Below are 230,686 nucleotides of genomic sequence, written 5' to 3' on the forward strand. Positions count from 1 at the left end.
TAAAAACAGCAGCGAATGAGACTATAACTAACTGAATTTGAAATATGAATTGACGAATTTCACTTTATATGATCTGCTTCGTTTACCACTAAACAAACATTTCAGACAAAGGAAATTCGTCAAAATGAATACTACCCTTACCGACCTACAAAATCAAATAACAAATTCAGAACAGATTGGCGTACTCAATGATTTTTTTACAAAATTCAAAATTGGTACGTTATTGAATCAATCAGGAATCGTTAAAACGAAAGGGGCATCACCGCTTGCCATTTTTACAGCCCTGTTTAACCTGGCATTTCACAACAAAAATTTATACCAGGGCATTGTGAAAAACAAAAAGATTAAAGTCGATAAGGACGCTGCTTACAATTTTCTGAACTCTCCGACATATAACCGGCGGCGGTTTACCCTTCATCTTTGCCGCCGGATTTATTTTGTCATCAGAAAGCTTCTTGATGATTCTTCCGAAGAAGTTCTTATTTTTGACGATTCTACCTTAATGGACAGTTGGTTTTCGATGCCATCAGTAATAGCAGATTTGCGCGAACACATACACGTCATATGCATGCTGAAAGCAGCATCCAAAATGGTGTTATGAATATCAAGGCAAAAAGCTTAGGCTGTCCGACCTCTATGGGAAATTGAAGAAAAAACGAGGACGAGCAAAGGTCAAAGCCCAAGCGATTGTTGCTCTTTCCAACGGCAAGCAGGCAAAAATTATTTTTGTTTCTTGTGATAAAAAACGTGGCTGACTGGCACTTCTGTCGACATATCTGTCCCTCCCTAATGAAAAAATCATTCGTCTGTACGGCAAACGCTGGGATATCGAAGGCTTTTTCAAAATGTGCAAGCAACACCTGAAATTGGTCAAAGAAATACAAATTAAGAACTACGATGGCCTGATCGCTCATACATCTCTTGTTATTGCCAGATATAACATGCTCAGCCTTTATCAGCGGCAATGTGTGGATCAAAGGTCATTCGGGGAACTTTTCAGGGCCTGTAATGATGAGATGAACAATCTATCTTTTATGGTTTCTTTGGAGCGGATCATGCGTTTAGCTTTGGTAAATATTCGGCGACTATTTGATTTTAGCGAGCGTATGGTACAGGAGGTGCTTGATCAGGTGATGGGTCAAGCTCTCAAGTGTTTTGGCTTTTCAAGTGGTCCTGAGGAATTATTGGGGGTGTAAATTTATTCCTCCGAAAGTTGAGACAATAAACAGAATAACCAGGCCCTCCTCTAACTTTACCGGCAGCGGACCCGGATGAATCCGGTTTCCTGATTTTCCTGGTCCTCCTTTGGATTTGTTCTGACCTGATTTTCCTTCAGCGTCCTTACCCATAGTTATTTTTTGTTGAACGCTGATCAAGAGAACACAGCCATTTTATATTGGACTATAATTGCAAATGCCCAGTTTTTTTGTTTTTATATATTGAATAAAATTTCTTGCTTGGTTGAGACTAAAATGTTTTAATTTTAATATGTTACAAATCTAATTCCTTCACATTTTTGTTTATGTAGATCGCATAATATTAAATTTTTTTTAAAAAAATAAAAAAAGTGCTTGACGGTGGTGTAAATTTCAGGCATATTTCGCCGGTCTTCTCGAGGGGACAAAGCAAAACGGTTTTCTTCGGGAAGTTTTTTTTTGCAAGGTTTGATCTTTGAAAATTGGTCAGTGAAGAAGAAAAGAGCGGGTCAATAACAATACGCTTTGGCTTAACAGCTGAAAGAGTAGACCTTAAAAAGTTTTAGTAAAGGATTATAACTGGAGAGTTTGATCCTGGCTCAGAATGAACGCTGGCGGCGTGCTTAACACATGCAAGTCGAACGAGAAAAGGATTGCTTGCAATCCTGAGTAGAGTGGCGCACGGGTGAGTAACACGTAGATAATCTGCCTTCAAACCTGGAATAACTATTCGAAAGGGTAGCTAATACCGGATAAAGTCGATTTACACAAGTGGATTGATGAAAGATTGCCTCTTCTTGAAAGCAATTGTTTGGGGATGAGTCTGCGGACCATTAGCTTGTTGGTGGGGTAAAGGCCTACCAAGGCAGCGATGGTTAGCTGGTCTGAGAGGATGATCAGCCACACTGGAACTGGAACACGGTCCAGACTCCTACGGGAGGCAGCAGTGAGGAATTTTGCGCAATGGGGGCAACCCTGACGCAGCAACGCCGCGTGAGTGAAGAAGGCCTTTGGGTCGTAAAGCTCTGTCAACTGGGAAGAAATTAGCTTCTATTAATAGTAGTTGCTATTGACGGTACCAGTGGAGGAAGCGCCGGCTAACTCCGTGCCAGCAGCCGCGGTAACACGGGGGGCGCAAGCGTTATTCGGAATTATTGGGCGTAAAGGGCGCGCAGGCGGTCTTGTCCGTCAGGTGTGAAAGCTCGGGGCTCAACCCCGGAAGTGCACTTGAAACAGCAAGACTTGAATACGGGAGAGGAGAGAGGAATTCCTGGTGTAGAGGTGAAATTCGTAGATATCAGGAGGAACACCGATGGCGAAGGCATCTCTCTGGACCGATATTGACGCTGAGGCGCGAAGGCGTGGGTAGCGAACGGGATTAGATACCCCGGTAGTCCACGCAGTAAACGTTGTACACTCGGTGTGGCGGATATTAAAATCTGCTGTGCCTAAGCTAACGCATTAAGTGTACCGCCTGGGAAGTACGGTCGCAAGACTAAAACTCAAAGGAATTGACGGGGGCCCGCACAAGCGGTGGAGCATGTGGTTTAATTCGACGCAACGCGAAGAACCTTACCTGGGTTTGACATCCTGTGAATATTGTGTAATTGCAATAGTGCCTTCGGGAGCACAGAGACAGGTGCTGCATGGCTGTCGTCAGCTCGTGTCGTGAGATGTTTGGTTAAGTCCAGCAACGAGCGCAACCCTTATCGTCAGTTGCCAGCACATAATGGTGGGAACTCTGGCGAGACTGCCCCGGTCAACGGGGAGGAAGGTGGGGATGACGTCAAGTCCTCATGGCCCTTATACCCAGGGCTACACACGTGCTACAATGGTAGGTACAAAGGGCAGCGACTCTGCAAAGGGAAGCGAATCCCAAAAGCCTATCTCAGTCCGGATTGGGGTCTGCAACTCGACCCCATGAAGTTGGAATCGCTAGTAATCGCGGATCAGCATGCCGCGGTGAATATGTTCCCGGGCCTTGTACACACCGCCCGTCACACCATGGAAGTTGATTATACCCGACGTCGCTGGGCTAACTATTTATAGGGGCAGGCGCCTAAGGTATGGTCGATAACTGGGGTGAAGTCGTAACAAGGTAGCCGTTGAGGAATCAGCGGCTGGATCACCTCCTTTCAAAGGAAAGAAATACATAAAGCTTTTTTTGGATTCACTGACCAATTTTGAGAGATCAACCCGGTGAAATTAAGTAACCGCACTCTCTTTGTTCTTTGACAATTTGTTGTAGTAAATATCAATAGCGTTGTTGATCAGGTATCATAGGATACCCAATCAACTAAATATAAAATGGTGTGAAAGATGAAAATCAATCACTCCATGCTATGTTGAAGAAAATTTTGCTGAAATTCAAGGCGCGATCGGCAATTTTAAATAAAGCGTAGTAGACTACGCTGTTTTAAAATTGACGTGAAGCAACGAAGAAGTTCACAAAATTTTCAAAAACATCAAAGCGTTTAAACTTATTTGTGGAATAGTGGCTAAGCTACTAAGAGCAAACGGCGGATGCCTTGGTGTCAAGTGAAGAAGAAAGACGTGGTAAGCTGCGATAAGCCTCGGTTAGGAGCCTAACTTCCTTTGATCCGGGGATTTCTGAATGGGGCAACCCGACACGGTTAATACCGTGTCATCCTTAACTGAATACATAGGTTAAGGAGGCTAACGGGGAGAACTGAAACATCTTAGTACCCCCAGGAGTAGAAAGTAATAACGATTCCCTAAGTAGCGGCGAGCGAACGGGGACCAGCCCAAACCGTTAACGTGTCAAGCCCGAAAGCGTTGCGTTAACGGGGTCGCGGGATACAGATCGGATCTGTTTCGGCAGGATCCAATAAGTTACAAAAGAAATTATTAGCTGAATAAGCTGGAAAGCTTAACCATAGCAGGTGATAGTCCTGTAAGCGAAAATAATCTCTCTTATTTTTGTATTCCCAAGTACTGCGGAACACGAGAAATTCTGTGGGAATTTGTGTGGACCATCACATAAGGCTAAATACGACTTGACAACCGATAGCGTACCAGTACCGTGAGGGAAAGGTGAAAAGTACCCCTGTTAGGGGAGTGAAATAGTACCTGAAACCGTTTGCTTACAAGCTGTGGGAGCACTTTCGAGTGTGACCGCGTGCCTTTTGCATAATGAGTCAGCGAGTTACTTAATGTGGCAAGGTTAAGCCGATAGGTGTAGCCGTAGCGAAAGCGAGTCTGAACAGGGCGCAAGTTGCATTGAGTAGACCCGAAACCAGGTGATCTATCCATGTCCAGGGTGAAGCGGGAGTAAAATCTCGTGGAGGCCCGAACCGTCACAGGTTAAAAACTGTTCGGATGAGGTGTGGATAGGGGTGAAAGGCCAAACAAACCTGGAGATAGCTGGTTCTCTCCGAAATATATTTAGGTATAGCCTCGTATGTTTCTTTTTGGAGGTAGAGCACTGAATGGGCTAGGGGTCTCACCAGATTACCAAACCTAATCAAACTTCGAATACCAAAAAGTCAGAATACGGGAGTCAGCCCGCGGGAGCTAAGTTCCGCGGACGAGAGGGAAACAACCCAGACCGCCAGCTAAGGTCCCCAAATCTATGCTAAGTGGAGAAGGATGTGGGAATGCCCAGACAACCAGGAGGTTGGCTTAGAAGCAGCCATCCTTTAAAGAAAGCGTAATAGCTCACTGGTCGAGTGGATCTGCGCCGAAAATGTATCGGGGCTAAAGCATAGTACCGAAGCTGCGGAATGAAATTTATTTCATTGGTAGGAGAGCGTTGTGTCGTCGCAGAATCGCAACCGCGAGGTTGTGTGGAGATTACACAAGTGCCCATGCTGACATGAGTAGCGATAAAGCGGGTGAGAGGCCCGCTCGCCGAAAACCCAAGGTTTCCTGAGTAAAGCTAATCTTCTCAGGGTTAGTCGATCCCTAAGGCGAGGCCGAAAGGCGTAGTCGATGGAAAACAGATTAATATTTCTGTACCACCTTGTTATCGTTTGAGAAATGGGGGGACGCAGGAGGGCAAGTCATCCGTCTGTTGGAATAGGCGGTTCAAGCTTGTAGGCTGGAATTTCAGGCAAATCCGGAATTCTAAGGCCGAGAAGCGATGTCGAGGGATTTATCCCATAAAGTGACTGCACCCATGCTGCCAAGAAAAGCCTCTATCGAGATAACAGGTGATCGTACCGTAAACCGACACAGGTAGGTGGGGAGAGTATCCCAAGGCGCTTGAGAGAACCCTGGTTAAGGAACTCGGCAAAATGATACCGTAACTTCGGGAGAAGGTATGCCCCTGATTGTTAGTATTATACTTTACAAAGCAATTGGGGGCCGCAGAGAATTGGTGGTAGCGACTGTTTACTAAAAACATAGGACTCTGCAAAGTCGCAAGACGAGGTATAGGGTCTGACGCCTGCCCGGTGCCGGAAGGTTAAGGGGATTTGTTAGCATTTATGCGAAGCACTGAACTGAAGCCCCGGTAAACGGCGGCCGTAACTATAACGGTCCTAAGGTAGCGAAATTCCTTGTCGGGTAAGTTCCGACCTGCACGAATGGCGTAACGACTTCCACACTGTCTCAACCAGGGACTCAGCGAAATTGCAGTGGCGGTGAAGATACCGTCTACCCGCGAAAAGACGGAAAGACCCCGGCACCTTTACTACAGCTTGACATTGGATTTTGGGATATGATGTGCAGGATAGGTGGGAGACTTTGAAGCATGCGCGCCAGTGTGTGTGGAGTTACCCTTGAAATACCACCCTTCATGTTTCAGTGTTCTAACCACGTTCCGTAACCCGGAACTGGGACAGTGTCTGGTGGGTAGTTTGACTGGGGCGGTCGCCTCCCAAAGAGTAACGGAGGCGCGCGAAGGTTCCCTCAGGCTGATTGGAAACCAGCCGTAGAGTGCAAGGGCATAAGGGAGCTTGACTGCGAGAGAGACATCTCGAGCAGGTACGAAAGTAGGTCTTAGTGATCCGGCGGTTCTGAATGGAAGGGCCGTCGCTCAACGGATAAAAGGTACGCCGGGGATAACAGGCTTATCGCCCCCAAGAGTTCACATCGACGGGGCGGTTTGGCACCTCGATGTCGGCTCATCACATCCTGGGGCTGGAGCAGGTCCCAAGGGTTTGGCTGTTCGCCAATTAAAGTGGTACGTGAGCTGGGTTTAAAACGTCGTGAGACAGTTTGGTCCCTATCTTTCGTGGGCGCAGGATATTTGAGGAGATCTGATCCTAGTACGAGAGGACCGGATTGGACCAACCAATGGTGTTCCAGTTGTCGCGCCAGCGGCATTGCTGGGTAGCTAAGTTGGGTATGGATAACCGCTGAAAGCATCTAAGCGGGAAGCCAACTTCAAGATTAGATATCCCATACGTAAGTACTGAAGACCCCTTGAAGACTACAAGGTTGATAGGCTGGGTGTGTAAGCATGGCAACATGTTGAGCTTACCAGTACTAATAGGTCGTGAGGCTTAGCCACTTTTTTCCACGAATAAATTTAGATTCTTTGATGTTAAAGCATATTTTGCGAAATTTTTTGTTGCGGCACAAAAGTTTTAAAACGCAGTAGTTGACTACAGCTTATTTAAAACTTTTGTTTGCGCCTTGAATTTCATTAAAATCTGCATCAACATACCGACATAGCAAAACGCTATTGAAACAAAACATCTTAAAACAAGACACTTTGTTTCTTGTTTACTACAACAGATTACATATTTGGACCCATGGAACATGACAAGAAGAACTCTTTCTGAAGTTCCAGGTCCGACCGATGTAACCGGTGGCGATGGCAAAGAGGCCACACCCGTACCCATCTCGAACACGGAAGTTAAGCTCTTTAGCGTCGATGGTACTGCATGGGAGACTGTGTGGGAGAGTAGAACGCCGCCGGTTCTTTTTTAAAAAGCTCTGATCATTTATTACAAATGATCAGGGCTTTTTTTTTATTTTTTTATCAACCCGGTTTAGGAAATGCCATATTAATGATTTTCGCAGATAACATCTCCCTTGCCTATGGCAAGCGGGCCCTGTTCAAAAATGTCAACATCATGTTTAAACCCGGCAACTGTTACGGCCTTATTGGGGCCAACGGTGCTGGAAAAAGCACTTTTTTAAAAATTCTTGCACATGAACTTGAGCCGGATACCGGCACCGTCTCTGTCGGTCCCAGGGAGCGGATCGCTGTTCTGCGGCAGGATCATTTTGCCTTTGACGACCATCGGGTGATTGAGACGGTAATCATGGGCCATGAAAAGCTGTACCGGCTTATGGCTGAGCGGGACGCCCTTTATGCCAAACCTGATTTTTCCGAATCGGACGGCATCCGGTCTGGTGAAATTGAGGTCGCGTTTGAGGAGATGAACGGGTATGAGGCTGAAGCGGATGCGGCTGTGCTCCTCACGCATCTGGGTATTGGCGAAGCGCTGCACGCAAAAAAAATGAAAGAGCTTGAAGGCGGCGAGAAAGTGCGGGTCCTTCTGGGTCAGGCCCTGTTCGGCAACCCAGATGTCCTGCTCCTTGACGAACCCACCAATAACCTGGATATCCAGGCTATTAACTGGCTCCAGGAATTTTTGTTTCGGTTCAAAAATACAGTGATTGTGGTTTCCCACGACCGGCATTTCATGAACCAGGTCTGCACCCACATTGCCGACATTGATTTCAGCAAGATTTCTGTGTACGTGGGTAATTATGATTTTTGGTACCAGGCCAGCCAGCTCAACCTGAAGCAGAAGCAGGCGGACAACAAACGGGTCACGGAAAAGGCTGAAGAGCTGAAGGCCTTTATTCGCAGGTTTTCCTCCAATGCGTCTAAGTCAAAGCAGGCAACATCTCGAAAAAGGCTGCTGGATAAGCTGACCGTTGAAGAGTTGCCTGCATCGAGTAGAAAATATCCGTTTGTACGGTTCAAACCTGAAAGGGCGTGCGGAAACGTTATCCTGGAGGTGGAGGGGCTTTCCAAGACCATTGAGGGTGAAAAAGTCCTGAATAATATTACCTTCAGGGTCAATAACGGAGATAAGATTGCCTTTGTGGGCTCAAAGAGCCTTGCCGGAACCGCGCTTTTCGATATCCTGTCAGGGAAAACTGAGGCGGATGAAGGCACCTTCAGGTGGGGTGTTACCACCAGCCATTCTTATTTTTCTAAAGAGCATGGCGCATTTTTTGAGAAGGACCTTAATTTGATCCAGTGGCTGCTCCAGTTTGCCCCACCCACCGAGGGAGAAAGCTTTGCCAGAACCTTTTTGGGGCGGATGCTTTTTTCCGGTGAGGATGCCCTGAAAAAGACTCATATGCTCTCAGGCGGCGAAAAGGTCAGATGCATGCTGTCAAGGATGATGTTGGCCCAGTGCAATGTCCTGATGCTGGATGACCCCACCAACCACCTGGACCTTGAATCCATCACCGCCCTTAACGACAGCCTGGTTGAGTTCCCCGAAGTGGTTCTTTTCACCTCCCACGACCATGAGTTTATCAATACCATTGCCAATCGTATCATTGAGATTACGCCCGACGGGATCATTGACAGCCTCATGTCCTATGATGAGTTTATTGAAAGCCCGGAGGTTGCCCGGGTGCGGGAAAAAATGAGCGCATAATAATAGATATGGCCCGGACAAACGGACGGGTAGCCAAAAAAAGAATATGAAAATCGAATACGATGTGGTGATTATCGGGGCAGGCGCTTCCGGGTTGATGTGCGCGGCCCAGGCCGGAAAGCGCGGGAGGCGTGTAAAAGTTCTGGACCACGGCCCCAAGCCCGGGCGCAAGATTCTCATGTCCGGCGGCGGCAGGTGCAACTTTACAAACCGTAGGGTCAGTGCGCAAAATTATATTTCATCCAATCCGCACTTTGCAAAATCCGCGCTCAGCCGGTACCGGCCACAGGATTTCATCGCCCTTGTTCGGCAATACGGGATCAGCTTCAGCGAACGGGAACACGGCCAGTTGTTCTGCACGGGCAGTGCCGGGCAGATTCTTGAGATGCTGCTGGCAGAGTGCCGCAGCGCCGGTGTCTGCCTGGCATTCAAAACAAGCGTCAGCAGCATTGAGAGACAGGCTTCGGTCCGGGGGTTCCGGATCTGCACTGCCGGGGAAAGCATAGAGGCCTCATCTCTGGTTATTGCCACCGGAGGGGTCTCGATGCCTGCAGCTGGTGCCACTTCGTTCGGATACAAGGTCGCCGGGCAGTTTGGCATTCCTGTGGTACGGCCCAGGCCCGGGCTTGTTCCCTTTACGCTTCACCCCGAAGATAAAACGGTTCTGGCCCCCCTGGCCGGGATTTCAGTCAAGGCCCTGGTCTGCACGGGATCTGCCTCATTTAAAGAGCAGCTTCTGTTTACCCACCGGGGGCTGAGCGGCCCTGTGATCCTGCAGGCCTCATCCTTCTGGCAGCCCGGAGCCCCGCTGACCATAGACCTTTTCCCGGATGGAAATCTGGAAGACCTTCTGGAAACAGAACAGCAGACCCGGCCCAAACGTCATGTGAAATCTGTCCTGACCGAGCATCTTCCAACGCGTCTGGTCCAGGCCCGTCTGAATGAAAAGCTGTTGGACAGCCCTCTTCACGCCATTTCCCGCCAGGGGCTCAAAAATGTGGCAGATGAGATCCACACCTGGAACATCCAACCCGGCGGCACCGAAGGATACAGAACGGCTGAAGTAACTGTCGGCGGCATTGATTGCCGCGGGTTCTCTTCAAAAACAATGGAATCCCGGGATGTTCCGGGGCTTTACGCCATCGGCGAAGTGCTGGACGTCACCGGGTGGCTGGGCGGATACAATTTCCAGTGGGCATGGTCTTCGGCCTGGGCCGCCGGACAGGTGGTGTAGGTGTTACCGGAACAACCGGCCTCAAACCATCATCCGGTTGATGACAATCCTGTGGGCCTTTCCAAACGCCATAATTTCCTCGGGCTTACATTCTCCGGCAGTGTAGGTTTTTAAAAAAGCCGGGACCGACAGCATATACAGAATGTAGGAAAGATGGCCGGAATAGCCGTTGTTGTCCAGCTTTTGAAGCGCTGATATGGCCTGATTCGCCCGTTCCATTACCTGGCGACTCACCGCCGGCGGTGCATCCTGGCCGCAGACATGGGCGGAGTAAATTCTGCGGCAGGAAAAGGGTCGGTCCTCATAGATCATGCAGGCATTATTTTTCATAAGGAAAGGACAGGGAACCGCTTTGCCTGCTTCCCGCTGCTTTATTTCGCTTCTAAATGCCTTTGTCAGGGTTTTCTGCCGGCTTTTGGGCATTTTGTTCATGGCCTTCCGGATAACCATCCCCTCCAGGGTGGTAATGTCAATGCTGCCGGCTTCCCTGCAGCAGAAACTGCAGCCCCGGGTGCAGGCCCTGCCTTTTACCAGGTCACGGGTATCCGCATCAAAGGCTGCGTAAATATTTTTTAATTGAGCACTTTTTTCTTTCATATTTCTCCGGTTCGTTAATTTGTGTCAAAATCAGCGCATTATCCTCTTTTTAATACTTAGGGGCAAGGGGCTTGAATTGTAAATTTATTGCCCGACGTCAACGCCTTGTGAAAAGAGTTGAGGCCGTTTATAAGGTCAGATCGGAGCTGTAAAAATTAAGTATACAGTTTTCGGTCGGGTTCTATCCAATACAGCAATATTAACCAGGCATCGGTATCAACGGATTGACATAAATGTTAATGCTCATCTTTCAGAGCTGACGCTATATCCTCCGCCGTCAACCCCTCTTGGGGACAGCGCCGGGACTCGCACACATTTAAATACGCATCGGCAATGTCCCTACCCAGCAATCAATCGCCCATTGGGGGTGGTGAACCCTTTGCCAAACACAACAGCGGCAAAAAAATCGCCATCCCAGGGGATGGTTGGCCCGGTTGGTCGCAGTGCAACTCCAGTAAGTAGCACTGTTTTCCACCACAAGCAGGAGCAGATGATCGGTCTTTTTGCGATCCACTGAGAACTCCTCATAGGGTAAAGGGCTCGGGGCAGTGAAAGCAGTCTATATCCGCCAGGGTTATCCGTCCTGAAAAAAGTCCTGTCTCAACATAGCTGTCCAACGCTTTTTTATTACCAAAAATTTGTAATCCCCTTTCTCGGTGGGGCAGAAGGGGTGGATCCTTTTTGCGGTTTAAAAGATAGTGGTTTACGGCCCGGGCAAGTTTTAATTGTCTCTCGGTGGTCAACGTATGGGCAAATGCCGCCATTCGGGTGGGCTCTCAGGGATTTTGTTCCCTGATACGGGCAAGCGTTTTCTTTCGCGTACGCGTAACGCGATCTTCATTGGCCCGGACCAGGGTGACATACAGGGGCAAAATTCCGAATTTATGCCAGCCCTGCCCTTTCCTGGACGGCAACAGGATCTTCCCTTTGGCGTCAAATTCTTCCAGGAGGCTGAGCAACCGTTCTTCTTTAGAGATATCCATGATGCCCGGAATGGCCGAAAGAATGTCCTGCATGAAAATTTTTCGGCGGGTTGCCCCGGCAAACACTCCTTCAAGGGCCGTCATTATCCCTTCAAAATTTGTATCATCATCGGAAAACACTGAAAACACCATTAAAATTTTTGATAACGCCTGATTTCATCCAGAAAGTTCGGCGTAAAAATGCCTGAATCTGTTTTTTTAACAATTTCATCAAGCCGCCAGAACCGTCCCTCTTCAATTTCATCGACATTTATTTTAATAGGCCTGTCCCACAGGCAGTAGTAACTGGATACATATTCCGATTCATAGTCATTGCGTAACCGGTATTTATACAAATACTTCAGGTTTGCGCCGTTAATGTCAAGCTCCTCTTCCATTTCCCGGACAGCCGCATCCCGGTAAGATTCGCCCTTGTCCACATGACCGCCCACCGAGGTATCCCACTTTCCCGGCTGGACATCCTTATTTATATCTCTTTTTTGCAGATACAATTCATTTTGGCTGTTAAAAACCAGAATATGAACCACCCTGTGAATTAAATTTGGATTACCATGGACCTGATCACGAGTGGCCTGGCCGATAATTTGATCATCTTTATCAACGATATCAAAAATTTCTTTTGTCATAAATTTTCCTCTAAAGAGCAGATGGGAGGTTTTGCTTTCACGGGGAGTGCGGACAGGATTCCCGGATAAGCTTTTATGAAATGTTGGGATTCAGGGTCCACCGGATGAACCAGCCCGAGTCATCCTGATCAAGACAGACAATCCCTGAATTTTGAAATTTCAGCACTTTGGGTGCCTCCCGGCCTGTGGTCAGGTAAGCGACTAGTTTTTCCATATAGGGAAGATGGCCCACCACCATATGGTTCGAACTGGGGTTAAGCCGGTTGCCAAGACCCGTCACATCATCCATGGGCGATATATCCGCCATCTGCTCAGGGGCGAGACCAGGGCAAAGGGTCTCAGCCATGATCAAAGCGGTCTGTTCTGCGCGTTTTTTTCCGGAATGGAAAATTTGGGAGATTTTAACGCCATAACCGGCGGCCACTTCGGCTATTTTTAAGGTCTCCTCACGGCCCTTTTCAGACAATCCTTTTTCAGGGCCTTCGAGTTTTGGCAGGCTCAGCCCATGCTGTACAAGAAATACCGACATGCAGTCTCTCCTTTGGTTTTTTTATAAAACTATAGTAATTAAGGAATGAGTTTTAAATAACTCACCCATTTTTAACATCCAAGTGGAATTGCAGAATAATTCCACTTGGGCAAGGTTTTATCGAATACAATGTGCATTGTTGATTTAAAGGTTTTACTGACTTTGCTGCCGGTTTGATAAATCATTGTCAATGACATTAACGAAAACTTCAACCCTTTTTGAGTTCGAGTCTTGGAAATCAGATTCGTAACCAGCTCTAAACTTGAAAAACCGACCCTGCACGCGCGTGTTATGTGGGGAAAGAGCCGATGTTCAATAGGGTTGAATTTCGAACAATACGGGGGATAATGAGCGATACGAATTTCAATCCCGATTTCATCTGCCAAAATTTGAAGATCCTGTTTGAAAAGGTAATGTCGTGAACTGTTACTGCCTCCGCCGTCGCACAAAACTAAAATTGACGTTGCATTCGGGTAGTTTTTGCAGCCATAATCATACCACCAATGACCGAAGCTGTCGCATGCAAATTCACTGGTATCATGAATCGTTCCCACCTGAACATATCCGATATTGAGCTGTAAATCATACAGGCTGTGGGGAATGACCACACCTTCTGCAAAACTTGGAAAATCATGATCATATACCTTCAATTCTTCGAGCGTATAAAGATATCCGTCTTGATAAAAATTGCCTATATGTTCTTTTTTCTTGGTATCCATACTGATAATCGGATTACCGTCTTTTAGATACATCGATTTGAGTTTCACAATATTATCGAATTGCTCATTCCGATCAGGTACACTTTTTTTCAAGGATTGTCTTTTTTGTGCTTTGCGGAGACGATAATCATGTCTTTTAAGCAGTTGACGGACAACATTTCAGCTCACTTCAATGCCATGCTCATCTTTCAGGGCTTCGACGATTTCCCATGCACGCAGGTTCGTCCATCGAATTTTTTCATCCATTGGGTCTCCTGCCGTATGATCACGCAATGCATCCAGAAATTGCTCATCTATTTCCGGGTTGGAAATCCAATACGGTTTCCGTCCTCCCCCAGCATTACATATTTTGGGGTATTCATCCGAAACTTTGCCAATAAGTTTTTGTACTGTACGCATAGGCAACTCCGCGACTTCGGCTGCGCGCTTTACGCACAGTCTTTCTGCTGCATCCCAGAACTTTGGCAATATAATCTTGACCGCCATGTCCCAATATAAGGGCTTCCATACCAGCATATCTCCGGCGATTTCGTTCGTTCAGGCTTTCATAATATAGACGCATGAGATCTTCTGTCTCTTCAGGGTAACGCATAGTCGCCGACTACTACAACATATTCTTGGGTTTTTATACCTCAAAAATCAAGATGGGAACTTTATTTCATGCTCATTCCTTAAGATCCGTTCCTTAATCCAAGACCGGTCTGGAAATAGACGTATCCGGACCGGTATGATAATAGTGTCTGAACAAAAACCTGTAAACTGAATTAAACCAGGAGAAAAAAAGCCATGCCTGAACCTAAGTATATTATAAATTTTATTTTTTCACTGATGCTGCTTATGGGAACAACTCTGCTTTTACCTACTCACTCTTTGGCAACCCAGGAATATGTGTTTACCGGCCAAACAATGGGTACCACATATTCCATTAAGATGATTTCAGCCAAACCGCTGTCCAAAAGCTTATGGCAGAAAAAAATTAATTTGCGCTTAAAACAGGTAAACGCACGTTTGTCCATGTACCAAAAAAACAGTGAACTGTCCCGGTTCAATGCCGCGCCAAAGGACCAAATTTTCAGGGCGTCTGCAGATTTCTACCAGGTTCTTGACCAATGCAGACACCTGCATACCCTGACCGATGGGGCTTGGGACGGCACAGTCAAACCCCTGGTTGATTTGTGGGGATTCGGCACAAAGGGACGGCGGGACACGCCGCCTGAGCCGGCAGAGATCAAAGCAGCTCTTAAACAAATCGGCTTTAACAAGCTTAAAATCGGGGACCATGTCCTGACCAAGACAATGTCGGGCATAACATTGGATTTAGGCTCCATCGCCAAAGGGTATGGCGTGGATGAAATTGCCCGCCTGATCAGGGAAGGCGGAATTAAGAGCTATCTTGTGGAAATCGGTGGAGAGTTGGTCGGCGCAGGAGAAAACAAGCATCGCAAGGCGTGGATTGTGGGCATAACAAACCCCCAAAAAGGTTTTTTGAACTCCGGTCTGTACAAAGAAGTGCGTCTGGATAACAAGGCCATTGCCACCAGCGGAAATTACAGAAACTATTTTGAAAAAAACGGGCGGATCTACTCCCACATTATCAGCCCGAAAACCGGTTATCCGGTCAAAAACGCGGTGATATCCGTATCGGTTATTTCCGATACCTGCACCTTGGCCGATGGCCTTGCCACAGCGCTTATGGTCATGGATACCCACCAGTCTCTGGCGCTTATCAACAGCCTTAAAAACACCGAATGCCTGATCATCCGCCAGGACGGGAAGAAAAGAAACGCACTGCGGTCATCTGGATTCAAATCATACGAAATCGGTTTCTGACCCTTTCACCATTCCGGCGCTGTCAAATACGCCATAACGACAGTAAATTAATTTTGAAGAAAATTTAAAATTTCTGATTTTTAGATTGACATTCTTCTTTTTTCCAGTATAATGCGAAAAATGCATGTTTTGTATATGCATATGTTCCTTCCTTAAGGTGTATATCTCATATATTTTCTGTGATTACCCCAAAGTTAGAAGCAAATTTTTATTTTTTATTTAGGAGACCGCCGACATGGCAAATGGTACAGTAAAGTGGTTCAGCGAGACTAAAGGTTTTGGTTTTATCGAAGTAGAAGATGGTGGAAAAGATGTCTTTGTTCATCATTCAGGCATTAACGCACAAGGTTTTAAAACCCTGAACGAAGGCGACCAGGTCACATTTGACATTGAGCAGGGCCCCAAAGGGCCGTCTGCTGCAAATGTCACAGTGAAATAGCTGACCACTTTTATTTATAACAGTCATGGACGGCCCTGATCTTAGTTTATAGGTATCCCGTGACAAACATGAAAGGGTTTGGAGCATTTCGAACACTTTCATCTGAACAGTTATTAAAGCCCCTGAGAATTCTGTTTTCAGGGGCTTTTTTGTTGGCCGTCATGGCCCGCGGTGGCAGCAGGCACCTTCTGCAGCCGAAACCGTTGTGTATGATAAATTATTTAAATGCCAGTAAAGGCACCTTTCCTGTCAGAAAGTTCTTCTTTCAGGCACTCCTCGCTGACCGCGTTGTCGAACAAACATCGCACGTTAACGTTGACGTTTTTACTGATACTTAACCGTGAAAACAGTATGGAGATGTTGTTGGATACACCCCCTTGTATCTTCTTCAAGTTGATGATGCGCCTTTAATCCTCGGCTTACCTTTTTTCACTCAATATATATTGTAAGCGGATCACAGACGTTAAGTCCGTATGATACGGCATTATGCTGAAAAAAGGTCTGCATTCAGGAGTTTTAATGAGCTTTACCCAGTTTCATTTTCACCCTGGCATCCAGTCAGGTATTCAAGACGCGGGCTACACCAGCCCCAGCCCCATCCAGCAGAAAGCAATTCCCCCCATTCTTGAGGGAAAAGACATTCTGGGCCTGGCCCAGACCGGCACCGGAAAAACCGTTGCCTTTGTGCTGCCCATTCTCCAGCATTTGCTCAAAACACGCCGCACCGCATCTTCAGCATCGCCGTCAGCATTGATCATGGCCCCCACCAGGGAACTGGCCGAGCAGATTCATGAAAGTATCACACTAATGGCGAGTCACACCCCAGTTAAAAGCGTAGCCGTTTACGGCGGGGTTGGAAAATATCTTCAGATAAAAGCCCTGAGACAAGGCGTGGACATTATTGTCGCATGCCCGGGACGGCTGCTGGATCTCATGAATGAAAAAGCCCTGAGCCTTAAGGAAATTGATATCCTGGTTCTGGACGAAGCCGATCAGATGCTTGATATGGGATTTCTGCCTGATATCAGGCGAATTATCCGGGCGTTACCCAAAAAACGCCAGACCCTGGTTTTCTCTGCGACCATGCCAAAAATGATCGGCAATCTGGTCCAGGATATTTTAAACCATCCCATCAAGGTTCAGGTCAACCAGACCGGGCCTGCACCCCGCATCGCCCATGGCCGGTTTAATGTCCAAAGGGAAAAACGCACAGACCTGCTCAAGACGCTGTTTGCTAAAAACGGCATGTCCAGTACCATTGTATTTACACGGACTAAGCATAAGGCCAAAAGTCTTGCCGTCCAGTTAAAAAAATCCGGATTCAACGCGGTGTCATTACAGGGAAATTTATCCCAGAACCAGCGACGCAGGGCAATGGACGGCTTTCGAAGCGGCTCTTTCAAAATCCTTGTAGCAACGGATATTGCCGCCAGGGGAATTGACGTATCAGGAGTTTCCCATGTGATCAATTATGATCTTCCGGATACGGTTGAAACGTATATCCACAGAACCGGCAGGACCGGAAGGGTCAATCAACCCGGCCAGGCATACACCTTTACAACCAGGGAAGATAATAAAACCATCACCTTGATTGAAAAGGCCCTGGGCAGAAAAATGACAGAAGAATCCTTACTTCCGGCTTAAATAGTCATAACGGCACGACCAAAAAAAGGAGTGGCATGGCAGCCAGAAATCAATATTCCTGGGAAAAAAGGCAAAAAGAGTTGAATAAAAAAAAGAAAAAAGAAGAAAAGCTTAAGCGAAAAGCGGAAAAAAAGAACCGGGCAGACACCGGCAGCGATCCTGAACAGGATCAATCGGATCAGCTGGGACTGCAGGAATAGTGACAGCCCCCATATCCCGCGTCCGCGTCCGCTATACAACCCTTGAAATCGGGGATATGGATATTCATATCCGGACGCTTAAAGATCATCTCCAGTTTGAGGATATCAACGGTGAAGCAAAAAAACTTGGGATATCTTCGGCTACCTGGCCCCTGTTCGGCGTGGTCTGGCCCTCTAGCCAGGTGCTTGCCCGCCTGATGCTTGACTACTATGTGAATGGGAAAAGGGTGCTTGAAGTGGGATGTGGCATTGCCTTGGCCAGCCTGATTTTAAACAAAAGGTCGGCAGATATTACAGCCACAGACTACCATCCTGAAACTGAAGGGTTCTTGGCTCACAATGTGAAACTCAATGATGGGGAAAAAATCCCCTTTGTCCGGACCGGATGGGCGGATCTGGATGATGATCTTGGTAAATTTGACCTGATCATCGGTTCGGATATTCTTTATGAAGTTGAACATGTCAATCTTTTGTCCGCTTTTATAAATCGACATGCCCAGGGCTATTGTGATGTAATCATTGTGGACCCCAGGCGGGGGAATCACGCAAAATTTAGCAAAAAAATGGCAGGACTGGGTTATACCTGTTCACAGAAAAAAGCCAATCAGACAGACGATATGGGAAAAATCGTCATCTGCCAGGTGCTGACGTTCTCCCGTCAGGGCATACCCAACCTTGCATAAAAAAATTTTTACAATTAATGAAACGGATTGGAATAAAAATAAAAATTTATATACCGCATCATAATCAGGACATCTGAAACGCTGGGGTATATTTTAAAAATAAAAGGACCCGTGAATGAAAATTTATGTCGGGAATATGACAGAACTGATGACAGAAGAAACGCTTAGACAGGCGTTTGAAGCATTTGGCGAAGTTGAAAGCGCTAAAATAATAACAAACAGGTTTAACGGACGCTCCAAGGGATTTGGGTTTGTTGAAATGCCGAGCAATTCCGAAGCGGACAAAGCCATTAAGGCCTTGAACGGCAATATAGTCGATAAAAAGCCCATCAAAGTGAATCATGCCGATTCCGGTGGTAAAAAGAAAAAAAAGCCGTTCAGGAGAAGAAATTATTAGGCGCCGATTAAAAATCCAATAACAGCGGGGATTTTAAATCCGGTATTTCCCCTGGTACGAATTCCGGGCTTCAAGCATATGCTGAATCATGTTGAATGTCTCTCTGTACCGGGCCGACCACAGCGGGGCCACAAGTTCATCGGAATGAGGGTCCCCTGTAATCCGCTGGATAATCATGGCCTTGGGCAGCCGTTCCAGAAAATCGCAGACCAGGCCCACATATTCCTGTTGTTCTAAAGGCGTATACCGGCCTTGGCCGTACATTTTGTCCAAAGCTGTGCCACGGACCACATAAAGCAGGTGAATTTTAACGCCATTAACCCCCAGATCCCCCAGAATTCTGGCATTTTCCAGCATCATGTCCCTGGTTTCTCCGGGCAGGCCCAGAATAATGTGAGCACAGACATTAAGTTTTTTTTTGGGCGCAACCAAGGCCATGGCCGCTTCAAAGGCCTTGAAATTATGCCCACGGTTGATCAGGGCAAGAGTAGCGTCATGGGCAGACTGAAGCCCGTATTCCAGCCAGATAAGATAATCTTTCGTATAGGTGTCAAGCAGATCGATTTTTTCTTTATCCACACAATCAGGCCTTGTGCCCACCGCCATACCGACCATGCCCTCACAGGACAGGGCTTCGTCATATAAGGTTTTAAGATGATCAACCGGGGCATACGTATTGGTAAAAGACTGGAAATAGGCAAGAAATTTTCTGGCCTTGTATTTTTTTATAGCTCCGATCTTGCCGGCCTGAATCTGCTGGGAAATGGAAAGCCCCCTGGCAAAGGCCCCGGTACCCGACCCTTTTGCATTGCAGTAAATACATCCGGCTCTGGACAGGGTTCCGTCCCGGTTAGGGCAGGTCAGCCCGGCATCCACGGAAATTTTCTGCACCCGCTCACCAAACAGGCTTCGCAAATAAGCATTATAATCCGAGTACCGTTTCATTCGGTCCACCTGTGCCAATTTTTCCTCCATTTCATCCTTTTGCATTCAACCGATATGCTGCATATCCGACCAAAGGATGCTTGTAAAAGCTAGGTTCAAACGCCCTCCCCTTAAGCCGACGCCTTAACCATACAGATTATAGATGAATTTGCCAAGGTGAAGATTAGCAGCGAACGCTTGACCAATAGCCAGTCGTCATTATATTTAGTCCCTGTAAAAAATAGTTAAGGATGATATGAATACTTTCAAAAACAGATATGATGTCATTGTGGTGGGTGCAGGACACGCCGGGTGCGAAGCGGCCCTGGCTGCGGCCCGTATGGGCTGTGACACCCTGCTGCTCACCATTGACATGGACAAAATTGCAGCCATGCCCTGCAGTCCCTCCATCGGCGGGACGGCCAAAGGCCAGCTGGTCAAGGAGATTGATGCCCTGGGCGGCTGGATGGCAAAGGTATCAGATTCTTCGGCCATCCAGTATCGGACCCTGAACACCCGTAAAGGTCCGGCTGTCCAGTCCACCCGAACCCAGAATGACAAGAACATGTATTCACAAAATATGAAACATGTCCTGGAAAAGGCTGACAATTTGGATCTTAAGCAGGCCATGGTCGAATCTTTGATCATCGAAAACAATGAAATTAAAGGGATTACCGACAATACCGGATTTGAATATGTTTCCTCCTGCGTGGTTATTACCACAGGAACCTTTCTGCGGGGTACCGTCCATATCGGGTCCTCCAGAATCCAGGCAGGGCGTGCCGGAGAATTTGCTTCCACGGGTCTGGCTCTGAGCCTTGAAGCCATGAAACTTGAAATGGGCAGGATGAAAACCGGCACTCCGCCGCGGCTGCATGCCGATTCCATTGATTTTTCAAAATTCAATGTCCACGGATCAGACGAAGTGATCAAACCTTTTTCCTTTTCCACCACCAAGGTGACAAACCCCATGCTGCCAAGCTTCATGGGTCAAACCAACCCGGACACCCATGCCCTCATCCGCAACAATTTGAAGTACTCAGCCCTGTACGGTGGACAGATCAAAGGCCAATCCGCCAGGTACTGCCCATCCTTTGAAGACAAGGTGGTAAAATTCCCGGACCGGGACTCCCACCATGTAATCCTGGAATATGAAGGTATCGACTCCAAAGAAATTTATGCCTCGGGCCTGGGAAACAGTCTGCCCCTTGGCATCCAATACCAGGTGGTACGCTCGGTAAAAGGCCTTGAACAGGCCCAGATCATGCGGGCGGCCTATGCCATTGAATACGATTATGTGTCGCCTTTGGAACTGACGCCTGCCCTTGAAACCAAAAAGATCAAGGGCCTGTTCCTGGCCGGGCAGATCAACGGCACGTCCGGCTATGAAGAAGCCGGGGCCCAGGGGTTGTGGGCCGGGGCCAATGCCGCGGCAAAAATACTTGGCCGCCCCCCTTTTATTCTGGACCGGTCCCAGGCTTATATGGGGGTTATGGTGGATGACCTTGTCACCCGGGGTACCAAAGAACCCTACCGCATGTTCACGTCCAGGGCCGAATACCGGCTGCTGCTCAGGGAAGACAATGCAGATCTACGTTTAGCCCGAATTGGTTATGAATACGGCCTGACAAGCAAGGCGCACTGGGACGAGGTTTCCCGGATCAAGACCGCCACGGAAAAAGAACTTGAACGGATCAACCGAATCGTGATCAAACCCAGCGATGAAACCAATGCCTTTCTTACCGGGCACAACTCCAATCCCATTGATACAGGTGTTCCTTTAACTCAATTGCTCAAACGTGCGGAACTCAGTTACGATCTTTTAAAACAGATCGCTCCTGTCCCTGAACCCGTCCAGGACCGCGCAGCCCGGCAGGTGGAAATTGAAATCAAATATGAAGGGTATATCCGGCGTCAGTATAATGAAATTAAAAAATTTGAGGATCTGGAACGGATAAAAATTCCGCTTGAATTTTCCTTTGATGCAGCCCACGGTCTGTCCAATGAGATCAGGGAAAAACTCAACCGGATCTGCCCGGCATCCCTGGGCCAGGCATCCCGCATTGACGGCATGACCCCGGCAGCCATCTCCGTTCTTATGGTGGCCATCAGCGCATTCAGACAAAACCGGTCTAATTGATGCAAAGGATAGCCCATCGCCCCTTGACTTAAACGGGTTGCGCCTTATTTTTATTACACATTTGTACTAAAGGAACAACCATACAGCTAAACGCAAAGGAATAAGATATAAAATGGCGCAAGATTACTACAAAACACTTGAAATAGATAAAACTGCGACAGCCGCTGACATAAAAAAGGCCTATAGAAAACTTGCCCTCAAATACCATCCGGATAAAACCAAGGGGGACAAGGTTCTGGAAGATAAGTTCAAAGGCATTTCAGAAGCTTACGCGGTTCTCAGTGATCCTGAAAAAAGAAAACAGTATGACACCTACGGATCTGCCGACTTCCAGCAAAAGTTCTCCCAAGAGGATATTTTCAGAAACTTTGACCTGGGCGATATTCTCAAAGAGTTTGGTTTCGGCGGTGGCGGCGGGTTCAACCGGTCCGGCGGCTTTTCTTCCTCATTTAAACAGGGCGGTCCAAGGTCTTCGTTTTCTGGCGTGGGGGGCAATCCCTTTTCCCAGAACGCGGGACCTGGGGCAGGTTACGGTCGCAAATCCCCGACCAGGGGCAAAGATCTGGAATATGAAATTCCTTTAACCCTGGACGAATTAATCAATGGCGTCGGTAAAACCATCACCATTTCGCAGAACGGGCAAGCCAAAGCCATTGAGGTTAAAATCCCCAAAGGCCTGACCCAGGGTAAAAAAATAAGACTGGCAGGCAAAGGCGAATCCGGCGCAAACGGTGGTCCGGCCGGCAACCTTTACATCAAATCCAACCCTTCCCTGCCCCAGGGCATTACCCTGGAGGGAAACGATATCCTGATGACAAGGGGTGTTGGACTCACCCAGGCCCTTTTAGGAGATAAGGTTGAGGTGACCACCCCCTCAGGCAAAACCATAAATTTGACCCTGCCGCCAGGGACCGGACACAAGGCAAAAATGCGTTTGTCGGGCATGGGAATTCCCCATATGAAAGGAAATGGTTGCGGAGATCTCTATGTTGTGATTAATATAGAGATGCCGAAGAATTTAAACTCCAAACAGAAGAAATTAATCAAGGAACTTAAGGAAACAGGATTATAATTTAACATGCCTGAACTCATCCCCTTGATTTCCCAACAGGAAATCAAGGAAAAAGTCCGGGAGGTCGGACAAAGAATTACCCTGGATTATAAAGGTCTTGATCTCGTGGTTGTAGGGGTTCTCAAGGGATCTTTTGTCTTTCTGGCCGATCTTGTCCGGCAGATCACCATTGAGCATGAAATTGATCTGGTGGGTGCATCATCGTACGAAGGCACGTCATCTACCGGACAGATCGTGTTTACAAAACAACCCGACCTTGAACTTAAAGGACGTGATGTGCTGCTGGTGGAAGATATCGTGGACACAGGCCAGACCCTTGCCAGGATTATCGAATCCATACAATTGTTAAATCCTCGGTCCATAAAAACATGTGCGCTGATAGATAAAAACGAACGCCGGGAAAAACAAATCAATATGGATTATTCATGTTTCTGCCTTGATGAGGGGTTTATCGTAGGTTATGGGCTGGACTACAATGAAAAATACAGAAACCTACCGGCGATCTTTGATTTAAAATTATAAAATGAATTTATATGAAAGAAATTAAGCGCTTAGTTTCTTTCATGACTTGTTGTGGCCTGACCTCGGTGAAAGACCTGTTCGGCCATGGCCGTTATTCAAATTAAGGGGATGCCCAATGATAATTACCTGCGAAAAGTGTTCAACCCAATTTGTCCTTGACGACGCCCTGATTAAGCCTGAGGGATCAAAGGTCAGATGCGGTAAGTGCCGGCATGTTTTTACAGCCTTTCCACCGGACCATCCAGAAATTGAGCTCTCTGAGCAGTCGAATCCTGAAGAACAAGAGATCCAAAACCAATTAGACTTTAACGCATCACAAGATGACGATTTCAATATGGACAGCGATTCGCACAGCCAGAACGCTGACCTGGAAGATACGGATATTGATTTCTCCGGAATTGAATTCGATGAGCAGGAATTTGAACAAAAGCCATCGGAACGTCAGGCAGACACAGAAGCAACAAATTTTCAGGACCAGGACATTGACACTGAAGACCCATCCACGGATTTTTACGAAGACGGTCTTGATTTCGAAACTGCTGAATTTGAGATAGAGGAGCCGGAACTGGATTTCCAGGATGATGGTCTTAAACAGGACACCCAGGAATTTGAATTTGAATTTGAAGAAACTGAAAATGAAATATCTTCTGAACCGGCATCAATGCCCGCAGATTCAGATACGACTGATATTGAAATCAGTTTTGACCAGGATGACAGCGCAGACCTTGAGCTGGAGCTGGAAGAGCTGTCTTTTGATATGGATGACCCAGCCGTAGAGGCATCGTCCATTGATGACCTTGAACTGGATACAAAACAGGATGATGATCCGGGACTTGAATTTGAAGACGATCCCCAAGCAGATCTTATTATTGAAGATGACGACGATCTGGAGTTATCCCTCGAACCCGAAGACGACCTGATTGACGTCCAAGAGCAGGGCGACATAATTGAAGGGCAACCGGATATAAAAAATGACGGTTTACCTGCAGATGACATCATGCTTGAATCTGATGACGACGATGAAGAACCGGATGACCAGAATGCGGACGAAAAGAGTGAACAAACTGCCTCAGAGCAGGATAAATTTGCTGAATATGACAAGGTACTGGAACAGGAGATCGAACCGGAAGACACGGGTATAACCGTTCCGGACCCCGGAGAGGAAGACAACATACCTTCACCTGTCCCCCCGCAGACCTTGAGGGATGAGGAAATCGAAACCATCACAGAGGCACAGACAGAACAAGAGGCCTTGATCATACCGTCCGCACAAAGTGTCCGCCAGAAACGAAGCACAAAAAAGGAAAAAAGGGGAAGCCTGGCAGTTAAAATTCTGTTGGTGCTGGTGCTGCTGATCCTGGCTGCCTATGTGGCAATCATTCGTCTTGGTGTAACTATTCCGGTGGTGTCCGACATTCAGATTCCCGTTATTACCCAGTGGCTTGAGCCCAAACAGGCGCCCCAGCCGCCACTGAACCCAGTACTGGACGAACCCAGTATTGATGGCCGGTTTGTTTCCAATAAAAGCGCAGGGGACCTGTTCATTATCACAGGCAGAATTAAAAATCCGTCCAATACTGCCGTCAGCTACCTCCAGGTCAAAGGGACCTTGATGAAAAAGGACAACACCAAAGCAGAAACGCTGATCGCCTATTGCGGAAATATAATTCCCGAAGAAACACTTAAGTCCGGCAATATCTCGGATATAGCCAAGCAGATGGGTGTAAAACAAGGGAATCAGAATACCAATGTCAATATCAAGCCCGGCGCTTCGGTCATGTTTATGCTGGTTTTTTCCAATCTGCCCGAGGATCTGTCCAATTTCACCGTGGCGGTAGAGGGATTTGAGCCTGCTCAAGAATAAAGTTGCCACGATTAATTCATATTAAGGACAATTATATTAAAATAAATCAAAAATTTTATTTGACACGCCCTTTAACATTGTGCTATTTATTCCAGGTTTTTTGTGGCGACGTAGCTCAGATGGTCAGAGCATGCGGCTCATATCCGCAGTGTCCGGGGTTCAATTCCCTGCGTCGCTACCAGCATCTACAATGGCCCCTGTCCGCAGGGGCTTTTTTGATTTCTCACCCCTATGATTTTAGAGCCACAGCAAGCTGACAAATATCGTCCGGCGTTGTATGACAGCATCCCCCGATGAGCCTAGCCCCATTTTTTGCCCATTGAGTCGCCATTTCACCAAAGGAGGGCCGACCCGGCTTTGGGGCCCATGATTTGGTCAAGTTATTATACTGCTCGCCTTTATTGGGGTATACCACCACAGGTTTGTCGGTTACGGACCGGATTTCTTTTACAAGAGACACCACATGAACCGGATCTGTGCAGTTGATACCCATGGCAGCCACACAGGGTTTGTCATCCAGCCATTGGGCGCAGTCCCGGACTGCCTCTCCGCTATTGATGTGCTGTCCGTCCCTTGCACTGAAGCTGAACCAGGCCGGAATCATATCCAAATTCTCCAGTAACCGGACAAGAACTCTGGCTTCGGCAAAGCAGGGCAGGGTTTCACAGGCCAGAAAATCTGGCCCGGCTGAAACCAGTGTTTTCAATCTTTCTTTGTGAAAAACAACCAGGTCATCTTCACTTATGCCGTAATTGCCGGTGTATTCCGACCGGTTCGTTAGAAAGGCTCCGTAGGGACCTACCGATGCCCCCACCAGGGGTTTCAGTCGATTGACCCGGTTGGCTGGATCAGCCCAAAACGCATTCACCACAGTTTTTGCCAATATAACAGCAGATTGGATAAGCTTTTGGGCCTGTTCATGGGTGAAGCCATGGCGTGCTAGGCCCTGGAAAGTGGCCTGGTAACTTGCGGTGATCAGACAATCCGCACCGGCATGAAGATAGTCGGTATGAACTGCCGCAATCATCTCAGGATTGTCTGCCAGAAGCCGGGCCGACCAGAGCGGATCATCAAGATTGCACCCCCGGCGCTCAAGCTCCGTGCCAAGCGCCCCGTCAATGATCAGATATTTCTTCTGTTTCAGATATGCGCGGATAACATCAGCCATAGTATTTTTTCCCTCCTGCTCTTTTTATTATTTTAATAATTTACATCCAAAGCGTATGAAATCCATGGAAAAATTTGAAAAGTATAAATTTAATCGCCTTGACATTTTTGATTCAGACCCAAATTTATGATAGATTTGTCAAATTGACAGGCTATTTTTTTTAAAATGGGAGTACCTATGCCAGGCATATATGACATTTGTGTCCAAGACCATTTTGCAGCAGCCCATTCCCTGAGGGGCTATGATGGCAACTGCTCAAATCTGCACGGCCATAATTGGGTTATTGAAGCGCACATACGCTGCACCAAACTCAATCAGTTGGGCATGGGCATAGATTTTAGGGATGTCAAAGGTGTGGTCAAGGATGTTTTAAGCAAACTGGATCACACCAATCTTAATGAGGTTGCCGAATTTGGATCAATCAATCCCACGGCTGAAAATTTGGCCAAATTTCTCTACTCGGAACTGTCCAGGCGTCTGAACACCGAATTCATCAAGGTCCAAAAAATTATGGTATTTGAAAGTCCGGGCTGCGGATCATCCTACCAGGAGATATAAGTGCCCCTGAACATCTGCGAGATTTTTTACAGCCTGCAAGGAGAATCTACCCGGGCGGGCCTTGCCTGCGTGTTTGTCCGGCTGTCCGGGTGCAACCTGTCCTGTTCCTGGTGCGACACCACCTATGCCGCGACACAATCCGTTTCCATGACCCTAAATCAGATCGTGGACCAGGTGTCTGCCTTTGAATGCCCCATGGTTGAAATTACCGGCGGAGAGCCCTTGATTCAGTCCCAGACGCCTGCATTGATATCCGCACTTCTGGAAAAAGGATTTCAGGTGCTGCTGGAGACCAATGGAAGTTTAAGCATTGCACCTGTAGATCCCGCCTGTATCCGAATCATGGATGTCAAGTGCCCCTTATCCGGTGAAGCCGGGTCATTTCTTTTCGACAACTTCAAACACATGACATCCCGGGATGAAATCAAATTCGTGGTGGGTTCAAGGCAGGACTATGAATATGCCGCATCCATCATTAAAACGCGCCTTGTGAGCCATCCGATAGAAAATATCCACATCTGCCCGGTTTTTGGCCGGATTGAGCTTTCGGACCTGGCGGCATGGATATTAGAAGACAGGCTGGGTGCAAGACTGTCTCTCCAACAACACAAAATCATCTGGGATCCGGATTTAAGAGGAGTATAACCCATGACAAAAAAAGCGGTTGTTCTTTCATCTGGCGGTATTGATTCCACCACAGCCATGGCCATTGCCAGGGACAGGGGGCACAATATTTACAGTTTAAGCTTCAGCTACGGTCAGCGCCACAGCGTGGAGTTGGAATGCGCAAAGAAAGTGGCTTGCCACATGGGAGCCGTTATGCATAAAATCGTGGACATTGATCTGCGCCAGTTCGGCGGTTCTGCGCTCACCGACGACATTGCCGTGCCCAAACACGAAAGCGTGTCGCAGATTGACCAAACCCAAATTCCTGTCACCTATGTACCGGCCAGGAACACCATCTTTTTATCCTATGCCATGGCCTGGGCCGAGGTGCTTAAAGCCGAAGCCATTTTTATCGGCGTCACAGCCGTGGATTATTCAGGATACCCGGATTGCAGGCCCCAATTCATTGAAGCTTTCCAGACCATGGCCAACCTTGCCACAAAAACCGGGATAACAAAACAAACTGTTTTGACCATTGAAACCCCTTTGATCCAAATGTCAAAATCCGAAATAATCACAACCGGACATGGTTTAGGCGTGGATTACAGCCTGACCATTTCCTGCTATGATCCGGACAGCCAAGGACGCTCCTGCGGCAGATGCGACTCATGTCTGCACCGCAAAAAAGGATTTACTGAGGCTGGTCTCCCTGATCCGACCCCCTACATTAGAGATCCACAAAGTTATTCGAATTTGCTCCAATTAAAATCATAGCTTGTGCTTCTTCCCCCACCCGGAAACCGAACCAGGATCATTTTTTGAACCAGATCAGCCAATTCTTTTTGGGCAGTGGCACGACTGGTATGAGCGATACCCATATATTTTTTATTTTTTAATCCACCTTCAAAACCATTGGGACCTGCATTAAAATAACATCATGTAAACATCAAAATTCAGGAGATTAAATTCTTTCTTGCCATCTGAGCGGTAGTCAGGATATTCTCCAATTATCTTAATTTTCGTTTTTGTGCCAACCATTTCCATATACCCATATAATGGTTGGATAATATATATTTTTTTCATGCCATACCGACATAAGCACTCTGTTCGTTTAACTAAACAAAGACTAAAAGGGAGAATGACAATGAAAGATGAGAAGAAAAAACTCACCACCAATGCTGGGGCTCCGGTACCGGACAATCAGAACGTCATGACCGCTGGCCCTCGCGGCCCTCAATTGCTTCAGGATGTCTGGTACCTGGAAAAAATGGCTCATTTTGATAGAGAGGTTATTCCCGAGCGACGGATGCACGCGAAGGGCTCCGGAGCTTATGGCACTTTCACCGTAACCCACGACATCACCCAATACACCCGCGCAAAAATCTTTTCTGAGATCGGCAAAAAAACTGAATTGTTTGCACGCTTTTCCACTGTGGCCGGAGAACGCGGTGCTGCAGACGCAGAACGTGATATTCGCGGTTTTGCACTTAAATTTTATACCGAAGAAGGCAACTGGGATATGGTGGGGAATAATACGCCGGTCTTTTTTTTACGAGACCCGCTCAAATTCTCAGACCTTAACCATGTCGTCCATCGGGACCCTCGTACCAACCTCCGCAGTGCTAAAAACAATTGGGATTTTTGGACTTCCCTACCCGAGGCATTGCATCAAGTGACAGTGGTTATGAGTGACCGCGGCATTCCGGCAAGCTTCCGCAATATGCATGGATTCGGCAGTCATACATTCAGCTTTATTAACGCCCAAAACGAGCGTTACTGGTGCAAATTCCATTTCCGCACCCAACAGGGCATCAAAAACCTCACAGATTCGGAAGCAGAAGCAGTGATCGGTAAATGCCGTGAAAGCAATCAACGCGACCTGTACTACAGTATCGAGAATGGAGAGTTCCCACGCTGGACCATGTTTGTCCAGATTATGACCGAGGAAGAGGCTACTAAGCTTCCTTACAATCCTTTTGATTTGACTAAGGTCTGGTACAAGAAGGATTTTCCGCTGATTGAGGTGGGTTATTTTGAACTTAACAAAAACCCGGAAAACTATTTTGCCGAGGTCGAACAAGCGGCCTTTAATCCAGCCAACGTGGTGCCGGGTATCAGCTTCTCACCTGACAAAATGCTTCAGGGCAGACTTTTCTCATATGGCGATACACAACGTTACCGCTTAGGTGTCAATCATCACCTCATACCGGTAAATAAAGCCCGTTGTCCCTTCCACAGTTACCACCGCGACGGCCAAATGCGGGTGGACGGCAACTATGGTTCAACCCTCAGCTACGAGCCCAACAGCTATAATGAATGGCAGGAACAGCCAGACTTCTCCGAGCCGCCTCTGGCATTGAGCGGTGCAGCAGCCCACTGGGACGCCCGCGAGGATGACAGTGATTACTATACCCAGCCGGGAAAGCTCTTTCGTTTGATGAGTAAGGAGCAACAGGAGGTCCTGTTTGGCAACACCGCCCGTGCAATGGACGATGCGCCGGAGATGATCAAAATCCGTCATATCGGAAACTGCCTGAAGGCTGACCCGGCCTATGGCGAGGGGGTGGCTAAGGCACTGGACATTTCGCTGAGCAAAGTTCCAAAGTAAAAATATATAAGATAGCAACCGCATCAAATCGGAATGGTAAAAGCTGTATCAACTAGCTATGCAGCTTTTACCAGCCGGTATTTTTTTCGTTACTCACAGGAAAACCAAAACAAGTCTAACTTCCAGTATTATCAAATAAAACCAGCTATGGTTTTATTTGATGCTATCCGGGTCAGGAATCTCGCGTTCATGTATTCCCAGCAGGAACAAAAGACCATCCAGGCCCATGGTGGAAATGGTATTGGCCGCTTTTTCCCGGACAATGGGCTTGGCGTTAAAGGCCACACCGAGTCCGGCAATGGAAATCATGGGCAGGTCATTGGCTCCGTCACCCACGGCAATGGTCTGCTGGATGGACAGATTTTCTTTTTTTGCAAGCTCACGTAAAAGTTCTGCCTTTTTCTGGCCATCCACAATTTCGCCGGAAACCCGGCCTGTGACTTCTCCGTTCTCTATTTCAAGGGTATTGGCAAATACATAATCAAACCCCAGGATCTCTTTAAGATAATTACCCACAAAGGTAAAACCGCCGGAAAGGATGGCAAGCTTGTAGCCCAGTCCCTTCAGGGTCCGGGTAACGAGACCGGCCCCGTCGGTCAGGGGCAGGGTCCGGGCAAGGCCCTTGATATCCTTTTCCTTTAATCCTTTAAGCAGGGCCACACGCCGTCTAAAACTCTCCTTGAAATCAATTTCTCCGCGCATGGCAGATTCGGTGATTTGGGCTACCTGATCGCCGACACCGGCCAGTTTTGCCAGTTCATCAATCACCTCAGCCTGGATTAATGTGGAATCCATATCAAACACAACAAGCTTACGGTTTTTACGGTAGATGTTGTCCTCATGAAAGGATATATCAATGCCCAGATCCTGGGAGATGTGAATGAACCGGCCCTTCATTTCGGGGATGCTTCTGGGTGTGCCGGACACAGCGAACTGGATACAGGCCATAGGTGGTTCTAACGGTCTTTTCAGGGATCTGCGGCCGGACATACGGGTAATGGAGTCAATGTTAAGCGTATGATCGGTAATCACGGAGGAGACAGCCGAAATCTGGGCTGTGGTGATATCCCGGCCCATGACCGTAATAATCCTGCGCTCCTTATCCTGGGTCTGGACCCAGGCTTCGTATTCATTCGGATCCACAGGCACAACATCCACGGCCAGCCCCATCTTATGTCCTTCAAAAATCAAATCCTTGAACATCAGGGAAAAATCCTGGGGACATGGAATATCCACCAGCATGCCCAAAGAGATATGTTCATGAATTACAGCTTGACCAATATCCAGAATGCTTACCCGATACTGGGCAAGGATGGTTGAAATTCGGGCGGTAAGACCTTTCTGGTCTTTGCCCGTAATGCTGATCAGAACAATATCCCCCATAATATATCCCCTATGAATTTGGTAATTGATCTTTAAAGGTATCCCGCATTCAATACTGGTACCATGCGCTGCCGGGTCTATTTTATAGCCTTGCCATCCGAATCTGTAAAGTGCTTTTGGCTCATCTGCCGGACCAGATTTTCCAGGGTCTTTTTTTGATTAAGGGAGGGATCCTCCAGCACTTGCTCAAATAAAAAAGCTTTAACTTTTCCAATGGCCGGACCCTGGGGCAGGCCCAGAATGTCCTGGATGTCCCTGCCTGAAATGGCAAGGTCATTCATATTAAATGGCGTCTTCTCATTAATGGCGTTCAGGATTTTGCCCAGACGCAGGCGGATATCCCCAAGGGAGTATGGCTTTTTGACCGGATTCAGATTGCCTTTTTTGTCGGCAATGCGCATGCGCAAAAAATCCTGGTAGGTCAGATTTAGATCATCCAGCATGGCCAGGAGCCTGCGTACCGCTTTCGGGGAAGTATCTGCTTTTAGAGGACGCATGTGCCCCCGGACCAGGGCGTGGATATGGTCCATGTCCTTTCTGGAAAATCGAAGACGCTCAAGGTCTGCCATCATGGCCCGGGTGCATTTCTGATGTCCCGGAAAAGTGTTTCGGCCCTCCTTGATTTCCCGTGCATCCATTTTCCCTGTGTCATGGAGAAATCCTGCCAGCCGGAGTATGGGCATGCATGCCGGCAGGGCATCACCCACCAGAAGATTATGCTCAAATACGGTTTCACCATGGTTGGGACCGCCATCCAGATCGTAGCACCGATCAAGACTTGGTAGAATGCGGGCCAAAAGGCCTGTATCATGAAGCAAAAGAAAAAATCTCGAGGGCTTGTCCATGCCCATGGCCTTGACAACTTCCCGTTGAATCCGGTCTGCGGTTCCTTGGGTCATAATTTTATGGGCCCGGGTACGGATGGCATTAAAGGCGTCCGGTTCAATTTTGAACCCGAAACGGGCAGCAAACCGGCAGGCCCTGACCATGCGCACGGGGTCTTCTTCAATTCGGTCAAAGGGATCCCGGGTGAACCGAATCGTTTTATGTTCAATGTCCGCCTGCCCGCCAAAGGGGTCTGCCAGGGTCCTGGTTTCGGGATCCCAGGCCATGCTGTTGATGGTGAGATCCCGGCGGCCAAGGTCTGTGGCCGGAAAGGTATGACCTGCATCCACAGCCTTTTTATCTGCGGGCCTGCAGGTTGCCACCTCCACCTTGTTGACCAGGGTCACGGCAAAAGATTTTCCCACATATTTCGGATTCTGGTCGGCAAACAGCCGGGCCAGATCTTCGGGCAAGGCATTGGTCAGGATATCCACATCCTCGGGTGAGATACCCAGAAAGGCGTCTCGGACAACCCCACCGGCCAAAAAGGCTTGAAAACCTTCGGTCCAAAGGGTTTCAAGGATAGGGGAAACGGGATTCCGCGCCTGGATAGTGTTCAGGATATCGGCAATTGAACGCATGCAAAATATTTTTTTAATAAATCCCGGACACAGGCGAACCGCACCCGGGGCATTTATTGGTCTGGGTTAAAAGATTTTCCACTGAATAGCCAACTCTTTTGATAACAATCTGACCGCAGTCTGGACAGTAGGTATTTTCCCTGGCGCCGGTTACATTGCCGGTGTACACATGAACAAGTCCGGCTGAAAGTGCAATGTCGCAGGCTTTTTCAAGGGTCTCCACAGGTGTCGGCCCAATCTGGGTCAGCTGGTATGTCGGGTGAAACCGAGATAAGTGCCAGGGGGTCGAAGGCCCCAATTCCCCGGCAATGAAGGACGCCATTTGCTTAAGTTCGTTGGGATCGTCATTGAGTCCCGGGATTATCAGGGTGGTGACCTCTACCATGAGGCCTAAATCCACCATGCTCTTCAATGTTTGCTTAACCGGTTCCAGGCGACCGTTACAATACCGGGTGTAAAATTCATTAGAGAAAGATTTAAGATCCACGTTGGCTACATCTATCACTGCAGCGGAGGCCTGCAGCAGTTTAGGGCTCATAAATCCGTTGGTAACAAAAATATTGGCAAGCCCTGCATCCTTTGCCAGCATGGCTGTATCCAAAACCAGTTCAAAAAAAACCGTGGGTTCGGTATAAGTATAGGCAATACTTTGGCATCCTTGTTCCACAGCCTTTGCCACAATCGCTTCGGGCGTCATTGCTTTGCCGGCAAGGCGACCTGAAAAAGGGTCTGCCCCCTGGTCACGGACCTGGGAAATATCGGCGTTCTGGCAGAACCGGCACTTAAAATTGCACCCGGGCGTGCCAATGGAATAAGAGAGGGAGCCGGGTTTGAAATGAAAAATGGGTTTTTTCTCAATGGGGTCCACATTGGCCGCCACCACCCGGTCGTACACCAGGGAAAAAAGCTGACCATCCCGGTTCTCCCGGACACCACACACGCCGGTATGTCCCGGTGTAATCGTGCAATAATGGTTACAGGCCAGACATTTTACTGCATGATCGGACAGTGTTTCATAAAGACGGGCACGTATCATTCTTTTACCTTGAATCCTAACGCCAGGCCTGTGGCCGGCTCATTGATTTTACGATTCCGGGGTTTTAAAGCCATGGGCCGGGTGCGAAACTTAGGCACGGGCTTGATCCGCATGCCAATGAATCCGCCCCAGTAGGACCACTGGATCAGGCGAAGACATTCCACACTTGAGACCAGGCTCCCGGACAAAAACGGGAACTGTAGGGTTGTCCGCCATTTTACAGGCACTTTTCCCAAGATTGAGGTCATCATGGTTTTCAACTCCCACACACTAAAAAAACGGGAACAGCTGTACATATCCGGGGAAAAAAAACCTTTGAACCGACGGGCCATATTCTGGAGGGCATACCGGTTATGGACGCCGATGACCACCTGTTCCCGGGCCACCCGACAGGCCTCTTCAATGGCCTTAGCCGGCCGGTCTGAAAATTCAAGACTGAAAAACAGTAATGCGGTATCAAACGAATTATCGTCAAAGGGCAGATCTTCGGCTGTCCCCCGATGCAGATCAACGCGATGACCAAACCGTTCAGCAGCCTTGTCCAGCATATATGCGGAAGGGTCAATACCGGTCAGGCTCATGCCCAGATCCACAAAAGGTTCAAGACTTAATCCCGTACCGCAGCCAATGTCCAGCAAACGCTTTCCGGGCATGGGGTGAATCAGGGAGCTGATCAGTTTGATTTCAAGTTCAAGGCAATGTCTGCCCCGGCCTTTTTCAAAAAAGGCATCATAGTCCTGGGCCGCCTTGAAATCAAATTCATATGCCATGCTCAGGTCTCTTGCTCCAAAGGGGTTAATGTCCAATGGTCAGGTTACAAAACCTACCCTTTTTCTCTTTGATCTTAAATTAACGATATTAACATAACGCACTCCCGGGAAAAAGCAATCAAACCCGTAAAAAAACAGACAAGACCCGGACTGTAAAAAAAATTATAGGCGGACAACAATGAATTGGGACTTACTATGGCAGGTGGGATAACGGACAGACCGTAAAAAACGCGGTCCTTAGGGGCTTCGAAAAACAGACAAAATCAAGGAATTATTTTCCCAAGTCCTTATTCGTGGGTGTCAGACCGTTTCCTTTTGTTATACCAGTCATACCCCTTATATAACTTGTCCATGCATGCGGGGCACAGGCCGTGGGTAAACGTCAGATTAGAATGGGTCTCAAAATAGCTGTCCACATCATTCCAGAACCCCTTATCATCCCGGATTTTTTTGCAATGTGAACACATGGGCAAAAGGCCGCGCAGGGTTTTAAGTTCAATATGGGTTTTAATGCGGGCCAGAAGTTCAGCCGAATGAAAGGGTTTTGTTACATAATCAACCCCGCCCACATCAAATCCCTTTAAAATATCCTGGGCATCAGACTTGGCCGTTAAAAAAATCACCGGAATCTGGTGTGTGGGAAATTCAGCCCTCAACTTTTCACAGACCTCATACCCATCCATCTCCGGCATCATGACATCTAGGAGGATGAGATCCGGAAATTCGGATTTTACAAACGTCAGGGCCTGGGGCCCACTTTGGGCCATGGCAACTTCATATCCGTTATTAGAAAGCAACTTCCCAAGGAACTGAAGATTCTGAGGTTTGTCATCAACCGTCAAAATGAGATTTTTATTGACCATCGTGATGCTCCAGGAACAACTTTATGAATTAATCACAGCTGCAGTTTCCGCAGCAGCCCGAATCGCAGCCCCCGCCTTTGGTTCCACAGCTGCTTGCCGGAGGTTCCAGCCCGGTTTCAGCAATGGTGATATCAAAAACAAGGGTTTTACCGGCCAGGATATGGTTTACGTCCATGGTCACACTTGTCTCATTTACACCTGCCACCCGCGCAGGAACCGGCTGACCTGCCGGATTCTGGAGTTGAAGATCAAGACCTTCTTTCAGTTCCATCTCCGGGGGGAACTGCTCCCTTGGGATCTCCACCATGGCCTTCTCATCTCTTGGGCCGTATCCCATTTCAGGCGGAATGGTTACGGTTTTTGATTCCCCTTTTTTCATGCCGATGACGGCCTGGTCAAAGCCTTTGATCAGCATGCCTGTATCAACGGTGAAAGTCAGTGGCTGTCTGCCTTCGGAAGAGTCAAACACGTCCCCGCTTTCAAGTTTTCCCGTATAATCCACGGCAATGGTATCCCCTGATTTAATTGCTTCGCTCATAAGTCTTTTCCTTCCAGTCGGTGGCGGTTCCGACTGTTACGTTGGCTTTCCGGAACTTTTGCCCGAAAAAATTTAACCATCCTCTTTTTAAGGATGGTTTAAACAAAATGAGCTGAAATTATAGGGGAAAAACGAAAAGATGTCCAAAAGTATTTTAAAATTTGATATTATTCTGTTGAATGAAATATGGTATGGTCAGACAGAAATTACTAAAATTAAGATAAGGATAGTAACATGGAACTTTTGAAAATTATTGCAGCCATTATTCTTCCACCGGTGGGTGTGTTTCTCCAGGTCGGCATTGGAAAGCACTTCTGGTTGAATATTCTTTTAACCATTCTTGGCTACATTCCAGGTATTGTTCATGCCATCTGGGTAATCGCCAAAAATAAATAATTTTTGCAGAAAATTCCGCCGCCTGCGGCGCTGCAAAAAAAATATTAATCCTCACAACCATCAAATTGCTCCGATTGAAATTTTTTTTGTGCCTTCCATCCAGGCGAATTTTTCGCAAAAATGACAGATTGTGGCTGATAGGGCATTTTCATTTAAAAGGGCAGGCAGCGGGTAACATCGGCATCTGCCCTTTTATATTCAATTAAGGCTTTGTTTGATCATTGATTATTATCCCATGAACGGATAGGCGTAATTTACGGGGGGAACCAGGGTTTCCTTGATGGTCCGGGATGATGCCCAGCGAATCAGGTTCAGATAGGACCCTGCTTTATCGTTGGTGCCGCTCTTACGGGCTCCGCCAAAGGGCTGCTGACCAACCACGGCGCCGGTGGGCTTATCATTGATATAAAAGTTTCCGGCGGTGTGGGTCAACCGGGCCATCAGAGCATTGATCACTTCGCGGTCCATGGCAAAAACAGCGCCGGTCAAAGCATATGGGCTTGTATTGTCCAGAATGTCCAGGGTCGCGTCAAAGTCTTTATCCTCATATATATAAACCGTGAGAACCGGTCCAAAAATTTCTTCGACCATGGATTCGTAATCCGGTGTTTTGGCCTGGATCACGGTGGGGTGAACAAAATAGCCCTTGGACTTGTCCCGCTGACCGCCGATGATCACTTCAGCATCGGAAGATTCCTGTGCCCGTGAAATGTAAGCGTCGATGTTGTCAAATGATTTTTCATCAATCACGGCATTCACAAAGTTTGTGAAATCAGTCACCGGACCCACCTTGATTTCAGCTATTTTTTCTTTAAGCTGATCCTGGACCGCAGGCCACAGGGAGGCCGGTACATAGAGGCGGGAGCATGCAGAGCATTTCTGGCCCTGGAACTCAAAGGCACCCCGGATGATGCCTGTGACAAGCGCATCAACATCAGCGCTGGCATGGGCAAAGATGTAGTCCTTACCGCCGGTTTCACCCACGATCCTTGGATAAGAAATGTAGGTTTCAATGTTTTCAGCCGCTTTTTTCCAAAGATTCTGGAAGACTGCAGTGGAGCCAGTGAAGTGCATGCCAGCAAAATATTTATGGGTAAACAGAATATCACCGGTCTGTGAACCGTAGCCCGGGATGAAGTTGATAACGCCAGGGGGAAGCCCTGCTTCCTTAAGGATCTGCATCACATAGTAGTTGGACAGAACAGCCGTGGTGGAAGGTTTCCACACAACCGTGTTGCCCATCATGGCAGGCGAGGTGGGTAAATTGCCGGCAATTGCGGTAAAATTAAACGGGGTCAGCGCAAAAACAAATCCTTCCAGGGGACAGTATTCCAGTCGATTGTAAACGCCTTTTTCGCTAAACGGCTGGTTGGCGTAAATTTCTTCCATATAGGTGACATTGAAGCGCAAAAAATCCACCAGCTCGCAGGTGGCGTCAATTTCGGCCTGGAAGGCGTTTTTTGACTGACCCAGCATGGTAGCCGCATTAATTTTGGCCGAATATTTCTGGGAGATCAAATCCGCCGTTTTCAAAAAAACTGCCGCACGCTCTTGCCAGTCCATGGTCTCCCAGGCCGCTTTCGCAGAAAGGGCTGCGTCCACAGCCGCCTTGATTTCTTTCTCGCCCGCCATATGCACTTTACCCAGCACATGACCGTGGTCATGGGGACAGACCACATCACGGACATCACCGGTTTTAATCTCTTCACCGTTGACAATCACCGGAATTTCAACCTGGCCTGCCATCTGACGGCCAAGCTCTGCGGACAATGCCCCACGTTCCGGGCTGCCCGGTGCATACATCTTGACAGGTTCATTGTAGGGTTGGGGGATGGTAAATATGCTGTTTGCCATTTTATAACTCCTTTTTTAAACTATCTCCTTCTATCCAATGTTAAATTCGATACCCTGGGCCAGCGGCAGTTCCTTGCCCCAATTAATGGTGGTGGTCTGACGTCTCATGTACACTTTCCATGCATCAGACCCGGATTCACGCCCGCCACCGGTCTCTTTTTCACCGCCGAATGCGCCGCCGATTTCAGCACCGGAGGTACCGATGTTCACGTTGGCAATGCCGCAATCAGATCCTTTATGTGACAAAAATCCTTCCTGGTAATGCAAGGAGGTCGTAAAGACAGCAGAAGACAGACCCTGGGGCACGTCATTATGCAGTTCAAGGGCTTGCTCAAACGCATTGTATTCAATGATGTACAAGATGGGCGCAAAGGTTTCACTCTGGACAATGGGGAAATCATTTTTTACTTCAGCCACAGCTGGCAGCACATAGTGGCCACCTTCACAACCGTCCACAGTGATCCGCTCGCCACCGCAAAGCACCTTTCCACCGCAAGCCTTTACGGCTTTTAAGGCCTCTTCCATGGCAAGGACAGCGCCTTCGTCAATAAGTGGCCCCATGAGCGTACCGTTGTCCAGGGGATTGCCGACCTTGACCTGTTTGTATGCACTGACCAGGTTGTTGACAAAGGTTTGTTTTACGGAAGAGTGAATGATAATCCTGCGGGTGGAGGTACAGCGTTGTCCTGCGGTACCCACTGCGCCGAACAGGGTGGCCCGGACGGCCATGCCTATGTCCGCATCTTCGGTTACGATAATCGCGTTGTTGCCGCCAAGTTCCAGGAGAGACCGTCCTAAACGCCCCCCAACCACTTCACCCACATGTTTGCCCATGGCAGTGGATCCTGTGGCGGAAATCAGGGGGATTCGCGGGTCATGGAGCATAGGTTCGCCCACATCATCTCTGGAACCGATGATCATGTTGAAAATTCCCTCAACGCCGTATTTGTCAACCACAGGTGTAAGGATGTTCTGGATGGCAATGCTGGTCAAAGGCACCTTTGAGCTGGGTTTAAACAGGATCGCATCACCACAGACAGAGGCAATTAAAGCGTTCCAGGACCATGGGGCCGCAGGAAAGTTAAACGACGTGATCAACCCGACAATTCCCAAAGGGTGCCATTGTTCGTACATCCGGTGTTCGGGCCGTTCGGAATGCATGGTCAGGCCATACAGCTGGCGGCTCAGGCCCGTTGCAAAATCGGCAATGTCGATCATCTCCTGGACCTCACCCTCGCCTTCGGCCTGGATTTTACCAACTTCAAGGGAGATCAGAGCGCCTAATGCCTTTTTATTTTCCCGTAACGCAACACCGATCTCACGCACCATATCGCCGCGCCGGGGAGCGGGCATCATACGAAAAGTTTTAAATGCGTCCTGGGCTTTGGCCATCACCGCGTCATAGTCTTTTTTTTCAGCCGTCAGAACGCCGGCAATGGGCTTGCCGTTAATGGGGGAACAGGAAACAAGCTCTTTCCCCTTTGTTTTAAGCCATCCCTTGCTGCCACCGATTGTGGCACCGGAATTGACGGATTTAATCCCAAGGGCATCAAGGATTTGTTTTACTTCTGCATTCAATGCGTCGCTCATATAAATCACCTCCTGATGATATCTTTTATGAAATTGAAAAGGCAGACCAAGAGATCAGGGGGAATTATCAACGCGTTCATGTCCGGCCTATGCATCGGATTTATGCCAAAACACACGATGATCAGAGAGCTTGAAGAAAAACGTCTGTGGATCTGTTCCCCCGAATCCAGCCAAACGCAGACCATTTCAATATCTTTATCAAAAAAAACGGGAATTTATAAAAAATAAGGCCCTTATTAACTACCTGACCCGGATCAAGCCCAATGAATTCGGGGTGGGATAAATCCAAATCAGCATATACCCCGATATTACATAAAAACGTTCTAAAAAGGAATAAATTTAACATAACCAGGTGGATGAAAAATGACTCCAATTCAGTATTCAGGAATGATAACCAGAATAAAATTGTCGCAAAAAGCCGGGCAACTGGTATGGAAAACCTGACAGCTAATATATCTTGACAGGATACGGGCCCATCCTGTAAGAAGAAACGATTTGCACCCACACCAAGGGGATTTTATGTCAAAGAAATCATTGGAGATTATATCAAACGCTGCCGACAAGGGGATAAGGTTTTAGGCGGCTGTTTGATCCCATGTTATGTTAAAACCAAAATCGGTCTGCCTTAAGTTAAAACGTTTTAACTTAGTCCTTTTTCCCCTGCAGAATTCAAAATTGAATATCTGCTGTTCTCATTTTCTTTTCTGTCGGCAGCGACACGTTATTAAAATTATATCGTATTAATTGTAGCCAGGGCCGGCTTGTGCGGTCGCCACGTAAACCAAAATTGAAGACAGGCAGGATATAACAATGAGCAACGAAAAATCATTACAGCAAGACAATAAGTTTAAACATCTTTCCCATTTGGGCTGGACTGTCAGTTTACAGGAACAACTTGAAAATATAGAAAATAAATCTCTTATTCCGGCTCGGGTGACCGGGGTCAGAAAAAAATATTTTTTTATCAATGACGGCAAAGAAGAGCTGCTGGCGACCCCGGCCGGGAAACTTCAACATGATACCAGCAGCATATACCCGGTTATCGGAGACTGGGTTATGGTCAGACAAACAGCTATAGAACAAATACTGCCGCGAAAAAATACCCTGACCAGGGGTGCTGCAGGCATGCGTGGTCGAAAATCCGGCGAGTACAAGGAGCAAACCATCGCGGCCAATCTTGACAGCGTATTTATCGTTACCGGCCTTGACCAGGATTTTAATTTACGCCGCATTGAGCGATACCTGACACTTGTCTATAATTGCGGGTTGAGCCCGGTCATCATCCTGACAAAGGCGGATCTTCACGAGGATCCCGAACATTTTGTACACGAAGCAAAAACCATTTCATTCGGTGTTCCCGTACACCTGGTTTCTGCGTTTAATGATTCAGGTCTCTCCGAACTGAACCCCTATCTGGTGCATGGCCGGACCTGTGTCATGGTGGGATCTTCCGGCACAGGCAAATCCACGTTGATCAACCGGCTGTGCGGAGAAACCGTCCAGGCCACCGGCGAGGTAAGTGCCCATATGGGAAAGGGGACGCACACCACCACGTCCCGGGATCTGATCATGATGCCCCAGGGCGGAATGATCATTGACAATCCCGGCATCCGTGAAATCACCTTCTGGGAGATTGACCAGGGTGTTGAATCGACCTTTCCGGAAATAGAAGAGTTCGCAGCCCAATGCCGTTTTTCAGACTGCACCCACACCCACGAGCCCGGATGCCGGGTTCTTCAAGCCGTCCAGGACGAAGAGTTGACCGAAGCCAGACTGGAAAACTACCTCAAAATGAAACGAGAACTGGAATATATCTCCGAGCGAAAAAACAAAAGCGCAGATCGTGTGGAAAAAGAACGGTGGAAAGGGGTGTCCATGAAAATCAAGTCCATAAACAAAAAGAAGTAAAGTCCGTTTAACCAAAGTTCTTTTTCAAAACGACATCACAAAGCGAGAGGCCGGAATTAAAGTCCTAATCCCGACCTCTCATCAACGACAGAGATCGCATCCCCAATTCTAAGTTTTCAGCAGACTATCATTTAAAATAACAATGTTTGTTGCGTAAATAAAAATTTTAAAGTAAATACGCACTAAGACGATACAAATCTTTTAAAACTCCGTTCCTTTTATTTGTTACAGACCGCATATTTTATACTATAGTGGGAAGGTCCTTTTAAATCATGTTCTTTGTAAATTACACCGGTCCTTTTGGATTTATAAAACCCTGGACAGCAGTCCGCGACAGTGAAACTCTTAGTCAGCAATTTTTGACACCGTCTATTATTGCCGGTATTGAAAGAAAGCTGTTCCCTGAACTTCTGGCCAAACCTTTCGAGCTTTATAAAGTAAAAAGACACAGATTATCTTATAAACAAGTTTCTCATCAGCAGGAACAAATCCAGCCCAGAGGTTGGAATAAATCCAAAAATTGTTATTTCAGAAAAAAATCCATTCTTGTCCGTGGCGTTTTAATTGAACCCAATCTACACCTTGGCTTTGCAAACTTAGATGACGCTGAATATGCCGCCCGGCAACACATTTGCCTATGCCGGAATGAAGATATTCTGTTACCTGCCAAACAGATTGTTAAAATTACTGAAACAGAATTTGACACCATGGCGAACGTCTTTAACGGATTTGAACTGATCTTTGAAAGAACCGATCAGTCATTTCTTGTGGGCTACAACCGTTTTGATCAAAATCGCCCCATGTACGGTTGGCTCAAAACCGTTGGGAGTCCGGTAAAGCATATTTGCTGATGGATGATCCATGCCCTCATATAAAAGCCAAAGGCGATCCTGAAAAGACATCGCTTTATACTCATACATGGCTTGTATATTCAGCTATCCAAAGATTCGCCGAATGCCTGGGTTTTAATATTGAAACAGCCGGATTAGGTGCTATTCTTCACGATATCGGGAAAGCCAATACCATATTTCAGAATAATTTAAAGCCCGGACGCCGTAAAAAGGCAATTACATTCCGGCATGAAATCGCTTCCTGCTTTTTCATATCCCTATTCAAAGAAGAGTTGCACCCGTCTCTAATTGAGATGGTTATCGCCCATCATAAATCCATAAAAAATGATCGTGGTGAAAAAGGTGTCCTTGACTTGGAAGAGTACGTCAAAAATCCCTTTAAAGATCATGCCAAAAATTGGGAGGACTGGAATCAGGATGCGGTAAAAATTTTGTCTGCCTTTGGCGTTCCTGCCCAAGAAGTTACGATTGACGATGCATGGAACAATTACCAAAAAGTGGTGGCATTTTGTCGAGATGCATCTAAAAAAAGAGGCTATTCCCCATGGAAGGGACTGTTAATGGCTGCAGATCATTTTGCATCTGCTCTTATTTTAAACACCTCAGTTCGTCTTGATACAACCTTTACCCCACCGAATTTAAATTATTTTAACAGGACATCCAAGTTATATCCCCTTTCCTTAAAAAAAGCAGATTCAAAAAAACGGCACACCATTGTTGTAGCCTGCACCGGAGCCGGAAAAACAGATTACCTTTTCCGAAGATGCAAGAATAGAGTCTTTTACACCCTGCCTTTCCAGGCATCCATCAATGCCATGTATAACCGGGTGAAATCGGATCTCAAAGCATCCAACCAAAATCTTGACATCCGGCTTCTACATGCAGCATCAAAATTTTCCGTCCTTGATGAATCCAAGGACGAAATCCTTTTGCAAAAACTGGTTGGGGCAGGCATAAAAATCCTGACACCATACCAACTGGCATCCATTGTTTTTGCTATTAAAGGCTTTGAATCTTTGATCATCGACATAAGGGGATGCGATGTTATTTTGGATGAAATCCACACGTATAATGGTGTTTCAAAATCCATGGTCCTGAAAATCGTTGAAGTGCTGAATTATCTTAATTGCAGGGTACATATCGGGACAGCAACCATGCCCTCTGTCCTGTATAGCAAGTTGATTGATATCCTTGGCAAAGAGAACGTGTCTGAAGTCTGTCTTACAAAAAAAGAACTTAATCAGTTTGACCGCCATCGCCTGCATAAACTGGAGTCCTGGGAAGATGCCCATTCAATTTTAAACCAAGAATTAAAGAAAAATTCAAAAATTCTCCTGATATGCAATCGGATTGATTCGGCTCAATCCATATATAGCCAGGTAAAAGAACGATACCCTGAAATTCCGTCCATGGCCATCCACAGTCGTTTCAAACGCAAGGACCGATTGAAAAAAGAAATGGATTTGAGAGGGGTAAACGATCAGGGTAAATCTTTGAATAAATATAACACAGGATCAGGCCCATGCATTGTAATATCCACCCAGGTGGTAGAAGTTAGTCTGGATATAAGCTTTGATGTAATGGTTACGGAAACAGCGCCCATAGATTCGCTGATCCAAAGATTTGGAAGAATCAATCGAAAACGGACATCAGAAAATTTAGGCAAATATAAACCGGTTTACATCATTCCGCCGCCTGACTGTACGCAAGAATCCAAGCCCTATGACCTTGATGTACTGAACAAAACATTTGAAATTCTCCAAAACGGCCAGCTTCTTCACGAGTCTGAATACCAGGAAAAAATTGATCATGTATACCCGGAACCGGATATCACCGATATTGAGAATCATTCGGTGTTTAAAAAGGACGGAACATGGAACCAGCCTATGTTGACACATAATCATAGGTCCATTCTTTTTGATCTGCTGGAGATAGACAATGCAGCTGCCATTCTAAGTTCAGACGAAACAGACTACAAAGAGGCGACTCCTGAAAAACAGATGATGATGGAGATTCCGGTTCGTTTATATTCAGTAAAAAATTTTTCACAATTGAAGGAAGGCAAAAAGCCCTTTGTTCTGCCTGACGCCGCCTACACGGAAGACAAGGGCTTGGATATGGCAAAAGCCCAGGAACGCATTCAGGATTTATATTTCATCTAAAAAGGCTATTTATGTATTCCACTAATATAGGAAAAACTTTTCTGGCCACATTTAACCGGGAATTCGACAAAAAATATTCGGCAAAGACTTTTTTTGAAAAAGAGTTTTTTCCTTTATTCTTTGACCATCCCAAATACATGCTCTGGCATACCAATTCTCCTTTCGTGCAAATGAAAAAAGGGCAAAAGCCCCATCTTCTCAACGAAGAAGAACGGTTGGAAAAATTAAACAACCTTGCCGAAAAAATAACAGCAGGGGACAGAGATGCCAGTGTCGCAATCGGATTCCCCGCCTCGGAAACAAAGGAATTTGCGACAACGTCCGGCCTTGTATCCAACATTTCCCAAGCTACCGATGAAAACGACGTCTACCTGTCTTGGATTGCCGCAGGTCTTGGTATGGGGGTCGCTGGCGGATATTGTATTTTCCTGAATGAACCAGACATTTTGTTGACCCTTTATGACGGATGGAAACAATACCGAAATCTGCTCAATGACCCTGCCTTGGGGAACGTAGCACCAAACAAAATAAACACATGGAACGGGCAATGGGTTAACTATTTCTATAGCAATGAGGATGATGTTCCAATAGACATGCCAGCCTTGTGTCGGTCTGATATTTTTAAACAGGAACCAAACAGTGTGTCTATTAACACGGTAAAATGGAGCACACTTTATTTTAATCTTTCAAAAAAATATCCAGGCCACTCCACGACAGGCTATATTTTCAGCCTTGGCCAAACCAACAAAACCTTGGGGTTTATCCCGTTCCATTTTAAACAAGCCCGAAGATTAATAGACTGTTATGAAAATCTTTTTGGTGAGAATGCTGCTCTGGAGGACAAAAACAAATATGAAACACTATTCGGTATTCACATAAAAAGGGCCTGCGAATTAGGGGTAATAGGCCTGCATGCCCTCCAGCCCCAAGATCTGAAAAAATATTTTATTAAGGGGGAATTCCCCAATTTTAAAAAGAAAAAGTTTCCTGCGCAAAAAAAGGGAGAGTCGGAAGACGCATATCTGTCGCGGTTAGACAGCGCGGCTGAAAAGGATAAAAACACCGTAATATTATTTAGAACCTATAAAACATGGTTGGTTGCTATGCTCACAAAAAACAATGAAGAGATCGCCGAGTACTCGGAAGAGATTGCAATAGCGCTTCATGCATACCGGGACAACGGCAGGACAAATGAGAGGAAAAACCGGATTGAAAAAGATCTGCTCACCGCTGCGTCCAAGAAAAAATTTATCAATGAACTGGTGCCCATTGTTCAGGATATTGAAGCAGAATACTTAAGTCTTATCAAGGATCTTAAAAGCACTGCCCATCTTATGACTTCGGAAGATTTTGGGTACTTTATTGTCCTTCTCCGGTTTGATTATGCCTATCAAGAAAGAAACAATTAAATAAAAAAAATCCAGGAAAAAATTATGCATACAATTTATATCAGAACCCTGAAACGGGCGGAACATACTGTTTTTTGCGTGGCCAACGGCCAGAAGTTTTACTATGATCCCCAGTTTGGTGTCCGAGTCCCATATTCCAGTGGCCAGCAGGTGAAAAGATCCATATTAGATACGTTGGCAGGCGAATTAAACGAAAGCCCCGCGCCAACCACCTTTCTTTTTGATGTGACAAAGAAAAAAGAGATCGGGGAGGGCGAGGTGTTCGGCACTTGCGACCCCTCTCATTTTGACCAGTTGATCGGTGGCTGGATGAAAGCCCAAAAAGGAGGCAAAGAAAAAACCATCAAACGCAGAAGCCCTCTTTCCATCTCGGCCATGAGAGCCCTGCATCCCTTACTCGCAGGAATTGAAACGGAGAATATAACCTTTGACCGTAGCGACAGGCAGACCAATAAAGTGATTGTAAGAGGTCCGGATAATAATATTCTATCCAAGGAAGAAGTTTTGTCCCTGATTAAAGATAAAGACAGGAGCCTTGTCAGAAAATGGATTCCGGATAATGCACGAGCCACTGGCTTTTTTGTCCAGGATATAGCCGTTGATCTGCGACGGCTTTTCTGCGTCACTCTGAACGAATACGAACCGGAAATCACCCAGGAGACACAAGAAAGCCTTAAGGCCCAAGGGTGGATTGAATCTAAAAATGTCTTTGGCAAATGCCTTGTTGCGCCAGCAAAATATAGGCAAAAGCTGATCCCAGCCATTGCAAAATCCATTGTTGACTGGCGCATTACCTCCAACCAGTCAAGAACCTTCAGCCTTATGGAGACGCTTGCTATTTCAATCAGTGAAGACGCCAATAAAATCGCGGGAAGTATCCGGGGCAAATTAAACCCTGAAAACGAAAGAAAGGCAATTCCTGTTATTGAAGAAAACATGGATGGGGTGGACACTTTTGTAAGTCTTGCTGCCGGGAATTACCTGATCACCAATTCGGAATCAGCAGAAGCCATGGAAAATGCAAAAAAATTTATATCGGACAAAATACAGGCCTTTGATTGCGAAAACCAGATGCCTGCTTAAAGATTCCAACGAATTCTATTTCCTGTATTGATAGGGCATTTGTGCCTATTCAGGCTGATTGTCTGTCCTAAAACTTATTGAGGAGGCATTTTGCCGTGCGTATCAAAATAACAGCCACAACAGACCAGCCCGCATCCTTTCCTTTTAATTACCAATATCCGCTCCAGGCAGCCATTTATTCCCTGATCCGGGAGTCTTCATCGGAATATTCCAAGTTTCTTCATGAACAAGGTTATGTTAAGGACGGCATTAACCGAGTATTTAAATTCTTCACCTTTTCAAAATTACAATTTTCACCAAAGCTATGCAACAAAGCAGGATTTGAAAATGTCCGGCAAATTGAATTTGTTTTTTCCACCATTGTGGAAGAAAGCCTGCGCCATATGATCTTAGGTATCTTTTCCGACCGGGAAATGCATCTTCGGATAAACGGCAAGGGGCTTAAGCTGACCATTATCAATGTGGATGTTCTGGAAGACATTGTGTTTTCAGGCAAAGAAAAATTCATCTGTCTTTCGCCCATTGCCGTGTCAACCATGATGGAAAATGATAAAGGCAGAAAGGTGCCCCATTTCCTTAATTATATGGTCCCCCGGGAAAGAGATCGGTTTGCTGAAAACATAAAAAACAACCTGGTCAATAAATATGAAACCCTGCATAATGCCTCGTATGATAAAAGGAAACATCCCTTCTCCTTTCATTTTGACCCGGTTTATATTGCAAAAAAAAACGGGACCATCTCCAAACTGATCAGTTTTAAAAACGACATCAAAATCAAGGCCATGGAAGCCCCTTTTGCTGTGGAAGCAGATCCGGACCTAATTAAAATCGGATATGAATGCGGATGGGGAGAAAAAAACAGCGCCGGATTCGGCTGCACTAAACCAATAAGACGATAAAACAGGAAAAAAGGTGAAAGCACTTGATTACACAGGAACCCAGGTGAACTACTTTTTTGTCTGCCGACGCAAACTGTGGCTGTTCACCCGGGATATCAGATTTGAAAATGAAAACGAGTATGTCCAATTGGGCCGCCTCATAGACGAATATTCCTATCCCAGGAAGAAAAAACAAATCGAAATCGGCAAGATAAAAATTGACTTTCTGGACAACAAACAAGGCATCATCCATGAGGTGAAAAAATCGAGAAAAATAGAAAAAGCACATATCTGGCAGGTGAAATATTATCTGTACTGGCTTAAATCCCACGACATTGAACATATAACAGGTGAAATTGATTATCCCAAACTGAAAAAGAAGGAAGCTATATCCCTGACTGAAGAGGATATTAAGGCCTTTGAAGACATTTTTGCTCAAATGAAAACCGTCCTTGACAAGGCTATTCCCCCGGAAATTATTAACAAACCTTTTTGTAAAAAATGCGCTTATTTTGAATTCTGCTATGTTTAGGAACTTGCAATGAAACAACCTCTATATTTATTCACAAACTCCACGGTAAAGCGAAAGGATAATACACTTCGCATCGAAACCAGCGAAAACAAAATCGACAGGCCCATTGAAACATTAAGCGAAATTTACCTGTTCGGCGAGCACTCACTGAACACCAAACTTCTCAATTTCCTTTCCCAGAATAAAATACCGGTCCATATTTTTAACTATTATGGATTTTATTCCGGCACCTTTTTCCCAAGGGAGGTATACTTATCCGGCCACGTGACAGTTCAGCAGGCAGCCCATTACCTTGACCCGGAAAAAAGAATCACGATCGCCCATAAATTCATTGATGCCGCCGCGTCCAATATCCTGTCAAATCTTGGGTATTATAAAAATAGGGGCCGGGAGATAGAAAAACAAATTTCCAGAATAAAAACCATAAAGAAACAGCTTGCCCTTGCTCCAGGTCCCATGGAACTTATGGGCTTGGAAGGTAACATCCGTGACCTATACTACTCTGCATTCAACAGCATCATAAAGCAGAATTATGATTTCGAAAAAAGAGTCTATCATCCCTCGGATAACTTCATGAATGCCATCATCTCATTTGGAAATTCCCTTGTTTACACAACAGTACTGTCCGAAATCTACAGAACCCAACTGGACCCCACGATCAGCTTTCTCCATGAACCGGGATACAGAAGATACTCCCTGGCTCTGGACCTGGCAGAAATATTCAAGCCCATATTGGCGGATCGGCTTATATTTACCATGCTTAACAAAGGAGAATTATCCGAAAAGGATGCAGACCAAAAATTAAACCACTGTTATCTCAAGGATACGGGAAGAAAAAAATTCTTACGGAAATACGATAAACGACTTCGAAAAACAATTAAACATAAAACCCTGAACAAACAGGTTTCCTACAAACGCTTAATTCGCCTGGATTGTTACAAGCTGGTCAAGCACATTATTGGAGAAGCCAAGTACTCGGGCTTTAAAATGTGGTGGTAATATGTACATCATAGCCGTATATGATATCAATACCGAAACCCGTGAAGGCCGCCGAGCCCTCAATAAGATTTTCAAGCTGATGAAAAAATATCTTATTCATATACAAAAATCGGTTTTTGAAGGAGAATTAACAAAGGCCCAGTTCCAAAAAATGAAACTGGAGGTGATGCAAATTATTGATCCAGACTGCGATTCCGTTATATATTTTTCAAGCCGTGACAGCCGATGGCTGGATAAGGAGGTTCACGGTCTCGGTAAAGACACCACAGACAATTTCATTTAACGAACTGCGCTCTTTGATAATTTATAAAATTTCATTTTCCGTCGTTCTCCCGGCAAAAGAACGCTATCCCCAATCGACGGAAAAAATCAGACGAAACTTGATATAACCATATGAAAATATGGACTTAAAAAATGTCTTTTAATCAGACCAACGTGGAATTGAAACAAGAAATTCTCTCAATGCTATTGGCAGGGTTGAGCGCTTTTAATCAGACCAACGTGGAATTGAAACTGGCAATACCGACCTTCATCATCGCCCCGCCGACCGCTTTTAATCAGACCAACGTGGAATTGAAACTGGAAAAGCCGATGTGGCCGGCAATGTAACGATTTTCCTTTTAATCAGACCAACGTGGAATTGAAACTAACAATACCCCTTTAAATTTGACTTATAAAATATTCTTTTAATCAGACCAACGTGGAATTGAAACCACTACCATCGGCCTCAGCAACAGATTGTATATGGCTTTTAATCAGACCAACGTGGAATTGAAACATAGCCGGACCCTTGATCCTCCCGGCGCATAGCACCCTTTTAATCAGACCAACGTGGAATTGAAACACATGGTCAAAGTATTTAGTGTCTTGCGATATCCTACTTTTAATCAGACCAACGTGGAATTGAAACATTTGAAGATTCACAGCTCACAAAGCTTCCAAATCACCTTTTAATCAGACCAACGTGGAATTGAAACAAGTTTAAGCTTCTATTGCAGCTATCTGCAAAGGCTCTTTTAATCAGACCAACGTGGAATTGAAACAATGAAGGAATTATCCTTGTGATAGGCATAGACCACCTTTTAATCAGACCAACGTGGAATTGAAACTTTAACAAAGCTAAAAACAAAACAGTTCATGTTGAACTTTTAATCAGACCAACGTGGAATTGAAACAACACATAGCCTTGGGGTATTGACAGTGCAGCAAGCTTTTAATCAGACCAACGTGGAATTGAAACAACACATAGCCTTGGGGTATTGACAGTGCAGCAAGCTTTTAATCAGACCAACGTGGAATTGAAACCCGTCGCGCTCGGCCTTATTGGTGTAACAGCGCAAACTTTTAATCAGACCAACGTGGAATTGAAACAAAGGTTTCGAAAAACAGTTCGAATCCATGCTGACACTTTTAATCAGACCAACGTGGAATTGAAACAAGGAATGTTTGTTGTTTTCGAAGCTTCAAAAGTGACTTTTAATCAGACCAACGTGGAATTGAAACATGGCATGGTGATTGGTGATAAAATGGCTGAATATTCTTTTAATCAGACCAACGTGGAATTGAAACTTGGCAAAGACAAAAGGAACAGAAGGGCGAACACACTTTTAATCAGACCAACGTGGAATTGAAACATTGCCGCAGACCCGGTATCTCCATCTGATCCATACTTTTAATCAGACCAACGTGGAATTGAAACACCGGAGAATTTTCGGTCAACGCAGGAGAATTATAACTTTTAATCAGACCAACGTGGAATTGAAACTGTTTTAGCCGAAATTATGGGGCATACAAACACAAACTTTTAATCAGACCAACGTGGAATTGAAACAGAGTTAACTTTAAATTTTGGAGACAACAACAATGACTTTTAATCAGACCAACGTGGAATTGAAACGGGGGATACGCTTGCTTTGTGGTAGGTGAGGTTAGGCTTTTAATCAGACCAACGTGGAATTGAAACTCAGATTCTATAACATTCTGTTCAGTGCGCTTTGGACTTTTAATCAGACCAACGTGGAATTGAAACCGAAACCATAGATTCATGATACCCACTTCGCGTCATTTTTAATCAGATCAACGCGACATGAGCCTATCAAAATTGAAGATATATATTGCAGACGGGTGTAATTCAATAATTTAGATTTTGGCCTGATCACGGGTATTCTGCATAAAAAGTCAATTCGGGAAAACCCTTAATTTTCAATAAAAAGTATTTTCTAACGCCTTCAAAATTATATTTTTTCTTTTCACAGATTTTCGTACTTGTGTTGACAAGAAGCAATCTCTTATCCTACGATACGTGACACTTTAATGTGATGAGCAGTTTAATCCATATCAAATTACGGAACCACAACAAACATATGACTCAAAAGACATTCAGTCCCGGCAGTAAGGGCATGCAGTTCAAATACATTACAAGGCCGGTTGTGGGCCTGTTGGCACTGCTTTTTTTTTCATCCTGTACAACAAAAAAACCCGTAAAGGTCGTCGATAATTCGCAGGTCTGCCAATCAAAAAAAATAGAAAAAAAAATAGAAAAAAAAAATACGGTGGTCGATGATTCGAAAATCCGCCAATTAGAACAAAAGATTGCGGAGCTGAGCCGCAAGCTGGCTGAACAGAAGCTACTTTCAAAGAAATTGCAGCAAACATTGCTCATAAAGCATAAAGAAACCGACGCCTGCCGGCAGGCCAATGAAAAACTGATCAAAGAACTCTCGCAAAGCAAGGCTAAACTGGCGACCCGGGGCAGCAAACTGGAAGCGGCCACCCTTATCGCCGAGGCCACAGCCGTCATCAGCACGGTGGAACAAAAACCTTTAAATGAGCCACAGAAAATTGTCCGGGAAAGGGCATTAGAAAACCTTAAAGAAAGTAAACATGAACTGGCAGAAGGGAACTATGAAAGTGCGTCCTACTTGTCCAGAGAGGCGATGGTAAAAGCAAAAGGCATTGATATAGGTGACGGTAGCAGCACCGCCCATCCGGCGGAAAAGGAAATCTTTTTTTCAACGCCCTTGCAGATGAAATTGTTTACAACCGGAAATCTCCGGAAAGGCCCATCCATAAATGCAGGTGTCAAAAAAATACTTCAGGAAGGACGCTGCGTTATTGCCGTCGGCCATAAACAAAATTGGGTGAAAGTCAAATTAGCAGATACTGACGAGACCGGCTGGATTCATCTATCCCTCCTTTATTAACCCCCAACGTTGGATATTTCCCGGCTCTTCCATCGTCCATTTACTGATCGTCATCAGCCTGGTAAACAACCCGATTTCGTCCCTCATCCTTGGCTCGATAGAGTGCCATATCCGCTCGACTGACGACTTTTTGCTCATCCCTGTCCTGTTTCTGAATTCTACCGATACCTACGGAAATATGGACCCGGATTTTCTGCTCTTCATGGGTAAATATATGGCTTGCAACGGCTTTTCTGATACGTTCTGCCGCCTGGATGGACTCATCCACACCGGACTCTGCAAGGATCACAAGAAATTCCTCCCCGCCGTACCGGCCGGCAGAGTCGACATTACGCAGATTTTCATTAAAAATTTCGGCCACCTGTTTTAATACGGTATCTCCGGCCTGGTGTCCGTATGTATCGTTAACAACTTTAAAGTGATCCACGTCGAGCATCAATACGGAAAACGCTGTTGCATACCGGCGGTAATACGCGTAGTGATCGTGCAGGATACTCATCACCTGTTTTCTGTTATTTAAACCCGTCAGAGAATCAGTTGTTGCCAACTGCTCCAGCTTTGTCTGGCTAAGCTTAAGTTTAGCGACCATGTCATTGAAAACAGTGGTTGCAAACCCAATCTCATCATTGCGGCGTACTGGAAGCCGGACATCCAGATCACCTTCGGCCACCCTTTCAGCTCCTCGGGTCAAGGCGGACAGCGGCACCATGATCTGTCGGGTCAGCAGATAAGCTACAATACCCATAAGAACGCTAAAACAGCAGATAATAATAATATTCCGATGACGGGCATGAATCATTCCGGAGAAAGCTTTTTCATAGTTTTCCGCAATAAAAAGCCCCCACTCCAGTTCTCGAAACGGGACAACCAGCCCCATTAAACGTTCACCCAGGCCGTTTGTATATTCACGAAGCATTTGCCTGTCACCAGAAGGCGATAGATTGATTTCATTGAGAACTTTTTTAGTTCCCCTGCCGTACAAAAACTGCCGACCAGTTCTTACATCTACAAGGGATTCATAGGTCCAGTTACCAGCGTCTCCAAATTTGGCCGAATCCAATAAAGGCAGTAACCCGGTGAGTCTGACTTCAATGGCCAGCAATGTTTCATATTCATAGAATTGGTCTAGAAAAAGGGGAAGGCCAATCAGGAGAAGAGGCGACTTATCCCTTGGATCAATATATACGTTTCCTTTGAACCATTGCCTGTCTGAAATTTGTTCGATGTAATCATCAGGAAAAGGAAACGGCCGGTCACGACCACTGCTTTGAGACGCGGCGATCACGGAGCCGGTCCTGGAAAGTACAAAAATCCGGACATAATCTTTAAACTGATGCTGTAATGTACTGAGGTAGGTTTCAAGTATTTTGATATTTTGTAGCCGATTTTTACTGTCATCCGCACTTTCTTCAGGTATTTTAAGATAAGCCGTAGCAGCTTCCGATACAATTGACGCGTTGGAGAACACGGTCAGATCATAAACCCGTTTTTTAAGCCACAGGCAAATTTCCCTTTCCATGATCTGTGCGGAATCGACAAATCGTTGCTCTACCTTTTCCTCCAGCGTGGTTTGCAGCATATTCTGGAGCAAAAGCCCCATGGATAGGGACGGTATGGCCGTGACCAATACCGCAAAAACAAAAATTCGGTTCCTGATACTCAACAGATATCCGTGCTTATTTTTCCGCTTGCCCATTCGGCTTACCCATATATCGCTAAGGATTATACTTCTTTCAAGACCTTAATCTCTATATATTCAACAATATCCTTGGTTTTTTCTTTATATTCAAGCATATGTACAGAGGATAAATGCGCCGTTAAATCCTCTACACTGCGCCATTTTTCAATAATGGTAACCACACGTTTATTCAATTTCTGCGGCGGAAGCCCTGTGGGTATGTCAACAGTGGGGATATACTCAATACATCCCTCTTCCCCAAGAACAGCAGGCATATTGGATTTAAAAATTTTAATAAACTTGTCTAATTGACCGTCCTTAACATAAATTGATGCAATGACACTTATCATAGTTAAAATCCTTATTGAGATTTTATTTTCAGCGGGTGAAATCCGCGTTTTGAACGAAAGAATAGACTAAAAAAATCCGGATGACAACCGTTCTCATCCACCATGATATGCGGTCGGAACCGCTTAGGGTAGCCTAAGGACTGCAGATTAAATAACTTGAACGAAATAGCTTGCCTATTGGCCCATCTACTTCGTTGTATCAAAGGCCCAATAGGCCTTCAACCTTTAATACGCCTTGTAGATGAACCAAAATTCGGCGTTATTTCTGCCCAACTTATTTAATCTGCGGTCCTAAGCGACAGAACAGTTTTTTGTAGCGCTATTTTTTAGATGAGGCAGGGTTGTTCAGACGGTCAAAATTTGCAAATATATTATTGATGGTTGCCCTGCAGCGGATCATTTCATCCGGCTCTATTCCCTGCGCTGCTTCATTTAACATTTCTTCTACAAAACCAACAAGATGGGGTTTTAATTCTTTGGCTTTATTTGTTAGGTAAACAAGATTGCTGCGTTTATCATTTCGGTCAGTAATCCTGAGTACAATATTCTTTTTCTCAAGCCCATTTAAAAGGCGGGTAACAGCGGCTTTGTCTTTAACGGCGGTCCGGGCAAGGGCCTGCTGGGTCTGACCGTCCTGACGGTAAAGATGAACAAGGATGCTCCACTGCTCGTAACTGACATCAATTCCGGCGTCCTGGAATTTTTTTGACAGCCGCTTTATGATTGCCCGGGATAACCGGCCCACAAGATAACCAATGGATTGGTCAATGATCTTGCTATAGTCGTCCACTTATTTCTTTTTAAACATATTTTTTAAATAAGAGATCCAGATTCCACTGAGAAACCAGGAATACGCCCAGGTACCAAGTGTAATGGCAATAAAAGCCTTGACAATATCCATGGTGCTGCCGTTAAGGGAAAATCCAGGCACGTATCCAAAAAGAAGGGGGCCCAGGTACAAGAATTTGGCAAATTTGAAGGCAGAAAAGGCTGTGCGCCACATGTTGGCTTTGGCAATGGTTGCACCTGCAAAGGCCGCAATACAGACGGGTGGTGTTATATTTGAATCCTGGGACAGCCAGTAAACAATCATGTGTGCAGCAATCTGATTAACCCCAAGATGGGTCAGGGCGGGTACCGCCACGACTGCAGTAATCAAATAAGCTGCGGTGACCGGAACACCCATACCTAATACCAGGGAGGCCAGGGCCACAAGCATTATGGTCAGCAGCAGGGAACCGCCAGCAAGCTCGATCATGATATCTGCAAAAGTTAATACCAGGCCGGAAAAGGTTAAAACACCGATAATAATACCTATGACACCGACCGTGGCACCGATTTTAAGACTGTTTTCAGTACCGGACCGGGAAGCCTCAAGAAAATTGACCAGTCCGGGTTTTACCTGTTCAGGTTTTTTGATGTATACAAAAACAGCGGCAATAAAACCGATCAGAAAGCCGACCCACTGGGGGATGACCAGGCTACCGGAACCGCCCCCAAAACCGTTGATCAAAGAAATTAAAAATACCCCGGTTACGATAAAGGCCATAGTCAGATCCATGGATGTATCCGATCTCACCCGACTGATGAAAAGACAGGTAACAAGGCCGAGGATAGCTGAAAATCCGGGAGAATAACCCGTGAGCATCAAAATGGTGATGGAGATCAGGGGAAGGGTATAAAACCATTCGGTTTTAAAAATATGGCTGGCAGACTGCTCACTTTTCTCTCCGACAATATTATCTTTTTTCGCCTCATAGTGAACCATGCAGAACACACTGAAAAAATACATAAATGCAGGGAAAATGGCCACCAGCATGATTCTTGAATAGGGAACACCGGTCAGCTCTGCCATGATAAAACCGCCTGCACCCATGATCGGAGGCATGAACATACCGCCGATGGAAGCTGCCGGCTCAATGCCACCGGCCACATGGGGTTTGAATCCTGCTTTTTTCATCATGGGAATGGTGAACATGCCTGTGGAAACCGTATTGGCAATGGCTGAGCCGGATATTGAGCCGAAAAGTCCGGATGCGATGACGGAGACCTTACCCGGTCCGCCGATTTTATGACCAACAGCAGCCAAGGGCCAGTCAATAAAAAATTTCTGGGCCCCGCATTTTTCAAGGAAAGCCCCAAACAGAACAAATAAAATTACATATGTTGCCAGAACATTGGCCATGATGCCGAAGACACCGTCACTTTTGTAGAATATGCTGATGCACAACTCCGTAAATGGTGCGCCGGCGTGGGAAATTAAATCCGGGGCCATATATCCGTACACCCCGTAAATAAGCATTAAGGCGCCCATGATAACAAACACATTGCCCACAACGCGGCGGGCCAGCTCAATACCGATAAGAACGCCGATGACGGCAAAAACCATATCAATCGTTGTTTCTGCACCAGTCCGGTAATTGATGACTTCAAAAAGGAAAATCCAGTATCCGATTGAAGCAATGGATAAAAGGATCAACACATAATCAATAATCCTGCCAACAAGGGATTTGGATTTATACAACAGAAAGACAAGGATATAGGTGATGATAACATATATCCCCCGGTGGTACTGCGTTGCCATGGGCTGCACGATGGCAGACCAAGAGTAAAACAGAACCAAAAAGATTGAAAGGAGATCGAATATAATTTGTTCCAGTCGATTAAGTTTTTCGTACACGGGTCTCTTCCTGTCAATTATTATTTAAATAGTGTTTGAACGAAAAGTCACCCTTCTGCGCTTGCATATGGGGCACTTTTCATCCAAACATAGGGTTTCGTTCAGACACTACATATTTCAATGCCATTTGGACAGAAAAGCCCAAGCCTTTTTGCCCGGAATAAATAAAAAGAGCTTAGGATTTATAATACCCCTTTTTCCTTCCAGAATTTTTCAGCACCTGGATGAAAGGGGGTGACGATACCGTCGGCGCCATGTTCAACAGCCATACTTTTAAATGTGTTTTTCTGGGACTTCATATGGGCAAGGCCCTCATCGGAAAAAATCAGGGTCAACATTTTGTAAACGGTTTCATCAGACACTTTGGCATTTGCCACCCAGAGGGTGGAATCCTGGAATGACGACGTGTCAGAATCTACGCCGTTATATGTGTTTGCAGGGATGGACAGTTTTACAAAATAGGGGTATTTGTCATAAAAACCTGTTGCTTTTGCGTCTGCATCAAGATCAACCATGGCAATATGATTGGTTTGGGCCGCCATCATAACGGCTCCGGAGGGGAATGCCGTGAACAGCCAGAATGCGTCAAGCTGATTGTTGCCAAAGGCCTGGGCTGCATCATTGTATCCCATGGCGTTTCTTTCTATCTTATCCCATACGCCCATGTGTTTAAAAAAGAGTTCACAATTGGCAAAGGCACCGGAACCGGCATTGCCGACACCGACTTTTTTACCGGCAAGGTCTTTGGTGCTTTTGATGCCCGACCCTTTGTGCACAACAAGCTGTGCCGGTGCGCCATAAAGCCATGCCACGGCCAGTACGTTTTCATATTTTCTGGTATCGTTTGACAGTAGACCATGGCGTCCCTGGTAAACATGCCCGGAATAGACAACGCTCATCTGTTGTCTGCCGGTATTTGTTTTTCTTAAATTTTCAGTTGAGCCGCCGGAAGACTGGGCCTGAACTTTAAACTCTTTGACTGCTTTCATGGGTTTATAAACTTGGATGCTGTTGGCCACGACTTGAAACGTTCCACCGGCAGGACCGCCACCGAATACAATTCGTTCCCTGGTAAAACCAGGCTGGCAAAAGACCATGGAAACGATCCCGATAAAACCAAGAATCAATAGATGTTTATCCTTCATAATGTTCTCCTATCTACCTTTAATAATTTAAAAAAAACAAATGAACCGAAATTCATAATATCAATCGATCTTAAAAAGATCAATGAGAGTTTCTATGAACGGACTGTGTCCATATTTCTCCGTGTAAGATGGTTTCAGCATCGGGGTGTGCGCTATCTGTTGCCCATGCAGATCCGGGCCGCCACATTGACCGCTTCAACACCATCTGAAGAATATTCTGCACCAATGGATTCGGCCCACTCCCGGGTCACCACGGCACCGCCCACCATAACCTTGCATGCAAGCCTGTTCTCCTTTACCAGGTCAATGACCTCGGGCATGCGTACCATGGTGGTGGTCATCAGGGCGGACAGCCCGATAAGATCGGCCTTGTGGGTCTGGGCCGCCTTAATGATATCTGCGGCCGTGACATCCTTGCCCAGATCAATCACATCAAACCCGAAATTTCTGAGCATCAGCACCACAATATTTTTTCCAATGTCGTGGATATCCCCCTGGACCGTGGCAAAGACCAGGGTTCCCTTTTTTTCATTTGCACCGGATGCCTGAAGAGCGGGTTCAAGCACGGCAAACCCCTTTTGCATGGTCTCGGCACTGGCAATCAGCTGGGGAAGAAAATACTTTCTTGCATCATAGTATTCTCCCACGGTCATGATGGCCGGAATCATATTTTTTTCCAGCAGTTCGGATGGGGCGATTCCCTTTTCAAGGGCTTGATTACAAAGCCGTTCAATATCCTCCCTTCGGCCTTCAATCACCGCCGCCACAATCTGCTCTTCTACGGGCAGATCCGCTATTTTTTCAGCAGTTGTCTCTTTTTTTTTTTCCGCGTTTTTATCCTTTGCAAATCGCTGGATATATGACAAAGCATCCCGGTCCCGGCCGGTTAAAACATCCGAGGCCGCTTTGGTATCCATCAAAAGCTCATGGGACGGGTTGGCAATGGCCCAGGAGAGCCCGGCACCAGCAGCCATGGCAAAAAAGGAGGCATTCACCCACCCGCGTTCGGGCAGACCAAAAGAGATGTTGGACAATCCGAGAACCGTACCAAACCCCTGTTCGGAGGCCCATTTAACGGTTGCAAGGGTCTCTTTGGCAGCCTGGGGATTACTGGATACGGTCATAACCAGGCCGTCCACAACCAGATCTTTGTTTTTGTACCCATAGACGGCGGCCCGTTCGGCAATTTCAGTGACCAGCTCTTTTCTTCGTTCAGCCTTGTCCGGCAACTCATTGTCGGCCAGGGGCAGCACAATGAGCATGGCCCCATATTTGGCCGCCACCGGCAAAAGTTTATCAAGTTTTTCTTTTTCAGCTGAAATTGAGTTGATCAACGCCCGACCCGGGTAATAACGTACGGCCGCTTCCACCACATCCGGATCCGAGGAGTCAATGACCAAGGGCAGATTCACCACCGGTACCACACTTGAAATGATATCTAAAAGGGTCTGTTTTTCATCAATTCCGGGCATGCCTGCGTTGATGTCCAGCAGGTCGGCCCCGGCCGCAGCCTGGTCCCGGGCCAGTTTGCGCACATAGGCCATGTTCCCCGCTTTCAGCTCCCCTTGCAGGATCTTTTTCCCGGTGGGGTTGATGCGTTCTCCAATGATGCGGATCGTGCTCTTTGAATCCGTAATCAGCGCCTGGGTGGCCGAAGAGAGCATGGCCGTTTCCATAGGCTTTCTTTCCAAAGGAGAGAGTCCTTCCATGCCCCGGGCCAGTTTGGCGATATGCTCGGGGTTGGTACCGCAGCAGCCCCCCATGATATTGACCCCGGCTTCGGCAAAGGGCCGGGCAAAATGGCTGAACTCATCGGCATTCATGGGAAATACGGTTTCGTTGTCTTTTATGACGGGCATCCCCGCATTGGGTTTGGCCATCACCGGAATCTGTACCATCTTTCGGATACGCCGGATAACGTTAAGCATCTCTGTGGGACCGGTGGAGCAGTTGACACCCACCACATCGGCCCCTAAACTTTCAAGGGTGACAGCCATGGCCTCGGGCGTGGTGCCGTTTAAGCTGTGCCCGGTTTCATCAAAGGTCATGGACACCATGGTAAACCCGCTGCAAAGCTCCTTAACAGCAAGCAGGGCGGCCCGGCTCTCTTGGATATCAATCTGGGTCTCAATGACAAAAAGATCCACACCGCCGTCAATCAACCCCTTTACCTGGCGTTTAAATCCCTGTATGGCCTGTTCAAAATCAAGATCACCAAAGGGCATGATAAACCGGCCGCAGGGACCGATATCCCCGACGATCAGCGGGCGGATTCCTTCCCGGGCCGCCAACTCATCCGCCGTTTTAACCGCATTTTCTGCAATCGTGCAGTTAATCTGCTCAGTTTTATCGGCAGCGCCGAACTCTTCAAGCTTCCAGGGGGTGCCCCCAAAAGTGCAGGTGTAAAGCATATCTGAACCTGCCCGGGCATAGGCGCGGTATATGTCGGCCGATACCTCGGGATTTTCCATGGACCAGAGTTCCGGGCTGACCCCCGGCGGCAGGCCGCGTTTCTGCATCTCGGTGCCGGTGGCACCGTCCAGGATAAGAATTCGTTTATTAATAATGTCCAGTATGCTTTTGTTTTTTTCTCCCACGTTATTTTTACTCCCCTGTCACTTTTGAAATACCGCAAAATGCGGTAACGCTTTTTTCCGGTATCAGGATACAGGTTTCCGTTATGGCCACCCCAAGCGTTTCCATTTTAAGAATTTGATATACATCTGCCTGAAATCGGATGTCAAAGTCTCCATAACCAGCAGAAAACCGCTTTAATTTCAACATTTTTCGTTCTCTCACCAGCTCTTTGTTAAATAATGCCATCAGCCAGTCAAATCCTTCATCGACAATTTCAGATGCCGCGGCGTCCACAATTACAGCCCCGGTCATTCTTTTGTCTTTCTGAAGCTGTTTAATCTCATCTGCAACAGCTTGACCGCCGGTAATACCCATAATGAGCAACTGGTCGGCCTTCCCCAGAAACCGGGTGAACCTGGCGCTTTCAAACACCGTATCGGATTGCTTTAACGCAACGGTTTTGTTTTGGTGGTCAATCTGTATATCCCCGATGCAGGCCGTGGCTTTGAGATGGATATGGTCTGCCGCATAGGTGATCCAAGTGTCCACCTCGGACATCATCCTCTGTGAAATTTCATTTTCACGGCGCTGATACCCCAAGCGTTTCAGTATCTTATGCCGTGGCACCTTTAAAGGAATGTGTGGAAATATTCTAAGCTTTTGCATCCGGGTAATATACCAGTTTTTTGTTTTTATGAAAGTATTTTCACCTGGATTGGTCGGAAAATCGCATGAAAACCCAATAAAATTAATGGTATTTCCGGATTCCTCCAATCCTTGACCTCAACACCCTTGACACTTAAAAACAACATTTCGTTAACAAAAAAAACTGATTATAACGGATTTGGGGGACTGGGGCGGGGAGCGATGAAATAGACTGAAAAAATTTATTTCCTGAGTTATGGTTGAAGTGCGAACAGCAACTATAACAATGAAGGGAAATGATGACTTCTGCCTCTAACACCGCTCCCCGACTGAATCGAACTATTTGTATGCACGTTTGTCAAGCACAATATGACACCATCATTCAACATACCATCCAATTTGGGATCTCAACTTTCGGAGGAATAAATTTACACCCCCAATAATTCCTCAGGACCACTTGAAAAGCCAAAACACTTGAGAGCTTGACCCATCACCTGATCAAGCACCTCCTGTACCATACGCCCGCTAAAATCAAACAGTCGCCGAATATTTACCAAAGCTAAACGCATGATCCGCTCCAAAGAAACTATAAAAGATAGATTGTTCATCTCATCATTACAGGCCCTGAAAAGTTCCCCGAATGACCTTTGATCCACACATTGCCGCTGATAAAGGCTGAGCATGTTATATCTGGCAATAACAAGAGATGTATGAGCGATCAGGCCATCGTAGTTCCTAATTTGTATTTCTTTGACCAATTTCAGGTGTTGCTTGCACATTTTGAAAAAGACTTCGATATCCCATAGAGGTCGGACAGCCTATGCTTTTTGCCTTGATATTCATAACACCATTTTGGATGATCTTTCAGCATGCATATGACGTGTATGTGTTCGCGCAAATCTGCTATTACTGATGGCATCGAAAACCAACAGTCCATTAAGGTAGAATCGTCAAAAATAAGAACTTCTTCGGAAGAATCATCAAGAAGCTTTCTGATGACAAAATAAATCCGGCGGCAAAGATGAAGGGTAAACCGCCGCCAGTTATATGTCGGAGAGTTCGAAAAGTGTAAGCAGCGCCCTTATCGACTTTGAATTTGTTATTTGATTTTGTAGGTCGGTAAGGGTAGTATTCATTTTGACGAATTTCCTTTGTCTGAAATGTTTGTTTAGTGGTAAACGAAGCATGTCATATAAAGTGAAATTCGTCAATTCATATTGCAAATTCAATTAGTTACAGTCTTATTCGCTGCTGTTTTTAAGCACCGAAAGTTGAGCAATAGATTAACGAGTAGTACATTAATCCGGATTGTTCACCCAATTTGTCGTGGTTTCAGCAATTCCATTGCCCAAGCCAACGAATCTTGATAAAAAACGGGAGAACAAACATGCTAACTGAAAAAATGAATTTCAACCATATCATTTCCCAAGGCGAAAAATATGATTAAAACCTTTACAGTTGAGGGCTGGCAGGGAACATCTGCCATCCATGTGGGAGAGTCCTTGTCCCGTGTAGGAGAGTACCTGCCGGACCAGGGTTCTGTGGTTATTGTTACCGATGAAAACATCCTCAAGCATTACGGTGCATCCTTGCCTGCCGGCCATGTAATCACCATCGGTTCCGGGGAAAAAATCAAAACCCTTGCTACTGTGGAATATATCCTGCGGGAAATGATTAAGGTCGGGTGCGACAGGTCAAGTTTTTTGCTGGCTATCGGCGGGGGCATTGTCTGTGACATTGCCGGATTTGTAGCATCTGTGTTTCTAAGGGGCATCCGTTTCGGCTTTGTTTCCACCTCCCTTCTTTCCCAGGTAGATGCCAGCGTTGGAGGCAAAAACGGCGTCAATCTGGATGCCTTTAAAAATATGGTGGGGGTATTCTGCCAACCACAGTTTGTCCTGTGTGATATCGACATGCTGTACACCCTGCCGGACAGGGAAATCTCCAACGGTTTAGCCGAGATTGTCAAACATGGACTGATCAGCGATCGACCTCTTCTGGAGTTTATCGAAAATAACCGGGATAAAGCCCTGGCCCTGGACCGGGAAACGGTTTTCCGGATGGTTGCGGATTCAGTGGACATTAAATCCCGTGTGGTCCAGGCAGATGAACGGGAGGCCGGTGAGCGCCGCAAGCTTAACTTCGGTCACACCATCGGACATGCGTTTGAAAAACTCAACCCTTCCGGCCATGGTCGTGCGGTCGCCGCAGGCATGGTAGCGGCAGCACAGTTTTCCCAACAGAGAGGGTACATCAATCAAGGGGATGTGGACCGAATCAAGGAGTTACTTTTAGGACTTGGACTGCCTGTTGACTTTGACTTCCCCCCGGAACAGATCATTGAGGCGGCATCCAGGGATAAGAAAAAACAAGGCAAGAATCTCTTTTTTGTTTTTCTTGAACAAATCGGGCAGGCCAGGGTGGAGAACATAAGCTATGATAACTTAAATGGTTTTATCCGTGGCTATTTTGTCTAATGTTCGTTATTATTTTCACATTTTTTTCTCTTTACCCTGATTTTAAAATGGATGTAACTCCGGCCCTGAATACAATGTGACAGGTACAGCAGATATGTATCAATCTCGCACATATCCGTATGACTTAATGAGGGCAAAAATATTATTGACTATTCATCCTAAATAGGATTTAATCCTATTTAGGATTTAACCAAAAGGAAAACTGATTGGATCTATTTTACAAAAAATGCAAGGCAAACAAGCTGAAAATTACACCCCAGCGAGTAGCAATTTACAAGGTGTTAACAGCGTCTGTTTCCCATCCCAATGCAGAACAGATCCATAGAGAGGTAAAAAAACAGTTTTCCAATATCAGTATAGATACAGTGAATCGAACGCTTTTGACCTTTGCCGGAGCCCATATGATTGATATTGTGGAAGGCCATGGTGATCCCAGACGGTTTGATCCAAATCAAAAAGCACATCACCATTTTTACTGCGTGTCCTGTCACAAGATATTTGATTTTCAGACAGATTCCGTGGACAGGTTAACCCTGCCCCCGAACATAGAAAAAAAATTTTTAATCACGGGAAAAAGGATCTGCCTGACAGGTTATTGTAACTACTGTCGCAGCAAAACGGCAGGTGAAAAAGAGTAACGTGGATAGCGGCAACGCACCACATATAACCATTACATTTAAGGAATTAAGGAGAGTTTAATTATGGCAAGTTTGAAAGGAACCAGAACTGAAAAAAACCTGCTCACCGCCTTTGCTGGTGAATCCCAGGCAAGAATGCGCTATACCTATTTTGCCAGCCAGGCTAAAAAGGACGGGTATGTCCAGATTTCTGCAATTTTTGCCGAAACTGCAGACCAGGAAAAAGAGCATGCAAAACGCTTTTTTAAATTTCTTGAAGGCGGAGAGATTGAGATTTGCGGCACTTTTCCTGCCGGTGTCATTGGTACCACACTGGAAAACCTGAAAGCGGCTGCGGCCGGAGAACATGAGGAGTGGAGCCAAATGTATCCGGAATTTGCCGTTATTGCCAGGGAAGAGGGCTTTGATGCCATTGCCATGGTTTTTGAGATGGTGTCTGTTGCTGAAAAACAGCATGAAAAAAGATACAATGATCTAGCGGCCAATATTGAGGCAGGCACCGTTTTCAAAAAAGATGCCCCGGTGACCTGGCGGTGTCGGAACTGCGGTTATCTGCATGAAGGAATTGAGGCAATTGAAATGTGCCCCGCCTGTGCCCATCCCCAGGCTCATTTTGAAATTCTCGGTGAAAACTGGTAGCCTGTAAGGTTACCTTCCCCGATTCGTGATAGGGATACGCGTTGTTCTTTTGCTGGACAGGGCGTATCCCTTTTCAAAAGCCCTGCTGATTTTTGGCGTCCAAAATTGACAAAATCCGATTATGAACTTATAGTTACGATAATTTTAACCTAAAAATAGGAAATAGCTATGGCGGAAAATATTATTCATCTTGATGATGAAGATTTCGACGAACTGTTAAAAACTTCTGAAAAGCCTATTATGGTCGATTTCTGGGCACCTTGGTGTGGCCCGTGCAAAGCCATTGGCCCTACCCTTGAAGCATTGGCCGCTGAATATGGAGATCAGATAATCATTGCCAAGGTCAACGTGGACGATAACCCCATAAGCCCCAGTAAACATAATGTACAGGCCATTCCAACCCTTATTTTTTTCAAGGATGGAGCGGTTGTAAATCAAATTACCGGTATGGTGGCAAAGGAAAAACTTGAAGAGGCAATCAAGAGCGTTCTTTAAGGAGATTTCCAATGAGTGAATATGATCTGGTGATCATCGGGGCCGGGCCGGCTGGCCTGACCGCAGGACTGTATGCAGCCCGGGCTCGGATGAATGTTTTGCTGATTGAAAGAGCCGTTCCCGGCGGTCAAATCCTTGTAACGGACTGGATTGAAAATTACCCTGGGTTCCCCGAAGGTATTTCCGGGTTTGATCTAGCCGAAAAAATAAAAGAACAGGCGCTGGCTCTGGGGTTAGACATTGAAACGGCAGAGGTTCAGGGTCTTGATCTTTCCGGGACAAGCAAGGAAGTTATTCTCAAGGAAAAACGCATTAAAACCAAGTCCCTGATCATTGCCTCGGGCGCATCTCCCAGGAAGCTAGGGGTCGGCGAGGATAAGTTCATGGGTAAAGGCGTCTCCTTTTGTGCCACCTGTGACGGGCCTTTTTTTCGGGATAAAGTGGTGGTAGCCGTGGGCGGCGGGGATACAGCGGTCCAGGAATCCATTTTCCTCACTCGATTTGCTAAAAAAGTATATCTGGTTCATCGAAGAGATGAACTGCGGGCCACCAAGATTCTTCAGGAAAGAGCTTTTTCCAACGACAAAATGGAGTTCCTCTGGGATAGTGTAGTGACTGGAATGGATGGTCTTTTCGGCGTTGAGAAAGTCAATGTGAAAAATTTAAAAACCGGCAATGAGACGGAAATTGCGGCGAACGGCTGCTTTATCTGGGTCGGCATTCTGCCCAACACCGAATTTATAAAAGGTGATGTGAAGACAGATGAAGGCGGTTTCATTATGGTGGACAACAAAATGCAGACTAATGTGCCCGGTGTGTTCGCCATCGGCGATGTCAGGGATACACCTTTGCGCCAGATTGCAACGGCTGTGGGAGACGGTGCTGTGGCTGCGGTCAGCGCAGAGCACTATGTAGAGAATTCATAAAATGAAAAAATTTCTCATTGCAGGAATGGTCTTTCTTTTTCTGTCAGGGTGTGCCCTGTTTGAAGAAAACCATCAGATGAACAAAAACGCCCAGCAGCTGGCAGCTGAAGGGGCTGCTTCATTTATGAATGAGGATTACGAGGATGCGGTCAAGGCCTATACGGACCTGAAAGACTGGTATCCGTTCAGTAAATATGCCATTCTGGCGGAATTAAAGATTGCAGATGCTCATTTTCATCTTGAAGAATATCCCGAGGCCATTGCAGCCTATGAAAATTTTGAGAAACTGCATCCTAAAAATGAGGCTGTACCCTATATTATCAACCAGATCGCCATGTGCTGGTTTAATCAGATAAACACCATAGACAGGGATGCAACGCCTGCAAAAAAGGCCATGGCTGAGTTTAAAAGACTGATCCGGCTGTTCCCTGAAAATGAATACAGCCAGGACGCTTTGGCGCACATTGATGCCTGCATTGATAATATAGTCAGCCATGAGTTGTATGTCGCCGATTTTTATAACAAAACAAAAAAATACGAGGCTGCACTGAAACGTTACCAGTATATTGTAGAAAACTATGCCGGGACCGATCAGAGTCAGATCGCCCTTGAAAATATTCCCAAGATGTCTGAACACATTAAAGCAGTCGAATCCGACAACGAAGAAAAATAAAAACCCTTTACTTTTATTTTAATATATTGTATTCGTTTCGGGTTTTAATTTTGATATAGCGATTTTATTAGGAATTAGGAGTATATAAATATGTCTAAAGAATGTGCAATCTGTGGAAAGAAACCAATGGTCGGCAACAATGTCAGCCATGCTCATAATCTCAATAAAAGGCGCTTCAATCCCAATCTCCAGAGAGTTCGGGCGGTGATTAAGCCTGGTTGCGTCAGAAAAATTGATGTGTGTACGTCCTGCATTAAGGCGGGAAAAGTAACCAAAGCCTCTTAAAAAGAGTGTTTGAACAAAAAGGCACTTATCTGCGTCGTTGCATCTGGATAACTTTTTTGTCCAAACACGGGTTCACGTTCAGCACTAAGTAAAAAGTTACTTTTTTATTTTTCCAGGCTTAAAGATATTATCACTAAATTCCGGTATGTGTGAGCATACCGGAATTTTGTTGATTGAATTTTGGTTATAATATTTTTGAAGCCAGTTCTGCTAGTTCAGAACGCTCACCTTTTTCAAGATTGATGTGCGCATAAAGATTCTGACCCTTCATTTTTTCTATAATATACGCAAGCCCATTGGTCTGGGTGTCCAGATAAGGGTGGTCTATCTGAAAAATGTCTCCCGTAAAAATAATTTTTGTACCCTCTCCTGCCCGGGTGATGATGGTTTTTACTTCATGGGGTGTCAGATTCTGGGCCTCATCCACGATAAAAAACACCCGTACAATAGACCGCCCCCTTATGTATGAAATTGGTGTGATAACGATCTTTTCCTCTTCTATCAGCTCCTTGATCTTTTTTCCATTGGAACCATTTTCATTAAAATGATTCTGTATAATAGAAAGGTTATCATACAGGGGTTGCATATATGGGTCTAGTTTGGAAGCCACATCTCCGGGAAGAAACCCTAAATCTTTGTTGCTAAGCGGAACAACGGGCCGAGCAATGAAGATCTGACGGTAGAACTGCTTTTTAGCCAGGGCCGCGGCCAAGGCCAGCAGGGTTTTTCCGGTACCGGCTTTGCCGGAAATGGTAACAAGGGATATATCCGGATTGAGCATGGCATTCAGGGCAAATGTCTGCTCCGAATTCCGAGGTTTGATGCCGTAGCATATTCTGGGCTGAATCAATTTCACGGTCCGGCTTGCACCGTCAAAATAGGCCAAGGCGGATTTGGATCCGTTTTTCAATATCACATTTTCATTGGCAAAAAGCGCAACATCTTCTCCCAGGCTTTCGGTGTGGATTTCATAGGGCTTTTGGTACAGTTCGTCCAGTACCTGGGAGCCAATGTTATTTACCACCTTCATACCCGTGTACATCTCGGAAATGTTTTCAACATACTGGGAATTGTAATTTTCAGTTTTTAAACCGATGGACCGAGCTTTCAAGCGCAAATTTACATCCTTGCTTACAAAAACAACATTTTTAAAATCGTTTTCTTTGGCAATGGCATAGGCAATATTTATGATCCTGACATCCGGGGTAATCTCATTAAAATTGTTTTTAATTATGGGATCCAAAGCGGTGTCAAGCCGAATGGCAATACTGCCCTCTCCGTTATCAATGGGAACCCCGCCGTTGAGCATTGTATCACTGGACAATGCATCCAGGGTCCTTAGAAAGTCCCGGGCGTTGCAATTAATGACATTATTCCCTTTTTTAAATTTATCCAGTTCCTCAATAACCGTAATGGGAATGTAAATATCATTGTCTTTGAATTGATGAATGCATCCGCTGTCATGAAGGATAACGTTGGTATCCAGGATAAATATTTTTTTCATACAAATCTCCGCATTAAAATAAAAATTTTAAAATCAAGATGGTGTTGATTCAGGTGTTGATCGAGAACAAGGAAGTGGGGTAACGGACCTTTCATTTCCGGTCTTCTGGCGGGGGCTGGTAAATTGAAGACGTTTACCATAATATTCCAGGTTAAAGGTTAATGTTAAAGTCGGGCCGTACCGACTAACTGATCACCCTTGGCGCGGGCGGTTAGGGATGGAATTTCCTACACGATTAAAGTGAACCCGACTATCTTGAGCATAAATGAAAAATTCTTTGTTATATACTCAATTATCCAAAAGTTTAGTTAGGAAATGATGAAGGAACAACAATCTTACACGCTGCCCCCCAAAGCGACCCTGCATTAAAGACCGCAGATTAAATAACTTGAACGAAATAGCTTGCCTTTTGGACCATCTACTTCGTTGTATCAAAGGCCCAATAGGCCTGCTATTCAACCTTTAATACGCCTTGTAGATGAACCAAAATTCGGCGTTATTTCTGCCCAACTTATTTAATCCGCGGTCCTAAAAAGCATCGGAATTTATTTCTTCTGATTCTCGAATTAACGAATCAAGTGTCTACAGTAACGATCCGCCTGACATCGTTAACGGTTTTTACCCGGCGAAGTTCTGCCATAACTTTTTTAAGCTGTCCCGAACTTTCCACCATGATGGTGAAATAAAAAACCCCAATGCCCTCGTCCGATGTTTCCGAGTGCGCGTTTAAAATATTGATACCAGCCTTGGAAATGACAGCAGCAATGTCGGCCAGAAGGCCATGGCGATCGTCTGTCTTGATGCTAATGGATGCAGGGTATGATTCCTTAATACCATTGGCCCATTCGACGTCAATAATCCGTTCACTGCTCATTTTTAAAACGTTAATGCAGTTCTTCCGGTGGATGGCGACCCCTTGGCCCTGGGTGATATATCCGATTATGGGATCTCCGGGCAAAGGATTGCAGCATTTTGAGAACTTGACCAGAATATCATTGAGTCCTTTTACAATAACCCCGTTGGTCCGTTTGTCCGAAGGCCGGGAAACTATTTTTTCAATAACGGCAGCATCGGTATCCTCTGGATCTTTTTCAAATTCCGGCACAGCCCGTTTCAGCACCTGAAGCGCTGTCATTTGTCCGAACCCCACATGGGCGATCAGGTCGTCAACCGTTTTGAATCCCAATGACTCTGCCACCCTGCCGATATCACCTGACTTGATCAGGGCGTTGAAATTTTGATTACGTTTTCTGAATGTTTTCTCACACATTTCCCGTCCCAGGGAAGAGCTTCGCTCCTTTTCCCTGGCATTGATATAGGCCCTGATTTTTGTCTTTGCCTTAACTGTTTTAACAAAATTGAGCCAGTCCCGGCTGGGGTTGTGTCCTTTGGTGGTTATGATTTCAATGGTATCGCCGGTACGCAGTTCATGGGAAAAGGGTACAAGCTTACCATTGACCCGGGCACCTGTGCACTGGGCCCCAACCTCCGTGTGAATCCGGTAAGCAAAGTCAACGGGTGTGGCCTTTTTGGGAAGCGTTTTGATCTCGCCTGCCGGGGTAAATACGTAAATTTCTCCGGGATAGAGATCTATGCGCACATTTTCAAGGAATTCATCCGGATCTTTGAGGTTTTCCTGGTTCTCCACAAGATTCCGAATCCAGGCAAACAGTTCGCCGGTGTTTTCGTCAATTTTGCTACCTTCCTTGTATGACCAGTGGGCTGCTATGCCGGATTCTGCCACCCGGTTCATTTCATGGGTCCTGATCTGAATTTCCACCCGTTCACCCTTGGGGCCGATTACCGTGGTGTGGATGGACTGGTACATATTGGGCTTGGGATTGCCGATATAGTCCTTTATTTTGTAATATATGGGTTTCCACATGGAGTGAACCGCCCCCATGGCAGCATAACACTGGGGCACGGTGTCCAGGATGATGCGAAAGGCAATGATGTCATAAACCTCATGAAATTCAAGGCCCTGGGACAACATTTTCTGGTAAATGGAGTAAAAGGATTTAAACCGTCCCTTGATCTGGCAGGGCAATTCCATCTCATCCATTTTATAATGCAGGGAGTTTGAGACCTCATCAATATATGCTTCCTGCTCGTCCTTGGCTTTATTAACCAGGGTAAGGATACGATCGTGCTCTTCACGCAGGGTGTAAAAAAAGGCCATTTCTTCCAGTTCATTTTTAATCCAGAAGATGCCAAGACGTGCGGCGATGGGTGCATAGATATCCAGGGTTTCCTGGGCGATGGCGGCCTGTTTTTCAGGTTTTTTGTGGTATTTGAGGGTCCGCATATTGTGCAGACGGTCTGCCAACTTGATGAGAACAACCCGGATATCATCTGCCATGGCCAAAATCATTTTACGCAGAGATTCTGCCTGCTGGGCGACCTTGGTGGCCGCATGCAGGGCGGACAGCTTTGTTACGCCCTCCACAATATGCGCGACCCCGGGACCAAACATATCGGAAATATCTTCTTTGGTGGCCGGGGTGTCCTCAATGACATCATGGAGCAAGGCCGCAGCAATGCTCTCCATGTCCAGCTTCATGTCTGCCAGGATATTAGCAACCTCCAGGGGGTGGGATAGATAAGGTTCTCCAGAGAGCCGGACCTGGCCTTCATGAACCCGGGCGGAATAGATATAAGCCCGGTCAATGAGCGAGACATCCGCATCTGGACTATATTCATAAATTTTGTCCAATATGTCGGTGATTCGAATCATTTTATCCTACCGGTTGTTGCGTTGTTTTAAGTTTTTTTATATGAAAATCCCAATGAGTTGTTAAATGGCTTTCATGTTTTGTTGTGGGTTGCGCCTGGGTGCTGATAGACCAGGTCGCCCCATGACTGTTAGTAGGCCTTGGCAAACAGAACCCGTCGATCACTTTTTGCACCACAGCAAATACAGGTTCCCTCTTCGTCAGGGCTGTCAAAGGGAATGCACCGAATGGTTACGGACAGATCCTGTTTTATTTTTTCTTCACACTGCCCTGATCCGCACCAGTGGGCCATGACAAACGCGCCGTTGTTATACCCTTTTGCGTTTTTATACAGATCGTAAAACTTATCTTTTTCATCAATGAAAACGGTGTTGGCTTCCCGAAAAGCGTGGGCACGCTGGAACAAGGTGTCCTGGATGTCATCCAGAATGTCGGCAATGGTATTTATAAATTCATCCCTGTTAAGCCCCTTTTTCTCACCGGTGTCCCTGCGGGCCATGAACACACTGTTATTTTCAATGTCCCTGGGACCCAGTTCCACGCGCACCGGAATACCTTTTTTCACCCATTCCCAACCCCTGGCACCACCGATATCCCGACTGTCGATCTCCACTTCCACGGGCAGGCCGTAATAGGTCTGTTGTCTTAGGGCAACTTTAAGGGTTTCAGCGCTTTCCAGAACACCTGAATTGTCAGCCCCCTTCTTGATAATGGGCAGGATCACCACATGGGCCGGGGCAATGCGCGGCGGGACGACCAGGCCGTCATCATCGGAATGCACCATGATCATGCCGCCGATCATCCGGGTGGATGTTCCCCAGGACGTGGTCCATGCATAGTCTTCCTGGCCCGCTTCATTCTGAAATTTTATGTTGGAGCTTTTGGCAAAATTCTGGCCCAGGAAATGGGAGGTACCGGCTTGAAGCGCCCTTTTGTCCTGCATCATGGCTTCAATACAGGTGGTGTCATCCGCCCCGGGAAACCGTTCGGATTCACTCTTACGGCCTTTGATTACCGGCATGGCCAGCCGCTCCTCAACAAACCTGGCGTAAATTTCCAGCATTTGAAGGGTACGTTCCATGGCCTCATCTTTGGTGGCATGGGCCGTATGCCCTTCCTGCCATAAAAACTCACTGGTGCGCAGAAACATGCGCGTGCGCATTTCCCAGCGCACCACATTGGCCCACTGGTTTAAAAGAATGGGCAGATCCCGGTAGGATGAGGTCCATCTGGACATGGACTCACCAATAATGGTTTCGGATGTGGGCCGGACAATCAATGGCTCGGCCAGCTCCCCGGCCGGTACAAGCCGGCCGTCTTCGCCCTTTTCCAGCTTGTGATGGGTGACAACGGCACACTCCTTGGCAAAGCCGTCCACATGCTCGGCCTCTTTTTCAAGGTAGCTTAGGGGAATAAATAATGGGAAATAGGCGTTTTTTACCCCGGTTTCCTTGAACATGGCATCCATCTGACGCTGGATGTTTTCCCAGATCGCAAATCCCCAGGGTTTAATCACCATGCATCCGCGGACCGGAGAATTTTCTGACATGTCCGAGGCTTTTACCACCTCCTGGTACCACTGGGAATAATCTTCTTCCCTGGTGGGGGTGATGGCGGTTTTAACTTTCTTTCCCATTTATTTCCTCCGCATTTAAGATCATTGCGTCAATTTCTTTTATCAATTCATCCACAAGATACGCCTGGTCAATTTTGCGGATAACTTTTCCCTTTTTAAACAAAATTCCCATGCCGTCACCACCGGCAATACCGATGTCCGCTTCTTTGGCTTCTCCCGGACCATTGACCACGCATCCCATAATAGCAACTTTAATCCGTGCTGAGCGCTCAAGTAAAGCTTTTTCTACCTGTTCGGCAATTTTAAACAAATTTATTTTACACCGCCCGCAGGTGGGACAGGAAATCAGCTCCGGACCCCGTTGACGCAAACCCAATGCCCGTAAAATTTCATACCCGGTACGGATCTCTTCCACCGGGTCCCGGGTCAGCGAAACCCGGATGGTGTCCCCGATTCCTTCGGACAGCAGCATGCCGATGCCGATGGCGGACTTGGTAATGCCGGCATAAAGCCCACCCGCCTCGGTAATCCCCACATGAAGGGGCACGTCGGTCAACGGGGAAAGCTGCCGGTAGGCCTCCACGGTACGTTCCACATCCGAAGCCTTCAAGGAGACCTTAATATTATAAAACCCCAGATCTTCTAAAATCCGGATATTGGCAAGAGCGCTTTCCACCATGCCCCGGGCCGTCACACCGTATTGCTTCTCAATTTCTTTTTCCAAAGATCCGCCGTTTACCCCGATGCGGATGGGAAGGTTGTGGACCTTGGCACAGTCCACAACTGCTTTTATTTTGTCGGCCGTGCCGATATTCCCCGGATTGATCCGCAGCCCATCCACACCGGATTCGGCCGAAGCAATGGCCAGCCGCCAGTCAAAATGGATGTCGGCAATCAAGGGGATGTGAATTTTTTCTTTAATTTTTTTTAAAGCCTTGGCCGCTTCCATATCCGGCACGGCTGCCCGGATAATTTCGCACCCGGCCTTTTCCAGGGACAATATCTGATTTATAGTGGCTTGCACATCCTGGGTCTGGGTATTGGTCATGGACTGAACCGAAACCTGTGCCCCGGAGCCCACGGGTTGTGATCCCACCTTTATCTGCCGGGTTTTCCGGCGTTCTTTGAGCAGCGGCATAAATTAAATCCTTATTTTAAAAAAGCAAATGCCTGCATCGCAATTTTCAGATGCAAGCATATTTCTATAACCGATTAACTTACCATATTGGGATAGTTTTTTTCAAGATATTGCTGACAGGCCATCGCCGGGACAAGGGTAAAAAGCCAATAAAGCCCTGAAGCCCCCCGAATTTCGGTCCCTTGTTTTTTTACATGCATCTTTGTATTGTACGTTCCAACATGAAAAAATCCTCTAAAAACAGGCTCACCATACATCAACAGGCGTTATTTCCCAAGGACACCCTTTTTGATAAAATTGCAAGGGCGGTATGCCGGTCCCAGACGCTGCCGAGAAAAGAACTTTACGAAGCATGGGAGGTGGCAAAGCGAATCAGAAGGATCTTCCGGGGTGGCAGAATAGTGGATTTGGCATGTGGCCACGGTCTGGTTTCCCATATTTTACTATTAATAGATGATACCTCGCCCAACGCCCTTGCCGTTGATACGCATATTCCACAAAATGCAAACGCGCTGTCCCAAAATTTGATCAACACATGGCCCCGGTTAAAGGATAGAATTTTTTTTAGCCAGATGCCCCTTGAGCAGGTAGAACTATCTTCCCAGGATATTGTTGTATCCGTACATGCCTGTGGTACGCTTACAGATACGGTTATTGAAAAAGCGTTGTCGGCAAGGGCAAAACTTGCGGTGCTTCCATGCTGCCATGATCTTGACGCTTGCGACACAGGCGGCCTTGAAGGCTGGATGGACGGCCCCCTGGCCGTGGATGCCACACGGGCATTCAAATTGGCCGGCAAAGGATATACAGTGATGACAAAAAAGATTCCTGTAGAAATCACGCCTAAAAATCGTCTTCTCATGGCATATCCCAAATGATGAAGAATCAATTAGGAACCGCCACTGAATTTTCAATGTAAATCCATAAAATTTTATAATTAATATAAACTAATTTTAACATATTTAATATTTCTTGACAAAAAGCATCTTACTATCCTAAAAACATGATTGGCGTACTTGCAGCTCAGATAATCGTACTATCGGAGATAAAAATTTGAGTCCTCGGCTTAAGGGGATGAAAGTATGGTTCATGTGCTTTCAAAGAATTCCGTTTGGATCGAGGCATTGATCATAACCATAAACGAAGAGAGGTAAAATGAGCGCTTTAGGTTTAACACACAAAATTCTTAAAGACCACTTGGTCGAACCGGCTGAATTGCCGGCACCCGGAGAATTGATTAAAATCAAGATTGATGAGGCTTTCACACAGGATGCCACAGGTACCATGTGTATGCTTCAGCTGGAAGCCATGGGCGTTGATAAAGTAAAACCCCTTGCTGTAAACTTTGTTGACCACAGTATGCTCCAATCGGGTTTCAGAAACCCGGATGACCATCAATACCTGAGAACTGTTGCCGCAAAACTTGGCATCATCTTTTCTCCGCCGGGCACCGGTATCTGTCATTTCACCAATATGGAAAACTTCGTTAAACCCGGTATGACAGGCGTTGGTGCTGACAGTCATACTGTAAATGCCGGTGGTGCAGGTGCGATCTTCATGGGTGCTGGTGGATATGACGTTGCACTGGCAATGGCTACAGGCATGTACACCATGCCCATGCCCAAGGTGACCAAGGTTAACCTGACCGGTCAGCTGGCCAAAAACTGTATGGCCATGGACGTCATCTTAAAGATGCTGGAAATCGTATCCGTAAAAGGCGGCAAGGGCATTATCTTTGAGTATGCAGGTCCCGGCGTTAAAACCCTGTCTCTGACAGAACGTGCCACCATCACCAACATGGGTGCTGAAATGGGTGCCACCACCTCTATCTTCCCAAGTGATGAAAACACCAAAGCCTTCCTGGAAAGCCGTGGTCGCGGTGGTGACTACACCGAACTGTCCGCAGATGAAGGCGCTTCCTATGATGCAGAAATTAATGTTAACCTGTCTGAAATCGAACCGCTGATCGCCATCTATCCCTCTCCGGGTAATGTTGAAAAAGTTAAAGATCATGCCGGAACTAAAATTCATCAGGTCTGTATCGGTTCCTGTACCAACAGCTCCTTTGAAAATATCGCCACATTTGCAGAATCCCTTAAAGGCAAACGTGTTAAAGTTGATACCCTGCTATATCCGGGTTCCAGATCCGTTGCCATGCAGCTTGCCGACGCAGGTTACATCTCAATGATGTTTAATTCCGGCGTCAGAATCATGGAGAATGGTTGCGGCGCCTGCATCGGCCAGGGCGGTTCCCCCCCAAGTGAAGGTATCACCCTCAGAACTTTCAACCGTAACTTCCCGAAACGTTCAGGTACGGACGACGCCCAGTGTCATCTGATCAGCCCGCTTGTTGCAGCGGCCAGTGCCTTGACCGGTGAAATTACCGTTCCTGAAGCAAAAGACATTGCCATTAACGTCATTCCGCCTGTTATCGACACGGATTCTTTCATCATGCCGGATAAGGCCGATAAGTCCGAAGGCGTTGTTCGCGGACCCAACATCATGGCACTGCCTGAATTCTCACCGCTGCCCGACGTTGTGAAAGGCGAAGTTCTGCTTAAAACCGGCGACAACATCAGTACTGACGACATCCAGCCTGCCGGTGTATTCCTGCCCCTGCGCTCCAATGTTAAAGAATATGCCATGCAGGCAACTTACAACCAGGTTGACAGCACCTTCGCCGAACGCGCTGTGGCTCACAGAGACGCCGGCGGAGAAGGTTTCATTATTGGTGCTGAAAACTACGGTCAGGGAAGTTCCCGTGAGCATGCTGCACTTTGCCCAAGATGGCTTGGCATCCGCGCTGTCATTGTTAAATCTTTTGCCCGTATCCATGTGGCCAACCTGGTTAACTTCGGTATCGTTCCCATGACCTTTAAGAACCCGGCTGACTATGACAAAATTAAACAGGGCGACACCGTATCCTTTGATGCCACAAACCTGGCCGGAGATCTGTTCCTTGAGGTCAATGGAGAAAAACTTCCCCTTGAACCTGCTTTTGACAAAGACATGATCCCCACGCTTAAACTAGGTGGTGCTCTGGCTCAGTTTAAAGCGACCTACAAGGGATAACCACTGTATAATTAAAGTGCTAAGGTCGGGAAACGCCATTCCCCGACATACATAAGAAAAAAGGGGGATAATCAATAGATTATCCCCTTTTTTTGTTTTAAGAATATGAATTCGAAGAAGTATCCCTCTCTAATCGATACACATCATTTCAAAAGGAGGGATTTAAAAGCCATCATATAATTAGGACCGCAGATTAAATACCTTGAACAAAATAGCTTACCTTTTGGCCCATCTTCTTCGTTGCATCAAAGGTCCAATCGGCCTGCTATTCAACCTTTAATGCACCTTGTAGATGAACCAAAATTCGGCGTTATTTCTGCCCAACTTATTTAATCTGCGGTCCTTAGCAAGGCAAAAGGAAAAACCTACTATTACCAAAACACAGAGATCAGCATTCTTGTGCCCACCACGTAAAGCAGCACGGCAAAAACACGTTTGAGCTTATCAACGGGCAGGTTGTGGGCAAGTTTCACCCCAATGGGCGCAGTGAGCACTGAGGCCGCGACAATTCCTGCCAAGGCGCCAAGATTAACAAATCCCAGGGAGAAGGGCGGCAGGTTCGGTGCACCAAGCCCGTTGATCACATACCCTATGAACCCGGCTGCGGCAATGGGAAACCCAATACCTGCAGAAGTACCGATGGCTTTATGGATTTTGGTATTGCACCAGGTCAGAAACGGTACGGACAGGGTACCGCCGCCAATGCCCACAAGGCTTGAAAATACACCGATGATGCTGCCCGCCGCAAAGATGCCTGCTGTGCCGGGGATGTCCCGGGTGGGTTTGGGTTTCATTCCCATGAGCATCTGGGTGGCCACATAGTATAAAAAGATACCGAAAAAACATTTAAGAAAATTGGTGGAAAGCATGGAGGCAATCCAGGTCCCTGTAAATGTCCCCACCAGGATACCCGGCGTGATTCTGAATACTACGGGCCAGACCACAGCGCCGCGTTTATGATGGGAACGCATACTTGAAACCGACGTAAACAAAATGCTTGCCAAAGACGTGCCCAGTGCCATGTGAACAATGACTTCATGGGCCACATTTTGGTGCGTAAAAACCGACGTGAGCATGGGAACAATTATAAGGCCGCCGCCAATACCTAAAAGTCCGGCTAGTACACCGGCCACACCACCTATAGCCAAATACAACGCGATATAAATCATCTATTCAGTCCTTTATCCGTAATCAATTAGACAAAAAGATCAATATATAAAATTAAGGTAAAAAAGCAATGAATAGTTAGGGAGGGCACGCTTTTTGGCCCACTGTTAGAGAAGATGGTGGGCAACGCTGCGCGTTTGTCCACCCGACAACCCTTTCTCAAACCCATACCAGGCAGCACCATGCAAAGCCGCCTGGGGATCAAGAATTACATGAACGGGCATATTGGCGCACAATGAAGAAAAACGGCCCTTGTCGGCGATGCGGCCTAAAAAATCGGGCTGGGCCAGCCTTTTAAGAATGCGAGGCGGTATGCCGCCGCCCAGATAGATGCCGCCTGTGGGCAAAAGCGTCACAGCCATATTGCTGGTGACCGCGCCAAGGGCCCGGACAAACATATCCAGTGTGGCTTCGCAGATATCAGCCTTGTTTTCAAGGGCGGTTTCCACAATCACCCGTGTTTTGTCCATCGCCGCATCCAGCTTTTCCCCTAACCAGGCAGGTTCCGGAAAAATTTTATTTTCCAAAAAATATTCATAAATACAGGGCAGATGGCTTCCCGAACACACCCGTTCAAAACTGACGTGGCCATACCGCCGGGTTAAAAATTTCAGAAGTTTAAGGTCCTGGGCATCCCGGGGAGAAAAGGCCGTATGCCCCCCTTCGCTGGCAAAGGCATGGTACCGCGCACCGGCCCAGACCAGAAAGGCAACGCCTAAGCCCGTACCTGGTGCAATAACCGCTTTGTTTCCTTTGGGATCGGCAATTCCCGGGTTCAGGGTAGAAAGGCTGTCTTTGCCCAGATGGGGCACTGAAACGGCAATGGCTTTTAAATCATTAATCAAAGAGATTTTGGGGATACCGCAGGCCTGCTCAATTTCATCAGCATCGATGTTCCAGGGCAGATTGGTGATCCGGGAATGGCGGTCCTTTACCGGACCTGCCACCCCGAAACAGGCAGCCTGGGGTTTTGCACCGGTCTGATCTAAAAATTCTTGAACAATGGTTTCAAACGATGGATAATCGGCACTTTTAAAGCGGATTTCGTGAACCGGATTTGCCGGCACTTGAGTTCTGTCGGCATAGACCGCAAGCATAGTTTTTGTGCCGCCGATATCTCCTGCAAGCATCATGGGTTTTACACCTGTGTAATAAAAGGGTATGAATCTGTTTGGTTTGACAACACTATTCTTTTAAATATAGGCTTTTTTCAACAATTTTAGGAGTGTTAACAAGGAAAAACCATGATAAGCTCGGTTAAAACCCATTACACCCGCCCGGGGCTTGGGGCAAAAATTCGTCAGGGCCTTGAAAAAGCAGGCAAAATTCCCGAACAGATCAACCTGCGGGATCTTGCCCCGGTGGACCAACTTCATACGGGGGGGGGGGCTGCCACCCTCGAATTGGTGGCACAGGCCGGTTTAGACAAAGGCATGACCATTCTGGATGCAGGCTGCGGCATTGGCGGCACATCCCGGCTTCTGGCACAAAAGTTCGGTCTTGTTGTCCATGGTATTGACCTGTCCAAAGACTTCATTGAAACCGCAAACGTGTTAAATCAGTGGTGCGGCTTTGCAGAGGACGGCACCATAAACTTGAAACAGGGGTCCCTGATGGCGTTACCTTACCCGGACAACTTTTTTGACGCCGTGCTCTGCCAGCATGTACTACTCAACATCAAAGATAAACCAAAGGCCTTTGCCGAACTTTCAAGGGTACTGGCCTCCCGGGGCAAGCTGATCCTGCACGAGATTGTGGATGGCCCCGGCCCTGCCCCCCGTTACCCTGTTCCCTGGGCCGCTAACGAGTCGGCCTCCATGCTCTGTTCCCGGCAAGATCTTGGGGAATATGCAAAAAAGGCCGGATTTGAACTTGTTTTCAGTGAAGATAAAACACACAGTGCGGCGCTTTGGTGGAAAAAGATCAATGCCATTAAAAAAGCCAGGGGCACAGGCCCTTTGAACCCGGGCCTGGTTTTCGGGGAAAATGCCGGACAATTTGGCGCAAACATGGAACAAAATTTCAAAGAACAGGCGGTGCTTTGCGTGGAATACATCTGGATAAAATCCAATTTTATTTAAAAAGAATATATTTAACACATAGTTTTATTATCTTTATGGACTTGATTCAATTCCTCATTGACGCCAATCACCATATTCTATATCTGTTAATTATGAGCACACGCCTGAAGCCTCGGACAGACAGTTACCCGCCCGCAAGTCAAGGCATATTCGCAACAAACGGAGCAACCCATGGACACTTATTATATTGACGGCAAATTCGTATCCGAAGACAAGGCCACGCTTTCTGTAAAAGACATCACCGTATTAAGGGGATTTGGCGTATTTGACTTTCTGATCACCTATAACAAACGGCCCTTCCGCCTGGAAAAACATGTGGAACGTCTGGAAAATTCCGCCCGGCATATCGGACTTGAACTGAATCATTCCAACAAAGATATCTGCGACATTGTCATGCAGACCATAGAAAAAAATTCGCATCACAAAGAGGAGAATATCCGTATTGTCTACACGGGCGGCATCAGCTCTGACGGTGTAACCCCCCAGGGAAACGGCATCCTCATGGTCATGGCCACGCCCAAACATGAACTGCCGGACTGGTGGTACACCAAAGGCACCAAAATCATCACCGTGGATATGGAAAGATTTATCCCCGAAGCCAAGAGCAGCAACTATCTGTCAGCCGTTTTTGCCCAGCAAAAGGCCCGCAGCCAGGGCGCCGTTGAAGCCATCTACAAAAACAGGGACAATCGCCTGCTCGAAGGCACCACCACCAATCTTTTCGCGTTCAAAGGCACCACCCTGATCACCCCGCCCGTCGACATTCTACCCGGCGTAACCCGGGGTGCCGTGCTGGAACGTTTAGAAAAAAAATATGACATTGTCCTGGATTTTATTCCCCAGGCAGATATAGCCGACATGGATGAAGTGTTTATTACGGCATCCAACAAAGAGATCGTACCCGTCATCCAGGTGGACGATACGGTCATAGCCGACGGCAAACCCGGAGAAAAAACACGTGCTCTGCTGGCGGACTGGAAAGCCTACACAACAGCATACGGTCGTGGAGAAGCAGACTGATGAATTCCCCCAAGGCACAACCAGTCCTTGAGCCCCAAAGCCGGGTACAGGTGGATCTGTCCGTCTTTGGACAGAATGTACGAACCCTGAAACGCCTGATTCCAAGCGATACCCGGTTCTGCGCCGTGGTCAAGGCCAATGCTTATGGGCATGGCGGGATACAATGCGCAAAAACCGCCCTGGAAAACGGAAGCCATTTTCTTGCTGTGGCCCGGATCTCCGAAGCCGTTGCCATGAGAGATGCCGGTATCACAGCCCCCATTCTTCTTTTGGGAGAAGCCCTGCCCGAACAGGTCTCCTTTCTTGCGACCCACGACATCCGGGCAAGCGTGGCGGATATCCAGACAGCTAAAGCCCTGTCTGCTGCTGCCCAAGCCTTAAATACCAGGCTGAACATTCATCTCAAGCTGGATACGGGCATGGGACGTTTGGGGTTTCTTCATCCTGGCGTGGTCACCCCCAAATATGGGGAAGCGGCAGGCATACGTCAGGCCGGGGACATTGCAGACCTGAAAGGTCTCAGGGTGGAAGGCGCCTACACCCATTTTGCCAAGGCAGACGTCATTGACAAAACCCATGCCAAGGGCCAGCTGACCCGGTTCAATGATATGGTTGCCATGCTTGCGGATATGGGAATCCGCCCGGAAATCCGCCATGCCGCCAATTCTGCGGCGGTTCTTGAGTTGCCCGAAGCCCATTTTGACATGGTGCGCCCGGGCGTTGCCATGTACGGGATGGCCCCCTCCCATGAGGTGGACATCACACGGCATAAGCTTGCGCCGGTTATGTCCATCACGGCAAAAGTCATTTATGTCAAGGCCGTGCCTGAAAATTTCAGCGTATCTTACGGTTGCACCCATGTCACCACGACTCCCACGGTGATTGCCACGGTGCCCATCGGGTATGCAGACGGGTACAGCCGGCTTTTATCCAACCAGGGACAAATGCTGGTCAAAGGCAAAAAAGCCCCCATAGCGGGCCGGGTCACCATGGACTTTACCATGATAGATGTGGGGCATATTCCAGGGGTCAAGCCCGGAGACGATGTCATCATCCTCGGTCCCCAGGGAAATGAACGGATTTCGGCAGACGACATCGCCGGTCTCACCGGGACCATCAATTACGAGGTCACCACAGGCCTGACCGGGCGAATGCCTCTGTCATACCTGTAAAACCAAGGAGCCCATGCCCGATACAAACCCCTTTAATTTTCAGACCGGATCCTGGTCCAGGGATGCCGACTCAACAGATGCCGCCACCCTGATCATTGCCGGGGACTGGGCGCCCATCCGGGCCTTTGCACCGCTGATTGAATCCGATCCCCAATCCATATACGGCGATGTTCTGCTTCTACTGCAAGACGCCGACCTAACCGTTGTGAACCTGGAAGCCCCGTTAAGTGATATCGGCAGTGAAGTGTGTAAAAGCGGGGCCGTGTTCAAAGGCAAGACCTGCCATGTAAAAGGGCTGACCGCAGTGCCTTTTTCCGCCGTCACCCTGGGGAACAACCACATGTTTGATTTTGGCATTGGGGCCTTTCGGCAGACCGTCGGGATTCTGGACCGTCACGGCATCGCGTGTACAGGTGCCGGCATGACCAAAGCGGAGGCTGAAGCGCCCCTGATTATGGAAGCCAAAGGGGTTCGGATTGCCATTATCAACATCAGCGAAGGTGAAGATCTGACAGCCGCCGGACCCGGACCGGGCGTGGCCGGATGGGACATAGAAGGGGTCTGTGTCCGCATCAAAGATCTAAAAAAAGATACGACTCAGACACTTCATGCCGTGATCGCCGTGGTCCATTGTGGCCTGGAATACATTCCCTTTGCACCGGAATACGTAACAAACGCTTTCAGGCAATTGGCCCATGCCGGTGCCGATGCTGTTATCGGTCATCACCCCCATGTGCCCCAGGGGCTTTTCTTCCATGGGAAAACGCCGGTCTGCTGTAGCCTGGGAAATTTTGTTTTTTACCAGCCCACAACGTTTTTCTGGCGAAAACTGGGCTATATGGTGCGCCTGCATATCAACAAAAAAGGGCTTGCCGGGTTGGACATTGAACCCTACCGGATTCATGACCGGGGCGTGCAGATGCTTGCAGAGCCGGACCGGGATTATTTTTTCAAACGGCTCAGACAGATCAGCGAACCGTTGTCCACCCCCGAAGGCAGTAGACAGGCCTGGCAGGGGTTTTTGGATTATTACGGGGTGGCCGGACTCAAAAAGGAAGTCAACATGATTTTAAACAAGCTGGATGACACCCCGGGCAAGGGGGCGGCCATGTTCAGAAACCGGTTAACCACGGCCCAGCATTTTCACCACTGGAAAGACCTGTTCTCCCGTGTGGTGCAGGATAAGATGGGGCAAAGTCCGGCCTGGGCCCAAGACCTGGCCCGGGAATGGCTGACAAGGCAGGTTGAAAATGAGTGATAAAAAACAGATGACCCTGCTGGTAACCGACTCGGGGCTTGGCGGACTTAGCGTGTGTGCAGGCATGGCGGCAAGGTTTGCCAATGATGCACGTTATGACCGCATTCAGTTGGTGTACTTCAATGCCTGGCCCGAACAGGACAAGGGGTACAGACACTATCCGACGCCGGCGGATCGGGCCAAGGTGTTTGACAATGCCCTGGCGGCCATGGCCAAATACACCCCCGATCACATCTACATTGCCTGCAACACCCTGTCCGTGATTTATCCGTTTACCCGGTTTGCAAAAAAGACGACTATTCCTGTCACCGGCATCGTGGATCACGGGATTCAGATGATCCATAATGCGCTGACCCGGGATGTTTCAGCCTCTGCCGTAATTTTTGCCACCCCGATCACCATCAATGAAAACAGCCATAAAACAGCGTTGGTTGAACAAGGGATTGCCCTGGAACGTATCATTACCCAGGGATGCCTGGCCCTTGCAGGTAAAATTGAGCGGGCACCGTTCAGTGACGAGGTCAAAACCTTGATTGATGAATTTGCCGCCCAGGCAGCCCACAATCTGAAAAATGTCGGGTCCACGGTGTATGCCGGGTTGTGCTGCACCCATTTTGGCTATTGTAAAAATATTTTTAAAAATGCGTTGGCCCGCCATATCGACAGAAAAATAAAAATTTTAAACCCTAACGAAGCCATGACCGAGGCGGCCTGCCAAGACATTCTTGACGGGGGATCACCGCAGATGTCCATAGATATTGTCTCCAAGGTCTCATGGGAACCCGCCGGAATTGAGGCCTATGACCGCCTGCTGTCTGAGGTTTCACCGGATGTGGTCGACGCCCTGAAAAACTATCGGTTGGACAGGCAACTGTTCAGCGCAGACATTTAAGGATTTGGTAAAAACATGAGTCGTATTTTACTGATTACCGGTCCTGGCGGTGATGCCCAGGGATGGGGCAACATGGCCGTAACCCAGGAGATTGCAACGGCCATCAAGGGGTCAGGCAAATCTGCAGAAATCGCATTCGTATCAAACATGGCTGGATTAATCCAGGCACTGGATACCCGCAAATTCGATCTTGCCTGGAGTGCGCTGTACCATGTGACGGAAAACGAAGCCAACATCGGCATGGGGGACCACGGTGACGACTGGGTGGCCGACATACTGGACAAGCGCCGGATTGCCTATATCGGCCCGGATGCGTCCACCATGAAGGCGTTGATTCATAAAACCGCCACCCACAACATCCTGGGCAAGGCAGGTGTCCCCGTGCCCTACCATTACCAGATTGAACAGGGCCAAGCCCTGCCGGATATGGCATTCCCGGCCTTTGTCAAACCCAGTTTCGAGAGCCGGTCCGTGGGAATTAGCGACAACAGTGTGGTAAGCACCCCCGAAGAACTTAAAGCCCAGGTGGGTTTTATCCATGAAAATTATGATCAGCCCGCCCTGGTGGAAGAATACCTGCCGGGCCGGGAATATACGGTGCTGATGCTGGGTAACGGCGCGTACCAAAAATTTTTACCCGGCATGGTCACAGTAGATCCCAAACTTCTTGGCAAATACCCCATCCTAGGCGCGGATCTGCGCGGTGTGGGTGCCACCGAAATCCAGCCGGCCGGGGAATTGTCCGAAAAAGCCATAGATGTCACGGCCAGAGCCATGAAAGCCTTGAACTGCCTGGACCATGTCCGGGCCGATATGCGCCTGGACAGCCAGGGAAATGTAAAAATCATTGAGGTAAACGGTATCCCGGGCCTTAAACCTGTTAAGAGCTGGAGCCCCCAGCTTTACACCTTGCACCATGCATCAGAAAAAGGCAAAATGGAAGATTACCGCGCCCTGATCGACCAGATTGTCAGCTCAGCCCTGGCCCGGTACGGCATTGCTTGATTACCAGACAATCTTTTCGGGAACACCGGGTAGGCATGCTTTGAGATAATTGTCTTTATTGATGGTAGCGGTTTTTGTGACATGATTTTAAAATCTTATAATATCAATACATTATTGAATCATCGTGGAAAAATTAATTCCAAAACATGGCATTTACCCCCTTATGTTTATTCGATTTGACGAAAAACAGGATCATCAAGTATAAAAAATAAAAATGACTATTTTAAATACCATAGCCAAACGATTAGCAGAATATCTGTCCCGGTCCATAAGAAAAGACATCCATGTTGCCACCACTAAACCCGAAGACTTGGCATCTGCCTTAAAAAAAGGGGATATCCTTCTCATTGAAGGGAATAGCCGGATCAGTTCGGCCATAAAGTATCTGACACAATCCACCTGGTCCCATGCCGCACTTTACGTTGGGAATAGGCTTAAGATCGAAAACAGCACCATGAGCGAACCAATTCTGGTGGAAGCAGATATCAATGAGGGGGTTAGGACGGTTCCTCTGTCCAGGTATTCTAACGTACATACTCGAATATGCAGGCCTGTGGGGCTTACTGACAAGGATATCACTGCAGTGATTGATTATGCCCTTGCTCAAGTTGGAGATACCTATGATATTAAAAATATCCTGGATCTGGTCCGGTATCTGATCTCGTCCCCTCCGGTTCCCGATCACTTGAAACGAAGACTTCTGGCTCTGGGGAGCGGGGATCCCACCAAGACCATCTGTTCTTCCATGATCGCACAGGCGTTTCAATCTGTCCGGTATCCGATTCTTCCGGAAAGACTGTTGGAAAGTTCTGACAGCAGAGCATACAGACAATGCTATTGGGAAATACTTCGTATAAAGCATCACAGTCTTTTTGTGCCCAGGGATTTTGATGCCTCTCCATATTTCGAAATTATAAAGCCAACTATTTACAAGGGATTCAACCCCTATCAGATGAACTGGTCAACTGAATCCCAACAGGAGGAAAGGTAATTATTATGCTAAACTTTAATCCAACCAAAGCACAGATTGAACTGCAGAAAAAAGCAAGATCGTTTGCCATTGATCATGTACTGCCTGAGGCCTGGCATTATGATATTAAAGATGAAACTCCGGTACATATTCTCAAAGGGGCCTTTACACAGGGGCTGTCCCACAGTGATATTCCGGTGGCTTATGGTGGTAAGGGTTTCGGCATCATTGAGGGTTGTGTTATATCAGAGGAAATCTCCGCGGCCTGCCCTGGAATCGCCACCTCCATTTTTGACAATTCTCTGGGAATGAAACCCCTCATTCTGTCTTCAAATGAAGCATTAAAGAAAGAATATCTACCCCGGTTTGCAAAGGAATTTAAACTGATCAGTTTTGCAACATCTGAGCCCACCCTTGGATCAGATGTCTCAGCGATCCGGTGCATGGCTAAACCCGATGGGAACGACTATATTCTCAACGGCACTAAATACTGGGTAACCAATGGGGGAATTGCAGATTATTACAGTATTTTTGCAACCATTAATCCAGATACAAAACATGAAGGGATCTGTGCCTTTTTTATTGATCGAAAATGGCCGGGTGTTGAAGTGGGGCAACCTATTCCAAAAATGGGGCAACGATGTTCCAATACGGTGGGGGTTCATTTTAACAACGTCAGAGTCCCCAAAAAATATGTACTGGCGCCTCCCGGGGAAGGCTTCCTGCTTGCCATGAACACCTTTAACAGTACGCGGCCGGTGATTGGGGCATTTGCCATCGGGGCTGCACGGTCAGCCTTTGAATATGCCATGGATTACGCGAAAAAACGCCAGGCCTTTGGCCAGAAAATCGGCAACAACCAAGCCATCCAGTTTAAACTGGCTGACATGTATCAAAAAATTGAAACTTCACGACTCCTTGTTTTGAAAGCGGCCTGGGAATCTGACAAGGGTATGGACCCGACCCTCAATGCATCCATATCAAAATTTTATGCGACAGAAGCTTGTATCGAGGTGGTTGACGAGGCCCTTCAAATCCTTGGCGGATACGGATACACCAAGATGTTTCCTCTGGAAAAATTATACCGGGATGTTCGGCTTCTGAGGATTTATGAAGGCACTAGTGAGATCCAGAGAATGGTGGTTGCCGGTTATATCATGGGCGGGTATAAACCCGTGATGCCATCTCTTGAGGATATTCCCGTATATCATGAGGAAAATCTTTGTGAGGGCCCTTCTGCTGGCGGGGAAAAAGGAAAGATATGGCGGTGCCGGATCTGCGGCCATACCCACTATGAAAATGATCCTCCGGAAGTGTGCCCCTATTGTTTTTTTCCAGGCAAGGCATTCAAAAAAATAGGGGAATCAGCATAATGTTGGCTAGGCGTGCTTTTCCGGATAAAGCTGGCAGGCCGAGGACAAAAAATTGATAAAAACGGGGTCAGTCCCCTATTAGCGAGGCAGAAATAACGCCGAATTTTGGTTCAGCTGCAAGGCGCATTAACGGTTGACTAACAGGCCTATTGGGCCTTTGATGCAACGAAGTAGATGGGCCAAAAGGCAAGCTATTTCGTTCAAGTTATTTAATCTGTGGTCCTAACGTATAAAGAGAGCCTGGCCTGAATGATTCCGAGCAGCGAAACCTAAATAAAAGATTTCAAAGAATGATCAAAGGCGTTTTTCACCATGTCCGCAATGGTCCGGTCAACAGCCTGGGCTGCCATTTCAAGAAGGTCGGAAAAGGAGGGTTTAGATTTGTCCGCTCGTCCTTTATCCGTCTGATTTTCATCCACCAGGGGAGCCTCTTCATTGGCCTGTGCCTCACTTGCCTCATTCGCCTCCTGGGCCTTCTGGGTTTCCAGATAATGATCAAACAGGCCGCTTAAGGGTTCACGTGCCCGGGCCAGGGCGTCTTCCTGCTGTTTTTCCAGAAGCTCAGCCAGTTGATCCATCAAAGAGGTTCCCAGATTACCGATCGTACGTGTGGCGGCGCCGTCATCGGTATCGTTACCCGCATCATCAGAATCCTCAAGATACCCTGCGGCCAGTTCCCGTCCCAGGGTACCAGTGGTGGCGGCCTGCTCTTCGCTGTACATGGCGTATCCAGACGTCACTGTAATATCGGCTTCATAGGAAGATATTGAGTCGTAATATCCCATGCGCATGGCCTGGGAAACAGCATCTTGCAAATCTCCTTCCATCATCTCGCCGATAATGTTGTCCACACCGCTTATAATGGATTCAATATCCTCAAGTTCTTCTTCGTTCAAGTCCCCTTCCACCGTAAACGAAAAGGTCTCTCCGGTAGTTAAGGTAATCTCCCGAACATTGTACGAGGCTGCGGCATAGCCGTCTTCATTGCTGACCACGCCCCGGCTGCTGTATTCATAGGCTTCAAGGTCGGAATACTGGTTGGTGGACAGGGAAACCACATCCCCTTCCCGGGTCTGGATGGTCAGTCCCGCATCAAGGCTTGAATAAGAAGCAACAGAAAGTTCGCTTGAACTTGAAGCGGTATTGGTGTTTGACGCTGCGGCCCGGTTGTGCAGGCCGTAGGCATTGGGGTTGGCTTGAGATACGCTGTTCATCATTATTCTCCCGATTTAACAGTTTTTACGAATTTTTCTTTTCCTGGTTAAAGGTATCGGCCGCAATCGTAAAAACCTAAAATTTTTATGAATAAATATTGGAACAGTTCGGCAAACCGGTTTTGGAATCAACCCTTCAGGGAGAGGGTAACATGGTAGACCCCGCCGTCAAGTTTTGATTTCAAAGGCAGGCCTGATTTCTCAAACACCTTGATCATGGGTTGGTTCTCGGGCAGAACCTCGGCATAGAGCTCTTCAAGCATGCGTTTTTTCCCCTCCTCGACCAACAGCGACATCAAATAGGACCCCACGCCCGAACCCTGGTAATTCTCGTCTACCAGAAAAGCCACTTCTGCGGCTTTGCCGTCATCATTTTCAACCAGCCGCGCCTCGGCAACAATCCGGTTGTCGCCTTTTTTTCCACCAAAGCCCACCACGGAGAACTCTTTGGTATAGTCCACATTAACATAGGCCTGCATTTTATCGTGCCCCATGGTTTTTACGGAATAAAAGAAGCGGTAAAATACCGTTTCAGTGGAGCAGCGGTAGAAAAAACGGCGCATGGATTCTTCATACGAGGGCTTCATGGCCCGAAACCGCATGGTTTTATCACCCTTGAAGGTTTTGGTATGGGCAACATATGCTGGATACAGATGGGCGGAACGGCTGACAAAAATTTGGTTGGAATAGAGGATCTTTTTTTCCCGGGCCATTTTAATCAAATCCTCTCGGTCGTCGGGATGGGCCACATCAATGATGGCCTGGGCCCGTTCCCGCAAAGGACGCCATTTGAGCAAGGCCACCCCGTATTCCGTGGCCAGCACATGAATGGATTCGCGCAACCGCAACTGGTTGACATGTTTCTCTATACTGAACAGGATATTGGACTCACCTTTTTCATTGCGGCTGGGCATACCGATGATGGTGTTGCCGTCCTTGGAGGCTTCTGCGGCCTTGTAAAAATCAATACCTTCGCCGGGGCCCGAAATCACGGCGCCTGTCAAAGGGAAGCTCACCCTGCCCTGGAGATCGGCCTTGCGGCCTTCATATATGGCAACAAACTGGGGGTTGCTGGCAATGAGTTGGGGGTTACACACCCAGTCAATACCCTGAAATTCCACCAGCGGATTTTTATGCAGCCATGTCATCAGTTTCTTGGTGCCAAGGGCATAGGATGCCAAAGACTTCCCCCGGAACGGAGATTTGCGGCTATTGGTGACGGCCCCGGAATTGACAAGCTCTGCGGCTGCATCCGTAAAATAAAGGGAATGGATGCCCAGGTCTTTTTTATCCGACAAAAAAGGCACCAGCGCTTCGAACAAGGGACCAAGGGAGTAGTTGATGCAATCTCCGTCCCGGATTTCATTGGCCACATTGGCAGCCACCTTTTTCATCACATCGTTAACCGGTTCAGGCGTATAGGTGAGCGGCTCCCGATCCGAGCGCACCAGAAGATCGAATTCTTCTATGGAAACAAAGGTATCCCCATAGGTAAAGGGCATTGCCTCATTCACCTCACCCACCACAAGACTTGCCTTGGACATGGCTTCCCTTGCCACATCCACGGCAAGGCCCAAGCTGCAATACCCGGCATCATTGGGCGGGGTGATCTGAATAAAAGCCACATCCACATTGATTCTGCCGGACCTGATGATTTTCGGAATCTCCGAGGTATATGCCGGGATAAGATCCACCTGACCGCTGGAAATGGTATCCCAGGCCACATATCCCCCTGAAAAAAATGTTTTCAACCGGTAATTAGGGGCATGAAGACGGTCGATGGATAAAATGGTTTCCCCCAACACAGCCAGCTGCATCAACTCAAGGTCCCTGATATTGTGTTTGTCCACATCAAGCAATGTGCGGATCAGTCTTCTTGGCGTAGCCGGCCCTGTGCCGATGAAAACGGTCATTCCCGGCCGGATATGATTTAAAACTTTATCCGGGGGTACAAGACTTCGCTCCCAGTTGCTCAAATTTTTCTCGGACATAAATTACTCCCTGTAATGAAATGCATAGATATCTATTTTATCAGCTAAATGGGGTGTAATCAAGACAGGCTTTGGCCATTGCTCAATGCAGATTCACCCTCCCGGGGTTTTTGTTGCGTTTGCGGCCAGCACAAACAGCTGTGCGTCATGGGTTTTAAAGGTAACAAGGTTTTCCATTTTTTCATCGGCCCAAAAGCAGTGCACGGGACGGATTATGCCGGCATGGGTGACCAACCGGGTATGCGATGACAGGGACAGCCAGGTAGGGTGGGCAAACGCACTCGTTGCCCACCATCGCATGAAAAATAGGGATCAAGGCTTGAGAAATAATATTTTAAGACCTAACCCGAAAAAATGATCCCAAAATCCATTCAGCAACCAAGCGGTCAACTGCCTCTATTCCCGAGACTTTTGGCCCTTTTGGCAAACAGGAGCCAGAGAACCAGCATGGCGCCGCCACTGATGGTGGCGAGCAGGCCGATGATACGGATTTTGTCCGCCCAGTCCAGGGCAATGAACCACATGGCAATCGCACCCAGCAGGAAGTAGATGAAAATCAGCAGTGAAGAGGCAGCACCAGCGTGCCGGTCCACCTGTTCCAGTACCAAGTTGTTGCTGGGCGGGCGACTCAGACCGAAGGAAAAGGAGATCACCACCATGGGCAGGGCAAGACCCCAGGGGCCGGGCAGCCACCGGGTGAGCATTGCCGCACCGCCGGCCAGGATTCCGGCAAACCCCATGGTGAGCAGTTTTTGCGATCCCAGCAGGCCCAGCAACCGCATGCAGGCGAAGGAGCCGGCCATGATGGCCATGGCGTTCAGGGCGAAAAAATAACCAAAGACCTGCTCGGACAACCCGAACCGGGTGATGTAGATATCGGCCGAGCCACCGATAAAGGCAAAATGAGGCACAACAATGATAGACATCATCAGGGCAAAACCGAGGTACCGCCGGTTGGCGAGCAGTTCAAAATAGATCCCGGCCGTCTCCCGGACGCTGTTTGCTGACGGGGTTTTCAGGGTTTCGGGCATGCGCAATACCCCGATCCAGCCAATGGCCGCTATCACCGCCTGGATCACGAAGACCCATCGCCAGGAAAACCAGGTCAACACCCATCCGCCGAACACGGGTGCCAGCATTGGCGCCAGGGCCATTATTACTCCCATATAGGCCAGGATCCTCGCCCGTTCATGGCCCTTAAAGATATCCTTGGTAATGGCCAAGGCCAGGGTGGCGGCCGAGGCAGCCCCGGCGGCCTGTAGCACCCGGAACACGATCAAGCCAACGATGCCGGTGGAAAGCCCGCAGAGCAGACTGGCGACGATAAACAGGCCGATACCGGCCAGCAGCAGCGGCCGTCGGCCGTACCGGTCGGACAAGGGTCCGTAAAACAGAAGCGACACACAATAGCTGACAAAAAAACCAACCAGGGTCAAATTGACCACGGCCAGGGGCTGGTGCCACGCTTTCTGGAGCAAAGGGATGGCCGGCAGGTACATGTCGGTGGAAAGGGGCGGAAAGGCCGACAGCAGGGCCAGCAGCAGCAGGAACCGATTTTGGTTTATCACTCTTACGATTTTCATAAGCCTTTTATTTCACTATAAAAATAGAAAAACGGCAGGCATTTTTGCCGGCCGCTTTCAGTGTCATCTTTTCGAGCCAGGGCAACACAGCTTCGTTACCGCAAGTGCTCACAGGGCGTCACGCCAAGGCGTGACTGCGTTCCCGAAGGATAGGAACTGCATTTTTTGTCAAGCAAAATATAACAAAGGATAAAAGGATTATCAAGAGCCCCAAACATGAAATAGGTCTGGTCTTGAAAAATAAGATCTATCATGATACAGAAACGACATTACGGCTTGCCTCCTTAGGACCGCAGATTAAATAACTTGAAGCGGTTTATCACATGACTGACCACGGAAACGCCCAGGAACGGTGTCTTCCTGGAAGACTAAGACGGTTTTCTGGAAATATTATATGACACTTGCCAACAATATAACTGGTTATGTCATGCGTTATGCCTAATGAACAACCATTACCACCTTCTTATCCGAAACCATTGATCCTACACGTTCCCGCGGTATGAGACATCTCAACGCAGTTTACACACAGTCGTTCAACCGCAGGCATAACAGGGTAGGGCATATTTTTCAGGGCCGGTACAAAGCCACATTGGTTCAAAAAGAGCCCCATCTGCTGGCGTTATGCCGGTTAACAAAGGGAAACGCTATGAAATTTTTAAAAATAAGCCTGTTACTTCTAATTTCTTTCTTGCAGGTGCCCGCGACCTACAGTAAAGAAACAACAGTTTTCACACAGGGAACTGCGGTTATTCATCAAGAGCAAAAAATCAGCTCTTTAAAAGAGAACACAACCAACTTTAAACAGGATGCTCAACTGATTCGTGATACCTATGAAAGATTTTTATTTACTTTAACGGCGGTTAAAGCCGGCCATTACGGGCTGAGAATGTATCGTCAGTCACTGGATAGCAAATACCAGGCAACGATCTGGTCAGATATGGCAAGGGTTGCCAGTCAGCTGAATAAGTCTGCCGGCGAAATTTATACGCCTGAGCAAATTCAGGCTCATTCCAACAAGCTTATTGCCGGTTATGTTGATGAAACCGGCGAACGTAGTCAATTACGTTATGCCGCGACCAAAGAGATACCGGATTATCTTTACGTTGCTGTTTCATTGCTTGGTTCAATGGCGCGGGTAGATGAATATGGTCTGAAACACCGTGAAGATGCCAAACTGCGTCAGGTTATCCGCCGTTATGATTTTAGCAGGTTCGTCAGCGATGCCACCATGATTAAAGCCTGGGCTGCGCAGCTGGCCAATCAGGTGTACTGGCTGCGTCAACTGGGTGAACAGGATGTTGTCGATGAGTTTATTAGCGTATTCAGGAAAACCTACCCGGACAGTCTTGACGCTCAACTCTCAACGCAGCAGTTCGGTAATAAAATTTATGGTTTAACCCATATTATCTTTGCAGCATCAGGTTATTACCAGCATCCTGTTAACGAGTCGGATTTCCAGTGGATATATGACTATTATCGCCACAACATCGATACCATTATCACCCGGGCGAAAGAAGATGTGATTGTAGAGGTCGGAATCAACTTCCTGCTGGCGGGCTTGGATGATGATCCTGTTGTTGTGAAAACACAAAAGGCGATTCAACAGTCTATCAATCGTGAACATGGTCTGCTGCCGTCGGTGACAGGTGAAGTAGACTTAAAAGACGGTGAACACCGCAATGTGCTGGCTATTATGCTGCTTGATTGGCAGGGCGTGCATGCCGCGCCCACCATTACAACCCAGCCTGAGATGTTTTCTGATCTGCCTTATGGGTTAGTGGCTAAATAAAATATCTCGTTACTCTTTTATCGTATAGAGAATAAATAATTGTTACTGCGAACGGCCAGCACAAACAGCTGGCCGTAATGGGTTTTAAAGGAGAGAAGGGTTTCCATTTTTTCACCGGCCCAAAAGCAGCGCATGGCCCGGATTACGCCGGCATGGGTGACCAACAGGGTATGCGATGACAGGGACAGTTCACTGAAAAAAAGAGACGCCCGCTGGAAAAGGTCTTTGAAGCTTTCTCCGGCCGGGGGTCGGAAACCGTAAATATCCCGGCCCCGCTGTTCAAAAAGATCCGGATAGTTGGTTTTGATGTGCTCAAAGTCCTGACCGTCCCAGTCTCCCAGGTTGATTTCGTTGAGGCGGCGGTCGATAATGGGTGCGCTGTCAGGGTAGGCAAGGGCTGCTGTTTCCCGGCACCGGGTTAAGGCCGAGGTGTAAACCTGTTTGAAACGGATAGCGGCCAAGGGAACCTGCCACCTTCTGGCCTGTTCCCGGCCTGTGTCGTCCAGGGGAATGTCGGTGCAGCCGATGAACCTGCGGGTGCCGTGCCCCTCGATCTGACCGTGGCGCAGGATGAAGAGCAAGGGGCCTTTATCCGAGAATTTCCCCGAGAGATCGGCCGGCAGCTGATTCGATCCGGGCATGTATGTGCTGAGCAGTTTCAAGTCTTTTGTAAATTTCCTTTTTGGCATGGGGCAGCCGGCTTGCCTTTTCGTGGAACCGGCCTGGGTAATCCAGATCCAGCCGGTCTCCCCTGCAGAGTTTATCCGCAAGAAAGACAATCTGGGTTTCATCCAGTTCCGGGCCGGGGGTGAGATCCATGTGGGCAGCCACGATGTCTGCGGCCTTTGGGAATCCCAGGCGTTGGAGAAAACGGCTTCCAGCCTCGGCATGGTGGGCTTTTTTTCTTTTAATGTCATGGAGCAGCGCCCCTGCCCGGATGAGGTTGATATCAAGATCAAAACCCCACGGACGGAGGTCCCGGGCAAGTGTCAGCGCAGTGTCACAGACCCGGTCCAGGTGGGCCCGGATTGCCGGGGCATCGGCCAGTTCCCGGTCGATGATAGACCGGCATTCCGTTTCATCGGGAATTTCCAGCTTCTCATATTTTTGTTTTACCCGGCCATAGTCGTCCGGGGTGTCGGCATCCATGAGGATGCCCCGGTCGTGGACCGGCAGTTGGATGATGTGGCTTGGGTCTGAAAACAGGATCTGCCTCAGGTTGGTGTCGGGATGAGCGCCGGTTATGGCGGGGATCAGCCGGGCCGGGATCAGGGGCGGGTGACCGGTTTCGCCTTTGAATGCCGGTACAATCAGGGCATCTTTGTCCTCCTCGAATTTTCTACGAATGAGGCCTATGGTGGCGGGCCGGATGGCCGGGGTGTCGGCAGGCAAAAGAAAGAACCCCGTTATGCCCGAAGGCAGGTCGGCCACCCCGGTGCGGATGGAGGAGAACATGCCCGAGGCATAGTCCGGGTTAAACAGGGGGCGGGCCCCTGCCGCTTCAACGGCCGGTGCCAGGCGGTCATGGTTGTGGCCGGTGACAACGATGATCTCCCTGATGCCCGCAGTTTTGAACAAAGCGATGACGCTTCCAATCATGGTGGTCCGGCCCAAAGGCAGCAGCGGCTTGTACCGGCCCATGCGGGAAGAAAGACCGGCCGCCGGGATGAGGGCGGCCGTCATCAGGAGGGATTCCCCTTATTTTCCGCCCTTACGTTGATTAATTCCCCTATGATGCTCACGGCGATCTCCGCCGGGGTCTCGGCCTTGATTTTCAGGCCGATGGGGGAATAGATCTGTTCCAGCCGGGCCGGTGCCACCCCTTTTTCCATCAGGTTGCCGTAAATCTGCTTCTTTTTCTTTTTGCTGCCGATCATGCCGATATAGGCGGCGTCGGTTTCCAGGGCCTGTTCCAGTACCGTCTGGTCGTGGAGATGGCCCCGGGTGAGGATAACGATATAGGCATTGCCGTCAATGTCCAAGCCGTCAAATGCAGTGGAAAAATCATCCAGCACCCTGATCTCACCGGCATGGGGGAAACGTGCTTCATTGGCGAACTCAGCCCGGTCATCGGTGACCACGCAGGAAAAATCAGTCAAATTGGCCATTTTTGCCAGCTGGAACCCCACATGGCCGGCCCCGAATATGTACAATGTATCCGGCCGGCTCAGGGGCTCAATAATGAATTCGTCCAGCCCATAAAACTGCCGCACCGGGCCCGGGCCTGTAAACCGGTTTTCCCCGGCCGCATCCATGAGGGCCTTGGGCAGCATGCCCGGACCAACCACTTCACCCTGTTCCGCCACCAGGCTGGTTTCTGCAATTTTGTCCGCGGTAATCCGGGTGACGACCAAAGCCTTTTTCCCCTTGCCTTCCAGGTCTGCCAGGTTCTGCCAGACCTGAATTTGTTCCGGGGGATAGGGGGGCACAAAGCTGCGGAGCCAGACCGTGAGACTGCCCCCGCAGACCATATCCATACCCGCTTTTATTTCCTGGTCCAGATTAAAATCCATGATTGCTGACTTAGGCCGGTCCAGCAAATCTACACATGCGTCAATGACCTTGGCTTCCACCAGTCCGCCGCCGATGGTGCCGGATATGCGTTTGTCCCGCCGGACCAGCATCTTGCTGCCCGAGGTCCGGGGGGTGGAGCCCTTGTGGCCGATGATCACGGCCAAGGCAAACGGTGTGCCGTTGTTCAAAAGATCCAGGCTTTCCCGGATGAGTGATGTCATGTCAATTTACTCCTTGGGGCCGGGGCTCTATTTTCCGAAACTGCAGTCCGGATACCTGCAATCTTTGCAGTTGGAACAAAATCCGCCGTGGCCCATCATGATGATGTCCTTTTTCTCAACCGTTTCCCCGGCCAGCACCCGCGGCACCACCAGATCAAAGATGGAGGCCCGGTGGTACATGACACAGCCGGGCAATCCAATGACCGGAATGTCGTTGATATAGGCCAGCATGAACATGGCCCCGGGCAGGACCGGAGCTCCGTAGGTGATGATTTTTCCCCCGGCGGCCCGGATGGCGGCGGGGGTCAGGTCGTCGGGATCCACGGACATACCGCCGGTCACAGCAATCATCTGTGCGCCGTCGGCAATGAGGTCCCGGATGGCGGAGACGGTCATCCCAAGATCGTCAGGCACCACCCGCCTGTCCATGATCCGTGAGCCCAGGTCATTGAATTTTTTTTCCACCACCGGGCCGAACTTATCCCTTATCCGTTCATGGAAGACCTCGGAACCGGTGACCACCATGCCTACGTCCAGGGCAGCAAAGGGTTTAACCTCAATGATGGGAAAATAGTCTTTACAGACTTTCTCAGCATCGCCCACCTGTTTTTCCGGTACGGTTAGGGGGACCACCCGGGTGCCGGCAATCTCCTGTCCATCTTCCACGCTGCGGTTGGTGTGCAGGGAGGCGAAAATCACATCCTGAACCGAGTTGAGCTGTGTCAGGCCCTCCACATTTATTTTGAGCAGGCCGTGGGTCCGGGATGAAAAACCCACCTTGCCTTCCCTGGGGGCAGAAATATCGATATTGGGCCCAAGAGCGGCTTTCGCAATGCGCAGGGCCGCCTCATTTTCATGGACCTCGTTTTTCAGGCCGGCCACATAGATATGCTCCTTGCCAATATCCAGCAAAGCATCCACGTCCGCTTCCGTGATGATATGGCCCTTCCTGAATAACGGGCCTTTAAACAAATCCGGAACGATCCGGGTGATATCGTGGAGCAGGACTTTTCCCACAGCGTCCCTGACGGGCAGGGCCTTTACCTTGTTTTTCTCATAGTATTTCAATGTTCTACCTTAATTAAATTGGATCTGTCGTTTCGTGACATAGGTGTTACTAAAATCAAAGGCACGGACAGCGATGCTGCCCATGCGCAGCCGACCAGATTCAAGGGCAGTTGTTAACCCAGGTGACGGGCCCGGGTCAATATAAATCGGTTGTGTCAGCGGCTCAAGTCCCATGAGTTCAATGTCCAGGGTTGGAATGGCTTGCCTGGAATTTATTTTTGTATATATGCAGGCCGTAAAGTCCACCACGCCCGGCAGGGAAAAGAGGAGGTCATCCAGGTCAACGATGGTCAGATCGTGGCGACCGGCGGTCTCGGCTTTCACCGCCTGGCGGTTCCTGACCCGGTCCAGCCGGGGAAAGGGGCTGCCGCAGGCACAGGGGGTCTCCAGAATCCGGGAGACATCCCCGGTCCGGTACCGGACCAGGGGCATGCCCTTGCGGTTCAGGGTGGTAACGACGATTTCCCCCCATTGTCCCGGTGGCAGAGGATTGCCGGCCGGATCGACGATTTCAAAAAACAGGTCGGGGTGCCTGATATGCAACATCCCCCGTGCCGGGCACTGAATGGCCCCGCCGAACCCCGTTTCCGTCATCCCGTAATGATTCAGCACTTTTGCGTCCAGAAGGTGTTCCACCCGCTCCACCAGGGCCACCGGCACATGGTCGGCCGTGAGAATGACATGGGGAATGTTGGGCAGGGTACCCGTGGATTTCATATATTCGCACAGGGCCAGGACCTGGACGGGCATACCGATAATCAGGCTCGGGCAGGTTGCCCTGACCAGGTCGGCTGCCGGGCTGAAGTCCCGGATAATACCGGGAACCACAGGGCGGGCCTGGGCGGCTTCCATGGCGGTTCTAATCAGGTCTCCGGCGCTGGCCCGGGTATCACCAGGCAGGAAGATGAGACCGGTTTCCCCAGGGTTCATGATGATCGTGAGTATGGCCTTGAAAAAATCCACGACGCGGCCAATATCTTCATCCGTGAAAAAAATTCGTTTGGGGGCAGCGGTGGTGCCCGAGGTATTCAGGGTGACAATACGGGAGATCTCCCCCTGGGAAAGCGCCAGAAAGGCTTTGGGATTTTCCCGGATATCCGTCGGCCGGGTAAAGGGCAGGGCAGCCATATCTTTAAGGTCCAGAAGTGGGATATCTGCAATATCGGAAAGGGCGTCCCTGTAAAAGCGGCTGTGATCCCGGGCATGGGTGATGGTGCAATTCAACGCCGCCAACTGATGGCGGCCAAAGGCCTCAAGCTGGGCGGCTGGAGATGACGGCAGCCCCATTGTCCGGTTCATCCAGGTATCAAGAAAGGGAGTGTTCATGGCTTCCGATACAATCCTTTACCGTCGGCCCGGGTGAGGTTGTAGGCGCAGAAGGGGATAAGGCGGCCGTCAGGGGCCACGCTATGGATGCAGCAGCCTTTGAGCCGCTCAAGGTCCAGGTTCCAGGCATCCTGGAAGGCCATGCCCGATACCGAGAACATCCGGGTCCGGGCCTGGCGGATGAATTTGTCCAGGCCGTCTTCATTTGTGGCCGGTGCCCACGGGCCAGGGACCTTCAGCGGCGCCTTCCAGTGCTCGGCTACGGAATCCCTGGCCTGTTTGGACCCCTGCTCCGCCTGCACCGGTGTGCAGCAATCCGTGTTGAAGGCGGTCAAGGCCGAGGGCCGACCGTTGTCCCGGATGATGAACTTACCGTTGAACGAACACAAGGCATGTTCACAGGCCGAGGGTCTGAACGCCGCCGCCTTGAACTGCCCTTGGGTCTGTACCTCGATTTCTTTGAGCACTTCCGGGATTGTGATCCTGCGGTCGTCTTTGGGGGCCTCTCCATGGCGGCCGAAATAGGAGACCGGCTGGAAATGGACCCCCCGGATGCCCGGGGCATGGTCCAGGCCGAATTGGAGAATGGGCCCGATCTGGTCAATATTGACGCCCGGTACCAGGGTGGGCACCAATATAACGCCGATGTCATTTTCAACACAGGCAGCAACAGCCCTTTGCTTATCTTCAATGAGGGGGCGCCCCCGCAGGGCATTATAAACGATATCCGTCACCCCGTCGAACTGAAGAAAAACAGAGGCAAGCCCGGCATCTTTCAACCGGGGGGCAAGGTCCGGGTCCCGGGCCAGGAGAAAGCCGTTGGTGTTCAGCTGAACAAATCTAAATCCGGTTTCCACGGCCCGGGAAATGATCAGGGACAGGTCCGGTCGGATAGTGGGTTCTCCCCCGGAGATCTGAAGGTTGGCATCAGGACTGACCTTGTGGACTTTTGCCAGAAGATCGGTAATTTCTTCCAGACAGGGGTCTGTCGCATTCCCAGGACCAGACTCGGCAAAACAAAATCGGCAGGAAAAATTACAATTTGGGGTAATTTCAAGAACGGCGGTGCAGGTGTGCTGCCGGTGTTCCGGGCAAAGGCCGCAGTCAAAGGGGCAGCCTTTATCCACCGGGGTCATGTTGAACCGCTGTTTTATGGGCAGCTTGGGCCGGGTCCAGTTTTCATAGTTTTGGCGACCTTCCCAAAATCGGGTCTTGAACAGGCCGTGGACCGGGCAGGTTTTTTCCAGGAAAATCGAGTCATTTTCCACCACATGCCGGGCTTCAATGGGTGTCAGGCAGACCGGACAAAGGCTTTGGGTCTGGTGCAGGATGTCACGGCCCTTATTCATTATCAAGATCCGCCGGGTCCATTTCATGTTCGGTGAGAATATTCATCAGGGCCTCGTGGGCCTGGGCCAGAAGGGCCGGACAGGTTTCCGGGTTGAGATTGGGATAATGCGCCCCTGCAATCTGTCGACATTGGATACCCTTAGGAGCGGCTGTGGTGAAAAACGCCTTGAAATCATTTTGCATGGAGGCCCTCAGATCCGGCTCTTGGGGCGCATACATGGCCAGAATACAGAGTCCGGCGGTGAGAATCCCGCAGGTGCCTGTCTCAAGTTTCGAGCCCATGCACAGTCCCCGGGCAAAATTGACCAGTTCCCTGTTTTCCAGGTCTGCCAGATCCAGAACCAGCTGCACCATTATCTGACTGCAGCAATAACCTTTGCTTTTTAATTTTAATATTTCGATATTATCCATTTTTATGCTGTCATCTTGTCTGCAACGATCAGGCAATATCCGGGTTTGAGTTTTCCGGCCCGGCATTGGGTACCCTGGCAGTCATGAAAAATATCACCGGTCAGTGTTTTCCAGAAGTTGTCCAGACTGCCGTGTTTAAATACCATTTCACAGGCCATTTGCTTTAACAGCCGGGTGTGGTCTTCCCATATTCGGATTTTAAATCCTGCCTGTTCAATGATCCGGGTTAAATCCGTTTTATTCAGCGCCCCGTCCAGGCAGGTGAGGGCAGGGCGCTGGAGGGCTGCCGGGGGTGCCCCGGGAAGATACAGGTCCGTGAGCACCAGATGGCCTCCCGGCTGGAGCAGCTCGAAAAAAGTATATAGGCAGTCCCGCTTATCCGGCACCAGGGAGAGGACGCATTCACAGAAAATCCCCCTGAAGGCGGCGGGTGCAAAGGGCAGGCGGGGCAGCTTTGCCCGTATGCCGTTCCAGTCCTGTGAGCCGGCCGTTGCACGGGCCATGCGTTCCGCCGAGGCATCCATACCAAAAACCCTGAACCCTGCGTCTTCACACAAGAAGGTGCAGGTAGCCCCGCATCCGCATCCGGCATCCAGGACCCGATCCCCCGGGGCCAGCGTACAATGGTCCAGGGCCGCCCGGGTCAGGATGAGTCCGCCGGGCCGGTGGGTTTCTATGCAGTCTGTGTGAAAATTATTTATCCTCAAGAATCTTTTCCACTTCAGCCATCTTCCCCCGGGCCAGTTCCGGAGAGATGAATACGGTCCCGCAGCTTTTGCACTGGGGCAGGTCCACATCAAACCGGGAATCCAGGTAACCCACATGATTCTTAACGCTTTCCAGGGGCGCGCGGCAGCTTCCGCACTGCAGCCCCTGGCGTAGATCTTCTATGGGAGCGCCTGTTTTAAATTCCTGGGCCGGAATCACGGTCATTCGATGGCTCCAGGCATCCAGGATCTCATATGCCCTGTCACGGGCCTTGAATTCCACCCAGAAGCAGACATTAGCCGGCCGGAAAAAGGCGATTTCAGTCTCCGTTTCCCTGTTTATAAAATACTGTTTCTCCGCATCGGACTCGTAATGGGCCAAAACCTTTTCAATATCCGAGACAAGAATGAATTCATCTTCAATCCGGGCCAGGGTGTCCTGATGAATAATAATTTTCTGCCCGGCCGGGGTCAAGGGAATGCCGTCCCGGGAAGCGCCATGCCCGGTCATCTCCTGTTTAAATCCGGCTAGGTTTCTGCGCCGCCTTGAAAATCCAGGGTCCTGCCGTTTTTCCGGATGGTCGGTTTCCGGCCAGAATAGATCCAGAATATGGCGGGTATTTTTCCCGGCCCGGGCCAGGCGGTCCCGGCACATGGCACAATAAGCAATATAGTCCAGAGGGCTTTCTTCCGTTCGTTTTTGGATGATGCTGCCGGCAAGGTCAGGATTGGCATTGAATACAAGGCCGCCAAAACCGCAGCATTCTGTCAGCTCCCCGGCATTTTCCAACTCGGTTATGGCGATGCCCCTGGATTGAATCAGGTTCCTGACGGCCTGCTGGGTATCGTCGTCTTTGCGGGCCGTACAGGGATCGCTGACGGCCACAGAACCGGCAGCGGCCTGATCCGGTGCAGGGAGAGCAGGATTACCGGCCATTTCCTTGTACAGGGATGAAATCCGGACCCCGGGCAGTACCTTTTCCAGCATCTGGGAGCAGGAGGTGCAGGCCGTGATGATCCGGGGGGCTCCCCAGGATTCCCACAAGGTTTTAAGTGTGTTGCCTGTTTCTTCAAACAGGGCCTGGCGGCCGGCCCAGAAAGCCGGCGCCCCGCAACAGCCGGATATAATTCCGGTGTGACTATCAACGGTCTTTCTCAGCCATGCCCATACCGCTTTCACCTGATCCGGTGATGAGCCCGTAAGCTGGCATCCCGGAAAGAAAACGGCTTCAGAGGTATCTGTGTCCGGCGCATGCATGGAGAAAAAGCAGGCCGCCCCATTGGCGTGGGCCATTTCTCCAAGAGCGAATTCATGGGCCGATGGGGGCATTTTATCATCGGCCACCATCTCCCGCCGGGCGGAGAGACACAGGTCTGCCATGGAAAAGTCATTGGGGCAGACCGTTTCGCACTGTCCGCACAGGCTGCAGGAATTGATCAGGGTGTTGGCCTTTTTTTCCCCCATGACAATGGCCAGATTGTTGTAAATTTCCCGGGCGTATTTCCCGGGATGGCCCTTGAAACTTTCAAGATAGGTGTTGCAGGCCCGGATACACCGGGAACAGTCGCATTGAATGCAACGCCCGGCCTCTTGTGCCGCCTTTTCAAGGTCGTATCCGGCTTCTCCTTTAAATTCGATTTTGGGAAGGATGGCCTCCCGGCTGATGTCCGTGGACAGCTTTGTTTGAATAACCCCTTCCTTGTCCCGGCCCGCAGTCAGTGATACCCCGGACAATATCCTGTCCATGGAGGTGGCGGCTTTTCTACCCTGGAATGCAAAGGCAATGGGATAGGTTTCGGAAGTGACCATTTCTTTGTTCCAGGGAAAACCACCGGCAAAAAGTTTCGAATCGGATACCGATTGCAATGAAAATTCGTCCACAGGAACTGTTTGCGGACCGCCCGGGGCATCCATACCGATATATACGGCCTGGAACTGGTCTTTATTTTCCAAAAATGTGTCATACCCGGTCTGGGGGGTAAATGTAACACCGAATTTCTTGAGGCGGGTAAGTTCCATCTCTATAATAGAAACGGGTAAAACGTTTCCGTCCAGCCGATGAAGGTCTCCACCCAGCGTCTCTTGTTCAAATACATTTACCCGATAGCCTTTGAGGGCAAGGTCCCATGCTGCTGTGAGGCTGGACAGACCGCTGCCCCAGATACCGATGTGGGTATTCTTTGCCGGCGGGGGAAAATATTTTTTCTGCCGGCGCCGGTTGCTGGCGCAGGCCCGCTCCATCTGGCCGATGGAAAGGGAGGCATCCAGACGTTGTCGGATACAGGCCGATTCACAGGGATGGTCGCAGATCCGGGTGATGATTTCCGGCAGGGGCAGGGTCTTTTCCAGAATTTTAAAGGCCTTGTCCGTTTCTTTCTTTACCATCCGGGCCATGAAGGATTTTACATCCACATGAAAGGGGCATGCCGCCGTGCAGAATGCCGGTTCTTCCTGGATGCACTTTGCTTCAAATGCAATAAGTTCGGATTTTTCCATAATTTATTAAACTGCCGGGGTAAGCCCCGGCAGTATTTTTAGCTATTAGCCTTTCAGTTCAGCCAGAACCTTGTCCGGTGTAGCCGGCAACCGTTTAACCCGCGCACCGCAGGCATTATAGATGCCGTTAATAATAGCGGCATGGGGAGCGGTCAGGGGCAGTTCGCCCACGCCGGCAGCCCCGAAAGGACCATGTTCCCTGGGGGCTTGCACATAGATAAGCTCCATCTCGTCGGGGATATCCTTGATATAGGGGAAGCCTGCACCCATCATGGTGGAATGCTTCTTGATGTCTTCGTAATCTTCGGTCAGGGCGAAGCCAACACCCTGGGCCAGACCGCCGTACATCTGGCCGTCCACCACCAGTTTGTTGTTGATCTTGCCCACATCCGCCACTGCAGTTATTTTGGTCACCTTGGTTTTGCCCGTGGCAATCTCAACGCAGACCTCAGTCATGAACAGGCCGTACATGTATACGGCAAAGGGGCTGCCCTGGCCGTTTTCATCACAGTCTTTGGCAGGCGCAGTCCAGGCACCGGTGTATTTCACGGGAATGTTTTCAGCCTTCATTTCCTCGTAGGTCCGGTAGGTGCCGTCGCTCTTTTTCATACCGCCCATGAGCAGCTCGCAGGCGGCTTTGGTGGCCTGTCCGGTGACGACCTGGGAACGGGAACCCCCGGCAGGGCCGGAGTTGGGGGTTTTGGAGGTATCGTTCATGACCAGCTTGATCTGATCCGGGGCAATGCCCATGGGCCGCAGGGCTTCGTGGGCTGTGCCCAAAGTGCCCATGTCAGCGCCCTGTCCGTGATCTTCCCAGGAATTGAATACGGTGATGGTGTTGTCTTCGTTGAGCTCTGCATGAGCCTCGGAGGTGTCCGGACCGTCAAGGCCGCAGCCGTATACGCCCACAGCGATGCCAACACCGCACTTTTCGGTGTCGGTGGATTTTTTGGCGGCTTGGGCTTTGGCGGCCTCATATTTGGGTTTGAGTATGTCAAACATTTCCGGCAGGCTCCAGGAATCCGGGGTTTGGCCTGTGGGTGTGGTGGCCCCTTCCCGATATACGTTTTTATATCGCAGATCAAAGGGGTCCATACCCAGTTTTTCCGCCAGCATGTCCATGAGAACTTCAGAAGGAAATTCTATTTCCGGTGCGCCGTAGCCCCGGAATGCAGAGCCCCAGGCGTGGTTGGTGCAAACGGTCCGGCCTTCGCCCCGGATATTGGGGATATTGTAACCGGCACCGGCAAACTGGGCCCCGCGCAGGGTCAGCAGATCGCCGAATTCAGAATAGGGACCGTGGTCAACGCTCCAGTCCGATTCCATGGCCTTGAGGGTGCCGTCCTTGTCGGCGGCCAGGCGCAGATTTGTCAAGAAGGGGGAGCGTTTGCCCGTATATGTCTGCTGTTGCTGCCAGTCATAGTTGAGGAATACGGGTTTACCCGTGGCCATGGCTGCGACCCCCACCAGGGCTTCCATGGTGGGGGAAAATTTATAGCCAAATGTGCCGCCGGTGGGATTCTGGACCAGGGTGAGTTTTTCCGGCGCAATGCCCAGACCCGGGGCGATCATGGCCAGATGGAGATGAATACCGATGGATTTGGAATGGATGGTCAGGGCACCGTCTTCGCCCTGGAAGGCAAAACCCACGTCCGGCTCAATGGGCATATGGGGCTGGCGGCTCGTGTAGAAATCATCTTCAATGGTGACATCAGCGGACTCAAAGATGGGAGCGGTGTCCTCGCCTTTTTTGACTTTCTGAATATAGTAAACATTGGGGGTGCCCGGATGAATCTGCATGGCATCTTCGGCCATGGCGGCCGGGGCGCTCATGTATTCGGGCAGCAGTTCCAGGTCCACTTTTACCTTGTCGGCAGCGGCCTTGGCGTTTTTCTCGGTGTCGGCGCAGACAATGGCAATGGCGTCGCCGTACTGGAATACCTTTTCATCACAGAGGATGGGCCGGTCCCAGCCGTCGCCTTTATTGGTGGGAAAGGTGATCAGGCCGGAAATCCGGTTTTTGCCCTGGACGTCTTTATGGGTAACAACCTTGTAGACACCGGGCATCTTTTCGGCTTCGGAGGTGTCAATGGATTTGATATTGGCATGGGAGACCTTGGCCTGCACCAGCGCCAGTCTCAAGGTTTCTTCGGGCATCTTTATGCCCAGATCCGCACCGTAATCCAGGGTGCCGGTGACCTTGGCAACGGCGGTGGGACGGGGATATTTGGTGCCCCAGATCCGTCCGTCTTCGGGAATCTTAAACAGGAGGTCATCCATGGTCATTTTGCCGTTAAGCACCTTGGCGGCGTCCATAACGGAATCCACCAGTTGCTTGTATCCGGTGCAGCGGCAGGCGTTTTTGTGTTTCTGGAACCAATCCCGGATATCCTCGCGGGTGGGATCCGGAATGGTATCCAGCAAGGCCTTGGAGGAGACGATGAATCCCGGGGTGCAGAAACCGCACTGGGCGCCGCCGTGGGCAATCCATGCCGCCTGGATGGGGTGGAGGTTGTCCGGGGTGCCGATGCCTTCGATGGTGGTGATCTGGGAATCATCCGGAACCCGTTTCATTTTGGTAATGCAGGAACGCACCAGTTTAGAATTCAGAATAACGTTGCAAGCGCCGCACTGGCCCTGGTCGCAGCCCACTTTGACCCCGGTGAGGGAGAGGCAGTTCCGGAGCACCGTCGAAAGCGTGTCATCCTCATTCACAAAAACGGTTCTCGGAATACCGTTTACCATCAATTTTTTACCGATCATTTAAATCTCCTTGTCTGTTTTTATCAAAAATTGAGCCTTAAGAAGGAAGCGTAGTGCGTTTGGACCGGGAGGAGGAAGGCTCCTTTTTTGTTTTATTTTGTATGTTTATAGAAATAATTAGTCAAGTTTATAATTAATTAATGATTTCTATGACAGATATTGACTTAAAATAACTTTCGAGCAGGGGCGGCTCTCATCGAAATGGGGCCAGGAATTGGGGTCAGGGTGAAAATGGTTGAAAAACCCCAAAATCGTAAATATTGCTTTAAATTAAATTGTGGCGTATGACTGAAAAATAAATTTTTGACGCCGGCCCCCGGGCGAAGGGGTTGCAGCAAGGAGAACAGACCGTGTCAGAAATCAAATCCCAAGATAGGCTCCACAGAATCCGGCACCGGCTCCACGAGATTATTTTTGAAGCCGATACCCGGGCCGGTAAATGGTTTGATCTCATTCTCATTCTCTCCATTCTGTCCAGCGTCCTGGTGGTGATGCTGGACAGTGTGGCCACGATAAAAGTCAGCTACGGACCCCTTTTGTACGGGATTGAATGGGGATTTACCCTCCTGTTTACCCTGGAGTACCTGCTGCGTCTCTTCTGTGTGACAAAGCCTTTGCGTTATGCCTTTAGTTTTCTGGGGCTTGTGGACCTTCTGGCAGTGCTGCCCACCTATGTGAGCCTGGTCCTGCCGGGAAGCCAGTACATGCTGGTGATCCGTATTCTCAGGGTGCTCCGGGTCTTCAGGGTGCTGAAACTGGCCTCTTATGTGGGAGAAGCCACTATCCTTATACGGGCACTTCTGGCCAGCCGCCGCAAGGTCGTCATCTTTCTTTTGACCATTGTCACCCTGGTGGTGATCTTCGGTTCCCTTATGTACCTCATCGAGGGGAAAAAAAATGGCTTTACCAGTATTCCCAGGAGTATTTACTGGGCCATTGTAACCATGACCACCGTGGGATACGGAGACATTTCCCCCAAGACTAACCTGGGCCAGGGCCTGGCCTCGGTGATCATGATCCTGGGCTATGCCATTATTGCCGTGCCCACGGGCATTGTCACGGCGGAGCTGAGCCACGCCACCCGGAAAAAAATCTCCACCCAGGCCTGCCCGGCCTGCATGGCCCATGGCCATGATCCGGACGCGGTATTCTGCAAATTCTGTTCAGAGCGGCTGAATCCTTCAAGCAACAAATAAGGCTTGATCGGTCCGATGGCGGTGCCGGACGAACACGTACCGGAATTTGACATAAGGAAATGAAGTGAACCAGAAAGAACAAAATCTGTGGGAATACGTCCCCCTGGCAGATTATGCCGCTCCCCAGGCCACCATCTCCCGCACCATAAAAAGCGGGATAAAGGGAATTTGGCAGCGGTTTCAGCAGCAGGACACCCCGGTTCATCAGCCTGCCCAGGATCTGGAATACCTGCCACCTTCTGCGGTTGAAAAAGTTGCGCCATCCTCGCATTGGTCCGGGGCTGTCCGAACGCTTGAAATCGCGGTAAAAAATAAAACCGGATCGGCGGAGGCCCCGTCTGTCATGATGGTGGTCGGCCTGCCCGGCAGCGGCACTACCCAGATCCTGTCCCGTCTGGCCAAATCCCTGGGATGGCGGCTGATTCCAGCGCCGGATCCGCGACAAATTCTCACCCAGGATCTGGCCTGGCTGGACTGGACAAAATCCGCAAATATCCCCTGGGTGCTCCCCGACCTGGGTAAGACCTATCTGCGCCATGTTCGTGGACTAACCCTGGTCCGCAAACTCCTGGACAGGATCAATTCAAAGGCTGCGGGCCTCGGGGTTGTCGGATGCGACTCCTGGGCCCTGTCCTATTTGCGACGGGTGCTTCCGGTCTCGTTTCCAGAAGCGGTGGTAGCCCAGGCCTTTGACGATCACGCCCTGGGCAGATGGCTGGGCCAGAGGGCAGATAAGGGATGCGGTCAACAGATACGCTTCCGCCAGGCAGACAACGGAAAAATCGTTCTACCTGCAGATGACGATGCCAAGGCAAGCGCCTTTATCAATCAGCTGGCAGCCCGCAGTTTCGGTATCCCGGGCATTGCCCTTGAGATCTGGCGGCGGGCTCTGAAACGGGAACCGGATCAGACCGCCGGTGACCAGGCATCTGAAACAGAGCCCGACGACGGGATCACCATCTGGGTGGAGCCCTGGGAAAAGATGCCGTCGCTTGTGGTCCCTTCGGACCTGGGACCGGCAGCCCCGCTCCTCATGCACAGCCTGCTGCTTCATAACGGGCTGCCCCGGGACCTTGCCGCCGACCTGCTTCCCTTTTCCGCCACTCAGACAGGCCGGACACTTCTGGCGCTGACTGACGCCGGAATTGTGCAGACCCACCAGGGGGAATTGAAGATATCGGCCCGCTGGTATCCATCCGTGAGGGCCTACCTCAACGGGGAAGGCTATCTGACTGACCAATTCTAAGAGCTTGTTTGATAATTAAAGGAGGACTAACCCATGGAACTATTCCAGCAGATAAACCAGGAAGCCCTTATCAGGGGAGCTTTGGTGGCCGGCCTCGCCCTGGTGCTGATCGGACTCAGTCAAAGAACGATTCCGTGGATAGCGGACCGGCTCTCCGGCCGGCAGCGGCTCTATGCCCTGGCCACGGTGCCGCTGATCCGTCTTGTCATCATCCTGGTCGCCCCGTGGATGATCATCCCCATTGTCGTGGATCCAACGGCGGAAAATATCTTTGCTCTGCTGGGGGCCCTGGGTCTGGCCCTGGGGTTTGCTTTCAAAGACTATGTCGGCAGCCTCATCGCCGGAATCGTCACGCTCTATGAATTGCCCTACCGGCTCGGGGACTGGGTCTCTGTGGAAGGGGTTTACGGAGAGGTCAAATCCATCGGAATGCGATCCTTTGAGATCCTCACCCCTGACGATACGATGGTGGTGATCCCCCACCTGAAGCTCTGGGGGGAAAATATCTTCAATGCCAACGACGGCAGCCGGCACCTCCAGTGTGCTGCCAACTTTTACCTCCACCCAGAGCACGACCCCAGGCAGGTAATCCAGGCCCTGGAGGATACGGCCATGACCAGCGTCTATCTCCAGGTGTTAAAGCCGGTGACCATCATTGCATCGGAAGGGCCCTGGGCCACGGAATACAGGGTCAAGGCATATCCGGTGGACCCCGGGGATCAATTCCGGTTTACAACGGACCTGACCCTGAGGGGAAAGCAGGCCCTGATGGCGCTGGGGGTGCGTTTTCCTACTTATGGGGCGCCGGGAAACGAAAATCCAGGTCTTAAAATATAAATATCTGTATAGGGAATATATATCAGACTAAAGCAACGCAAAGGACAATAAAAACAGTGCACCACATACAGATGCTCCGACGGATCACAGGACCCTATAACCTCAATACCTATTTTCTGGTCTGCAAAAAATCCCGGAAAGCAGTCATTATTGATCCGGGCGGAAGGATTGAAGACATAGCCGATTTTATGCGGGAAAACGATATTATCCCAGATAAAATCCTGTTAACCCATGGACATGCGGATCAATTGTTTTCCATGGATGCATTCAAGGAAATAGCCAGGATACCCTATTGCCTGCACGAGGCGGATGATGATTTTTTTAAAGATCCGGAAGTAAGGGCAAAAACGAAACAATCGGTTGGCCTGCCGCCGCCCTATCCGGCAGATATCAGGATGAATGATGGCGATACCGTTGCCTTCGGTTCTTGTGAACTGGCCGTTATCCATACCCCCGGACATACGCCCGGTTCGGCCTGTCTGCTGTGCGAGGACCATCTTTTTACGGGGGATGCCATCTTTGTGGGAGAGGCTGGACGGACGGATCTGCCAGGCGGAGACCTCCCTTGCCTGATCGACTCCATCAGGGTTAAAATACTGCCGCTTGATAAAAAAACAGTGATCCTTCCGGGTCATCACCATACCGGTGATCCTTCCTGGTCGACCATAGAACAGGAAATGAGGACCAATATCTATATCACCGATTTCATTCTGGATGAATGAGGAGGAAACAGCCTCTTCCTCCTTGGAGGGTGGTATAATGGACCCCAGAATTTGAACCTGTTGCTAAGCTGCACATGAAGTGATAGAAGCCGGTTCAAATTCTGGGTCCATTATAATAATCTATTTTCAGGATTACGGATGCGCTGGTTTAGTCCCTTCATAAGTAATGATAAACAATATATCTTCAATCAACTCTTCCGTGAACAGGTCTCTTATACGTAAAACATCAGCTTGTGCATCTGCAAAAGCCAATTCCCACTCGCCGAATGGAGATTTGCCGATCATAGGCAGCCAACTGGTGCTGTTTCCCCGGCGCGTGCTAATAACGCCATCCACTGTCTGAGCACTGCCGCCAACGCTGCCCTGGGTTCCCGTCTCCATAAACAGCAATTGGTGTACCGGCACTTCAAAGGTCTCCCCGTCTTTTCGTATAAAATAGAGAAGAATATGTTGAATACGCAATCCATCCATGTTGGGAGGAAAATCCTCATGGCGCGTTTCAAAGCGAACACGCATCGGCGTATCGGTTCGATCGGGATTGTTCAGATCATACCACGCATCAGCAAACTCATAACGGAAACGAAAGGTGCGATTGGCGCTGACACTACGATCAAGCTGTTCGATAACTTGTTGCTCGTAGTCGTAGCTGTGGAGGGCTGTGAAGTCTATTGTAAACAGTACTGTCGCAATGGTGTTGTAGTCGAATACGTTATTTGCCTTCGGCATTTTCAACTCCCATTGACTGGCAAATCCCATACCCTCAAACGGATTTTGCAAACCTTGGGCGTCGGGCTGTAATTCTAGCACCTGCCCGGAAGAAGTTACCGGGCTGGTAAGCGCAAGACGTTCTGGCAGATGGCGTAAAGTAACTGTCTGGAAGGTGTCTCCACCCACAACAGTTTTTGAAATGCCCGCAGAAGTTAAAACTCCGCGGATACCATATGTCGGCGAAATAAGCGCAACCACTGAAACTGAAACCTGTTGCACAAGGCAAAGATAGTTGCCGGGGAACTGTTGATCGATCAGGCTTTGCGGTGTGCTGAAGACCATGATACCGGTTTCTCTAAATTGCTGAAATTCGAAAGGGAAATATTCGGCCAGGTCAATTGTGACAGAAAGCACTTCTTTGCGTTGTCGTGTTTCAAAAGCGTATTGATCGAGCTGATAAATGTCTTTGAGCAGGCGCGCCGAACCGGTAATGCCGAGACGGTCTGTATTATCGCTCTGGCTGGAATCATCAAGTGGGACGTTCCAGTAACCGGATTGAATGAATTTGAGCGCACCCTGCTGGCGTTCAAAGGCAATCTGCCGCTCGGCGAGGTGGGCAATAGAAGCGGCCTCCTGGAGAAAGTATCGATAGACATCTTCGAGGACACTGGCAATCCAGCGGTACATTTCCTCCGTAAAGGTTTTGCTGAGGAGAAATTGTAGAATACTGGCGGCGTGGGTTTGTTCGAGTCCGGCAATGGCCCGTTCTTGTTGGGTGATGGCGATGCCGTCCCGGGCCAGTTGTATCTGCTGATCTCCGATAAGGATGTCTTGCGCGGCTAAGCCTTGTTGGAGTTGCCATTCATTCTGACGCCGCTCAAAACTGGCAAACGCAGAACTAGTTTGAGCTTTGGCTTGGGCTTGAATGGCCTGTACATTGTAGTTCCCTTCAGCAATTGCCGAAGCTGCTACACCAGCTAATAGACCTGCTTTTACATATTGTCCTGGATGAAGATTTGCTCCAAACTTATCTGGTATTGCTTGTACTGCGGCACTAAGTGCCTGCCCAGTTGCACGAGCGATCGCAGCGGACTCCTGCGCTTCACCCGCTTCTCTATAGGCCATTAACAAATTGTTTTCATGCCTATTGGGGCCTGCATCAATCCAGCTTTGGAAGGTATCGACACGTAGTTCAGCACTGCCTTTTTGAAGATTGGCTAATCCCAACTGGCTATTGGCCTGATTGACTCTCAGATCCTGCAGTACAACGCGGGCACCTGCTATCTCGACATTCTGCTCTGCTTGCATTACGGATAGTGCTTCGCGCTCAGCGGCCTCAAGCGCTGATTGGTATCCACCTTCGATTTGCTGAGCAATCGTTACCAACTCTTTTGCGCGTGCGATTAAGGCCGCATAGCGGTAGGGCGTAGGCGGTGCGTCGACAACTCCGCTGAAAATGCTGCCGTCAGCCGATACCATGCCACTGCCGATGGTAATGGGGGCGCCGTAAGGATCAATTTGACGCAGGAAGCCTGCGATATTGCGACAGGTGCGTAGCTTGGTCAGGTTGTTTTCGGCTCGGCGACGCAAGGCGGAAATGACGGGGTTTTGCGGAATGCAAAAACTAAAGGATACCCCGGTATTGATGGCAAAGCTTCTGAATTGCTGGACAACCAAGCTTTGCAGTGGCGCAGCTTGGCGGATCTGATCTAACACGGTCAGCCGGGAAACAACCTCTGGCTCGAGGACTGCCAAGCTCAACTTGTCATCAGTCTTTTCAGCGGGGCGAGCCTGCCGTAACCACGGAATGCTGTCTTGCGACGTATCTGTAATGCTTGCAAGGGCTGAGAGCTGAGTTTGTTTACGTTGTTGGTTGGTTTTGCGGAACTGGGAACGTGGCGTACTGTTTGCCAGATATTGTGTTTCCAATGCAGCATAGACCTGGAGTTTGTCTTGTTCAACTAGGGTTGATAATAATTTAGCGGGTGGTAGCTCTGCGGCCTCAGCGCGAACCGATGACAGCCCTGAGCTTATCGCCGCACGCATGGCGTCTATGCGGGAATCCACATCGCTATTCGTGTCCCAGCCAATCGCTCTCAGATTATCGCCTGTGGTTCTCAGGCGATCAGGATCGGGAATTTCAGCGATCACGGATTCAAATTGTTGCAGGGGTAACTGACCGGCTCCATCAATCGCTACCTCCAGCTCTCTCAGAATATTTTCACAAGCAGATTCTTTTGGCTTTAGCACCTTAAAATCTAAAAACTTCAGAGCCTGGGTGTATAACTCACGAGCGCGGGCATTATCGGTCACATTGTCCCGCGCGAAGAGCGCATCCGCATAGTCGATCAAGCAGCGGATGATCAGCAATAAAATATGGCGGGTGTAGGTGTTTTTGCGAGTTCTGGCAATGACATGAGGACTAGTGGAATCATCAAGATATTCATCCACTTGCTCAAAATCAAGTGGTAACTGTTGCTCAATTTTCAGATAGTGATATATCTTTCGTCGACCGCTACTTTGTAAGTAATCATATACTTGGCGATACCAAATCAATGCCTGTTCATAGTTTCCGCTTTTTTGAAGCATATATCCGAGCGCTACAGGCACATGCAAATATGCCTCATGCAAATAGCTTTGAACTGAAGCAGGTGCATTGCGAAGCGGACGATAGATAACCTTGATATCCAAGCGTTTGCGTTGTAGTGCTTCAATCTCTCTTTCTGGCAATAGATTAAAGGAGCCGCCGCCATAAGGCGCGATTCTTCGTCTTTTCCGAATACTTAAACTGCCATCAGAGAACTTAAAAAGCCCCTGAATTGGAAAGTTGTACTCTTTTCGCTTTTCTTGAGCAGAAAAAACTATCTCGCTGTTGGCATAAAAAGTATTTTGTTGCAGTGTCAAGTCTCGACTCGAAAGTTCTCGCCTTGAAGAAAGTTGATCGCTACCTGACTGACTTTTGTAGAATTGAACTGGTTTCGATTGAGAGTCCGGTGGAGCAAAAATAGAGTACTCTTCATGCAATTTATTAATCAATAACTGCTTTACGATCTGAGCAAGGGAGAGGCCCTTGATTGATAGAATTTTCATTCTATCGTTTACAAATTTCCACCAGCCTAGCGTAGGATGAGAGTAACTAACGTTCTCTAAATTTCCAAGCCAGTCGATGAAATTTTCTACCCCGTAGAATTTCTGTTGAAATAAATAAAAGTATCGATCTGTGGGCAAGTCATCGTCAAACTCTGCCTCTTCAAGGTAGAATTTTCCGGGACTGAAGTCAGAGACATCTCTTGTAATGAGGCCAAGTAGAGAACCTGTGTAGTAAGGGTCGCCATGCCAACTTGTAAGATAAGTACTGATATCCTCTTTTGAGAAGGGATTCCACCCTTCGGGGTGAATCCCAGGAAAAACTTCTACATCGTTAGGAATAAAGAAGTCAGGTACGTAGTGGTTGAATTCATACAGACTCTCATCATCTATACTGACACCGGTATGGGAAACAAGCCAGTCATTGAAATCTTCAATATCATCAAATGAAATAGTGTCAGACTCTGGTGTCGCGAAGGTGATTTTTTGGTATTCAGTCGAGTCATCTACTGTTGCGCTGAAATTACGTTTGCGAGTGAAGCAGTAAATTGTATTTTGCTCAGTCGGAGCAGTAACACCGCCACGGGGAAGGCCAGTATTCGTTTTTCTCCATTCATAGTGATCGGTGATGTGGTTTTCTACATCTTGGACTTGGTAGTGCAAGCCATTTTTTATATACGCTAAGATAGCGTACCTGCTGTTGTCGATTTGAATAAGCGAATTAATGTCATTTATATCATCAAAGAGAGAGGGACCATATAGCGGTGCCCATTCATCATCTCGCCATGAATCTGCTCCGTGACTCAAGTATTGGATAAATGTAGAATTATTGTTAACGGTGACACTCACTAAAGTAGGGAAGCGATAGATCGAATCAATCTCATCATTCATTTGTCGTTTCTGAATAATTGTGCCGGCATTGATTCCAACCTCGTAACCCTGCGGCCAGTCAAGCTTGGTAACACTGAGCCAACGGCCTTCACTTACATCAAACTTCCTCATCAAGATGTCTGTAGTCGTGCCAGCAAATAGCAATAACAATTTTTGACCACTCGGAGTTTCGTGTGGCGCTGCCCCCAAGATAAAATCTACTTCGCCCAGTTTACCTAGAGGAATCCATGTAGAAATATTATCCGACGGATAGTCATTTGAGAGACGATAAGCCCAGTAGACCATCCCTGAGACAGAGGAACGTGCAAAGATATGCGTAAATGAGTCGTATAACGTTGAAGTCGGATCACACTTATCTGGTTTTATATAAACCGATTCAAGTTGGCATGTCGCTTGGACTTCCAAGTTACATATATCGTAAAAATATGAACTGTATTCTGTGGCCAGTTCGCAAGCTTGCTGTTCATTGATGCGGCCTGGAAGCGCTTTGTACAATTTGTTAAGCCCATGAGATTGTCTGGCTGGTGGACTCAAATGCAACAAATTCTCTGGAAACAGATAGGCCAGCAGATAAGCTTTCCAAGTGGCATAGGTACCCATCACGGGCCACTCGGTTTCATAGTCCTCGACCGCATCCAGGGCAAAACCATCGAGCAATGTGCCATCATGCTCCTGGTTATAAACACCACGAACCAGGCGTTGCAGGGTTTCGATAGCCTGGCTGACGCGGGTCGTCATGTGGCAGCCGTCCATGAACATATCCATGAGCAGGCGTTTATCGAGCCATTCTGCTTTTTCTTGCAGGCTTTCGCCAGGGGCAGCGCTATCGGATATCAACAGGTCACGCAGCTGCGTCAACATCTGAGATTCGGCGGCGCTGACGGCATTCGTCAGGGCTGTTTCCAACGCCTCGAACTGATCTTTGCGGGCTTCCAAAGTGGCGACCCAGCGGTTGAGCGTGCGGGGGGTGTGCAGCCACTCAGAGCGAACGTTGTCTGCAACCTTGTCGGGAGGCGACAAAATCTGGAAATGGTTGGGATGGAGAGATACTTGGGCCTCCTGTTCCTGGTTGCGCCATTCGGCGAACGCGCGCTGCTTTTCCACCTGCACCAAAATGGCCTCAACGCCCTCCCATATGTCTGCCGGGATCAAGGTATCTGCTTCTGCCAGGATGTGGACCTCCGTGAGAAAGCGATAGGCCGATCGTTCTATGTTGAGCTGGGCCAAACGCGGTGCAATATCCTGTCCCGCAGCTTCCTGCTCTCGCAGCGCCACCAAAGTCTCTAAAATGAGTCCTGTCTTGCTGGCGGTGAGCATCCCGCCCAATGCGTCCAAGGGGGTAGCCGCGCCTTGGCGGACAGTGTGTAAATCATTGATCCGTTCGTCCACGAACGACCGTCGTCGCTCCCATAACTCAAAGGCATCCAGGGAAGTTTCAACAGCAAGGCGACCAATCCCTGCTGTAAAACTGTTATCAGCATTCTGTTCTTCTTCGCTGGCTTGAATATCCTTGACCACACGGAGCGTCAGTACCCATGCTTGGGGGATTTGGTCGGGGTCAATGATGGGAGGCAGGTTGCGATGATCTAAAGCAGCCAGCCATGCGGCCTGTTCTCTTTCTCCGGCGAGCCAGGGATTGATTGCCGGAGGTTCGACAGAGGGCCAAAAGAGCTTCGGGCCGAATACAATTCCACCGTCATTTTCCTGTTCTACCCAGACAGCAAATTGCTGATGACGATGGGCACGGGAAAGAATATCAAAGACTGAATTCCAGACCGCTTGAATTTCATCCGCGGTGTCTCCCAATGGTGTGTCATTGGCAAGCGTCGAGCGCGTTGCCATCAGATGAGAGAAACCCGCCGGGGTGAGGTGGAGCGCGTCCACCGCTTCAGGGGCGTCCGCCACGGCACTCTCATCACCCTCACCTTGCAGCGCATTGAACCATGCCTGGAGTTGGTCAATGGACTGGGAAAGTTCACTTTCCAGTAGGGCCTCTAACCCAGCCAAATCGGTTGATGTCGATTCCACCATCCCCTGCCGGTGATTAGCCAACAGGGTTTGACGCTCTGTCAGTAAGGAAAAGGCCGGGTTGGTGTCAAGGGGCTTACGCAGATAGGTTTCGTCGATCAGAGCGGGATCGATATAGGGAAGTCTATTGGTGCTGCTGTAGTCATCGGCTGCCCAGTCTTGAATTTGCCACTGGCTTTCTAATTTTTCTCGCTGCCAAGAGATTAGCCTTGGACGCGATCGCGTCGCAAAGCGATCTTGTTTCCGAGTATTTTCATAGCCAAATGTTGCTTCCAGGAGTTCCTCTGTGGGATTGATATCGGGGTCATCCACATTAAAAAACAATTCCGGCACGACAGATTCATCAACGCCAAGAATGTTGGCAACGGCAGTGCGCTGGTCAGCTACCTGCTCAGCCGTTAACCCTTTTCCTTCAATGGGGAGAGTGGCCCGGCGAAGCTGCCCAAAGCTGACACCCAGGTTAGCCACAATCATTTTGTAAAGTTGGTTGCGTCGTCGGCGATAAGCAATGCAGAACGGTGTCGGCATCTGCAAATCGGTCTCGTTCAGCCTGTCGATATAACGCCACAGGCTTTCGACAACCAGGCGAACCTGGCGGACCTCCCGGGTGACGGCGTCACAGTGGGTGGGGAGCCCAGCAAAAGGCTGGTGAAATTCGTTTACAAAGTCAGCGAACGCGACGGTTGCGCCCTGATATTTAATGTGGGTCAGCATCCAATCAAGCAGGTAGGCCAGGTAGGCAGCGGGACTGACGGCGGAGGTGCAATCCTCACAGCCGCAGTTGTTGGTCTGGGCCTCGATGATCTCGCTGACGCCGCCGGGTATGTCTGACGGTTCGTCATCGTCGCCAGGTGAAGTCACCACTTCCAGCCAGTTACCGGCAATTTGGTGATGCATGACTTTCACCAGATCCTGGTTGGCTTTATAAAAAGTATAGGCTGCTGCGTCACCGCCTAACCCCTCGCTATAGCGGCTCACGAATTCGGCTCGTCCGATCTTGGCAACGGCCTGCGGACTGGCCAGACCATTATCAAGCACATAACGCTGCTGATCTTCGGTCAGATCGGGATTAAGAACCGCAATCTTGGCGTGATCCCTAACCCTAACCAGTTCATCATCTTCTTCATCAATCAGTTCAGGGTGGTCTAATAGCCCGGCAACGGAGGTAATCCCAAGATCATTGAGGCGGGCGGCCAGAACGGGGTCAACAATCTCGTCAATGGATCGTTGCTCTTCGGCCGTTGGCTCAATGGTGACGGAGATCTGTACGACTTCCGTCTGATCCGCTACCGCCGCAACCTCTACCCTAGCCAAGACTTGATCTTCATCCCGCAAGGTAAGTTGCAGGCGGCGGGCAGACGCCGCCGGAGCATCGCCCGGCAGAACAAAATTGAGTACAAGCACTCCTTGGCCATCGGCATCCATGCGCTCGCTATTTTGATCGTCCGGCTCGGTATCAAGATCAATCACGTCAGCCTGGATATTGGCCAGGGGCCGGTTGTTTTCACTGTTTATCAATTGAATGACAAAACGATGGTTGATCAAACGGCCCTGCTCAAGGCGAGCGGAACGAATAGCGTCAAGAATTTCGGGGATCTGAGCTGAGATATCGGGAATAATGTTCTCGCGAATAGCTGTTTCCAGCGCTCGTTGCAGGCGGGCAACCGAGGTATCAAGCAAGGCGTCTAAATCGGTGGGGAGAGTCTGCCGAAACCAGCCGTAGAATGCGGCCAGGGGAATGGCGGTGATGTCCTCAAACTGTGCCGCCGTTCGCAGAAAGCCCAGACGCGCCTCCACCGTTACGCGTTCAACACGACTATCAGGCTGGCTCACGACCTCTTGCACCAGGAACACCAAGTCCTCATCAGTGAAGTCCCGGTAGGCAACATTTTCCCGCAAAGGATCAAGACGCTCTTGAAGGTCTTCCAGCTCAGATAACGCGCGCTCCGTTGGTGTCGAGTCTTCTATCACCCCCAGCGCAAGATCAATACGCTGCTCCTGGCCGGCATTAAAGAACGTGGCGGACTCCGCCCCAAAGCGCCCATCTTCGGTATGAGCACGTACCACAATATCAGCCGTGTATCCTTCGCTGCGCTGGTACTGTGCTTCGAGATACTCAATGCGGTACCTCCCGAATGCGGTTGAACCCGGTTGACCAAATGGTCCCGCAACACGGTCCTCACCGAGCAGTTCCTCGCTGCGGAGATCTCTGTCGTAAGCCTGCACAACGATGTTGCTTTCAATCGGTGTAACGATGGAAGAGTCGAATGTAAGAGTGCCGAACACAACACGCGGGCGGAGTCTTTCGAGATCAGCCAAAATGGTATCGATTTGATCGGTGATATCGGGAATGATATTGCGGCCGATGGACCTGAGCAGGAGATCTCTCAATGCACTGGGTTCCTGAGCCAACAGGCCTGCCAATGTATGTGGATTGCCCAACCGTCGGAACCACCCATAACCGGCTTCGACAGGCAGGTCGGTGTCGCGGCTGAGGATCGCCGCCTCGTTCCAGGCAAAGATTCGGGAGCGTTGCGCCTCAGCATCACGGGCAAGAAAGACGATCTGATCGGAGGTAAGCTCTGCTGGGGCGACGCCTTCCATTAGCGGCTTCAGGCTTGCCACCAGGCGCTCATATTCTGATGCTGGATTTTCAACCGGGTGTAACTCTATCCGGATATTGGAGACCTCATCCGGCGCGTTGAAAAGGATCTGCGTTTCTCCAGCCAGCAAGCCATCCAACGTACTGGCCTGCACTTGGATATTTGCCCCCTCTTCAGACTGATACCGTCGGCTGGAATAGCGAATTTGGAAGGTCTGACTTGTATTTCTAAACGGCGCTTGGAGAGTGACTTCTCCCAAAAGCTGTTTATTGAATAGCTCAATGTCGCAGGCCCGCAAAATAACATCTGTTTCAGGTGCGGCGTTAGCGTCGGATATAAAAACGGTTCCGGTTATTGATGGCATGGTCTTATCCTTTAGTGTTTCAGCCTATAGTGCCGGTCATATGACTCGATACTGTTTTTATACATTAACACATTGTTTTTACTGCATTAAAAACTCAATTTCGGTATCAAGTCATGTGACCGGCACTATAATGGTAAATCTTGCAATTGATCGACACATAATTTCGACGAATCTGGTTTTCATGCTCTGAGTGGAATCAGGGCAAAGAACTCAACCGATTACCTCTAATTGACAGACGGCGCAATAATGGCTGTCGGACCCGTATATGATCTCGAAAACAGTACCCTGCCATCGCTCTGAATTCCGATAGACCCAAAGTATGGTCGATCTATAGGTTCTGCGGGTATTGGCACTTTTAGATGTCTCCTTCGAGAAGTTCTTCCTTCCGTTGGATGTTCAAACCTGATATGAAAATGACGTTTGTGCCCTTTGTCCGAACTTGAAAGCTTGCTTCTCCTTGGCTCTCCTGGCGCAGTTGTCTTGACATCAAGATCCTCAAACCAAATTTTTTCTACGGGAAGTGTTGAGTGTGTATGAAACAAAGTTATTAGTTTTTGTGTTAAATCCTTTGAATATTTATCTTCATCATATATGGTAAATCTTTTATTGGAATCCTTAGGGTCTTTTGGCACTATCTTAATGTCAACATCAATCCCTCGCTGATGAGACGAATGTGGGTCAAGTTCTCCACCCCCCTTCTTGCTGATATCTAAAATTTTAACTTTATGTCCTAGATGTCTTCTTTCAAATTCAGTGACAACATTTCCTATTGCGTCGATTGTGTCATTGAGTCCATACTGCTTTCCTTTTCTTGCTTTACTGTTCGGCGATTTTGTCCACTCAGACCATCCTGAACTAGTAACGGTATGGTCTTCTATATCAAATCGTTCTTCTACTGGTGGGCTTTCCGAAAAATATTGTTCTTTGGTTTCTTCTGATATCTTTGCCTGAGTCGGATCAGTATTATCAATATTTGGTGACTTATCTTGTTTTGGGGAAGAGGAAAAATAACCATTTTCATCAACCAAATTAGTCGGCGAGCCATGGATATATTGATAGGTATTGACACCATCAACTAAGCCGAATGGGTCGCTAGATATCCATCTGCATACCGACACGGCATAATACCTCGCCCCGTGATAGTTCAACCCACTCTCCTCATCCCTTTCCTTTCCAGTAAACCGATACCGCTTCCTCTCAAAACTTCCAAAACTTGTCTCCCCATAAGGCGTATATTCTTCCCGATTAAGCAGCGCCCCCATTTCATTGACAACAATATTGCTACTCCCCAAATGGTCACTTAGCTGATACTGAACCGCAGGCGATGAATCATCCGCAAATGGTGTCCCCAGCCGTACCAACACAATCCGCGACTGGTCATCCATCACATGCAGCGTATTATTCTCTAATTCCTGCCCAACCCTGATCCAGCGGTGATGCTCAAACACGCCATCCACATACACGGTCACATTCACCTCACCGTTCTGACGCCGCACCCACTTCATTACCCGCTGCCCCGCCGCATCATAGACATAGTGGGCATGGATCGATGGTTCGGCCTGATTCACCTGATTGCGAAAGGCTTTCATCTGTTCGGTAGCGTTCCACTCAAAATGTCGTGTTAGCCCCTCCCGGGTCATATTGCCGTTCGCGTCATACTCGTAGAGAATGTCTGTCTGCCCCACTGACACCATCGATAGCCGATTGTTTCGTGCCGCTTCTGCCCCGTCTTCATCCCCATCACTTACCAGCTCAAACACTCTGTTCCAAACCTGCGCTGAACCGTCTGGCCGTATATGTTCATGGCGTAGGTTCTCCATATTCCCCATGGGGTCATATGCATACACCTCCTCATAGGGCCGGGTGCGGGTCAGGTCTGTGCAACGTGGCGCATCGCCCCACAGTGGCAAGCCGGGTGGCTGATTGCACTCTCTCCCGGTGGCGGTCAGCAGGCGATAGATGGCATCGTAGGTAAATTCACGGTCCAGCGCGTCGCGCCCTAACGGTGTGTCCAGAATGCCGCTGCCGGGTGTGCGGTCGTGAATGGTGGTGATGTTGCCGATCAGGTCATACTGGTAGCTGAAATCTTGCAGCGGTACGCCACGGGGTTGGAACACCTCACCGACCCGATCATAACGCTCACTGCGCAGTCGCACCAGCCGAAAGGTTTGCGGATCGTAGGCGTAGCGGGTCATCACGTCGTTGCCATAAGCGATCAATGACCGCTGCCCCTTGGCGTTGTACGCGATGTGGTCGACAAAGGTTTCGTCATTCAACGCGATCCGTTCCAATGCCCCGGCCCGGTTGTATTCCGGCCGCAGCACTGACCGATTGCCGTTGACATCCCGCGGGTAGTGCATCTGCACGGTACGGTTGAGTCCGTCATAGCGCATATCACTGGTGTAAACCTGTGGCGCCAGCAGGGTTTCGGCAACGGCTTCCAGTGCAGCAAGGGTACCGGATGAACCCCAGTCGACCCGAAAAGCATCAACCTGCCAGTTATTCTGGGCCGCCTGGGTAAAGACACCCTGAAAAGCAGTATCCCCAATCACACGGCGGGATTTACTGAGCAGATTACCTTTGAAATCAAAACGGTGAAAAATCAACTGGCCCGCTTCATCGTAGTGGTGGATGAGTTGCCCCAGCAGGTTATCGGACCGAGCTGCATCCCTGGCAAGCTCATCACCATAAACCAACCGTTGACGCAGGCCCATAGGCTCGTTGTGTCCATCACGGCTCCAACCATGGGTTGGACGATTCAGCGCATCATAAACCTGTAAAATCAATGCACCCTTACTGTCCCGCCGCTCAATCTCCCGACCGACGGCATCAATTACGATCCGGCGCAGGCCCGCATCAATGCTGTCGGTTCGCCACGGGTTATTGGCCAGGTCGTAGGCATAACGAAAGGCCACCCGATTCAAGGCATCGGTTACCGAGAGCACATTGCCGCGAATGTCATAGCTTGTGCGGGTGGTGTACCAGTCGGTATCGGGGTCAGTCCCGTTTCGTTCGATGGCGACGATGGTGCGCCCCAAGGCATCAACAACCATGCTGGCCGGTGTATTCCAGTGCGTTTGATAGGCGGCCGCTTCATCTTCATGGGTGCGGCCGGCGTTGTCGTTGGCATCGTAGGTGCAGGCCTCCCACGGGGTCGCCCGGTAGGTGTCGGGATTGTCAAGTTGGTCCGGCACCCCGTAGATCACCCGTTGCTCCGATCCATCCGGATTGAGGGTGCGCACCACCTGGCCGCGGGGGTCGTAGAACATGGTGGCCCGCTGTCCCAACTCAGCTTCCACCGGAGGGACAAAGTCCCAGCCGGCCGCGTAAAAGGGCTCGTATTTTTCGACAACCCGCCCCTTGTTGTCGTACACCTGCCAGCCACTGACAATAACACGCGTTTGGCCCGTGAGCGTTTGCCCGGCGGCATTCCCAACCGGTGTTGTTTGATCGGCGGGCAGCCCCACATCCCCCCCAAATGGCGGGGTTCCAAACACCAAATTTTCGGCCTGTGTGCGGGTTTGCAGCAGGCGGCCAAAGCCGTCGGAATATTCCCGCGACTCAATGGTGTTGTCTCGCTGCGCTAAGGGGATGGTGGTATCGGTTATATGGTATTCCCGCTGAATGGTATGCACCGAGATCGGCTGTCCACTATTTTCAAAGGCAAGAAAATCATAGACCAGTCGTGTACCCGGTACGTCCAGGGTATCCCCCGCGTCCTCATCCATTTTACCCATTACCGCTATGCTTTCCAGCAATCCCAACGGGGTGAACTGAAATACCTGTCGGTTGCCGTTGGGATCGGTTATGAGTGACGGTTGCATTACCTGATAGTCGTAGACTGCCTCTGCTGTAAGACCGATTGGGTCTGTCACGCCGATGGGGAAGAGCCCAAAATCATCATACGTGATGGTGGTGTCCCGGCCCAGTGGATCTCGGGTGGTCCGCAGCAGTCCGCGACCAATCGGTTCAATTTGAAAGTCATACTGCTGACGGGTTGTGGTCACAAAGTAACCCCGCGCATGGGCACCGTCTCCCTCAAAGAAGCTGTAACCAGCCAATGCCGGGGTGCCCTCCCGAAATGGTTGTGGATATTCCTCGCTCCAGTTGGGTGGGGCATTTGGCGAAAAGTAAGGTGATCGCTCTGGTGGATCAAGCACCGCGTCTCCACTGCGATAGACCTCCGCTAAAATCTCTTCCGTTAAGACCAACGCTTCGCTGCGCACTAAAGCCCCAAAGTTGCCAAGCGCACCGAGGGGCAAGCCATCGAAGGCCTCTCCATCGTAGTAGCTTAAGGTTTGGTCGAGCAGATTCAGGCTGGCTTCGCCTGTTTGAATACTTGCCCAAAGCTCAAATAGAGAGAGGCTTCCGTCATTGAAGACCTCGTAAGACTCCGTCCGGGCCGGTCGATCGACCATATAATGGTCTTGGTCGTCACGTTGGGCAAAGGTGGAGGTGGCCAAAGTCGCCAGATAGGGTTCCTCGAAATCGGCAGCAAGACGAAAATCGCGGCCCCTGGGTACAGCCATGGCGGCTTGGGTACGCGGCTGACCGTAGGCATCGTAATCAGTGGTAAAACTGATCTGAGTCATCGGCTCGTTCCCCCGCTCCCACTGAGTGGTGCGCTGGGCAATACCAAAGGGGAAAAAGATTCGTAACCGCTCGTCATCGGTATTGGATGGCGATTCTTCCCGTACCCCTTGCACCGACTCCGTCACCGTGTAGGGGCGGTCTTCTCTGAATGTGCCATCTTGCGCATAAAGTTCGCTACGTAATAGCTGACCGCGTAGGGTTCGCAATGCATCGCGCCTGGCTCGCCGGGGAAGAGCGTTTAAAAGGTCGGTGACGTCAGGCGGTCGCTGCAGCACTTGTGGGTCTTCAGCCCAATACTCATCACTGTAATCGACTTCCTCCCACTCGCCAAACTCATCCCCGATGGGTCCTTGATGAAACCAGGATTTGGTCAACATCGGGGGGGAAAAATATTGCTCATGGTCCTCCCCGGCTACCGGTAGGAAATCAATTGCTTCACCATGCAGGCCGACGTTGTTGTAATCCTCAAACCGTTCGGTGTCACGCTGTTCTACCCGGCCGAATCCGCGGAACTCACGCTCGGCGCCATCCCAATAACCGTGGTGATACATGTACTCGGTTGTCAGTTTGCCATGGGAAATCCGGTCAATGACTTCCACTTGTGAGACCACTTGAACGGGGAACGGCAGCGGCGTTTTCCAGCGGGTCCCAGGCACCAACTCATCATCTAAATAAAAACGGATTGAGGATTCATAACCGACCCGGGTCAGCGCCCCCATGTGATTGTCCATTTCCGTCAGCAGATAGGGTTTGACGCCACCCGTAAAGTCCAGGAAGTGCATGGCGTGTTGATCAATACGGCCAACATCCGTGCTCCACAAAACGCCGCTGATGCCTGTGCCGAGCAGGTCGACCAGCCTGACGGCATCCAAATCAGTCAGGGGTGGTGTACCGTCGATCTCAATGGCTTCACTCCAGCCGTTCCCTCCTTGATTGATCCACAGCATCACTTTGCAGTGATCGACAAAAACGATATCCGCCAAGCCGTCTCCGTCAATGTCACCGATAAGAATCCTGCGTGGGTCGTAGCCGTATGGATAGCGGGGGCTGTTGCGCATCGAGACCCGCCTGCCCCAGTTGCCATAGCCAAGGTTGGGCCAATAGTCGATATTGCCGTCGTGGACGAGGATAATGTCCTGCAGCCCATCCCCGGTCATATCGCCCCATTTGATACGAGGGTCTGAAAAGTTGACGTTGGGAAACGCCTCTAAATTCCGTCTCGGCACCTGGCGGGTTTCATGCCATCCCTTGTGAGGATCGTTGAAATAGCACTCGAACCGGCTGCTCGAAAGGACTGCATCGGTGACGCCGTCACCGGTCAGGTCGACCAGTTGAACCTCTGGTGTTTCAAGGTTAATACTGGGAGCAAATTCATATCGCTGGAACGCCTTCCTATCCCACTGCCCACCGAAGCGCATCGGATAGTATCCGGAGAGCCGCTCATCGGTGACCAGCAGGTCGATGCAGCCGTTGCCGTTGGCATCGATCAACTGCACCCCGGAATCGGCCAGAGTCAAGCCGGCTGGTGCATCACGCATCTCCCGTGGCAGGTCGAATTCACCGTTACCAAGATTGCGCCAATAGCGCACCGTGCCATTCATTTGCAAAATATCGGGTAGTCCATTGCCGAACAGGTCTGCGAGTTCTATGTCGGGACTGGCCAAAGAGCGGGTGGGTAAATCACGCCCCGTAACGGGGAAAAAGGTTCGGCCGGCAGGGTCAAAGCCACTGTAGTCAAATGTTAATGCGGGGAGGCGCTCTTCGTCGTCGTGACCGACCACGCGCACCTGGCTGAGCAGCGAAAAGCCGTTGAGGGGTAAACGCAGTCCCAGATCTTCCAGGTCTTGCCGCTGATCGAGGTAGATCAACTGGTAGGTTCGCACCAGACGGGTTTCATTGGTGTGAGTTTGAATGACAATCCGCCGGCAGCGCCGACGCGTTCTGATTTCAAAGCCCGATCGGTAGCCGGAAAACGGGTCCGGTCGGTCTTCATATTCAAAATTTACCGAAACAAGAAATTCAGGATTGTCTCTATCCCCATGGTCAGCGTATTGAATACGCCTCAGGTAGAGTTGATCCCAACGATGCGGGCCTTCTTCCCCTTGGTCACGTTCATACTCATAGGTGATGCAATTGCCAAACGTATCCTCCGTGCGGGACAGATGCCAGGCAAAGCAGTTGTCCCGCCTCAAAGGGTCAGGGTTGGCCACCACAGCCGAATCTTCGTTGCCGGTCTCGGGCGTGCCATAATAGCTAATCAGCCCGTCTTTGCTCCACACCTGCCAAAAATTTTGCGCTGCGCTGTGATGGTGTTCGATACGGGCAAAAAGCCCTTCCGTACGGGGCCGGTATCGGGTAAGTTCCGTCTGGTGCTCCACCGGTACGAGATCCTCCGCGCCTGAGAGCACAAAGGTATCCTGCGCGTCGTCATAACGGGGAACGCCTTTGGATGTCTTGCGCGTCACACCTGGGATGCTGAGATTCCAGCCCAGACCAAAGACTCCGTTTCCATTGCCCGTGCTGTATACCAAACTCAGCGCCGGTTGAAAGCCGTTACGGCCAGGCGGAAGGGCTATGGGAACAGTAAAGTTGCCTGTGCCTGTGAAAAGATCCGGTGAAAAAGTCTCGCCGATTCCTTGCAGCGCACCACCACCCTGGGGTGTTGAAATGACTTGCTCTGAAGTTCCCGATTTGTTGCTCAAACCAATAGCTCCATTCGTGTTCGCATAAAGTTGTAATATTGGCCTATTGAAACCAACATGACCGTCGCGTGCCCCATTTTCCCTAAGAGTCCAGTTTAAAAATTAAGGGATTGGGGCTATTCTCATGTGATTACAGCCGATTCATTTATTTTTAGGATGGGATAGCTGCACAGAATTGAGATTATTTCGCTGGTTTTCTTACCATCCTATTAAATTACCTATTCCGTAACAACCGGTCGATTCTCTTCAAGGCATGGGACTCAGGATTAAGTATAATCACAGTAACATAGGCTCATGTTGCGTTTCAAGGTCTTATTTGACCAAAAATTCGACAAGCGAATGAAGCAATGCCTTTCCTCGCTTGCCGGCGTTATGAACGAACTCAAAAAAACCAAGAGGATAAGAAATGGGAAACGCAAATCTATCAGATCATATTTGGTGGAAAATTCTGGCTTTTTTAAAACCCAAAGACGATCTATGAACTATTGTACGAGCGCATGCTTGTACGGCGGGAGCTCCGCAAAGACACCTCAGTGAACAAGGGGATCAAGCATTGGGACGCTCGAAAGGCGGCTTTACAACAAAAATTCATGTAATGGTCGATGCTCTCGGAAATCCGTTGGACTTTATCCTTACCGATGGACAAGCGGCGGATGTGACTCAGGCTATACTTTGTTTGAAGGTGTACAGTCCACATATGCACTGATGGATAAGGCCTATGATGCCGACAAACTGATCGAACAACTGAAACGACAAAATATTATCTCCGTTATTCCGCCCCAATCCAACCGAAAGGAACTTTGTGAATATGACGAGTCTATCTATAAAGAACGCAACCTAATTGAATGCTTTATCGGTAAACTCAAACAATTCCGTCGAATCTTTTCTCGGTTTGAAAAATGGGCAAAAAATTACATGCATATTTTGCGGTTTGCCGCTACTTTGATATGGCTACGCTAAATGTCAACAGAACATAGTAAGACTCTTCTCGAACGATTAAACCTGACTATCAGGCAATCTTTGTCCCCATTGGTTAGAAAAACTCTTGGTTTTAGCAAAAGAAGAGACAATCTCAGAAAAAAACGTTTTAATAGGATTGTTTTCTGGTAGCCATTTCCTGAAAAAAGACACCTGAGTATTCAGGTGCCCTTTTGGGTTTGGTCGGCTATTTCGAAAACAGCCTGAAGCGTAAAATGGATCTACTCAGTAAGAATTGCGTTGAAACCGCATTCGGCTTCACATTCGCCGCAATCAATACATTCGTCACTTATCTCGAAGTAATTTTTCCCGGGAGGCATGCTGATTGCTTCAACAGGACAGGCGCTTGCGCATGCGCCACATGACTGACATTCATCGGGGTCTATTTTATGCATCTTTTCTCCTTTAAAACCACATATTTTAGTTTCTCTGCCACGGGCTCATTCCCCGCAGTCCAATTAATATTAATGAAATGAATCGCTTCTATTTTGTGTAAAAAAATAACAAACATTTTTAAAAGATACAAAAAAGGCGATTCATAAAGAAACTTATAGAAAGATTTTCAGGCCTGGTCAAGGGCTTAATTTTGAGAATAGGACGACTCGTCTGACAAACGCCATTTATCACCTAAATATTGAAGGCGTCTTTTGGCCGGATATGCAAGACGTCGGCATGCAGCATTTAGGCATCAGACGGATGAGGTTATAGAGAACACACTGTAATGATTAGTAAATAAATACGCTGACAATTTCTTTTTTTTTTAACGCTTTGACACTGAACCCCAACCAGGCATGTTTTTAGAATTTTTAGCTCAGATCAATAAAATTTTGTGTTTTTTTTACGTACACTGCGCGCGAAGTGACAAAAAAGGACCTGTGGGCGCTTATACGGTTCCCGGCCAGAAAAAACAGACTGAACTTCTGCCCATTATTTTGACATCAAACACCTTATGGGCAGGCCGGTATCCGGCAGCACCGGCACACACCATCAAGGGCAGCAGATGCTCTTCCCGGGGGTGGCAATGCCTTGCAGCCGGCACATGTTCCCAGTTGAGAAGATCTTGTCTTTGCTGTTCAGGGGAATTTTTCTCATCGGCACAAATTTTTATAAGCCAATTCTGAAAAGACCTGTTCTTGGGATCCGGCACAGAAGGAAAACCCGGGCCTGCCTGCAGATCAAATTCCCTCATGTTGTGAAAAGAAAATCCAGAGCCAAGAAGCCAAATATTTTCTTTGAGCAACGGTCTTAGGGCTTGCCCCATTAACAGGTGTTTTTCGGCATCCAGACTTTTGGATAGAGAAATCTGGATACAAGGGACATCTGCTTTAGGCAGCATCAGGGTTAAAGGGATGTAAACCCCATGATCAAACCCCCGTTTGGCATCTGCCTTCGCTTTGATGCCGGCCTCTTTGAGCAGTGCAACGGCTTTAAGCGCCAGCTCAGGGTGGCCGGCAGCCGGATACCGAATTTCATAGGCCTGTTTGGGAAACCCGTAATAATCGTAAATCAGCTCGGGTTCAGGGTGGCTGGTTACCATGGGCGGCTCGCTTTCCCAATGGGCGGAAATCACTACCACAGCCTCAGGTTTAGGCAGCATCGTGGCAAGCTCTTTTAACAAGGCATTCATGGTGTCATGTCCGGCATGACCCAAAAGGGGTAGAGGCCCGCCGCCATGGGGGATATAAATAATGGCGCTGTCAGCTTTTGGTGTGGTCATTGCTATTTTTTTTGGAGATGGTATATCGAATCTGTACCTTTTTATGCTTCTCATCCGGCCGCAGGGTGGCAGGGTTCATGACCAGTCCCACATTAATAACGCCTGACGTTGTTAAATTTTCAAGGTGAATTTTCTCGGTAAACACCGTGGTTAAGCGTTCCATGGTAAGCTCACCGCCTGTGATTTTGACCGTTTCAGGCATAACGCGGAGATTGCTCATGATAAGGCCCTCCGGCAATTTTCCTGAAAAATCTGCCTGTACCGGTACCCGTTTTTCCACCATGGTGTCCAGGGTCAATTCCACCTGATCCGGTTCAATATTTTTCAGACGGATGCCTGGCGGCAACTGGACATTCTGCCGGGTAATGGTCAACTTATTTTTTCCCACAGCTGTTCCGTCAAGGGAGATCTTGATGCTCATCTGATCCAGGGTCAAAGCGTTGATTAGGGGCCGTGCACCGCTGATCAGAAGCCTGGCTCTGGAAGCAGATGTATACGTAATATTCATTTTTTTGTCAGAATTCATGAACTCAATGGGAACATCATAGTTGGCCAGCGTCTCCATGCCCCTTGAAAAGCTCAGCCACAGACCTGTGGTACATAAAAGGCAGACCATGGCGGCCACAAGCAGCTCCCGGGTCTGTCGGCGCATTTTCTTTACCGGTTCAGGCCCACCGGTGTATTGTTTTATTAATGTTTCAATCTTGTCAGGATCCCTGACCTCATGAATCCGGTTGTCTTTTACAAGGGATACTTTTCCACGCTCCTCAGAGACAACAATCACCAGGGCGTCGCTTTGCTCGGTAAGCCCCAGAGCTGCCCTGTGCCGGGTACCGTATTTCGAGGCCAGCTGTCGATTCTGGGACAAGGGCAAAATTGTTCCGGCCCGGGTAATCTTTCCCCTCTGAATCACGGCAGCGCCGTCATGGAGCGGTGCACCGGGCCAGAAAATATTCACCAACATTTCCTTGGACAGTGACGCATTAATGTCCGTCCCGGAACCGATGATGCTGTCCACCCCTGTTTTAAGCGGCATTACGATCAATGCCCCAATTTTCGATCCGGCCAGTTCCGCCACAGCATCACTGATGATGCTCACCGGCGTATTGATCTGGGTCCTTGGAATTTCCCATAGAAAAAAGCTGAGACTACGTGTTCTGACCACCCCTGATATTTCATTTCTAAACACAATAATAATGATAAAGGTCGCCACGGTGATCACGCCCTGCATAACCCAGTTGGTAATGACCAGCCCCATGGCGTTGGCGCTGCGACCGATGATCCACATCACCACCACAGCCATGAGAACGCGCAGGACATTGGTACCCCGGAACAATACATACAAGCGGAAGAGGATATATGTGTTAAAAACGATATCCAGCATATCCTGCCAACGCCACCCGGAAAATAATAAAATCAATTGTTCCATAAACATTAATCAGACAAGCTGAACCTTAAGGTTTTTAAAATATTATCGTCTTCATCCCTGATTTCCACCCGCCAGGGACCCTTATCCGCATCGCGTATCTGGACCCTTGAAAAGGAGGACCATTTAGGCATGGACAGGACAAGGCGCATGGAAAAAATAAGTTTATCTTTTTTATACCAGTTATGAAAAATTGCTGTTTTTTCATACACCGGATCAAATTCCGAAAAGCAGAAAACCTCTCCCAGGGAAACGCTAAAAACAACGGCCGGATTCACCGGCCTGAAATTGGATATGCTTTCACACACAACCGCGTCGGCCAAAACCATACGAGGCTGGTCAGCCAGGCCGACACCGACCGATATAAACAAAGACCCAACCAGTCCGCAAACAATGAGAAACCGGAAACGCCAAAAAGAAAATTTTCTTGTATTGACATCCGGCAGATTACAATTTTTTATTATCATATACGCTACGCTTTCATAGGCTTTAAAAATGCGTTAAATTATATACCCGTTGCAGAGAAAAAAAAGGGGGGGAATCTAACAAAAAGACATTAACGTTGGGTTCATTTAGTTGATATCCAATTGAATTTCAAGATAATTACCGCAAATTTCTATAACATCGCCGGGAAGAATCTTTTTCCTTTTTCTTGTTTCTACCCGGCCGTTCACCCGGACCAGTCCATCGGCAATCATATGTTTGGCCTCGCCCCCGCTGGATGCAAAATTTTCAAATTTGAGCACCTTGTACAATTCCACAGGTGCATGGGTAATATAAACGATTCTGTTCTCAGTCATGGATTACACCTTTTCCTTGTGACATACGTATGGCATTGGCGCGCAACCGCCCGTGGATATAAAGAGACAGGGCCGCCACGGCACCATCACAGACTTTGAAAACGGGAATGCCGCCCGCAATCAGAGCGTCACGCAAAGGATCATAAAGTCTGCCACCGTCCACCACAGCCACAATGGGGGTCGCACTAGTATTATTCAGGTGCTTCAGCCGGTGAAGGAGAGCACCTTTGTGGTGCATGGAAAACCGGTTTTCCGGATCGGTATCCAGGGTCCGCATGGCCGGAGACATGGGGTCTACACTGATAATCACAGTGTCCACGCCGGGGTCCCGGCAAAGGATTGCGGCAATGTCACCGTGAACCTGATCATCGGCCGCCGGATTAATATCAATGGGATTGGATATCGTGACCAGACGGTCCAACCCCTCGGCGGCTAACACAGAGCGCACCTTGGCTACTGTTTTATTGTCGAATCGGGCAAGTTCCATAGTAAAATCATCACTTTGAATGGAATCAGCCATACCCACGGCTTCAAATCCGGCACCGCTGACGGCAGCCAGACAGTTACCATGGATGGTTTTGGTATTTAATGTTTCGGCCAGCAGCATAAGTTCCTGGAATTCACTGAAGGTTCTGGCAACAATGGCACCGGCCTGGGAAACACAGCTTTCGCAGACCATATAATCTCCAGCAAGGGAGGCGGTATGGCTGGAGGTGGCGGCTTGACCTTCCGGGGTCCGGCCTGCTTTATAAAACACCACTTCCTTGCCTGCCAGGACCGCATCCCTGACGGCCCGGCAGAATACCAGGCCGTCAAGGTCATTAAAGCCTTCAGCATACACGGCAATCACATCCACCTGATCACTGTCCTTGAAATATATCATCATGTCCCCCAGAGTCAAATCGGTCTGATTCCCCATGGAAATCATATAAGCCGGTGCCAATTGGGGACACTGGTGGATTCGGTGCAGCATAAAGGCACCGCTCTGGCTGATCAGGGCAGCCCGGCAGAATGTTCCGGGGCAGGATCTGTCCTTGGGCAGTTTTTCTTCAGGAATAAACCAGGTATCAAAACGGCCGGGCAAAGAAATCACCCCCATGCAATTGGCACCTAAAAACACCGGACCGCCATCGGTGTCCGGACGGGTGCGGGCAGCACTTATGGCGTCTATGACCTGTTCGGCCCGATCCCGGCTGTCATGGGTCTCCCCTAAACCGCCGGGAATCAGCATAACGGCATGGGCAACATCCTTTTCAATGATCTCCTGGACCAAGTCAGGCACCTGGTCGGCCCCTATGGCCACAATAAAAAGATCAAGCTTTTCCTTACCGCTGTTTGCTAGTGCAGCCGGATCAGGCAAACAGTCAATGCCCTGGAATTGATCCATGCCTTTTTTAAAAATCACCATATTTTCAGGATCAAATCCCTGGGCCAGGACATTATCCAGAATAATCCGGCCAAAATTCTTCCGGGTGGCGGAAACACCTATTATACCCATGCGTACCGGATGAAGCAAATTGTCAATTTTTGCCACCGGGCGTTTCGGTACTGTTCTTCTTTGCTTTGAAAACCGGCACATCCCGTCCAGAGGCACCATAAGAAAATCTGTAAAGGCAAAAGGATTGATCTCAATCTCGTTTATAACAAAAACAGCCTTTGGATTTTCACAACAATAGGTATTGCCCATACGGATAAAAGACTCAAAACACTCCACCAATTGTTCGTCCGTAACGATACGGCGCTGTCCTCTGGTTAAACCGGCAAGTTTTCTATAGGAAATGGTCTTACGGTACAACTTGAAAAAACGCTCTCCGGTACACATGGCCAAGGAGGCAGCCACAATGGCCTGGCCTTTCCTGAACCGCCTGGCATATAACTCCGTATCTGTACCGCCTAATCCGGCAGATAATATGGCGCCAAATTCCCGGGTGTGACGCAGCCCAACAATGAGTTCATTGCCGAAGGCTGCAGAATCCGGCGGCATATACTGCACCTGGAGCACGCCTTTAACATCCCTGGAAACTGCAGCTGTCAGGTCATCACCGGTTAGGCCCCGATAGTGGGCGGGCAGGCCTTCCTGGGCACGGGCCAGGCCGGCTGCATAGTTTTCCGGCACCTCATAAAACATCCGACGCACAGCAGATCGGATTTTATTTGGATCCTTGTCCACCACCCGGACCCCGCCCACCTCTGTTTTATGAACTATATATGGAGAGACGATCTTTAATACGCTTTTCCTTCCCGGCATGTCCACAAGCTCGTCATCCGAAATCCGGGCCCCTCGCTCAATCAGCCGGGCCCGGGGAAAGGTCTCTGCGCCGGATTTGGCCAGAAGGTCGTATACCTCGGATTCAAAAAGGAAATCCCGGCCCTGGTCCCAGGCATTGGAAAAAATTTGGTCAATGGAATCAAAATCAATATCCAACTGCATGTTAATCCCCAGTCATGTTTTTGTGTTACGCATACATCAACCGTGTTTACAAATAAAGTCTAAAAAAGTCTTAAGGGGAAGTGCTTTGGGCTACTCTCCTGGGAGCGCGGGCGTCCCCCACATATTTACTGCGGGCGGGACGCCCGCGCTCCCGGATATAGCAAAAGGGGTAAGTTATTTAAGACCCGTTCCTTAGCAATTTAGTTCGGCTCTGAACTCGTTTAAAGCTGATAATGCTTGTTCTGCTTTTTCTGTCTGCACAAATACATAATCATGATAAAAAGCTGCAATGACGTTTGCGCTTATGCCATAAGATGCTAATTTATTTGTAACTGCGGCAGTCAAGCCGACGGCTTCCAAACTGGAATGAACAGTTAGAGTGATTTGCTTAAATATGCCTTCAAATGCCAACTTTTTTTGCACTGCCGATTCGACTGGAATTATTAAAGTTAAGCCTTCGGACTCTTTGAATGTAGCCAAAGGATTAAGATGTTTATAATCTAAATTTTCATTGGCAAGGGTGCAGAATACGTATTCACCCTTTTGGATTTCTGGTGACATCGATTTCAACAACTCGTCTAACGCAACAATAGCTGACATCGTTTAAGCTTCCTTTGACGCCCTGGGTCCAAGGCTCGATAATGGGTGTATTGGCAATCTCAAGTAAAGGCCTTGTTTTGACAAAAACGTCATCCTTTTCATCCGTCCTTGGTCTCAGGCACTGCAATCAGGTAAATGTGATTGGGCAATAGGCTTTTACTGCCCTATTTATGATCCACATAAATTAGCTTTTCGGTCTCGTAACCTAATTTTTTGGCCTTCATAATAAATTGCGTTAATAAGTCTTCCTCTACAGTTGGTGTTCTCGACAGCAACCAAAGATAAGATGTATTGGGACCGGAGATGAATGCATATTGATAGTTATCTTTATCTAATTCGAAAACAACGTAGGAGCCGTAAAATGGGCCGAAGAAAGAAACTTTAAAGTAACCTTCACTTGATTTTCCGACGAAGAACGCCTTCCCTTCTGATTCGCTCCATTTATTTTTTTTCTTAGAGAACCCACGATTTTTAACGCGGACCCCTCCGTCCTCCCGTAAAGAATACTCTGCAGTTACCTGTTCCAATCCTCTTTCAAAAGAATGATCCAACCGTGCAATTTCGTACCATTTCCCTAAATATCTATCGAGTTCAAATTCTTTGACCGGCATCACGGAGTCCGGCATCTCCAAGCATCCGCTGAGAAATAGTGATGCAACGCCTAAAATAAGCTTTTTCATTTTGTTCCTTTGCCTAATGTTAAGCTCAGGGGGGCGCCAACAACTTACAGATGCGCCTCCCGTTCTCGCCGTCCCCTGAAGCGCCTAGTGTGTGCCGGGCACGACACATGTTTTAAAAGTGAGTTAACTGTATAGAATTTTAACACATTTGACAAATATAAAGGGTTGAATAAGTGCTCTACTCTACACTATTTTCGTATCCGTCTCCCCTATTTTCTGGGAGGGCTCCTCAGTGATGGGGGGGCTATCCGATTCTGGGACAACTATGTCTGATCCGTCAACGTTACCAGGTTCAGCGTCACACATGACAAGTTCTGAGTTCTGTGAGCCAGTATAAAAACGCGATGCCTCCAAAAATACCGCCCAGCCACATGACTCCTGGCCATCCGCCAAACTGGAACACATAGCCCGATGACGCGGACCCGATGACACCTCCAAAGAAAAAACAAGTCATGTACGCTGTTGTGATTCGGCTTCGTGCCTCGCTGTTCAGTGTGTAAATGACGCTCTGGTTCAGAATGTGCGAGCCTTGCTGACCAATATCAAGCAGCACGACGCCGACGATGATGGCGGTAAGGTGTGTACTGTAAACACCCATGATCACAAACGCAATCATAACCAGCGCCAGCAATACCCCGGTGGCAGGCCGTGTGCCGCCACGGTCATGAATTTGGCCTGCAACGCTTGCACTCAAGGCGCCGGCAGCTCCGACCAGTCCAAACAGGCCGATAACTGAGTCGCTGTAGCCATAGGGTGGTCGAGCAAGAAGAAAGGCAAGTGAGGTCCAGAATACGCTGAACGCCGCAAAACCGAAGGTCCCGTAGACAATTCGTCGTCTGAGTAGTGGCTCCTCGCGGAACAAAAGAAATACCGAGCGAATCAGGGCCGGATAGCACAGACGAGTTCCGCCCTGGCTCTGCGGCAGCATCCGCCACAACACAGCAGATTGCACGATCATGCAGACGGTCGCCAGCCAGAAGACCGCGCGCCAGCCATAGGCGTCAGCAATGAATCCAGAAACCGTCCGAGCCAGCAAAATACCCAGCAGCAGGCCTGCCATGACTCGACCAATGACGGCACCGCGCTGCTCGTCTGCGGCGAGAGCTGCGGCAAAAGGTACCAGTACTTGTGCAACCACCGCCGTAAGCCCGATTGCCAGGCATGCAACCAGGAACGAACCAATCCCTGGCGAGATGGCGGCTCCCGCCAGTGCCACTGCTGTTGCCACAGAGACGACCGTAATCAGTTGCCGTCGTTCGAGCAGATCACCAAGGGGTACGATCAGCGTGAGGCCAATGACATAACCCAACTGCGTCATCGTGACAATGAGACCGGTTGTGCCTTCAGATGTGCCAAATCTCTGCGCCAGCGTGTGCAGCAGCGGTTGCGCGTAATAGAGATTAGCCACAGCCATCCCACAAGCGACAGCCATAACATAAACCAGTAAATTACCCGTTTTTAACGGTGACATTTTCGGAAAAGATTGATCTTCGCTGTCATGTTTTTGAATCGTCAATTTGGTTTAATCCCCATGCTGCATAATGGTTGAGCTGACGGTCCGCGCCATAGCACTTGAAAAAGGCGGCTGATTTGCTCGCGGTCTCGTCCAGTTATTGGTTGAACGAAGCCGCTCCTGCGGCGGAAAAAGTCAAAATTAAGTTTACTCCATTTAGGGACTCCGAGTTCGTTATAATCTTTTTTATTCATTGTTCATTGTTTTAAATTTACTTCGAATCTGTTCAATCCGTTTTCGGTTCACACCAAAATCTGAATGACCAATTCTTGAAGCTGATCGAACATGTATGAGCCCTTCCTTTGATTTTATGTCTGGAAAATAAAATTCTACATCATCAACAAAACGGAATATTAGAGAAGTAAACTCAGCTCTTATGTAATTATCCTCAACTACTTTAATCTTTGATTGCTTAAGTTCCTTGAGGATATTTAAAATATGTTTTTTTGCCTCTAATGGATGGCCTGTAATAAGGATGGGTTCGATAAAGTGTTTTTTATCTTTTGCCTGACTGTTAACACAATTTGGTGTTGTTGGACATTCCTTCAGTTGGCCATTCTCAATTCCCAATTTAGACATCGTTCCTGCACAACCTATTAAAAGTATTAAACTTGTTAGAACAATCTTAATTTGTCTATTCATTGTTCTTATTCCTTGAGATTATAACGTTTTAATAACCTGCCGCAACAAATCTTTGAACAGAATGATTGAATTACCTGTTAGATCTGTTGCCGCTACAAGCTATAAAATACCGCAATGGTGTCGCGGTCTGTGTTGATTAGGCTCTATCCGACAATTCAAATTGTCGGTCATTGGAGATGGGGAAATCCCAAAAAATGTCTCTTAACCTCAAGGTATTGGTAACATTAAGACCTCTTTATTCCTGTTTTCGGGGCATAAGACAATTGTCAAATAAAGCCTATTTTGTTGGGCCTATTGTCCAGTAAGGGGATTGCCCATTGGGTGGGCCGCATATTCTTTGTCTACGAGCTTTCCCTTCTTGTTGAAGGTGTAAGAAGCAATGTAAGTTGTTCCGACATCCACACTTACTCCCTGTGTCGACACGTTTTTCATGTAAACGTGCACTTTGTTGCCATCTACTTTCTTGATTTGTGCTGGAGAGCCAAGAAGAGCCTTGAGGTCAGCTGGGGTGGACTGCCCGATAGTTATATTGCCATCAATAAATTGTGCTTGAGCCGCTTCAATTGTTCTCGGTGGCGGTTCGCCTTCCTTACCAGTAAGCATGTATTTGTAGCCATCTATTGCCGGCGCGCATCCTGTGATCAGAGCAACAAAGCCAACAAGTATTAAAATTTTTGTAATCCCTTTCATTCCAAACTCCTTTCTTGCGTTACCCGACGGTTCATGAACGACCTCGTAGCTTCGTCGGCATTTCTTCGAGGCCCAATCGCGGTGCTGACCGGCGCTGTGCGCCGGGACAAGGTTCTGGACGAAGGCAGCGCCGTGAACGGTTGAACTGACGGCCGCGCCATAATACTTGAAAAAGGCGGCTGAGCTTCTCGCGGTCCCGTCCAGTGATGGGTGTGTGCCGGGCACGGCACATGTTCTTAAAAGTGAGCCGAATGTATCTAATTTCCAGATATTTGGCAAGTCTTAGACCCAGCCTGATGGAGGCGAAGGGCGTAGCGGTATGGCAACGGGGTATCGGTGACGATGTTTCGGGAGGAAGCTGCCTTGCTGAGACAAGGTATCGTGAAGGTACGGGATGACGAACAGGGACCGAGTATAAGGCGCATATACCGTGACGAGTCTGCACCACAAGACGAAGTCCTCTATCCATCTCAAGGTGTGTCCGTAAACTCGGCATTCGTGTACCGAAAGACATGTGTTTACCTCGGGAGATCTGCTGCGATCTCTATCAAAGGACTGACCGAACCGTAAGAGGAAACGATCACGTGGCAGAAGTCAGCAGAGGGCATAGTCGTCGGTGGAAACGAGCTGGGTCTCCCGAAAGCGGGAGAAGTCTACCCGGAGGTCTCGCCCCGATGGAGGCCCGAACGGTGCCCAAGCCGAATAGTTTAGGTAAATGGTCGCGGTTATCAAAGAGCATGTTCTTACCGACATAATGCAGCGGACGCTGAAATGTCGGTAGCGTTCTGATTGATTAAAGCCCGGCAGGTCGGATGTATTTTATCTGTAACTGTTTTGACCAGCCGAACCGCCGGATAAGGTTCCGTATGTCCGGTGGTGTGGGAGGGGCGTCCCGCGAAGGGCGTCTCTATCCCTATTACACCCGTCGTCGCCTTAATTGTTCCGTTGTTTTATTGGGATTTTTTCTGCAATCTAAAACTGCAGGGATTTTGATCATATTGCTTTCGGAAGTGTAATACTCGATGATCCAGTTTTTAAAAATTGACATGAGACCTCGCTGGCAGTTATTATCCCCATGCTAACAGAATGCTTTGTATTTTAATGATGGGGCGGATTGATAATTCCCCCAAGAATTTAGATTCATGTGCTTTTGAGAATCGTTTGCCTTTACAAAATGCTCTTTTAAAAATACCGAGATCTGCTTGAAATGGGATTCTGGGTCATCACTATGAATGATTTGTTCGACAAAGGATAAGATGCAGTCAACTTTGACGGTGTCACATAGGCTGCCAACAGTTCTTGCGTGCAGTTTGTTATTTATCGAGGCCACCTGGTCAGGATGAAGCAGGAGACAATGATCAACCAACAGACTCAGGGTCAAACTTCTGTAAGACCCGTCTTCATCAGGTTGTTTGGTCAAATTTCCCCAGCCTTCATTCGTCTTATGGTCTTGAATAAAAACCTCTACTAACCATCTGAGTGTAAATGCGTCTATGATATCAGGATATCGCCAGGTCAGATCCGAAGCGGCAAGATACCGATAGTCCTTTTCTCCAATGTATTTTATTGCAATGACAAATCTTTTTTTCTTATGAGCACACACATGTATTCTGGCACTTTTAATGAGTACAACAACCTCTTTACCTCCACGTACATGTATGGTCTTTTGAATTGGTTGAATATTTTTAAAATATGTTTCAACTGATTTTTTATCGCTCTTGAGTAAAATATTTTGATTGTACCTTATTTGGCTGATAACTTGGGCGTTTCCTGCAATTTTAGACGCTTCATCCATGAACTCAGCATTCCCATATAAGGCATCTGCAACAATCGCTTCTATTTTTATTTCCGGGTGTTTCTCTACAAATATTTTTAAAAGAGCCTTGGCAATCATTGGAATGGTAGGATATTCTTCTGAGCGCACCGGTTTTTTTGGGCGTTCTGATTTTGGTACGCCAGCCTTTTTTAATCTTTTATCCTCCTTGGTCCATTCGCTGATTTTTGGATCAGGAATATGAAAGGCGTAGCCAATTGGAAAGCTGAGTTTTGGTGTTATCAACACCAAAAATACTAAGCCTTGCCCCATGCAAAAACCACCCGTTGATTTGTCTTTTATTTTGTGGACTCCAAAAATTTTTGTTGTGCATTTACTACGCTTTTTATCGGAATCATCAATACTGACAACACCTTTGGTAATGCCATATACTTTGAAAATAATTTTAAGGCTGAGATGAAACAGATGCTCCCAAGCAATTTTAGAATGGCGAAACATCCAGGAAAGAGCTGTAGTTTTATACAATCCCACACTGATACGTGAAAAAGCAGCCCAATTGATGCTGCTGGTCAAGATGATTCCAGTGATGCAGAAACCCAGCCAGAATTTTTGTGATTTGCTTAAGGTCATTCCTGGGGATGACTGTGTTAATTCAGTATTCAGTGAATCAGTATACTTTTCAACAAACGGCAACAGCTTATTTATTAACACATCCGCCTCATTCCTTATTTTCATAAATGAGGTGTTATACTGCAATTGAACTATTGTATTCAAATAACATTTATTTTACTCTGCTCATTGAAGGCTGGCCAACCGATGAGTGAGATATCAGTTTGGAAAATTGGTATTATAGCATCGACTTGACCAGCCTTTGCATTTTTCAATACTGATTACCTGTTCTTCCCTCAAAAAAACTGGATCATCGAGTAATACACCGCAAAGAGAAATGTCTTTGATAATAAACGAAAATATCCATCCACCTGAAGAAGAACACCAGCGTAGAGTAATAACTCAACTTTCGATACTTAAAAACAGCAACGAATGAAATTATAACTAACTGAATTTGCAATATGAATTGACGAATTTTACTTTATATGATATGCTTCGTTTACCACTAAACAAACATTTCAGACAAAGGAAATTCGTCAAAATGAATACTACCCTTACCGACCTACAAAATCAAATAACAAATTCAGAACAGATTGGCGTACTCAGTATTGAATCAATCCTCGACGCCCGACCTGATCATAAAAATTAATATTTGATTTTAACTGATCTTCAATATAAACTTTGATAAAATACTTTGGAGCCATATGCAGTTAAAAGTCCTTATAGCTGACGATCATGCCATCATCCGGGAGGGTTTGCGAAGCCTTCTGGAGAATAGGGGTATACAGGTTATGGATATTGCAAAAAACGGCAGGGAGGCCGTTGAAAAGGCAATCGCCCTTAAGCCTGATATTGTGATGATGGATATTTCCATGCCTGATCTTAACGGTGTCGAAGCCACCGCCAAAATCAGAAAAGAGGTGCCCCATACCAGGGTGATCGCTTTGTCTATGCATTCGAGTAAAAAAATTGTTGATAAAATGTTTGATTCGGGCGCATCCGGCTATATTCTCAAAGAGTCTGCCTTTGATGAAATCTATGATGCCATCCAGGAAGTTCTTCGTGCAAATTTTTACCTGACGCCAGCTATTGCCAGAATGTGTACCGAAGACCAGGGCAAGGATCGCAGCACATGGGAAACACAGCCACAATTCAATAAAATTTCCCGGAAGGAACGGGAAGTCCTTCAATTGATTGCTGAAGGCAGAAAAACCAGAGAGATTGCCGAAACACTGGGTGTAAGCATTAAGACAGTGGAAACCCATCGAAGAAATATTATGAAAAAACTCAATATTTTTTCTGTGGCCGGATTAACCAAGTATGCCATCCTCGAAGGCATCATCGCTTTGGAATAGTGGAATAGACAGCGGTAAGTACAACGTACCAGGATACCTATTGAATGGAACATATTACAACTGCAAACCAGCTTGAAAAAACAGATGCAGTGGAGGCGCTTGCCAACGGCATTGCCCATGACGTCAACAATCTGTTGACCGCCATCAAGGGACATGCCTCCCTGATGCTGAATAATGTTAATCCCACAGACCCGCTTTACGGCCATATTATTGAAATTTTGTCCAGCGTTGATAAGGGCTCCGATCTTGCCAAGCAACTGCTCGGCTTTGCCATGGCCGATGAGGTTTATTTAACACGCATGGATGCCAACAGGCTGGTGCGGTCAGTGGTGGAAAACATTAACCTGAAAGGGCAGCGGATTCTCCTGGATGTAAGCCTTACAGCCAAGCCTTTAATTATCAAAGGGGATCCTGACAAAATTAAACAGGTAGTCACAGCAGTCGTCAATAATGCATTGCAGGCCATGCCCGAAGGTGGCAAGCTTTCTGTGCACACGGAAGCTGCCGCAATTATTAATGGTACGGCAGACGCCTTTGGACTGGAATCCGGATTTTTTTGTAAAATCACTATATCCGATACTGGCATCGGCATGGACAGCGCTACCCTGGAAAAAATATTCAAAGCCTTTTATTCCCACAACCATAAACAATTCCCGGACAAAAAGGGACTGGGTCTTACCTTTGGCAAAAAAATCGTAAAACATCACAACGGCGTCATTGATGTCTGGAGCTCTTTAAATGTCGGCTCCTCTTTTTCCATTATTCTGCCCCTGGCAGAGCACAACCATAATCACCTGGATGACATGCCTTCTGCCCAGGAGGAATTAAAGCTTGGCCATGAGTGCGTACTCCTGGTGGATGATGAACAGCGCATTCTCGATGTTGGACGTACAATCTGCAAGGCCCTGGGCTACACGGTTTTCACAGCGGCTTCCGGCAAAGATGCCTTGAAAATTTATGCAGAAAAAAAGAACGACATAAATGTTGTGGTTCTGGACATGATTATGCCGGGCATGGATGGACTGGAAGTGTTTATAGCGCTGAAAAAACTTAACCCTGATATTAAAGTTCTGCTTTCCACAGGATATGCCATTGATGAAAATGCCCAGGAAATGCTTAGACAGGGTTGCAAAGGATATATTCTCAAACCCTATTCCGTGTTGGATTTTTCACATAAGTTAAGAGAGATTCTTGGGTGACAGATCGTTCTCGACATCTGTCCTATTATAATGTTTGAGTGACAAGTCAACCATCTGCCGCGTTGTCTCTGGACAATTTTGTGGGCATGCGCCCCTCTTACGAGCTGTTCAAACAAGGGGTTTGTGCGTTCAGTCTCTAATATATGGCGGGTGAAAATTCATCATTCCTTGACACAATTTTCCTGATTTTTTATAGTCTTGTGAACATTCTTAAATCCATATTCTGAACAGCTTTTTTTACGCCGGGCAGAAATGGTACGGATCAATCTCAACTTTGCATATGGATTTTAATGATAAATTTTGATAACACCGTTCCTGTAAAGCTCAAAGGTGCCGGTGGCGGGTTGTGGATTACCATAGACCCCTCCCATCCGGAGTCTGAAATTATTGCTGAAATTGACAGATTGTTGAAAAAACTCAAACATCTTGCCATAAATGCGGATGTGATCCTTGATGTCGGTGATGCCGACGGGCAGGAGGAACTGGTTGGCAGGATAAAATCACACCTTGAAAACGATTTTGAGCTTGGCACTATTTCGACTACCCCCAAAAAACGCTCCATTCCCACCGAACGTCGCCGCCAAAGGGATCTGTCCAAGGGCTGGAACCATCATAAAAGTGATGTACTTATGCTCAGGGGACGGGTACGCTCCGGTCAGAAAATCAATGCCAGAAAACATTTGGTAATCACAGGGGACGTGAACCCCGGTGCCGAGCTCACCGCAGGTGGGGATGTTCTTGTGCTTGGCACCCTGGCAGGAGAAGTCCATGCCGGATACCCGGAAAATGATGGGGCCATGATATTTTCCCTGGCATTTAACCCAAGTCTGGTAACGATTGGACTGATAACAGCCATTGGAGCCGGTGAACCAGGAACCCAAGGTCCTGAATTTGCCTGTGTGGAGCAGGGCAGCATTGTGGTTAAAAATTATATGAAAGAAAATCCGTTCAAACGGATGCCCTGGCCGGAAGTGATTTAAAGAAAAAATAATCATAACTATTGAGGTGTAATTTGGAAGGAAAAATTATTGTCGTAACATCTGGAAAGGGCGGCGTAGGTAAAACAACAGCGACCTCTTCCATTGGCGCGGCTTTGGCACTTGAAGGAAAAAGGGTTGCCATTGTGGATATGGATATCGGACTGCGTAACCTTGATGTGGTCATGGGCCTGGAAAACCGGATTGTTTTTAATATTGTAGATGTGGTCCAGGGCAAGTGCAAGATTGATCAGGCAGCCATCCGGGATAGACGTATTGACAATCTTTTTCTTATTCCGGCCTCCCAAAGTGATAATAAAGATGTGTTGACACCGGCAGGGGTTGAACGGGTGGCCAATGAGTTGCGCAAAAAATTTGATTATGTGATCATGGACTCTCCGGCCGGCATTGAAAGAGGGTTTGAAAACTCCATTGCCGGCGCCAATGAAGCGGTTGTGATCTGCACGCCGGATGTCTCCGCCGTCAGGGACGCAGATCGCGTTATCGGCCTTTTGTACGCCCGCTCCCTGGAACCCAAACTCATTGTCAACCGTATTGAGCCCGCCCGTGTGGCGCGTGGTGAAATGCTCAGTCATGAAGATGTGCTGGATATTTTGTCCATTGAACTGGCAGGACTTGTACCCATGGATGAAAAGGTTCTCATCTCTTCCAACACCGGTACGCCCCTGGTGCTACAGAACGATTCCTTTGCTGGACAGGCCTTTCGCAGGATTGCCAAACGTCTGAATGGAGAAGATGTTCCCATTGAGGAACCGAATCGGAAAACCAGCGTATGGAGCAAATTGAGTAAAACTTTCGGATTAAGATAAGGAGAGTTGAATGCTGCAAGAATTTTTGAGACGGTTCACAGGCCAGAAAAGAAGTAGTGACGAAGCAAAAAAGCGCCTTCAATTTTCTTTAGTTTACGACAAGCTGGAAGTGAACGACACGACGTTGACAGATCTTCAGACGGATATCGTTAATGTGATATCAAAATATTTTGAAATTGATAGAGATGCATTGGAGCTTAAGGTTAAAAATGACAAAGATATCTCTGCCCTGGTGTTTAACACCCCTATTCTTCATGTAAAAAGAAAACAGGTATAACCCATTAAAACCGCTTCTGGAAACAAATCGTTTCCAGAAGCGGTTTTTAATTTCAAGGCGTTCAACTTTGAACAATAGCCGATTATTCTATCGGTTTTACCGTTTTAATGGCCAGCTCCTGAAGTTGAGCCGGGGCAGCTTTTGAGGGCGCTTGGGTCATCAGGCAGGTGGCTTTCTGGGTTTTGGGAAAGGCAATAACACTGCGGATGGAATCCTCACGGCAAAGCAGCATAACCAGACGATCCAGGCCAAATGCCAGGCCGCCGTGGGGAGGTGCACCAAAAGTCAGGGCTTCCAGCAGGAATCCGAACTTTTCTTTTGCTTCTTCTTTACCTATCCCTAAGCACTTGAGCACCCGTTCCTGAAGTTCGCTGTCATGGATACGGATACTGCCGCCGCCGATCTCAATACCGTTGAGAACCAGATCATAAGCCCGGGAGTTGACTTCCAGGGGATTGCTCTCCAGTTTGTCCAGATCCGATTCCATGGGTGCGGTAAACGGATGATGAAGCGCTTGGTAGCGTTTTTCCGTTTCATCATATTCAAACATGGGAAAATGGGTAATCCAGGTAAACTTAAACTCATTATCATTAATGAGCCCGAGCCTGCGTGCCAACTCGTTTCTCAACTGACCCAGGGCTTCATTGGTGATTTTGGGCTGGTCTGCCACAAAAAAGACAATATCACCGGGTTCAAGATCCAGGCGCTGCTTTAACGCTTCTTTCTCATCATCTGAGAAGAATTTGGCAATGGGGGACTGCCACTGGTCTTCCTTTATCTTTATCCAGGCCAGGCCTTTGGCCCTGTAAACGGCGGCAAATTCAGTGAGCTCATCAATCTGTTTTCTGGAAAAATCCGCACAGCCTTTGGCATTGATGGCCTTGACCAAGCCACCGTTTTTAACTACAGAGGCAAATACTTTGAAATCCGCATTGGCCACAATGTCGGATACATTTTTCAATTCCAGGCCAAACCTTAAATCAGGACGATCTATACCGAACCGCTCCATGGCCTCGGCCCAGGTCATGCTGGGGAAGGGTTCGGGAAAGTCCACATCCAGTACATTTTTGAATATGGCCTTGATCAATCCTTCGCTAATTTCCATAACCTTCTGCTCATCCACAAAGGAGAGCTCCATATCGATCTGAGTGAACTCGGGTTGGCGGTCCGCCCGCAGGTCCTCGTCTCTGAAACATTTGATAATTTGGTAATACCGGTCAAAGCCGGCAACCATTAAAAGTTGTTTGAAAAGCTGGGGAGACTGGGGCAGGGCATAAAAGTCGCCCTGGTTGACCCGGGAGGGAACCAGATAATCCCTGGCACCTTCGGGCGTGCTTTTGGTCAAAACCGGAGTTTCAATATCCACAAAGCCCTTGGCATCCAGATAATTTCGAACCGTCATCGTGGTTTTGTGCCGGGCTATCATATTGTTTTTAAGCTGGGTACGCCTTAAATCCAGATAACGGTACTGGAGTCGGATGGTTTCCGATGCATCCACCCGGTCTTCAATTTGAAAGGGGGGGGTTTTGGCCCTGGAAAAAATCCGCAACTCGTCCACAAGAACCTCTATGGCACCGGTGGTCATTCTGGCGTTTACCATGTCCGCAGGTCTTGCCGATACCTTCCCTTTAATGCCCAGGACATATTCGTTTCTGATTTCCTGAGCTTTTTCATGGACAGTCTCTGATATCGACGGGTCAAATACCACCTGGGTAATGCCTTTCCGGTCCCGAAGGTCCACAAAAATCACGCCGCCGTGGTCCCGGCGGTGCTGGACCCACCCCATGAGTACGATGTCCTGGCCAATGTGGCTTTCTCCCAACTCGATGCAGGAGTGTGTGCGTTTCATATCTCCAAGTAAATCAGTCACTTTTAATTTAAAACTCCATAACTATATTAATTTTTAATTAGTTGTGCCAAGTCATTCACCAGATTATCCAGGCCGATTTCAGTCTGTTCCTTGGTCGCCATGTTGCGGAGCACAAGCTTTTTTTGGGCAAGTTCATTGTCCCCGACAATGAGAACAAAAGCCGCATTCAACTTGTTTGCCCGCTTCATCAACGCTTTCATGCTTTTTCCACGGAAGTCTGAATCTGTTCTTATGCCCATGGTATTCAATCTGCAAGACCATTCAAATGCATACGCCTGGGCCTCTGCCCCCAAGCTGACAATAAAAAGATCAGGACCCTTTTCACACACCTGATTGTCAAGTTGTTCCATAACTTCCACCAGGCGGTCAAACCCGATGGCAAACCCGATGGCCGGTGTTGAGGGACCGCCAAGCTCTTCCACCAGACGGTCGTAACGGCCGCCGCCGGCAACTGCGGACTGGGCACCCAGCGTTGTGGTTTGAATCTCCCAGGCCGTACGGGTATAATAGTCAAGTCCACGAACCAGGGTGTCGTCGACCATGAAATCCACGCCTAATTTTTCAAGGCTTTTTTTCACGGTTTCAAAATGGGTTCGGCAGTCCGGGCACAGATGATCCACTGTGGCAGGTGATCCTTCAAGGGCCTGTTTGCATGATTGTACTTTACAGTCCAGTATCCGCAATGGATTTTTAACCAGTCTGCGTTTGCAGTTCTCGCACAGATGGTCTTTTCGTTCGCCTAAAAAATCCAGCAGGGCTTTTTGAAAATCAGGACGGCAGGCAGGGCAGCCAAGACTGTTGATATGTGCAGAAAGACCTTCAAGTCCAAGGCGGCACAACAACGTGTGCAAAAGAAAAATCAGTTCACTGTCAATATAGGGAGATTCTACCCCGAAAACCTCTGCGTCAATTTGGTAAAACTGGCGGTAGCGTCCTTTTTGCGGACGCTCCCGGCGGAACATGGGGCCCGTCAGATAAAATTTGCGTAACGGTTCGGCAGCATACATTTTATGCTGGATATACGCCCTGCAAATAGATGCTGTGGCTTCGGGCCGCAGTGTGAGCATGTCTCCTTTCCTGTCTGCAAAGGTATACATCTCTTTTTCAACAATATCGGTTGTTTCTCCGATACTCCGGGCAAACAATGCTGTCTTTTCCACAATGGGGATACGGATTTCCCTGTATCCAAAGGATTGAAACAGGGCTGCCGCTTCTTGTTCTACTTTTTGCCACAGAGCAATTTGCTCCGGTAAAATATCTCTGAACCCGCGTATGGTCTGCATGCTTTTTATATCTTTAATCTATGTTGTTCATTACCAAAAAAATATACAGCCGATCTATATAATTTAAAATCAGTGCCTTAGTCAACATCTAATATAAGGGTCGGGTATTTCCCACCAAGGCGAATATGGCAACAGCACCGCAGATGATTTTCCGGGATCTAAAAGTCAACGTTTACGACACCCAAACCCCACCGTAAAAAAAATAAAATTTTTCGTTGCGCTTGATGATTTGAATCGATATAGTACCCGAGATATCGAAAAGCTACCACCAACGGGGGGCGCAATCAAATATGTCACAAGGCATGTTATCATTCAAGCACGAAGAAGAAAAAAACCTAAGCAGTCCTATATTCTTGACAGATCTGCCCGTATATTTTAGCTATGTCAAAGTTATTGCCTTAGGCAACGCCATTGCACCATTCTTGTTGGTATAACGATGCCAAATGCAGCAAAAAACAAACTAACAGTGCCAAACGATAGTTTTTATGAGCTAACAATTCATGCATTCTAAATAAGGTTAAAACCCCATGGCTGTAGCCTGTTCGCTTTTTTATAAAAGTATATTTAAATTCGACGGTGAATTTTGGCTATACTATCCTATTGACAAAATGGAAGTTCCTATCCTATATAAACTTAAACTTGTTAAGAGATGTTAAGAGATCTTTAAAAAACTGTTTAAATTTATTCAAATCTCAAACAGAAAGGAGGCTTGGTAGGGAAAAGTTTAGGGGGGGAAACTTTAAACCTTCTTGCGACGAGGAGGAGCAACTAACGTCCCCTTAAAGCAATCTCCGAACCATATGGCATTGCAGCAAGGTTAAGTTAGATGCTTGAAAAAAATTGGTATTTTGTTTTCGCAAGAGAGCAAGGTGTTAGAATTGAGGTCTGTTGGTAATATCGAATGAATTGAGAAGTTTTTTTTAATTAAATTCACTACATTATCAGGGAGGAAAGATGCAACTAACTGGATTAAAATATGGAAAGCAATTGATGGATATCGTTGGTTTCCCCGTAGCAGAGACCCTGACAGAAACTGCTACCAAAGAACAGATTGAAGCGTTGCTGAAAAAAGGCGGAAAACTCGTTGTAAAACCGTCTTTCATGGGCAGTGCCGGTAAAAAAGGAAAAGCGGGTCTGGTAAAAATCGTCGACAATTATGCTGACGCCAACCAGGCAAGAAAAGACCTTTTCTTTGCCGAATATAAACAGGGAAATACTACCCATAAGGCAAATGGCGTTACATTTGAAGAATTTGTCGCATCTGACGCTGAACTTTATGTAAGTATTACAACCTCTACAATTACCAGAACGCCTGTCATGCTTCTGATTGTTGAAGGTGGTGTTGAAGTTGAAGAGCTGCCCGACGACAAAAAAGCGATCATTCCGTTTAATCCCCTGGAAGGTCTTAAGGGATATCATATCAATGATGCATTGATCAAACTGGGATGCCCCAAACCATTCATCAGCCCGCTGGTACAGCAACTTCCCAAACTGTGGGAACTGTATAACAATTATGGTCTGACCATGATTGAGCTTAACCCCATCCGTATGAAAAAAGGCAAACGCCCACTTCCAGTTGCATGCGACGTTAAAGCTGCTTTTGACCAGGACGATCCAGCACAGGAACGCCTTGAGTTTCCCGATGAAGTGTTTGCTACAGAATTGACTGATTTTGAAACTGAAATCAACCAGCTGAGAACCTATCAGGGACAGAGCGACGTTGTTGAGCTCAATGCCAACGGAACCATCCTGCCCTTTATGTTTGGTGGTGGTGCCAACAGTGCGGCCACTGAGGTTCTGGGCGACAAAGCAATGTTTTCATCAGACTTTGGTGGAAACCCGCCCTATGCAAAGATGAAAGAGATTGCAAGCATTTGTTATAGACATTTTCTGAAGAATGCCAACATTGTTCAGATTATTGGCGGTAAAGCAAACAACACCGATATTTTTGTTACTATCAAAGCGATGTTGGATGCCCTGAGAGAAAACATCCATTTGAATCCGGATGTACAGGTTATCATCGGTCGTGGTGGTCCAAACGTTATACAGGGAATGATTTATGCCCGTGACCTTCTTGACAGTATGAAAGTTCCTTACAAAATGTTCGGTTTCGACAGTAGTATGATTGGTGTATTGAATTACACGCTGGAACTGGATGCATGGATTACAGAAAATAAGAAATAATTAAGTGCTGATCCAATACAAGGGTCAAAGGTAATCTGATGATTTGAGAATAAATCGAAGCACTTGAGCATAATAACCAGAAATAAATCATTTTTATTGGAGAAGCTATGAGCCAAACTAATCCGTTCCCATACTATGTGGGCGTAAATAGCCTAGAAGAAATAGCAAATAAAGAAACACGGTGCATCGTGATGAATCTTCTGGGTGGTGAAAGTAGAGGCGTAACCCCCACATCACACGAATTCAGTGGCGGTAACATTGTCGCTGGTGTTCAGTACGGAAAATCCGGTGGAAAACTGGAAACCAAAATTGGGGATATCCCCGCATATGGTAGTGTTAAAGAAATTATTGATGCCGGTATCGAATTTGATACAGGTGTTATCTATCTGCCGCCTACCGCAGTTGCTGCTGCTGCGGCTGAACTGATTGCACAGAATCCGAAACTGACGAAAATTGTAATTTTGACAGAAAAAGTATCTGTTAAGGATTCTCAGTTTATCCGTGCAATTGCACAACAGCATAAAATCGACGTATTTGGTGGAAACTGCCTGGGTATTGGTAACTCCTGGGAGCAAGTGCGTGTTGGTGGTGCCTTGGGCGGTAATAATCCGGGTGAAAGTCTGGTAAAAGGAAGTGTTGCGGTTTTCAGTAACTCAGGTAACTTCAGTACAACCATCCCTGAATACTTGAAAGTAGCCGGTTTCGGTACCTCAACTGTACTCAGTTCCGGTAAAGATCTTTATATCCAGTTCGCCTTCGCAGAATTCCTCCATTGCGCTGAAAACGACCCCCGGACCAAAGCGATCTTCTGCTATATTGAACCCGGCGGATATTATGAAAAAATGGCACTGGACTGGATCAAAGACGGCACCCTTAAATTCACCAAGCCGATTGTCGCATGCGTAATCGGACGCTGGAAAGCCAACTTGAGCCGTGCGGTTGGTCATGCCGGCGCTATTGCCGGTGGTGGCGATGATGCCCTGGCAAAAGAGAAATGGTTTGATGAGTACTTTGGCATGGGTCTGTTTGATCCTGAAAACCCCAAAGCTTCCAAAAAGGGTGTCAGAATTGACTCCATTTCGGATGCGCCCACAGCTATGGCTGCTCTGTATAAAGAGATCGGAGAAAAACCTGATTTTGCACCCAAGGGCGACCTGAGCCTGAAACCCTGGTTTGTGAATGAGCAGGGTATTGACTTCCCTGCAAAATTGCATATGGAAGCCGTAGAAGCCATGGAACCCTACAATGATGCCATCAGAAAACTTGGTAATCAGGTAGGTGCCCAGCTGACAAGAGAAGTTATGCGCAACAAATCCGGTGCAAGCCGGATGAATCCAAAAACCGATGTTACCGAAGTACATGGTATCCCGGTTCTCGATCTTGTTGTAAAACACTTTGCGCTTTCCAACTTCTTTGCTGTAACCTCAGTTCTTCCCGATGAGAAACAGCTTCCGCTGGCCAATGCCATCATGAACTATTTTTCAGCCGTCGGCACAGGGTATATGGATGTTGCTGCTAGAGGCCGCGCCAATGGCACATTGCCCAATGGGTATCTTGGCGCAGCTGTTATCACATCCGGTAACTGCAAATTGTACAGCGACATGACAGAGATGACCGACAAAATGATCAATCTTTTCTATGTCGATATCCATGGAAATTCTTCTGTAAATGACGCGCTTGTTGATGAAAAGCTGTCACAGAAGGGTATAATGCCCCAGGGTGAAACAACGCCTAAAGATGCAGAAGTTGCTGCGTTCTTCGGTGAATTACTGGCCAAACAAGGGCTGGAAACCATCTTCACCAAATATGCCCAGAAATATGCCGAAGCCAATGGTGATGTGAATAAACTGAACCTGCTTCTGGCTGCCATGATCCTCAGCGTTACATGGGAACCCCTGGTTAACAGGCAGATGACCCGTGAAACCGCTCTGGAGGTTGGTACTTACCTGGGATGCAACGGTGTTATTGTAGGTTGCTGCGCACCCCAGTATGAAGTCAACGATTTCTACAAATCCTTGTCAGAACTCAGTGATCTGTCCTTGCTGAACACCGATTTCGCAACAAGCATTTTTAAACTGCTGTTCAACCGTGACTGCGATGCAAGAGAACAGTTTGCCATCAACGGACTGCTTAACCTGTTGATGTCCAATGGCCCGGGTACCATTAGTGCCAAGGGTGGCAAGGAATCCGTCAGCGGCGGTAACTTTATTGCTACATGCTATGCCGGCTGGATGTGCAACACTGGTCGTGACCATGGTGGGAACGGTTTTGAAGCCATCAAGTTCCTCAAAGACGCCTTTGGCGACTTTGACCCGTACCTGGAACCAGATGCAAAAAAACGCGAAGCAAAACTTGCAGAACTGGCCCAGGCTACTGCTGAAAAATACCTGGAAACCAAAACAACTGCAAAACGCGAAGGTATCATGAACTACTTCAAGGTCCCGTGCGTAAACCATCCCGTATTCAAAGGCAAACCTGTCAACTACGATCCGCGTGAAGTTTTCATGGACAAACTGTTCACTGAAAGAAATGAGATCAATCACTTCCAGGTATTCTATCATCACCTGGTTAAAAAGATGTTTGAAGTTGGCGCCACCAAGAATGTATTCTGCGTGAATATTGATGGTGTTATCGCAACGATCTCCCTTGACCTTCTGTGGAAAGATGTTAACAGCGGAAAAATTGATGCCAAGGCAATGCAGGACATAGCATTTATCATGTTTCTGCTTGGTCGTATGGTTGGTTGCTCTGCTGAAATTGCTGACCACAAAGCTCGTGGTAATGCAATGGATACCCGTACTCCTGCCAGCCAGGTTGAGTTTGTTGGGTAATATCCCATTGTTTTTAGCGGAAAGTTAATTTTTTAACTTTCTTCGATATACAAAAACTGAGCAGGTTCTTATGAACCTGCTCAGTTTTTTTATTTTTATAATCCGGCATTTTTCACCCAACGCTTTTTATGCGTGTTCATTCTTTTGAGTAGAATATCCTGCATAGTTCTGGTATCAATAATTAGATGAATTTTAAAGACATTCTTCAATTGTTTCACATGAAACTGTGGATGAATCATAATTGATCACCTAAGGACCGTAGATTAAATAAGTTGGGCAGAAATAACGCCGAATTTCGGTTCATCTACAAGGCGCATTAAAGATCGAATAGCCAAGCCTATTGGACCTTTGATGCAACGAAGTAGATGGGCCAAAAGGCAAGCTATTTCGTTCAAGTTATTTAATCTGCGATTCTAAGAGCAAAGGAACGGTTTCGTGAAAGGTTACGTTCAAGTTTACACGGGCAATGGTAAGGGAAAAACAACCGCAAGCCTTGGTCTTGCACTCAGAGCGGCTGGAGCCGGACTTAAGGTTTTCATTGTTCAGTTTATGAAACAGGGCATGTATTCTGAAATAAAAGCACTGAAGAAATTTGATAATATTGTTGTTGAACAATATGGCGCCGGGCAATTTGTTAAAGAAAAACCCTCTGATGCAGAAAGAGCCAGTTGCCGACAGGGCTATGAACGGTTATGTCGCATCATTGAATCAGGAGACCATGATCTTGTTATCGCTGAGGAGGCCAATATAGCCTGTTTTTGCGGTTTACTTTCAGAGGAAGACCTCTTACATCTGATTGCTATAAAACCCGAGCATATTGAACTTGTGATTACCGGACGCTACGCGCCTGCGTCTGTTATGGATAAAGCGGATCTTGTAACGGAAATGACACAGATCAAACATTATTATCAACAAGGTGTTGAAGCCAGGGTGGGAATTGAAAAATGAAATAAATAAGACCAATGCGGAACAGGCCAATAATATTCCGACATTGGCAGATCTTGCACTAAAGTACGGCACCATTTCCCAGGATCAGCATGCTTATCTGTTACAACTTTTCACCTTTAAAAAAGAGCAGACTGATTTTGAAGAACTGTTGCGTGATGAAGGCATGGCAACGCGGTATCAACTGGGGTTGCTTAAGCTGATCCGAGAGTATCAAATTATCCGCAAAAGCGGTGAAGAATTTGGTAAAATTGCCGTTGAAAAAGGCCTTGCCACAACGGGCGATATCAATCAGGCATTGGAATTACAAAAAAATGAATTTAAAAAATCACGACATAAAAAACTTATCGGTGATCTTCTTGTTGAAACTCATATTTTAACAACAAAACAAAAAGATTTAATCCTCAAAGAGCAGAATCTGTTTAATAAATATGATTATGACTTATCCTATGAAAAAAGCAAATCATCTGAAACTTGCGAAAAGGGCAGGGGCGGGGAGCCTGAAAAGCAATCTGAACTAAGTATCATCGTCAGTTCAGATCATCTGACTGCCTGGATAGAAAGACGCCATCCTGATGAAACTGTGATCACATTAAAGCAGGTAAAAGATGCTGCTATGACATATGGCATTGTTAACGGGGTGTATCCTGATCCTTTTATTCAGTGTTTCCTTGATGCCGGTGTTAAGAAATTCCCCGTTGCCCGGGTGGATTGTGCTATTTTTTTGAAGCGGCAATGCAATTTTTCTTTACATATAAGTGGAGATAACGGCAAGCCAATAGAGAAAAAAAAGGGGAACGTTCTCACCGAACAGACCAATGCAGCCATAAAAGTTCAAGTTGAGAACTTGTATGGTGAAACTATAAACGCTCTATCAGAAAATGATTTTGTTGTTCGTTGTGGCGAAAATACCAGATGGTCAAGGGACAAGTTGAAAATTCTTGCCGTCAAATCCGGAATGCCTGCGCTTTCAGCTGCCCGAAGAATGTTTATTCATCCTGTGGTTCATATCCTGGAAGATGCAGATTATCGTTACGGACCCATTGAATCCTATGCCGATTTATCAGTATCAGGGACGATTACCGGCGCATATTCAATAACAGCAGGCAAGGTCAGTGCTGAGGAGATTCGGGGTGCAAATATAGAGGCCATAGGCGATATCCATATTAGAGTCGGTGTTACGGGTGCGACGATTCGGGCCCAGGGTGATGTCTATGCCAGGTATGTGCATAACAGCAAAATAGAAACCTTTGGTAATGTTTATGTTCAAAATGAAGTTATTGATTCACAGATCAGATGCAGCGGAAAATTTGAAAGTACGAAATGCAAGGTGATTTCATCAAAAATTTATGCAAAGGGTGGGGTTCTTCTCTCCGGCGTCGGGAGTGAACGGTCAAGGCCAAGCACTATTGTTGCGGGTGGGGAACACCATGCTATTGGCCTTGTGCAAACCATTCTGGATATAATGGATTCTATTCTTGGCAAATTGGATGATATCGAAGATGAAAAGCGCGACCACCAGTCCCAGGCAGAAAAAATCTTTAAAAAAATGATCGCGCTTAAAGCGTTTCATGACAAGGCCAAGAAGAAAAAAGATGCGCTGTTATCTGAACTTGATAAAAGAAAAGAATATATAAATAAGAAAATCCTGATAAACATCCAGAACCTAATTTCATCCTACGATAAGCGAATGAACAGTTCTCTGGTTTCATTGAAAACAATGAATGTTTCCAAAAAAGAGCATGATGCATGTGTTGTGGAACTGGAAAAAAAGATTTCCGTATTAACTGCCCAGACAGAAAAAGAGATTCTTTCACATGAAAAAACGCTCTTTGCATATTTGGAAAAGTCAAAGGAAAGAATCGGTGTTCCGATTATTGAGATTAAAGAAAAGGCCTATGCCGGTAGCATGCTGGGTGGTGTTTACCAACTTTTATCACTTTCGGGCAATAAAGACGGTTTCAAGGTTGAAGAGAAGTGGGGGCAGGGAAGGGCTCCTGAATTACAAATTACCCCACTGTTGCAGAAATCATGAGGATTTCAAATTAGCATGGAATAAAGAAGAATGAACAGCCCCGGAGGAATAAAGCTGGCTTTTTATCAGATGGACCTGGTTTACAGGAATTTTTATGGTGCCTGTTTCAATTTTAAGCGCTTTCTTTAATGTGCCTGGTTTTACATAGTGGCGTACCCGAGATAAAGTGATGTGTGGTGAAAATCTTTTCTCTTTAACAAACGGGTGGCATTTATTCAGTCTTAAATCAATGTCGCGCTGCAAAGCAACCTCTTTTGGATTTGTCTTATCCGGCCCAATCCAGAGAACTTTAGGATGGTGTACATTTGGAAAAATGCCAAGTCTGTTAAATGTAATATTAAAACGAGCCTTATCAGCAATCGCTTCAGATAACATTGTTTTAATACAGGGTAGCGCCCGTTTTGAAATATTTCCAAGAAATTTTAAGGTTAGATGAAAATTTTGAGTTGAAGGCCATCCTGCAGGAATGCCGGTGGAACGAATGTCTCTCTGTACCCGGCCCAACTGACGCTTCGTATGCCCGTCAAGAACGATTGCTATAAAACATCTGATTGTTGCGCCATCTTCAATATTTTTATCAGAATTCAAGCAGATCTCCAAAATGTTTCATGTGGAACAACTATTGAATTATTCGTTTACGATGTGGGCATGAACCTGATTTACATCCAGGGTTTCAACCCTCTCAATGATAAAGGAGATTCCCGGGTATGTTTGGACCAGCCGGTCAAAATTCGTTTTCCGGTTGCCCTGGAGCCGGGACAAAGACCTCGGGTGTACCTGGAGCACGACACTTTTTTGTTCACCTGGCTTTCCAATCCTTTCCCGGCCGGCAAGAACCGTATCAATCTGTTCACAGGTCCGGTCAAACATAAGAGCCGATAATACCAGATGGCCAAATGCCGGGTGCCATGGCCCTGCAATCATCTGGTCGGTATCATCCATCATCTGTGTGGCCTGCAGCCCTATTCGTGCCACTGATATCTCTGCACCCCTGAAGATCGTGACCATTTTTTTTGTCTGATCAACAGCCTTGTCAAGACTTAACGGCACATATCGTCCGGACCGGTACCATTGGGCAAGCCTGGAACCATTCAACACCAGAAGCGGATATATTCTGGCAAGATCCGGTTTAAGTTCTGCTATTTCTTCTGCTGTACGTAAAGCACCGAAATCGTCATCCCCGGGCAGTCCAACCATCACCTGCGCCCCGGTTTTTAGGCCATTCTTTTTAAGCAGAGCCAGGGCTTTTCGGGTATCCTCACTGGTGTGACCCCTTTCGGCCAGAGCAAGCACACGATCATCCATGGACTGGACACCCAGCTCTACGGTTTCAAGCCCAAAGGGCCGGGTAAGATCCAGAACCTGGGGGGTGACGGTATCCGGACGTGTGGAACAGCGAATACTGTGGATCTGTCCTTGCCGAATCCATGGCTGTACCGCTTTAAGCAATGCAAGGATCCTGGACAATTCAAGTCCTAGAAAATTACCGCCAAAAAAGGCCAGCTCCACCCGGGAACGATTTTTTTTAAATTGAAGATAGGTATGGATAACATCAGACAGACGCGAGGCTTCACTGTCAAACGTCTGCGTTTCTGACGTTTGTCCTGCGATCAGACGCTGGTTACAAAAAACGCATAAATGGGGACATCCCTGGTGGGGAATAAAAAAAGGAATTACCAGGGGCGGGGACATGAAAGCCTATTCAAGATTCCGGTTTAAAAGAGTTAATGCTTTTCTGGCCGCATCCTGTTCAGCGGCTTTTTTGGTTTTTCCGGTACCCATGGTGGCAACGGTATCCAGGTTCAGGCAGATTTCAAATGTTTTGTCATGGTCCGGGCCCTTCTCCTGGGCCAAGGTGTAATCTGGGGTTCTGCCAAAATGCTCCTGGGTAAATTCCTGGAGACCGCTTTTATAATCAATGAAATCCGATGAGGCCAGAACCTGCTGCACGGGTTTGTCAAAAAGACGGTTCACCATGGTTTGTGCCCTGTCAAATCCGGCATCCAGGTACACGGCTGCAACCACAGCCTCAAAAGCATCTGACAAAATGGAATTTTTGTCTCTGCCGCCTGAAAGGGATTCCCCCTTACCCAGCTTAATAAACCGGCCCAGATCAATCCTGCGGGCAATGTGCGCAAGGCCTGTTTCACTGACAAGATTTGAGCGCAGTCGGGAAAGGTCTCCCTCATTTTTCAAAGGATCTTTTTCCATGAGCAGATGCCCCACGCATAGCCCTAAAACCGCATCACCTAAAAACTCAAGGCGCTCATTATCCGCATCACAGATATCCTGATTTTCATTCAGATAGGAGCGATGACACAGGGCGTTGGATAAAAAGGAGCGGGACTGGAACCGGTAATCGAGATTTTGTTCAAGCAGATCCAGTCGAGAAATGGCCTGGATTTCTTGCAACCGGTCGTTCAACGATTTGAACACGCACATGTCCACATTCAAATCGCCTCTGCCCCGGCCAAGATCCACACCTTTATTGAAGCTGCCGTGGAAATCAGAGCCTCCGGTCGCCACCAGGCCTTTACTGTTTACAATGTCGGACAGATGTTTTCTAAAGGCTGAATCATGTCCTGCATAGTAGACTTCAATTCCTGCCAGCCCGTTATTGACCAACATATTTACAAAGGTATCCAGGTCATGGGGCTGTTGAAAATCAATGATACCTGGATGGGCCAGGACCGGCAGACCGCCGGCATCAAGAATTAGTCTGATTGCCTCTTTGCAGGATATTTTAAATTTGTCAACGTAGGCGGGTTTATTTTTACCCAGGTAAAGATCAAAGGCCTTGCGGAAATCAGACACATAGCCTTTTTCCACAAGCAGTTCGGCAATGTGGGGCCGGCCTATCTGGCGGGTGTCAAAGCGTTTTTTCACCTCGTCCAGGGTAATGTCAATTCCCAATCCATTTAGTTTTGCAATGATTTGGGGATTTCGGTTGGCCCTGGCCTCTGCCGCACGGGCCAATGCGTCGTTTAAACCACAGTCATAAACTGAAAAGCCATATCCTAGCATATGAATGCTGCCCAATGATTTGAATTCAGGCGGTGGCGTACAGGAAATTTCAACACCGGTGATAAATTCAAGTGGGTACGAATGAACAATATCTTTTATTTCCAGAATTCCGGCAATGGTGTCGTGGTCAGTCAGGGCGACTGCCTCGATGCCGGAGTCTTTGGCTAAATCAAGGAGTTGTCTGGGCGTCAGGGATCCGTCCGAGGCAGTAGAATGTGTGTGAAGATCAATCAAAACCTGCTGTAAAGCCTATGCCGGGGAATTAAATTCCCAGAGCCTTCTCCATATTTTCTTCACGGGTTTTGCACTTGATGCACTGGGTCGTCACCGGACGGGCTTTAAGCCGTTGGATGGAAATATCTTCCTCGCACATTTCACACTGGCCAAAGGTACCGTTTTCAATCCGCTCCAATGCCTTTTTAACTTTTTTAATCAGTTTGTGCTCCCGGTCCCGGATGCGCAATTCAAAACTTCTATCCGCCTCATGGGAGGCCCGGTCCGTGGGATCGGCAAAATTTTCCTTGGGCTGGGTCATGCCAGTAACGGTTGTGTCGGCATGGGAAAGCAACTCATTGAGCCGTTCAGTCAACAACGCTTTAAAAAAATCCAGATCTTCTTGTTTCATAGTGTTGTCCTTCTCTTAAAAATAGGATTTGCGCGACACCTAAAAAGTTCATTACTATATTCATATATGTTATTATTGTAAAGTTTTTTTGTCAATATCCGGATACTTTTCATTAAAATCAGCAGATCCGGGGCAACTGTTCGCCGGTTAGCATATCCACAATCCGAGTGCCGCCGATAAGGGTCTCCAGCACCACCCGACCCGGATCCTGGTCTGTAACCTCTCCGATAATCACAGCATCTTTGCCGAATTCATCCTGCCGAATTATATCCAGCACCTTGTTTGCGTTTGTGCCAGGTACAATGGCGATGAGTTTACCCTCATTGGCCAGGTAGAGGGGATCAAACCCCAAAAGTTCGCAAATGCCCCGGACCGGTCCGCGCACCGGCAGCCGGTTTTCAAAAAGCCGTATACCCACGGTTGACTGGACGGCAATTTCGTTCAGTGTCGTACCAAGCCCGCCACGGGTGGGGTCCCGCAGCACATGAACCGGATGCCCTGATTCCAGCACCGCTTTGACCATGTGGTTTAAGGGTGCAGAATCGCTTTTTACGTCAGAATCAAATTTCAGTCCTTCGCGTTCGCTCAATATGGTGACCCCATGATCGGCAATGGTGCCTGAAACAATTACTTTATCGCCGGGCCGCGCTCCGTTACCCGATACATTGACACCCACCGGAAGAAGTCCGATCCCGGAGGTGTTAATGAATATTTTGTCAACCTTTCCCCGGGGAACCACCTTGGTATCTCCGGTGACGATCCGGACACCTGCCTTTTTTGCAGCCCCGGCCATGGATTGAAGAATTCGTTTAAGGTCAAAAACTTTCATGCCTTCTTCAATGATCAGCCCCACTGATATATACAAGGGGGCTGCCCCGCACATGGCCACATCATTGACTGTGCCGTTCACGGCAAGCTCGCCGATATCTCCGCCGGGGAAAAAAATGGGATCCACGGTATAGGAATCCGTTGAAAACGCCATCCGGCCTGCGGGTACCTCAAAAACGGCCCCATCGTCCTGCTTTGCCAATAGTCCGTTGTCGAACAAAGGCAAAATTAATTCTGAAAACATGGCATGGGAAACCTTGCCCCCGGCACCGTGATCCAGAAGAATCGTATCATTATCGTTCATGGTATTTCCCTTATTTTTTATCGACTGTATTTATAAAAGGCTGCACAGGCCCCTTCGCTGGAGACCATGCAGGGTCCCACCGGATGCATGGGGGTGCAGGCTTTTTTATACAGCCGGCACTGGTCCGGCCGCTTCAGTCCCATTAAAATTCGGCCGCAGTCGCATCCGGTAGGCTCCCGGGTATCCGGAATCGACAGGTCAAATTTCCTGGCAGCGTCAAATTTATAAAAGGATTCCCTTAGCACCATTCCTGAATTTGGAATAGTGCCAATCCCCCGCCAGAGGGCATCGGCCTTTTCAAACACCTGACCCATGATTACCCGGGCTTTGGGGTTCCCGGCATCAGCCACGGCCCGGGTATAGGCATTAACCAGTCTGGGAGCATTGGATTCATTCTGTTCTACCAGTTTAAGCACCGCTTTAAGGATATCCACGGGTTCAAACCCTGTAACCACCGAAGGTATCCGGTATTTTTCAAAGGTCGGGGCAAAGGCGTCAAGCCCTGTGATGACCGATACGTGTCCGGGTAGAATAAACCCGTCTATCTCCACGCCGTCGGTCTCCATGAGGGCAGCCAACGCCGGCGGGGTCAGCTTGTTTGCGCTATAAATGCTGAAATTGTCTACGCCTTGGGCTTTGGCCGTGAGCACAGCCCCTGCAATGGTCGGGGTGGTGGTTTCAAAGCCCACTGCACAAAATACCACCTCTCTGTTTGGATTTTCCTTTGCAATGGCGAGGGCATCAAAAATGGAATAGACCATGCGGACATCTGCACCTTTGGCCTTTTCTGCAGCAAGACTGGCCCCGGACCCCGGCACCTTCATCAGGTCACCAAAGGTGGTCAAGATTACATCAGACCTGCGTGCCAGCATTACATAGGCGTCAATGTCCTTTTGGGCCGTCACGCACACAGGACAGCCGGGGCCAGACAAAAGGGTAATGGTGTCGGGCAGTACAGACCGGATGCCGTAACGAAAAATGGCCATGGTATGGGTCCCGCACACTTCCATTAACCGCAACGGCCGGGTACTTTTTTCACGAATTCGGGCCACCAGGGCCTTTGAAATTTTAGGATCTTTGAATTCCTGGTTATATGTCAAACTCATGGATTACCTTTATGTTTTGTTGTGGGTTGAGTCTGGGTGTGAATCGACTATATCAGCCCATGGCTGTTCTTGCTTGTTGCAAGGCTGCGGCCGCCATGGCCTGCCCCAGGGCAATGCCCCCATCCCCGCAGGGAACCATACTGTGGGTATAGACCTTAAAGCCCATTGTTTCAAGCATATGGGTTATCTGGGAAAATACTGTATGGTTATTAAATACCCCGCCGGACAGAACAATCCGGTCAAGGTCGGTTTCCTGACCCACCCTTGCGGCGGCTTTCACCATCATACTGGATAAGGTCAGCTGAAACCGGGCTGCAATTTTTCCCCGGGGTACCCCTTTTTTGATATCCGTCACCATCGGTCTCACCCAGGGCGCGGTGTCCATGATCCGGCAACCGTCAGCCCCTGTTGTTATGTCAAAGGGATAGGCGGTGCCTGCAGATTCTTCAATATTTGCTGCGGCTTCCAGGGCAATGGCGGCCTGGCTGTCATAGGAAATATCATGACAGATCATCAAAAGGGCGGAGACTGCGTCAAACAGGCGACCTGTGCTGGATGTCATTGGGCTGTTTATCTGCCGGTCCATCATTTGAATTAAAAATGCAAGCTTAGAGTTGTCCAAAGAGCGGACAAATGGGATCTCCAGATCCATTATCCCTGGCCCGTATACCTTATATAACAGGGCCACCGCCATGCGCCAGGGCGACGTCACTGCCGCATCCCCCCCCGGCATGGGCAGGTAATTCAGCCGGGCCCGGCGTTCAAATCCCTTATAGGTACAGGTCAGAACTTCACCGCCCCAGATATGCCCGTCCGTACCCAGGCCGGTGCCGTCCAGGATCAGGGCAAGTACCTTGCCGTCCAGGTGATTTTCCGCCATGCAGGAAAGGGCATGGGCATGGTGGTGCTGGACCCCTATCAGAGGCAGGCCTTGCTCCCCGAGCATTTTGGCGAACTGTGTGGAAAAATATCCCGGATGCAGGTCATGGGCCACACACACCGGCCGGATATCCAGAATTTTTTGCATATGTTTAATGGTGGCTTTATAAAAATTTTGGCCCTGAACCGATTCCAGATCCCCGATGTGCGGGCTTAAAAAGGCGTACCGTTCCCTGGTCAAGCAGATGGTGGATTTCATACCCGCCCCGCAGCCAAGGATATTGGCAAGGTTGTCATCTGCGGGGACAGTTATATCCACGGGCAGGGGGGCATATCCCCTGGATCTGCGCAAAAACCGCAATTTCCCCTTCTGGATCCTGGCAATGGAATCATCGGCCCTAAAATAGATATCCCGGTTGTGGAGCAGAAAATAGTCGGCAATATGGGAAAAGGCATCCAGGGCGTCGGCATTGTCAATGGACAAGGGTTCACCGGACCGGTTCCCCGAGGTCATGACCAGAATATCGGGTCCTTTTTCCAGAAGCAGATAGTGCAACGGTGTATAGGGCAGCATGATACCCAGGCAAAGATTGTCCGGTGCCAGATTCGGGGCCAGATCCATGCTCACGGATTGGGCGGGAGCCTTTTTTTTCAACAATACAATGGGCCGGTGATAGGATAAAATCAGCTCTTTTTCATCCCCATCCATGTGAACATGGTCAAACAGAGGAGAATCCCAGGCTGCCATCAGGGCAAAGGGTTTATGGGGGCGGTTTTTTCTTTGGCGCAGCAGATCTACCGCCGTTACATTGGCGGCATCCACGGCCAGGTGAAACCCGCCAAGCCCTTTGACCGCTACGATCTTTCCCTGCCTGAGGAACTGGGCCGCAAGTGCCATGGCCTGTGCCGGATCATTTCCGTCCACCCGTTTGCCCTTATTGTTGAGCAAAAATACCTGGGGGCCGCAAACAGGGCAGGCATTGGGCTGGGCATGGAACCGGCGATTTAAGGGATTTTCATATTCCTTGAGGCAGTCCGGGCACATGGTAAAGGATTTCATGGACGTTTGTGGCCGGTCGTAGGGAATATCCTGGATAATGGTGTATCTTGGTCCGCAATTGGTGCAATTGATAAACGGGTATTCAAACCGGCGGTCAGCGGGATCCTGCATCTCTTTGAGACAATCGGGGCACACCCCTACATCCGGGGATATCAGGGCGGATTTGGTCCGGGTATCCCGGCTTTTAATAATCGTAAAATCAGATAGGTCCAACGGGGGGGCATCCGTTGAAACCACGCGTGAAATATGTGACAGCAGCGGTTTTTTTTCAGGAATATCCAAAAGGAACGCATCCAGATCCTTTGGTGCACCCTGGACAAACAGCGCCACCCCAAAGTCGGAATTGGATACATGGCCGCAAAGATGATGCGCACAGGCTAACCCAAATAAAAAAGGGCGGAATCCAACACCCTGGACCACCCCTGAGATTTCAATTTTTTTTGCCGACAGACCGGAAGAACCCATTTAAAAAAGTCAGGCCGGGTCGCCACCCAGCTCAAGTATCTTGCGCATGTCTGCAATGGTTTGCAAGGCCGCTTCTTCATCCACCTTTGAAATGGCAAACCCGGCATGAACAATGACGTAATCCCCAATACCGGCATCTTCGAGCAGCATCAGGCTGGCCTCCCGGACCACCCCGTCCACTTCCACCTTTGCCAAGGCATTGTTGATTTCAATAATTTTTGAAGGTACAGCTAAACACATAGGTTTTAAATTCCATCCCGTTGTTTTTATTTTTAAATCACTAAAACTAGTATACCATAAGTCGACTTATGAACAAACCCAATTCACTTTATTCCGCTGGGGCAATGTGAAAAAATAAGCAACGTTGAGATGATCTACCAGTTGAGAAGTTCGGTAATCTCCTCTTCGGTGAGCAGGTTGTTCAGGTTTTGCCGGCGGCGATCCATGTTCTTTCTTCGTTCCTGTTTTCTGCGGTCGACACCGAGGCGTGCATTGGTAATCGCGCGCCACCACTCACAGAGGGTGCGTCGCTTCTTATTTGAGCCATTACGGAAATCATGTCGACGTTCACCCCAGCTACGTCTGTTTCTATTACCACGTCGATTGTGCTTGTTTTGGCGTCGGTCTTGATGATGGATGATTTTGCTCGTCATGTCTAACATTACTCACTTTTGTATCTACTTTTTCTTTTTGTCTCTAATATGGCCCCCTAATGCCGGATCGTTTTCACGGGCAGCGGGCCATGTCCCTGCTAATTTTTTCCAAAACTTCATAGGATAGGAATTTGCTTTTTGTCAACCAAAATATAAAAGATACACAGAAGATTGAGATCCCGGCACCATTCTGGTATATCCTGCTTCATCATGGCATATATAAATAAACAGATGCTCACGGCTGTGGTGGCTGATGAACACGGCAATATTTTTGAATTGGACGGATATGCTGCCGCAGGCATGTCCGGCAATGAGTTTTTTCTTCTGGCAAAATCCGGTACCTGTCCCATGCCCCACGGCAGTGAACTGATGCTGCTGCCAGACAGAGCCCCCATTGTATTCAACCTGGTCACAGATCGGTTCGAAACCCTTGAAACGAACCCCTTCCAGCCTGACCAGCGCATTTATCCGGTGGGCGTATTTAACTCCCCGGGGTATGTGAACTTGCATTTTTGCGCCTACGATGATTTTGGTATGAAGACCCCTTTGCCCCTTTTTTCCTATGGCGCTGTGGGGTTTGGAAAAAATGATTTTAGGTCGGCCGCCCTTCAGGTGGATGACGAACCCCGGCAGGATCTGCGGTTGATGCCTATTGCGGGCGTTCAACAGGGGGTTGAAAAATACAGAAAAAAATATCCGGATAACCGGTTGATGCGCCACCTGGAGAAATGTGCCCTGGAATACGGGTGCCCGGCCGGGAAAAATTTTTTCCTGGGCCGGTATGAAGCCCCGCTGCCCACCTCCGTGGTCTGCAACGCCAGGTGTCTTGGGTGCATCTCCCTTCAAACGGACAATAACCTGTGCGCCTGCCAGGACAGAATCTCCTTTATCCCTGATCCCGAAGAGATTGCCGGCGTTGCTCTGGAACATATTCTGAAAGTTGAAAAGGCTGTGGTTAGTTTTGGCCAGGGGTGCGAGGGAGAACCGTTAACCTCGGCAGATGCCATTGAAAAGGCCATCATCCTGATCCGGGAAAAGACCGATCGTGGCACCATCAACCTGAACTCCAATGCCAGTTTGCCCGACCGGGTCGAACGTTTGTGTACAGCAGGCCTGGACAGCATGCGCGTGAGTATGAACTCGGTGCGCAAAGATTGTTATACCGCCTATTTTCGTCCCAAATCCTATTGTTTTGAAGATGTTGTGGACAGTATCAAACGGGCCAGGGCCAAGGGCCGTTTTGTGGCTATTAATTACTTGAACTGTCCGGGATTTACAGATTGCCAACAGGAAAAACAGGCGCTTTTTGATTTTATCCGCACCACGGACATCAACATGATCCAGTGGCGCAATCTTAATTTTGACCCCCGGCATTATATCCGCATCATGGAACATGCCGCCCCAGGCGGCGCCCCCACGGGTATGGCAAACCTGATAAAAGAGTTGAGTCAAACGTTTCCTCGTCTTATCCACGGTTATTTCAATCCACCCCGATAATATCATTGAAAAACCTTGCGCGATTTGATTTAATTCATAGTTTATAGTTATTTAATGGTATGTTAACCCGTTAAAAAAAGGATGGCATGTTACCCGACATCAGCGGCATCATTATAATAGTCGGCAATTACGGCAGCGGCAAAAGTGAAACGGCTGTCAACCTGGCAGTCGTTTCCCGGCGGGCCGGCAAAAGCGTCAAAATAACGGATCTGGACTTGGTTAACCCCTATTTCAGAAGCCGGGAAGCAAAGAAGCCCCTGGAGGATATGGGGGTGGAAGTGGTTCTGCCGGACAGAAAATACATGCATGCGGACCTGCCCATCTTGACCCCGGCCGTGGCCGACATGATTAAAAACCCTGCCCAGGTGACCATTTTGGATGCCGGCGGAGATGATGCAGGCGTGACGGTTCTTGCCGCCCTGGCAGATGTGCTTAAAAAAAAACAGGTCAAATTGCTGCAGGTCATCAACCCCTTGCGCCCCAATACCCAGGATGTCCAAAGTTGCCTTAAAATAAAGGCGCAAATCGAAGCTGCCGCAAAATTGCCTGTCACAGGCCTGATTTCCAATGCCAACCTTCTTGACGAGACCACGCCGCAAATTATTTATGACGGCTACAATCTGGTGCGCCGGGTATCCGAAGCCACCGGTCTTAATATTGAATTTATAACAGCGTCCACCAGGCTTTTGCCCCAATTGGCCCCTGAACGGATCTTTTGCCCGATCCTGCCCATTGACCGGTTGCTGGCCCTCCCCTGGACACGCACTTAACACCAAGGAGAACTACTTACAATGGCCTATAAACACATTATTGATGCCGAAAGGTGCAAAGGGTGTGGTCTTTGTGTGCATTTCTGCCCGAAAGACGTGCTTGAGATCACCGACAAGGTAAATGCAAAAGGGCATTTCCCGGCCTTTCAGGCCAGACCAGAGGATTGCATTCACTGCGCCATCTGCTGCACCATGTGTCCGGATGTGGCTATCAGTATAGTTGAAGAACAAAGTGCATAATTATTTATATCTAAGGACAAATGACAATGGCTAAAGTCTTAATGAAAGGCAATGAAGCAATCGGTGAAGCCGCCATCAGGGCCGGCTGTCTAAACTATTTTGCATACCCCATCACGCCCCAGTCGGAAGTCGCCGAGTACCTGAGCAAACGTCTGCCCGAAGTGGGCGGCGTGTTTCTCCAGGGCGAAAGTGAAGTGGCCGTGGGGTATATGATTTTTGGGGCCTCGGGTGCCGGAGAGCGTGTCATGACCACATCATCTTCTCCGGGCATCAGCCTGATGAGTGAAGCAATTTCCTATATTGCCGCTGCCCAGTGCCCGGCAGTATTTGTTAATATTATGAGGGGTGGCCCGGGGCTAGGCGGTATCCTGCCGTCCCAGGGTGATTATTTTCAGGCAACCAAGGGCGGCGGCCACGGCGACTACCATTTGTTGGTCCTGGCACCGGACGGGGTCCAGGAAGCCGTGGAGATGACCATGCAGGCTTTTGGTCTGGCGGAAAAATACAGAAATCCAGTCATGGTCATGGGCGACGGCATGATCGGCCAGATGATGGAACCAGTGGAGTTCCCCGATGATTTAAAAACCGAACCCACCAACAAGGACGACTGGGCCACCAACGGCATGTCCACCCGGAAAAGCAAAAAGTCAAACCTGGTGAAATCCCTGTTTCTGGATCCTGCTGAACTGAACCAGCACAACCTGAATCTCAAGGCCAAATACGAGCAGATGAAAAAGGAAGATGTTCAGTATGAGCTGTACAATACAGATGGGGACTATCAGGTCCTGATTGCAAGCTACGGCACCATGAGCCGCGTATGCCGCACCGCCATTGACATGCTCAAGGCTGAGGGCATTGAAGTGGCCATGTTCCGCCCCAAGACCTTATTTCCTTTTCCTGAAAAACAGGTGCATGATGCCGCAGTGAAAGACAGCTGCAAATGCGTTATCAGCATTGAAATGAGCATGGGCCAGATGGTGGAAGATGTCCAACGGTGCGTTATGGGCAAAAAACCGGTGGAATTTTACGGGGAATGCGGCGGTGAAATTCCGTCACCTGAAAAAATCATCGAAATCGTAAAAGAACTGATCGGGTAACGCGCCGGTCAAGGAGAAAATAATGGGAAAAGCATTTTCTAAACCAGAGGTGATGACAGACAATTACACCCACTATTGTCCCGGCTGTACCCACGGCATTGTCCATCGGCTGGTGGCCGAGGCCATAGACGAACTGGGCATCCGGGAAAATACCGTGGGCATCGCCCCTGTAGGATGCGCTGTCATGATCTACAATTATTTTGACTGTGACTTCCAGGAAGCCGCCCACGGCAGGGCTCCTGCCATGGCAACCGGCATCAAGCGGGTACGCCCGGATATGATGGTATTCACCTACCAGGGGGACGGGGACCTTGCCAGTATCGGCATGGGTGAAATCATTCATGCGGCTAACCGCGGGGAGAAAATCACCGTCATTTTTATCAACAATGCCATTTACGGCATGACCGGCGGCCAGATGGCCCCCACCACCATGCCGGGCCAGCGTGCCACGACGGCTCCGGCCGGTCGTGATACAGCCCAGACAGGCATGCCCATCCGCATGGCCAATCTCATGAGTGAAATTGTGACCCCGGGCTATGTCACCCGGCAGGCCGTACTCAAGCCCCAGATGGTGAACAAATGTAAAAAGGCTATTAAAAAGGCATTCCAGTACCAGATGGATAACACCTGTTTCAGTTTTGTGGAGGTGATCTCCACCTGTCCAACCAACTGGGGCATGACGCCCATTGATGCCTTGAAGTGGGCCGAAGAAACTTTGCTGCCTTACTATGAACTGGGCGATTATAAAACCCCTGAAGACGCCTAAACAATTGGGAGACACCCATGCAGACAGAAATTAAATTTGCAGGATTCGGCGGCCAGGGCATTCTTCTCAGTGCTAAGCTGCTGGCCTATGCCGCAATGAAGCAGGGATACCAGGTCGCCTGGATTCCCTCCTACGGACCGGAAATGCGGGGCGGCACCGCATATTGCACCGTTGTAATCAGTGACAAGCTTATTGGATCACCTATTATAAAAAGTCCCAGCCACCTTGTGGCCATGAACCGGCCCTCCCTGGAAAAATTCGACGACACTGTTAAACCCGGGGGGATTGTATTTATTAACTCATCACTGATTCCGATCAGAAGCCAGCGCAAGGATGTGGTCGAGCTGGCGGTGCCGGTCAATGATATCGCCATTGAGGCCGGATCTGTCAGAGCCGCCAACATCGTTGCCTTGGCCGCATTTGCAGCCAAAAGCAAGGTGGTGGATCTGGATCTTTTAAAAAAATGCATCAAGGAAGAATTTGCCGCCAAAGCAAAAATTATTCCCTTGAACATGGATGCGTTTGACAGGGGGGTAGCTGCCGCCCAGGCATAACCATAATAGGCCTCTAAAAAAACGGACCCAGAAAACACCAAAGGCGGAAAAAAGTGCTTTAGAAGCCTTTCTTCCGCTTTTGGTCGGGGGCTCATAAATTTTAAAAATTTAATTTCACCCCGGCATAGGCGGAAATATCCGCTGTCCCATATCCGCCAACTTCTTCATACTCCTCATCAAATAGATTCTCTATCCGTCCAAAAACCTTCACGTTTTTGCAGATTTGATAAGAGACAGCCAAGTTGACCAGGGTATAGGCGTCCAGCTTTTCATCGCCGTCATCTCTTTCGCTGACATAGACTGAAGTGAAATGGATCTGCAGATGCTTAGTGGGATAAAAATTTAGATCAGCTGTACCTTTATGCAGTGGGCGTCTGTCGAGCCGGTCTCCATTATCATCCTCAGTGTCGGTATACGTATAGCCAAGCTGCATATTAAAATAATCACAGGGATGCCAGGCAATTGTTGATTCAATGCCTTGGGTTCTTATTCCATCAATGTTCTGATAGGTCCAGCTGTTATTATCCCAATCAATGAAATTATCAATATCATTCCAAAACCAGGAAAGTCCTATAACAATTTGTTTATCCATGAACGATTGTTCAACGCCGATATCATATCCAATACTCTCTTCGGGCTCAAGATCTTCAGTTCCATAATACTCATGTCGATGGTCATGTTAAATTGAGCCAAAAATGGTCATTTAAAACTGAGCCACTAGGGAATTAAACAGGGGGGACCGCAGGATCACTCCCCCCTGTTTAATTTCCCGGGTAAATGCCATCCTGGTAATTTTATCTGGGATAACAGTGGAGTGTTTATGAAAAAAAGGAGATCATTTTGGATATACTGGATCTGCACAGGTCCGGCTTGACCCAGCGGGCCATAGCCCGGCGCCTGGGCATAAGCCGTAACACCGTCAAAAAGTATCTTGAAGCCCCGGAAAGTTGCTTAAAAAATCCAAAGTCATACCATCGCACGAGTATTCTTGATCCTTATCACAACACCATCAAGGCCTGGCTTGACGAAGACGAGTATTACACCGCCACCTGGATTTATGACCGTCTTGTCAACCAAGGATATACCGGTAGTTATGAAACCGTGAAGCGAAAGGTCGGTAAATTCAAGAAACAAAAACAAAAAATTGCCTACATGCGCTTTGAGACCGAACCCGGCCACCAGGCCCAGGTGGATTTTGGAGAATTTCAGGTTGAGCTTCCCGATGGCAGTATAAAGAAGCTGTATCTGTTTTCAATGATTCTGGGATATTCCCGGAAAATCTATACAGAATTGATCGAACGATGCGACATGCCAAGCTTTCTTGACTGCCATATACACGCCTTTGAATACTTCGCTGGCGTCTCGGATCAGATACTCTATGATCGCATGAAAAATGTGTATATCGCCAAGCTGACCGGTAAGGACAAGTTTAATTCAACCCTGATAGGATTTGCCGTTCATTACGGATTTGTTCCCAAAGTGGCCCCCGCTTATGCCGCCTGGGTCAAGGGAAAGGTCGAACGTCCTTATACCTTCATCCGGGAAGGCTTTTGGCGGGGATACGGCTTTGTAAACCTGGTTAGGGCCAACAAGAACCTTTGGTCTTGGATTATAAAAAAGGATGAACGGATTCATGGCACGACCCATGAGAAAGTCAGCACCCGGTTTAAGCGGGAGCAGCCACATTTAAATGCACTGCCTCCCCAGACGTTCGACACCTCGTATCGTATTTACCGGCGGGTGTATAAAGACTGCACTGTCCACTTTCAAGGAAATCGCTATGTCACACCCCACACCCTGGTAGGAGAACAGGTCATACTTCGCCCGAAAGATGGTCAGCTACGTATTCTCCAAAACTGTTGGCTGGTAGTTACCTATGAGATTCCATCAACAAAAGGCAATTTGGTGCAGAAGAAGAGATTCTACGAGGACATGAAAAAGGACATTGACATGAATCGGCGCAAATATCACCACGGTAAAAAAGGTAAGGGACGGGCGAAACAGACTATCAGTCCCCAGAAGCCACAATATGACATGGATGTTGAGGTTCGCTCCATCTCTGCATATGAAGAAATAATGCAGGAGGTGTCTTCATGAGTGATACCCTTGTAATGGATCGTATTGAATCCAACCTTAGCCGGCTAAAACTCTCCCGGATCTATGAAGTTTTAGGCAGCCTTGCCAAAACAGCCGAGGAGCAGGGAAAAAGTTATCTGTCTTTTCTGGATGAACTGCTTGAAGAAGAAGTGGCGGCGAAGGAGCAGCGCCGGATCGAAACCGCATTAAGGATATCAGGACTGCCGTATATCAAAAGCATAGATGATTTTGACTTCGCCTTCCAACCCGGTCTGGATAAACAAAAAATCATGGGGCTTTTTGATCTGAGCTTTATCCGTGAAAAAGGCAATGTGATTTTTCTTGGCCCTCCTGGTGTGGGAAAGACGCATCTTGCGATATCACTTGCGTTGAAGGCATGCCAATCGGGCATGAGTATCTATTTTACTAACATGGAAGATTTGATTATCAAGCTGCGAAAGGATCACGAGGCTGGGAAGCCGGGTAAGGGCCGTGGATACTATAAATCGTCCTTGGTCGTCGTTGATGAAGTGGGTTACACGCCCATCACCCGGGAAGAATGCAATTTATTCTTTCGTTTTATTGCCAACCGTTATGAAAAAAACAGCACCATTATCACATCAAATAAGGCGTTCGGAGACTGGACAGAGCTGTTCCATGACCCGATCATAGTGACGGCCATCCTTGATCGACTACTTCACCACAGCGCCGTCGTTAATATTAAGGGTAACAGTTATAGACTGAAAGGTAAAAAGCCATGAATACGGGCAGTATTAAGGATGGGACGAAAATAACCTCAAAAATGACCCTGTTTTTTTGTAAAGCGTTATACACTTATCTAAAAAGTCCTAATACCAGTCATTTTCAGAGATTGTCTTGCCGAAAGGCGGTATCCATATGTTAGAAAAACGTGGAGGGTACAGGGGAAAGCCAAAGCCCAAACTACCACCACACCTAAAGCGGGTTCATGTCAATGCTCGTATACAAAAGTGGATGCTTGATAAGCTCAAAAGAAGAGGTGAAGTTGGAATAGTGTTGGAATATATATTGATTGAAGCCGGTTTTAAATATCATGACCCTTCAACAGAAAAAAACAAAGGAGGTTTATAGAATGAATCGGGGTGGCTCATTTTTGATGACCATAAATGGCTCAATTTCTGGTGCCCATTGACACTTCAAGACGTCCTGTTATTTCATCTGTATTTTGGGTGTCCAGAGTATCTCCAAATTCAGAGTTCCAATTTGCATCGTACGTAAACCCATCCATATCATATTCAGATTCTGCCAAATGAAGATTAAAATTAAGATCTATAATTTCACTGGGGATTGCATTGATCTTCAAGCCTGCACTTTTATTTTCATATCCGTCATTTTCGCTATTTCCATCCTCTTCGCTGGCAGTGGAAAACCCATCGGTTTTTGTACCGGAGACAGTAATCGACGCAGTCACATAATCATTGCCAAAAGAGCCGCCGGCCACGCCACGTTTGGTGCTGTATGAACCGGCTTCAACGGAAACATAACCGGTTGGTTTTTTTGTCCTTTTTTCGTAATTATGTTGATAACACCGCCGATGGCATCAGAACCGTAAAGAACACTCTGGGGGCCCCTGATAACCTCAATACGTTCAATATTATCCGTTGTTAAATTTGACAGATTTGACTCGGCTGCAGGAGCCGAAGGATCTCTAAATTCAATGCCATCGACCAATATCAGGGTATGTTTATTGGCCGTTCCACGCATAAAAATAGAGACCGCTGCACCCTTGGGGCCGGACTGAATCACACTTACACCCGGCACACTGCGCAGAACATCAATCACCTGGATCTGCTGCTTGGCCTCAATTTCTTTTGACGTAATAACGGTAACCGAAGTTCCCAGCTGAGAAATGCGGGTCGGCGTTCTTGTTGCACTGACTACCACATCTTCTAAAACACTTGTTTCCTCTGCCGATGGGTCTGCCCCAAAGGCGTTCAGCGGCGCTAAATAAAGCGCAAAAATAAACACAGATAGTTTCACCACAGGATGTTGCATATTCACTCTCTCCTCGTAATCATCCGGGCATAAAAAAACCGGATCAAAAAAAATTCAATCCGGGATTTCCCAAACTATCTCAGAATCTTTCGTGCCTACCCAGTCCTCGAGGTTATCGACACCTTGCCCAAGCAGGTCTTCTGACTCCCGGGGCTTGCTTTCCCTGCCCCTTCCCAGTACTTTGTACCAGTGGTTTAATGCAGAGACGTATTTCCGGTCACAGCGGCGGGTCCGTTCCTGAATTTCACAGGATTCCCTCTTTAGCAGTTTTTCTTAAAACTGCCATTGTGCTTTTACACACCTGAACAATTTTTTTGTGTTTTTATAACTGATGCACAGAATTTGTCAAACAGATAACAGCTTTTACAACGATTCTGAGAATTCATCTCTCAGAATCTTTCAGGCCGCCAGCCTTGTCTATAAACACCCAGGGCCGGCCGGAGTTGGGATTTCTCCCCACCCGGACAGGGGTCTGGTATACGGTCTGGATATTTTTTCGGGTCAGGACCTGTTCCGGAGCGCCCATAGCATGAATCCGCCCTTTGTCTTTGTCGAGCAGCACCAGATTATCAGAATATTCAGCAGCCAGATTCAAATCATGGATTACCATGAGCACGGTAAGGCCAAGACTGTCCCGCAGTCCGGAAATAAGATCCAGAATTCTGACTTGGTGGGTGATGTCAAGATGCGCTGTGGGTTCATCCAGCACAAGGAATTTAGGTTCCTGGGTTAGCGCCCTTGCAAGGGCAGCCAGTTGGCGCTCCCCGCCTGAAACCTGGTCCATGGCGGAATCGGCAAGGTCCCCGATGCCCGCGACCGTCATAAAATGCCGGGCAAGTTCCCTGTCTTTGCGGGTTTCAAAAAATTGAAACGGTTTGAAAAACGGCAGGCGACCTATCAGTACATAGGCTTGAACCTGCATGGGTAAAGGGTCCAGATTCTGGCGGACCACAGCCATTTGCCGGGCAAGTTCGGCCCGGGTCTGGATGCAGATGTCCTTTCCCTTGAGCACAATTTTTCCCTTAAACGGTTCCAGAGTCCCGCAAACCGTGCGCAGCAGGCTGGTTTTACCGGTGCCGTTGGGACCGATAATTGAAACAATCCGGCCCGTTGGCACATTAAAGCTGATATTGGACAATATCCGACGGTGACCAAAACCCAGGGTGATATCCTGGATTTCTAACAGCGGCGATGGTGTCATATGTCCCCCTTTTTTCTGGAAATAGCCCAGATGAACACCACGCCGCCAATAATGCCGGTAATAACGCCCACAGGCAGTTCCAGCGGCGTGATCACGGTCCGTGCCACCACATCGCACATCAGCAGGAACACGGCACCGGACAGATAGGAGGCCAGTAAAAGTATTCTGTGATCCGGTCCTGTGATCAGGCGCATGAAATGGGGAACAATAAGCCCCACAAACATGATGACGCCTGCCATGGATACGGACAGACCGGTTAGAAACGATGCAATGAGAAAGATGCCTTTCCGGGCCCGGGCCGTATTCACCCCAAGGCCTGCGGCTTCTTCTTCGCCCAAGGCCAAGCCGTTGAGGTCAAAACAGAAAAAATAGGAGAAAAAAAGGCCGGCCAGAGACCCCGTCAGGGCCATGCGGATCAGACGCATGTCCGGTTCATCCAAAGATCCCATAATCCAGAGCACAATGGCCTGGAGATCGTCGGGCCGGGCCAGGGCCATGAGCAGCATGACAAGGGAGGAGGCCACATAGGAGATCATGACGCCGGTAAGCAGCATCCGGTTGGAACGGATATGCCGGGTGCTGCGGTTTAGTCCGTATACCAGAAAAATAACCAGGCTTGCACCGACAAACCCGGATAAAGGATAGGCAATGATGCCGATGACCGCGTAGAGTTTGAACAGGATATTTATGCAGATGCCAAGGGATGCCCCGCCGGAGATCCCAAGGGTATAGGGTTCCACCAGAGGATTTTTAAACAGACCCTGGAGCAGGGTGCCGGCAAGGCCTAATGCCCCGCCCATGGCAATGCCAAGCAGAGTTCTCGGCAGCCTGATGCCCATAAGGATGCTGTATTCGGGACTGCCCGGCCCTGCAGCAATGATTTCCGGGATGTCAAAAAATCGGATACCTGCACTGCCCACGGACAAGGATAGGCCTGCTGTAAACACCAGAAGAATAAACAGGCCCAGGGAGAACAGGCCCCATGACCTGGCATTGGCTTTCAATTGGAGGACCCTTCTGCAGTGCCGATTTCCGGATGAATCAGGGCTGCCACCCGCTGAAGACCGGATGCAAAGCTGGCTGGTGTGGGATGGCAGATCACTTCCGGATCGAGCACGTGAATTTCGTTATTCCCGGCAGATGTCAGGGAAGGAAAATCCATCCACCGTTTTTTCTCAAAAATTGCAGCTTTTTTACTTGTCCCCATGGTGGCCACGAGGATGACATCCGGGTCCTGCTTAATCACCTCTTCACGGGAATAGATGCCGGAGGGTTGATTTTCTGCGATATTAACGGCATTGGCCTGGATAATATATTCATTGATAAACAGATCTTTGTTTACCGTGTGAAGGGGTTTGAGACCAATCTGAATAAATACCCGTCTCGGGCTTAAGCCCGCAACCTGTTCGCGGACTCTGTCCACATCATCGGAGGCCTGTTGCACAAGAGTCTGGGCCTGGGGTGTTTTACCAAGGGCGTCTGCAATTTTCAGGGTAATGACGCACATCTGGTCAAAGGTTTTGGGGTTGCGGATCTCCATGATCCGGATACCCTGGGATCGAAGAATTTTAAGCTGCTTTTCCTTGCTCAAAGGAGAGGAGATCACAAGATCCGGTTCCAGGATGATAATCTTTTCGACATTCATCCGGGTTACGGACCCGATCTTTTCTTTCCGGGCTGCCTCGGGGGGCACTGTACAATAGGAGGTGTCGGCAAGCAGCTGGTCCTGGGCACCCAAAAGGTAAATGGTTTCCGTAATAAAGGGGGACAAAGAGACCACCCGGATAGCCGGGGCAGGCCCTTGGGCTGGGGCCCAGGCCGGAATACAGACCAGGACAGACACCCAGACTAAAAACGTTTTAAAAGGCTTGGGCCTGTCCATTATTCGATATTCTCTCCAACCCGGTCTTTGGCGCCGGTCATAACGGCATTCAACGCTTTTTTGATCACAATGGGAACACGATCATCCCAGATCATATCCATTATATCAATAGGCTGGCCCGCGATCTTTTCCGCAATCTGTCCGCACCACAGGTCAAAGGCGTCGATACTTGAAATCTGACCGCGCTCATAGGCATCGCTTAAGGCTAAGGCGGATGCCATGAATCCTGAAATCTCTTTGTTCAGCAGCAGGTGCTCAACCATGGCATTGAATTCACTTTTCTTTTGCTGACAATTGCACTGGGCCTGGGAGGTGATTTCATAAATGCTGATATTTCGTTCCTTCAGACGCTGGATAACATGGCGGTTGGCCAGAACACCGTTCTGTTTTTCTACGGCATTTCTAACCGCTGCGTAAACCGCCTTTGCAATGAGTTCTCCCATTTTTGAATGGCCGCCTGCATTATCAATAGCGCACCCCTTCCCTTCCACCACCAGGATATTGTCCGTGCCCGTGCCCGTGGCCGGATTTTTCGTCCCGGAGTAGCTTGAACGAATGTCCAAGTCTTCAAGTAGGGCGGTCTTGGCTTCCGTGGCCGAAATAATTGCCCGGGCCATGGCCCGGGGGGTTAGGTGCATGTTGGTGAATATCAATATATTAATGGTGCCCGGTTCATAAAATACGCCTTCATCTGCGCTCATGCGCACAGCATTGGACATAACTCCTGCCGTAACCAGCGCCGTGACTTTCATGTTTTTAAATGTTTCGGTCCGGATGGACAGATTGCCCATATCCGCCCCTGTCGTGAGCAGGGCCGTGGTTTCGGTTTTTCTGCCAATGGCACCAAGGATGCTGGTGCGAACAGAATCTATGCCCGGCAGATGCCCTGGCATCCAGGTGGGGGGCGGCGTATAATGGTTTCCCACGGTTGTAATATTATCCCGCCAGCCTTCCAGGGTGGACAAAATAGTCATGGGGACCTTTAGATCAACCGCCAGGGTTTTGTTGGGATAGTCAAACACGTAGGCGTTGACAATGGATGCGTTTTCCACATATGGCAGATCCTTTGATATGTCCAGTTCAAGAGGCGTTTCATCTATAACCCCGGGCGGATGGACATCATTTTCCCCATCGGCAAATTCTTGTGTATAAATCAATGAGGAGAGATAGGCCACAAAGTCGGCGGTGTGAACCGACGCCCTGCAGGTTAAATCACAGGGCAGGTAATAGATTTGGTGGTTTTTCACCGCATCCACATCCTTCCATCCCGGCTTTGAGAAAAATTTTTCCGCCACCCGTTTGTCATCCCCGCATCCATAAATCACTTGGGGATTAAAGCGTGTCCACTCTTCCAGGGTTACGGGCACAATATTGCCTGTTTTGCCGAAATCCGGGGCTTGGCCACCTGCGGACCGGATCATTTCAGCCTGGAACGTATCAGCCCCCGGCGTCATGATACTGTCCCGGCCCATGAGCCGAATCACCCGTTTATATTTCATTTTTGCCTTGTCCAGCTTTGCTTTGACATGGGCCAGATTGTCCATGTTCTTTTTCACCAGGTCCAGGGCCCTGGCTTCATGGCCTGTAATCCGCCCAAACGTTTTCATCTGGGCCCAGGCCTGGGCCAGGGATTTTGTGCCATAAACAAAAACTTTCAGTCCGGAGGCTTTTGCATCCTTAATGATCCGGCGGTGAAAAGAAGAGGCAATGAGCAAATCCGGATTCACTTTTTTGATATGGGCATAGGAAGGATTGAAAAATCCGCCCACAACCTCCCGTTTGTCTGATCCTGAAAGCGTCACATCATGGTAGGTGGCCCCTTTAAGCCGCCCCCCCGCTCCGATGGTTACAAGGATTTCCGATGCCGTGGGCACAAGGCTGACAATTCTTTGGGGCGTCTGTTCAAAAACAAGGGGTGCACCGGTACTGTCTTGCACCTGAATTCGGGCAGCCAATGCCGTAACACTTCCCAGGCAAAGCCCCGTGAAGAGAACAGCAACGATATAAAAAATAGGGAGATAACGGTTCCGAAGTAAATATTTTAAATACAAACGCATCCTTTTCTCTCTTTAGGGCATGTAAAGATCGCAATCAAAATCCCCCATATGATTTGCCTTTTAAGCCGTCTTCCGCGTTGCGTTACTGTGCACCAGGAACAATATGATTACAGTAAGACGCCTTGAATAGGACTTAAAATTCTAAGTTATATTGGGACGGTTTTATTCTGATCCCGAGCCCCACACTACAGCGACATTTGTTTTTTTTAGGCTACCGTTTTAATCCGGGCCACCCAGCAGAATAAGGATCTTGTGGGATGTCCTATTTTTATAGATTTACGTGCTGGAAAACTCGGATCAACCGGTTCAAACTGTCCCGCATTATGTCGGTAGCCTTTTTTTACATCCCCCAAAAGGGGGAACTCACCACATTCTATCTGATTTAGAGCTATAAAATGCTCCATCGATGGGGTGATTTTGGAAGTGTCGCTATAGTGCTAAGACCATAATTGGATAACTGTAATAGTCCATTGCAGTTTTAATTATAGTTTGCGCTTATCCTTGAGCACTGCATTTGAAATGACAATACGCTGAATTTCACTGGTGCCTTCGTAGATGGTAAATACCCGGGCGTCCCTGTAAAAGCGTTCTACCGCGTAATCTGTGGTAAACCCGTATCCCCCGTGGATCTGAATGGCCCATGCCGTTATTTCCTGCACCATTTCAGAGGCAAATAGTTTTGCCATGGAGGCTTCCCGGGTAAATTTTTCCCCTCGGTCCTTCATGGAGGCTGCAGATAGAATCAACTGCCGGGCAGCCTCTATCTTTGTGGCCATATCCGCAACCTGAAAACGAATGGCCTGGTGTTTGGTGATGGCCACTCCGAACTGCTTGCGTCCCCGGGCATATTTTATTGCGGCATCAAAGGCGGCCTGGGCCACGCCAATGGACTGGGCTGCAATCCCAATCCTGCCGCTGTCCAGGCCGGACATGGCGATCTTAAACCCATCCCCTTCCTTGCCCAGGATATTGTCGGCCGGCACCCGGCAATTTTCAAAAATCAGATCCGTGGTGTCCGATGCCCGCAGCCCCATCTTGTCTTCATGATGTCCCACCACGAGACCGGGTGTTGTCTTGGGTACAATAAAACAGGATATGCCTTTATGTCCCTGGGTTTCGTCCGTTTTGGCCGTAACAAGGACCACAGCACTGTTTTCTCCGGACGTGATAAAACGCTTGGTGCCGTTAATCACGTAGTCATCGCCGTCCTTCACGGCTGTGGTGGCCTGACTCACCGGATCAGACCCCGCATCGGGTTCGGTCAGGGCAAATGCCCCGATGATCTCTCCGGAGGCCAGGGGCACGAGAAATTCCTGCTTTTGTTTTTTTGTGCCGAATTTATTGAGGGATTCGCACACGATAGAGTTCTGGACCGACATCACCACGGAGGTGGATGCACAGGAATATGCGATCTCGGAAAGGGCCAGCACGTAGGAAACAGCATCTGCGGCTTCCCCACCAAACTCTTCGGGTACCATCATACCCATCAGCCCAAGCTCCCCCATCTGTTTGAAATTTTCTGTGGGGAACGCTTTGGTTTTATCCCGTTCAGCAGCCGTGGGGGCAATGACTTTGCGTGAAAATTCACGCACCATATTCTGGATCATCACCTGTTCATCCGTTAACTTGAATAACATGGTATCTCCTTTTTCAAAAACACAGCTTCAGGGTGCATAGACCACCACAATCAGTTCGGCATCGTTATCACCGATATTGCGCAGGTCATGCTTGATACCTGAATTGAAGTGAAGGGATTCTCCTGTTTTCAAGGTATTGATATGATCCCCTACCTGGATTTCAACTTCTCCGGCCAGCACATAGGCAAACTCTTCGCCCTCGTGCTGAAACCCAACCCCTTCATGGCTGCCGCCTGTTTCTACGACGATGCGGAATGCCTTTAAATGGTTGTTTTCAGCCCCAGGGGATAATGGCGTATACGCATAATGATCCGTTCGCTTGGTATAGGCATCTGCCCTGGCTTCCACGGAATCATCCGGCTCCTTGAGCAAGAAGCCGGACTCCAGTTGAAGGGTGCGTGAGAGCTGGAGCAGCGTGCCCACTGAAGGGCGCTGCTCTCCGCTCTCAATTTTTTTGATAAATTCTTTTGATAGCCCGGTTTCATTGGCCATAGCATCCAGGCTGATTTTTTTGTCCAACCTGACGCGTTTGATCCGGACGCCGACATGGGTGATTTCCTTATTTTTAGCCATACGATCTCCAATAGTTTGAGGGTGATCAACTCACCGTGGGCTTTTGCAAGCCCCTTCTGAATCTGTGATTCAGGAGGGGTCGTTGACACGCCATCTTTGACTGAGCGCTCGTTCAGCGCCGATGGACTAAAAAAGACACAACGTTCATTTACTCTACAACTTCAATCCAGCCTTCGGTATCTTCGGCTTTTCCGTACTGAATCGCGGTCAGGGCATTATAAAATTTCATGCATGTGTCACCGGGCTTACCATCACCGATATTAATGATCCGGTCTTTATAACGGATCTCTCCCACAGGGGAAACAACAGCAGCGGTTCCGGAGCCGAACATTTCCTGCAAAGTGCCATTGTCGGCAGCGGCAATGACCTCATCAATGCTGAGCTTGCGCTCACTGACCTTGATACCCCATTTTTTGGCCAGATCAATGACTGAAAAGCGGGTAATGCCGGGAAGAATGCTGTTGTTCAGCATTGGGGTAATCAGTTCGTCATTAATAAGAAAGAAAATATTCATGGCCCCGACTTCTTCAATATATTTGAGCTCTATACCATCCAGCCACAGAACCTGATTATATCCTTCTTTTTTGGCCTTTTCCCCGGCCAGAAGACTGGCTGCATAGTTCCCCGGGGTTTTGTATTCGCCGACACCGCCGCGTACGGCCCGGACATGGTCTTCGCATACCCAGATTTTGACGGGCTGAAGCCCCTGGGCATAGTATGATCCCACAGGACTAAGAATGATAAAAAACTTGTATGTATAGGATGCCCTGACACCAAGGAACGGATCTGTGGCCACGATGGTGGGCCGGATGTACAAAGAGGTTCCTTCGGATTCGGGAATCCAGGCTTCTTCAATTTTGAGCAGTTGTTTCAGCGCATCCATGACAAAATCGATATTGATTTCAGGAATGCAAAGGCCCTGGCAGGAACTGTTCATACGGGCAAAATTATCACGGGCCCTGTAGAGTTGAATTTTTCCATCTGCTGTCTTATAGGCTTTCAGGCCTTCAAATACCGCCTGCCCGTAATGCAGCACCATGCTTGCCGGCGACATGGAAAAATTGCCGTAGGGTTCAATGCGGGCATTGACCCATCCCTTGCCCTTCTCATAATCCATGACAAACATATGGTCGGTAAACACCGTACCAAATCCCAGGTCTTTATCCTTGGGCCGGGTTCCTGGTTCAGATACCCGGGTAACTTTAACCTCCATTGCGCCTCCGTTCTCAATTGGTGTTAACTGTCATTCAACCGGCCGACCTGTTTTTATTTTTTGCCAATGTATTCCAGGCAATGCCGGTTAAGCCGCTCACAGCAAAGCAGCCCATACTTTTAGTAAAATGTCATATTAGGACAATAATAAATTGAAAGCAAAGATATTTTAAAGCGTTATCCCATTTTATGCCATGGTCCATAGAAATTTGATTCCGATAAGTATTAAAACGCCTCCCAGTAAGCGTTTAACGCTTTGGGGTTTCATTTTTTTTTGCATCACCCGGGTTCCCAGATATCCACCGGTCCAGGCGGCCAGCCCTGCAAAAACAAGAATTTTAACGGACACCGATCCCATGGCCGCATAGGTGACAAAGGCTGAAAATGATGAAAAAGGCACTGAAAAGGCTGTCACCATGGCTACTCTTTTAGGGTTGAATCCCTGGACCACCATCAGGGGGGAAATAATACCGCCCCCGCCAACACCAAGAAGTCCTGAGACAAATCCGGCCAGCACACCGACGCCCAGGGGGCCTGCAACGGTACGGTCTTCCCGGTACTGATTCGCGTATTTTGAGCCTTTGAAAAACATCATCATGGAGCCGGAAAAGAATAAAAAGCCGATAAAAATAAACAGCAGGGTCTGGGTGGGAAAAAAATGGCCGGCCCATGCGCCCACCGGGGCCGTCACAAAGGATGAGACAATGATGGGCAGCCCAAATTTTACGTCCAGTTTCTTTTCCCTGAAATTGAGCCAGGTGGCCCCGAGCATGCTCACACAATTGACAAAAAGCCCGGTTGGCCGGGCCAGGTTAAAGGGAACACCGATCCAGGCTAAAGCGGGAATGAGAATAACCGCCGACCCCACACCTCCCAGAGCGAAAATGAAACTTAAACCAAATGAAAGAAAAACAATAACAAGAAGATGGGATTCCATTTCAGCTTGTCCTTTACAATGGAAAAAAGATACCGGTAAGAGCGGCTGTGACCGCTGCCTGCCGGTATGGATATTGGGCTACATTTTGGTCAAAGGACCTGGCTTGAATGCCATGGCCATATCTTCGGAAGAGGCCGTCAGCCCCTTTACTTCTTCATACCCGTTGGCCAGCAGATAAGTGTAGGCCATGGCCCCTCTGAATACCGAGGAGCAGAAGGTGACGATAAATTTGTCCCGGGACACCTCGTCCAGTCGGTCCGGCAGTTCATTCAAGGGGATATGCAAGGCAAAGGGAAAGGAAAGATGATTTACTTCTTCGTTAGTTCTCACATCCAAAAATAAAAAATGATCGTTTCCAAGGACTTTGCGCATCCCTTCGATGCTCATTCCGTGTTCGCCGGAACCGAAAAATTGGAAATCCATTTCCTTAAAGATTTCATTCAGATCGTTCATCTTAAGTTATCTCCTTAATTTGCAGTCGTGATTGTACGTTGATTTAAATGCCCTACGGTCGGCTATACAAAGGCGACCGTAAGGGTCAGAATGGAAAGGTCCCTCAACCAAGTTAAGATATTTGTGAGTGGTGGGATAAAAACCCGTCAGTTCAACAAAGGGGTGAGGATAAAATATCCGCCCAAAAGGGCTATGGTTATTCCGGCAAGTTTTCTGAACCAGGCCCCGGCACCGTTCCATGCGCTGTTCTCAAGCAACTTTTTTACCGCTGCAGTCGAGCTGCCGGCAATAACGATGGGCAGGCAATGGCCCACGGCGAAAAGGATAATCAAAACGATGCCTGCGGTTAATTTTTCCTGGACAGTGATAATTGCCAGTATCGGGGCAATAAACCCGAATGTGCATGATCCGGACAAAACACCATAGGCAAGGCCGAGTACAAACGCCCCGAATTTGCCCTTGATATTTAGCTTGTGCAACGGCCCCCCAGGCATCGCGCATTTTTCAACGCCCAGCATCCCAAGGGCGACCCAGATCAGGATCATGCCGACCAGAACCTGCCACCAGCTTCCCACATCTCCCAACATCCGTCCAAGCAGGGCACAGATGATGCCGATCAAAGCAATGGTAATAAAAAGCCCGGTTGTAAAAAGGACAGAATAAATGCCGGCCTGCCTGGGCTGTACCATTTTTTCCTGGCCGCCCACATATCCGACGATCAAGGGGATGGAAGCCAGATGGCAGGGACTGAACAACACGCTGATCACACCCCACAAAAAGCATCCGGCTGCAGCGATCCAGATGCCGCCGGTCATCCAGTGGTTCACCGATAGGAATATAGAATCCAGCATGGCTTATCCCTTATTTTTAAAATCCGGTTTTCCCACGCCCATTTTTTTCATCTGGTCCACGATGGCTTTTTCATCCATGAAACCCACATGCCGCCAGACTTCTTCGCCCTTTTCATTAAAAAAAATCTGGGTGGGTATGGCGCTGATTTTAAACCGACGTGCCTGCCCTCGGTTTTCCCAGACATCAATAAAAACAATGTCAGCTTTTCCGCTATAGGCTTTTTCAAGCTTGGCTATAATCGGTGCCATCATTTTGCAGGGAATACATTTTTTTGCCCCAAGGTCGATCATGGTAACCGTTCCTTTTTCAGGAATTTTAGAAAAATTCTGGGCATGGGCCGGCAGGGCAAAGAGAAAAGCCGAAATTACCGCGAGAAAAATAAATTTTATATGAAAGTTCCAATAAGTTGTTAAGTCACTTTCATGTCTTGTTATGGATTGAGCCTGGGGGTTGTCCATAGACCAGGTCAGTCCATGGCTGTTATTTCGATGGGTTAACATGATGCCTTCCTTATTTTTTCAGCCAGGAAATAATATCTTCTTTTTTGGGCACTTTCCCTGTGCATTTGACCTCTCCATCCACAATGACTGAGGGAGTACCGAAAACACCGTATGAAGCTATCTGCATCATATCTGTGACTTTTTCAACGGTTGCCTCCGCCCCTGTTTCCTTAATAGCCTCCTGTACCAGTTTTTCAGTTTTGATGCATTTGGCGCATCCAGGTCCCAATACTTTGATTTCCATTTTTAAACTCCTATTTTGTTTTTTGTTGTTTTCCCACAATATCAAACCGGTCAATCCCAGGAAGCACCTGCTTGATTTGTTTAATTTCACTGGAATCTTCCAACCAGTGGATGAGATTGCCTATCATATTGGCTGCATAGGGAGAACCACTTCCGTCTGCAACGGAATAGTTTACCCATAAGCCATCTTTAAACCCTCTTATTAATTCTGCATCTTCAAGAATTTTCAAATGCTTGCTGGCAGTAGATTGGGCTATTTCAAGGGCCTCTTTAATTTCACAGACACAGAGAGGACGGCATTGGAGCATTTTCATTATTTTGACCCGGTTGGGATCTGACAGCGCTTTCATGACTTTGATAAATTGTTTCATATATTGTCCTTTATGCTTATCATATCGATATAGATGAATCTAATGATATGACGAGTCGATGTCAAGCATTTAAACCAAAGAAATTCCGATCATGGGCCTAAGGCTCATAATCAAAATAACCCCTCCCATATGGTTGGCCTTTTCATCCGTCTTCTTCGTTGTGACAATGAGCACATATTTCAATATGCTCCCATTGCCACGCCTTGAATACGGATGAAAATTCTAAACCATATTTTGGAAGGTTTTATTCCGATCATGGGCCTAACCGAAAACCGTGCCGTAGATCATGCCGGCAATCGTGGACAGGACAACGATGATGGTACAAAAGACAGCCGTCTTTTTAACACCCATTATCCCGCCGATAACCAACATGTTGGGCAAGGACAGGGCCGGACCGGCCAGCAGCAGGGCAAGAGCAGGCCCTTTTCCCATACCTGCGCCTAAAAGCCCTTGGAGAATGGGAACTTCGGTCAAGGTGGCAAAGTACATGAACGCCCCGGCCACAGAGGCAAATAAATTGGCCCACAGTGAATTGCCTCCTAAAAGGGACTGGATATAGTGCTCGGGGATCAGTGCCGGGTGGCCCGGTCGACCCAAAAGGAATCCGGCCACAATCACACCGCCAAATAAGAGGGGAAAAATTTGTTTCATGAATCCCCAGGTCGCATCTATCCAGGAGACGCACTCGTCTTTTGTAAACCATGCCTTGAGCATCCAGAACAGGGAGATCAAAAGAAAGGCGGTAATGTACCATTTGACAGCAAAAATGCCCGCCCAGAGCCCCGTGGCACCTGGCGCCGGTTTGGCAAAGGCTGCAAAGACAAGAATCAGAACCATGACCAGGATATAGATACTGTCCTGGAAAAGGGTTCGTCCCTTGTCCTCTTCATCCGGCAGATAAATTTTACCGGTGGTTCGGTTCATATCATCCTTTTTAAAGATGGTCGCCATTAACAAGCCCGTCACCACTGCAAAAACGACAGCTCCCACAGCCCGGGCAAGACCCAGCTGCCAGCCCAGGATTTTGGCGGTCATGGTAATGGCCAGGACATTGATGGCAGGACCGGAATACAAAAAGGCCGTGGCGGGTCCGATCCCCGCTCCCCGGGTGTATATTCCGGCAAAAAGCGGCAGCACGGTACAGGAACAGACGGCAAGTATGGTTCCTGATATAGATGCCACTGAATAGGACAATATTTTTTTTGCCTGATTTCCGAAATACTTCAGCACCGATGCCTGGGATACAAATACGGCAATGGCACCGGCAATGAAGAATGCCGGAATCAGGCAGGTCAGAACATGTTCTCTGGCATATTCCTGAAGCATCATAAAGGCTTCGAGCCCGGACTGCCTGACAACCGGGTGGGCCCAGGGGATAAAATAGGCCATGAGATACAAGGCCACCAGGTAGAACAACTTGGTTTTTTCCTTCATTACTAACTCTCCTTATCTATAAACAATATCTTTAAAACTGAATATATAGATTTAAATATCCTGTGTCAATTTTTTTTGTCTATCTAATTTCAGTTAATCGCGCAAATACTTTTTCCATTGACATCTTATCCGGTGCTGATTACATTCATTTAGCTATATGGCTAATTATATTATTGGATGGTTTGTATGGACTCAACACTTTCTATAATTAAATCAATATCAGATAAGAACAGGTTAAGAATTTTAAGCGGACTTTTTGTTCATAATGAACTATGTGCCTGTCAAATAACTGAATTTTTGGGGGTTACGGGAGCGACTGCTTCCAGGCATCTAAAGTTGATGGTAAATGCCGGAGTATTGAAAAACCGTAAGCAGGGCCGATGGATATATTTTCGAATTAATACGGAAGATTCGTCATTAACTGATCTTCTTGACTGGGTGAAAGATAAAACCGAAAAATCCGAACAGGTAAAACAGGATTTGAAAGCATTACAACAAATATTGCAGGTCCCCTGTGACGCCTTGAGCTGGAAACAACGAGAACGGGATGCCTGCTCCACCACAAAAAGAAAGGATAATGCATGATGGGAGAAAAACTTAAAATACTATTTCTTTGTACTGGTAATTCCTGCCGGAGCCAGATGGCCGAAGGCTGGACCAGGAAATTAAAGGCAGACACCATTGATGTTTTTTCGGCCGGTGTTGAAACCCACGGCCTCAACCCTAATGCCGTAAAGGTTATGGCTGAAGCCGGTGTGGATATCTCCGGCCACCGATCCAAGCTGGTCAATGAATTTATGGATATGGAACTGGATGCCGTTATCACCGTCTGTGACAATGCCCATGAAACCTGTCCTTATTTCCCCCCCCGCTGCAAGGTTCTCCATGTCGGTTTTGATGATCCACCCAAAATGGCCGCAGCACTTGCGGAACAGGGGGAAAGTGAAGAAAAGCAGTTAGACTGCTATCGAAAAATCAGGGATCAAATCAAGGCATTTGTTGAAAAGATGCCTGAAAATATAAGTAACAGAGTTGTATAGTCAAATCGAGGAGAAAAAAAATGAATACAGGCACTGAAAATGACCGCAAAATGAGCAGCCTTTTTGAACGCTACCTGACGGTCTGGGTTGGGTTATGTATTATCGGCGGCATTCTTCTGGGTAAAATCGCTCCGGATCTTGCCAAAACCTTAGACGGGATGTCAATCAATATCAGCGGTGCGCCGGTTGTGTCCATCCCCATTGCGGTTTGCCTCTTCTTCATGATGTACCCCATCATGGTGAAAATCGACTTTGCGTCGGTGATCAAGGCTGGGAAAAGTGGGAAACCTGTCTTTTTGACCTTGTTCATCAATTGGTGTATCAAGCCTTTTACCATGTATGCCATTGCATTATTTTTTCTGGGGTTTCTTTTGAAGTCCTTTATTGGTGCCGAGGCCATGGATCTTGTAAGAATGCCCTTTGGCCTTGATTTACCCATCGGCGCTCAGCATGGTGCCGGAATTGTTGTCCTGCAGGACGGCATTAAAATGCTCCAGATTCCCTTGTGGCGAAGTTATTTTGCCGGTTGTATTCTTTTGGGAATTGCCCCCTGTACCGCCATGGTATTGGTGTGGGGCTATCTGTCCCGGGGAAATGACGGCCTGACTCTGGTGATGGTGGCATTGAATTCTCTTACGATGCTGGTCCTGTATGGTGTACTCGGCGGTTTTCTGCTTGGCGTGGGCAAACTTCCTATTCCCTGGCAGGCCCTTTTATTGTCTGTAGCCATTTATGTAGCCCTGCCGCTTGTAGCCGGTTTTTTTTCAAGAAAATGGATCATCAAGGCAAAGGGTGAAACCTGGTTTAAAGAAAAATTTTTAGGAGTCCTGACCCCGGTTACCATCTCTGCCCTTTTATTGACCCTTATCCTCTTGTTCAGCTTTAAAGGAGAGGTCATTACGGAAAATCCATTGACCATACTTTGGATTGCCATTCCGCTTTTCATTCAGACAATTTTGATTTTTGCCATTGGATATGCTGCTGCCAAATTTCTGAAATTAAGATATGAAGAGGCTGCACCCGTAGCCATGATCGGCACATCCAATCATTTTGAAGTTGCCATTGCAACTGCCGTGATGCTGTTTGGGCTTTCTTCCGGAGCGGCTCTTGCCACCGTGGTCGGTGTTCTGATTGAAGTACCGGTCATGCTGATGTTGGTCGGCTTCTGTAAAAAAACAACACATTGGTTTAAGAACTAAAGACCGCAGATTAAATATTGGCGAAGTACCTTTTCCAGGAGTGTTCGAATCAGTCAAACAGTTTAGGCCCAAGTTCAAAACAAAACCTTCCATATGGTTTGCCTTTTCATCCGTCTTCTTCGTTGTGTCAATGGGTACATATATTTAATATGCTCCCATTGCCACGCCTTGAATACGAACGAAAATTCTAAATCATATTTTGGAATGTTTTATTCCGATTATGGGCCTTATTCAGAGGGGTGGGGGATAGTGATCTGGTCGCTATTGGGGTTTTGGGTATTGTAGGCCACATTAAAATCAAGATTGTTGTCGATCATCACCTGGACGGCTTTGCCGGCCACACACTTCCCCTTGTCGTCATGAATGGGCTTTGTCTTGATATGCCCCCGGGGACAAAAGCGGTAGCCATAAATCCGGCCCCGTGTCCGAAGTTCTTCTAAAAAATTCAGGAATAAGCCTATCATGAAGATTTTTCGGAATATAGCGAAGGGCGTTTTTCAAGGCCATCGCGGTCTGTGACCGGGTCCGGCGAAACCCTCTGTCCGGTGCCCTGCGAACGTCTGAAAGAAATTGTTGTTTTGGCCAATAATCTTTTTGACAATGCATTTGAATTCATGACAGTTAAAGGGGATAAAATTTTTGATCCCGGTCGGTCCGGGAAGCTGTCAACGGTTTGTTGCGCCTGTCATTTTGTTTGTATGAATAAGGATTTGTCTCATGAACACGCCCCATCAACTGACTGTATTTGATTTTTTCCACAGAAACACCCAGATGAACGGCCCGGGATGCGCTCTGTATTATAATGGTGAAACCCGCAGCCATTTAGAGCTGTTCGACGATGCCTGCCGGTTGACCTGCGGCATGGCGAAACTCAATCTGGCTGCCGGCACCCGGGTGGCCGTGATCGCCAAAAACCACCCGGCTTTTTTCCACCTGCTTGCATCGGCTTCCGCCTTAAATCTATGTCTTGTGCTCATTAACCGACGACTGGGCGAAGATGAACTGGCCCATGCCCTTGATGACACCACGCCACAGGTGGTCATTTATGATAACGAAATAAAAGATAAAATCGGTCCTCTGATTCAGGACAGAACCGGCATTGCTCACAGCTTTAACCTGGCGGAGGACTTTTCCACCCTCTATGCGTCTGACACCCAGGGTGCCATTGGACTGGCCGACGATTCAGACCCGGACCTTGCCTACATTATTATTCACACCGCAGCCGTCCAGGGTAAGCCACGGGGGGCGGTGCTCAGCCAGGCAAACCTTATCCTGGCCAACCTTCAGCTCGTGCATGCCTATGGTCTGGACAACACTAAAGCATATTTAAATATTTTACCCCTGTTTCACATCATGGGGGTGAATATCGGGCTTGCCACGCTCATGGCCGGCGGGAAAAATGTGATTATGGACCAATTTTCCCCTCAATCCAGTCTTGACCTGATCCGGGAACAGAATGTGTCGATGTTCGGCTCCTTCCCGCCGATTTTGGGTCGTATTCTGGAATGCATCCAGTGCCAGGATACGCCGCTGGATCTGTCCAGCCTTGAAATTGTTGCGGGCCTTGAAAACCCGGAAACCGCCGAACAGTGGGAAGCCGCTACAGGGTCAAAATTCTGGATCATGTACGGACAGACTGAAACCTCCGGCCTTATTACGTTTTCCCCTATTTTTGAGGCGCCCGGATCAGCGGGCAGAGTCTCGCCCCTGGTCAGGATGATCGTTGTTGATGATCTGGATAATGCCCTTCCGGCAGGCAGTGTCGGAGAAATCCTTGTCAAAGGCCCCCTGGTGTTCAAGGGGTACTGGAATGCCGACGAGCTGAATTCATTTACATTCAGAAACGGCTGGCACCATACCGGCGACATGGGACAGCTGGATGAAAACGGCTACCTTTATTTCAAAGGCCGCAAGCCGGAAAAGGAATTAATCAAACCCGGCGGGGAAAACGTGTTTCCTGCAGAGGTGGAAAAGGCTCTTGTCAGCCATGAAGCCGTAGACAAGGCATGTGTCTTCGGGGTTCCGGATGCGGAATTTGGAGAGGCCATCAAGGCCGTATGTTCCCTGAATGTTGGCTGTACCGTTGAAGAAAAAGAGCTAATCGCCTATACCGGCAACCTGATTGCCGGTTTTAAGAAACCAAAATCTATTGTGTTTGTTGATCCGTTGCCCCTGACTGCGGCAGGAGACATCGACCGTTTTGCAATTAAAGAAAAATATACCCACGGGCAATAAATATCATACACCAGGTAAGCCCGGCACAGTCCTTGTCGACAAAGTTTTTTGTCCCAACGACTGTGCCATACAGCTTTTTTTAGCCATTTTGCTTTCCATACGATTTTTTATTCTCCCTTCCCTATTGTTCAATAATGGTTACTTCTTTATTGACCAACATAAAAGTTATTTGTATAAAACTTATCCGCAATGATGCTAAAAAGCGTCACAAGATAGATTGCGAATTATAACAAGGAGTCCTTTAATGACCGTTATCAACCTGAGGCAAATGAAAAGAAATCAAACCGGGGTCATCACTTCGGTCAAAGCGCAAGGCGAAATGGGCCGCCGTATAAGGGATATGGGTATTGTTCCAGGAAAGGAGATCACCATCCAGGGCCGGGCTCCGCTTTATGATCCGGTGGCATTGCGGATTATGGGATTCACGTTGAGTTTAAGAAACAATGAAGCCGATTATATCCAGGTGGAGGTGGAATAAAATGAGCGTCGTCATTGCCCTTGCAGGGAATCCAAACGCGGGGAAAACAACCCTTTTCAACGAATTGACAGGTGCTCGCCAGCAGGTGGGCAACTACCCCGGGGTCACGGTTGAAAAAAAACAGGGAATCTGCGTTTCCGAAGCCGGTACCTTTGAAATCATAGACCTTCCCGGCACCTATTCCCTGACCGCCTATTCCCTGGAAGAGGTGGTGGCAAGGGACTATCTGGTCAATGAAAAACCTGACATGGTCGTTAATATTGTGGATGCCTCAAACCTGGAACGTAACCTTTACCTGTCTGTGCAGTTTATGGAAATGGGCATTCCGGTCTGCCTGGCCTTAAACATGATGGATGTGGCTCAAAAAAGAGGCATAGAAATTGATGTTGACAGATTGTCCGAGCTTTTGGGTATTCCTGTGGTGCCCATGGTGGCAAGGACAGGCAAAGGCAAAAAAGAGCTGCTGGCGCAGGTCGCAAAGGGGATTGACAAACCTGCCTCGCCTTTGTTTATTTCCTATGGCCAGGACATTGACAAAGCCCTGGATGAAATGGAAGAAATTATAGAGGAAAACCACTTTTTAACAGACATCTATCCCGCTCGCTGGGTGGGCCTTAAATATTTTGAAAACGATACTCAGATTCTTGAGCTTGGTGCCACCCGAGATCAAGAAACAGCCGACAAACTTATGGACATTGGGGAAAAACTCCAGCGCCATATGTCTGCGACCCTTGACGTCCATCCCGAAGGTATGATTGCCGATCAGCGATACGGATTTATCAACTCCGTACTCAAACAGAATGTGATCCGGTTCGCTTACGACCGTAACCGGCTCCAGCGTTCGGACCAGATCGATAAGGTGCTGACAAATCGGTTTTTAGGACCCTTGATTATGGTGGGGGTGCTGGCAGCCCTGTACCAGTTTACCTTTACCTACAGTGCCTTGCCGGTTGAATGGGTTGATGGGATTTTTGGCTGGATCAGCGGTGTGACGGATGCGGTTCTACCCGACGGCCTGCTCAAATCCATGATCGTCTCCGGAATCATTGATGGTGTGGGCGGTGTCATGGGGTTTGTGCCGTTGATTATGTTCATGTTTTTAGGCATCTCGTTTATTGAGGATTCAGGATACCTGGCCAGAATGGCCTTTATGCTGGACCGGGTATTTCGGATATTTGGGCTTCACGGCAGTTCGGTCATGGCATTTATCGTTTCCGGGGGTATTGCCGGCGGATGTGCTGTGCCCGGCGTTATGGCGGCCCGGACCCTGAAATCTCCCCGGGAACGGCTGGCCACACTTCTAACCGTGCCGTTCATGAACTGCGGTGCCAAACTGCCGGTGTATGCCCTGCTGATCGCAGCCTTTTTTCCCAAAAAACAGGCCATGATCATGGTTCTTCTTACTCTTATTTCCTGGATCGGCGCCCTTCTGGTGGCAAAATTGTTGAGAACCACAGTGATTCGGGGTGAATCCACCCCCTTTGTCATGGAACTGCCCCCTTATCGTTTTCCCACGCTTAAGGGCCTTTGGATCCACACGTGGGAAAGGACCTGGCAGTATATGAAAAAAGCCGGGACCGTCATCCTGGGTATCTCCATTCTCCTTTGGGCCATGATGACCTTTCCCGGGCTGGATGACACCACCACGGCGCAATTTGAATCCCGGCGTACAGCTATTACCGATGCAGTTACGGCAGACGTTTTAAAGGAAATTGAAACCGTCGATAACGCCGCGGAGCTTTCCCCTGAAGCCCGGAAGTTAAAGGATGCCCTGGCCGGTATTGACGGTCAGCAAGCCCAGACCAGACTGGAAAACTCTGTTGCAGGCAGAATGGGTAAAGCCCTTGAAAAAATTTCTTACCTGGCCGGATTTGACTGGCGGACCAATATCGCCCTTGTGGGTGGTTTTGCTGCCAAGGAGGTGGTGGTCTCCACATTGGGAACTGCTTATTCCCTTGGGGATGTGGACCCTGAAAGCACAGACTCCCTGGGAGAACGGCTTGCCAAAGCCCCTGGATGGGGGCCTGTAACCGCTTTTGCCCTGATGATTTTTACGATTTTTTACGCCCCCTGTTTTGTTACCGTTGTATGCATTGCCCGGGAAACCGGATCATGGAAATGGGCGGCGTTTTCAGTGGGATTTAATACCGTCCTGGCCTTTGTGTTGTCGGTGTTGACCTACCAGGTCGGTTCCCTGCTCGTTAATTAAAAAAATACAAGCTCCCGGGAAACTGAAACTACCCGGGAAGGAGGAAGAAATGGGAAATATTCTGGTTGGACTGATTGTGGCCATAGCTCTGTTTTATACGATAAAAAGAATGATCAATGCGTTTAAAGGACAGTCTTCGTGCAGTTGCGGATGCGAAGGGTGTACGCCCAACCCGGAGAAGAACTGCTGCAACCCCAAAGAGGGTTCGGACACTGACCCGCCGGTCATAAAATAACCGGAAACGAATAATGGATACCCCAGGCGCGTTTACTGCAAAAATATACGATCCAATCCTCTATTTTGCCCTGAAAAATATCCGGCAGGATATAATCCGGCTGATCCCGGACTATGACGCACGCATCCTGGATCTGTGCTGCGGCACAGGTGATCAGCTGAAACGATTGGCCGATGCCGGTTTCAGCAATTTAACCGGTGTGGATGTATCCCCGGACATGCTCAAGGTCGCCGGAAAAGGCAACAAAATTGCCACGCTGCTGACGTGCGATGTCCAGCACACAGGACTGCCGGGTGCAAATTTTGACATCATCATTATTTCCCTTGCCGTACATGAAAAACCTGCCCATGTGCAAAATAATATGCTGGCCGAGGCCAAGCGTCTGTTGGCGCCTGGTGGGCAACTTATTCTGGTTGATTTTTCTCTGGATGATCAGGCCAAGATGACCAGCAGGATTGCTGCAACCATGATTGAACGCCTGGCCGGCAAAACCCACTATCGACATTTTAAAGCCTATGTAAACAACGGCGGTATGCCCCCTGTTATCCAAGAATTTTTTAAAATCAAGCAACAGATCCGGCACGCCCGGGGTGTCATCAGCATCTGGATGGTGACGGGAAAAGAACGGAGATGAATTGGAAAGCTGGTCAACCTATCTATTGAAATGTTCCGATTCCTCTTTGTATTGCGGTGTCACAAATGATCTGGAAAAACGCCTGGCAAGTCACAATCAGGGTACTGCGTCAAAATATACCCGGTCCCGAATCCCGGTGACACTTGCAGCCGTTCGGCATAAGCTGTCTAAGTCCGAGGCACACAAATTAGAATATATGATTAAAAAGACCCGGACAGACAAAAAAATTAAAACGTTATTAGATTGGGATTTCAGTAATGAAAGCGGTTAAAATACCCTATGACCAATTAAGCCCTGACGCCCTTGTCGGTGTTGTTGAAGAGTTCGTCACCCGTGACGGTACCGATTACGGGGAGTGTGAAGTGCCCCTGGAGACTAAAATAAACCAGGTTATGGATCAGCTTCGAAACGGAGACGCCGTTCTTCTTTTTGATGCGGAATCGGAAACCTGTAATATCTTCAGGGCCAATGATCCTATCTTGAAATTTGTAAAGTAGAAATATTAAAGGCGGGATAAAGAATCCCCCGCCTTCTCCTTGATTTTTTTTCGTTCAAACCCTATTTATAATCGTAAAATCCTTTGCCGGTCTTGCGCCCTAACCAGCCGGCTTCCACGTATCTTCTCAACAGCGGGCAGGGTCTGTATTTTGAGTCTTTGAATCCGTCATACAGGGTTTCCATGATGGCAAGGCAGGTGTCCAGGCCAATGAGGTCGGCAAGGGTCAACGGCCCCATGGGATGGGCCATACCAAGCTTCATGACCGTATCAATGTCCTCTTTGGTGCCGACGCTCTGGTAGAGACAGAAAACAGCCTCATTGATCATAGGCATCAGGATCCGGTTGGCAATGAACCCGGGATAATCATTGGCTTCCGCCGGGACTTTGCCGAATTTTTTAGATAGATCCCAGGTCACGTTAAAGGTCTCTTTGGAAGTGGCAATCCCCTTGATGACCTCCACAAGTTTCATCATGGGTACAGGGTTCATGAAGTGCATGCCGATTACCTTGTCCGGCCGGGAGGTCTGGGCGGCGATGCTGCCGATGGGTATGGATGAGGTGTTGCTGGCCAGGATCACGTTCCCAGGGCAGGCCTCATCCAGGTCTCTGAATATTTGAAATTTCAGGTCTTGGCGTTCCACGGCTGCTTCCACCACGAAATCAGCTTTGGCCATATCCTTCAAATCCGTGGTGGTGGTTATCCTGGCAAGGGTGGTATCCTTATCAGCCTGGGTTATTTTTTCTTTTTTTAATAAACGATCCAGGGAGCCTGCAATTGTCGCAAGACCTTTTTCGCAGAACGCTTCTTTAATATCGCTCATGATTACATTCATCCCTGCCGCAGCAGCTACCTGGGCAATGCCGTTGCCCATCTGACCGGAACCAACAACACCAAAGGTTTTTACTTCCATTGTCCTGTTCTCCTATGCATTCAACTTGAAAAAAATTTTTTATTTAGGACAGGCACTATTTAGTGCCTGAACAAAAACCCGTGTTTGAACGGCTCGTTAGAGGCACTTAAGCTTCTCTAACGAGCCGTTCAAACACTACCTACCGATTGACAACCAGTGCCACCGCCTCCCCGCCACCCAAACACAGCGAAGCAAGACCGGTTTTCACATCTCTTTTGGCCATTTCATACAATAGCGTGGTCAGAACCCTTGTTCCGGAGGCACCGATGGGATGGCCCAAAGACACAGAACCGCCGTTCACGTTCACTTTTTCCGGGTCCAGTTCCAGGACCTTGTTAATGCCGGTTGAGGTGCCGGCAAAGGCTTCGTTGATCTCAAAAAGGCCCACGTCATTCACGCTGATGCCCTGCTTTTTTAACACCTTGGGAATGGCGTAAATGGGTGCCATGAGCACATATTTCATATCAATACCATAGGATGCCTGGGCACCAATTTCAGCCATGATCGTGCAGCCCAGCGCCTTTGCTTTTGATTCGCTCATGACGATCACGGCGCTTGCGCCATCGGAGATGATGGAGGCATTGCCTGCGGTGCCCACGCCATCTTTTTTAAAAGCAGGCTTCATTTTGGACAAAAACTCAAAGCTTGTCTCCTTGGGGCATTCGTCCGTATCAAAAATTTTGGGATCACCCTTTCTCTGGGGGATTGAAACGGGCATAATCTCATCTTTAAATCGTCCCTGGGCCACAGCCTTGTTGGCTCTTTCATAGGACTGGGCCGCAAATCGATCCTGGTCCTCACGCGTTACATCCCAGCGCTCGGAGCAAAGCTCATTGGACATGCCCATGTGAAAATCATTGACAACGTCCCACAGACCGTCATGGACCATATGGTCGTCAATGCGGCCCGGCCCCATGCGATGCCCCCATCTGGCCTTGTCCATATAATAGGGCGCCATGCTCATGGTCTCCATGCCGCCGGCCACCACCACATCAGCATCGCCGCACTGGATGGCCTGGGCGGCCAGCATAACGGCTTTAAGCGATGATCCGCACACTTTGTTTATGGTAATAGCTTCCACTTCCCAGGGCAGACCCGACTTAACCACCGCCTGTTTTCCCGGATTCTGGCCGTACCCGCAGGGCAGAACCATACCCATGATGCATTCATCCACCACGGCATCCTCGATATCAGCACGTCGGATTGCTTCCCTGATTACAAGGCCCCCAAGTGTTGTGGCCCCGATGCCGCTTAATGAACCGCCAAAACTGCCTAAAGGGGTTCGGGTGGCACTGACGATTACTGCTTTATTCATTTTACGCTCCTTTATTTCTTTACCCTGTTTTTCTTGGGCCAAAACTCCAGGCATCCTATGAGCCTATGCTTCACGATCTTTTTTAAGTTAGTTCTGTATTACATATTTCGTTGATATTTTCCACCCACTTCATAAAAGGCAGGCGCAAAGCCCCTGCAGGATGGTCCGGATATGCTTCAATTGGATTTTTTTGGCAGTGCCGGAAAAGGCCCGAGGATAGGGAGAGAGACCTCGCGAAGGTCAGTCCTTTTAGTAAATAAGACCCAAAATAAAGTCTGTCTGGGTGGAAATGTACTGGTCTATAGTAAAATTTTTTTTAAGATACCACCGCCGAAAGGCCCACATATGACCGAGCACTGAAATGTTGTGCCCTACCAGACTGCATGTTTTTTCATCCAGGTAGGGGAACTCATTTTTTCCGGACAGCCGGGTCAGAGCCGTAACAAATGTATTGGAAATATCCAGTTCGGTTTCCAAAATCCTTTTTTTCCATTTATCCGGCAGAAATTGGGTGACCTGGTACATGAGCAGAACATGATCCGCCATTTTATCACACACAATAAAATACTGGCGAATGGCTGCAGCCAGTTGTGCCTTTTCGCAGACCCCACCGGACAGGGCCTCTTCTACTGCATTCTGTACCTCCTCGTGGATGGCGCTGCACACCAGATACAAAAGATCTTCCTTGGAGCTGATATACTCATATAAAGAGCCGATGGAAAAGCCGGCAGCCTTGGCAATCATCCGTGTAGTGGTATTGTGGTAACCATGTTCGATGGACAGATTGACCGTGGCATCAATGATCTGCTGACGTCGTTCACGGACAAGCTTCTCATTTTTTATTTGAGTTGGCACCTCTGCACCGGATGCAGGGTGCGCCTTTTGCCGGGCCATGGGTGCTCCTTAAGATGACCAAAAATATTCAAATCCTCCCGGGGCCGGACCAACCGTGTCCCCGGGAGGGAATATTATGGGGTATGCGTCATTGATGGATGAGCCTTAAATGCAGATATCAGGGCTCAGACGTAATACCGGTACCGGGCTGTGACGGAAAATTTTCTCAATGGTGCTGCCCAAAACAAATTTGACCGAGCGACTGTGACCTAAGGGGCCTAGAACCAGGGCGTCTGCCCTGAGATCTTTTGTGGCAGAAAGGATCTGCTCACAAGGGTCTCCCGAAACAATGGTGATATCAATCCCTGGCAAATCCCCAATGCCTGCCGCCTTTATTTGATCCTCAAGCCGGTCCCTTCGCCGTTGTTTGGCCTTGGGTAAAAATTGTTCTTCAGAAAAGGTGTTTTCAGGGATATAATGGGATTTAATCCAGGCAAGTTCCTTGGTGCCGATGCAATGGACCACATGAAGCTTTGCCCCTGTTGTTTTTGCAATCCATCCCGCCCGGGCCAGAATATGTTCGGTCCAGGGCGAAAAGTCCACCGCTGCTATAATGTTTTGCAGTTCTCCGGGTTCCGGCTGTTCGTTGCCTGAGTACATTCGCTTAAAGATATGTTTGTCCCTGACACTGAACAACGCCTTTTTGCAGTGACGGAATACAAATTCCGCTGCACTGCCGAACATGAAACTGGACAGATTGGAACGCCCTTTGTTGGCCATGACCACAAGGTCAGGATCGACCTCATCAATCATGCTGAGGATCTCTTCGGCAGGATATCCCATTTTGATACGGACATCGGTTTTGCCGTCGAATTTAGGATAATGTGTCCGGATCAGGTCCCTGATCTGGGCAATCCTGTGTTGTTTAAGTTCCTCCAAGTACTCCTTGGTGTCCTCCCTGCAGGGGTACATCATTCCGGCCATATACACCGGATTAACCTCGCGCAACGGGACAATGGAACAAATGGTGACTTTGATATCTGCCTGTCCGGCCAGCCCCAGGGCATAGCCCAGGGTCATGGATGAGTAATCTGACAGGTCAATACACGCCATAATGTGGTTGAACCGGTTCATTGTCTACTCCTGAATTTATAGAGACGTATACATTTTTTTGTGTCCATGACCAGAACGGATTAATCCTTTGTCTTTGTAATACGATTAGCGCCCGTTGAGGTAAAAAAAATGTTTTAAATTCATGGACAACTTTTTTATAGATTGTAGCACCTTCATATATGGTTGTATAGGCAACGGAATGGATTTTCAGATTGCCGATTAAAAATCAAAATGAAATGTTTATTAGCAATAAATTAACACATTGTTTTAATCAAATTCAAGTTATGAAAAAGACACCTGTCACCATCCGGAGGTAAAAAATTGTGGACTTGCCTATTTTTATAAATTAAAGTTTATGGTCGAGGGGGCGGAACCACTATGTATAAGGGGAAAGAAATATGACCGATTTTAACCCCAGCTCTTTGGCGGATTTGATGATTAAGGTTGCCTGGAAGGATCAGGGCTATTTTCATCAGGAATATTATTTTGCTAAAAATTTTAATTTTTACCGGGATGTTTTTCCCGGAACCTTGATGAAAACAGCGTGTGACGCATTGCACGATTCAAATACCTTCAGGGTTCATGTCGCGGAAGGCCGCCTGGTACCGCCTTATTCAGAAAATAAAGTTTTTTCTTTGCCGTTAAGCCGGGTGGACCTGGATGATAAACTCATTGTCGTTCCCAATCGCTTTTATCCACGCCAGATTTTAAAAGGGGTGCCCGGCATTTTTAAAGGAAATTTTATTCCCTTCCGGGTAGCCGGGATAAATGAGACCCATCTGACCGCGGATTTGAACCATCCTCTCAGCCTGAAAGAACTGGACCTTGAATTTTGTCTTTTAGATTCCCGTATCCGCTCCCGGGAGCGGGGCGGAGCATCTACGGACTGGCTGGAAATGGCCCTTGACGGGCCGGGGATTCAGGCCGCTGTTTTTAACGGTTTTGTCTGTGCCATGGATGCGCTGACTTTTGAGCGCAAAGACCCTGGCCGGGATGTAGATTTTTATTCGGTAGATCGGCTGCTTGGTCATCTTGACGACCAAGCTCATGAAAATTTAGTTGGAATTTATCAAGATTTTTTTGGCGATCATGATGCTGTTTTGGATCTGATGGCAGGCTGGCAGTCCCATTTGCCGGACAGGACCAGATTTTCAAAGGTATCCGGTTTAGGCATGAACCCTCATGAGATGGATAAAAACCCTTGTCTGACGGATTTTTTGGTCCATGATCTCAATGAATCTCCTGTGCTGCCATACGAAGATGCTGCGTTTGACCATGCCATTTGTTCTTTGTCCGTGGAATACCTGACCAGTCCTGTGGCTGTGTTTAAAGAAGTGGCCCGGGTTCTGAAACCAGGCGGCCGGTTTATTGTCTCTTTTTCCAATCGGTGGTTCCCGGAAAAGAGCATTTCCCTCTGGGAAAATCTTCATGAGTTTGAGCGGGTTGGACTGGTGATGGCATACTTTGCCGCATCCGGTTGTTTTAACGATTTTGAAACCCGGTCGGTCCGGGGATATCCACGGCCCTTTGACGATCCGCATATCAATAAAACCCATATGTCCGATCCGATTTATGCCGTTGCCGGGACCGTAATTTAAGGGATTTTGAAAAGATACCACAAATTTTGCGCCGAATTTTTATTTGTATTTAAGGCGCGTGAACTCAAAGCCACTGAATGCGGCAATGGCCCGATTCTTTGCAGGCGGTGATGCTTGGGCGAACGGCTGCCATGTCGAAACCATAGGGGACTTAGAGATACTCTTTGTGTCGGTCCTGGATTTGGGGATTTCCAATGACTTGATGCTTTTGTTAAAATCATATAATATACTTGCTTCCACGTCGTGTTCAAAAGGGCCTGTAACCATGGTCCGGGGCAAAGAATTCTTTAACGTTGGGGTATTCCGGAAGATAAAAGGGCAATAGTATCCTTACAGATGTTGCATATATTACACCTGAGATACTATCCGGCACCTTATTGCGCCGTCTTTTCATGCAAGAAGTACATTGTATTACAGGTAAGACTTAAATGAGCGATAAACCCAGTTACGAAATGCTTGAGCAACAGATCAAACGACTGGAAACCTCCATCCAGGGCGCCCGCCGGGCAGAATTGATCAATAGAACGCTGTTTTATATTGCCTCCGATTTGACCACCTGCGGTTCCCTTGCGGATCTGTATGCCTCCATATACAAACGGGTCTCGGGTCTTATGGATATCCCCAATTTTTTTATAGCCATTTATCATAAAGAGCAAAAAGCCATACAGTACGTATTTCGCAGGGACGCGCAGTCAGATTTTTCTCCTGAGTGGATATACAATTTTTCTGTAAAGCCTTCGTTGACCGGTGATGTAATTATAAACAAAGCGCCGTTACTTCTGGATGAACACCAGCTTATGGATCTTGGAGCCAAAGGCAGGGTTATGGGGCGACTGCCTAAAAATTGGCTGGGTATTCCGTTGATGGTCAAGGGCGAAGTGATCGGCGTGATGGCGGTAAAAAGTTATACCAATGCCGTCAAATACAATGAAGGGCATGTGGAACTGCTCAGTTTTGTTTCGGACACCATTGCCACGGCTATTAAAAAAAAGCAGACGGAGAATGAGCTCAGCAAAGCCAAAGAGCGCCTGATCCGTAGTCAGAAGCTTGAAGCCATTGCCACATTGGCAGGCGGCATTGCCCATGATTTTAATAACACCCTCTCCGTCACGCTTGGTAATATCAATCTGGCACAGATGGCAGCGGTAAGCGGGACCATCAGAGGATACCTGGATGACGCAGAACAATCGGTTCTCCAGGCAAAAAATTTGGCTTCTAAATTTGTAATTTTTTCAAGCAGCAGTACCGTGGGCATTAAAAACCACATTAACCTGACAGGATTTATTACCGTCACCCTTGATCAACTGAAACAGGAAAAAAATATTTTGTCCCGGCTTGAGGTCTTTGACCTGCCTCCTGTCATCGAAGCTGACAGCGAAGCCCTCAATGAAGCGCTGAAGAATGTTATCATCAATGCATCAGAAGCCATGGACAATAAATATCCGGTAAAGATAACAGCACAACTTTATCCCAAAAGAAAAGGTATGATTGTCATATCAATCACAGACCAGGGCAGAGGAATCAAGTCGGATCATTTAGAAAAAATTTTTAATCCCTATTTTTCCACCAAACCTAAAGGGGGGAATCGGGGAACCGGGCTCGGACTTTCCATTGTCTGGGCCATTGTGAAAAACCACCAGGGCAATATCCAGATTCGCTCCACCCTGGGGCAGGGCACTTGTGTGGATATCATTCTGCCCATTTTCCCAAAAGATACAGCCAAAGAAAACCTTAAGCCCAAAGCGGTGGAAGCCAAGGCAGTACGACCTGCCAGGGTGGCAACCCGAAAACCCCTTGTCCTGTGTATGGATGACGACGCCATGATTCTGGAAATCACGGAAATAATTCTTACCCAGCTGGGTTACGAGCCTGTCCTTGCAAAATCCGGTGAAGAGGCGGTGGAAAAATATCAGGCCTGTCTTGTGGAAGGTAAAATTATCGGCAAGGTGATCCTTGACCTTGAAGTGAAGCATGGCATGGGAGGCGAAGAGACCATGGAAAAGCTGCTGGCACTGAATCCTGGAATTAAGGGTATTGTGGCTTCTGGTTATCCCAATGATGCGGTCATGGAAAACTATGCTTTTTTCGGATTTTCTGCGGCACTATCCAAGCCCTTTTCCATCATGGCGCTGAAACAGGCTCTTGAAAATCTGTAAAACAGCCATGGGGGTGAGCTGGGCTATTGATATCCAGGTCCAACCCACAACAAAACATGAAAGTCCCTTAACAACTGATTGGGACTTTCATAACAATACAGGAAACAAAAGGTTTGTTATTTCCGCCGGATTTTTACTGAATTGGCATGGGCATCCAGGGCTTCGGTCCGGGCCAGGGTGATCACATCATCTGCTTCCTTTTCAAAGGCGGCTTTGGAATAATGGATCAGGCTGGTTTTCTTGGTAAAATGGGAAACGCTCAAGGCAGATGAAAACCGGGCCGTTCCTGCTGTGGGCAGCACATGGTTGGGGCCTGCAATATAGTCGCCCATGGGTTCGGGGGTGTACGGTCCCAGGAACAGGGCCCCTGCATTTTGAATTCTGTCAATATAATCAAAAGGCGACTCCACGATGATTTCAAGGTGTTCCGGTGCCAGGCGGTTGGACAAGTCGATGGCCGTATCAATATCGGGTACCACCAGAATGGCGCCAAAATTATTGATGGCCGGTCCGGCAATATCCTTGCGGGTCAGGGCATTTAGCTGGGGTTCAAGTGCGGTAGAGACTTTTTGCGCCAGATCTTGGGAATCGGTCACCAGTACAGCCGATGCCAGCACATCATGCTCGGCCTGGGAAAGCAAGTCTGCGGCAATGCATTCCGGGTCTGCGGTTTTATCTGCAATGATCAGAATTTCGCTGGGACCTGCAATCATATCGATACCAACGGTTCCGGAAACAATTTTCTTGGCAAGGGCGACATAAATATTTCCCGGACCCACAATCACATCAACCTTGGGCACCTGGGCCGTTCCGTAAGCCAATGCGCCAATGGCCCAGGCAGAACCTGCTTTGAACACAGAATCAATGCCCACGGCCCGGGCTGCCGCAAGAAGGTGGGGATTGATTTTTCCGTTAGCCATGGGCGGGGTCATCAAAGAGATTGATTTTACACCCGCCACCTTGGCCGGAATTCCTCCCATGAGCACAGACGAGACTAAGGGGGTTTTACCGCCCTTGGCCCCGGGGGCATAGATACCTGCCGCAGCCACAGGTCGGACCATCTGACCCACCATCACTCCGTTTCTGGGGGTGTCCATCCATGAATTTTCCCTTTGTCGGCTGTGAAAAGTGGTGAGCTGTTCGACGGCCCGGTCAAGGGCCTTTAAAAACTGCGGGGTCATCTGCTCCAGGGCATCTTCAAACTCCTGTTCCGTCACCTTAAAGGTATCCAAGGTAACAGCCGGGGAGTCAAACTTGTTGGTGTATTCGATGAGTGCCTCATCACCTCTTTTTTTAACATCATCTAAAAATGCCTGGACATTCTCCTGGTCTTCCCTGGAAAACCCTAAGCCTCTGTCTATGGTATCCTGGACCCTTTTTTCCGCTTCCGGGGACGGGTAATTAAATATTTTCATGGTTGTCTCTTTAACTTATGTTTATTTTCGGCCAAAAAGCTGTTTCCATATTTCAAAATAAAAGAATAGGGCCGCTTGATAAAAAAAATAATATATATATCAATTTTTAACACAGAAAACCAATGTCAAGTCCAATGGGTTTAAAAAATATTGAAACAGGACCGGGATATGGTTTCTGGTCTATGGCTAAAATAAAATTAACTTGCTGTTATGTTAAGTTAATTTTCCCATTGACACCAGCGGCCTTTATTATACCATTGTGCGGTTGACAAAAATGTCCCGGCAGTGCACCTTGCGGTCCTGTGCGTAAACTTTTTTAAGGAAAGAATTTTGTATATTTCTAAAAATATTGAATCCCTGAGGTACAGCGTAATACGGGAAATGAGTCAGGTCGCAGCCCAATATGAGAATGTCATCTCCCTTGGCATCGGCGAACCAGATTTTCATACCCCGGCCCCCATTATCGAGAAAGCCTTTGAAGATGCCCGTAAGGGCCATACCCATTACACCCACGCCAAAGGCGACCCACAGCTCATTGAAAAGTTGTCCGTTCGCCTGTCAAAGGACCTTGGCAAAATTGTTCCGCCTGAGTGCATCATAATTACTCACGGCGCCATGAACGGCCTTGCCAATGCTTTCAGGACCCTTATGGATCCAGGAGATGAAATCATTGTCATCGAACCCCATTTCCCGGATTACCTGGCCCACATCACCCTGGCCCATGCCGTGCCTAAGTATGTGCCTTCGGGATTTGATAAAGGTTTTTTACCGGATCCGGCAGACATTGAAGCGGCCATCACAACGGAAACAAAAATTATTTTGATCAACTCGCCAAATAATCCCACAGGTACGGTTGTTCCCAAACGCCTTCTGGAAGAGATCTCTGACATTGCCAAAGCCCACGATCTTTGCGTGGTGTCTGATGAGGTGTATGACCGAATTTCATTTGAAGGCCGGGCCGCATCCATATATAGCTGTCCGGGGATGGAAAACCATGCCCTTGTAATTAATTCTTTTTCCAAAACCTATGCCATGACAGGATGGCGGGTGGGATTTGCCTATGGGCCTCAACCTGTGATTGATCAGATGGTAAAAGTGGGCAACTACGCCATGGCTTGCGCCTGCAGTGTGAGCCAGCGGGCAGCCATTGCAGCCCTGGATACGCCTGATGAGGTGATCAAAGAGATGTCTGATACCTTTGAACAGCGGGTGGAACTGGTCTGTTCGCGGCTTGAGGCCATGCCCGGGGTCCGGGTCAGGCGCCCCAAAGGCAGTTTTTACGTATTTGCCGATATCTCCAGCATCACCAACCAATCCAGACAGTTTGCCCTGGATCTGATAAAAGAGGAAAAAGTCGTGGTGGTACCCGGGTATCCATTCGGGCTATCCTGTGAGGGGTGTATCCGCATTGCCTGCACCATAAACAGCGAACAACTTTGTGAGGCCATGGATCGTCTGGAGCGGTTTCTTGCTGTAAGAAGACACTAAGGCCCAAGTTCAAAATAAAACCTTCCATATGGTTTGCCTTTTCATTCGTCTTCTTCGTTGTGTCAATGGGTACATATATTTAATATGCTCCCATTGCCACGCCTTGAATACGAACGAAAATTCTAAATCATATTTTGGAATGTTTTATTCCGATCATGGGCCTAACTTTAAGTTGCCCTAACTTACCATTCCCAGTGTTAATGATTCTGATTAGACTAATTTTGATCATTTGATCAAAAAATCTCTTGACACATGCTTTGTTTGGATTTATATTTTTGGTCAAATGACCATAACAAGGAGACCCATGCCAAGACCCAAGCGACCTAGATGTATTTCATCCAAACCGGCCATTAAAGGGTTTAAGCCCAGAGGAACAGTGGAGACCGGAGAGGTCATCCTTTCCCTGGAAGAATTTGAAGCCCTCAAACTCATAGATTATGAGGGCATGGACCAGTCTGGAGCCGCGCAGGTTATGGATGTTTCCCGACAAACCGTTGGAAGGGTTCTTAAAACCGCCCGCCATAAAATCGCTGAAGCGCTGGTGACAGCCAAACGGCTCACCGTCCAAGGCGGTTGCTATGAGATGCGGGGACGGGGACAGGGCCGAGGTTGGCGGCATGGGTGCAGAAAACCGCAAGGACTTTAGAGGAGGTGATTCCATGAATAAAGGACAGAATAAAGCTGGTGGCCGGTGCAACGGCCAAGGCGGAAAAGGAAATTTTGCAGGCCAGGGCAGATGCCAGGGTGGTCCCGGAAGATGCGGGGCCGGTGTAGGCCAGGGCAAAAAAGGCCGGGGCCAGGGCGGACAGTCCAGGTAATTACAAACCTACCAAGCGGCCGGCGTAACCCGGCCGCTTCTCGGTACCTTTATAACGGAGATTATGACCATGAACAGCGAAGACACCCTTTCCGAAAGCCTTGAAGACTATCTTGAAGTCATACTGGAACTTCAGACCATGAATACGGTTGCCCGATCAAAAGATATTGCCGAAAAACTGAATATTAAATGCGGGTCCGTTACAGGTACCCTTAAAAAATTGGCTGATCGGAAACTCATAAATTATGAACCTTACGGCTATATCACCTTGACCTCCAAAGGGGAGAAAATCGCAAAAGAGGTTACAACCCGTCATAATGTGTTTAAGCATTTTTTATTCAAACATGTGGAGCTTGATGAAACTATTGCAGAACAAACCGCATGCCGTATGGAACATGCCATGAACCATAAAAACTTTATGAAATTTAAGGCGTTTGTTACAAAACTGGATGCCTGATAGTCAAGCATCATCTTTTCTATAGTTTTCAAAGCAGGCAGTTGTGATGGACTTTTATTCCTTAAATCAGAAACAGGCTTAACTGAGGCCAGTAGGTGATGATCAGTACTGACAGCAGCAGCACGAGCATGAACGGGATTGTGGCCCGGTAAATTTCATCAATGGGTTTCTTGAACCGGTAACCTGCAATGAACAGGTTCATGCCCACAGGCGGGGTGAAGTATCCGATCTGCATGTTCGCCAGAAAGATAATCCCTAAATGGACCGGATGTATCCCGTATTTCAGGGCCACGGGCAGCATGAGCGGAACCATGATAATGATGGCTGAAAAAATATCAAGCATGGCGCCCAGGATCAGCAGGAAGATATTGAGCAGAATGAGAAATACAAGTTTGCTGGCTACAAAAGTTTCGCAGAATTTAAACAACTTCATGGGCGCTTCGGCATCAATGAGATAGTTGGTCAGAGCTAAAGATACCCCTAAGATGAGCAGGATACCACCCACCATGACCATGGACTCCCGGATAATGCCGGGCAGTTTTTTTAACGCAATTTCCCGGTAGATCAGTACTTCCACCACCAGTACATACATGGCCGTTACCGCAGCTGCCTCGGATACGGCAAAATATCCAGAATAGATCCCGAAGAATACAAACAGGGGCAGAGGCACCTCCCAGCCCGCGGCCTTAAGGGCCGAAAAGCAGTTTTTAACAGAAAATCGGGTTAACGGCACCTGATTTCCCCGGTTGGCCCAAACGCTCCAGATGGACAGCATCACAATCATAAGAAGTGCCGGGAACAGACCGGCCAGGAAAAGGTTTTCAATGGAGACCTGTTCACCCCCGCTCATCTGCTGGGCAATGATGCCGTAAAGAATCAGGGGTAAAGACGGGGGCAGCAAAAGTCCAAGACTGCCCGAAGTGGTCACCAGCCCCAGGCTGAAATGGTCCGTATATCCGGCCTGGGTCAGGGCCGGGTACAAAAGCGCGCCCATGGCCACAATGGTCACCCCGGATGCTCCGGTAAATGCCGTGAACAGCGCGCATACCACAAAGGCCACAATGGCAAGCCCGCCGGGTATCCATCCCAGAAAGGCCTGGGTCAGCGTCACAAGCCGCTGGGAGGTATTGCTCTCCCCAAGGAGATACCCGGCAAAGGTGAACAAAGGCAGGGCCAGCAGGATAGGGGTATCCGCAATCCGGTATAACTCAATGGCCATAACTGATAAATCAATTTCAGACAGGTGAAATCCGTACATGGCTGCAGCAATGATCACCGTGAACAAAGGTGCGCCCATCAGGGCAAAAACAATGAGCAGACCGATAATTGTAAATGTCATGTTATGAATGTTTCACTCGATCATCAAGTTTTTAGAGAATTTGTTCAAATTCAAGGCGGAAACAATTTTTAACCGGAGGAATATACAATATATTTTGAGGCTTAACAAATTTTTTCCAATGCCGAAGTTGGGCAAATTAACAAAAAGTTGATCATCGAGTTTCAGGGATCGGGGGTAAATATTTTGATCAGATTTCCAAGAAAAAACAGGGCATATCTGATGGTAATAATACCGAATGCAACGGGAATTACAAGTTCACAGAGCCATACGGGTACCGAAAAAAATGCCAACATTCCGTCGGCCTTTTCCATGAGGACAAACCTTGCACTGTGTTGGGTCATCAACGCACAGATAATTGTTGTGAACAGGTAAATAAAAAGGTCTGTAAACCGTTTAAAGCCCGTGGTCAGATATTTGGATACAATATCAATGCTGATGTGATTATCTGTTCTTGAAGCCACCATGGCGCCGATGAGTCCCAGCCAGAGCACCAGCACGCGAACCAGAGGATCAGCCCAGACAATACCGGTATCAAAACCGTTTCTTAGAACGATCTGGAACACGACAAGACCGATTATGAGCAAAAGCAGGCTCACCAACAGGGCATCTTCGATTTTATGAAGAATGGAAATCACACGGGACATATCAGATACTTACCGTTTTTTTCACTGGTTTTTACGGTACTGCTCGAGCAACGCATCTATCTCGTCTGCCGGCGCTTTGGGCAGATCTCCGGCATTTATCATTTTTTGGGACGCTTTGGCCGCTGTTGCCATCCATTCATTCATTTGCTCCTGGGACGGGGTGATGAATTCAATCCCCTGTTTTTTTAAGGCTTCAATGGCTTTGACATTGTCCTGTCGGTTCAAGCGGTCTATCTCTTGAAGTGCCTGGTTCATAACGCCAGAAACGATTTTCTGGTCGTCCGGTGAGATTTTATTAAATGTTTTTTTATCTATGGCAAAAACGGCATAAACATAGAGCAATGGAATATTGGTAATGTACTTTATTTCCGTGTGCCATTGGAGCACAACAGCACCCACCGGGGAAGTCCCCACGGTGTCAATGAGCCCGGATTGCAACCCCGTGCGCACATCCGCCAGGGGCAGGGCAATGGGGGAGACGCCGAAACTGCTCACTGAATCCACAGACGCTTTATCATTGTCCGGCACCCATATTTTGCGGTTTTTAAGATCCCCGACAGATGTAATGGGCGATTTAGACATGATATATGCAAAACCGCCACCCATGAGGGTAAAACAGACAATCCCCCCATCACCAAGGCCATTGATGATGTAGGCATCCATGTGTCCTCGCACATAATCCACCTCTTCCTGGGATTTGAATTTCATGGGCTGGGCATAGATCTGATTGCCCTGGAAAAATGAGGACAGGCTGCCGGCCATGAACGCACCGCCCTGGAGCTGGTTAATGCGGATTTTGCGCAATACAGCCTTGTCATTTCCCATGACCCCGCCGGGATAGAATTTGAATTTGACACGATTATCCGTGACCTTGGCGACCTGGTTTGCGCCTTGGCGCATTTTTTCCATCCACATGGAACCTTCCGGTGAGATGGTGGCAATTTTTATGGTAACGGCTTGTGCGGATACACAAAAAACCGTGATCATCAGAATACAGAAAAATAATTGCAGAATAGATTTGTTAAGCATAATTGAATTTCTCTTTGGGTTTAAAAATAGTCGTCAGCTTCATCCAGAAGTTTTTTTGCCTGCTGCTGGGCATAGATGTTGATCAATGTATAGCCGTCTATGTTCGGGTCTGTTTCCATAACCTCGTTAAGCAGGTGATCGAAAAGCTGCCGGTCAAACATCATTTTGGCGTACAATTTTGCATAAACAACTTTTGTCATCAGATTTTTACCCCCGCAAATGGAAATAGCTTTTTCAAAATACTGTTTTCCCAGTTCGGGCTTCCCGCCTAACGCCGGGGGCAGAAAGGTGGCAAGGGTGCCTAAATACAAATAGGCACCCCCGTCCTTGTAGGTTTCATCCAGCTCAATGACCCGGTTCATAATGGCCTCGATTCTGGCAATGTCGACCAGAGCGTTGAAGTCATCTTTATGGGCCGTAATCCAGGAACCCCAAGCCTTCCCCAGGGTAAACAGATATGGCAGCTCCTTTTTTTCCATGGCATTTACAACGGCACTGAACTGCTCAAAGGGTTTTTGCTTTAAATCACAGGCATTGCTTTGGGCAAAGCAGACAGCGTTCAGGGCATAATTCAGGGCTTTATCTGCCAGTTTTTTTTTTCGCTCCCTGTCCGTGACAAACACATCTGAATAGGCAGTATAAAGCCGGGCACCTGAAGAGAGCATATCCGGGGAATCCGGGTCCTGGTCAATGAGGCTGTCAACCATAATCAGGTAAGCCGGCGCACCGGATTCCACCATGACCAGGTCATTATTGTTCAGGATACTTCTGGACAAAGAGGTCATCATGTTGGATTTTACTCCGCATCCCTGGACAAGGAGAGTCAGTCCCAAAGGCAGTATGCAGAAAATAATAAATTTGTATGCCCTTTTATTTAAATCAGAAGGCATAAGCGTTTATCCTCTATGTTCCCCTGTTCATATTGAATTCATAGGTAAAACATTTTTATTAGAAATTAATTAAATTGTATAATTTACGCACAGAAAGTATCTTTTTTTAAAGAAAAAATCAACCAGGCCCACTGTATCAATTTAAGGCAGGTTTAGATCATATAAAATTAAAAAGTATGGATATAATTGCTTTAAATCATGGTATAGTGGATTAAATTCATCACGTTCCAAAAAAATTAAAGATGATGCCTTTCAAAATGAGATCTGTTATGTTGCCGGAACAAAAATTTCTCCAGGTATGGACCGCAGTCCTGTTTTTTGTATTAATCCTTTCCGCCGCAGCTAAGGCTGCCGGGCCGGTGGTGCACATCATTCCCGTTTCCGGGACTGTCGAACCGGGCATGGCCGCATACCTCAAACGGGTGGTATCCTCCCTTGAAAAGGATGACACCGCCATTTTGGTTTTTGCCCTGGATACCTTTGGTGGAAGGGTGGATGCGGCCTTTGATATTGTGGAAACCATCTGCACCGTACCAAAGGAAAGAACCATTGCCTATGTGGAGAAAAGAGCCATTTCCGCAGGCGCACTGATTGCGCTTTCCGCCGGTACCCTGATCATGAAGGAAAATACCCTTATCGGTGACTGTGCCCCCATTATTCAGACCAGTGAAGGCCACAAGGAAGCCGGTGAGAAAACCCAGACCGTCCTCCGGGCACAGTTTCGCACCCTGGCCAAACGAAACAACTATTCTCAAGTGCTGGCCGAATCCATGGTGTCCAAATCCATGGAGGTCTATAAAATTACCCGGGGGGATCGTTCTGAATACATGGATAAAACGACCTTTCAGGAGCTTTCCGAAAAAGAAAAGGCAACGATCACCCGTAAATCAACGATTGTAAGCGAGGGTGAGCTTTTGACTATGGATGACAAGGAAGCTGCCGATCTAGGGTTTTCCCGTCAGAGTGTTGCTACCCTTGACCAGGCCCTTGAAATTATGGGGTACGGAGCGTCTCAAAAAATTCAGGTTACGGAAAACTGGTCGGAAACTTTTGTCAGATGGCTCCAGCCTTTTCTACCTATTCTCATGATTATAGGCATCGGTGCCGTATATACGGAGGTTAAGGCCCCGGGATTCGGTATTCCGGGCATTGTAGGCATTATTTGCCTGGGACTTGTGTTTTTTAACCAGTATCTGGTGGGACTTGCCGATTATACGGAAATTCTGGTATTTATCATTGGGTTTTTGCTTCTGGGCATGGAAATGTTTGTCTTGCCGGGATTCGGCATCGCCGGTATCAGCGCTATCATTGTCCTGGCCGCAGGCCTTGTGCTCTCTTTTCAGAATTTTGTGCTGCCCGATCCAAGCCTGCCTTGGCAGGGAGAGCTCATGATAAAAAATTTGGGACTGGTCATGGGCAGTGCCCTTGGCGCATTGCTGGTGTCAATGTCTGTGGTGCGTTTTGCGCTGCCCAAGCTGTCAAAGGTGATCAAGGGACCGTATCTGGATGCCACACTTCAGGACTCCCGTGCCGACTCCACGGAGGCCTTAGGTATTCGCGCCGGCGATGAGGGCATTTCCCTGACAACGTTGCGGCCTTCGGGCAAGGTCCGTATCAGGGATAGAAAAGTTGATGCCGTTACCCAGGGCGGTTTTATTGATCCCGGCACACCCGTCCGGGTGGCCCGGGTAACAGCGGGCCATGTAATTGTTGAAACGATTATGGAAAAGAGGGAAAAATGAACGCCTGGATCCTACCTTTGATTCTTCAGATCATGGGAATTTTTACCGTTGTTGCAGAAGTGTTTCTGCCGTCCCTGGGGCTTTTATCCATAACTGCTCTGGGACTTATCGGATACTCCCTTTTTCTTGTATTCAATGCCTTTCCCCTTTCGGTGTTTTATGCGGTCATAGGGGCAGATCTGATTCTACTTCCGGTGGCCTTTATTCTGGGATTTAAAGCGCTGGCGGTTTCTCCTTTGTCCCTAAAAAAAAAATTATCTGCATCCCAGGGTGTGGTTTCCCAGTCCCCGGATCTTAAAAATTACCTGGACTGCACCGGGCACAGCATCACAACCCTTCGCCCGTCCGGAACCGCTCTGATTGACGGTGTCCGTCTGGATGTGGTTACGGACGGAGAATTTATCGAGGCAGATACACCCTTAAGGGTCTGCAAGGTCACAGGGAATCAGGTGATCGTCCGCCGTGGGGAAAATGTTTGAATCTGTGGTCCTTAAAAGCTTTAAAACAATAACTTTAGAAAAAGGTGGTTTAACATGGAAATTATGTCCATTCTTCTAATCATTGCCGGCATCCTCGGCCTGGTGCTTGTTTACTTTGCATTTTCCTACCTTGGGCTTTGGGTCCAGGCCCTGGTGTCCGGTGCCCGGGTGGGGTTGTTCAACATTATTTTCATGCGGTTCAGAAAAGTGCCGCCTAAATTGATCGTGGAATCCAAGATCATGGCTGTGAAAGCCGGGATTGATATTGCCACAGACAGTCTTGAATCCCATTTCCTTGCCGGCGGCAATGTGTCCCGGGTGATCCAAGCACTGATTGCTGCGGACAAGGCCAATATTGATCTTCCCTTTAATCGGGCCGCTGCCATTGACCTTGCCGGCCGGGATGTGCTGGAAGCCGTACAGATGTCGGTTAACCCTAAAGTTATTGAAACGCCCATTGTGGCGGCCATGGCCAAGGACGGTATCCAACTCAAGGCTATTTCCAGGGTTACGGTGCGGGCCAATATTGATCGCCTGGTGGGCGGGGCCGGCGAAGAGACCATTCTGGCTCGTGTGGGCGAGGGCATTGTTACCACGATTGGTTCGGCTGTCACCCATAAACAGGTGCTGGAAAATCCGGATACCATTTCCAAAACCGTTTTAAGCAAGGGACTGGATGCAGGCACGGCCTACGAGATCCTCTCCATTGATATCGCTGACGTGGATGTGGGCAAAAATATTGGTGCTGAACTGGAAACCGACCGGGCCGAGGCAGACAAGAAGATTGCCCAGGCCAAGGCCGAGGAAAAACGGGCCATGGCTTTTGCCCAGGAACAGGAGATGAAGGCCCGGGTCCAGGAAATGCGGGCCAAGGTGGTGGAGGCCGAAGCCCAGGTACCCCTGGCCATGGCCGAGGCATTTAGAAGCGGCAATCTTGGGATTATGGACTATTATAAGATGCAGAATATCAGCGCCGACACCCGGATGAGGGATACCATTGCCACCCCTGATCAGCCTGAGGAACCTTTAAAATAACATCGAAAACAAGATCAGGATAACATTATGGACTTTGGTGATTTTATTACGTTGATCTTATTTCTGGTTTTTATTTTTGCGCCTTTTTTGAAAAGAAAAAAGAATGAAAAGGCGCAAAAACCAGACAAATCAAAACAGAGCGGATTTTCCCTTTTTGGAAAACTAAATGAGGTGCTTAAAGAGGCGGCCCGGGAAATGCATGCCCAGGCTGAGCAGGCCCGGAAAAAAGAGGCCTCCGGGCAGCGTAGACATCCCCGGGAGCTGAATGAGAACTCCTTTGAGCAAGGCCGGGAAGACGCCGTAAATCAGACCTTCTGGGATGAAATCGATGACAGGGACGATGTGGATTTTTATCCCGAGAACGCGGATGTCCAAGTCATCAAGCCGATTGAGTCTGTTAATGAAAACACTCTTTTTGTTTCCAGAAAAAAAGAACCCCACAGAAAAGCCGCCAAGATACCGGAAACAAGGGGGTCAAAATTTTTGAGGCACGATGCCATACAGACAAGTTGCCTTAGGGCTGGTCCAAGACGACTGCCCGCCCGGGCCCGGGGACTTCGGAAGGCCGTGATCTGGTCGGAGATCCTTGGAAAACCGGTTGCGTTAAAGGATTAGGATTCGTTCTGCCGGTATTGATGTTGAGCTTCATGCCGAAGATCATGATTCTCTATGCCCTGCCGGACAGCATCCAGTGCCTGAAAACCCTGGTATTCAAGCCTGGTTGGTGGTATAGCAAAATGAACGATATCACAATCAATACGGATGGCCTATGTCTGAAAAAAAGAAAATCTTGCTGGTGGAAGACCACCCCATTTTCAGGCTGGGCCTGGCGGAGTTGATTAATCAGGAAAGCGACTTAGCCGCATATGGCAGTGCCGGGGATGTTGAGCAGGCCATTGATGAAATAACTGATATATACCCGGACCTGATCATTGCGGATCTTTCCTTGAAGCAGTCTGACGGTCTTGATTTGGTCAAATATGTAAAACAGCATCACAGTCATATTCCCGTGCTGGTGCTTTCCATGCATGATGAATACCTTTATGCTCCCAGGGCCTTGTCTGCCGGAGCCCATGGCTACATCATGAAACAGGAAGCCGTGGAGTCCGTTGTTGAAGCCATTCATCTTCTGCTTGCCGGAAAAATTTATCTCAATGACAAAGTCAAAGAACATATTCTTTTGTCCATGGCCAATCCGCCGGAGGCGCAAGAAAAAAGCCCGTTTGACCGTTTAACCGACCGGGAGCTTCAGGTTTTCAAACTGATCGGCAGGGGTTTTTCAACCAGGGAAATTGCCGAGCGACTGTTTTTAAGTATCAAAACTATTGGTACCTACAGGGAACGTATTAAAAAAAAGCTTAATATTAAACATGCAAGCGAGTTGGTTCGCTGCGCAGTGCATTTTGAAAAAACAGGTCATATTGGTATTGTGGAGTAACGCCGATACGTTATTTTTTTTTCCGACGGCCTTTTTTCTTTTCCCACGCTTCATTTGCCAGGATCATTTCTCTGATATCTTTTGATGTTTCCGTGACCTCAACCGTAAATGCATATTCGTCCTTTGAAACGGTTATTTTTTCTATCTGTTTACCTAAAAAATTCTGGATTTGCGTTAACAGGTCCTTTTCCTGGCTGCTGCAAAATGATATGGCTTTTCCCTTGGATCGACCGCGACCGGTTCTGCCGACCCTGTGGACATACATTTCTTTTTGTTCTGGAAGGTCATAATTGACCACATAATCAACATTGGGGATATCAATGCCCCGGGCCGACACATCCGTGGCAATAAGTATCTTGTCATCACCTTGTTTGAAACGGGTCAAAACCGCCAGCCGCTGATCCTGATCTTTTTTACCATAAATGGTCAACGCGTCTATCTCTGCTCTTTCCAGGGCTTTGGCCACCCGTTCGGCCCGTACGGTGGTTCTGACAAAAACTAGGATTTTGCTTTCCGGGTTATCCCGGATGAATTTACGCAGAAAAAAGCGTTTATCGTCCATTTCCACAAAAATCACATAGTGGGATACATTTTTTGATACCGGATCTTCCGGCGAAATTTGGATGCGCACGGCAGAGGACCTGACCTGTGAATAGGCCAGCTTTTTAATGTTTTTGTCAATTGTAGCTGAAAAAAATAGGGTCTGGTGCCGTTGTTTTAAAAGTCGCTTGATACATTGGATATCATCAAAAAATCCTTTGGCCAGCATTTGATCCGCTTCGTCAAGGATTAAAATTTTAACCTGTCGGATATCAATGGCTTTCTGGCTGATCAGGTCAAACATACGGCCCGGGGTGGCAATGAGAATATCAACCCCTTTTATGAGTGTCTGAATCTGTTTATCCTGTTCAACCCCGCCGAAAACGGCAAAGGGTTTAACCTTTGTTTTGCGGCACAACCCCATAAAGACTTCATTTATCTGAACAGCAAGTTCCCTGGTGGGAACCATGATAATACTTTGGATGCCCGGTTTTTTTTTTGTTTTTTTTTCGTTCAAAACAGCATCTATAACAGGGACTGCAAACGCCACGGTTTTTCCGGTTCCCGTCTGTGCAATGGCCAGAACGTCTTCACCTTTTAATATGGAGGGAATGGCTTTGTACTGAATGTCTGTGGGCCTGATAAACCCCTGCGCTTCCAGGTTTTTTTTCAGGGTGCTGTTTATTGCATAGGTGTCAAATTTCATGTAGTTTTGCCTATCTTGGAGTTTACACTGGGTTGAAGCTATAAGATAACTGTTTAAGCCTAAAAAGAAAAGGGGCCGTATAAAAAATGAACAACGTTGTATACTTCAAACAGCCAAAGAAAATATGGACATTGCGAATCAAACTTTTTGGCGCGGATCCGGAATGGGCCCGGGTGATGGAAATTGACTGGCGGGCATCGTTTCTGGATCTGCACGAGCCCATTCAAGAGGCCGTAGATGGGGAAATTGGGTATTTCAGATCAATAAAACCCGGCACAAGGACAAACAAGCACAACCCGGCGTTTTTTATCCCAGGGTCATTGAGGCAAGGGGGGAGAACCCCGAACAGTACCCGGACTATGAGGACTGGGAAGAATAGTTTAGTAGGCTATGGTTTGGGCGAAAAGTTGCCCAGATGCAAGGCGCAGGAATATTTGCGACCGGAGCAACCTGGTCGGTTGTGAGGATTGCAAATTTTCTTGCAACGACGCAGGTGGGTGACTTTTTGTTCAACTATTTGTGGAAATGCCTACTTCATCAAAGGTCTTAATATCCGCAAGAATACGCGTGGCAAGGTCCAGAAGCTCCATGCACACAGCCGCACCGGTGCCTTCCCCGAGACGGAATTTAAAGTCGATTAAAGGTTCCAGACCCATGTGGTCCTGCATATATTTATGGCCGATTTCCACAGACTTGTGGGAGGCAAACAGGTAGTTTTTTGCTGCCGGGGCCAGTTCACAGGCAATCAGGGCGCCTGCCGTGGAGATCAGGCCGTCGCAGATCACCGGAATGCCTTTGGCGGCCGCACCGATCACCAGTCCTGCCAACCCGCCGATTTCAAGCCCCCCGACTTTAGCCAGCACATCAAGGGGATCCTTGGGATCAGGCTTGTTTATGTCCAGTCCCTTTTGGATCACAGCAATTTTTTGGGCAAGACCTTTATCGTCAACCCCTGAGCCCCGGCCGGTCAGACGTTCCACGGACAATCCTGAAAATGCCGCAATGATGGCAGTGGATGGGGTGGTATTTCCAATGCCCATATCCCCAGTGCCTAGAAGGTCAACAGGGGTTTGGGCGTGCAGTTCATTGACGATTTCAATGCCTGCTTCAATGGATTTAACCGCCTCTTCCCGAGTCATGGCAGGCCCTTTAGTAAAATTGTCTGTGCCGTGTCTTACTTTTTTATGAAAAATGGGGAGATCTGGGTCAAAATCGTAATTCACACCGATATCCGCGGCTTTCACCCGGGCTCCGGCATGTTTGCCCATGACGTTGACGGCTGCCCCGCCCCCGACGAAATTGAGCACCATCTGGGGGGTGACTTCTGCGGGGAAGGCGCTGACTCCTTCCTCGACCACGCCGTGGTCACCGGCGCAGGTGATGATCTGTTTGTTGGTTAAATGGACGTCAATGGTTCCTTTGATGGCGGCCAGACGGGCCCCGATCTCTTCCATCATTCCCAGGCTGCCGGGGGGCTTTGCCTGGTTCTGAAGGCGCTGTTTGGCCTTTGCGAACGCATTGTGATTAAGTTCAGGATTGATGGCCGAAAGGGTCTGTTCAAGCAGAGACATCGTTTTACCTCGCTAATTTGTCCTGCAGCAATCCATGGTCTTTTAGGCATGCAGGAACATGTTCCTGCAAAACCCTTTACCATCGCGTCCTGCATGACAAAAATCTTAAAGCACGTCTTCTGACTCAGGGGGGGTGGTGGCTTTTTTCCCCTAAGCCTTCCCAGAAAAGTTTTCCAGTGGCATGACAGGGTGAATGTGCCCCATTACAGCGGCGGGACCGTCACGGATTTGCACCGTGTTCCGTTTGCTAAAGATTTGACAACTCTTATTATGTTGCCGGGTACCGTAAACCTGTTTGCTATCAAGGTCAATCATTTTTCGTGTTCGAATACAGTAACTTTTTATCGATAGAACTGCCGGGTTATGCTATTCTTTTACCCGTTGAGTCATCAGGTAAAATGCGTGATGAATATTTTATTGCAAAGAACTATTGAATATTAACCAAAAAGGTTCGATACATTATGGAATTAAGACCACTAGGCATCGCAACAGAAATTATTCAGGAGATTGGGCTCAGTATTACATATAACTATGATGATCTGATTTTCATTGAGCACAATCCTTTTATTATCCAGTTTGATGATGAAAACTTAAAGAATCTAAACCTGTTTTTCAATATTGATTGTGAACAGGAGACCGCCGGAAAGCTGGAGGCCCAATTAAAAAATGCTGCATCCCAGAGGGGCTTTACCATTACCTTAAGCGGAAAGTTTGAGATGAAACAAAAAGAAAATACAGAAGAAATTGATATAAAATTTATCGAGTAGCAGTAAGGGGCATGGAAATTTTAAAATCCACAAATAGAGTGAAGGCAATTAAAATGGATGGGTTGTTTTTTTTGCGGACCTTAAAAAAATCGAATCATGAAAACATTTAAGCATCTCACCAATCCTGTTCTTTATTCAGGCCCCCAAGAGATCAACAGACTTGCCGGATTACTTGATCCGTCCACCCCGATTTTTTTTATTACCGGTGCCCATTTTGTAAACACCAATACCTGGCAAACGCTTGAATCCCAATTGCGTCGGGCCGGATGCAAGTTCCAAAGACAGACCGTGCATGGAGAGCCCGGCCCGGATATAGTTGATGACCTGACGGAACAGGCGGACAGGCTAAAGGCCGGTTGCGTGGTGGGCATTGGTGGGGGATCGGTTTTGGATGCAGGCAAATCGGTTGCGGCCATGCTTTGCCAGGAAGGTTCAGTCCAGGATTATCTGGAGGATGTGGGCACAAAAGACCCCAACGGAAAAACCGTTCCATTTATTGCTTTACCTACAACAGCTGGGACCGGCAGTGAAGCCACCAAAAATGCAGTGCTCAGCCGCCCAGGGCCGGATGGATTTAAAAAATCCTTCCGCCACGATGCCTTTATTCCCTCGACTGCCATCATTGACCCTGAACTGGCAATGGGATGCCCGCCTGAAACGACTCTTGCCTGTGCCCTGGATGCGTTCAGCCAGCTTCTGGAATCCCGTGTCTCCACAGCATCTACACCGCTCACCCAGGCGTTGAGCAGGCAGGGGCTTCGGCTGTTTACCCGGGGATCGCTGCTCTTTTCGGATAACCTGTACCAAAGCCGGGCGGAATTGTCTTTGCGATGGGATCTGGCCATGGCTGCGTATCTGTCCGGGGTTACCCTTGCTAATGCCGGGCTTGGCACAGTACACGGTATTGCAGGCCCTCTTGGCGCTTTTACCTGTGTGCCCCACGGGGTGGCGTGCGGTTGCCTTCTGCCCCGGATTTTTACCATATTGACCCAAGAGATGCAGGTGGAGGCCCTGGATGAAGTGGGTGCCTGGCTTTCCAGGGGTATCGACGCCATTCCCCAGCCCGATGATTTTAAGGTTGCCCTGGATCACATGAATTCCTGGGGTGAACAATTGCCTAAACTGCGTGACTATGGGGTGACGGAACATCATATTGATGCCGTCGTCGATGCCTCGGGCAATAAACATTTCCCCATTCAATTATCATCACAACAGATGCGGGATATTCTATTGGGATGCCTCTAATAGCCTTGACCTGGTACCCCTGCTGATATAGGGTTTCTTATTTTTATTGAAAGCAGGCCTTTTCATATGCACGCCACAGATAGGGATAAGGTAATTCCCCCCAAGACTTTTTTAAGCCTGCTTTTCAGCCTGGCGCTACCCATTTCTCTGCAATTTCTTTTGACCAGTTCCATGGCTGTGATAGACATACTCATGATCGGCCAGCTTCATGATGCGGCCGTGGCGGCTGTGGGCATTGCCAATCAGTTTGTTTTTATCTTTTTTGTTATCCAGTTCGGCATTCACTCAGGCATCGCCATCTTCACGGCCCAATACTGGGGCAAACAGGATGTTGCTCGGATCCACCAGTTGTCTGGTCTTGGGCTTCTGGCAGGATTTGTCATCGGTTCTGTGTTTGCCGGTGCTGCGTTGTTTTTTCCCGCAGCCGTGATTTCGGTATTTTCCAGTGATGCCGACGTGGTCCGTCTTGGGGCCGAATATCTTCGCATTGTGGGATTTGCCTTTGTTCCTTTTTGCGTAACCTTCTCCTTTATGACTAATATGCGGAGTATGGGGTTTGCCGGTGTTCCTTTGATCTCTTCATTTATAGCCGTGGTTGTAAATATTGTGCTCAACTACTGCCTGATTCTCGGCAACCTTGGCTTTCCCGCCATGGGTGTCACCGGTGCGGCCATTGGCACCTGCACGGCAAAATTGATTGAAACCGGCTTGTTAACGGCGATCATTTACCTGAAACCTTACCCCCTTGCTGCGTCAGTAAAAGAAATGCTGTCCTTCGATTTTGCCTTTGTCAAGCGGGTCACGGCCACTTGCTGGCCTGTGTTCCTCAATGAATTCTTCTGGGTCACAGGCGTGAGTATGTACAAACTGGTTTACGCCCGCATGGGCACTCAGTCCATTGCGGCAGTCAATATCGTGGCCACCTTTGAGGAATTTTTATTTGTTCCTTTTTTCGGCATTTTCCATGCTGGTTCCATTCTCATCGGTAACAGCATTGGGGCCAAAAGATACAATCGGGCGTTCGCCTATGGCAAATTCATGCTTTTGATCCAGCTTCCGATGGCCCTTGGCGCAGGGCTTGTGCTCATCCTGTGCAGACCTTTTATCCTGGGATTTTACAATATTTCCACGGCAGCTTATGAGAATGCCTACTACCTGATACTGACGACAGGTCTTATCTTTTGGGCAAAGACCACCAATTTTACAACGGTGGTATCTGTTTTCAGGGGCGGAGGCGACACAAAGTTCGGCTTTCTCATGGACCTGAGTTCAGTATGGTGCATTGGCGTGCCCATGGCGTTTATCGGTGCGTTTGTCTTTCATTGGCCCGTGTACGGTGTCATGGCCCTGATTGCCCTGGAAGAAATGTTCAAGCTGATTATCGGCTTGCCCCGATTTTTTTCAAAAAAATGGATTAAAAACCTTGTGGCAGATCCGGAAAAATAACCTGAACAAAACCCTTGAATGATCCGTCACAAAAGGAGGAAGAATTGAAATATATAGGCGCCCATGTGAGTGCTGCAGGCGGCGTTGAAAACGCGCCAATCAATGCCGAAAAAATCGGCGCATCCTGTTTTGCACTTTTTACAAAAAATCAGCGACAGTGGCAGGCCAAGCCCTTATCAGAAACAAACATCAATGAGTTTAAAGCAAACTGCAGCGCTTTGGGTTTCGGGCCCGGGCAGATTTTGGCCCACGACTCCTATCTCATAAACCTGGGCCATCCTGCACACGCCGCCTTGGAAAAATCAAGACTTGCGTTCGTAGATGAAATGCAGCGATGTTATCAGCTTGGCATTGCCATGCTCAATTTCCATCCGGGGTCAACGTTAAAAAAGATCAGCATGGATGACTGTCTGGCAACCATTGCCCAATCCATTAATTTTGCCCTTCAAAAGGTGCCGGACGTTATCGCCGTGATTGAAAACACTGCCGGCCAGGGGAGCAATGTGGGATTTGCCTTTGAACAGATAAACACCATTATTGACCGGGTGGAAGATCAATCCCGCATCGGGGTGTGTATTGACACCTGCCACGCTTTTGCTGCCGGTTATGACTTTGTCTCCCGGGAAGGTTATGAAAAAACCTGGGACCTGTTTGACGCAATTATCGGCTTTGAAAAATTAAAGGGCATGCACCTGAACGATGCCAAAAAGCAGATTAATTCCAGGGTGGACCGGCATGAAAGCATCGGAAAGGGACAACTTGGCCTTACCGCTTTCCAGCACATCATGGAAGACAAACGCCTGGATAATATTCCCATGATTCTGGAAACACCGGACAATAATATATGGGCCAAAGAAATTTCCCTGTTAAAATCGTTGATCAAGCCGTAAGCTGAATGAGGGAGTTTTCATGAGAATCTGGGACCTTCATCCAGGATACCTGAACCGCCAGAGTCTTTTAGGCGAACACCGGGAACTTCACGGTATGGTCTCCATTATTGTCAACGGCAAAAAAGGCTATTCCCGGCACCCGGAAACTTTGCGCTGGATGGATTTCGGCTGGGCGCTGAACAAACGCCACCAGTTGTTAGCCGCAGAAATGACGTTGCGGGGGTACAATGACAAATCCCCTGTGCACACCCGCAAAAATAAAGGCCGATGGCCTGACACATTTATTGATGAACCCTATCTCCAGATCCAGCTGCTCAGGGAAAAATACCGGGACAAGGAACCGGGACGCATTCCCTTACCCCAAAATGCCCAGCAGATGTGGCGTCAGCACAAGTACGCCGTCATGGCCCGGAGTGCCCTCCTGTACAAAAAAATCGGTGCAGACGTGGCCCGCATGGGTCCCCGGGATGATTTCAGTAGTCTGGCCCTTCTTCTGGTTGAAACGTTGAGAACCCGGCCATCCCAGGGCGGATTAAAAAATGCGCTGCAACATATGTGGGGGTATGTGTCGGACAGATATGAAAAATCGCGGGAGCCTTTGCACGCATGGCCCCTGACAGATCTGCTGGCCCGGATTCAGGATTTGACATTTAAACACAGCCAGCCGTATTTAATGGAATCCGTTGCGCTAAGCGAGTTCGCTGTGTGGATAAAGGACAATCGCATGTAAGGCCAGAGTGAACGATTGGGCCGTCAATAGGGGACAGCCCCCGTTTTGGTGGTCTGTCCCCATTTTTTATTGAAAAAAGGTATTTTCATATATTGAAACAGCCTGGTTCATGGCCGGGCTTGTTCAACAATCGGATAAGATCCTGGTTCGTTTCTCACACGATCTATCCTTATTTTTTAGGTTTCTGAATTATCAGTTATCTTTTCGATCCGAAAGTATCTCGCCAGTTAACGGATTAACCCTTAGTTCACGTTCCTCGTTATTTTTGTAGGCTTCAACCTCCCAAACCCCATCATCCATTGATATTTCTGTTATTGGAGCATAGCCCTGAGTTTCTAATGTTTGGATGATTTCAACTAGGGGCTTAGAATCTGCTGGTGGTCGTTCGCCGGCAAACACCTGGGAGATACCAAGTGCAGATAAGACAGCTACAGTAAAAAAGATCCCTGATGCTACTTTTTTCTTCATGGTGCTTTCCTCCATTTGAGAATTGAATGATTTATTACCAAGCGTAAGCTTAGCGCTATTTGGACTTGATTTTTGTACTGGTTTCAGGAAAAATAAGTACTTGTGCAGTTTTTTTTCAGGATAACTCCAAATCATTTCATTCCTATTTTTAGTATCAGAAAAAAACTGAATTGACAAATAAATTACTTATTATTGTAAATAGGGGGCAGACCCCGGTTTGTCAATTTTTGTCCTTGGTCTGCCGACTTTACCCGGACAAGCACGCCTGCCCAACATCATATAAAAAGGGCTGAAGAAACCGGCCGAATCAGTTTTAACAAATCTCCGGCATTGTTGCTACTCTTAGGGGTTAGCAACAGAGAATTGAAAAAGATACAACTATAGAATCATAGTCTGTCCCCATTTTTTGCGCTTGCCCGGAAGGTGAATAGGCTGGAAGCCGAGATTGGTGGCGATTATCAGACAAACCTGCTAACAAAAAACAACTTGTCTTCATTAAGGGTATCATATAAAGGATGTGTCAAAAGAGTTGCCGTTAATATTATCTGGGTTTTCAGTTTTTAAAGCAGCTCACAATCTACCACATAGGAGGTCTCATGAGTTTTAACGAAAAGATTGCTGCTTTATCCGAGAAGGTCACGTCACTTATCGACCATCTGGAGACCGAAGAAGCCACGAAAAACGCTCTGATCATGCCCTTTATAGCAGCCTTGGGCTATGATGTCTTCAATCCACAGGAGGTCGTACCTGAGTTTACAGCTGATGTAGGAACTAAAAAGGGTGAGAAGGTAGATTATGCGATTATGCAGGATAATGAAGTGATCGTCTTGATTGAGTGCAAAAAATCAAAGAGCGACCTTTCTGAAGCAAACATCCACCAGTTGTTTAGGTATTTTACAGTCACTAATGCCCGTATTGCTATTCTTACCAATGGTGTTCAGTATCGTTTTTTTTCAGACCTTGAAGAACCCAATAAAATGGATGAGAAGCCGTTTCTTGAACTTGATCTGCTTAACATTAGAGAGAACCTTATCGAAGAAGTTCGGAAACTTGGCAAAGAAAACTTTGATTTGGACAGGATGCTTAGTACCGCCAATGAACTCAAGTATACCTCTGAAATTAAAAAACTGATGAATGTACAGTTTGAAACTCCCGGTGAAGAGTTTACCCGATTCTTTTTTAAAGCGGCCAATCCAAATGCCCACTTCACCGCATCCGCTAAAGAACAGTTTACCAAGTTTGTGCAAAAGGCACTCCATCAGTTTATTAGTGAAAAAGTCAGTGACCGTCTAAGGTCTGCTCTTGAGAAGGAAGACGATAAAATCGTTGAAACCAACGAAGACGAGATCGTCTCTGAAGCCAAGCCCAATGGTATTGAAACCACTGACGAAGAACGTGAAGGCTTTCAAATCGTTAAGGCTATCCTGGTTCAGAAGGTCGCAGTAGAAAGAATCGTTCACCGTGATACTAAATCATATTTTGGCATTCTCCTTGATGATAATAACCGTAAACCACTTTGCAGGTTGCACTTCAATACTGCTCAGAAGTACCTTGGTGTAATCGGTGATGACAAGCAAGAGACACGTATCCCAATTGGTAATCTTGCTGATATCTACCAATATGCAGACAAACTACTGGAAACAGTTAAGTTTTATGAGGAAACAAACTAAAACACCTCATCGGCCACACAAGCCGCTTTACGCAACGCTCCATTAATCAGGTGCGCATACCGTTGGGTCATCTCGATACTGCTGTGGCCTAAAAGTTCCTTGATCGTGTAGGTGTTCACTTTGCCACTGGATGCCAGATAACTGGCGTCTGTGGGGTGTAGGTCATGGAAACGGAATCATTCAGAAGACTAGTATGCATTGATTTTGGATCAAATCTGTATTCAAGAGTAATCTTTTATCTTTGTTGCCGTGTCATCTGATATGATCAGACTCAACTGTCTGGTCGGCAATTTTGAAAAGGGAAAAAGCAACTATAGAATGAAGGGTTCATAAAAATGGATATCCACGCCTGGATCGCCGTCGCTATGTTGGTTACGGCCATGGTTCTTTTTATCAGCAAGCTTATCCCTCTTGAGGCCACTGCTCTTTCGATCCCGGTTGTGCTTGGACCGCAGATTAAATAACTTGAACGAAATTGCTTGCCTTTTGGCCCATCTACTTCGTTGAATCAAAGGCCCAATAGGCCTGCTATTCAACCTTTAATACGCTTTGTAGATGAACCAAAATTCGGCGTTATTTCTGCCCAACTTATTACTTTCACCTGAGTAGATTCGACGTGTCCCAGGGGGATATTGTAAAAAGGGGAGAGATTATCGGTCGATCTGGTTCTACGGGACGGGCCACGGGGCCTCATCTGCACCTGTCCATATCTGTACAGGGCCAGTTGGTAGATCCGGTACCGTTGTTTGAGGAGACAAACGATCAATTGCTCCGGTAGGGATTGATCATAACATCGGCCACAAGGTGTCCACCC

At 48.1% G+C, this 230,686-nt stretch carries 196 protein-coding genes, 1 tRNA gene, 3 rRNA genes, 4 pseudogenes, 1 CRISPR repeat array and 2 riboswitches; of the genes and pseudogenes, 102 read left to right on the forward strand and 102 right to left on the reverse strand.

All coding sequences use genetic code 11. The annotated features are described in order from the left end of the window. The first annotated feature begins 124 nt into the window (after positions 1-124). From EYB58_RS24695 to EYB58_RS06660, 6 genes and pseudogenes are all read left to right on the forward strand, one after another. Positions 125-1,196: pseudogene (locus tag EYB58_RS24695) on the forward strand (IS4 family transposase). Positions 1,197-1,772: 576 nt separating this feature from the next. Beyond that, positions 1,773-3,332: ribosomal RNA gene (locus tag EYB58_RS06640) — 16S ribosomal RNA — on the forward strand. 360 nt (positions 3,333-3,692) lie between these two features. Continuing rightward, a 23S ribosomal RNA gene (locus EYB58_RS06645) occupies positions 3,693-6,672 on the forward strand. A gap of 296 nt (positions 6,673-6,968) precedes the next feature. Beyond that, a 5S ribosomal RNA gene (gene rrf, locus EYB58_RS06650) occupies positions 6,969-7,085 on the forward strand. Together the 16S, 23S and 5S rRNA genes form the textbook arrangement of a ribosomal RNA operon. An 89-nt stretch (positions 7,086-7,174) precedes the next feature. After that, positions 7,175-8,791: an ABC-F family ATP-binding cassette domain-containing protein gene (locus tag EYB58_RS06655; protein ID WP_111953892.1), complete on the forward strand. Its 1,617-nt coding sequence runs from the start codon at positions 7,175-7,177 to the stop codon at positions 8,789-8,791. A gap of 46 nt (positions 8,792-8,837) precedes the next feature. Next, a complete protein-coding gene (locus tag EYB58_RS06660; RefSeq protein ID WP_111953880.1) occupies positions 8,838-10,025 on the forward strand; it encodes a BaiN/RdsA family NAD(P)/FAD-dependent oxidoreductase in 1,188 nt (395 codons plus the stop codon). Between the two features lie 21 nt (positions 10,026-10,046). Here the strand turns inward: EYB58_RS06660 and EYB58_RS06665 are convergent, their stop codons facing one another. From EYB58_RS06665 to EYB58_RS23465, 8 genes are all read right to left on the reverse strand, one after another. Continuing rightward, positions 10,047-10,622 carry a YkgJ family cysteine cluster protein gene (locus EYB58_RS06665; RefSeq protein WP_111953878.1) on the reverse strand — a complete coding sequence of 192 codons (576 nt, stop codon included), beginning with the start codon at positions 10,620-10,622 and terminating at the stop codon, positions 10,047-10,049. Positions 10,623-10,938: 316 nt separating this feature from the next. Further along, the gene (locus tag EYB58_RS06670) at positions 10,939-11,136 is read right to left on the reverse strand and encodes a hypothetical protein (protein WP_131072019.1); all 198 of its coding nucleotides are present in this window, start codon (positions 11,134-11,136) and stop codon (positions 10,939-10,941) included. Between the two features lie 10 nt (positions 11,137-11,146). After that, on the reverse strand, positions 11,147-11,386 hold the full coding sequence (locus EYB58_RS06675) for a hypothetical protein (RefSeq protein WP_111953876.1): 240 nt from the start codon (positions 11,384-11,386) through the stop codon (positions 11,147-11,149). Positions 11,387-11,398: 12 nt separating this feature from the next. Then, complete coding sequence (locus EYB58_RS06680) at positions 11,399-11,737, reverse strand: hypothetical protein (RefSeq protein WP_111953874.1); 339 nt, start codon at positions 11,735-11,737, stop codon at positions 11,399-11,401. After that, the gene (locus EYB58_RS06685; RefSeq protein WP_111953872.1) at positions 11,737-12,231 is read right to left on the reverse strand and encodes an NUDIX hydrolase; all 495 of its coding nucleotides are present in this window, start codon (positions 12,229-12,231) and stop codon (positions 11,737-11,739) included. Before EYB58_RS06685 ends, EYB58_RS06680 begins: the two co-directional genes overlap by 1 nt. Positions 12,232-12,304: 73 nt before the next feature. Continuing rightward, positions 12,305-12,760, reverse strand: coding sequence for a phosphohistidine phosphatase SixA (gene sixA / locus EYB58_RS06690; protein ID WP_111953870.1), 456 nt, complete (start codon positions 12,758-12,760; stop codon positions 12,305-12,307). 71 nt (positions 12,761-12,831) lie between these two features. After that, on the reverse strand, positions 12,832-13,623 hold the full coding sequence (locus tag EYB58_RS23460) for an ISAzo13 family transposase (RefSeq protein WP_207309164.1): 792 nt from the start codon (positions 13,621-13,623) through the stop codon (positions 12,832-12,834). 15 nt (positions 13,624-13,638) lie between these two features. Then, positions 13,639-13,995, reverse strand: coding sequence for a hypothetical protein (locus tag EYB58_RS23465; protein ID WP_207309139.1), 357 nt, complete (start codon positions 13,993-13,995; stop codon positions 13,639-13,641). Positions 13,996-14,265: 270 nt separating this feature from the next. Between EYB58_RS23465 and EYB58_RS06700 the strand changes: the two genes are divergently transcribed. From EYB58_RS06700 to EYB58_RS06720, 6 genes are all read left to right on the forward strand, one after another. Then, positions 14,266-15,309, forward strand: a complete 1,044-nt coding sequence (locus EYB58_RS06700) for an FAD:protein FMN transferase (RefSeq protein WP_111953868.1) — start codon at positions 14,266-14,268, stop codon at positions 15,307-15,309. A gap of 235 nt (positions 15,310-15,544) precedes the next feature. Beyond that, positions 15,545-15,748, forward strand: coding sequence for a cold-shock protein (locus EYB58_RS06705; protein ID WP_111953866.1), 204 nt, complete (start codon positions 15,545-15,547; stop codon positions 15,746-15,748). Between the two features lie 519 nt (positions 15,749-16,267). Further along, positions 16,268-17,392 carry a DEAD/DEAH box helicase gene (locus EYB58_RS06710; protein ID WP_111953862.1) on the forward strand — a complete coding sequence of 375 codons (1,125 nt, stop codon included), beginning with the start codon at positions 16,268-16,270 and terminating at the stop codon, positions 17,390-17,392. A gap of 35 nt (positions 17,393-17,427) precedes the next feature. After that, complete coding sequence (locus EYB58_RS23105; RefSeq protein WP_165477752.1) at positions 17,428-17,592, forward strand: hypothetical protein; 165 nt, start codon at positions 17,428-17,430, stop codon at positions 17,590-17,592. Beyond that, positions 17,592-18,275 (forward strand): class I SAM-dependent methyltransferase, encoded by a 684-nt coding sequence (locus tag EYB58_RS06715; RefSeq protein ID WP_242637581.1) that lies wholly within the window; start codon positions 17,592-17,594, stop codon positions 18,273-18,275. The genes EYB58_RS23105 and EYB58_RS06715 overlap by 1 nt, the downstream gene beginning before the upstream one ends. A 115-nt stretch (positions 18,276-18,390) precedes the next feature. After that, a complete protein-coding gene (locus EYB58_RS06720; RefSeq protein ID WP_111953860.1) occupies positions 18,391-18,672 on the forward strand; it encodes an RNA recognition motif domain-containing protein in 282 nt (93 codons plus the stop codon). A 33-nt stretch (positions 18,673-18,705) separates the two neighbouring features. Here the strand turns inward: EYB58_RS06720 and mnmL are convergent, their stop codons facing one another. After that, entirely contained in the window at positions 18,706-19,662 is a 957-nt protein-coding gene (gene mnmL, locus EYB58_RS06725; RefSeq protein WP_242637582.1) for a tRNA modification radical SAM protein MnmL/YtqA, read from the reverse strand. 190 nt (positions 19,663-19,852) lie between these two features. On the opposite strand from mnmL, the gene mnmG reads away from it, so the two are divergent. The 5 genes from mnmG (at position 19,853) to EYB58_RS06750 (ending at position 25,375) form a co-directional block, all read left to right on the forward strand. After that, positions 19,853-21,736 (forward strand): tRNA uridine-5-carboxymethylaminomethyl(34) synthesis enzyme MnmG, encoded by a 1,884-nt coding sequence (mnmG, locus tag EYB58_RS06730; protein WP_111953856.1) that lies wholly within the window; start codon positions 19,853-19,855, stop codon positions 21,734-21,736. 112 nt (positions 21,737-21,848) lie between these two features. After that, complete coding sequence (locus EYB58_RS06735) at positions 21,849-22,808, forward strand: DnaJ C-terminal domain-containing protein (protein ID WP_111953854.1); 960 nt, start codon at positions 21,849-21,851, stop codon at positions 22,806-22,808. 6 nt (positions 22,809-22,814) lie between these two features. After that, a complete protein-coding gene (gene hpt / locus EYB58_RS06740; RefSeq protein WP_111953852.1) occupies positions 22,815-23,330 on the forward strand; it encodes a hypoxanthine phosphoribosyltransferase in 516 nt (171 codons plus the stop codon). Between the two features lie 115 nt (positions 23,331-23,445). Beyond that, entirely contained in the window at positions 23,446-25,194 is a 1,749-nt protein-coding gene (locus EYB58_RS06745; protein ID WP_111953850.1) for a DUF3426 domain-containing protein, read from the forward strand. A gap of 104 nt (positions 25,195-25,298) precedes the next feature. Further along, positions 25,299-25,375: transfer RNA gene (locus EYB58_RS06750), tRNA-Met, on the forward strand. A gap of 48 nt (positions 25,376-25,423) precedes the next feature. On the opposite strand, the gene mmuM is transcribed toward EYB58_RS06750, so the two are convergent. After that, positions 25,424-26,362 carry a homocysteine S-methyltransferase gene (gene mmuM, locus EYB58_RS06755; protein WP_111953848.1) on the reverse strand — a complete coding sequence of 313 codons (939 nt, stop codon included), beginning with the start codon at positions 26,360-26,362 and terminating at the stop codon, positions 25,424-25,426. A gap of 177 nt (positions 26,363-26,539) precedes the next feature. Here mmuM and queD point away from each other — a divergent pair, with 177 nt between their 5' ends. From queD to EYB58_RS06775, 4 genes are all read left to right on the forward strand, one after another. Next, the gene (gene queD / locus EYB58_RS06760; protein ID WP_111953846.1) at positions 26,540-26,920 is read left to right on the forward strand and encodes a 6-carboxytetrahydropterin synthase QueD; all 381 of its coding nucleotides are present in this window, start codon (positions 26,540-26,542) and stop codon (positions 26,918-26,920) included. Beyond that, the gene (locus tag EYB58_RS06765) at positions 26,921-27,565 is read left to right on the forward strand and encodes a 7-carboxy-7-deazaguanine synthase QueE (RefSeq protein WP_111953844.1); all 645 of its coding nucleotides are present in this window, start codon (positions 26,921-26,923) and stop codon (positions 27,563-27,565) included. Between the two features lie 3 nt (positions 27,566-27,568). Next, positions 27,569-28,300, forward strand: a complete 732-nt coding sequence (gene queC / locus EYB58_RS06770) for a 7-cyano-7-deazaguanine synthase QueC (RefSeq protein ID WP_111953842.1) — start codon at positions 27,569-27,571, stop codon at positions 28,298-28,300. A gap of 370 nt (positions 28,301-28,670) precedes the next feature. After that, positions 28,671-30,134, forward strand: a complete 1,464-nt coding sequence (locus EYB58_RS06775) for a catalase (RefSeq protein ID WP_111953840.1) — start codon at positions 28,671-28,673, stop codon at positions 30,132-30,134. Positions 30,135-30,287: 153 nt separating this feature from the next. Here EYB58_RS06775 and serB read toward each other — a convergent pair whose 3' ends face one another. The 6 genes from serB to EYB58_RS06805 form a co-directional block, all read right to left on the reverse strand. Beyond that, positions 30,288-31,517, reverse strand: a complete 1,230-nt coding sequence (gene serB, locus EYB58_RS06780) for a phosphoserine phosphatase SerB (protein ID WP_111953838.1) — start codon at positions 31,515-31,517, stop codon at positions 30,288-30,290. Between the two features lie 77 nt (positions 31,518-31,594). Next, positions 31,595-32,983, reverse strand: a complete 1,389-nt coding sequence (locus EYB58_RS06785) for a CCA tRNA nucleotidyltransferase (protein ID WP_111953836.1) — start codon at positions 32,981-32,983, stop codon at positions 31,595-31,597. A gap of 13 nt (positions 32,984-32,996) precedes the next feature. Beyond that, positions 32,997-34,019, reverse strand: a complete 1,023-nt coding sequence (amrS, locus tag EYB58_RS06790; RefSeq protein ID WP_111953834.1) for an AmmeMemoRadiSam system radical SAM enzyme — start codon at positions 34,017-34,019, stop codon at positions 32,997-32,999. Continuing rightward, positions 34,016-34,789 carry a class I SAM-dependent methyltransferase gene (locus EYB58_RS06795; protein ID WP_111953832.1) on the reverse strand — a complete coding sequence of 258 codons (774 nt, stop codon included), beginning with the start codon at positions 34,787-34,789 and terminating at the stop codon, positions 34,016-34,018. The genes amrS and EYB58_RS06795 overlap by 4 nt, the downstream gene beginning before the upstream one ends. A 287-nt stretch (positions 34,790-35,076) precedes the next feature. After that, positions 35,077-35,652, reverse strand: a complete 576-nt coding sequence (locus EYB58_RS06800) for a response regulator (protein WP_111953830.1) — start codon at positions 35,650-35,652, stop codon at positions 35,077-35,079. A 28-nt stretch (positions 35,653-35,680) separates the two neighbouring features. Further along, positions 35,681-36,190, reverse strand: a complete 510-nt coding sequence (locus EYB58_RS06805) for an FKBP-type peptidyl-prolyl cis-trans isomerase (RefSeq protein WP_111953828.1) — start codon at positions 36,188-36,190, stop codon at positions 35,681-35,683. A gap of 234 nt (positions 36,191-36,424) precedes the next feature. Between EYB58_RS06805 and EYB58_RS06810 the strand changes: the two genes are divergently transcribed. Next, complete coding sequence (locus EYB58_RS06810; protein ID WP_111953826.1) at positions 36,425-36,586, forward strand: YqaE/Pmp3 family membrane protein; 162 nt, start codon at positions 36,425-36,427, stop codon at positions 36,584-36,586. A gap of 228 nt (positions 36,587-36,814) precedes the next feature. Here EYB58_RS06810 and pruA read toward each other — a convergent pair whose 3' ends face one another. Beyond that, positions 36,815-38,440: an L-glutamate gamma-semialdehyde dehydrogenase gene (pruA, locus tag EYB58_RS06815; RefSeq protein ID WP_111953824.1), complete on the reverse strand. Its 1,626-nt coding sequence runs from the start codon at positions 38,438-38,440 to the stop codon at positions 36,815-36,817. Positions 38,441-38,470: 30 nt separating this feature from the next. Further along, positions 38,471-40,030 carry an L-piperidine-6-carboxylate dehydrogenase gene (amaB, locus tag EYB58_RS06820; RefSeq protein WP_111953822.1) on the reverse strand — a complete coding sequence of 520 codons (1,560 nt, stop codon included), beginning with the start codon at positions 40,028-40,030 and terminating at the stop codon, positions 38,471-38,473. A gap of 810 nt (positions 40,031-40,840) precedes the next feature. Here amaB and rsgA point away from each other — a divergent pair. The 10 genes from rsgA to EYB58_RS06870 all read left to right on the forward strand — a co-directional run bounded on the left by rsgA (position 40,841) and on the right by EYB58_RS06870 (position 53,055). Continuing rightward, positions 40,841-41,938: a ribosome small subunit-dependent GTPase A gene (gene rsgA, locus EYB58_RS06825; RefSeq protein ID WP_111953816.1), complete on the forward strand. Its 1,098-nt coding sequence runs from the start codon at positions 40,841-40,843 to the stop codon at positions 41,936-41,938. Positions 41,939-42,210: 272 nt separating this feature from the next. Then, positions 42,211-42,789: a hypothetical protein gene (locus tag EYB58_RS06830; protein WP_111953814.1), complete on the forward strand. Its 579-nt coding sequence runs from the start codon at positions 42,211-42,213 to the stop codon at positions 42,787-42,789. After that, entirely contained in the window at positions 42,789-44,951 is a 2,163-nt protein-coding gene (gene cas3, locus EYB58_RS06835) for a CRISPR-associated helicase Cas3' (RefSeq protein WP_111953812.1), read from the forward strand. The genes EYB58_RS06830 and cas3 overlap by 1 nt, the downstream gene beginning before the upstream one ends. Positions 44,952-44,962: 11 nt before the next feature. Beyond that, a complete protein-coding gene (locus EYB58_RS06840; protein WP_111953810.1) occupies positions 44,963-46,360 on the forward strand; it encodes a hypothetical protein in 1,398 nt (465 codons plus the stop codon). Between the two features lie 24 nt (positions 46,361-46,384). Then, entirely contained in the window at positions 46,385-47,443 is a 1,059-nt protein-coding gene (locus EYB58_RS06845; protein ID WP_111953808.1) for a CRISPR-associated protein Cas7, read from the forward strand. Between the two features lie 95 nt (positions 47,444-47,538). Beyond that, on the forward strand, positions 47,539-48,342 hold the full coding sequence (gene cas6, locus EYB58_RS06850) for a CRISPR-associated endoribonuclease Cas6 (RefSeq protein ID WP_111953806.1): 804 nt from the start codon (positions 47,539-47,541) through the stop codon (positions 48,340-48,342). Between the two features lie 13 nt (positions 48,343-48,355). After that, positions 48,356-48,853 carry a CRISPR-associated protein Cas4 gene (gene cas4 / locus EYB58_RS06855; RefSeq protein ID WP_111953804.1) on the forward strand — a complete coding sequence of 166 codons (498 nt, stop codon included), beginning with the start codon at positions 48,356-48,358 and terminating at the stop codon, positions 48,851-48,853. A gap of 9 nt (positions 48,854-48,862) precedes the next feature. Next, a complete protein-coding gene (gene cas1b, locus EYB58_RS06860; RefSeq protein ID WP_111953802.1) occupies positions 48,863-49,852 on the forward strand; it encodes a type I-B CRISPR-associated endonuclease Cas1b in 990 nt (329 codons plus the stop codon). Between the two features lies 1 nt (position 49,853). Beyond that, positions 49,854-50,135: a CRISPR-associated endonuclease Cas2 gene (gene cas2, locus EYB58_RS06865; RefSeq protein WP_111953800.1), complete on the forward strand. Its 282-nt coding sequence runs from the start codon at positions 49,854-49,856 to the stop codon at positions 50,133-50,135. Positions 50,136-50,270: 135 nt separating this feature from the next. Next, a CRISPR array of direct repeats spans positions 50,271-51,881; the repeat unit is 30 nt; unit sequence CTTTTAATCAGACCAACGTGGAATTGAAAC. A 334-nt stretch (positions 51,882-52,215) separates the two neighbouring features. Next, positions 52,216-53,055 (forward strand): SH3 domain-containing protein, encoded by an 840-nt coding sequence (locus tag EYB58_RS06870; protein ID WP_111953798.1) that lies wholly within the window; start codon positions 52,216-52,218, stop codon positions 53,053-53,055. Positions 53,056-53,095: 40 nt separating this feature from the next. Here the strand turns inward: EYB58_RS06870 and EYB58_RS06875 are convergent, their stop codons facing one another. From EYB58_RS06875 to EYB58_RS24700, 8 genes and pseudogenes are all read right to left on the reverse strand, one after another. Further along, positions 53,096-54,718, reverse strand: a complete 1,623-nt coding sequence (locus EYB58_RS06875) for a diguanylate cyclase (protein WP_242637583.1) — start codon at positions 54,716-54,718, stop codon at positions 53,096-53,098. A 59-nt stretch (positions 54,719-54,777) separates the two neighbouring features. Next, positions 54,778-55,083: a putative quinol monooxygenase gene (locus EYB58_RS06880; RefSeq protein WP_111953794.1), complete on the reverse strand. Its 306-nt coding sequence runs from the start codon at positions 55,081-55,083 to the stop codon at positions 54,778-54,780. A gap of 319 nt (positions 55,084-55,402) precedes the next feature. Then, positions 55,403-55,873, reverse strand: a complete 471-nt coding sequence (locus EYB58_RS06885; RefSeq protein ID WP_111953792.1) for a MarR family winged helix-turn-helix transcriptional regulator — start codon at positions 55,871-55,873, stop codon at positions 55,403-55,405. Next, a complete protein-coding gene (locus EYB58_RS06890) occupies positions 55,874-57,763 on the reverse strand; it encodes a TRAP transporter permease (RefSeq protein WP_111953790.1) in 1,890 nt (629 codons plus the stop codon). 182 nt (positions 57,764-57,945) lie between these two features. Then, positions 57,946-58,908 (reverse strand): TAXI family TRAP transporter solute-binding subunit, encoded by a 963-nt coding sequence (locus tag EYB58_RS06895; protein ID WP_111953788.1) that lies wholly within the window; start codon positions 58,906-58,908, stop codon positions 57,946-57,948. A gap of 152 nt (positions 58,909-59,060) precedes the next feature. Continuing rightward, positions 59,061-61,505, reverse strand: a complete 2,445-nt coding sequence (locus EYB58_RS06900) for a homocysteine S-methyltransferase family protein (protein WP_111953786.1) — start codon at positions 61,503-61,505, stop codon at positions 59,061-59,063. Between the two features lie 7 nt (positions 61,506-61,512). Next, entirely contained in the window at positions 61,513-62,151 is a 639-nt protein-coding gene (locus tag EYB58_RS06905) for a hypothetical protein (protein ID WP_131072020.1), read from the reverse strand. Positions 62,152-62,558: 407 nt separating this feature from the next. Further along, positions 62,559-63,181: pseudogene (locus EYB58_RS24700) on the reverse strand (hypothetical protein); the annotation flags it as partial. 388 nt (positions 63,182-63,569) lie between these two features. Between EYB58_RS24700 and aroB the strand changes: the two are divergent. The 7 genes from aroB (at position 63,570) to rpmB (ending at position 68,263) form a co-directional block, all read left to right on the forward strand. Beyond that, a complete protein-coding gene (gene aroB, locus EYB58_RS06915; protein ID WP_111953780.1) occupies positions 63,570-64,607 on the forward strand; it encodes a 3-dehydroquinate synthase in 1,038 nt (345 codons plus the stop codon). 206 nt (positions 64,608-64,813) lie between these two features. Next, entirely contained in the window at positions 64,814-65,245 is a 432-nt protein-coding gene (locus EYB58_RS06920) for a Fur family transcriptional regulator (protein ID WP_111953778.1), read from the forward strand. Between the two features lie 63 nt (positions 65,246-65,308). After that, entirely contained in the window at positions 65,309-65,884 is a 576-nt protein-coding gene (gene rbr / locus EYB58_RS06925; RefSeq protein ID WP_111953776.1) for a rubrerythrin, read from the forward strand. Positions 65,885-66,052: 168 nt separating this feature from the next. Then, the gene (trxA, locus tag EYB58_RS06930) at positions 66,053-66,379 is read left to right on the forward strand and encodes a thioredoxin (protein ID WP_111953774.1); all 327 of its coding nucleotides are present in this window, start codon (positions 66,053-66,055) and stop codon (positions 66,377-66,379) included. A gap of 11 nt (positions 66,380-66,390) precedes the next feature. Continuing rightward, on the forward strand, positions 66,391-67,305 hold the full coding sequence (gene trxB, locus EYB58_RS06935) for a thioredoxin-disulfide reductase (protein WP_111953772.1): 915 nt from the start codon (positions 66,391-66,393) through the stop codon (positions 67,303-67,305). Position 67,306: 1 nt separating this feature from the next. Beyond that, positions 67,307-67,978 (forward strand): outer membrane protein assembly factor BamD, encoded by a 672-nt coding sequence (locus tag EYB58_RS06940; RefSeq protein ID WP_111953770.1) that lies wholly within the window; start codon positions 67,307-67,309, stop codon positions 67,976-67,978. 90 nt (positions 67,979-68,068) lie between these two features. Beyond that, entirely contained in the window at positions 68,069-68,263 is a 195-nt protein-coding gene (gene rpmB, locus EYB58_RS06945; RefSeq protein WP_020589339.1) for a 50S ribosomal protein L28, read from the forward strand. A gap of 184 nt (positions 68,264-68,447) precedes the next feature. On the opposite strand, the gene EYB58_RS06950 is transcribed toward rpmB, so the two are convergent. The 4 genes from EYB58_RS06950 to ispG all read right to left on the reverse strand — a co-directional run bounded on the left by EYB58_RS06950 (position 68,448) and on the right by ispG (position 75,213). Beyond that, a complete protein-coding gene (locus EYB58_RS06950) occupies positions 68,448-69,767 on the reverse strand; it encodes a PhoH family protein (protein WP_111953768.1) in 1,320 nt (439 codons plus the stop codon). Between the two features lie 574 nt (positions 69,768-70,341). After that, positions 70,342-72,501: a RelA/SpoT family protein gene (locus EYB58_RS06955; RefSeq protein WP_111953766.1), complete on the reverse strand. Its 2,160-nt coding sequence runs from the start codon at positions 72,499-72,501 to the stop codon at positions 70,342-70,344. 128 nt (positions 72,502-72,629) lie between these two features. Beyond that, positions 72,630-74,135, reverse strand: coding sequence for a proline--tRNA ligase (proS, locus tag EYB58_RS06960; protein ID WP_111953764.1), 1,506 nt, complete (start codon positions 74,133-74,135; stop codon positions 72,630-72,632). Beyond that, a complete protein-coding gene (gene ispG, locus EYB58_RS06965; protein ID WP_111953762.1) occupies positions 74,119-75,213 on the reverse strand; it encodes a flavodoxin-dependent (E)-4-hydroxy-3-methylbut-2-enyl-diphosphate synthase in 1,095 nt (364 codons plus the stop codon). Before ispG ends, proS begins: the two co-directional genes overlap by 17 nt. 221 nt (positions 75,214-75,434) lie before the next feature. On the opposite strand from ispG, the gene EYB58_RS06970 reads away from it, so the two are divergent. Further along, positions 75,435-76,091 carry a methyltransferase gene (locus EYB58_RS06970; protein ID WP_111953760.1) on the forward strand — a complete coding sequence of 219 codons (657 nt, stop codon included), beginning with the start codon at positions 75,435-75,437 and terminating at the stop codon, positions 76,089-76,091. A 277-nt stretch (positions 76,092-76,368) separates the two neighbouring features. After that, positions 76,369-78,285 carry an aconitate hydratase gene (locus EYB58_RS06975; protein WP_111953758.1) on the forward strand — a complete coding sequence of 639 codons (1,917 nt, stop codon included), beginning with the start codon at positions 76,369-76,371 and terminating at the stop codon, positions 78,283-78,285. Between the two features lie 371 nt (positions 78,286-78,656). Here EYB58_RS06975 and EYB58_RS06980 read toward each other — a convergent pair whose 3' ends face one another. Both EYB58_RS06980 and glk read right to left on the reverse strand, forming a co-directional pair. Continuing rightward, positions 78,657-79,454 (reverse strand): sulfite exporter TauE/SafE family protein, encoded by a 798-nt coding sequence (locus EYB58_RS06980; protein WP_111953756.1) that lies wholly within the window; start codon positions 79,452-79,454, stop codon positions 78,657-78,659. Between the two features lie 105 nt (positions 79,455-79,559). Continuing rightward, positions 79,560-80,585 carry a glucokinase gene (glk, locus tag EYB58_RS06985; RefSeq protein ID WP_111953754.1) on the reverse strand — a complete coding sequence of 342 codons (1,026 nt, stop codon included), beginning with the start codon at positions 80,583-80,585 and terminating at the stop codon, positions 79,560-79,562. A gap of 111 nt (positions 80,586-80,696) precedes the next feature. Between glk and EYB58_RS06990 the strand changes: the two genes are divergently transcribed. The 8 genes from EYB58_RS06990 (at position 80,697) to EYB58_RS07025 (ending at position 89,223) form a co-directional block, all read left to right on the forward strand. After that, entirely contained in the window at positions 80,697-81,533 is an 837-nt protein-coding gene (locus EYB58_RS06990) for a class I SAM-dependent methyltransferase (RefSeq protein WP_111953752.1), read from the forward strand. A gap of 171 nt (positions 81,534-81,704) precedes the next feature. Then, positions 81,705-82,553 (forward strand): aminotransferase class IV, encoded by an 849-nt coding sequence (locus EYB58_RS06995; RefSeq protein ID WP_111953750.1) that lies wholly within the window; start codon positions 81,705-81,707, stop codon positions 82,551-82,553. Then, on the forward strand, positions 82,553-83,725 hold the full coding sequence (alr, locus tag EYB58_RS07000) for an alanine racemase (RefSeq protein ID WP_111953748.1): 1,173 nt from the start codon (positions 82,553-82,555) through the stop codon (positions 83,723-83,725). The genes EYB58_RS06995 and alr overlap by 1 nt, the downstream gene beginning before the upstream one ends. A gap of 13 nt (positions 83,726-83,738) precedes the next feature. Continuing rightward, on the forward strand, positions 83,739-84,983 hold the full coding sequence (locus tag EYB58_RS07005; RefSeq protein WP_111953746.1) for a CapA family protein: 1,245 nt from the start codon (positions 83,739-83,741) through the stop codon (positions 84,981-84,983). Next, positions 84,976-85,875, forward strand: a complete 900-nt coding sequence (locus EYB58_RS07010; protein WP_111953744.1) for an aspartate/glutamate racemase family protein — start codon at positions 84,976-84,978, stop codon at positions 85,873-85,875. Before EYB58_RS07005 ends, EYB58_RS07010 begins: the two co-directional genes overlap by 8 nt. A gap of 15 nt (positions 85,876-85,890) precedes the next feature. After that, on the forward strand, positions 85,891-86,880 hold the full coding sequence (locus EYB58_RS07015) for a D-alanine--D-alanine ligase family protein (protein WP_111953742.1): 990 nt from the start codon (positions 85,891-85,893) through the stop codon (positions 86,878-86,880). Between the two features lie 214 nt (positions 86,881-87,094). Continuing rightward, positions 87,095-87,871: a YiiX/YebB-like N1pC/P60 family cysteine hydrolase gene (locus tag EYB58_RS07020; protein WP_111953740.1), complete on the forward strand. Its 777-nt coding sequence runs from the start codon at positions 87,095-87,097 to the stop codon at positions 87,869-87,871. Between the two features lie 5 nt (positions 87,872-87,876). Next, a complete protein-coding gene (locus EYB58_RS07025; protein WP_111953738.1) occupies positions 87,877-89,223 on the forward strand; it encodes an acyl-CoA dehydrogenase family protein in 1,347 nt (448 codons plus the stop codon). Positions 89,224-89,492: 269 nt separating this feature from the next. On the opposite strand, the gene EYB58_RS07030 is transcribed toward EYB58_RS07025, so the two are convergent. The 4 genes from EYB58_RS07030 to EYB58_RS07045 all read right to left on the reverse strand — a co-directional run bounded on the left by EYB58_RS07030 (position 89,493) and on the right by EYB58_RS07045 (position 93,996). Further along, the gene (locus tag EYB58_RS07030; RefSeq protein WP_242637584.1) at positions 89,493-90,440 is read right to left on the reverse strand and encodes a hypothetical protein; all 948 of its coding nucleotides are present in this window, start codon (positions 90,438-90,440) and stop codon (positions 89,493-89,495) included. Positions 90,441-90,565: 125 nt separating this feature from the next. Continuing rightward, positions 90,566-92,428 (reverse strand): bifunctional acetyl-CoA hydrolase/transferase family protein/GNAT family N-acetyltransferase, encoded by a 1,863-nt coding sequence (locus tag EYB58_RS07035; RefSeq protein WP_111953734.1) that lies wholly within the window; start codon positions 92,426-92,428, stop codon positions 90,566-90,568. A 93-nt stretch (positions 92,429-92,521) separates the two neighbouring features. Continuing rightward, entirely contained in the window at positions 92,522-92,728 is a 207-nt protein-coding gene (locus EYB58_RS07040; protein WP_111953732.1) for a hypothetical protein, read from the reverse strand. Positions 92,729-92,814: 86 nt separating this feature from the next. Beyond that, positions 92,815-93,996 carry a multidrug effflux MFS transporter gene (locus tag EYB58_RS07045; protein ID WP_111953888.1) on the reverse strand — a complete coding sequence of 394 codons (1,182 nt, stop codon included), beginning with the start codon at positions 93,994-93,996 and terminating at the stop codon, positions 92,815-92,817. A gap of 661 nt (positions 93,997-94,657) precedes the next feature. Here EYB58_RS07045 and EYB58_RS07055 point away from each other — a divergent pair. Next, positions 94,658-95,800, forward strand: a complete 1,143-nt coding sequence (locus EYB58_RS07055) for a DUF3541 domain-containing protein (RefSeq protein WP_111953886.1) — start codon at positions 94,658-94,660, stop codon at positions 95,798-95,800. 17 nt (positions 95,801-95,817) lie between these two features. Here EYB58_RS07055 and EYB58_RS07060 read toward each other — a convergent pair whose 3' ends face one another. The 10 genes from EYB58_RS07060 to EYB58_RS07105 are packed head-to-tail and all read right to left on the reverse strand — an operon-like array spanning position 95,818 to position 108,657. Further along, on the reverse strand, positions 95,818-96,462 hold the full coding sequence (locus tag EYB58_RS07060; RefSeq protein ID WP_242637585.1) for a histidine phosphatase family protein: 645 nt from the start codon (positions 96,460-96,462) through the stop codon (positions 95,818-95,820). After that, on the reverse strand, positions 96,389-97,483 hold the full coding sequence (locus EYB58_RS07065; protein WP_111953728.1) for a DVU_1551 family NTP transferase: 1,095 nt from the start codon (positions 97,481-97,483) through the stop codon (positions 96,389-96,391). Before EYB58_RS07065 ends, EYB58_RS07060 begins: the two co-directional genes overlap by 74 nt. Continuing rightward, positions 97,483-98,535, reverse strand: coding sequence for an XdhC family aldehyde oxidoreductase maturation factor (locus tag EYB58_RS07070; protein ID WP_111953726.1), 1,053 nt, complete (start codon positions 98,533-98,535; stop codon positions 97,483-97,485). Before EYB58_RS07070 ends, EYB58_RS07065 begins: the two co-directional genes overlap by 1 nt. Positions 98,536-98,562: 27 nt before the next feature. After that, positions 98,563-99,603 (reverse strand): molybdopterin-binding protein, encoded by a 1,041-nt coding sequence (locus EYB58_RS07075; protein ID WP_111953724.1) that lies wholly within the window; start codon positions 99,601-99,603, stop codon positions 98,563-98,565. A 9-nt stretch (positions 99,604-99,612) separates the two neighbouring features. Beyond that, positions 99,613-100,929, reverse strand: coding sequence for a DVU_1553 family AMP-dependent CoA ligase (locus EYB58_RS07080; protein ID WP_111953722.1), 1,317 nt, complete (start codon positions 100,927-100,929; stop codon positions 99,613-99,615). Continuing rightward, the gene (gene trsS, locus EYB58_RS07085; protein ID WP_111953884.1) at positions 100,926-102,281 is read right to left on the reverse strand and encodes a radical SAM (seleno)protein TrsS; all 1,356 of its coding nucleotides are present in this window, start codon (positions 102,279-102,281) and stop codon (positions 100,926-100,928) included. Before trsS ends, EYB58_RS07080 begins: the two co-directional genes overlap by 4 nt. Continuing rightward, complete coding sequence (locus EYB58_RS07090) at positions 102,271-102,690, reverse strand: DVU_1555 family C-GCAxxG-C-C protein (RefSeq protein WP_111953720.1); 420 nt, start codon at positions 102,688-102,690, stop codon at positions 102,271-102,273. The genes trsS and EYB58_RS07090 overlap by 11 nt, the downstream gene beginning before the upstream one ends. A gap of 2 nt (positions 102,691-102,692) precedes the next feature. Further along, complete coding sequence (trsM, locus tag EYB58_RS07095) at positions 102,693-103,397, reverse strand: DVU_1556 family methyltransferase (RefSeq protein WP_163354280.1); 705 nt, start codon at positions 103,395-103,397, stop codon at positions 102,693-102,695. Beyond that, a complete protein-coding gene (locus EYB58_RS07100) occupies positions 103,384-105,894 on the reverse strand; it encodes a pyridine nucleotide-disulfide oxidoreductase/dicluster-binding protein (protein WP_111953716.1) in 2,511 nt (836 codons plus the stop codon). Before EYB58_RS07100 ends, trsM begins: the two co-directional genes overlap by 14 nt. A gap of 45 nt (positions 105,895-105,939) precedes the next feature. Further along, complete coding sequence (locus EYB58_RS07105; protein ID WP_111953714.1) at positions 105,940-108,657, reverse strand: molybdopterin-dependent aldehyde oxidoreductase; 2,718 nt, start codon at positions 108,655-108,657, stop codon at positions 105,940-105,942. 350 nt (positions 108,658-109,007) lie between these two features. Here EYB58_RS07105 and EYB58_RS07110 point away from each other — a divergent pair, with 350 nt between their 5' ends. The 4 genes from EYB58_RS07110 (at position 109,008) to EYB58_RS07125 (ending at position 112,658) form a co-directional block, all read left to right on the forward strand. Continuing rightward, positions 109,008-109,853, forward strand: coding sequence for an ion transporter (locus EYB58_RS07110; RefSeq protein WP_207309140.1), 846 nt, complete (start codon positions 109,008-109,010; stop codon positions 109,851-109,853). A 64-nt stretch (positions 109,854-109,917) separates the two neighbouring features. Then, the gene (locus EYB58_RS07115) at positions 109,918-111,099 is read left to right on the forward strand and encodes a hypothetical protein (RefSeq protein ID WP_111953712.1); all 1,182 of its coding nucleotides are present in this window, start codon (positions 109,918-109,920) and stop codon (positions 111,097-111,099) included. Positions 111,100-111,132: 33 nt separating this feature from the next. Beyond that, positions 111,133-111,936 (forward strand): mechanosensitive ion channel domain-containing protein, encoded by an 804-nt coding sequence (locus EYB58_RS07120; RefSeq protein ID WP_111953710.1) that lies wholly within the window; start codon positions 111,133-111,135, stop codon positions 111,934-111,936. Between the two features lie 56 nt (positions 111,937-111,992). Next, a complete protein-coding gene (locus tag EYB58_RS07125) occupies positions 111,993-112,658 on the forward strand; it encodes an MBL fold metallo-hydrolase (RefSeq protein ID WP_242637587.1) in 666 nt (221 codons plus the stop codon). A 132-nt stretch (positions 112,659-112,790) separates the two neighbouring features. Here EYB58_RS07125 and EYB58_RS07130 read toward each other — a convergent pair whose 3' ends face one another. Beyond that, complete coding sequence (locus EYB58_RS07130) at positions 112,791-122,339, reverse strand: Tc toxin subunit A-related protein (RefSeq protein ID WP_111953706.1); 9,549 nt, start codon at positions 122,337-122,339, stop codon at positions 112,791-112,793. 224 nt (positions 122,340-122,563) lie between these two features. Next, positions 122,564-129,634 (reverse strand): penicillin-insensitive murein endopeptidase, encoded by a 7,071-nt coding sequence (locus EYB58_RS07135; RefSeq protein ID WP_111953704.1) that lies wholly within the window; start codon positions 129,632-129,634, stop codon positions 122,564-122,566. A gap of 672 nt (positions 129,635-130,306) precedes the next feature. Between EYB58_RS07135 and EYB58_RS07145 the strand changes: the two genes are divergently transcribed. Further along, entirely contained in the window at positions 130,307-130,594 is a 288-nt protein-coding gene (locus EYB58_RS07145) for a transposase (protein WP_131072022.1), read from the forward strand. 239 nt (positions 130,595-130,833) lie between these two features. Here the strand turns inward: EYB58_RS07145 and EYB58_RS07150 are convergent, their stop codons facing one another. The 12 genes from EYB58_RS07150 to EYB58_RS07205 all read right to left on the reverse strand — a co-directional run bounded on the left by EYB58_RS07150 (position 130,834) and on the right by EYB58_RS07205 (position 143,620). Continuing rightward, on the reverse strand, positions 130,834-131,007 hold the full coding sequence (locus EYB58_RS07150) for an ATP-binding protein (protein ID WP_111953700.1): 174 nt from the start codon (positions 131,005-131,007) through the stop codon (positions 130,834-130,836). A 488-nt stretch (positions 131,008-131,495) separates the two neighbouring features. Then, a complete protein-coding gene (locus tag EYB58_RS07155) occupies positions 131,496-132,329 on the reverse strand; it encodes a DODA-type extradiol aromatic ring-opening family dioxygenase (protein WP_111953698.1) in 834 nt (277 codons plus the stop codon). Continuing rightward, positions 132,310-133,758, reverse strand: a complete 1,449-nt coding sequence (locus EYB58_RS07160; protein WP_165477754.1) for a diadenylate cyclase — start codon at positions 133,756-133,758, stop codon at positions 132,310-132,312. Before EYB58_RS07160 ends, EYB58_RS07155 begins: the two co-directional genes overlap by 20 nt. Positions 133,759-133,763: 5 nt before the next feature. Beyond that, complete coding sequence (locus EYB58_RS07165) at positions 133,764-134,222, reverse strand: DUF2914 domain-containing protein (RefSeq protein ID WP_111953694.1); 459 nt, start codon at positions 134,220-134,222, stop codon at positions 133,764-133,766. A 105-nt stretch (positions 134,223-134,327) separates the two neighbouring features. Beyond that, positions 134,328-134,555: an RNA-binding S4 domain-containing protein gene (locus tag EYB58_RS07170; RefSeq protein ID WP_111953692.1), complete on the reverse strand. Its 228-nt coding sequence runs from the start codon at positions 134,553-134,555 to the stop codon at positions 134,328-134,330. Beyond that, positions 134,548-136,986 carry an acetate--CoA ligase family protein gene (locus EYB58_RS07175; RefSeq protein ID WP_111953690.1) on the reverse strand — a complete coding sequence of 813 codons (2,439 nt, stop codon included), beginning with the start codon at positions 136,984-136,986 and terminating at the stop codon, positions 134,548-134,550. The genes EYB58_RS07170 and EYB58_RS07175 overlap by 8 nt, the downstream gene beginning before the upstream one ends. A 192-nt stretch (positions 136,987-137,178) precedes the next feature. Continuing rightward, positions 137,179-137,586 (reverse strand): ACT domain-containing protein, encoded by a 408-nt coding sequence (locus EYB58_RS07180; protein ID WP_111953688.1) that lies wholly within the window; start codon positions 137,584-137,586, stop codon positions 137,179-137,181. Positions 137,587-137,750: 164 nt separating this feature from the next. Next, positions 137,751-138,266, reverse strand: a complete 516-nt coding sequence (locus EYB58_RS07185; protein WP_111953686.1) for a lipocalin family protein — start codon at positions 138,264-138,266, stop codon at positions 137,751-137,753. 298 nt (positions 138,267-138,564) lie between these two features. Beyond that, on the reverse strand, positions 138,565-139,782 hold the full coding sequence (locus tag EYB58_RS07190) for an MFS transporter (RefSeq protein ID WP_111953684.1): 1,218 nt from the start codon (positions 139,780-139,782) through the stop codon (positions 138,565-138,567). A 183-nt stretch (positions 139,783-139,965) separates the two neighbouring features. After that, positions 139,966-140,421, reverse strand: a complete 456-nt coding sequence (locus EYB58_RS07195; protein WP_111953682.1) for a DUF1499 domain-containing protein — start codon at positions 140,419-140,421, stop codon at positions 139,966-139,968. 291 nt (positions 140,422-140,712) lie between these two features. Continuing rightward, positions 140,713-141,111 (reverse strand): hypothetical protein, encoded by a 399-nt coding sequence (locus tag EYB58_RS07200; protein WP_111953680.1) that lies wholly within the window; start codon positions 141,109-141,111, stop codon positions 140,713-140,715. A gap of 1,078 nt (positions 141,112-142,189) precedes the next feature. Beyond that, positions 142,190-143,620, reverse strand: coding sequence for a transposase (locus EYB58_RS07205; RefSeq protein WP_170299865.1), 1,431 nt, complete (start codon positions 143,618-143,620; stop codon positions 142,190-142,192). 578 nt (positions 143,621-144,198) lie between these two features. On the opposite strand from EYB58_RS07205, the gene EYB58_RS07210 reads away from it, so the two are divergent. From EYB58_RS07210 to minE, 5 genes are all read left to right on the forward strand, one after another. Further along, a complete protein-coding gene (locus tag EYB58_RS07210; RefSeq protein WP_111959919.1) occupies positions 144,199-144,849 on the forward strand; it encodes a response regulator in 651 nt (216 codons plus the stop codon). Positions 144,850-144,893: 44 nt separating this feature from the next. Continuing rightward, positions 144,894-146,048, forward strand: coding sequence for a response regulator (locus tag EYB58_RS07215; protein ID WP_111959917.1), 1,155 nt, complete (start codon positions 144,894-144,896; stop codon positions 146,046-146,048). A gap of 290 nt (positions 146,049-146,338) precedes the next feature. After that, entirely contained in the window at positions 146,339-147,028 is a 690-nt protein-coding gene (locus tag EYB58_RS07220; RefSeq protein WP_111959915.1) for a septum site-determining protein MinC, read from the forward strand. Positions 147,029-147,060: 32 nt separating this feature from the next. Beyond that, entirely contained in the window at positions 147,061-147,855 is a 795-nt protein-coding gene (minD, locus tag EYB58_RS07225; protein ID WP_111959913.1) for a septum site-determining protein MinD, read from the forward strand. 10 nt (positions 147,856-147,865) lie between these two features. Beyond that, positions 147,866-148,132, forward strand: coding sequence for a cell division topological specificity factor MinE (gene minE / locus EYB58_RS07230; protein ID WP_111959912.1), 267 nt, complete (start codon positions 147,866-147,868; stop codon positions 148,130-148,132). An 82-nt stretch (positions 148,133-148,214) separates the two neighbouring features. Here minE and aspS read toward each other — a convergent pair whose 3' ends face one another. Together aspS and hisS are read right to left on the reverse strand one after the other, a co-directional pair. Next, on the reverse strand, positions 148,215-150,002 hold the full coding sequence (gene aspS, locus EYB58_RS07235; RefSeq protein WP_111959911.1) for an aspartate--tRNA ligase: 1,788 nt from the start codon (positions 150,000-150,002) through the stop codon (positions 148,215-148,217). A gap of 26 nt (positions 150,003-150,028) precedes the next feature. Then, on the reverse strand, positions 150,029-151,285 hold the full coding sequence (hisS, locus tag EYB58_RS07240) for a histidine--tRNA ligase (RefSeq protein ID WP_111959910.1): 1,257 nt from the start codon (positions 151,283-151,285) through the stop codon (positions 150,029-150,031). A gap of 954 nt (positions 151,286-152,239) precedes the next feature. Between hisS and EYB58_RS07245 the strand changes: the two genes are divergently transcribed. From EYB58_RS07245 to EYB58_RS07260, 4 genes are all read left to right on the forward strand, one after another. Continuing rightward, on the forward strand, positions 152,240-153,469 hold the full coding sequence (locus tag EYB58_RS07245) for an ATP-grasp domain-containing protein (protein WP_111959909.1): 1,230 nt from the start codon (positions 152,240-152,242) through the stop codon (positions 153,467-153,469). A 107-nt stretch (positions 153,470-153,576) separates the two neighbouring features. Then, positions 153,577-156,300, forward strand: a complete 2,724-nt coding sequence (locus tag EYB58_RS07250) for a CoA-binding protein (RefSeq protein WP_111959907.1) — start codon at positions 153,577-153,579, stop codon at positions 156,298-156,300. Positions 156,301-156,735: 435 nt separating this feature from the next. Beyond that, entirely contained in the window at positions 156,736-157,248 is a 513-nt protein-coding gene (locus tag EYB58_RS07255) for a cob(I)yrinic acid a,c-diamide adenosyltransferase (RefSeq protein ID WP_111959905.1), read from the forward strand. Continuing rightward, positions 157,238-159,280, forward strand: a complete 2,043-nt coding sequence (locus EYB58_RS07260; RefSeq protein WP_111959903.1) for a FapA family protein — start codon at positions 157,238-157,240, stop codon at positions 159,278-159,280. Before EYB58_RS07255 ends, EYB58_RS07260 begins: the two co-directional genes overlap by 11 nt. Here EYB58_RS07260 and thpR read toward each other — a convergent pair. From thpR to EYB58_RS07305, 9 genes are all read right to left on the reverse strand, one after another. Beyond that, complete coding sequence (gene thpR, locus EYB58_RS07265; RefSeq protein WP_163354585.1) at positions 159,275-159,868, reverse strand: RNA 2',3'-cyclic phosphodiesterase; 594 nt, start codon at positions 159,866-159,868, stop codon at positions 159,275-159,277. The genes EYB58_RS07260 and thpR overlap by 6 nt on opposite strands. Before the next feature lie 39 nt (positions 159,869-159,907). Beyond that, entirely contained in the window at positions 159,908-160,972 is a 1,065-nt protein-coding gene (locus EYB58_RS07270; RefSeq protein ID WP_111959899.1) for an elongator complex protein 3, read from the reverse strand. A gap of 6 nt (positions 160,973-160,978) precedes the next feature. Beyond that, positions 160,979-162,538, reverse strand: a complete 1,560-nt coding sequence (gene rnc / locus EYB58_RS07275) for a ribonuclease III (protein ID WP_111959897.1) — start codon at positions 162,536-162,538, stop codon at positions 160,979-160,981. Positions 162,539-162,566: 28 nt separating this feature from the next. Beyond that, positions 162,567-162,929 (reverse strand): RNA polymerase-binding protein DksA, encoded by a 363-nt coding sequence (gene dksA, locus EYB58_RS07280; protein WP_111959895.1) that lies wholly within the window; start codon positions 162,927-162,929, stop codon positions 162,567-162,569. 118 nt (positions 162,930-163,047) lie between these two features. Then, positions 163,048-164,061 carry a hydrogenase expression/formation protein HypE gene (gene hypE / locus EYB58_RS07285; RefSeq protein ID WP_111959893.1) on the reverse strand — a complete coding sequence of 338 codons (1,014 nt, stop codon included), beginning with the start codon at positions 164,059-164,061 and terminating at the stop codon, positions 163,048-163,050. 17 nt (positions 164,062-164,078) lie between these two features. Further along, positions 164,079-165,167, reverse strand: coding sequence for a hydrogenase formation protein HypD (gene hypD / locus EYB58_RS07290; protein WP_111959891.1), 1,089 nt, complete (start codon positions 165,165-165,167; stop codon positions 164,079-164,081). A 52-nt stretch (positions 165,168-165,219) separates the two neighbouring features. Continuing rightward, positions 165,220-167,571, reverse strand: coding sequence for a carbamoyltransferase HypF (gene hypF, locus EYB58_RS07295; RefSeq protein ID WP_111959889.1), 2,352 nt, complete (start codon positions 167,569-167,571; stop codon positions 165,220-165,222). A 9-nt stretch (positions 167,572-167,580) separates the two neighbouring features. Then, entirely contained in the window at positions 167,581-167,811 is a 231-nt protein-coding gene (locus tag EYB58_RS07300) for a HypC/HybG/HupF family hydrogenase formation chaperone (protein ID WP_111959887.1), read from the reverse strand. Between the two features lie 134 nt (positions 167,812-167,945). Beyond that, positions 167,946-168,233, reverse strand: a complete 288-nt coding sequence (locus tag EYB58_RS07305; RefSeq protein ID WP_131072023.1) for a hypothetical protein — start codon at positions 168,231-168,233, stop codon at positions 167,946-167,948. A 201-nt stretch (positions 168,234-168,434) separates the two neighbouring features. Here EYB58_RS07305 and EYB58_RS07310 point away from each other — a divergent pair, with 201 nt between their 5' ends. From EYB58_RS07310 to EYB58_RS07335, 6 genes are all read left to right on the forward strand, one after another. Further along, on the forward strand, positions 168,435-169,721 hold the full coding sequence (locus EYB58_RS07310; RefSeq protein ID WP_111959921.1) for a radical SAM family protein: 1,287 nt from the start codon (positions 168,435-168,437) through the stop codon (positions 169,719-169,721). A gap of 86 nt (positions 169,722-169,807) precedes the next feature. After that, positions 169,808-170,491, forward strand: a complete 684-nt coding sequence (locus tag EYB58_RS07315; RefSeq protein WP_111959885.1) for a P-loop NTPase family protein — start codon at positions 169,808-169,810, stop codon at positions 170,489-170,491. 21 nt (positions 170,492-170,512) lie between these two features. Then, positions 170,513-170,731: a 4Fe-4S dicluster domain-containing protein gene (locus tag EYB58_RS07320; protein WP_111959883.1), complete on the forward strand. Its 219-nt coding sequence runs from the start codon at positions 170,513-170,515 to the stop codon at positions 170,729-170,731. Positions 170,732-170,757: 26 nt separating this feature from the next. Beyond that, positions 170,758-171,828 carry a 3-methyl-2-oxobutanoate dehydrogenase subunit VorB gene (gene vorB / locus EYB58_RS07325; protein ID WP_111959881.1) on the forward strand — a complete coding sequence of 357 codons (1,071 nt, stop codon included), beginning with the start codon at positions 170,758-170,760 and terminating at the stop codon, positions 171,826-171,828. A gap of 22 nt (positions 171,829-171,850) precedes the next feature. Beyond that, entirely contained in the window at positions 171,851-172,594 is a 744-nt protein-coding gene (locus EYB58_RS07330; RefSeq protein ID WP_111959879.1) for a thiamine pyrophosphate-dependent enzyme, read from the forward strand. 17 nt (positions 172,595-172,611) lie between these two features. Continuing rightward, complete coding sequence (locus EYB58_RS07335; protein ID WP_111959877.1) at positions 172,612-173,148, forward strand: 2-oxoacid:acceptor oxidoreductase family protein; 537 nt, start codon at positions 172,612-172,614, stop codon at positions 173,146-173,148. A 100-nt stretch (positions 173,149-173,248) separates the two neighbouring features. Here EYB58_RS07335 and EYB58_RS07340 read toward each other — a convergent pair. Continuing rightward, positions 173,249-173,800: pseudogene (locus tag EYB58_RS07340) on the reverse strand (TonB-dependent receptor domain-containing protein); the annotation flags it as partial. A gap of 188 nt (positions 173,801-173,988) precedes the next feature. Here EYB58_RS07340 and istA point away from each other — a divergent pair. From istA to EYB58_RS07355, 3 genes are all read left to right on the forward strand, one after another. Further along, positions 173,989-175,245, forward strand: coding sequence for an IS21 family transposase (gene istA, locus EYB58_RS07345; protein WP_163354685.1), 1,257 nt, complete (start codon positions 173,989-173,991; stop codon positions 175,243-175,245). After that, complete coding sequence (gene istB, locus EYB58_RS07350; RefSeq protein ID WP_242637588.1) at positions 175,242-175,985, forward strand: IS21-like element helper ATPase IstB; 744 nt, start codon at positions 175,242-175,244, stop codon at positions 175,983-175,985. Before istA ends, istB begins: the two co-directional genes overlap by 4 nt. A gap of 136 nt (positions 175,986-176,121) precedes the next feature. Then, positions 176,122-176,334: a hypothetical protein gene (locus EYB58_RS07355; RefSeq protein ID WP_111960819.1), complete on the forward strand. Its 213-nt coding sequence runs from the start codon at positions 176,122-176,124 to the stop codon at positions 176,332-176,334. A gap of 40 nt (positions 176,335-176,374) precedes the next feature. Here EYB58_RS07355 and EYB58_RS07360 read toward each other — a convergent pair whose 3' ends face one another. From EYB58_RS07360 to EYB58_RS07435, 16 genes are all read right to left on the reverse strand, one after another. After that, complete coding sequence (locus EYB58_RS07360; RefSeq protein WP_131072025.1) at positions 176,375-176,704, reverse strand: hypothetical protein; 330 nt, start codon at positions 176,702-176,704, stop codon at positions 176,375-176,377. Continuing rightward, positions 176,671-177,258 carry a TonB-dependent receptor gene (locus EYB58_RS07365; RefSeq protein ID WP_111954331.1) on the reverse strand — a complete coding sequence of 196 codons (588 nt, stop codon included), beginning with the start codon at positions 177,256-177,258 and terminating at the stop codon, positions 176,671-176,673. Before EYB58_RS07365 ends, EYB58_RS07360 begins: the two co-directional genes overlap by 34 nt. Before the next feature lie 113 nt (positions 177,259-177,371). Next, positions 177,372-177,578: riboswitch (cobalamin riboswitch) on the reverse strand. A gap of 62 nt (positions 177,579-177,640) precedes the next feature. Continuing rightward, positions 177,641-178,459, reverse strand: a complete 819-nt coding sequence (locus EYB58_RS07370) for an ABC transporter ATP-binding protein (protein ID WP_111954333.1) — start codon at positions 178,457-178,459, stop codon at positions 177,641-177,643. Next, positions 178,456-179,463, reverse strand: a complete 1,008-nt coding sequence (locus EYB58_RS07375; protein ID WP_111954335.1) for a FecCD family ABC transporter permease — start codon at positions 179,461-179,463, stop codon at positions 178,456-178,458. The genes EYB58_RS07370 and EYB58_RS07375 overlap by 4 nt, the downstream gene beginning before the upstream one ends. Then, on the reverse strand, positions 179,460-180,341 hold the full coding sequence (locus EYB58_RS07380; protein ID WP_111954337.1) for an ABC transporter substrate-binding protein: 882 nt from the start codon (positions 180,339-180,341) through the stop codon (positions 179,460-179,462). The genes EYB58_RS07375 and EYB58_RS07380 overlap by 4 nt, the downstream gene beginning before the upstream one ends. Further along, complete coding sequence (locus EYB58_RS07385; RefSeq protein WP_111954339.1) at positions 180,341-182,398, reverse strand: helical backbone metal receptor; 2,058 nt, start codon at positions 182,396-182,398, stop codon at positions 180,341-180,343. The genes EYB58_RS07380 and EYB58_RS07385 overlap by 1 nt, the downstream gene beginning before the upstream one ends. A gap of 482 nt (positions 182,399-182,880) precedes the next feature. Continuing rightward, positions 182,881-184,035 (reverse strand): acyl-CoA dehydrogenase, encoded by a 1,155-nt coding sequence (locus tag EYB58_RS07390; protein WP_111954341.1) that lies wholly within the window; start codon positions 184,033-184,035, stop codon positions 182,881-182,883. A 27-nt stretch (positions 184,036-184,062) separates the two neighbouring features. Further along, positions 184,063-184,608, reverse strand: a complete 546-nt coding sequence (locus tag EYB58_RS07395) for a helix-turn-helix domain-containing protein (protein ID WP_111954343.1) — start codon at positions 184,606-184,608, stop codon at positions 184,063-184,065. A 148-nt stretch (positions 184,609-184,756) separates the two neighbouring features. Continuing rightward, positions 184,757-185,821 carry a branched-chain amino acid aminotransferase gene (locus EYB58_RS07400; RefSeq protein WP_111954345.1) on the reverse strand — a complete coding sequence of 355 codons (1,065 nt, stop codon included), beginning with the start codon at positions 185,819-185,821 and terminating at the stop codon, positions 184,757-184,759. 186 nt (positions 185,822-186,007) lie between these two features. Next, positions 186,008-186,757: a sulfite exporter TauE/SafE family protein gene (locus tag EYB58_RS07405; RefSeq protein ID WP_111954347.1), complete on the reverse strand. Its 750-nt coding sequence runs from the start codon at positions 186,755-186,757 to the stop codon at positions 186,008-186,010. A gap of 78 nt (positions 186,758-186,835) precedes the next feature. Continuing rightward, positions 186,836-187,210 carry a rhodanese-like domain-containing protein gene (locus EYB58_RS07410; protein WP_111954349.1) on the reverse strand — a complete coding sequence of 125 codons (375 nt, stop codon included), beginning with the start codon at positions 187,208-187,210 and terminating at the stop codon, positions 186,836-186,838. A gap of 146 nt (positions 187,211-187,356) precedes the next feature. Continuing rightward, entirely contained in the window at positions 187,357-188,061 is a 705-nt protein-coding gene (locus EYB58_RS07415) for a cytochrome c biogenesis CcdA family protein (protein ID WP_111954351.1), read from the reverse strand. 3 nt (positions 188,062-188,064) lie between these two features. Then, positions 188,065-188,562 (reverse strand): thioredoxin family protein, encoded by a 498-nt coding sequence (locus EYB58_RS24415; RefSeq protein ID WP_278186389.1) that lies wholly within the window; start codon positions 188,560-188,562, stop codon positions 188,065-188,067. Positions 188,563-188,572: 10 nt separating this feature from the next. Further along, entirely contained in the window at positions 188,573-188,806 is a 234-nt protein-coding gene (locus EYB58_RS07425) for a thioredoxin family protein (RefSeq protein ID WP_111954353.1), read from the reverse strand. A 10-nt stretch (positions 188,807-188,816) separates the two neighbouring features. Beyond that, a complete protein-coding gene (locus EYB58_RS07430; protein WP_111954355.1) occupies positions 188,817-189,176 on the reverse strand; it encodes an ArsR/SmtB family transcription factor in 360 nt (119 codons plus the stop codon). 261 nt (positions 189,177-189,437) lie between these two features. Next, positions 189,438-190,610: a permease gene (locus EYB58_RS07435; protein ID WP_111954357.1), complete on the reverse strand. Its 1,173-nt coding sequence runs from the start codon at positions 190,608-190,610 to the stop codon at positions 189,438-189,440. Positions 190,611-190,796: 186 nt separating this feature from the next. On the opposite strand from EYB58_RS07435, the gene EYB58_RS07440 reads away from it, so the two are divergent. From EYB58_RS07440 to arsB, 3 genes are read left to right on the forward strand one after another with little or no spacing between them, the layout of a single operon-like run. Next, positions 190,797-191,195, forward strand: coding sequence for an ArsR/SmtB family transcription factor (locus EYB58_RS07440; protein ID WP_163354307.1), 399 nt, complete (start codon positions 190,797-190,799; stop codon positions 191,193-191,195). Next, a complete protein-coding gene (locus EYB58_RS07445) occupies positions 191,192-191,650 on the forward strand; it encodes an arsenate reductase ArsC (RefSeq protein ID WP_423201851.1) in 459 nt (152 codons plus the stop codon). Before EYB58_RS07440 ends, EYB58_RS07445 begins: the two co-directional genes overlap by 4 nt. 20 nt (positions 191,651-191,670) lie before the next feature. Continuing rightward, positions 191,671-192,849 carry an ACR3 family arsenite efflux transporter gene (arsB, locus tag EYB58_RS07450; RefSeq protein WP_111954361.1) on the forward strand — a complete coding sequence of 393 codons (1,179 nt, stop codon included), beginning with the start codon at positions 191,671-191,673 and terminating at the stop codon, positions 192,847-192,849. Positions 192,850-193,076: 227 nt separating this feature from the next. Here the strand turns inward: arsB and EYB58_RS07455 are convergent, their stop codons facing one another. Further along, positions 193,077-193,313, reverse strand: coding sequence for a hypothetical protein (locus EYB58_RS07455; RefSeq protein WP_207309141.1), 237 nt, complete (start codon positions 193,311-193,313; stop codon positions 193,077-193,079). A 253-nt stretch (positions 193,314-193,566) separates the two neighbouring features. Between EYB58_RS07455 and EYB58_RS07460 the strand changes: the two genes are divergently transcribed. The 7 genes from EYB58_RS07460 (at position 193,567) to EYB58_RS07490 (ending at position 199,137) form a co-directional block, all read left to right on the forward strand. Then, entirely contained in the window at positions 193,567-195,084 is a 1,518-nt protein-coding gene (locus EYB58_RS07460; protein ID WP_111954363.1) for an AMP-binding protein, read from the forward strand. 244 nt (positions 195,085-195,328) lie between these two features. Next, complete coding sequence (locus EYB58_RS07465; RefSeq protein ID WP_020588331.1) at positions 195,329-195,562, forward strand: FeoA family protein; 234 nt, start codon at positions 195,329-195,331, stop codon at positions 195,560-195,562. A 1-nt stretch (position 195,563) separates the two neighbouring features. After that, positions 195,564-197,771, forward strand: coding sequence for a ferrous iron transport protein B (gene feoB / locus EYB58_RS07470; RefSeq protein WP_111954365.1), 2,208 nt, complete (start codon positions 195,564-195,566; stop codon positions 197,769-197,771). 49 nt (positions 197,772-197,820) lie between these two features. After that, the gene (locus tag EYB58_RS07475) at positions 197,821-198,006 is read left to right on the forward strand and encodes a FeoB-associated Cys-rich membrane protein (protein ID WP_111954367.1); all 186 of its coding nucleotides are present in this window, start codon (positions 197,821-197,823) and stop codon (positions 198,004-198,006) included. A 13-nt stretch (positions 198,007-198,019) separates the two neighbouring features. Continuing rightward, positions 198,020-198,640 (forward strand): class I SAM-dependent methyltransferase, encoded by a 621-nt coding sequence (locus EYB58_RS07480; RefSeq protein WP_111954369.1) that lies wholly within the window; start codon positions 198,020-198,022, stop codon positions 198,638-198,640. 1 nt (position 198,641) lies between these two features. Then, positions 198,642-198,911: a GIY-YIG nuclease family protein gene (locus EYB58_RS07485; RefSeq protein ID WP_111954371.1), complete on the forward strand. Its 270-nt coding sequence runs from the start codon at positions 198,642-198,644 to the stop codon at positions 198,909-198,911. Continuing rightward, a complete protein-coding gene (locus EYB58_RS07490; protein WP_111954373.1) occupies positions 198,898-199,137 on the forward strand; it encodes a YheU family protein in 240 nt (79 codons plus the stop codon). The genes EYB58_RS07485 and EYB58_RS07490 overlap by 14 nt, the downstream gene beginning before the upstream one ends. A 61-nt stretch (positions 199,138-199,198) precedes the next feature. Here EYB58_RS07490 and EYB58_RS07495 read toward each other — a convergent pair whose 3' ends face one another. From EYB58_RS07495 to EYB58_RS07510, 4 genes are all read right to left on the reverse strand, one after another. Next, complete coding sequence (locus EYB58_RS07495; RefSeq protein ID WP_111954375.1) at positions 199,199-200,050, reverse strand: 3-hydroxybutyryl-CoA dehydrogenase; 852 nt, start codon at positions 200,048-200,050, stop codon at positions 199,199-199,201. A gap of 139 nt (positions 200,051-200,189) precedes the next feature. After that, on the reverse strand, positions 200,190-201,365 hold the full coding sequence (locus EYB58_RS07500; protein WP_111954564.1) for an acetyl-CoA C-acetyltransferase: 1,176 nt from the start codon (positions 201,363-201,365) through the stop codon (positions 200,190-200,192). 249 nt (positions 201,366-201,614) lie between these two features. Continuing rightward, the gene (locus tag EYB58_RS07505) at positions 201,615-202,259 is read right to left on the reverse strand and encodes a TetR/AcrR family transcriptional regulator (RefSeq protein ID WP_111954377.1); all 645 of its coding nucleotides are present in this window, start codon (positions 202,257-202,259) and stop codon (positions 201,615-201,617) included. A 105-nt stretch (positions 202,260-202,364) separates the two neighbouring features. Continuing rightward, positions 202,365-203,333 carry a universal stress protein gene (locus EYB58_RS07510; RefSeq protein ID WP_111954379.1) on the reverse strand — a complete coding sequence of 323 codons (969 nt, stop codon included), beginning with the start codon at positions 203,331-203,333 and terminating at the stop codon, positions 202,365-202,367. Between the two features lie 377 nt (positions 203,334-203,710). Between EYB58_RS07510 and EYB58_RS07515 the strand changes: the two genes are divergently transcribed. Both EYB58_RS07515 and EYB58_RS07520 read left to right on the forward strand, forming a co-directional pair. Then, positions 203,711-204,910 (forward strand): class I SAM-dependent methyltransferase, encoded by a 1,200-nt coding sequence (locus EYB58_RS07515; RefSeq protein WP_111954381.1) that lies wholly within the window; start codon positions 203,711-203,713, stop codon positions 204,908-204,910. Between the two features lie 428 nt (positions 204,911-205,338). Continuing rightward, positions 205,339-207,066 carry a hybrid sensor histidine kinase/response regulator gene (locus EYB58_RS07520; RefSeq protein WP_111954385.1) on the forward strand — a complete coding sequence of 576 codons (1,728 nt, stop codon included), beginning with the start codon at positions 205,339-205,341 and terminating at the stop codon, positions 207,064-207,066. A gap of 116 nt (positions 207,067-207,182) precedes the next feature. Here EYB58_RS07520 and hisD read toward each other — a convergent pair whose 3' ends face one another. After that, positions 207,183-208,481, reverse strand: coding sequence for a histidinol dehydrogenase (gene hisD, locus EYB58_RS07525; RefSeq protein ID WP_111954387.1), 1,299 nt, complete (start codon positions 208,479-208,481; stop codon positions 207,183-207,185). A gap of 330 nt (positions 208,482-208,811) precedes the next feature. Here hisD and EYB58_RS07530 point away from each other — a divergent pair, with 330 nt between their 5' ends. The 4 genes from EYB58_RS07530 to EYB58_RS07540 all read left to right on the forward strand — a co-directional run bounded on the left by EYB58_RS07530 (position 208,812) and on the right by EYB58_RS07540 (position 211,243). Beyond that, the gene (locus EYB58_RS07530) at positions 208,812-209,969 is read left to right on the forward strand and encodes a pyridoxal phosphate-dependent aminotransferase (protein WP_111954389.1); all 1,158 of its coding nucleotides are present in this window, start codon (positions 208,812-208,814) and stop codon (positions 209,967-209,969) included. A gap of 304 nt (positions 209,970-210,273) precedes the next feature. Further along, positions 210,274-210,615, forward strand: coding sequence for a DUF134 domain-containing protein (locus EYB58_RS07535; RefSeq protein WP_111954391.1), 342 nt, complete (start codon positions 210,274-210,276; stop codon positions 210,613-210,615). 13 nt (positions 210,616-210,628) lie between these two features. Beyond that, a complete protein-coding gene (locus tag EYB58_RS23110; RefSeq protein ID WP_163354305.1) occupies positions 210,629-210,787 on the forward strand; it encodes a hypothetical protein in 159 nt (52 codons plus the stop codon). A 69-nt stretch (positions 210,788-210,856) separates the two neighbouring features. Then, positions 210,857-211,243, forward strand: coding sequence for a metal-dependent transcriptional regulator (locus EYB58_RS07540; RefSeq protein ID WP_111954393.1), 387 nt, complete (start codon positions 210,857-210,859; stop codon positions 211,241-211,243). A gap of 61 nt (positions 211,244-211,304) precedes the next feature. Here EYB58_RS07540 and EYB58_RS07545 read toward each other — a convergent pair whose 3' ends face one another. The 4 genes from EYB58_RS07545 to EYB58_RS07560 all read right to left on the reverse strand — a co-directional run bounded on the left by EYB58_RS07545 (position 211,305) and on the right by EYB58_RS07560 (position 215,145). Continuing rightward, positions 211,305-212,582, reverse strand: a complete 1,278-nt coding sequence (locus tag EYB58_RS07545) for a TRAP transporter large permease (RefSeq protein WP_111954395.1) — start codon at positions 212,580-212,582, stop codon at positions 211,305-211,307. Positions 212,583-212,743: 161 nt separating this feature from the next. Next, positions 212,744-213,226 (reverse strand): TRAP transporter small permease, encoded by a 483-nt coding sequence (locus EYB58_RS07550; protein ID WP_111954397.1) that lies wholly within the window; start codon positions 213,224-213,226, stop codon positions 212,744-212,746. 21 nt (positions 213,227-213,247) lie between these two features. Continuing rightward, the gene (locus tag EYB58_RS07555) at positions 213,248-214,255 is read right to left on the reverse strand and encodes a TRAP transporter substrate-binding protein (RefSeq protein ID WP_111954399.1); all 1,008 of its coding nucleotides are present in this window, start codon (positions 214,253-214,255) and stop codon (positions 213,248-213,250) included. Positions 214,256-214,275: 20 nt separating this feature from the next. Continuing rightward, positions 214,276-215,145, reverse strand: coding sequence for a TRAP transporter TatT component family protein (locus EYB58_RS07560; RefSeq protein ID WP_111954401.1), 870 nt, complete (start codon positions 215,143-215,145; stop codon positions 214,276-214,278). Positions 215,146-215,402: 257 nt separating this feature from the next. Here EYB58_RS07560 and EYB58_RS07565 point away from each other — a divergent pair, with 257 nt between their 5' ends. The 5 genes from EYB58_RS07565 to EYB58_RS07585 all read left to right on the forward strand — a co-directional run bounded on the left by EYB58_RS07565 (position 215,403) and on the right by EYB58_RS07585 (position 219,839). Next, positions 215,403-216,887 (forward strand): NfeD family protein, encoded by a 1,485-nt coding sequence (locus EYB58_RS07565; protein ID WP_242637589.1) that lies wholly within the window; start codon positions 215,403-215,405, stop codon positions 216,885-216,887. Continuing rightward, positions 216,884-217,366 carry an NfeD family protein gene (locus EYB58_RS07570; protein ID WP_111954405.1) on the forward strand — a complete coding sequence of 161 codons (483 nt, stop codon included), beginning with the start codon at positions 216,884-216,886 and terminating at the stop codon, positions 217,364-217,366. Before EYB58_RS07565 ends, EYB58_RS07570 begins: the two co-directional genes overlap by 4 nt. Before the next feature lie 54 nt (positions 217,367-217,420). Continuing rightward, positions 217,421-218,401 (forward strand): flotillin-like protein FloA, encoded by a 981-nt coding sequence (floA, locus tag EYB58_RS07575; protein WP_111954407.1) that lies wholly within the window; start codon positions 217,421-217,423, stop codon positions 218,399-218,401. Between the two features lie 27 nt (positions 218,402-218,428). Continuing rightward, the gene (locus tag EYB58_RS07580; protein ID WP_111954409.1) at positions 218,429-219,016 is read left to right on the forward strand and encodes a hypothetical protein; all 588 of its coding nucleotides are present in this window, start codon (positions 218,429-218,431) and stop codon (positions 219,014-219,016) included. Between the two features lie 154 nt (positions 219,017-219,170). Beyond that, positions 219,171-219,839, forward strand: coding sequence for a response regulator transcription factor (locus EYB58_RS07585; protein ID WP_111954411.1), 669 nt, complete (start codon positions 219,171-219,173; stop codon positions 219,837-219,839). Between the two features lie 10 nt (positions 219,840-219,849). On the opposite strand, the gene EYB58_RS07590 is transcribed toward EYB58_RS07585, so the two are convergent. Next, positions 219,850-221,085: a DEAD/DEAH box helicase gene (locus EYB58_RS07590; protein ID WP_111954413.1), complete on the reverse strand. Its 1,236-nt coding sequence runs from the start codon at positions 221,083-221,085 to the stop codon at positions 219,850-219,852. Positions 221,086-221,171: 86 nt separating this feature from the next. Here EYB58_RS07590 and EYB58_RS07595 point away from each other — a divergent pair, with 86 nt between their 5' ends. Then, positions 221,172-221,549 carry a hypothetical protein gene (locus tag EYB58_RS07595; protein WP_111954415.1) on the forward strand — a complete coding sequence of 126 codons (378 nt, stop codon included), beginning with the start codon at positions 221,172-221,174 and terminating at the stop codon, positions 221,547-221,549. A gap of 45 nt (positions 221,550-221,594) precedes the next feature. On the opposite strand, the gene cobT is transcribed toward EYB58_RS07595, so the two are convergent. Next, a complete protein-coding gene (cobT, locus tag EYB58_RS07600; protein ID WP_111954417.1) occupies positions 221,595-222,656 on the reverse strand; it encodes a nicotinate-nucleotide--dimethylbenzimidazole phosphoribosyltransferase in 1,062 nt (353 codons plus the stop codon). Between the two features lie 92 nt (positions 222,657-222,748). Next, positions 222,749-222,938: riboswitch (cobalamin riboswitch) on the reverse strand. Positions 222,939-223,117: 179 nt separating this feature from the next. Between cobT and EYB58_RS07605 the strand changes: the two genes are divergently transcribed. The 5 genes from EYB58_RS07605 to EYB58_RS07625 all read left to right on the forward strand — a co-directional run bounded on the left by EYB58_RS07605 (position 223,118) and on the right by EYB58_RS07625 (position 227,734). After that, positions 223,118-223,423 (forward strand): hypothetical protein, encoded by a 306-nt coding sequence (locus EYB58_RS07605; protein ID WP_111954419.1) that lies wholly within the window; start codon positions 223,118-223,120, stop codon positions 223,421-223,423. A 96-nt stretch (positions 223,424-223,519) separates the two neighbouring features. After that, positions 223,520-224,668 (forward strand): iron-containing alcohol dehydrogenase, encoded by a 1,149-nt coding sequence (locus EYB58_RS07610; RefSeq protein WP_111954420.1) that lies wholly within the window; start codon positions 223,520-223,522, stop codon positions 224,666-224,668. Between the two features lie 66 nt (positions 224,669-224,734). After that, complete coding sequence (locus EYB58_RS07615) at positions 224,735-226,114, forward strand: MATE family efflux transporter (RefSeq protein WP_111954422.1); 1,380 nt, start codon at positions 224,735-224,737, stop codon at positions 226,112-226,114. Positions 226,115-226,158: 44 nt separating this feature from the next. Next, positions 226,159-227,004: a deoxyribonuclease IV gene (gene nfo / locus EYB58_RS07620; RefSeq protein ID WP_111954424.1), complete on the forward strand. Its 846-nt coding sequence runs from the start codon at positions 226,159-226,161 to the stop codon at positions 227,002-227,004. Positions 227,005-227,023: 19 nt separating this feature from the next. After that, positions 227,024-227,734 carry a DUF1722 domain-containing protein gene (locus EYB58_RS07625; RefSeq protein ID WP_111954426.1) on the forward strand — a complete coding sequence of 237 codons (711 nt, stop codon included), beginning with the start codon at positions 227,024-227,026 and terminating at the stop codon, positions 227,732-227,734. A 192-nt stretch (positions 227,735-227,926) separates the two neighbouring features. Here EYB58_RS07625 and EYB58_RS23475 read toward each other — a convergent pair whose 3' ends face one another. Next, the gene (locus EYB58_RS23475; protein WP_207309142.1) at positions 227,927-228,379 is read right to left on the reverse strand and encodes a PepSY domain-containing protein; all 453 of its coding nucleotides are present in this window, start codon (positions 228,377-228,379) and stop codon (positions 227,927-227,929) included. Positions 228,380-228,798: 419 nt separating this feature from the next. On the opposite strand from EYB58_RS23475, the gene EYB58_RS07635 reads away from it, so the two are divergent. Further along, positions 228,799-229,872 (forward strand): type I restriction endonuclease, encoded by a 1,074-nt coding sequence (locus EYB58_RS07635; RefSeq protein ID WP_111954428.1) that lies wholly within the window; start codon positions 228,799-228,801, stop codon positions 229,870-229,872. On the opposite strand, the pseudogene EYB58_RS07640 reads toward EYB58_RS07635, so the two are convergent. Further along, positions 229,869-230,036: pseudogene (locus EYB58_RS07640) on the reverse strand (site-specific integrase); the annotation flags it as partial. The gene EYB58_RS07635 and the pseudogene EYB58_RS07640 overlap by 4 nt on opposite strands. Before the next feature lie 401 nt (positions 230,037-230,437). Here EYB58_RS07640 and EYB58_RS24420 point away from each other — a divergent pair. Continuing rightward, entirely contained in the window at positions 230,438-230,650 is a 213-nt protein-coding gene (locus tag EYB58_RS24420) for a M23 family metallopeptidase (RefSeq protein WP_278186439.1), read from the forward strand. Positions 230,651-230,686 lie beyond the last annotated feature (36 nt).

This window comes from Desulfobacter hydrogenophilus, assembly GCF_004319545.1.
In the GTDB taxonomy this organism is placed as follows: Bacteria; Desulfobacterota; Desulfobacteria; order Desulfobacterales; family Desulfobacteraceae; genus Desulfobacter; species Desulfobacter hydrogenophilus.

Bases quoted from the DNA above. Each gene is read 5' to 3' on its own strand.
- EYB58_RS07390 (WP_111954341.1), bottom strand. From the start codon at position 184,035: ATGTTATTCAAGTTAACGGATGAACAGGTGATGATCCAGAATATGGTG.
- EYB58_RS06870 (WP_111953798.1), top strand. From the start codon at position 52,216: ATGACTCAAAAGACATTCAGTCCCGGCAGTAAGGGCATGCAGTTCAAA.
- EYB58_RS06980 (WP_111953756.1), bottom strand. From the start codon at position 79,454: ATGATTTATATCGCGTTGTATTTGGCTATAGGTGGTGTGGCCGGTGTA.
- EYB58_RS06840 (WP_111953810.1), top strand. From the start codon at position 44,963: ATGTATTCCACTAATATAGGAAAAACTTTTCTGGCCACATTTAACCGG.
- EYB58_RS06995 (WP_111953750.1), top strand. From the start codon at position 81,705: ATGGACACTTATTATATTGACGGCAAATTCGTATCCGAAGACAAGGCC.
- EYB58_RS06810 (WP_111953826.1), top strand. From the start codon at position 36,425: ATGGAACTTTTGAAAATTATTGCAGCCATTATTCTTCCACCGGTGGGT.
- EYB58_RS06700 (WP_111953868.1), top strand. From the start codon at position 14,266: ATGCCTGAACCTAAGTATATTATAAATTTTATTTTTTCACTGATGCTG.
- EYB58_RS07035 (WP_111953734.1), bottom strand. From the start codon at position 92,428: ATGTCCGAGAAAAATTTGAGCAACTGGGAGCGAAGTCTTGTACCCCCG.
- EYB58_RS07475 (WP_111954367.1), top strand. From the start codon at position 197,821: ATGGGAAATATTCTGGTTGGACTGATTGTGGCCATAGCTCTGTTTTAT.
- pruA (WP_111953824.1), bottom strand. From the start codon at position 38,440: ATGGCAAACAGCATATTTACCATCCCCCAACCCTACAATGAACCTGTC.
- EYB58_RS07270 (WP_111959899.1), bottom strand. From the start codon at position 160,972: ATGTCCCCGCCCCTGGTAATTCCTTTTTTTATTCCCCACCAGGGATGT.
- EYB58_RS07440 (WP_163354307.1), top strand. From the start codon at position 190,797: ATGGACTCAACACTTTCTATAATTAAATCAATATCAGATAAGAACAGG.
- EYB58_RS07245 (WP_111959909.1), top strand. From the start codon at position 152,240: ATGCAACTAACTGGATTAAAATATGGAAAGCAATTGATGGATATCGTT.
- hisD (WP_111954387.1), bottom strand. From the start codon at position 208,481: ATGAAAATATTTAATTACCCGTCCCCGGAAGCGGAAAAAAGGGTCCAG.
- EYB58_RS07090 (WP_111953720.1), bottom strand. From the start codon at position 102,690: ATGGATAATATCGAAATATTAAAATTAAAAAGCAAAGGTTATTGCTGC.
- EYB58_RS07370 (WP_111954333.1), bottom strand. From the start codon at position 178,459: ATGACACCATCGCCGCTGTTAGAAATCCAGGATATCACCCTGGGTTTT.
- EYB58_RS06830 (WP_111953814.1), top strand. From the start codon at position 42,211: ATGTTCTTTGTAAATTACACCGGTCCTTTTGGATTTATAAAACCCTGG.
- trxB (WP_111953772.1), top strand. From the start codon at position 66,391: ATGAGTGAATATGATCTGGTGATCATCGGGGCCGGGCCGGCTGGCCTG.
- amrS (WP_111953834.1), bottom strand. From the start codon at position 34,019: ATGATACGTGCCCGTCTTTATGAAACACTGTCCGATCATGCAGTAAAA.
- cas2 (WP_111953800.1), top strand. From the start codon at position 49,854: ATGTACATCATAGCCGTATATGATATCAATACCGAAACCCGTGAAGGC.
- EYB58_RS07455 (WP_207309141.1), bottom strand. From the start codon at position 193,313: ATGATAGGCTTATTCCTGAATTTTTTAGAAGAACTTCGGACACGGGGC.
- EYB58_RS06805 (WP_111953828.1), bottom strand. From the start codon at position 36,190: ATGAGCGAAGCAATTAAATCAGGGGATACCATTGCCGTGGATTATACG.
- EYB58_RS07185 (WP_111953686.1), bottom strand. From the start codon at position 138,266: ATGAAAAAGCTTATTTTAGGCGTTGCATCACTATTTCTCAGCGGATGC.
- EYB58_RS07435 (WP_111954357.1), bottom strand. From the start codon at position 190,610: ATGAAGGAAAAAACCAAGTTGTTCTACCTGGTGGCCTTGTATCTCATG.
- EYB58_RS07250 (WP_111959907.1), top strand. From the start codon at position 153,577: ATGAGCCAAACTAATCCGTTCCCATACTATGTGGGCGTAAATAGCCTA.
- EYB58_RS06685 (WP_111953872.1), bottom strand. From the start codon at position 12,231: ATGACAAAAGAAATTTTTGATATCGTTGATAAAGATGATCAAATTATC.
- EYB58_RS07315 (WP_111959885.1), top strand. From the start codon at position 169,808: ATGTTACCCGACATCAGCGGCATCATTATAATAGTCGGCAATTACGGC.
- rbr (WP_111953776.1), top strand. From the start codon at position 65,309: ATGGCAAGTTTGAAAGGAACCAGAACTGAAAAAAACCTGCTCACCGCC.
- EYB58_RS06950 (WP_111953768.1), bottom strand. From the start codon at position 69,767: ATGAAAAAAATATTTATCCTGGATACCAACGTTATCCTTCATGACAGC.
- EYB58_RS07160 (WP_165477754.1), bottom strand. From the start codon at position 133,758: ATGGAACAATTGATTTTATTATTTTCCGGGTGGCGTTGGCAGGATATG.
- EYB58_RS07330 (WP_111959879.1), top strand. From the start codon at position 171,851: ATGGGAAAAGCATTTTCTAAACCAGAGGTGATGACAGACAATTACACC.
- EYB58_RS07425 (WP_111954353.1), bottom strand. From the start codon at position 188,806: ATGGAAATCAAAGTATTGGGACCTGGATGCGCCAAATGCATCAAAACT.
- EYB58_RS07355 (WP_111960819.1), top strand. From the start codon at position 176,122: ATGTTAGAAAAACGTGGAGGGTACAGGGGAAAGCCAAAGCCCAAACTA.
- EYB58_RS07515 (WP_111954381.1), top strand. From the start codon at position 203,711: ATGACCGATTTTAACCCCAGCTCTTTGGCGGATTTGATGATTAAGGTT.
- EYB58_RS06705 (WP_111953866.1), top strand. From the start codon at position 15,545: ATGGCAAATGGTACAGTAAAGTGGTTCAGCGAGACTAAAGGTTTTGGT.
- EYB58_RS06880 (WP_111953794.1), bottom strand. From the start codon at position 55,083: ATGATAAGTGTCATTGCATCAATTTATGTTAAGGACGGTCAATTAGAC.
- rsgA (WP_111953816.1), top strand. From the start codon at position 40,841: ATGAGCAACGAAAAATCATTACAGCAAGACAATAAGTTTAAACATCTT.
- EYB58_RS07605 (WP_111954419.1), top strand. From the start codon at position 223,118: ATGGAATTAAGACCACTAGGCATCGCAACAGAAATTATTCAGGAGATT.
- EYB58_RS07215 (WP_111959917.1), top strand. From the start codon at position 144,894: ATGGAACATATTACAACTGCAAACCAGCTTGAAAAAACAGATGCAGTG.
- EYB58_RS07565 (WP_242637589.1), top strand. From the start codon at position 215,403: ATGAGATCTGTTATGTTGCCGGAACAAAAATTTCTCCAGGTATGGACC.
- hpt (WP_111953852.1), top strand. From the start codon at position 22,815: ATGCCTGAACTCATCCCCTTGATTTCCCAACAGGAAATCAAGGAAAAA.
- EYB58_RS07430 (WP_111954355.1), bottom strand. From the start codon at position 189,176: ATGAAACAATTTATCAAAGTCATGAAAGCGCTGTCAGATCCCAACCGG.
- EYB58_RS07210 (WP_111959919.1), top strand. From the start codon at position 144,199: ATGCAGTTAAAAGTCCTTATAGCTGACGATCATGCCATCATCCGGGAG.
- EYB58_RS07445 (WP_423201851.1), top strand. From the start codon at position 191,192: ATGATGGGAGAAAAACTTAAAATACTATTTCTTTGTACTGGTAATTCC.
- EYB58_RS07015 (WP_111953742.1), top strand. From the start codon at position 85,891: ATGAGTCGTATTTTACTGATTACCGGTCCTGGCGGTGATGCCCAGGGA.
- EYB58_RS07540 (WP_111954393.1), top strand. From the start codon at position 210,857: ATGAACAGCGAAGACACCCTTTCCGAAAGCCTTGAAGACTATCTTGAA.
- EYB58_RS07055 (WP_111953886.1), top strand. From the start codon at position 94,658: ATGAAATTTTTAAAAATAAGCCTGTTACTTCTAATTTCTTTCTTGCAG.
- queC (WP_111953842.1), top strand. From the start codon at position 27,569: ATGACAAAAAAAGCGGTTGTTCTTTCATCTGGCGGTATTGATTCCACC.
- EYB58_RS07410 (WP_111954349.1), bottom strand. From the start codon at position 187,210: ATGAACGATCTGAATGAAATCTTTAAGGAAATGGATTTCCAATTTTTC.
- mnmL (WP_242637582.1), bottom strand. From the start codon at position 19,662: ATGCAAAAGGATGAAATGGAGGAAAAATTGGCACAGGTGGACCGAATG.
- EYB58_RS06655 (WP_111953892.1), top strand. From the start codon at position 7,175: ATGATTTTCGCAGATAACATCTCCCTTGCCTATGGCAAGCGGGCCCTG.
- amaB (WP_111953822.1), bottom strand. From the start codon at position 40,030: ATGAGCGACGCATTGAATGCAGAAGTAAAACAAATCCTTGATGCCCTT.
- EYB58_RS06720 (WP_111953860.1), top strand. From the start codon at position 18,391: ATGAAAATTTATGTCGGGAATATGACAGAACTGATGACAGAAGAAACG.
- EYB58_RS07465 (WP_020588331.1), top strand. From the start codon at position 195,329: ATGACCGTTATCAACCTGAGGCAAATGAAAAGAAATCAAACCGGGGTC.
- EYB58_RS06735 (WP_111953854.1), top strand. From the start codon at position 21,849: ATGGCGCAAGATTACTACAAAACACTTGAAATAGATAAAACTGCGACA.
- EYB58_RS07585 (WP_111954411.1), top strand. From the start codon at position 219,171: ATGTCTGAAAAAAAGAAAATCTTGCTGGTGGAAGACCACCCCATTTTC.
- EYB58_RS07395 (WP_111954343.1), bottom strand. From the start codon at position 184,608: ATGGCTAAAAATAAGGAAATCACCCATGTCGGCGTCCGGATCAAACGC.
- EYB58_RS06680 (WP_111953874.1), bottom strand. From the start codon at position 11,737: ATGGTGTTTTCAGTGTTTTCCGATGATGATACAAATTTTGAAGGGATA.
- EYB58_RS07205 (WP_170299865.1), bottom strand. From the start codon at position 143,620: ATGAAAATAAGGAATGAGGCGGATGTGTTAATAAATAAGCTGTTGCCG.
- EYB58_RS06990 (WP_111953752.1), top strand. From the start codon at position 80,697: ATGATAAGCTCGGTTAAAACCCATTACACCCGCCCGGGGCTTGGGGCA.
- EYB58_RS07025 (WP_111953738.1), top strand. From the start codon at position 87,877: ATGCTAAACTTTAATCCAACCAAAGCACAGATTGAACTGCAGAAAAAA.
- EYB58_RS07460 (WP_111954363.1), top strand. From the start codon at position 193,567: ATGAACACGCCCCATCAACTGACTGTATTTGATTTTTTCCACAGAAAC.
- EYB58_RS07030 (WP_242637584.1), bottom strand. From the start codon at position 90,440: ATGATGAACAGCGTATCTCAAGCCAACCCCAATGCCTACGGCCTGCAC.
- EYB58_RS07480 (WP_111954369.1), top strand. From the start codon at position 198,020: ATGGATACCCCAGGCGCGTTTACTGCAAAAATATACGATCCAATCCTC.
- EYB58_RS07180 (WP_111953688.1), bottom strand. From the start codon at position 137,586: ATGTCAGCTATTGTTGCGTTAGACGAGTTGTTGAAATCGATGTCACCA.
- EYB58_RS07535 (WP_111954391.1), top strand. From the start codon at position 210,274: ATGCCAAGACCCAAGCGACCTAGATGTATTTCATCCAAACCGGCCATT.
- trxA (WP_111953774.1), top strand. From the start codon at position 66,053: ATGGCGGAAAATATTATTCATCTTGATGATGAAGATTTCGACGAACTG.
- EYB58_RS07550 (WP_111954397.1), bottom strand. From the start codon at position 213,226: ATGTCCCGTGTGATTTCCATTCTTCATAAAATCGAAGATGCCCTGTTG.
- EYB58_RS07120 (WP_111953710.1), top strand. From the start codon at position 111,133: ATGGAACTATTCCAGCAGATAAACCAGGAAGCCCTTATCAGGGGAGCT.
- EYB58_RS07590 (WP_111954413.1), bottom strand. From the start codon at position 221,085: ATGAAATTTGACACCTATGCAATAAACAGCACCCTGAAAAAAAACCTG.
- EYB58_RS07555 (WP_111954399.1), bottom strand. From the start codon at position 214,255: ATGCTTAACAAATCTATTCTGCAATTATTTTTCTGTATTCTGATGATC.
- EYB58_RS06795 (WP_111953832.1), bottom strand. From the start codon at position 34,789: ATGGCATATGAATTTGATTTCAAGGCGGCCCAGGACTATGATGCCTTT.
- aroB (WP_111953780.1), top strand. From the start codon at position 63,570: ATGATTAAAACCTTTACAGTTGAGGGCTGGCAGGGAACATCTGCCATC.
- EYB58_RS06975 (WP_111953758.1), top strand. From the start codon at position 76,369: ATGAGCGCTTTAGGTTTAACACACAAAATTCTTAAAGACCACTTGGTC.
- EYB58_RS07505 (WP_111954377.1), bottom strand. From the start codon at position 202,259: ATGGCCCGGCAAAAGGCGCACCCTGCATCCGGTGCAGAGGTGCCAACT.
- EYB58_RS06785 (WP_111953836.1), bottom strand. From the start codon at position 32,983: ATGCGTTCAATTGCCGATATCCTGAACACTATCCAGGCGCGGAATCCC.
- minE (WP_111959912.1), top strand. From the start codon at position 147,866: ATGCTGCAAGAATTTTTGAGACGGTTCACAGGCCAGAAAAGAAGTAGT.
- EYB58_RS06775 (WP_111953840.1), top strand. From the start codon at position 28,671: ATGAAAGATGAGAAGAAAAAACTCACCACCAATGCTGGGGCTCCGGTA.
- EYB58_RS07070 (WP_111953726.1), bottom strand. From the start codon at position 98,535: ATGACATCACTCATCCGGGAAAGCCTGGATCTTTTGAACAACGGCACA.
- hisS (WP_111959910.1), bottom strand. From the start codon at position 151,285: ATGCAGACCATACGCGGGTTCAGAGATATTTTACCGGAGCAAATTGCT.
- EYB58_RS07310 (WP_111959921.1), top strand. From the start codon at position 168,435: ATGGCATATATAAATAAACAGATGCTCACGGCTGTGGTGGCTGATGAA.
- feoB (WP_111954365.1), top strand. From the start codon at position 195,564: ATGAGCGTCGTCATTGCCCTTGCAGGGAATCCAAACGCGGGGAAAACA.
- EYB58_RS23465 (WP_207309139.1), bottom strand. From the start codon at position 13,995: ATGCTGGTATGGAAGCCCTTATATTGGGACATGGCGGTCAAGATTATA.
- EYB58_RS07175 (WP_111953690.1), bottom strand. From the start codon at position 136,986: ATGCAGTTGGATATTGATTTTGATTCCATTGACCAAATTTTTTCCAAT.
- EYB58_RS07415 (WP_111954351.1), bottom strand. From the start codon at position 188,061: ATGCTGGATTCTATATTCCTATCGGTGAACCACTGGATGACCGGCGGC.
- EYB58_RS07570 (WP_111954405.1), top strand. From the start codon at position 216,884: ATGAACGCCTGGATCCTACCTTTGATTCTTCAGATCATGGGAATTTTT.
- EYB58_RS07380 (WP_111954337.1), bottom strand. From the start codon at position 180,341: ATGGACAGGCCCAAGCCTTTTAAAACGTTTTTAGTCTGGGTGTCTGTC.
- EYB58_RS06675 (WP_111953876.1), bottom strand. From the start codon at position 11,386: ATGGCGGCATTTGCCCATACGTTGACCACCGAGAGACAATTAAAACTT.
- EYB58_RS07005 (WP_111953746.1), top strand. From the start codon at position 83,739: ATGCCCGATACAAACCCCTTTAATTTTCAGACCGGATCCTGGTCCAGG.
- EYB58_RS07100 (WP_111953716.1), bottom strand. From the start codon at position 105,894: ATGGAAAAATCCGAACTTATTGCATTTGAAGCAAAGTGCATCCAGGAA.
- EYB58_RS07010 (WP_111953744.1), top strand. From the start codon at position 84,976: ATGAGTGATAAAAAACAGATGACCCTGCTGGTAACCGACTCGGGGCTT.
- proS (WP_111953764.1), bottom strand. From the start codon at position 74,135: ATGGGAAAGAAAGTTAAAACCGCCATCACCCCCACCAGGGAAGAAGAT.
- EYB58_RS06665 (WP_111953878.1), bottom strand. From the start codon at position 10,622: ATGAAAGAAAAAAGTGCTCAATTAAAAAATATTTACGCAGCCTTTGAT.
- istB (WP_242637588.1), top strand. From the start codon at position 175,242: ATGAGTGATACCCTTGTAATGGATCGTATTGAATCCAACCTTAGCCGG.
- EYB58_RS07335 (WP_111959877.1), top strand. From the start codon at position 172,612: ATGCAGACAGAAATTAAATTTGCAGGATTCGGCGGCCAGGGCATTCTT.
- EYB58_RS06710 (WP_111953862.1), top strand. From the start codon at position 16,268: ATGAGCTTTACCCAGTTTCATTTTCACCCTGGCATCCAGTCAGGTATT.
- EYB58_RS07065 (WP_111953728.1), bottom strand. From the start codon at position 97,483: ATGACGGCCGCCCTCATCCCGGCGGCCGGTCTTTCTTCCCGCATGGGC.
- EYB58_RS07300 (WP_111959887.1), bottom strand. From the start codon at position 167,811: ATGTGTTTAGCTGTACCTTCAAAAATTATTGAAATCAACAATGCCTTG.
- EYB58_RS07405 (WP_111954347.1), bottom strand. From the start codon at position 186,757: ATGGAATCCCATCTTCTTGTTATTGTTTTTCTTTCATTTGGTTTAAGT.
- EYB58_RS24415 (WP_278186389.1), bottom strand. From the start codon at position 188,562: ATGTTAACCCATCGAAATAACAGCCATGGACTGACCTGGTCTATGGAC.
- EYB58_RS06660 (WP_111953880.1), top strand. From the start codon at position 8,838: ATGAAAATCGAATACGATGTGGTGATTATCGGGGCAGGCGCTTCCGGG.
- glk (WP_111953754.1), bottom strand. From the start codon at position 80,585: ATGATGCTTGCAGGAGATATCGGCGGCACAAAAACTATGCTTGCGGTC.
- EYB58_RS07080 (WP_111953722.1), bottom strand. From the start codon at position 100,929: ATGAACACTCCCTTTCTTGATACCTGGATGAACCGGACAATGGGGCTG.
- EYB58_RS07020 (WP_111953740.1), top strand. From the start codon at position 87,095: ATGACTATTTTAAATACCATAGCCAAACGATTAGCAGAATATCTGTCC.
- EYB58_RS07615 (WP_111954422.1), top strand. From the start codon at position 224,735: ATGCACGCCACAGATAGGGATAAGGTAATTCCCCCCAAGACTTTTTTA.
- EYB58_RS07500 (WP_111954564.1), bottom strand. From the start codon at position 201,365: ATGAATAAAGCAGTAATCGTCAGTGCCACCCGAACCCCTTTAGGCAGT.
- EYB58_RS07400 (WP_111954345.1), bottom strand. From the start codon at position 185,821: ATGGAGGTTAAAGTTACCCGGGTATCTGAACCAGGAACCCGGCCCAAG.
- cas1b (WP_111953802.1), top strand. From the start codon at position 48,863: ATGAAACAACCTCTATATTTATTCACAAACTCCACGGTAAAGCGAAAG.
- floA (WP_111954407.1), top strand. From the start codon at position 217,421: ATGGAAATTATGTCCATTCTTCTAATCATTGCCGGCATCCTCGGCCTG.
- EYB58_RS07165 (WP_111953694.1), bottom strand. From the start codon at position 134,222: ATGATAATAAAAAATTGTAATCTGCCGGATGTCAATACAAGAAAATTT.
- ispG (WP_111953762.1), bottom strand. From the start codon at position 75,213: ATGCCGCTGCTCAAAGAACGCCGGAAAACCCGGCAGATAAAGGTGGGA.
- cobT (WP_111954417.1), bottom strand. From the start codon at position 222,656: ATGTCTCTGCTTGAACAGACCCTTTCGGCCATCAATCCTGAACTTAAT.
- EYB58_RS07305 (WP_131072023.1), bottom strand. From the start codon at position 168,233: ATGTTAGACATGACGAGCAAAATCATCCATCATCAAGACCGACGCCAA.
- EYB58_RS23110 (WP_163354305.1), top strand. From the start codon at position 210,629: ATGAATAAAGGACAGAATAAAGCTGGTGGCCGGTGCAACGGCCAAGGC.
- EYB58_RS07195 (WP_111953682.1), bottom strand. From the start codon at position 140,421: ATGAATAGACAAATTAAGATTGTTCTAACAAGTTTAATACTTTTAATA.
- EYB58_RS06800 (WP_111953830.1), bottom strand. From the start codon at position 35,652: ATGGTCAATAAAAATCTCATTTTGACGGTTGATGACAAACCTCAGAAT.
- EYB58_RS07040 (WP_111953732.1), bottom strand. From the start codon at position 92,728: ATGCGATGGTGGGCAACGAGTGCGTTTGCCCACCCTACCTGGCTGTCC.
- EYB58_RS06895 (WP_111953788.1), bottom strand. From the start codon at position 58,908: ATGAAGGATAAACATCTATTGATTCTTGGTTTTATCGGGATCGTTTCC.
- EYB58_RS07105 (WP_111953714.1), bottom strand. From the start codon at position 108,657: ATGATCGGTAAAAAATTGATGGTAAACGGTATTCCGAGAACCGTTTTT.
- EYB58_RS07220 (WP_111959915.1), top strand. From the start codon at position 146,339: ATGATAAATTTTGATAACACCGTTCCTGTAAAGCTCAAAGGTGCCGGT.
- EYB58_RS07320 (WP_111959883.1), top strand. From the start codon at position 170,513: ATGGCCTATAAACACATTATTGATGCCGAAAGGTGCAAAGGGTGTGGT.
- cas3 (WP_111953812.1), top strand. From the start codon at position 42,789: ATGGATGATCCATGCCCTCATATAAAAGCCAAAGGCGATCCTGAAAAG.
- EYB58_RS07625 (WP_111954426.1), top strand. From the start codon at position 227,024: ATGAGAATCTGGGACCTTCATCCAGGATACCTGAACCGCCAGAGTCTT.
- EYB58_RS23105 (WP_165477752.1), top strand. From the start codon at position 17,428: ATGGCAGCCAGAAATCAATATTCCTGGGAAAAAAGGCAAAAAGAGTTG.
- dksA (WP_111959895.1), bottom strand. From the start codon at position 162,929: ATGAAACAAGAAGATCTGGATTTTTTTAAAGCGTTGTTGACTGAACGG.
- EYB58_RS07545 (WP_111954395.1), bottom strand. From the start codon at position 212,582: ATGACATTTACAATTATCGGTCTGCTCATTGTTTTTGCCCTGATGGGC.
- hypF (WP_111959889.1), bottom strand. From the start codon at position 167,571: ATGGGTTCTTCCGGTCTGTCGGCAAAAAAAATTGAAATCTCAGGGGTG.
- EYB58_RS07200 (WP_111953680.1), bottom strand. From the start codon at position 141,111: ATGAAAGGGATTACAAAAATTTTAATACTTGTTGGCTTTGTTGCTCTG.
- EYB58_RS07170 (WP_111953692.1), bottom strand. From the start codon at position 134,555: ATGACTGAGAACAGAATCGTTTATATTACCCATGCACCTGTGGAATTG.
- EYB58_RS07610 (WP_111954420.1), top strand. From the start codon at position 223,520: ATGAAAACATTTAAGCATCTCACCAATCCTGTTCTTTATTCAGGCCCC.
- EYB58_RS07580 (WP_111954409.1), top strand. From the start codon at position 218,429: ATGGACTTTGGTGATTTTATTACGTTGATCTTATTTCTGGTTTTTATT.
- mmuM (WP_111953848.1), bottom strand. From the start codon at position 26,362: ATGGCTGATGTTATCCGCGCATATCTGAAACAGAAGAAATATCTGATC.
- EYB58_RS06940 (WP_111953770.1), top strand. From the start codon at position 67,307: ATGAAAAAATTTCTCATTGCAGGAATGGTCTTTCTTTTTCTGTCAGGG.
- EYB58_RS06745 (WP_111953850.1), top strand. From the start codon at position 23,446: ATGATAATTACCTGCGAAAAGTGTTCAACCCAATTTGTCCTTGACGAC.
- EYB58_RS07560 (WP_111954401.1), bottom strand. From the start codon at position 215,145: ATGCCTTCTGATTTAAATAAAAGGGCATACAAATTTATTATTTTCTGC.
- EYB58_RS06955 (WP_111953766.1), bottom strand. From the start codon at position 72,501: ATGATTCGAATCACCGACATATTGGACAAAATTTATGAATATAGTCCA.
- EYB58_RS07365 (WP_111954331.1), bottom strand. From the start codon at position 177,258: ATGCAACATCCTGTGGTGAAACTATCTGTGTTTATTTTTGCGCTTTAT.
- hypD (WP_111959891.1), bottom strand. From the start codon at position 165,167: ATGAGTTTGACATATAACCAGGAATTCAAAGATCCTAAAATTTCAAAG.
- EYB58_RS07150 (WP_111953700.1), bottom strand. From the start codon at position 131,007: ATGCATAAAATAGACCCCGATGAATGTCAGTCATGTGGCGCATGCGCA.
- EYB58_RS07635 (WP_111954428.1), top strand. From the start codon at position 228,799: ATGAGTTTTAACGAAAAGATTGCTGCTTTATCCGAGAAGGTCACGTCA.
- EYB58_RS06970 (WP_111953760.1), top strand. From the start codon at position 75,435: ATGAAAAAATCCTCTAAAAACAGGCTCACCATACATCAACAGGCGTTA.
- EYB58_RS07510 (WP_111954379.1), bottom strand. From the start codon at position 203,333: ATGAACCGGTTCAACCACATTATGGCGTGTATTGACCTGTCAGATTAC.
- hypE (WP_111959893.1), bottom strand. From the start codon at position 164,061: ATGAACGATAATGATACGATTCTTCTGGATCACGGTGCCGGGGGCAAG.
- serB (WP_111953838.1), bottom strand. From the start codon at position 31,517: ATGGGGGATATTGTTCTGATCAGCATTACGGGCAAAGACCAGAAAGGT.
- EYB58_RS07495 (WP_111954375.1), bottom strand. From the start codon at position 200,050: ATGGAAGTAAAAACCTTTGGTGTTGTTGGTTCCGGTCAGATGGGCAAC.
- vorB (WP_111959881.1), top strand. From the start codon at position 170,758: ATGGCTAAAGTCTTAATGAAAGGCAATGAAGCAATCGGTGAAGCCGCC.
- EYB58_RS07520 (WP_111954385.1), top strand. From the start codon at position 205,339: ATGAGCGATAAACCCAGTTACGAAATGCTTGAGCAACAGATCAAACGA.
- arsB (WP_111954361.1), top strand. From the start codon at position 191,671: ATGAATACAGGCACTGAAAATGACCGCAAAATGAGCAGCCTTTTTGAA.
- alr (WP_111953748.1), top strand. From the start codon at position 82,553: ATGAATTCCCCCAAGGCACAACCAGTCCTTGAGCCCCAAAGCCGGGTA.
- EYB58_RS07490 (WP_111954373.1), top strand. From the start codon at position 198,898: ATGAAAGCGGTTAAAATACCCTATGACCAATTAAGCCCTGACGCCCTT.
- sixA (WP_111953870.1), bottom strand. From the start codon at position 12,760: ATGTCGGTATTTCTTGTACAGCATGGGCTGAGCCTGCCAAAACTCGAA.
- mnmG (WP_111953856.1), top strand. From the start codon at position 19,853: ATGAATACTTTCAAAAACAGATATGATGTCATTGTGGTGGGTGCAGGA.
- queD (WP_111953846.1), top strand. From the start codon at position 26,540: ATGCCAGGCATATATGACATTTGTGTCCAAGACCATTTTGCAGCAGCC.
- EYB58_RS07595 (WP_111954415.1), top strand. From the start codon at position 221,172: ATGAACAACGTTGTATACTTCAAACAGCCAAAGAAAATATGGACATTG.
- EYB58_RS07155 (WP_111953698.1), bottom strand. From the start codon at position 132,329: ATGACCACACCAAAAGCTGACAGCGCCATTATTTATATCCCCCATGGC.
- EYB58_RS07130 (WP_111953706.1), bottom strand. From the start codon at position 122,339: ATGCCATCAATAACCGGAACCGTTTTTATATCCGACGCTAACGCCGCA.
- EYB58_RS07385 (WP_111954339.1), bottom strand. From the start codon at position 182,398: ATGCGTTTGTATTTAAAATATTTACTTCGGAACCGTTATCTCCCTATT.
- EYB58_RS06845 (WP_111953808.1), top strand. From the start codon at position 46,385: ATGCATACAATTTATATCAGAACCCTGAAACGGGCGGAACATACTGTT.
- EYB58_RS06905 (WP_131072020.1), bottom strand. From the start codon at position 62,151: ATGCAAAAGCTTAGAATATTTCCACACATTCCTTTAAAGGTGCCACGG.
- rpmB (WP_020589339.1), top strand. From the start codon at position 68,069: ATGTCTAAAGAATGTGCAATCTGTGGAAAGAAACCAATGGTCGGCAAC.